The organism is Streptomyces sp. BI87, from assembly GCF_025957665.1.
In the GTDB taxonomy this organism is placed as follows: Bacteria; Actinomycetota; Actinomycetes; order Streptomycetales; family Streptomycetaceae; genus Streptomyces; species Streptomyces albidoflavus.
This window is the reverse complement of the sequence record NZ_CP110079.1, coordinates 4,753,194-4,983,879: the sequence shown is the minus strand read 5'-3', so window position 1 is coordinate 4,983,879 and position 230,686 is coordinate 4,753,194. Positions and strand designations below refer to the sequence as shown.

Below are 230,686 nucleotides of genomic sequence, written 5' to 3'. Positions count from 1 at the left end.
GCCCTGCCCTCCTCGGGTCCGGCGGGTGCGAAGGCCGTGCCGAGGGCGTCGAAGACGATCCGGGCGTCGTGGGCGTCGGCACCCGTCAGGACGACGAGGACCTGGGTCCCGTTGTCGGAGGGGCTCACGTGGGCCTCCCTTTCGGTGGTCGGCGGTGGTCGGCAGTGGTCGGCGGTCGGATGCCGGCGGGGGGTCAGCTTCGGGGCGCCGGGCGGTCGCGGAAGCGGTGGGCGGCGACGGCCTTCACCAGCTCCTCGGTGAAGGGCGAGTCGGCGGTGCCCCCGCTGACCACACCGCGGTCGGCGGTGACCTCGCCGTCGGGGGTGCTCAGCCGCAGCCCCCTGGGGAGCAGCCGGGTCAGCAACTCGGTGGCGGAGCCGTAGGCGGCGACGGGCTTGCCGTGGCGGTAGGCGTTGCGGACGAAGCGGCGGGCCGCGTCGCCGTCGGAGCCCTCGCCCGGCTCGCTGCCGTCGGTGAGGACCACCGCGTCGTACAGGACGGCGGCGACGGTGGGCAGGGCCCGGTCGACGGTGAGGGTGGAGCCGTCGGCGGCGCGTACGGTGCCGTCGTGCGGGGCCAGCACCTCGGCGACGGCGCCGCGTTCGCGCAGGGTGTCGCGGAGGACGGTGGCCTGGTGGGCGTCGACGCCGTCGGTGGCGAGCAGGGCGATCTGCCGGGTGGCGATGGTGGGATCGCCCTGGTTGTTCTGGAAGCTGAGCGCCGGGGACGGCTGCGGGCTCGGGGTCTCCTGGCGGGCGGGGGCGGCGACGCCGATGCCCTCGGCGACGGCGGTGGCCAGCTCGTGGTCGACGTGGGCGAGCTGCTCGACGGTGCGCTCACGGACCGGCATGGCGCCCACCTTGCCGAGTTCGAAGCGGAAGGCGTCGACGATGTGCTGCTTCTCCCAGTCGGCCATGGAGCGCCAGAAGAGGGCGGCCTGCGTGTAGTGGTCGTCGAAGCTGGGGCTGCGCTTGCGGATCTTGACGCCGTCGACGCGTTCGGCGAGGTGGCGGTAGGCGCCCTCGTCCACGGAGCCGAGCGCGGGGCAGCCGCCGCCCAGCGAGTTGGGCGAGTAGTTGGTACCCCGGTGGATCTCCTCCTGGTGGTAGCCGTCGCGCTGGTTGTTGCGGACGTCGACCACCGGCCGGTTGACCGGGATGTGGGCGAAGTTGGGGCCGCCGAGCCGGATGAGCTGGGTGTCCAGGTAGGAGAAGTTCCGGGCCTGGAGCAGCGGGTCGTTGGTGAAGTCGATGCCGGGCACGACGTTGGCGGTGCAGAAGGCGATCTGCTCGGTCTCGGCGAAGAAGTTGTCCGGGTTGCGGTCGAGCACCATGCGGCCGATGGGCCGTACGGGGACCAGCTCCTCCGGGATGATCTTCGTGGCGTCGAGGAGGTCGAAGTCGAAGGTGTGCTCGTCCTCCTCGGGCACGAGCTGCACGCCCAGCTCCCACTCGGGGTACTGGCCGGCCTCGATGGTGTCCCAGAGGTCGCGCCGGTTGAAGTCGGGGTCGCGGCCCATCACTTCCTGGGCCTCGTCCCAGACCAGCGAGTGGACGCCGAGCTTCGGCTTCCAGTGGAACTTGACGAAGGTGCCCTTGCCCTCGGCGTTGACGAACCGGAAGGTGTGCACCCCGAAGCCCTGCATCATGCGGTAGCTGCGCGGGATGGCCCGGTCGGACATCAGCCACATGATGGTGTGCAGCGTCTCCGGCTGGAGCGAGACGAAGTCCCAGAGGGTGTCGTGGGCGGAGGCGCCGGTGGGGATCTCGTTGTGCGGCTCCATCTTCACCGCGTGCACGAAGTCGGGGAACTTGATGCCGTCCTGGATGAAGAAGACCGGGAAGTTGTTGCCCACCAGGTCGTAATTGCCCTCGCTGGTGTAGAACTTCGTCGCGAAGCCGCGCACGTCACGCACGGTGTCGGCGGAGCCGCGCGGCCCCTGCACGGTGGAGAAGCGGACGAAGACCGGGGTGCGCACGGCGGGGTCCTGGAGGAAGGCGGCCCGGGTGAACTCCGCGCAGGAGGCGTAGGGCTCGAAGTAGCCGTACGCCCCCGCGCCCCGGGCGTGCACGACCCGCTCGGGGATGCGCTCGTGGTCGAAGCGGGTGATCTTCTCCCGGAAGTGGAAGTCCTCCAGCAGGGTGGGCCCGCGTTCGCCCGCGCGCAGCGAGTCGTCGGTGTGCTCGACGATCACGCCCTGGTCGGTGGTGAGGGGGCCGCCGCAGGGGTCGGGCGCGAGCACCTCCGCGCGCTGCCGCTGCTTCGGGTCGGGGGACTTGTTCTCCGCCATGCCGTGTCTCTCCTGCGGTCACCTGGGGGTGAGGCCGGTGGGCTCCCACTCGCGTAACCGTCCCCCGGGCCGTAAAACCCCGCAACACGGGCCGATCACCCTCCGCAGCCGGGGCCGGGGCAGGGGCTCAGGTGCTCCCGCGCAGCTTCTCCAGCCGCCGCGCGGCAGGGGCGATCCCCCGCGGCCTCGGCGGCCGGGCCCACGGCCGGGACGCGGCCTGCGCGTGTACGCCGTCCGGGTCACGGAGCGAGAAGGTACGGGCGTCCAGTTCGGGGTCGTCGAGCTGCTCCCAGGTGAGCGGCGCCGCGACGGGCGCGCCGGGGCGGGAGCGGAGCGACCAGGGGGCGACGGCGGTCTGGGCGTAGGCGTTGCGGCCGGAGTCGAGGAAGAGGCGGTCGCCCCGGCGGCCCTTGCGGACGGCGGTGGTGAGCCGGTCGGGGTGGCGGGCGGCCAGCAGTCCGGCGGCGTCCTGGGCGAAGGCGCGGACGGTGTCGTACCCGGCGCGGCCGTCGAGCCGGACGACGAGGTGGAGCCCGCGCGAACCGGTGGTCATCAGCAGCGGGTCCAGCTCCACCTCGGCGAGGAGGTCGCGGAAGCGCAGGGCGGCCTCGCGGACCGCCGCGAAGTCGTCGCCCGGCGGGTCGAGGTCGAAGACGAGGAGGCCGGGGTGGCGGGGGTCCCCGACGGTGGAGAGCCAGCGGTGGAAGGTGAGCACGGCCTGGTCGGCGAGGTAGACGAGGGTGGCGGTGTCGTCGCAGACCGGGTGGTCGACGGTGCCGCCGCCCTCCTTGGACATCGGCGCGCGGCGCACCCAGTCCGGATAGTGGGCGCCGGCGTTCTTCTGCATGAAGTGCGGCTGTTCGCCGACGCCTTCGGGGTCGCGCTCCAGCATCAGCGGGCGGTCGCGCAGGTGGGGCACCATGTGCGGGGCGATGCCACGGTAGTAGCCGACGACCTCGCCCTTGGTGAGGCCGTCGTCCGGATAGAGCACCTTGTCGGGCCGGTGGACGGTGAGGGTGCGCCGCCCGGCCCGGACCCGTTCCTCGCTTCCCGCGCCCACCGCGCTCACAGCCGGTCGCGGAGCGCGGGGAGCAGGGTGGAGCCGGCCCAGTCGAGGAAGCCGCTCTGCGAGTCGCCGCCGACCTGCACCACGGCGATCTCGGTGAACCCGGCCTCCTGATAGGCCCCGATGGCCTCAACGAACTCCCCCACGTCGTCGCCGCACGGGATGGAGGCGGCCACGTCCTCCTCGCGGACGAACTGGGTGGCCCCGGCGAAGGCGGCCGGGGTGGGCAGCTCGCTGTTGACCTTCCAGCCGCTCCCGAACCAGCGGAACTGGGCGTGGGCACGGCGCACCGCCGCCTCACGGTCGGGGTCCCAGCAGATGGGGAGCTGCCCGACGCGGGGCTTGCCCTCGCCGCCGTGCCGCTCGAAGGCGTCGATCAGTCCGGACTTGGGCTCGGTGGCGATGACCAGGTCGGCCAGCTCGCCCGCCAGCTCGCAGGAGGCTTCACCGGAGACGGCGATGCCGATGGGCGGCGGCTCGTCGGGCAGGTCCCAGAGCTTGGCCGCGTCCACGTCGAAGTACTCGCCGTGGTGGGTCAGGGTGTCCCCGTCGAGGAGGGAGCGGATGATCCGGACCGCCTCGTCGAACTTGTCCTGCCGTTCGGCGATCCCGGGCCAGCCGCCGCCCACGACGTGCTCGTTGAGCTTCTCCCCCGAGCCGAGCCCGAGCCGGAAACGGCCCTCGGAGAGCAGCTGGAGCGTGGCGGCCTTCTGCGCGACGACCGCCGGGTGGTACCGGGTCGTCGGACAGGTCACGTACGACATGAGCGGGATGCGGGAGGTGGCCTGCGCGGCGGCGCCGAGCACGCTCCAGGCGTACGGGGCGTGGCCCTGCTCCACCAGCCAGGGGGCGTAGTGGTCGGAGGTGACGGAGAAGTCGAAGCCGACCTCCTCGGCCTTCACCACGTCCCGGACGAGCTGCCGGGGGCCTGCCTGCTCGGTCATCATCGTGTATCCGATTTGCACCATATGAGGTGCTTTGCCGATCGGCGGAGAATGAAACCCCGGATGCCCCTCCGGCTTCGGCTGCCCGGGGATCGGGAACGCACGCTTCCGTCACCCGCCGGGCGTCCCGGGCGCTCCAGATGCCGCACCACCCTGGCCGGGCCTACGCTCGCAAGGGTGGAGCGATTCGTTCCGTTCCGCCTCTGTCCGGTTCCCGGGACGATCGCCGGGCAGGCGGGACCGCACTCCGTGACCGTGTCCGCCCTACCCCCGCGAGGTGCCCGCCGTGACCACACCACCCCCTGAGCAGGCCCGCGCCGCCGTCATCGACGTCGACGGCACCCTGGTCGACTCCAACTACTTCCACACCGTCGCCTGGTGGGAGGCGTTCCGGCAGGCCGGACACAAGGTGGCGACCCGTGACATCCACCGGCTCATCGGCATGTCCGGCGGCCACCTCGTCGAGCGCCTGATCGGCCCCGGCCACTCCGAGGAGCACGTCTCCGCGATCAGCGACGCCCACGCCACCCTCTTCGGCACCTGGCACGACCGGCTCCAGCCCGTCCCCGGCGCCGCCGACCTGCTGCGCGCGCTGGCCCGGCGCGGCTGGCGGGTGGTGCTCGCCACCTCGGCGCGCGGCCGCGACCTGAAGGCGATGCTCGGCACCATCGACGCCGACGACGCCATCCTCGCCACCACCGACAGCGACCGGGTGGACGCCGGCAAACCCGCCCCCGATCTGGTCGAAGCCGCCCTGCGCGAGGCCCGCGTGCCCCCGAACCGCGCCCACTTCGTCGGCGACTCGGTCTGGGACGTGGTCTCGGCCGCCCGCGCGGGCGTCGACTGCACGGCCCTCCTCTCCGGCGGCGTCAGCGCCGCCGAACTGAAGGAAGCGGGCGCCGTCGCGGTCTACGACACCCCGGGCGACCTCCTGGCCCACCTGGACACGAGTCCGCTGGCGGCGTAGGGCGGCGCGGGGTGCAGCCGGGCACACGCTGCCGAGTGCCGTCGTCGTGGACGTCGGGCACCTGCTCGACCCGCGTCACGGACGCCACCGGTGGGCCGTGGTGGAGGCCAGCATGACGTGGTTCTCGCACACCTGCGCGCGAGACCGGACGTTCGCACGGCGCTGATCGTCGTGGCGCGCCGAGGGAGAGCCGTGCTGCCGGGACCGGTTGCCGGGCTGCGGCAGCTTCGCCCTCGGCACGCCGCCGCTCCACACCCCCCGCCCTCCGGCCCGTTCGCCGCCAGGTCACCGCGCCGACTCCAGCGCGCGGGTCACCCCTTCCTCCTGCTCGCCCAGGAAGACCGGGTCGGGGCGGAGCAGGACGTCCAGGGCGGCCTTGCCCGAGGCCAGGACCTCGCGGGCGCCGCCCGCGTACCAGCTCACGTCGTGGCGGTCGTCGACGCCGATGCCGTACGCCTGGAGCCCGGCGGAGCGGCAGAGCGTCACCGCCCGGTGTATGTGGAACCCCTGGCTGATCAGGACGGCCCTGTCCACGCCGAAGATCTTGCGGGCGCGGACGCAGGAGTCCCAGGTGTCGAAGCCCGCGTAGTCGCTGACGATCCGGTGGTCGGGGACGCCCCGGGCCACCAGGTAGCGGCGCATCGCCTCCGGTTCGTCGTACTCCTCGCGGCTGTTGTCCCCGGTCACCAGGACCACCTCGGTGCGGCCCGTCTCGTACAGCTCGGCCGCCGCGTCCAGGCGGCGGGCGAGATAGGGCGAGGGCTCCTCGCCCCACAGGCCGGCGCCGAAGACCACCGCGACCTCGGTCCGCTCCACGTCCGCGGTGCCGCGGAGGTGGCCGTCGGCCGAGAACCGCATCCAGGCGGCGGGCAGCAGCACCAGCACGCAGAGGGCCATCACCGCGAGCAGCGCCCGGCGCCCGCCCGGCCCGCCCGTGGCCCGGGACGCCGGTGCCCGCCCCGCCACGAGGTGCGCCGCCGCCCGCCGGGCCTTCAGCACCGTGCGCCCGGCCCGCTCACGGGCCGCCGCCCGCCCACCGTTCCCCATCTCTTCCCCCACACTTCACGCTCCGTGATCCCCCTGCCCTCTCCAACGCCGCCCGGTCTGCCCCGGTTCCCGCCACGCCCCTCCACAACGAAGCGGGTGAGCAACCTGCCTGACGGCGCCTCGGCCCACGACGCTCTCCGGCCTGCACCTCGGCACTGACACCCCGGAGCCTCCGCGCGCACGGTTGTCACTCGCGGCGGCTACGGTCGGAGCCATGACGGCAGCAGAGCATCCCCATCCGGTCGAGGCGGCGGTCACCGCCGTGGAGCGGTGGGACCCGGAGCCGGACAAACGGCCGGGCCGGACCGCGTACCAGCGGGACCGGGCCCGCGTGCTGCACTCCTCCGCCCTGCGCCGCCTCGCCGGCAAGACGCAGGTGGTGACCCCGGGCACGCGCAGCCGGGTGTGGGACGCCGCGCCCCGCACCCGCCTCACCCACTCCCTGGAGTGCGCCCAGGTCGGGCGCGACCTCTCCGCCGCCCTGGGCTGTGATCCGGACCTGGTCGAGACGGCCTGCCTCTCGCACGACCTGGGCCACCCGCCCTTCGGACACAACGGCGAGCAGGCGCTGAGCGAGATCGCCGGGGACTGCGGCGGCTTCGAGGGCAACGCCCAGTCGCTGCGCCTGCTCACCCGGATCGAGCCCAAGCGGTTCCGCACCGATCCGCGCACCGGCGAGCAGACCAGCGTCGGGCTCAACCTCACCCGCGCCTCCCTGGACGCCGCCACCAAGTACCCGTGGCCGCGCGGCGGCCACCCCACCGATCCGGCCTCCCCGAAGTTCGGCGTCTACGAGGACGACCTGCCGGTCTTCACCTGGCTCCGTGACCAGGCCCCGCCCGGGCGGACCTGCTTCGAGGCCCAGATCATGGACTGGTCGGACGATGTCGCGTACTCCGTCCACGACCTGGAGGACGGCCTGCACGCCGGCCACATCGACCCCAATCTGCTGCACGCGGAGCCCGAGCGCCGCGACATCACCCGCCTCGCCCTGGAGCGGTACGCCCCGGCGGGGAGCGACCCGGCCGAGGTGACGGCCGCGCTGGACCGCCTCATGGACGAGGAGTGGTGGCCGCACGGGTACGACGGCACGGCCGCCGCCCAGGCCCGGCTGAAGGACGCCACCAGCCAGCTGATCGGCCGCTTCTGCCTGGCCGCCGAGGCCGCCACCCGCGCCGCGTACGTCCTCGGGCCGCCCACCGGAGCCGGTCGCGGCGCCTCCCCCGTGCGGTACGCGGCGGAGCTGGTCGTGCCGCGTGAGGCGCGGCTGGAGTGCGCGGTGCTGAAGGCGCTGGCCGACCGGTACGTGATGCAGCGCGCCGAGCAGGAGGTGCTGCGGGCCGAGCAGCGCGTGGTCATCGCCGAGCTGGCGCAGGCGCTCCTCGCGCGCGCCCCGTTCGGCCTGGACCCGCAGTTCCGGGCGCTCTTCGAGGCCGCGCCGGACGACCGGGCGCGCAAGCGCGTCGTCGTCGACCAGATCGCCTCGCTCACCGACGCCTCCGCCCGCTCCCTGCACGCGGACCTCACGGAGCCGGGCGGCCGCTGCTGAGACCGGGCGCGGACACCGGGCCGCGCCGAGCGAAGGGAGAACCCCATGACAGGGCAGGGGAACGTCACGACGGAGCGGATGGACGGGGCGGCCGCCGTGGGGGCCGCGAGCACCTTCCGGCTGATCTACGCCGAGGCGTTCGCCGGGCCCCCGTACTTCGAGACGGGCGAGGCGGTCGCCGCCGCCTTCCGGCGCTTCCCCCGGCAGGCCCGCAGACCCGGTTTCCGTGCGGCGCTGGCCCGCACCGGGGACGGCGAGCCGGTCGGCGCGGCGTACGGGCATCTGGTCCCCGCCGGCACCCCGTGGTGGCGCGAGCTCACCGAGCCCGTGCCGGAGGCCATGAGCCGCGAGGACGGCCGTCGCACCTTCGGCCTCATGGAGCTGGCCGTGCGCGAGAAGTGGCGCGGGCAGGGCGTCGCGCGCCGCCTGCACGCGACGCTCCTCGGCGGCCTCACCGCGGAGCGGGTGCTGCTCAACGTCCACCCGGCGAGCGGGCCCGCCTCGGCCGCCTACCGGTCCTGGGGCTATCGCAAGGTCGGCGAGGGCCGGCCCGGGGCGAGGGCGCGGGGCTGCACGACGTGATGCTGCTCGACCTGGGCCGACGGCTCTCCGGACGCACTCCGCGCACACCTCACCTAGGGTGAAATGTGACGGCATGCCCACAGATCCACGGAGGGCCCGCATGACGGAGCACGGCTACGCGGAGGATGAGGCGGCCCGCGAGGAGGAGCCCGAGGAGCCGATCGAAGGGGAGCTGGCCGAGCCGGCCCCGCCCTCTCCGCCCGCCGGGACGTCCGAGGACCCGGACGTCCACCTCGACGTTCCGCAGCTCCACGTGGACGAGATCGACCTCCAGGTCGAGGAGTTGCGGGCCAAGGTCTCCCTCCAGGCCGAGGTGCTGAGCCTGCTCAAGCTGAACGTCGGTGCCGATGTCGAGCTCTCCGGCGTGGAGCTGGACATCAAGGGCGTGGACGCGCAGGCCCTGCTCAACGTCCGGCTCGACAACGTCGCCGCGATCATCGGCCGGGTGCTCGCCACCATCGACCGGAACCCGCAGATCCTGGAGCAGATCACCTCCGGGCTCGGCGCCACGGCGGAGAACCTGGGCGAGGGCGCCGGAAAGGCGGTCGGGGAGCTGGGCGAGGGCGCAGGGGAAGCCGTGGAGGAGACGGGCAAGGGGGCGCGCAAGGCCGTCGAGGGCGTCGGGGAGGGCGCCGGAAAGGCGGCGGAGGAGGTCGGGGGAAGCGCGGGCGAGGCGGTCGAGGAGGCCGGAGGCGCGGCCTCCGATGTCGCCTCCGAGGCCGGGGACACGGTGTCCGAAGCGGGGGACAAAGCCGGGGACACGGCCTCGGAGGCGGCGGGGTCGGCCGGACGGACGGCGCGGCGGACGGCGGAGGCCGGCTCCTCCGGGCGTACCGCGCGCAGGAGTGCGAGGCACGAAGGCGGGAACAGGGCCGAGCGGGTCGCGCGCAAGGGCAAGCCGGCGGCGGCCCGCAGGCACCGGCGGGAGGAGCCGCCCTGAAACTCCGCCCCGGACATCGAGACCGCCTCCCGGGTGGAGGCCGACTGGCCGCCGCCCGGCACGTACCGGCGCGACAGCGAGGAGCCTGACCCGCCCCGGCACCGGGACACGGATGTGCACGGCGTGCGCCTGTACCTGCCGCAGGACCCGTTCAGTTGACGAGAGGTCAGTCCTTGGCAGGCGTCGTCCGAGGCAGGGTCAGTTCGAACCCCTCGTGGCTCGGCGTGAATCCGAGCCCGGCGTAGAAGCGGTACGCGTCCACGCGCCGCTTGTCGACCGCCTCGCCCTCCCCGGCCGACAGGGCGAGCACCGCCGGCAGTTCGGCCCGGGTCGCGGGGCGCGGCGTCAGCGCGGGCGGCGGGGCGGAGGAGGGTGCGGGAGTCTGGGCGGGGCCGGCCACGCCACCGACCGTAGCCGGTGCCCGGGGCGCCTTGCGGCACCCCGCCACCCGCTCGCCCGCCCGTCACCGCAGATCAGGCGGGTGCCGGAGGCCCCGCCCACGCCGCCGGGACGACCGGAAGGAGGCGGGAAGGTTTCGCGCGTATTGCTCTCGCGTTGACTCCTTGTGTCCGCCGGAGCGCCGCTCGTACTTTCGTCCGGCCACGGAGCTGTGGCCACGAGCTGGACGAAGGTGGAAGTTCTATGCTGCTGACGGTCCTCGGATTCGTCATGATCGCGACATTCCTGACGCTGATCATGACGAAGAAGATGTCCCCGATGACGTCGCTCATCCTCATCCCGGCCCTCTTCTGCGTGATCGCGGGACAGGGGTCCCACCTGGGTGAGTACGTGCTGGAGGGGATCGGCGAGCTGGCGCCCACGGCGGCCATGCTGATGTTCGCGATCATCTTCTTCGGCGTGATGATCGACGTCGGCCTGTTCGACCCGATCGTCCGGGGCATCCTGCGGTTCTGCAAGGCCGACCCCGCCCGGGTCGTGCTCGGCACGGCGGTGCTCGCGGCGATCGTCTCGCTGGACGGCGACGGCTCGACCACGTTCATGATCACCGTCTCCGCGATGCTCCCGCTCTACCTGCGGCTGAAGATGAGCGTGCTGACGATGACGATGGTCACCGCCACCGCCAACGGCGTGATGAACACCGTCCCCTGGGGCGGCCCCACCGCCCGCGCCGCCACCGCGCTGAAGCTGGACGCCGGCGACATCTTCGTCCCGATGGTGCCCGCCCTCGCCATCGGCCTGCTCAGCGTCTTCGCCCTCGCCTGGGTTCTGGGGCTGCGCGAGCGCCGTCGTCTCGGCCTGCTCACCGAGTCCGGCCCGGCCTCGGACACCGTGACCACCACCGAGGACGCGGAGGCCGAGGCAGAGACCCACGACCGCACCCCGGTCGGCGTGGGCGCGGGCAGCCGCACCGGCTCCGCCGAGTCGGCCGCCGCCCGTACGACCACCGGCCCCGCCGCCACGAGCGGTTCCGGCGGTACGGCCACCCCGGACCTGGCGAAACCCGGCACCGGCGACGACTCCGGCGAGGGCCCCGCCGAGGGCGGGGAATGGGGCACGCTCGACCCGAACCGCCCCACGCTGCGCCCGAAGCTCTTCTGGTTCAACGCCCTGCTGACGCTGGCGGTCCTGGTCACCCTCGTCGCCCAGCTGCTGCCGATCCCGGTCATCTTCATGTTCGGCGCGGCCCTCGCCCTGACCGTCAACTTCCCGCACATGAAGCAGCAGCGGGAGCGGATCGCCGCCCACGCGGACAACGTCCTGAACGTCGCGGGCATGGTCTTTGCCGCCGCCGTCTTCACCGGCGTGCTGACCGGTACCGGCATGGTCGAGGAGATGGCGAAGACACTGGTCGGCGCCGTCCCGGACAGCCTCGGCCCGCACATGGCCCTCATCACCGGTCTGCTGAGCATCCCGTTCACGTACTTCATGTCCAACGACGGGTTCTACTTCGGCATCGTGCCGATCCTCGCCGAGGCCGGCGCCCAGCACGGCGTCTCCCCGCTGGAGATCGCCCGCGCCTCGCTCATCGCCCAGCCGCTCCACATGTCCAGCCCGCTGGTCCCGGCCGTCTACGTGCTGGTCGGCATGGCCAAGGTGGAGTTCGGCGACCACACCCGGGCCACGGTCAAGTGGGCCGTGCTGGTCTCCCTGGTGATCCTGGCCGCCGCCCTGCTCCTCGGCATCGCCTGAGGCCCCCGCCCGTACCGCTCCCCCGAGGGCGCGCCCCGGTCCACCGCGAGGGACCGGGGCGCGCCCTCGTCGTCACGCGTCCTCGCCGGTCCCCGTCCAGGTGTAGACGTGCTCCGGGCGCCCGGAGCCGGTGTAGCGGAGGCTGAGGCCGACCTGGCCGGAGCGTTCCAGCAGCTTCAGGTAGCGCTGGGCGGTCTGGCGGCTGAGCCCGGTCCGGTCGGCCACGCCGGTCGCGGAGAGCTGGCCCGCCTCCTTCAGCGCCTGCCGCACCAGCCGCACCGTCTGCGCCGAGTGGCCCTTGGGCAGGGCCATCGGGCCGGCCGCCGCGCTGCCCAGCACGCCGAAGATCCGGTCGACCCGCTCCTGGCCCGCCTCGGGGCCGTCGGCGAGGGTGCGGCGCAGGACGGCGTACCCCTCCAGCTTGGCGCGCAGGCCGCTGTAGCTGAACGGCTTGACCAGATAGTGCAGGGCGCCGTACCGCATCGCCGCCTCCACGGTGGCCACGTCGCGGGCGGCCGTCACCATGATCACGTCGGTGCGGGAGTCGCCCGCGCGCAGCCGCCGCACGAGGCCGAGGCCGTTCTCGTCGGGGAGGTAGTGGTCGAGGAGGACCAGGTCGGCGTGGTGGCCGTCCAGCCAGGTCAGGGCCTGGCCGGTGGTGTGGGCGGTGCCGGCCGTGCGGAAGCCCGGCACGCGGTCGGTGTAGGCGGCGTTGATCCGCGCCACCAGGGGGTCGTCGTCGACGACCAGGACGTCGATCATCGGCCCTCCTCCTCGTGCGGGTCGGGTGCGGGTCCCTCCGGCGCGGCCAGCGCCTCGGGCAGGACGACGGTGAAGACGGCGCCACCGCCCTCGGCCCCCGCCACCGAGACGGTACCTCCGTACCGCTGGGCGTGGCGTTTGACCAGGGCGAGGCCGAGTCCGCGGCCGCCCCGGCCGGGCGCCGCCTCCTTGGTGGAGAAGCCGTCGGCGAAGACCAGCTCGCGCTGGGTGGGCGGCACGCCCGCGCCGGTGTCGCGCACCGTCAGCTCCGCCGTACGGCCGCGCGCCCGCACCCCGACCTCCACCAGCCGGTCTTCGCCGCCGGTGGGCGCGGCGGGCCCCGGCGCGCCGACCGCCTCCAGGGCGTTGTCGACCAGGTTGCCGAGGACGGTGACCAGATCGTGCGGGGCGACCAGCGGGCCGAGCAGCCGTGAGCCGGGGGCCAGCCGCAGCGCGACCCCGCGTTCGGCGGCCACCGTGGCCTTGCCGACCAGCAGCGCGGCCAGCAGCGGGTCGCCCACCGACTCGGCGATCTGCTCGGCGGTGGCCCGGTGCGAGCCGACCGTCTCGGTGACGAAGTCGACGGCCTCCTCGTACAGCCCGAGTTCCAGCAGGCCCAGCAGGGTGTGGAGGCGGTTGGCGTGCTCGTGGTCCTGGGCGCGCAGGGCGTCCAGCAGGGCGCGGGTGGCGTCCAGCTCGCGGCCGAGCGCCTCCAGCTCCGTGCGGTCGCGCAGGGTGGCGACGGCGCCGCCGTCCTCGGTGGGCATCCGGTTGACCACCAGGACCCGGCCGCCGCGCACGGCCAGCAGATCGGTCCCCGCCACCTCGCCGGTCAGCACGGAGGTGAGCCGCCCGGGCCCGAGCAGCTCGGCCACCGGCCGGCCGATCCCGCCGGGCTCCCCGGCGCGCGGGCGGCCGAGGCCCAGCAGCCGCTGCGCCTCGTCGTTGACGAGCCGGACCCTGCCGTGGCCGTCCAGGGCGAGGACGCCCTCGCGGATCGAGTGGAGCATCGCCTCGCGCTCGTCGAGCAGGGCGGCGATGTCGGAGAAGGTCAGGCCCCGGGTGCGCCGGTAGACGACGCGCGAGAAGGCGAGCGCGCCGAGGACCCCGACGCCGAGCGCGCCCGTGGCGTACCCGGCGACCTGCGGGACGGCCCCGGTCAGCCGGTCGCGGACGGACTCGTAGCGGATGCCGGCCGAGACGGCCCCGATCACCCGGCCGTCCGCGTCGCGCAGCGGGGTCTTGCCGCGCGCCGAGCGGCCGAGGGTGCCGACGTCGATCTCCCGCACCTCGTGCCCGGACAGGGCCCGGGAGGGGTCGGTGGAGACGCGGCGGCCGATCAGCGCCGGGTCGGTGTGCGAGTAGCGGATGCCCTGCCGGTCCAGGACGACGACGTACTCGGCGCCGGTGGCCCGCCGGACCCGTTCCGCCGAGCGCTGCACCGGGTTGCCCCGGACCGGCTCGGCGCGCAGCAGGTCGCCGGCGAGGTCCTCGTCGCTCGCCATGGCCTGGGCGACGGCGAGCGCGCGGTGGGTGGCCTGGTCGTCGAGCTGGTCGCTGAGCGGGGCGAGGAAGAGCGCGGTGGCCAGGGCGGTCACACCGACGGCGATGACCAGCTGGACCAGCAGCACCTGCGAGGCCATCCGGCGCGGGGCGCGCAGCGCCCACGGGCGCGGGCGGGCGGGCGGCGGCTGCGGCGCGGCCCCGCGCACCGCCCCGGGCTCGGCGGTCACCGGGCGGGACCCGTCTCCGGGCGTACCGGCCTTGCCCAGGACGGTGTCATGGCCTCGCTGCCCCACCACGGCTCCTCCTGTCCCCGGGTCCCGGTCGCGGCCCGGCCAGGACTCCCGTCACCCTCGGCCACCGCCTGAAACTCTGCGTCCACCGCTCCCACCAGCGCGGACGCACACGCTCCGCACCATTGTCACCCGGCGGCGCAACCCCTCCGGGCGGCCGCACAAGGGCCGGCCGGTCCAGGCTTCAAGCCCCTTGCCCACCACGTGGTGTGACGACTCGTTGGCCCGATCGGGCCACCCCCTCTTCCCGCATTACGCTCCGTACGGGACGCTCGCTGAGGCGGGCAGCACCGCACCTGCGCCGCAGGGCAGGAAGAACAGGGAGGCTCGACGTGGTCGACGCGGATCAGACATTCGTCATCGTCGGAGGAGGACTGGCCGGGGCCAAGGCGGCCGAAACCCTCCGCGAGGAAGGCTTCAGAGGCCGGGTGATCCTCGTCTGCGACGAACGCGACCGGCCCTACGAACGGCCCGCGCTCTCCAAGGGCTATCTGACCGGCAAGGACGAGCGGGACAGCGTCTTCGTCCACGAACCCTCCTGGTACGCGCGCCACCACATCGAGCTGCACCTCGGCCAGCCCGCCGTCGCCCTCGACCGCGAGGCGCACACCGTCCGGCTCGGCGACGGCACGGTACTCAAGTACGACAAGCTGCTGCTGGCCACCGGCGCCGAACCCCGCCGCCTCGACGTCCCGGGCACCGACCTGGTCGGCGTCCACCACCTGCGCCGCCTCGCCCACGCCGACCGGCTCCGCCAGGTCCTCACCACGCTCGGCCGCGACAACGGCCACCTGGTGATCGCCGGTGGCGGCTGGATCGGCCTGGAGGTGGCCGCCGCCGCGCGTGGCTACGGCGCCGAGGTCACCGTGGTGGAGGCCCGGCCGACGCCGCTGCACGACGTGCTCGGCCCCGAGCTGGGCCAGGTCTTCACGGAACTCCACGGCGACCACGGGGTCCGCTTCCACTTCGGCGCCCGCCTCACCTCCATCAGCGGCCAGGACGGGGTGGTCCTGGCCGCGCACACCGACGACGGCGAGGAGCACCCGGCCCACGACGTGCTGGCCGCCGTCGGCGCCGCGCCGCGCACCGCGCTGGCCGAGGCGGCCGGGCTCGCCCTGGTCGACCGAGAGCACGGCGGCGGCATCGCGGTGGACGCCTCGCTGCGCACCTCCGACCCGGACATCTACGCGGCGGGCGACGTGGCCGCCGCCCACCACCCGCTCCTCGACACCCGGCTGCGCGTCGAGCACTGGGCCAACGCCCTCAACGGCGGCCCGGCCGCCGCCCGCGCCATGCTGGGCCGCATGGTCCGCTACGACCGCGTCCCGTACTTCTTCTCGGACCAGTACGACATCGGGCTGGAGTACTCCGGCTACGCCCCGCCCGGCACCTACGACCAGGTGGTCATCCGGGGTGACGCGGGCCGCCGCCAGTTCATCGCCTTCTGGCTCTCCGAGGGGCGGGTGCTGGCCGGGATGAACGTCAATGTGTGGGACGTCACCGACCAGATCCAGCGGCTCATCCGGCACGGCGAACCGGTCGACGCCGACGCGCTCGCCGACCCCTCGGTGCCGCTGGAGAGCCTCGGGGCCTGACGCCGCACGGGCCGTCGGGTCCGCCTCCCTCCGTTCCCCGGCTCCGCTGAGCTCCGGGGCCGGAGGGCCGGGGGGAGACCGGACGGCGGACCAGCCTCGCGACGGCCGTAGACTTTCCGCGTGGCAGGCAGGATCAATGACGAGGACGTGAAGGCGGTCCGGGACGCGGTCCCGATCGACGCCGTCGTGTCCGAGTACCTGTCGCTGCGCAACGCGGGCGGCGGAAACCTCAAGGGCCTCTGCCCCTTCCACGACGAGAAGTCCCCGTCGTTCCAGGTCAGCCCGGCCAAGGGCCTCTTCCACTGCTTCGGCTGCCAGGAGGGCGGCGACACGATCACCTTCGTCCGGAAGGTCGATCACCTCACGTTCTCCGAGGCCGTCGAGCGCCTGGCCGCCAAGGCCGGCATCACGCTGCGGTACGAGGAGGGCGGGTACAACCCCTCCCACCAGCGCGGCGAGCGCATCCGGCTGATCGAGGCGCACAAGGCCGCCGCCGAGTTCTACGCCCGGCAGCTCGAAGGCCCCGAGGCGGAGACCGGCCGCCGCTTCCTCGCCGAGCGCGGCTTCGACCAGGCCGCCGCCACCCACTTCGGCGTCGGCTACAGCCCGGTCGGCTGGGACCACCTCACCCGCTACCTCCGCGGCCAGGGCTTCACCGACAAGGAACTGATCACCTCCGGCCTCGCCCAGGACGGCCGCCGCGGCCCCGTCGACCGCTTCCGGGGCCGCCTGATGTGGCCCATCCGCGACATCGGCGGCGAGGTCGTCGGCTTCGGCGCCCGCCGCCTGCGCGAGGACGACAACGGCCCCAAGTACCTCAACACCCCCGAGACCCCGATCTACCGCAAGTCGCAGGTCCTCTACGGCATCGACCTCGCCAAGAAGGACATCGCCAAGGCGAGCCGGGCCGTGGTCGTCGAGGGGTACACCGACGTCATGGCCTGCCACCTGGCGGGGATCACCACCGCCGTCGCCACCTGCGGCACCGCCTTCGGCCAGGACCACATTAAGATCCTCCGCCGCCTGCTGATGGACAACGGCAGCGCCCGGGTGATCTTCACCTTCGACGGCGACGCCGCCGGACAGAAGGCCGCCCTGCGCGCCTTCGAGGACGACCAGAAGTTCGCCGCCGAGACCTACATCGCCATCGCCCCCGACGGCATGGACCCCTGCGACCTCCGCCTCGCCAAGGGCGACGAGGCCGTCGCCGACCTGGTCGAACCCCGCACCCCGCTCTTCGAGTTCGCGCTGCGCCAGATCGTCTCCCGGTACGACCTGGAGACCCCGGCGGGCCGCGCGGCGGCGCTGGACGAGGCCGGGCCGGTCGTCGCCCGCATCAAGTCCGCCTCCTCCCAGCACGAGGTGGCCGTCCAGCTCGCCGGGATGCTCGGCATCCTCGACACCCAGTTCGTCGTCCGCCGGATCGGCCAGCTCGCCCGCTGGGCCCGCGACCGCGGCTCCGACGCCGGGCCCGCGCCCCGCCGCGCCGACGGCCCCGGCCACGCCATCGAGACGAGCGCCCCCCGCTTCAGCGGCCCCGCCCTCAACCTCCGCAGCCCCGCCTTCACCACCGAACGCGAACTGCTGAAGCTCGCTCTGCAACGCCCCGAACTCGTCTCCCCCGCCTTCGACGCCTACGGCTCCGACGAGTTCACCGCCGCCCCCTACGCCGCCGTCCGCGAGGCCATCGAGGAGGCGGGCGGCGCGGAACTCGGCGCCGACCTCGGCATGGACTACCTCACCCGGGTCCGCGAGGCCGCCCCCGACGACACGGTCCGCGCCATGGTCACCGAACTGGCCGTCGAGGCGATCCGCCGCCGCACCGTCGACGAGGTCTACGCCGGGGAGCAGCTGGTCAAGGTCCGCCTGCGCGCCGTCGAACGCCGCATCCGCGACCTCCAGGGCACGTTCACCCGCGTCGCCGCCCAGGGCGATCAGCAGCAACTCGCCTCCGTCCAGAACGAGTTGTGGGTCCTCCAGCAGTACGACCGGAGCCTGCGCAACAACGGCGCCCAGGCCCTGTAGCCCCCACGCCCCGGGCGGAGGCCCCGCCGGAAAAGTCCGGACGCACTCTCGTGGTGGAGGCGCGGTGTGCCGCACACTGGTGCGGCGCGCCCCCGGCCCCGGGCGTGTTCCCCCGCACCGCCGCACGCCGTACGCACCATCCCCCGATCCGCCACGCGATCACCCGGGAGGTCACCCCCGTGCAGACCAGGCCCCCTCGCTCCGCCCCCACCGCCCCGCCCGCGGTCCTCGCCCCGGCCGTGCCCACCCCGCGCAGGTCGCCCCAGCGGGCCCCGGCCGGCGGAGCCGGGACCGGGCCGCAGGGCGCGGGCGGGCGGACGCCGGCCGGTTCCGAGCAGGCCGGGGCGGCCGCCCCCGACCTCTTCCGGCAGTACCTCCGGGAGATCGGGCGCATCCCGCTGCTCTCCGCCGCCGACGAGGTGGAGCTGGCCCGGCGCGTGGAGGCGGGCGTGTTCGCCGCCGCGAAACTGGCCGGGGGCTCGGCGGACCCGGCGCTCGCCCACGACCTGCGGCGGCTGGTGGCCCTCGGGGAGCGGGCCAAGGGACGGCTCATCGAGGCCAACCTCAGGCTCGTCGTCTCGGTGGCCAAGCGGTACACGGGCCGCGGCCTGACCATGCTCGACCTGGTGCAGGAGGGCAACCTCGGACTGATCCGCGCGGTGGAGAAGTTCGACTACACGCGGGGCTTCAAGTTCTCCACGTACGCGACCTGGTGGATACGCCAGGCGATGTCCCGCGCCCTCGCCGACCAGGCCCGCACCATCCGGGTGCCGGTGCACGTCGTGGAGCTGATCAACCGGGTCGTCCGCACCCAGCGCGCCCTGCTCCAGGAGGCGGGCCGCGAGCCGGCCGCCGAGGAGGTCGGCGAGCGGCTCGGGCTGAGTGGCGAGAAGGTCGAGGAGGTGCTGCGGCTGGCCCGCGAACCCATCTCCCTGCACGCGCCGGTCGGCGGCGAGGACGACGTCTTCCTCGGCGACCTCATCGAGGACGCCGACGCGGCCTCCCCCGCCGAGAGCGCCGCCCTGCTCCTGCTCCGCCAGCACCTCGACGCGGTCCTCGCCACCCTCGGCGACCGCGAACGCCAGGTGGTGCAGTTGCGGTACGGGTTCGACGACGGGCGGCCGCGCACCCTGGAGGAGATCGGCCGGCTCTTCGGGGTCACCCGCGAACGGATCCGCCAGATCGAGTCGAAGACCCTGCGCCGGCTCCGCGAGCACACGGCGGCGGGGCAGTTGCGGGGCTACCTGGAGTGAGCGGGGCGGGCCGCCCGGCTCACTGGTGGCCGCGCCGCCTGGCGTCGACGGCCGCGCCGAGGGCGACACCGAGCGCGAGGCCCACGCCGATCCCGACGGCGAGGTTGTCGAGGATCAGGCCGGCCGCCACCCCGAGGCACATCCCGACCGGCAGGTACAGGGCGATCGCCGAGGGCTGCTCGGAGCCCTGCCCGTCGGCTCCCGGCTCGCGCGGTTCCTCCGCCAACTCCCCCACCCACTCCGTCGTCCGTCCGGTGCCCTTGTCCTGTACAGGGGCAGCTGTTTCCAGCATGCCACGGGGGCCGGGCGGCCCCCGTGGCCGCCCCTCAGTCGACCTCGACGGCCGCCTCGGCGAACTGGGCCGCGTAGAGGCGGGCGTACGCCCCCTCGGCGGCGAGGAGTTCGGTGTGCGCGCCCTGCTCGACGATGGCCCCGTTCTCCATCACCAGGATCGTGTCGGCGTCCCGGATCGTGGAGAGGCGGTGGGCGATGACGAACGAGGTCCGGCCGTGCGCGAGCCGGGCCATGGCCTGCTGGATCAGCACCTCGGTACGGGTGTCCACCGAGCTGGTGGCCTCGTCCAGGACGAGGATCACCGGGTCGGAGAGGAAGGCCCGCGCGATGGTGACGAGCTGCTTCTCTCCGGCGCTGACCCCGCTGCCCTCGTCGTCCAGGACGGTGTCGTAGCCGTCGGGGAGCGTGCGGATGAAGCGGTCGGCGTGGGCGGCACGGGCCGCCTCCTCGACCTCTTCACGGCTCACCTCGCGGGAGGCGCCGTAGGCGATGTTCTCCGCGATGGTGCCGCCGAACAGCCAGGTGTCCTGGAGGACCATGCCGATCCGGGAGCGCAGGTCCTCCCGGGCCATGGCGGCGATCTCGACGCCGTCCAGGGTGATCCGGCCGCCGGTGACCTCGTAGAACCGCATCAGCAGGTTGACCAGGGTGGTCTTGCCCGCGCCGGTCGGGCCGACGATGGCGACCGTGCGGCCCGGTTCGACGGTCAGGGAGAGGTCCTCGATCAGGGGCCGGTCCGGCTCGTAGCGGAAGGAGACCTTCTCCAGGGCGACGCGGCCGCGCGGCTTCTCCAGGCGGGCGCCGGGGACCGGGTCGGGCTCCTGCTCGTCGGCGTCGAGGAGTTCGAAGACCCGCTCGGCGGAGGCGACGCCGGACTGCACCAGGTTGGCCATCGAGGCGATCTGGGTCAGCGGCATCGAGAACTGCCGGGAGTACTGGATGAACGCCTGCACGTCGCCGATGGACAGGGCGCCCGAGGCGACCCGGAGGCCGCCGACGACGGCGACCAGCACGTAGTTGATGTTGGAGACGAACATCATCAGCGGCTGCATGATGCCGCTGGTGAACTGGGCCTTGAAGGATGCCTGGTAGAGCGCGTCGTTCTCCTCGGCGAACCGCTCGGCCGACTCGTCCTGGCGGCCGAAGACCTTGACCAGGCTGTGGCCGGTGTACATCTCCTCGATGTGGGCGTTGAGCGTGCCCGTCGAGGTCCACTGGCTGACGAAGTGCGGCTGGGAGCGCTTGCCGACCCGGGTGGCGACCACGAAGGAGAGCGGCACCGTCACCAGCGCCACCAGGGCGAGCAGCGGCGATATCCAGAACATCATCACCAGCACCCCGATGACGGTCAGCAGGGAGTTGACCACCTGGCCCATCGTCTGCTGAAGCGTCTGGCCGATGTTGTCGATGTCGTTGGTGGCGCGGCTGAGCACCTCGCCGCGCTGGCGCTGGTCGAAGTAGGAGAGCGGGAGCCGCGACAGCTTGGTCTGCACGTCGCGGCGCATCCGGAAGACGGTGTGGTTGATCGCGCGGTTGCTCAGCCGGGCCGAGACCGCCATCAGGGCGCTGGCCAGCAGGAAGACGCCGAGCGCGAGCAGCAGCACCTCGCCGACGGCGCCGAAGTCGATGCCCTGGCCGGGGGTGAAGTCCATCCCGGAGAGCATGTCGGCCACGCCGTCGTCGCCGCTCTCGCGCATCCCCGCCAGCACCTGCTCGCGGGTGGCGCCGGCCGGCATGTCGCGGCCGACGATGCCCGCGAAGACCAGGTCGGTGGCCCAGCCGAGGATCTTCGGGCCGGTCACCGAGAGCGCCACGCTGACCAGGCCGGTGGCGAGCATCGCCCACAGCACCTTCTTCTCGGGGCGGAACTGGGCCAGCAGCCGCTTTCCCGAACCCTTGAAGTCCATCGACTGCTGTCCCGGCGCTCCCGCGCCCATCGGGCCCGCCATCACGCGGCCTCCGCTTCCGTCAGCTGGGAGAGCACGATCTCCCGGTAGGTCTCGTCCCGTTCCATCAGGTCGTGGTGGCGGCCGACCGCCACCACCCGGCCCTCGTCGAGGACGACGATCCGGTCGGCGTCACGGATGGTCGACACCCGCTGGGCGACGATCACCACGCCCGCCTCGGCGGTCTCCGCGCGCAGGGCCGCCCGCAGCGCCGCGTCGGTCGCGTAGTCCAGCGCCGAGAACGAGTCGTCGAAGAGGTAGACCTCGGGCCGCTGCACCAGGGTGCGCGCGATGGCGAGCCGCTGCCGCTGGCCGCCGGAGACGTTGGTCCCGCCCTGCGAGACGGGCGCCTGAAGCCCGCCTTCCAGCCGCTCGACGAACTCCCTGGCCTGCGCCACCTCCAGCGCGTGCCACAGCTCCTCGTCACTCGCCTCCGGGTTGCCGTACCGCAGGTTGCTCGCCACGGTGCCGGAGAAGAGGTACGGCTTCTGCGGGACGAGGCCGACGGTGCGGGCCAGCAGCGCCGGGTCGATCCGGCGGATGTCGACGCCGTCGACCAGGACCTCGCCCTCGACGGGGTCGATCAGCCGGGCGGCGAGGCCGAGCAGCGTGGTCTTGCCGGAGCCGGTCGAGCCGATGACGGCGGTGGTCTCGCCGGGCCCGGCGAACAGCTCCACGTCGCGCAGGACCCACTCCTCCGCGCCCGGGTAGCGGAACCCCGCGGCCCGCATCTCCAGCGTGCCCCGGCCGGCCAGTTCGCGGACGGGCTCGGCGGGCGGGACGACGCTGCTGCTCGTCTCCAGGACCTCCTGGATGCGCTCGGCGCACACCTCGGCGCGCGGCACCATCATGAACATGAAGGTGGCCATCATCACGGACATGACGATCTGCATCAGGTAGGCGAGGAAGGCGGTGAGCGCGCCGATCTCCATCGCGCCGCTGTCGATCCGGTGGGCACCGAACCAGACCACGGCCAGCGAGGACAGGTTCACCACCAGCATCACCAGCGGGAACATCAGCGCCAGCAGCCGGCCGGTGCCCAGCGAGACCTCGGTCAGGTCGGTGTTGGCCCGGCCGAACCGCTCGGTCTCGTACCGGTCGCGGACGAAGGCGCGGATGACGCGGTTGCCGGTGATCTGCTCCCGCAGCACCCGGTTGACGGTGTCCAGCCGCTTCTGCATCGAGCGGAAGAGCGGCCGCAGCCGCCAGACGACCACGCCGACCGAGGCCGCCATCACGGGCAGCACCGCCAGCAGCACCCCGGAGAGCGGTACGTCCTGGCCCAGCGCCATGATCACGCCGCCGACGCACATGATGGGCGCCGTCACCATCAGCGTGAAGGTCATCAGGGCCAGCATCTGGACCTGCTGGACGTCGTTGGTGGTCCGGGTGATCAGGGACGGCGCCCCGAAGCCGTTGAGCTCCCGTGCCGAGAAGGACTGCACCCGGTCGAAGACGGCCGCCCGCACGTCCCGGCCGAGGGCGGCGGCGGTCCGGGCGCCGAAGTAGACGGCGCCGATGTTGCCCGCCGTCTGCACCAGCGTCACCGCCAGCATGACGGCGCCGAGCCCGAGGATGACGCCCGTGTCGCCCCGCACGACGCCCCGGTCGATGATGTCCGCGTTGAGCGACGGAAGGTACAGCGCCGCGCAGGTCTGGAGCAGTTGGAGCACCATCACCAGCGCGATGGGTTTCTGGTACGGACGCAGATACGTCCGCAGAAGTCGTATGAGCACAGGTCTCTTCCGGATCGGCCGTACGGGATGCGCCCCCATCCTGCGCCACCCGGCCGCCGGAGCCCACCGGTTTTGTCCAAGCCTGGGTCAAGACTCCAGGGTGCCCGCACCGACCCCCGCCCCCGCCGCAGGTCAGGCCGGCCGGCCGCCTCCGAAGGCGTCCGGGTGGGTCTGGTCCCGCACGGCCGTGTACTGCTGGCGTACGGCCTGGCCGACGGCGAGTTCCTCGCCCGGCTCCAGGTGCAGGCCGGCCGCGCCGCCCCACATCGGCGGGGCCGAGCGGTCCAGGGTGCCGCGCTCGACGCCGAGGGCCCAGGCCGCCTGGCGGGCGGCGCCGAGGGCCGCGTAGTCGGCCGGTTCGGGGACGATCACCGGGGCGCCGAAGATCATCGGGGCGGCGGCCCGGATCGCCGGCAGGTCGGCGGCGGCCCCCAGCAGGAAGACGCGGCGGATCGCCACGCCCCGGCCGCGCAGCACGTCGAGGGCGTCGGCGAGCGAGCAGAGCATGCCCTCGAACGCGGCCCGCGCCAGGTGCTCGCGCTTCATCGACTCGCGCCGCAGCCCGCTGAGCGTCCCGGCGGTGTGCGGCAGCCGGGGCGTGCGCTCCCCCTCCAGGTACGGCAGCAGCACCAGGCCGTGCGAGCCGGGCGTCGACTCCAGGGCCAGCCGCGAGAGTTCGGGCAGGTCGACACCGAGCAGGTCGGCGGTGCCGCGCAGCGCCCGCACCGCGTTGAGGGTGTGGACCACCGGGAGGTGCATGCCGGTGGCGTCGGCGTAGGAGGTGATCAGGCCGTCCGGGTCCCAGGCGGCCTCGTGGTGGACGGCCATCACCGAGCCGGAGGCGCCCAGCGAGACCACGGCGTCGCCGTGACCGACGCCGAGGCCGAAGGCGGCCGCCATCGTCTCGCCGGTCCCCGCCGAGATCAGCAGCCCCTCCGGGGTGGTGCCCGCCGCCTCGGCCGGGCCGATCACCTCGGGCAGCACGGCCCGGTGGCCGAGCGCCAGCTCCACCAGCTCGGACCGGTACTCCCCCGCCGCCGCCGACCAGTAGCCGGTGCCCGAGGCGCCGCCCCGGTCCGTGGTGCGGCGGACGGGCCGGCCCAGCAGCTGCCAGACCAGCCAGTCGTGGGCCTGGAGCAGCCCGGCGGTACGGGCGGCGTTCTCCGGCTCGTTCTTCGCCAGCCAGCGCAGCTTGGCCACCGGCTGGGCGGCCTGCGGCACGCAGCCGACCGCCCGCACCCACGCCTCACGCCCGCCCAGCTCCGCCGTCAGATCGGCCGCGGCGACCTGCGCCCGCCTGTCCCCGCCGACCAGGGCGGGCCGCGCGGTCCCGCCCTGCGCGTCCAGCGGCACCAGGCCGTTCTGCTGGGCGGAGACCCCGATGGCCTCGACGTTCTCCAGCAGCCCGCCGGCCGCGGCCTCGCCGAGCGAGAGCAGCCAGCTCTGCGGATCGACGTCCGAGACCGGCCCCTCCCCTTCCTTCGGATGCGGCGCGTACCCCTGCCGCAGTACGGCACCCGTCTCGGTGTCGCAGACGACCATGCGCGTGAATGCGGACGAACTGTCCAGCCCGGCGACTATGCCCATGGGACGATTCTGCCGCACGCGAAGGGCGCCCCGTGGAGACGGGGCGCCCTTGGGGGGACACCCCCAGGTCCGCCGGCCGGGCGGCGGGGTGTGAGACCGGTCTCAGACGTTCCCGGTGCCCCAGTCGTCGCCCGGGTTCTGGCCGCGCTCGCGCAGCGACCGCACCCGCTCGGCGACCGGCGCCGGGACCCGGTCACCGACCCGCTCGCTCACCGAGTGGTACGCCTTGTCGGCGAAGCCCCGCCCTTGCTGGGCGGCGCTCTCGGCGGCGTTGCGGACCGCCGGGTTCCGCGCCACGCGCTCCGCGCACTTCCTCAACTGTTCGTACCGCTCGCGGCCCGCGCGGCTCCCGAGCACGTAGCCCAGGGCCGCTCCGGCGACGAAGGTGAGCCGGTAGCGCATCAACTGCCACCCTTCCGTAGTGGTCGGTTCTGCCGAGCGCGGCGGCAGGGGCGAGGCCCCGCCGGGTACCGATTGGCGAAGCACCCCCCTGCTTGCGCTAATGTATGTGTCGCAGCGAACGAGCGCCCTCCGGAGCACTCCGCGCGGGAGCCCCGTTCGATGCGAAGCAGCATTCCCCTGTAGCTCAATTGGCAGAGCAGCCGGCTGTTAACCGGCAGGTTACTGGTTCGAGTCCAGTCGGGGGAGCTCGATCTCCTGTAGCTCAATTGGCAGAGCAGCCGGCTGTTAACCGGCAGGTTACTGGTTCGAGTCCAGTCGGGAGAGCAAACGATGAGGGCCCCCTCGGGGGTCCTTTTTCGTGCGCTCGGCGTCTCGTCGAAGTCCATGTGCGGAGCTTCTGCCCCGTGGATGGAACCGCACACGCCGCCGCGGAGTCCTCAAGATCAGGCAAGGCCGACCAGCCGGGGCAGCAGATCGTATGAGCGGCTATGCTGCGGCAGACGGCACGTACACATGTACGCGACACGCCGCTACGGGGCGGTAGCTCAGCCGGTTAGAGCAGCGGACTCATAATCCGTCGGTCAAGGGTTCGAGTCCCTTCCGCCCCACCACCGCCACGCGGTCGGCTCTTCGCCGATCCGTTCCGTGGCAACGAGGAGGGCCGCCGCCGGTTACGCGGCGGCCCTTCTCGTTCCCGCAACCACGCCGCCGGCGCCCCGGTCGCAGGTAGCGGGAGGGCAGGTGCGCGGCCTGGATCCCCATGGGCTTGCCGTCGATCAGGACGCCGTCCACGGGGGTGGTGGGGCGGTGGCGAACTCCTTGACCTCGAAAGCCGTCCCGCTCGGGCCCTTCGCGGACCACTCCGCCCTCGCGGACCGCCGCCGGGGCCGGATGTCCTCCTCCCGGTCACGGGCACCCCGAGGGCCGCCCGTACCCGAGCCCCGGCGATCAGGTCGAACTCGGGGAGCGCGAGGACCGTGTCGACGGGGGCCGACGTGGGTGACGTCGTGGGCCGCGTGATCAGTCCCGGCCGCCTGCCGGATCACCTTCTCCGTGACTCGGCGCGGGATCAGGAGGCGCCGGGGAAGTCCTCAGACGGGCGAGAAGCGGAATGAGCAGGACGGCGGCACAGAGGGAGCCGATCACGGAACCCAGGGCGATGCTCTGGGGACTGAAGGACCGGGTGAAGAGAGTGACCAGAAGTCCGGCGACGGGCAGGGACAACTGGTTCAGGAGCATGATGATGGCGATGGTCTTCGCGAATTGCTCGCGGGGAATTCTCCGGACGCGTTCCGTGCGGATGACCACGTTGAAGAACCCGACGGTTCCGAGGAGCAGCGCATAGCTCAGCGCGTACTGGAGGAAGGTGTTCGCCAGGCCCACCCCGATGCCGCCCAGGCAGATCAGCGAGTAGGACGTCATCAGGGCCGCGAAGGGGCTCAGCCACCTCATCAGCTTCGGGACGACGAGGAACGTGAGGATGCCGACGATTCCGGCTCCGGTACTCAACGCACCGTAGTACGCGTCCGGTTGGCGGAAGACGCCGACGGTGGTGGCGGCGCTGGTGGCCATGCCGACGCCGACCACGAGATTGACCGTCATGGTCACTCCGACCAGGCCGAGGACGGCGGGCAGCCGCAGCAGGGTCGTCACGCCCTCGCCGATGCCGGTGGCCACCGAGCGGAGGGTGGTGCGTTCCCCGGAGGAGCTGGAGAGCGTCTCGGTGCGCAGCCAGCGACGGAGCGAGAAGGTGTTGACCGTGGTCAGGGCGTACACCGCGCCGATGACCGCGAGGAGGCTGGTGGTCGGGAGCGCCGAGGCGAGCAGCGCGGCCAGCGCCGGGCCGGCGACCACGCTGGTCTGCTCCGTGCCCTGGATGATCGACTGCGCCCGGGCCATCTGGTCCAGCGGCACGAACCGGGGAAGCGTGGCTTCGAGGGCGATGTACGACTGCGCGGCGGCCACCGACATACCGGCGGCGAACACGCACAGGACGACGAATTTCCCGTCGGGCACCAGCAACATCACCGCGAACGCGGTCAGCCCGAGAACCGCCCGGACGACATCCGAACCGATGTACAGGACGTAGCCGCGAATGCGGTCCGCGAACACCCCGGCCACCGGCAGGAACAGCACCCGGGGCAGCCATTCGACCAGGAAGATCAGGCCGGTCTGCGAGGCGCTGCCGGTCAGCTTGAAGGCCAGAAGCGGAATGGCGAAGAGGAGGAACTGGTCCCCCAGGGCGGCCAGTCCGCGACCCCCCACGAAACGCGCCATCTGCAGGCCCGGCAGCGAGGTGTGCGCCGGTGCCGGAGGCCCGCCGCCCCCGTCCCTCACGGGCGGACCGGCCGGATTCTCGCTCGCTTCTTGGCTCATGCTCCCCCGTCGTTCGTGTCACCGAGTCCGTCGGACAGGCTCTGCGCGGTCATGGCCGGCCGGAGGGCGAACGCTTTGCCGAGTCCGCGTTCCGAGATGTCGGGTGTGTGCCGCTCTCACCCGTAGGGCGGTGACAGAGTACAAGCCCCCGGCCATCGGCGCAGGGCGTCCACCGGGATCGCCGCTTTGGCCGCCGCGTGGGGAGTGACGGGACCTACCAACATGCGAACGGCCCTTGCCTGCAAGGGAGTCGGGGGCTAGCTTCCTGGATCGAACGGTTCGGACGAAGCGTCGGTCAGACGCGTTTCCCTGGGGGGATCGTCCGACCGCCACTGAACCGGGGGGTGCTGTGGGTCCGCGTACCGTCGCCACACTTCTGGAGTTCGAGCGAAACGTCGTGCCCGCGGTCGACTCCCTGCGGGAGCTGCGCGAGAGGCGCCGGGAGAGCGCCGGGCAGGCGGACGGCGGCGTGCCGGACGCCCTGGACGAGGAGATACGTTCCGCCGTCGACGCCGTCCGCACCGCCGTCGCGGGGCTGCGGGGCCTGATGCCGGAGGCGCAGATCGCGGCCACCTGCGAGGAGTTACGGGTCTGGCGGGAGGCGGGGTGCGAGGGCGTGCCGCACTTCGACGCCACCCGGGACGCGGTGCCCGCGCCCGAGGACGGCGAGGCCGCCGCGTTCGTGGGGCCGGTGACCCTGCCCAACAGCAATCGGCACGACGTCCACATCGAGGCGTTCTCGGTGATCCGCGAGGACCCGGCGAGCACCCCCCGGCTCCAGGCGGGCTACCCGCACCCCAAAGCGGTCTTCCAGTCCACCCGGCTGCTGTCCGCCTCCCGCGGCCTGCGGGAGGGCAACTGCGTGGTCTTCTTCCCGGAGAACATCCCGGCCGCCACCCGGTGCACGGACCAGCACTTCGCCTGGTTCTTCTTCAACCGGCACACCGACATCTACGCGGAGACGCTGGCGATCACGGAGCGGCTGTGCGGGCCCGGTTCCCCCTTCGCCGGTGAGCGGGGGCTCGTCTCGGCGGACGTGGACGCGGAGGACACGTACCAGGCGCGCTGCGTCTGGGGGTACCTGCACGACTACTTCCACCACACCGGCCCGCGCCCCCTCGACCAGCACCTGGCCATCAAGACGACTTGGCGGCCCGGGCTCCTGGAGGAGCTCAAGGTGGACATGAAGTCGGCGATCGCCTGCTTCGAGGAGGACGTACCGTACGGGCCCGTCGTGTTCGAGTACATCATCCTGGAACGCCTCTTCCGCTACCCGGCGCAGCCCGAACCACTGCGCAACTTCGACGCCGGCACCGGCTTCGCGCTGGGCACCTGGCTTGCCGCGCAGGGGCTGTTCACCCAGGACGAGCAGGGGCGCCGCGCCCTCGGGCCGAAGGCCGGGATCGTGGAGTCGGTACGCGAACTCGTGGGCCTGATCGAGGAGATCGAGCGCGACGAGGACGACGCGGCGTACAAGGCGGGGGCCGTGGAGTTCCTCTTCGGGACGCTGCTCCGCCGCCCCGAGGCCAGACCCGACCGGTACGGCGGGCCCCTGGCGCCGCTCGGCCTGTGGGGCTCCGAGGTCCATGTCTGAGCCACCCGGCGCCCCCGAGCGCGAAGCGGTCCTCCGGGACCCCGGATTCTGCCGCCACTCCACCGGACACACCGCCGTCGTCGACTGGGACGCCGCGACGGGCTGGTCGCACCCGCGCGTCGAGCCCTGGTCCGACCTGGCGATGGACCCGGCCACGCTCGGACTCCACTACGGGCAGGCGGTGTTCGAGGGGCTGAAGGCGTTCAGGGCCGGGGACGGCTCGGTGCACCTGTTCCGCGCCGAGGACCACGGGCGCCGGCTGGCCCGGTCCGCCGCCCGGCTCGCCATGGCCGAGATGCCTCCCGAGCTGTTCGTCCGGGCGTGCGCGCAGCTGGTCGCGGCCGACGAGGCGTGGGTGCCGGGCGGTTACGGGCAGAGCCTCTACCTGCGGCCGCTCCTCATCGCCACCGAACCGGAGCTCGGGCTGCGGCCCTCCCGGCGCTACCGGTGCGTGATCCTCGCCTACCCGGCGGACCCCTGCTTCGGCGCCGGCTTCCGGCCGCTGGCGGTGACCACCGCCACCGAGACGGTACGCGCGGTGCGCGGCGGCACCGGCGAGGCCAAGTGCGCCGGCAACTACGCCGCCGGCCTGCTCACCCGTACCGAGGCGCAGGCCGCCGGGTACGACGAGGTGCTGTGGCTCGACGGGCTCGAACGGAGCCGGATCGAGGAACTCAGCACCATGAACCTCTTCCTCGTCCGGCGCGACGGAGACAGGCCACGGCTCACGACCCCGCCGTGCGACGGGACCATCGTCCGCGGCCTGACCCGCGACTCGCTGCTGACCCTGGCGGCCGACCGGGGCATCGCGGCCGCCGAGGAGCACACCACGATCGACGCCGTCCGGGACGGCCTGCGCTCCGGCCGGCTGACCGAGGTGTTCGCCTGCGGCACCGCCGGTGTGGTGGTCCCGGTGGGCCGGCTCGCCATCGACGGCGAGGACCTGGTGGTGGGCGACGGAGAAGAGGGACCGATGACCGCAGCACTGCGCAGCAGCCTGCTGGACGTCCAGCACAGACGTACGCCCGACTCGCACGGCTGGCTGCGGACCGTCGTACGGGCCGACGAGAACGGGGGACGACGCGCATGAACAACCACCACGCCACCTCGGAGGGCGGCCGGGAGACCGCCCTGTCGAGAGTCACTGTCATCCACACCCTGGGCCCTTCGGGCACCAACCTGGAGAAGGCCGCCCACCACTGGCTCGCCGCGCGGGGAACCGCCGGCAAGGTGGTGCTCCACGCCGAGGTGGAGGACAGTCTCGGCGCGATGGCCTTCGACGGCACCGAGGCCGTCCTCGCCTGCGCGGTCTACCCCCGGCTCCACGACCTCGTCTTCCAGAACCTGCACCGCCTGGAGATGGCCGACAGCTTCATCCTCGACACCCACGACATGGTGCTGGCCGGTCGCCCCGACCATGCCGCCCTCGCCACCATCGTCAGCCACCCGGCCCCCAGCAGCCTCGTCGCACAGCGCGGCGAGATCACGCTGACCAGCAGCAACTCGCGTGCCGCGGCGCTGTGCGCGGCCGGGCGGTACGACGCCTGCGTGACCACGGGACCGGCCGCGGCGGCCAGTGGGCTGCGGCTGATCGAGAACTTCGGCCCGGTGCCGATGATTTTCACCCTGCACGTCGGCCGGACCCTCGGCGAAGCCGGCGGCGCGCAGGGCGGGTGCCCGTGCTGATCGTCGTCCAGCCCTTGTCGGCCGGGGTCCGGCTCACCGCCCGGATGGTGGCCGCCGGCGTTCCCTGCCTCGTTCCCACGCAGTTTCCCGGGCTGCTGCCGCCCGAGGTGCACGCCGGTGCGACCGTCGTCGACTGGCATCCCGACGCGGGAGTGGCCGGACTGCTCCGCCTGGTCGAGAAGGCCGCCGCGGAGACCGGCACCGCCCCCACCGGGGTGGTCGCCGGCTTCGAGTACGCGGTGCCGGAGGCCGCCGGACTGGCCCGGGCCCTCGGGCTGCCCGCGCTCGGTGCCCGGGCGGCCGAGGCGGTGCGGCAGAAGGACGTCATGCGGCGGCGGTGCGCGGAGCGCGGGATCGCCCGACCGCGTTCGGTCACGGTCGGCCCCCGGACGACGGGGCCCTGCCCGCTCCCCTTCCCGGTCGTGGTCAAGCCGGTCGACTGCGGCGGCAGCCTGATGGTGAGCCTCTGCCGCGACGAGGACGAGTACGCGCGGGCCCGCGCGCTCGTCCACGACCCCGGCGAGGACGTGAAGTTCCACCCGAATCCGCGGCGGACCGCCCTGGTCGAGGAGTACCTGGAGGGCCCCGAGTTCTCCCTCGACGGCTGGGTGGACGCCGACGGCCCGCACCTGGCGAGCGTCACCACCAAGTTCCTCTCCGCCCCGCCGGACTTCTTCGAGATGGGCCACATCGCCACCGCGCCGCGGTGCTCGCCGCACGGTGAACTCCTGGAGCGGTTCGCGCGCCAGGTCGTGGCCGCCTTCGACCTCACGGTGGGCCCGTTCCACATCGAGACCCGGATCGTCCGTGACCGGGGGCCCGTCCTGATCGAGGTCGGGGCCCGGCTCGCCGGCGACAACATCCCCGAGCTGGTGCTCGCCGGGCCCGGCGTGGACCTGTGCGCCGCCACGGCGGACGCCGCACGCGCTCTGGCCCACGACCCCGGCCCGCTGTCGCCCGTCAGCGCCGGGCTCGCGTTCGTCACCGCCGACCGGCCCGGCGCGTTCTCCGGAACGCTCCCCGGCGTCGACGCCTTCACGGGGGCGGCCGAGTTCCGCGCCCTCCTGCCGGAGGCGGAGCCGGGGGCGCTGCTCGACCCGGGCGACATCTTCGCCAACCGGGTCGCCCGTATCCACTTCGAGGGCGACCTCGACCGGGTCGAGTGCCTCGTCGCCTCGGTCCTCGCAGACGTGAAGGCCGGCGTCGACGGCGTCGGCCACCAGGACAAGGAAGGTGCCCGCGCATGAGCAACGAACTGACCGTCACCCCCACGACCGCCCCGCGCCCGCGGCCGGAGGCGGGCGGGGCGGACGGAGCCGTTCTCACCGACCACGCCTTCTTCATGCGGACCGGCAAGCGCCGCAGCTGGCAGCGGTTGACGGTGGCCGACCGGGACGGCATCCCGGCGCTGCGGCACACGGCCGGGGCCCTGCTCGCCGGGCAGACGGTCGTCGACGAGTTCGCCGCGTACCGGCTCGCGGACGGCACGGTCGCCGTGTTCCGTCCCGACAGCCACATCAAGCGGCTGAACAACGGGGCCCGCCGGCTCGCGCTGCCCCAGGTCGACTTCGACCGGGTGTGGAGCTCGGTACGGGCGATGATCGAGCTGGACGAGGGCTGGCTGCCGCAGAGGGCGGGGGCTTCGCTGCGGCTGCGCGCGGTGCTCGCCGCCGACGGCACGGAGCTGACTCCCGGGCCGGCGGACCACTGCCTCTTCTACGTACTCGGCTCGGTTCCGGCCGCCGCGGCCAAGAAGCCGCTGAAGGCCATGACGCTGGACGGGTACGTGCGGGCCTGGCCCGGCGGCACCGGTGACCTGAGGACCGGGGGCGGTCTCGCGGTGGGCGTGGTGCCCGCCGAGATCGCCCGCAACTACGGCAACGACCACGTGCTGTGGCTCGACGGCGAGGGCCGGCACGTTCAGCAGATCGGCGAGCTGAACGCGTTCTTCGTGATCGACGGCGTCCTGACCACGCCCGCGCTCGACCGCACCGTGCTGCCCGGGATCACCCGCGACTCGGTCGTGAAGCTGGCCCGGGACGCGGGGACGGCCGTGGCCGAGCGGCCGGTGGAACTCGCCGAGGTCCTGAAGGGCATCGCGGACGGCTCCGTCACGGAGTGCTTCGCCACCGGCACGGCCGACGGGGTGGCGCCGGTGGTCTCCCTCGGCCACCAGGGCGAGGAGTACCGGTTCGCCTCGGCGGAGGCCGGCCCGGTCACCGCGCGCTTCCGGGAGCTGCTGGACGGCATCCACCGGGGCGAGTCCGTCGACCGGTTCGGCTGGATGCGCCGGATCACCGAAGTGGCACCCGTCCACGTCTGAGGGAGGAGAGAACCATGGCGTACGTCGTCACCGACGAGTGCGTGGGCTGCAAGTACACGGACTGTGTGGACGTCTGCCCCGTGAGCTGTTTCCACGAGGGTCCCGAGATGCTCTACATCAACCCCGAGGAATGCATCGACTGCAACGCGTGCGTGGCCGAGTGCCCGCCCGAGGCGATCTGGGCGGACGTCGACCTGCCCGAGGACAAGTTCCAGTGGATCGAGATCAACGGCGAGATGAGCAACACCTACCCGGTCATCTCCGAGAGCCGGGGCACCAAGGGCGAGCCCACCGCGGCCCCCGCCGAGCCCTCCAGCCAGCCTTCCTGACCCCGAGAGCGGGAGCCTAGGTCATGACGACCCACGTCGAGAACCCCTTCATGCTGGGCCTCGACTCGAACTTCTATCTGAAGGACGAGTTCGAGAGCCCCGAGAAGCGCACCAACGTCACCTGGTTCTACCCGAAGATCTGCGCCTTCCAGGACGCCCTCGACTCCGAGGAGAGGAAGGCGGAGTACTTCTCCTTCCTGAACCGCCAGTCCCACCCGGAGCAGACCGACATCCTGCTCTACTTCCACATCCCGTTCTGCGAGGCGTTCTGCAACTTCTGCGCCTGCTTCAAGGAGTCGGCGGCGAAGTACCAGGGCGAGCGGCAGAAGCGCTTCGTCCAGGCGATGGTCAAGGAGATCCAGCGCAACGCCCGCTCGAAGTACTTCCAGGGCACCAAGGTCAAGTACGTCCAGTTCGGCGGCGGCACGCCCTCCGCCCTGGAGCAGGAGTCGATGGCCACCATCCTGGAGGCCGTGCACCGCGAGTTCGACCTGAGCGAGGTCGACGGCATCTCCCTGGAAGGCAGCCCGCTCGGGCTCTCCAAGGACGGCTACATCGAGATGCTGAAGTCCCTCGGCATCACCCGCATCTCCTTCGGGGTGCAGACCCTCGACGAGGACATCCGCCGCAAGCTCACCATCAAGGCCAGCGTCGAGCAGGTCCACCAGACCGCCGAGAACATCCGCAAGGCCGGCATCCGCACCTTCGCCCTGGACCTCATGTACAACCTGCCGGGGCAGGACGACGAGGTCCTGGCCCGGGACCTGCAGGGCATCTGTGCGGAGCTGCGCCCCAGCTTCGTGCAGACGTACCGCTTCAACCAGTGGGAAGGCACCCGCCTGGACCAGCAGATCCGGGCCGGCAAGGTCGCCGAGGTGAAGCCCTCGGGCGCCATCGAGCGGCAGCAGTACCGGCAGATCAAGGAGGGTCTGGCCGGGTACGGCTACGACAAGCAGCTGCTGATCAACTTCTTCACCCACCTGGACGACGCGGGCGAGATCGGCCTCAACCACGCCTGCGGCGGCAACGGCTACCGCGCCAGCTACACCCTCGGCATCGGGCCGGCCGCCGAGAACTACATGGGAGAGCGCAGCTACCGCAACCACACCGATGTCGACCGGTGGATGCGTGAGGTCGAGGAAGGCATCATCCCGATCGAGCAGGGCCGGATCTGCTCCGAGGACGAGGTCGAGAACCGGGTCATGGTCTTCTTCCCGGTCTTCGGCACCGTCCGCAAGGCCGACGTCGCCAACTTCGAGAAGTACCGCCGCGAGGTGGACTGGCTGGTGGCGGGTGAGTACGCGATCGAGACGGACGAGGAGCTGACCCTCACGGAGGCCGGCCGGGAGAACGCCGGCAACATCGCCTTCCTCTTCTACTCGGACGAGGAGAAGGCCCGCGCCCGGCGCACGATGTACCTCTCCCTGAAGAACAAGCGCAACCCCTTCCACCAGGACGCGCAGAACATCCCGCGCACCCCGCTCTTCCTCCAGACCCGCCCGAAGCCGGCGGAGGAGACCGCCAAGGAGAACGACGCAGCGAAGACCGAGGGGAGCTGAGCCACCGGTGGAGAACCGCAAGACCCAGCAGGAGATCGAGGACGACCTCCGCGGGGTGATCGCCGAGATATTCCCCGGGCAGCTGGTCGAACTCGACTCCAGCACCCCGCTGTTCAACGGCGGCCTGTCGCTCAACTCGACCCAGATGATCGAACTCACCCTGGCCTTCGAGACGTTCTACGACATCGAGCTCGAACCCGAGCTGCTGACGACGGAGAACTTCGCGACCCTGGGCTCCCTCGCCACGCTCCTGGAGGAACTCCTCGAAGACGAGGTGTCCCCTGTCTGAGATCCGTTCGGACGTGCGCGTGGTGCTGATCCACGGCAACGCCGGAGCGAGCGTCGAGGGCATCTGGTTCCCGTACCTCAAGCGGGAACTGGAGGCCCTCGGCGCCGAGGTGGTGGCCAAGACCTTCCCCGACCCCCTCAAGGGCCGGATGCGGTACTGGCTGCCCTTCCTCACCGACGTCATCCGCCCGGACGAACGGACGGTCGTCGTCGGCCACTCGTCCGGCGCGCTGGCCGCCTTCCGGTACGCCGAGAAGGCACCGCTTCTCGGCACCTTCGCCGTCGCCGGCCACCACCACGACTGCGGGTTCGAACTGGAACGGCGCAGCGGCTTCTTCGACACCCCGTGGGACTGGGACGCCATCCGCGCCAACCAGTCCTTCATCGAGCAGTTCCACTCGGAGGACGACCCCTGGGTGCCCTTCGAGGTCGCCGAGGAGCTGCACGAGCTGACCGGGAGCACCTTCCACGCCATGCGCGGCATGGGCCACTTCGGTTCGTACGACCAGCGGATGGACACCTTCCCGGAGCTGCTGGAGGCGATCCGCCGCCGGCTCGCCGGGCCTCGCCTGGAGGAACGATGACCCTCATGCTCGCCGACGAGCTGCTGGAACGCCGGAGGGAGAGCACGGCCACCGCCGTCGTGGACCTGGAGACCGGCGAGCGGGTCTCGTACCGGACCCTCGCCCGGCGCGTCGAGGCGCTGACCGGCCTGCTGGCCGGGCTCGGCGTGGGCCGGGGCGGGACGGTCGCCATGGTGATGGACAAGTCCGCCGCCTCGGTGGCCGTGATGTGGGCCACGCTGCGGCTCGGCGCGCGCTACGTGCCGCTGGACGAGTCGCTGCCGGCCGCCCGGATCGCGCTGCTCCTGGAGAGGTGCGCACCCACGGCCACCCTGGTCCACCCCGCCCACCTACGGCTTCTCGACGGCGCGCCGGCCGGGAAGGTGGTCACGGTCGGCGCCGACCCGGTGGACGCGGGGATCGGCTGGGACCCCTCGGCCGAGGCCGTGCCCCGGCCGGCCGAGGTGACCGGCCGCGGTCCCGAGGACCACGCGTACGTCGTCTTCACCTCCGGCTCGACCGGTTCGCCCAAAGGCGTCGTGATCAGCCACCGGTCGATGTGCGCGCTGCTCACAGGGGTGCAGCGGACCGTCGGCTTCGAGGACGGCATGCGCTTCCTCAACGTGGCGCCACTCTTCTTCGACGCCTCCGTCGTGGACCTCTGGTCGACGTTCCTGGTCGGCGGGACGGTCCACCTGCTGCCCCGGCTGCGGTTGGCCACCCAGGTCACCCGCGCGATCGAGGAGTGGCGGATCACCGACACGCTGCTGGTGCCCTCCGTGATCCGGATGCTGGTCGGCCGGTTCAGCGACGCCGGGCGGCGCGACCTCGGCTCGCTGCGCCGGCTCTGGTTCGGCGGCGAGTCGTGCCCGGTCTCGGTCCTGGAGGCGTTCTCCGCCCTCGTCCCCGGGCTGCGGTACGTGCACGGATACGGGCCGACCGAGACCACGCACAGCGCCACGCTCTTCCTCACCGACGCGCCGGGCGAGGACGGCGAGGAGTTCCTGCCCATCGGCCATCCGCTGCCGGCCGTCGATCTCCTCGTCGTGGACGAGGCGGTGCGGCCGGTGGAGGACGGCGTCCCCGGCGAACTCCTCATCGGCGGGGCGCAGGTGATGGCGGGCTACTGCGGCGAGCCGGAGCGCACCGCCCGCGCGGTGGTCGAGCTTCCTCCCGGCTCGGGACGGCGGTACTACCGCTCGGGGGACTACGTGCGGCGGCGGCCGAAGGACGGGGCGCTGGTCTTCCTGGGACGCCGCGACGACGCGTGGAAGATCAACGGCAACCTCGTCCACCTCTCCGAGGTGGAGGCCGCGACGCTGGCGGTGGCCGGGGTGACGGACTGCTGCGCGGTCCCGGTGGAGCACCCGCTGGCCGGCCGGGCGATCACGCTCTTCGTCCTCGGCGCGCGGGAGGGCGGGCCGGGCCCGCGCGAAGAGGAACTGCGCCAGGCGCTCGCCCTGCGGCTGCCCGCGTACATGCTGCCGGCCCGGATCGTGTTCCTGACCGACGGTGACGTCAGCCTGACGCCGTCCGGGAAACTCGACCGCGCCCGGCTGCGGGAGGCCGCCGACGCGGCCGGGACCGGGGCGGGGCCCCGGTGAGCGGGGCGGAGGCTGCCCGCTTCGAGCGGTGCGGCGTGGTCACGGTCGTGCCCCGCCCGGCCCACGGTCCGGCGCTCGGTGACGACCCCGCGCTGCTCCTGCGGCGCGGGGCCGAGGAGTTCCTTCCGGCCCCGGGCAGCGTGGACCGGCTGGCCGGCGCGTACGCCCGCGAGGGCCTGGCCGTCGAGGCCCGCACCGAGGTGGGTCTCACCGTCTCCGGCGCCCCCGAGCTGCTCGCGCAGGTCTTCGGCCACCCGGTGCGGCCGGTGCGGAACAGATACATCCGGGAGACCGTCCGGCACGAGTTCGCCGCCTCCGGCCCGCTCCGCTCCCGGCTCCACCCCGGACTGGTCGCGGAGGTACGGGTGCCCCGGGCGGGTTTCGAGCTGGTGGCCGGGGCGGCGCCCACGCCCCGGGCCGCTCCGCCGCTGGCCCGCGACGCCCGCCGGCTCAGGCTGCCCGAGGACGCGGTGCGCCTCGCCGGCGCCGGCCGGGCGCACGCGGCCGGGGTGCGGGGCGACGGGGTCCGGGTGGTGATGGTCGACACCGGCCTGTACGACCACCCGCACCATCGCGCCCACGGCTACCGCACCTCGGTCGTCCCCGCGCTGTCCGCCCTCGATCCCGCCGTGGACGAGCGCGGCCACGGCACCGCGATGTCCGCGCTGCTGCTCGCGGTCGCCCCCGCGGCCGAGCTGACCATGGTCAAGATGGCCTGCGAGACCTTCTCCTTCCCGGTGGCCGCCTTCCAGCGGGCGGTGGAACTGGCGCCGGACGTCATCTCGTGCAGCTGGGGCACCTTGCGCGCCGAACCTCACCTCCATCTGGAGGTCGCCGACGCGGTGCGGCGCGGGATCACGGTCCTGTTCGCCGCCGGCAACGGCTCCACGGACCGGCGTACCGCCATGTTCCAGTCGGTGGCGACCCCGGGCGCGCTGACCGTCGGCGGGGTCCATGTGGCACCGGACGGTCGCAGGCGCGCCGCCGACCTGGCATCCAGCTACCGCTCGGACCTCTTCCCGGGCCGCCGCGTCCCCGACCTGTCCGGGCCCTGCGGCATGCTGCCCCACGGTGACTACGTGGAGTTCCCGACCCAGCCGGGATGCATGTTCGACCGCCGTAACAGCGCGTACGACGGCACCGCCCCCGACGACGGCTGGCTGGTCTCCAGCGGGACGTCCGGGGCGACGGCCTACGCGGCCGGGGTGGTGGCGCTCGCCGTGCAGCAGGGCATCGGCAAGGGCCGGGCGCTGACCGCGGCGGACCTGGCGGACGCCTGCCTGCCGGTGACGGAGGGACGGACGCTGACCGGCGACGACTGCGGCGGGGTCTGTCCGAACGAGGCGGTGGGCCTCGGCCTGCTCACCACCCCGGTCTGACCCTCCCGCTCAGACCAGGCGCCGCATCCACCCGTACGGGTCCTCGGCGCGCCCGAACTGGAGGTCCACCAGGCGTCGGCGGAGCCTCATGGTGACCGAGTCCTCGGCGGCGGTGTCCGGGGCGGTCACCTCTCCGCCCTCCCAGACGAGGCGACCGACGGGGGTGACGACGGCGCCGGTGCCGCAGGCGAACACCTCGCGGATCTCACCGGTCCGGGCGCCCTCCTGCCACTCCCCGATGTCGACCCGGCGCTCCTCGATGTCGAGGCCGAGGTCCTTGGCGAGGGTGATGACGGAGGCGCGGGTCACGCCCTCCAGGATGGTGCCCAGCTCCGGGGTGACGAGCCGGCCGTCGCGGGTGACGAAGTACAGGTTCATACCGCCGAGTTCCTCGACGTACCGCCCTTCGGTGGCGTCCAGGAAGCAGACCTGGTCGCAGCCGTGCTCCGCCGCCTCCCGCATCGGCGCGAGACTGGCCGCGTAGTTGCCGCCGCACTTGGCGGCGCCGGTGCCGCCCCGCCCGGCCCGGGTGTACCGGTCGGAAAGCCAGATGGAGACGGGCTGCACGCCGCCGGAGAAGTAGGGGCCGACCGGCGAGGCGATGACCATGTACGTCACCTCGGCCGCGGGCCGCACCCCGAGGAACGCCTCGGAGGCAAACATGAACGGCCGCAGGTACAGGCTCTGTTCGCCCTCGCCGGGCACCCAGTCGCGGTCCGCGCGCACCAGCTGGGTGACGGATTCCAGGAAGACGTCGGCGGGCAGCTCGGGCAGGGCCAGACGGCGGGCGGAGCGGGCGAAGCGTTCGGCGTTGGCCTCGGGCCGGAAGGTCCACACCGAGCCGTCCGGGTGGCGGTACGCCTTCATGCCCTCGAAGATCTCCTGCGCGTAGTGCAGGACGGCGGCGGCCGGGTGCAGGGGGACGGGGGCGAGCGGCACGATGGCCGCGTCGCCCCAGCCGTCGTCCTCCGTCCACACGACGCGCGCCATGTGATCGGTGAAGTACTGCCCGAACTTCGGGTCCTGGAGGATCTCGGCGCGGCGGGCGCGACTCACCGGGCTGGGATGTGCCTCGATCGTGAACCGCACACTCATAGCGGGGGCTTCTCGCTCTCTCGTGCATTCTGGGCCGGCGGCAGGCACCCTAGCCTGAGGGCAGTCGGGCAGCAAGGAGACGGGAACGCGCGGTGAGGGCCCAGACGGTGTGGTCGCAAAGCCTGGTCGGCAGGCCGGTCCTGTGCGTGGGGACGGACCTGGTGGACGTGGCCGACATGCGCGCCACCCTGATCCGGCAACCACGCTTCCGCACCAAGGCGTTCACCGAGGCGGAGCGGGCCTACTGCGAGATCTGCGACGACTCCGCGGAGCGGTACGCGGTCCGGTTCGCGGCGAAGGAAGCGGTCCTGAAAGCCCTGGGCACCGGCCTCTCCGGCGCGGCCCTCACCGAGATCGAGGTCCGGCGGGCCCCGGAGGGCAAGCCCTCCCTGCTGCTGACGGGCCGCGCGGCGGCACTCGCCCAGGCGGCGGGCGTCCACTCCTGGCTGATCAGCCTCACCCACACGGCGACCCGGGCGCACGCCCTCGTGGCGGGGGTCGGCGCCGAGCGCCCCTGACACGGCCTGTGCCACAGTTCCCCCATGGTGTGGAACGGCGACGCGTATCAGGCCCGGTTCGACGAGATCGCCGCCGGGGGCGGGGACGTGCACGGAGAGGCGGAGCTGGTGCGGTCGCTCGGGCCGGGCAGTGTGCTCGACGCCGGGTGCGGGACGGGGCGGGTGGCGGTGGAGCTGGCGCGGCACGGGGTCGAGGTGGTGGGGGTGGATCTCGACGCGTCGATGCTGGCGACCGCGCGGCGCCTCGCGCCCGGGCTCGTGTGGCACCGGAGCGATCTGGCCGGGCTCGATCTCGGGCGGTCCTTCGACGTGGTGGTGATGGCGGGCAACGTGCCGCTGTTCACCGCGCCCGGGACCGAGGCCGCGCTGGTCGCCGGGGTGGCCCGGCACGCGCGGCCGGGGGGCGGACGGCTGGTGGCGGGGTTCTCGCTGGACCGGGGGTACACCCTGGAGGCGTACGACGCGCACGCCGCGGCGGCGGGGCTGGTCCTTGAGGCGCGGTACGCCACCTGGGACCGGGAGCCGTACGACGGCGGGGCGTACGCGGTGTCGGTGCACCGGCGGGAGTGAGCGCGACAGCGGGCGGACAGTCGTCGGTGGCGCTTGTCGCGGAAAAGCGCCACCGGTGGTTCGGACCGCACGGCCGGAATTCACCGGGCCGATCTCCCCGTGCCGGTTGTCCGGGTGCGGTTCGGTTCTTTTCTTCCGCCTTCTCACCGGCCGTGCACGAGGCGGCTCCCGTTCCGGCGAGGCGGCCGCCGTCGACGATGAGGTGTTCCTCGCGGATCGGCGCACCCTTCAGCCAGTCCTCCAGGATCTCGCGCGTCCCGGCCGCGTAGCGGGCCTGGGCGGTGAGGGTGATGCCGGAGATGTGGGGGGGGTGGTGAACGCCGCCGGGCGCAGGACGAGGAGACCTGGCGCGGCTGGCGGCGCAGCCGCCGCTGGAACGCCTGGGCACCCCCGAGGACATCGCCGAGGTGGTCGCTCTCCTCGCCTCCCCGGCCGGGCACTGGGTCAACGGCCAGGTGGTGCGCGCCAACGGTGGCATCGTCTGACCGCTCCGGCCGGCCCGGCCCGGTCCATCGCGAACCGAGCCGAGGAATGTACGTTCGTACACTCCCGGTTATAGGCTCCCGCGCATGACTGTCGACGTAGCGACCCGGCCCCCCGTGGCCGTCCGGCGGGCGCGGGTGGCCGTCGCCGTGCTCTTCTTCACCAACGGCGCGCTCTTCGCCAATCTCCTGCCGCGGTATCCGCAGATCAAGGAGGCCCTCGGCATCGGGAACGCGGGGTACGGGCTGGCCGTGGCCGCGTTCCCGGCGGGGGCGGTCGCGGCGGGGCTCGCGGCCGGGGTGGTCATCCGGCGGCTGGGGTCGGCGCGGGCGGCGGCGGCCGGGACGCTGCTGACGGCCGTGGGGATCGTCGCCGCCGGATTCTCCGGCACGGTCGGCCTGTTCGCCACCGCGCTCTTCCTCGCCGGGGCGATGGACGCCATCACCGACGTGGCGCAGAACGCCCACGGGTTGCGGGTGCAGCGGAGGTACGGGCGCTCGGTCATCAACTCCTTCCACGCCGTCTGGTCCATCGGCGCCGTCACCGGCGGGGCCATGGCCGCCGGAGCCCTCGCGCTCGGCCTGCCGCCGGGGCAGCACCTGGCCGTCTCCGGCACGGTGTGCACCGCCGCCGCCTTCGGCGCCCTGCGGTTCTGCCTGCCGGGCCCGGACACCGACTCCCCCCTCGATGCGGTGGCCGACGCGCCCGCCGAAGGGCGGGGGAAGACGGTCGTCCCGGGCCGCCGTACGGCCTGGGTACTGGCCGCGCTGGTCCTCATCGCGACCGCGGGCACGCTGGTCGAGGACGCCGGCAGTTCCTGGGCGGCGCTCTACCTCTCGGGACCGCTGCACGCCTCGGTGGCGCTGGCCGCCTTCGGCTTCATCGCCCTGGTCGGGGCCCAGTTCGTCGGCCGCATCCTCGGGGACCGGCTGGTCGACCGGTTCGGCCAGCGCGCGGTGGCCCGCGCCGGAGGGCTCGTCACGGCGGCGGGGATGGGCCTCGCCCTGGCCTTCCCGACCGTGCCGGGGACGATCCTCGGCTTCGCGGCGGCCGGGTTCGGCGTGGCCACGCTGGTCCCGGCGGCGATGCACGAGGCCGACGAACTGCCGGGGCTCAAGCCCGGAACGGGTCTCGCCCTGGTCTCCTGGCTGATGCGTCTCGGTTTCCTGCTCTCCCCGCCCCTGGTCGGCCTGGTCGCCGACGCGGCGAGCCTGCGGGCGGGGCTGCTGGTGGTGCCCTTCGCGGGGGTGCTGGTGCTGCTGCTGGCGGGGGTGCTGCAAGGGCGGCGGGGCCGGCCGGGCAGCTGACTTTGGTGCAAAGTTTGCCTGATTTGCCCGTATATAGGGGTAGCTAACCCCAGAAAGGGACTTTTTGCGGTGCGACGGAAGTTGCCAGCACGCTCTTCGGGGGCTTATAAGAGGACCGTGGCCGGGGCGAATCCGGGAATTCCGGGGAGTGCCGCCGCCACGGAGGTTTCCCATGTTTCTCACTCCGTCCGACACGGAGAAACTGCTGCTGAGCGTCGCCGGAATGGTGGCACGCGACCGGCGTGAACGCGGCGTTCTCCTCAATTACCCCGAGGCGGTCGCACTGCTCTCCTGCTGGGCCGTGGAACGGGCCAGGGAAGGCGCCTCGGTCAGCGAGCTGATGACGACGGGCCGTTCCGTCCTCACCCGCGCTGACGTGCTGGAAGGCGTCCCGGAGATGCTGCACGACGTCCAGGTCGAGGCGACCTTCCCGGACGGGCGCAAGCTCGTCACGATCACCTCGCCGATCCCGTGATCCCCGGCGAGACCCGGACCGGGCCCGGCGAACTGATACTCAACGCGACTCTTTCCACGATGCTGATTTCCGTGGTGAACGACGGCGACCGCCCTATTCAGGTCGGCTCGCACCTGCATTTCCCCGACGCGAATGCAGCGCTTTCCTTCGACCGTTCCGCGGCCGAGGGATTCCGCCTCGACATTCCTTCCGGCACCTCGCTGCGCTTCGAGCCGGGAGTCGGTGTCGACGTCCCCCTGGTGGCGCTCGGCGGCCGGCGGCACGTCCCCGGCATCCTCGTGCGCGCCGCCCGGCCGGAACCTCCCGCGCCCGGCACCGGCGCGGCCGGGCCCACCGCCCTCCTGACGCCCGGGGCACCCGCCGTGGCCCCGACGGTGCTGGCCCCGTCCACCCGCCCCCTGCCGACGGAGGGAACCTGACATGGCCCGGCTGACCCGTGCCGCCTACGCGGCGCTCTACGGACCCACCACCGGAGACCGCGTCCGCCTCGCCGACACCGATCTGTGGATCGAGGTCGAGGAGGACCGCTGCTTCGGCGGCGACGAGGCCGTCTTCGGTGGCGGCAAGTCCCTGCGCGAGTCGATGGCCCAGGCCACCACCTCGCGCGCCGACGGCGCCCTCGACCTGGTCGTCACCAACGCCCTCGTCCTCGACCACTGGGGCGTCGTCAAGGCCGACGTCGGTGTCCGCGCCGGGCGGATCGTCGCGCTGGGCCGCGCGGGCAACCCGGACATCAGCGACGGGGTCCACCCGGAGCTGGTGATCGGCCCCGGCACCGACGTCGTCTCCGGCGAAGGACGCATCCTCACGGCCGGGGCCGTCGACACCCACGTCCACTTCCTGATGCCGCAGACCCTGCACGAGGCGCTCGCCACCGGCACCACCACCGTGATCGGCGGCGGCACCGGCGCCACCGAGGCGTCCAAGGCGACCACCGTGACCCCGGGGCCGTGGAACCTGGCGATGATGCACCGCTCGCTGGACGCCCTGCCGCTCAACGTCATGCTCTTCGGCAAGGGCTCCACCGTCTGCGAACAGGCGCTGGCCGAGGCCGCGCTCGGCGGCGCCGGCGGCTACAAGGTCCACGAGGACTGGGGCGCCACCCCGGCCGCCATCGACGCCGCCCTGCGCGCCGCCGACACGTACGGCCTCCAGGTCGCGCTCCATGCCGACAGTCTCAACGAGACCGGCTACGTGGAAGGGACCCTCGACGCCATCGCCGGGCGGGGCATCCACGTCTTCCACGCCGAGGGGGCGGGCGGCGGACACGCACCCGACATCATCACCGTCGCCGCCCAGCCGCACATCCTGCCCGCCTCCACCAATCCGACGCTGCCGCACACCGTCAACACCGTCGCCGAACACCTCGACATGCTGATGGTCTGCCACCACCTCAACCCGCGCGTCCCCGAGGACCTCGCCTTCGCCGAGTCGCGCATCCGCGCCACCACCATCGCCGCCGAGGACGTCCTCCACGACCTCGGCGCCCTCTCCATCACCTCCTCCGACGCCCAGGCGATGGGCCGGATCGGCGAGGTCGTCTGCCGCACCTGGCAGGTCGCCCACACGATGAAGCAGCGCTTCGGCGGCCTCGGCGGCTCGCTGCCCGCCGACAACGAACGGGCCCGCCGCTACGTCGCCAAGTACACGATCTGCCCGGCCGTCGCGCACGGCATCGACCACGTGGTGGGCTCGGTGGAACCCGGCAAACTCGCGGACCTGGTCCTGTGGGACCCGGCCTTCTTCGGCATCCGCCCCGCCGCGGTCCTCAAGGGCGGCATGGTGGTGTACGCGCCGCTCGGCGACGCCAACGCCGCCATCCCCACCACCCAGCCGGTACTGCTGCGCCCCACCGCGGCCGCCGGAGCCGGGGCCCACCTGTCGGTGAGCTTCGTCGCCCCGGCCGCCCTGGACGACGGGCTCGCCGAACGCCTCGGCCTCGCCCGGGAGTTGGTGCCGGTCCGGCCGACCCGGCACCTCACCAAGGCGGACCTGCCGAACAACACCGCGCTCCCGTCGATCGACGTCGACCCGGAGACCTTCGCCATCAGCATCGACGGAGAGCCCGTCGTACCGGCTCCCGCCACCACCCTGCCGCTGGCACAGCGGTACAGCCTCTTCTGATGGGTGCCCTCGCCGCCCTGCTGCTCGGCGACGGGCGCCTGCCGGTCGGTGGCCACACCTACAGCGCCGGGCTCGAACCCGCCGTCGCCGCCGGGCTGACCCGCGACCGCGTCCCGGCGCTGCTGCGGGCCCGGCTGCGCACCACGGCGGCCACCGAGGCGGCCGGCGCCGTCCTCGCGCTGCGCGCGGCGCACCGGACGCCGGTGGCGTACGAGCCCGTGCAGCGGGCGCTGGCCGCGCGGATGCCGGCGGCGCCGCAGCGCGAGGTCTCGGCCACCCTCGGCCGGGGCGTACACCGGCTGGCTCGGCGGCTGGCCCCGGACCACCCGGCGGTCACCGCCCTGGCGGGGCTGGGCTCCCGCCCGCTTCGCCCGGTGGCCTTCGGCGCGCTCGGCGCGGTGATGGGGGTGACGGCGGCCGAACTGGCCCACGCGGTGGTCCACGACGAGCTCCAGACCGTCGCGGCCGCCGCGCTCAAACTCCTGCCCGGCGACCCGCTCGACTCGGTCGCCTGGCTCCTCGCCGCCCGGCCCGACGCCGAGGCGGCGGTGGAACTGGCCCTCGCCGTCCGGACCCCGGACGGCCTGCCCGCCCGCGCGGCCCCGCTCACCGAACAGTGGGCGCTGGACCACGCACGACGAGAACGGAGACTCTTCCTTGCCTGACCACGAGAACCGTCCGCACACCCACCACACCGGCCGGCCGCGCGCGCTGCGGCTGGGGGTCGCCGGCCCCGTCGGCACCGGGAAGAGCTCCATCCTGGCGGCGCTCTGCCGGGCGCTGGCCTCCGAGCTGTCGATGGCCGTCGTCACCAACGACATCTACACCGACGAGGACGCCCGCTTCCTGCGCTCCGCCGGGGTCCTGCCGACCGAGCGCATCCGCGCCGTGGAGACGGGCGCCTGCCCGCACACCGCGATCCGCGACGACGTCACCGCCAACCTCGACGCGGTCGAGGACCTGGAGGAGGCGTACGGGCCGCTCGACCTGGTCCTGGTGGAGAGCGGCGGCGACAACCTCACCGCGACCTTCAGCCCGGCCCTCGCCGACGCCCAGCTCTTCTGCATCGACGTCGCGGGCGGCGGGGACGTGGCCCGCAAGGGCGGCCCCGGCATCACCGGCGCCGACCTGCTGATCGTCAACAAGACGGATCTGGCCCCGCACGTCGAGGTCGACGTGGCCGCCATGGTCGCCGACGCCGAGGCGGCCCGCGACGGGCTCCCGGTCCTGGCCCTCTCCCGCAAGGACCCGGCCTCGGTCGCCGAACTCGCCGACTGGGTACGGGCTCTGCTGGTACGCCACCGCGCGGGCGTCCATGTGCCCACCGACCCGGGCCCCATGGCTCCGCACCGTCACGCATGACGGGGCCCGACCCGACCGGCGAGGAGACCCGCCCCACCCTGGTCAAAGCGGTGTGCGACGCGGCCGGGCGGCAGGTGGCCGCCGAGCTGAGCCCCGGCGCGTTCCTGGCACCCCGGCCGCTGTGCTCCCCGCCCGACCGGGTCCGCGTCGCCCTGGTCTCGACCCGGGCGGGGCTGCTGGCCGGGGACACCCTGGACCTGCGGATCACGGTCGGCCCGGGCGCGCGGCTGGAGCTGGTGGAGCCCTCCGGCCTGGTCGCCTACGACCATCGGGGCGGGGCCTCCCGGTGGCGGGCCCGGGTGGAGATCGCCGAGGGCGGTGAACTCCTCTGGTCAGGAGCCCCGTTCGTGATCTCCTCGGGTGCCAGGGTGGAGCGCGTGACGGAGGTGGAGGTGGCGGCGGGCGGGCGCATGCTCTGGCGGGACCTGCTGGTCCTGGGCCGTTCCGGGGAACGTGGTGGGGCGGTACGGGCGCTGACCAGGGCCCGGCACGAGGGCGCTGAACTCCTCGTGGAGGACCTCGACCTGCTCGACCCGGAGCTGCGCGAACTGCCCGGCGTGCTCGGCCCCCACCGGGTGATCGGCTCGGTCACCTCGCTGGGCGTCCGGCCGCCCGGACCGGCCCATCCCTCCCGGATGGAGCTGGCGGGGCCAGGGGCGCAGGTCAGACTGCTCGACCGGGTGGCTCCGCCGGTCGAGGCGGGGCTGAGGGCCGTCTGGGAGAGCTGGGCGGCCACGGAGTGCCGCCCTCAGCCCCCGTCCGGCAGCGCCGCCGTCAGGTCGAGCTCCACGAGCTGCCCCGCGAAGCCCAGTTGAGCGACGCCCAGGAGGGTCGCGGCACCGGTGAGGGCGGGAGCCAGGGCGGAGTCCATGAGCCGCGTCCAGGTGGCCGAGAGGTCGGCCCGCTCGTCGCTGCGTACGTAGACCACCGCGCGGACGACGTCGTGGGGGCCGGCGCCGGCGGCGGCCAGGGCGGTGAGGGCGTTGGCGACCACCTGGTCGGTCTGGGTGGAGAGGGAGCCGGGGCCGACGAGGTTGCCCTCGTGGTCGAGGGGGCACTGTCCGGCCAGGTGGGCGGTGCGGCCCGCCTCGGCCACGGTGACGTGGTGGTAGCCGGGGGTCGGGTGCAGGGCGTCGGGGTTGAGGCGGGTCAGGCGTGGCGTCATGCGGGGAGTCTGGCGTGCGGGCGGGGCGGCCCGCACGGGGTTATCACCCGGCGTCAGGGGCCGTCTCCTCGGCGATCCAGCGGAGGTAGGCGGGGCTGCCGGTGACGGGGGTGGCGAGGATCTCCGGGGTGTCGTAGTCGTGGTGGCGCAGCAGCCACTCCTCCAGGGCCGGGTAGCGCCGCTCGGCGGTCTTGAGATGGAGCTGCCATTCACGGGCGTTCTCGACCGCGCCCTGCCAGCGGTAGACCGAGGTCACGGGGCCGACGATCTGTACGCAGGCGGCGAGACGGGCTGCTACGGCTCCGGCGGCCAGGGTCTCGGCCCGGTCGGGGGTGTCGACGGTCGTGACGACGACGAGCGCGGACGGGGGCGTGGGCTCCTCGGGGGCGGTCATCTCGATTCCCTTTCCTCGGGCTGAGTGTCGCGCTCACGGTACGTCGGGCGAGGGGCGGGCGAGGGGGTTGGGCCGGTCGGGGGTGCGGGTCACCCGTTCACCGGCGGGTCGGGGGAAGGTGCCGCCGGTCGCGGGTACACCTGCTGTGACCTGCGCCGACGCGGCCGACGCGGCGTCAGCCGGGTGGGCGGGCGCGGGGCTGTGACGAGGTGTCCGACAGGCGGTGCGCGGCGGTGCGGCTTTACCTCGGTAGCGGGGACGCGCCCCGGCGGCACCCGCGTGCCGCTGTCGTCTGTGGCTAAGGAGCACCATGCGTACTGCCCGTCTGCTGACCGGTACGGTCCGAGCGGCCGCCGCCCTCGGTGCCGGTCTCGCCCTGTCCGCCGCCCCGGCCGCGTACGCCGACGCGGGGGGCGGCGGGCGGGCGGCCGTCGAGCCCCGCCAGGTGGCGCCCGGCGCCGCGGTCACCCTGATGACCGGCGCGTGCCAGGAGGAGGGCCAGGGCGGCGGGACCGTCACGGGCGACGCGGGCGCGGTCGGCGCGGGGCGGTTCAGCCTGGCGCCGGACGCGGAGGGCGAGGAGGCGCGGGGCACCTTCCGGGTGCCGCGCTCGGCGGTCCCGGGGACGTACGAGATCGTGGCGCGCTGCCCGCAGGGGGAGGTGGTGGCGGCCGATCTGGTGGTGACGCTCACCTCGTTGGGCGAGGAGGACGCCGGGGAGCGGGAGGAGTTGCTGCCGGGCGAGCGGTCCGAGGGGCGCTCGGGGCCCGGGGGCGAACCGGCGGACGCCGCGGGCGAGAAGGTGACCCAGGGTTCCGTGGCGGGCGTCGACTCGGCGCTGGGCACCGACCCGGTGCAGGTCACGGCCGGGGTGGCGGCGCTGGGGCTGGCCGCCGTCGGCGGCACCTGGCTGCTGCACCGCCACACGCGCGGCGGCGGGCTCTGACCGGGCCCGCCCGGCGTCCGGTCCGCGCGGCCGGGGCGGCGGGGCTGTCGCGGCGCAGGGCGGTCAGCCTGGCGGTCGGCGCCGGGAGCTGGTTCTTCTTCTGCCTCGGGCTGTGGCTGCTGGCGCGCGGGATCAGGTGACGGGCACTGCGGTCAGGCGATCCACTGTTCGTACGCCATGTTGGCGACGAGGGCGAGGACGACGACCAGCAGGACGATCCGGACGAAGCCGCTGCCGCGCTTGAGGGCGGTGCGGGCGCCGAGGGTGGCGCCGGCGAGGTTGAAGACGGCCATCACCACGGCGAGCTGCCAGAACACGGTGCCCTGCCAGGCGAACATGGCGAGCGCCCCGGCGTTGGTGCAGCAGTTGACGATCTTCGCGGTGGCGGAGGCGGTGACCAGGTTCAGGTGGAGGACGGCGGTCAGCGCCAGCACCAGGAAGGTGCCGGTGCCGGGGCCGATCAGCCCGTCGTAGAAGCCGATGCCGAGGCCGACGAGGCCGATCGCGGCGAGGGTGCGGCGCCGCGAGACCGGGCCCGGCGGGGGCGCGGTGGTGCCGAAGGCGGGCTTGAGGATGACGAAGGCGGCGACGGCGAGCAGCACCACCATGATCACCGGCTTGAGCACCTCGGTGCTCATCCCCGCCGCGAAGAAGGCGCCGCCGGTGGAGCCGGCCAGCGCGGCCAGCCCGATCCGGACGGCGGTGCGGACGTCCACGGGGGCGCGGCGGGCGTAGGTGACGGCGGCCCCGGTGGTGCCGACGATGGCGACGGCCTTGTTGGTGCCGAGGGCGAAGGCGGCGGGGGTGTTGGCGGGGAGCCCCAGGAGCAGCGCGGGCAGCAGGAGCAGCCCGCCGCCGCCGACCACGGCGTCGATCCAGCCGGCGGCCAGCGCGGCCACGCAGAGCAGGATGATGCTGGTCAGGGCTATGTCAGGCATGGGCATGACCCTATCCGGGAGGCGCGCGCGGCCCGTCGGGAGCCCATGGGCCGAGACGGCGTACGCCCCCTGCCGGTCCGGAACACCACAGCGCCCCTGGGGCCCGCCCTCGTGAAGCGGGACCCAGGGGCTCTGTCACCGGACCGGGCCCGGCGCTCCCCCGCACAAGGGTGACGCCGGGTCCGGGCCAGGGTGGAACCGGAACCTTCCGCGGTGCACGCCGGTGAGGGTCAGGGGCTGGCGTGCGGGCGGCTCCGGAGGTCGCGGGTCAGCGGCTGTCGCTGCCCTTCGAGGCGGCCGAGGCACGGCCGGCCTCCAGCCGGGCGACCGGGATGCGGAACGGCGAGCAGGAGACGTAGTCGAGTCCGACCTCGTGGAAGAAGTGAACCGACTCCGGGTCGCCGCCGTGCTCACCGCAGACGCCGAGCTTGAGGTCGGGGCGGGTGGCCCGGCCGGCCTCGACGGCGTCGCGGACGAGCTTGCCGACGCCGTCCTTGTCGATGGTCTCGAAGGGCGAGACCCCGAAGATGCCCTTCTCCAGGTAGGCGGTGAAGAAGCTGGCCTCCACGTCGTCCCGGGAGAAGCCCCACACGGTCTGGGTGAGGTCGTTGGTGCCGAAGGAGAAGAACTCGGCGGCCTCGGCGATCTGGCCGGCGGTCAGCGCGGCGCGGGGCAGCTCGATCATGGTGCCGAGCGCCAGCTTCAGGTCGACGCCGGTCTCCCTCTGCACCTCGGCGAGGACCTGCTCGGCGTCGTCGCGGACCAGCTCCAGCTCCTGGACGGTGCCGACCAGCGGGATCATGATCTCGGCGCGCGGGTCGCCGTTGGCCTTCTTCCGCTCGGCGGCGGCCTCGGCGATGGCGCGGACCTGCATGGTGAACAGGCCGGGGATGACCAGGCCGAGACGGACGCCGCGCAGGCCGAGCATCGGGTTCTGCTCGTGCAGGCGGTGGACGGCCTGGAGCAGCCGCAGGTCGTTCTCGTTGGCGTCCTGGCGGGACTCGGCGAGGGCCACGCGGACCGACAGCTCGGTGATGTCGGGCAGGAACTCGTGGAGCGGCGGGTCGAGGAGGCGGACGGTGACGGGCAGGCCGTCCATCGCCTCGAACAGCTCGACGAAGTCCTTCCTCTGGAGCGGCAGCAGCTGCTCCAGCGCGGTCTCCCGCTCGGCGTCGGTGTCGGCGAGGATCAGCTTCTCGACCATCTCGCGGCGCTCGCCGAGGAACATGTGCTCGGTACGGCACAGGCCGATGCCCTGGGCGCCGAAGCGGCGGGCGCGCAGGGCGTCCTCGGCGTTGTCGGCGTTGGCGCGCACCCGCAGGCGGCGGACGCGGTCGGCGTAGGCCATGATCCGGTGGACGGCGGCGACGAGTTCGTCGGCGTCGTCGGCGCCGGCGTGCATGCGGCCCTCGAAGTACTCGACCACGGGCGAGGGCACGACGGGCACCTCACCGAGGTACACCTTGCCGCTGGAGCCGTCGATGGAGACGACATCGCCCTCCTCGACGACGAGGCCGCCCGGCGCGGTCATCCGGCGCTGCTTGGTGTCGACCTCCAGGTCCTCGGCGCCGCAGACACAGGTCTTGCCCATGCCGCGGGCGACGACGGCGGCGTGCGAGGTCTTGCCGCCGCGCGAGGTGAGGATGCCCTCGGCGGCGATCATGCCGTCCAGGTCGTCCGGGTTGGTCTCCCGGCGGATCAGGATGACCTTCTCGCCGGAACGCGACCACTTGATGGCGGTGTACGAGTCGAAGACGGCCTTGCCGACGGCGGCGCCGGGCGAGGCGGCGATGCCCCGGCCGATGGTCTCGACGGAGGTGGTCTCGTCGAAGCGGGGGAACATCAGCTGGGCCAGCTGTGCGCCGTTGACCCGCTGGAGCGCCTCGGCCTCGTCGATGAGGCCCTGGTCGACGAGCTGGGTGGCGATGCGGAAGGCGGCACCGGCGGTGCGCTTGCCGACGCGGGTCTGGAGCATCCAGAGCTGGCCGCGCTCGATGGTGAACTCGATGTCGCAGAGATCCTTGTAGTGGGTCTCCAGCGTCTCCATGATCTCCATGAGCTGGTCGTACGACTTCTTGTCGATCGACTCCAGCTCGGCGAGCGGCACGGTGTTGCGGATGCCGGCGACGACGTCCTCGCCCTGGGCGTTCTGGAGGTAGTCGCCGTAGACGCCCTGGTGGCCGCTGGCGGGGTCGCGGGTGAAGGCGACGCCGGTGCCGGAGTCGGGGCCGAGGTTGCCGAAGACCATGGAGCAGATGTTGACCGCGGTGCCCAGGTCGTGCGGGATGCGCTCCTGGCGGCGGTAGAGCTTGGCGCGGTCGCCGTTCCACGACTCGAAGACGGCCTTTATGGCCAGGTCCATCTGCTCGCGCGGGTCCTGCGGGAAGTCGCGCCCGGCCTCGGCCTTGACGATCTTCTTGAACTTGGTGACGAGCTTCTTCAGCTCGGCCGCGTCCAGGTCGGTGTCGACCGTGACCTTCTTGGCCTTCTTCGCCGCGTCCAGGGCCTCTTCGAAGAGGTCGCCGTCGACGTCGAGGACGGTCTTGCCGAACATCTGGATGAGGCGCCGGTACGAGTCCCAGGCGAAGCGCTCGTCGCCGGACTGCGCGGCGAGGCCCTTCACGGACTTGTCGGAGAGGCCGATGTTGAGGACGGTGTCCATCATGCCCGGCATCGAGAACTTGGCGCCGGAGCGCACCGAGACCAGCAGCGGGTCGTCGGCCTGGCCGAGCTTCTTGCCCATGGTCCGCTCCAGGGCGTCGAGGTGCGCACTCACCTCGTCGCGGAGCTCCTTGGGCTCGTCACCGCTGTCGAGGTACGTCTTGCACGCCTCGGTGGTGATGGTGAAGCCCGGAGGGACGGGCAGACCCAGGTTGGTCATCTCGGCGAGGTTGGCCCCCTTGCCGCCGAGGAGGTCCTTGAGGTCGCGGTTGCCCTCGGTGAAGTCGTAGACGAACTTCTGCGCGTGCGCCTGCTCGGCACCGGCGTTCGCTACGGCGGGTTCTGTGTTCTTCGATTCCGACACGGGATTCGACTCCTCGCGGACTGGCTGCCCTGACGGCGAGGAACATACCCAGATCGAAGGCTCCTCGGTACGTCCACTTGCGCGTCATGGGGCTGCCGCCACCCGTCTGCCAGCAGATCGAAAGTGATCGCAAGGGAGTGCGGATCAAGAATCCGCGTTCAAGAGTCGAACGGATGAAGGCGGAACGTGAGACTCCGTGTGCGGTTCGGTCACGCTCGGCAACATTGACGTTCGGCTCAAAAATGATCGAGCATTGGCACCCAGTGCCACCCTTTGACAAGTGCAGGCCCGCCATTCGCGCTCATCTGAGCAGAGGCGCGATCAGGGGTGGCGAGAATCACGCCCTCCCCCGGGGGTTCCGGCCACCATGTGGACCGCTTCCGTACGCCAGGCGAACAGCTCGCACCGCATAACGGCACTCTCGGCACGGGGTGCCGTGCGTACGACCGTGCGGGGGCGCGGGTTTGCGCCAATCCGGGTGCGGAGGCCGGGCGCGCTCGTATGAGCGCGGGCTGACAGGGTCCGGCCGGGTGTTCCGCCGGCAGGACCTCGGCGGCCTTCTCGCCGACGAGGTGGGCGGCGGAGGCGATGAACAGGCTCGGGATGCCGGGGAAGACCGAGGCGTCCACGACCCGCAGTCCGGGCACGCCCAGCCCCGGGGCGGCCGAGCGGTACGGGCAGTCGTCCGGTCCCCGCCCGCCTCCAGCACGAGCACCCGGTGTCCGACGAGGGCCAGGCCGGCGGCGAGCGGGTCTCCGCCCGCTCCGGAGCCGACGACGAAGTCGTACTCCTGCCAGGTCCGGGGGGGACGGCTGAGACATGCGGGACCTCCTCGTCGTCCCCTTATCGGGTACCTGCCGGGGCCCTCGTCGCGGACCGGCTGACGCGGCAGGGCGTGACGATCCTCGACAGCGACATCACCGGCCAGACCCACCAGGACCGGAAGCTGCTCACCGGGGGCGGCTCGCCGGCCACCAACGCCCTCGGCCTGCTGGCGGCCGACGCACTGGTCGAGGCCGCGGCGGCGGGCGACTGAGCCCGGCCCCTCAGAGGGAGAGGGCCGCCAGCCGTTCCTCCACGCGCTCCGGGGCGAAGACGTGCTCCACGACGAGCGCCCCGGCCCCGCGCACGGCGGCCCGCTCCCCCAGCCGGGAGGTGACCACCTCCAGGTGGGCGGTGGAGCGGGGCAGGGCCCGTTCGTAGAGGAGTTCCCGGACGCCGGTGAGGAAGGCGGTGCCGGCCAGGTCGCCGGCGATCATCAGGACGCCCGGGTTGAGCAGGGTGACGACGGTGGCCAGGACCTCCCCGACGTGCCGGCCGGCCTCGCGGGCCAGCCGGGACGCCTCGGGGTGGCCGGCGGCGAGGAGGTCGCGGACGTCCGAGCCGGAGGCGGCCGGGACCCCGGCCTCGGTGAGCCGTGCGGCGAGCGCCCGGCCGCTGGCGATGGCGGCGAGGCAGCCGTGGGCCCCGCAGGTGCAGCGGGCGCCCTGTCCGGCGGGGACCCGGATGTGGCCGATGTCGCCCGCGCCCCCGTCGACGCCCCGGAAGATCCCGCCGTCCACCACGACGCCCGCGCCGATCCCGGTGGAGACCTTGACGAGGGCGAAGGCGGCGCAGTCGCGGTGGGCGTGGCGCTGCTCGCCGTAGGCCATGAGGTTGGCGTCGTTGTCGACCAGGACCGGCGGAGGCGGGGCGCCGCAGTGGTGGCGGAAGGCGTCGCCGAGGAGACCGGGGAGGGGGGCTCCGTCCCAGCCCGGCATGATCGGCGGCTGGACGACCCGGCCGGTGGCGTGGACGACCGGTCCGGGCACGGCGAGACCAATCCCACACACGGCGTCGGCGGGGCTCTGCGCCTGGACGAGCAGGGCGGCGAACCAGCGGCCGAGAGTGTCGAGGACCGGGCCGGGTCCGGCGGCGATGTCGAGGGGGCCGGTGTGCTCGGCGAGGAGTTCCCCGCCGAGGGTGAGGACAGCGGCGCGCGCGTGCCGGGTCTCCAGGTCGGCGGCGAGGACGAGGCCGTGGCGGTCGTCGAACTCCAGCCGTACGGAGGGGCGTCCGCCGAGCGGGGAGCCGCCGGGACCCGCCGGGCCCTCGCGCAGCCACCCGGCGCGGAAGAGCCGGTCGAGGCGGTGGCCGACGGTGGCCCGGGAGAGTCCGGTGGCCTGCTGGAGGGCGCCGCGCGTGGTGGCCCGGCCGCTCCGGACGAGGGCGAGCAGATCCCCCGCACCGGCCCGGGGACCGGCCTTTCCGGCCGAACTCGACATGTCCTACCCCCTTGCGCTCATCAACTGTGCATTACACAGTGAGTTTTGCGTGTTAAATAGACGTAACCCTACGGTACCCACTGCCGCACGACGGGGGCAGTGGTGCGTCCGTACGACCCTCCAGGGGAGAGAACGCGTGGACCGCACCGCCGCCGACCCGGCAGCCGAGACCGCCGCGCCCGAAGCGGAGCGTGTGCCTACGATTGCATCCGATCTTGGCGTGACCGACGTCACCCCCGGCTCGCTCACCCTGGTTCCGCCGTTCTCCGCGCCCGAGGCGGCGCCCCGGCTGCGCTCCGCCGCCGCCCGGGTGCTGCACGCCAACTGGACCGGCACCTCCACGGTCCCCTCCCGCGGGCTCTACCCCCACCAGTGGTCCTGGGACTCCGCCTTCATCGCCATCGGCCTGCGCCACCTCTCGCCGCTGCGCGCCCAGATCGAACTGGAGACGCTGCTGGCGGCCCAGTGGGGCGACGGCCGGGTGCCGCACATCGTCTTCAACCCGGAGGTCCCGGCCGGCGCCTACTTCCCGGGCCCCGGCTTCTGGCGCTCCTCCGCCGACGGCCGGGGCGCGGGCGCCCCCGAGGCGGTGGAGACCTCCGGGATCGTCCAGCCGCCGGTGCACGCGCTCGCCGCGCTCCTCGTCCACCGGGCCGACCCGGGGCTCTCCCGGGCCCGCGGCTTCCTCGCCCGGCTGCGGCCGCAGCTCGCCGCCTGGCACCGCTACCTGCTGGAGCGGCGCGATCTCGGCGGCGCCGGACTCGCCTCGGTGGTCCACCCCTGGGAGCAGGGCATGGACAACAGCCCCTGCTGGGACGCGCCGCTCGCCCGCGTCACCCCGGCACCGGCCCGCTCCTTCCGCCGCGCCGACCTCGACCACGGCACGGTGAGCGACCGCCCGACCGACCTGGACTACGGCCGGTACGTCCGGCTCGCGGTCCGCTACCGGGACGGCGGCTACGCGGACCAGGCCCCCGGCGGCGCGGACGGGCCGGAGTTCGCGGTGGAGGACCCCGCCTTCAACGCCCTGCTGATCGCCTCCGAACAGGCCCTCGCCGAGATCTCCGCCGAGCTGGGCGAGCCGGAGCCCGAGCGGCTGGCCCGCGCCGGCCGGCTGACGGAGGTCCTGGTGGCCCGGCTCTGGGACGCCGATGCGGGCCTCTTCCTCTGTCGCGACCTGTCGGCCGGCCCCGGGGGCGAGGGCGCGCCCGTCCCCGAGCGGGCGGTCGGCGGGCTGCTCCCGCTGCTGCTGCCCGGCCTGCCGCCGCAGGTGGTGGACGCCCTGGTGCACACCGCGCGCGGCCCCCACTTCGGCCTCGGCGGCCCGGTGGAACTCGTCCCCAGCTACGACCTGCTCGGCCCCGTCTTCGACCCGCGCCGCTACTGGCGGGGCCCGGCCTGGTTCAACACCAACTGGCTGCTGGAGCGGGGCCTGCGGCTCCACGGCGAACGGGGCCTGGCCGCCGGGCTGCGGGCGGCGCTGGTGGAGACCGCCGCCGCCTCCGGCTTCGCCGAGTACGTCGACCCCTACACCAAGGAGAGCTGCGGGGCGCGGGACTTCAGCTGGACGGCGGCGCTCTGCGTGGACCTGCTGAGCGAGGAGCCGGCGCGCGAGCCGGCCGCCGTGGTGCGGGCGGCGGGGCACGCGGGGCGGTGGGCGGACCGGCGGACGGCCGGGGTCCACGTCTGAGACTTGTCGGCACGGGGTCAAGGGAGGGCCATGCCATGAACGGTCGGGACCATCATCTGCTGGTGCACGGGGGCGCGTTCGCCGCGCTCGGGGAGGAGGGGGAGGCGGTGGTGGCCGGCCGGGGGGCCGTGCCGAAAGGGCTGTTCGTGCGGGACGCGCGGCACCTCAGCCGGTGGCAGCTGGCGCTGGACGGGGCCGCGCCGGACGTGCTGGTCCCGGCCTCCGGCGAGGAGACGCTGCGGTGCGTGCTGGCGCCCCGGTCGGGGCCGGGTGAGCCGCCCGCGTACACCGTCTTCCGGGAGCAGGCGCTGAGCGACGGGTGCCTCGTCGACCGGCTGCGGGTGGTGCGGAACACCCCGGCGGCGGCGCCGCTGCGGATCGCGCTCACCGTCGACGCGGACTTCGCCGACCTCTTCGAGCTCCGCTCCGACCACCGCACCTACGTCAAGGCCGCACTCCAGCGCAGCCGTGAACTCCTGGACGACGGCGTGGAGTTCGGCTACCGGCGGGGCGGCTGGCTGGCCCGTACGCGGATCACCGCCACGCCCGCCCCCGAGGCGGTGGAGGAGACCGGGACCGGTGCCCGGCGCCTGGTCTGGACGCTCGACCCCGACGCGGCCGGGGAGGCGGTGCTGACCGTGCGCGTCCAGGCGCTGCCCGGTGACGCGCCCGCGCCCCGGACGCCCCCGGCCACCGTGGCCGACGCGGTGGCCCGGCGGGCACGGAGCGTCGAGGAGTACCGCGCGGGCGTACGGCTCCCCGCCTCCGAACCGGCCCTCGCGGCCGCCGCCGACCGGGGCCTGACCGAGCTGGCCCTGCTCCAGGTGGAGGCGGCGGGACCCGACGGTGAGGCGCTGCTCGTGCCGGGCGCCGGTGTCCCCTGGTACGCGGCGCTCTTCGGCCGTGACGCCCTGCTGGCCTCGCTCTTCGTGCTGCCCTACCGCGCGGCCCCGGCGGCGGCCACCCTGCTGGCGCTCGCCGCGACCCAGGCCCCGGACGACCCGGACGCGGCCGACCCGGCGGCCCGGCCCGGCCGGATCGTCCACGAGGTGCGCCACGGTGAACTGGCCCACTTCGGCCAGGTCCCCTACGGGCGGTACTACGGCTCGGTCGACGCCACCCCGCTCTTCCTGGTGCTGCTCGGCGCGTACACCGAGCAGACCGGACAGGCGGCGCTCGCGCGGCGGCTGGAGCCGCACGCCCGGGCGGCGGTCGGCTGGATGCTGGACCACGGCGGACTCGCCACCAGCGGCTATCTGCTGCACCGGGCCGACGAGGGCGGCCACGCCCACCACCACTGGAAGGACTCCCCCGGCGCCCTGTGCCGCGCCGACGGCTCCCGCCCGGTGGGCGCGGTCACCTCGGCGGGCGCCCAGGGGTACGCGTACGACGCGCTGCGCCGTACCGCCCAACTGGCCCGTACCGTCTGGGCTGACGTGCCCTACGCCGACCTCTGCGACCAGGCCGCCGCCGATCTGCGGGACCGCTTCCAGCGCGACTTCTGGCTGGAGCCGCAGGGCTTCCCCGCGCTCGCCCTCGACGCCGACGGCCGCCCGCTCGACGCCCTCGCCTCGGACGCCGGGCACCTGCTCTGGTCCGGGCTGCTCGACAAGGAGTACGGGGAGGTGGTCGGGCGCCGCCTGCTGGAGCCGGACTTCTTCTCCGGCTGGGGTGTGCGCACCCTGGCCGCGGGCCAGCCCGCCTACCACCCGCTCGGCTACCACCGGGGCGCGGTCTGGCCGCACGACAACGCGCTGGCCGCGCTGGGGCTGGCCCGGTACGGGCTGCACGACGAGGCCCGGCGGGTGGCGGCGGCCTTCGCCGAGGCCGCCGCGCTGACCGGCGGCGGCCTGCCCTCGGTGGCAGCCGGGTACGACCGGTCCGACTCCCCCGCGCCGGTGCCGCACCCCTACGCCAGTGTCCGGGAGTCCCGGGTGGCGGCGACCCCGCTGGCGCTGCTGACGGCGGTCGGCGGGGTCTGAGCCGGGGGTGCCTCAGGCGGCGGTGGGGGCGGGCGGGTCAGGCGCCGGGCACCCAGCCGTAGGTGTGGTCGACGGCGAAGCGGACGACCAGCCGGCCGTCCTCGACCATGACCTGGCGGTACTCGTCCCAGTCGGGGTGCTCGCCTTGGACGGCGCGGTAGACGTCGACCAGCTCCGCCACGGCCGCGTCGTCCTCGGCGGCGGCCGTGGCGGAGAGGGTGGCGGTGCCCTCGTAGACCGCGTACGCGCCGCCGTCAGGGGTCGTGACGTGGAGGCTGACGCGCGGGTCGCGGCGCAGGTTGCGCACCTTGGCGCGGCCGTCGGTCGTGGAGAAGCGGATGAGACCGGTCGCCGGGTCGTAGGTGAAGTCGACGTTGGAGAGCTGGGGGCGGCCGTCCTTCTTCAGGGTGACCAGCACTCCCCGGCTGTGGTCGTCGAGGAGGGAGAGGTGGGCCTTGCGGGCGTCGTTCTGGGCCACGGGTGGGTCCTTCGGTCGTACGGCGGCGCCCTGGCGGGCTGCTGGCCCGTTGATTGTGCGGGTCAACTCCCCTTGGTGACAGCCCGTTTCGCCATCAGTCCCCGTCCGGCAGCAGGGTGCCGAGCGGGCCGAGGTCGAGGTTGAGGTCCTCGCGGCGCAGGCCGTGCTGGGCGCAGAGCTCGTCCATCCGCCGGTCGAGCAGCATGAGGGTGGTGCCGATGGCCTCCTCCTGCCCGTCGTCGAGGTCGCCGAGGTCGAGCCTGCGCAGCGCCTGGCGCTCCATCAGCTGGCGGAGGAGTTCGACCACGGTCAGCACCAGCGCGGCCAGGTCCCGCCCGGCCTGCTGCGGGTCGATGTCGAGCCGGGTCCCGGTCACAGCGGCCCCCCGTCGGCCCAGGGCGCGGGCACGCGTTCGCTGACCGAGGCGAGCAGGGCGTGCAGCGAGAGCCGGATCAGCGGCACGTCGGCGATGGCGATCACCAGGTCGCCGCTGATCACCACGCCGGTGGCCAGCACCCGGTCGAGCAGGTCGACCAGCGGCACCCCGACCGGCGCCTGGACGTGCTCCCAGTCGACCACCTCACGCGGGGGCGCCGCCACGGCCGGCCCCTTCCGTCAGCGCGACCGAGGCGAAGGAGTACGGCACCCACGGCCCGGACGCCTCGACGGCGAAGCCGCTCAGCCGGGGGTCCTGCCGCAGGGTGTCGAGGGCCGCGGTGAGCAGCCGTTCGTCGTCCCGGGGCACCAGGTAGGCCCCGTTCATCACCTGCGGCCGGTCCCGCCCGGTCAGCTCCACCCCGTGCAGGGGCCTGCGTACGGAGTCGACGGCGACGGTGCGCACCACCCGGTCGACCAGGTCGACGGCGTCCAGGGCACTCTCCTGCCGCCGTTCGCGGGTGGCGCGGCGGTCGCGGACCCGCGCCAGGTACTCCCGGCCGGTGGCGGGCTCCTCGGGTGCCGGGTCCCCCGGGGCGCTCGCGTCCGTCTCGGGCTCCAGGACCGGCACGGCGGTGTCGCGGTGCACCTTCACCGCCCACTCGACGTGCCCGGCGACCCGGTGCAGGGCCTCGCTCAGCCGCTCGGCGTGCTCCTCCAGGACGACCTTGGTGCGCACGTCATTGGCGTAGAGGGTGGCGAGCGGCAGCGGCACGGTGGCGGCACCGGCCGCGGCGGCGCTGACCACCCGGTGGTGGGTGCGGGCGCACCGCTCCAGGTCGAGGCGGTCGGTGAACCGCTGCCGCAGCGCCTCCTCGGTGAACTCGGCGGCCGGCACGTCCTGCACGACGGCGGTCAGCGAGCCGAGCGGCAGCAGCCGCACCGGTCCGCCGCCGTCGTGGCCGGGGCTGTGGATCTCGGGGCCGCCGGTCCGGCGGACGGCGTAGACGTAGGTCGCGAAGGTCATGCGGGGGCCCTCCTCTCACTCGGGGACCTGGTCGTCCGTTCTGCCGCGCCGTCCTCCTCGCCGTCGCCCGGATCGAGTTCCCTGAGACGGCCGCGGAGGAAGGCGTTCTCCTCCATGAGGGCGTCGCGTTTGGCGCGGGAGGAGAGGGCCGGGTCGGTCTCCCACCAGTCGATCCCCGCCTTCCTCGCGGTGTCGACCGAGGAGACGAACAACCGCAGGCGGATGGTGAGCAGTTCGATGTCGAGCAGGTCGATCTTGATGTCGCCGGCGATGACGATGCCTTTGTCGAGGACGCGTTCGAGGATGTCGGCGAGGTTGCCCGAGGAGGGACCGTTGTGCGGCAGCACGTCGGTCTGCTCCCAGCTCTGGAGCCCGGCCGCGCCGCCACTCACCGCCTCTCCTCCTCGTCGTCCTCGTCGTCCTCGTCGTCCTCGTCGTCGTAGCCGTCGTCCTCGTCGTCCTCCTCGTCCTCGTCGTACTCCCCGTCCTCCTCGTCCTCGCCGTCCTCGTCCTCGCCGTCCTCGTCCTCGCCGTCCTCGTCCTCGCCGTCCTCGTCCTCGTCGTACCCGTCCTCGTACTCCTCCTCGGACTCCTCGTCCTCCCGCGCCTCCTCGTCGGTGCGGACCACCTCGCCGTCGCGGATCTCACCGCGCCAGCCCTCGATCTCCGGGTCCGGGCCGAGGGTGACGTGGCGGGCGAAGTGCTTGAGGTCCAGGCGCAGCCGGCGGCCCTGGGCGCGCCAGAGGTTGCCGGTCTTCTCGAAGAAGCCCGCCGGGTAGTACTCGACGATGGCGACCACGCGGGTCAGGTGCGGCGCCAGTTCGTGGAAGGTGACGGCGCCGGCGGTGCTGCCCTTGTCCCCCTCCGAGGTCCAGACGATCCGGTCGTCGGGGACCTGTTCCTGGATGGTGGCGGTCCAACTGCGCTCCGAGAGGAAGACCTTGGCCTTCCAGTCGGTCTCCTCGTCCTCGTTCTGGGTGACCGACTTGACGCCCTTCATGAACGAGCTGAAGTCCTCGAACTGCGTCCAGTGGTCGTAGACCGTCCGCAGCGGCACCGGGATGTCGATCGACTCGACGATGTTGGTGACCTTGGTGTCGCCGGTGGAACCGGTGCCGCCGCCGAACGCCTCCTTGACCTTGCCGACGGCCTTGTCCTTGACGTCCTTGGCCTTCTCGGCGGCCATCGCCTTGACCGGCGACTCGCCCTCCATGATGCGCTTGCCGGCCTGACCGGTCGGCCCGTCGACGGAGTCGGTGAGTTTCCCGGTCAGTTCGGTGACCTTCTCGCCCGCCTTGTCGGCGAGGCTCTGGGCACGGGCGCTCAGGTGCGACCTTGCCTCCTCCTTGAGCCGGTCGAACGCCGAACCCTGCTCGTCGTCCTTCTTCGCGGCCATCTGCCGTCACCCCTCTCGCCCGGAGCGACGGGCACTCTTCGCCGGCGGCTTCTTCGCGGCGGACTTCTTCGCGGCGGACTTCTTGGCCGGTGCCTTCTTGGCCGGTGCCTTCTTGGCCGTCTTCTTCGCCGGCCGCTCGTCCGCGGCCTTCTTGCCCGGGGCCTTCTTGCCCGGGGCCTTCTTGCCGGACGGCTTCTTCTCCGCGGACGGCTTCTTCTCCGCGGACGGCTTCTTCTCCGCGGACGGCTTCTTGGCCGCCTTCTTGGCAGGCCGGTCCTCCCCGGGCTTCCGCGCGGCGGACTTCTTCGCCGGGGGCGACTTCTTGCTGGGTGCCGACTTCTTGGCGGGCGGCGACTTCTTGGCGGCGGGGCTGCGACGGCGGGGAGCGGGCTCGGGCTCGGGCTCGGGCTCGGGCTCGGGCTCCTCCTCGTCGTCTTCCTCCTCGTCGTCCTCCTCGTCTTCCTCCTCGTCTTCCTCCTCGTCGTCCTCGTCGTCTTCCTCCTCGTCGTCCTCCTCGTCCTCGTCCTCGTACGCCTCGCCGAAGTCGTCGTCCTCCTCGGCGGACTCGTCCTCCGGCTCGTCCTCCCGCTCCTCCTCGTCCCCCTCGGGCTCCTCGTCGTCCTCGGAGCGTGGCGAGCTGAGCAGGGAGGTGCGTTCGCGGAGGGTGTCGGCGAGCGAGTCGAAGCGCCGGTCGGCCGCTGCGGTGAGGGCGCTGCGGCCCGCCGTCAGCAGGTCGCCGCGGACCTGGTCGCTGAGCGCGTTGAACTGCGGGGTCTCGCGGAGCCGGCCGACTCCCTCGGTCACCAGCTCCTGCGGGCTGAGTTTGAACCGGCGTCCGGCCAGATAGGTGCCGACGGTCAGGGCCAGCTTGGCCTTACGCGTGCGGCCGAGTGCGTACCCGGCGGCGATCGCGGTGGCGAGGGCCACTTTGTTCGTGTCGTTCATCAGTGACTTCCCGGGGGTCGGGGTGCGGGGTCGGCGGGAGCCGCGACCGGTGGGCGGCCCTCCAAGAGGTCCAGCAGGCGCTCCTCCTCCAGCTCGAAGCGCTCCTGGTCGATCTCGCCCTCGTCCAGCGCGCGGTTGAGGGCGGCCAGGCGGGCGCGGAGCACGGCCGGGTCGGCGGTCTCGCGCTCGGCCGTCTCCTCCAGCCGGTCGGCGATCCAGGCGACGCCGCGCGCGGGGGCGAGCGGCAGGGTGAGCAGTCCGGTGAGGAGACCCATCTCAGACCGCCGCCCTGTGCGGGGCCGGGGAGCTGGGTGCCTCGGCGGGGACGAAGCTGTAGCAGGGCAGCGGGCCGGTGAGCAGCAGCTCGGCGCGGCCGGCCAGGGCGGCGGCGAGGCGGTCGGCCTCGGCGCGGAAGGCCGGCTCGGCCTCCCGGTCCAGCAGCAGCGACACGTTGAGGACGCACCCCTCGACCTGGGGGCCGTCGCACCACCGGTCCGCGAGCGGGGCCAGGCTCCGGCGGACCCGTTCGGCGGCGAGCCTGGCCCGCCGCTCCAGCGCGTCCGACACCGCCTGGCCGAGCCGCACGCTCGCCTCGTACCCGGGCCGGCGCAGACCGCGGTCACGCAGAGCCCGCAACCCCGAGTCCTCGGCGAGGAGTTGGGTGAGGGCGGCCTCGCCCTGCGGAGGCAGCGCCTTGACGTTCATCTCGACGCGGCCGGCGACCCGCTCCAGCGCCTGTTCGTAGGCGGCGCGGCGGGTGGCCAACTGGTCGAGCAGCACGGCCTCGTCGGGCAGCACCACCCCGAACCGCATCGGCAGCACCGGCCCGTCGGCGGCGAGCGCCACCAGCAGTTCCTGGTGGGCGGTGAGATCGCGGCGCCGGGCGCGCAGCCCGGCCGGGGCGTCGCCGACCACCGCGGCCGGCGCGTCCGGCCCGGTGGTGAGCAGGCGCACGGGTCCGGCGCCGACACCGGTGCGGCCGGCCGGGACCGGGTGGCCGGGTGCGACGACTCCGTAGACGTACAGGCTCATGGGTCAGCTCCTGGCCGGGCGGCGGCGGGGGCGGTCGGAGGACGACGAGGACGACGAGGAACGCTTCTTGCGGGGCCTCGGCTTCTCGGCCCGCTCCTCCTCGGCCTCTTCGGCCTCCTCGGCCTCGTCGGCCTCGTCACCGTCGAGGCCGAGGGCGCCCTTGACCTTGCCGCCGACGGAACTGGCGGCCCGCTTGGCCCCGGCCTTGCCGGCGGCCCCGGCCATCCCGCCCCCGAAGAGCTCGGGCACGGTCCGGCTGTGGGAGTCGCTCTCCAGGTCGAGGCGGTTGCACGCCTCGGCGAAACGGAGGTACGTGTCGACGCTGGCGACGCAGATCCGCGCGTCGATCTTGAGGATCTCGATGCCGACGAGGGAGACCCGGATGAACACGTCGATGACCATGCCGCGGTCGAGGATGAGTTCCAGGGTGTCGTAGAGCGTGCCCGCGCGCGGGGCGCAGACAAGGTCGTCGCGGTATATCGCAGGGGTCGTCATGGCGGACCAGCTTTCTCAGGTGTCGGCGGCGCCCCGCCGGTAGCGGCGTACGCGGCGGTACTCCAGGAGCTCGCCGTCACCGTCGAGTTCGACCTCGTAGGTGGCGAGCAGACTGGTGGTGTCGGGGATGCGAGGTACCTCCAGCACGTCGACGTCGACGCGCCAGCCGGGGTGCTCCTCGGCCTTGCGGACGGCCGAGACCCCCTCGGTGCGGTGGCCGATCAGGTCGGCGAGGCCCTCGCACGCCCGCTCGGCGGCACCCCGCGCACCGCGTACGGGCTCCTCGCGGGAGCCCTTGGACGCGGTGGATCTCTTGGCGGGCCTGGTACGTTGCTCTGCCATGGCCTCAGTCTCGGCAGCGCGCCGACACGCCGCCTGCGCTGATGCGCCGAACGGGGCCGGAGGCAGTCACCGCACGGGCCCCGGCCCGGACATGCGAGGACCCCGCGCGACCGGGGAGGTCACGCGGGGTCCGTCGTCGGTGCCGGGGCTCCGGGGGGGCGGGGAATCAGCCGCCGGAGGTGTCCAGTTCGGCCTCGGGGGCCACCCCGGCGCAGTCCCAGGGGTCGTTGAGCCAGCCGTCGGGGAGGACGACGCGGTCGCGGCCGGAGGTGCGGCCGCGCGGGCCGTCGGCCCCGGCGGGCCAGGGCTGGTCGAGGTGGAGGGTGTCGAGCTGTTCGCGCAGTTCGGCGAGGGAGGAGGTGATCGCCAGGCTGCGGCGCAGGTCCGAGCCGACCGAGAACCCCTTGAGGTACCAGGCGACGTGCTTGCGGAAGTCGATCACCCCGCGCGCCTCGTCCCCGATCCACTCCCCCAGCAGCTGGGCGTGGCGCACCATGACGTCGGCGACCTCGCGCAGGGTCGGCGCGGCCGACGCGCCCGTCCCCTCGAAGGCGGCGACCAGGTCCCCGAAGAGCCAGGGCCGGCCGAGGCAGCCCCGGCCGACGACGACCCCGTCGCACCCGGTCTCGGCCATCATGCGGACGGCGTCCGCGGCCGACCAGATGTCGCCGTTGCCCAGCACCGGAATCTCGGTGACGTGCTCCTTGAGCCGGGCGATGGCCTCCCAGTCGGCGGTGCCGCTGTAGTGCTGGGCAGCGGTACGGCCGTGCAGGGCGACCGCCGTGACGCCCTCCTCGACGGCGATCCGGCCCGCGTCGAGGTAGGTGGTGTGGTCGTCGTCGATGCCCTTGCGCATCTTGATCGTCACCGGCAGCTCCCCGGCGCCGGACACCGCCTCGCGCAGGATGGCCCGCAGCAGGTTCCGCTTGTACGGCAGCGCCGAGCCGCCGCCCTTACGGGTGACCTTGGGCACCGGGCAGCCGAAGTTGAGGTCGATGTGGTCGGCGAGGTCCTCGTCCACGATCATGCGGACGGCCTTGCCGACGGTGGCCGGATCGACGCCGTAGAGCTGGATCGACCGGGGCCGCTCCGTCTCCCCGAACTGGATCAGCTGCATCGTCTTCTCGTTGCGCTCCACCAGCGCCCGCGTGGTGATCATCTCGCTGACGAACAGCCCCTTGCCGCCGGAGAACTCCCGGCACAGGGTGCGGAACGGCGCGTTGGTGATCCCCGCCATCGGCGCCAGCACGACGGGCGGCGACACGAGGTGCGGGCCGATGGCGAGCGTGGCGGCCACGGGCGCGGCGGTCTGCGGGGCGGTGCTGGTGGGGGCGGAGGATGACACGGACATCCGTCCATTGTCGCACTGGTTCACCGGAGCCCCGCCCGGCGACGGAACGGGCCCCCGCCCAGCCCCCGGCAGGGGGAAGGGCGCGGGCCCGCGTGCAGGTCCGTGCAGGTCAGGCGTTGCCGCCCGGCTCCTGGGTCGCCTCGGCCCGGTCCGCCTCGGGGGCCTCGGCGGGGGTGTCGGCGGACGCGGCGGCGGTGCGCTCGCGCATCTTGCGGAGGAGTTCCTGCTTCTGGTCGAGGGCGGCGGGGCGGTTGTCCGCCGGGCCGCCGGGGGCGCTGGCAGGGCGTCCGTTGCGGGGCAGCTTGTCGCGCTGACCGCCGACACCGAGCAGGTTGTTGCGGCTCTTGGCCACGGGATCTCCGTTTCTGGGCTCTGGATGACACCGCGATGCGTCAGATCGGCAGGCGACACGCGTACGCGACCCTCCACGCCGTGGCACGGCGGGCCGGGGTGCGGCCCGGGCGCGCGACGGACGCGGCGCGGTGAAGGGGGAAGGACGATGTGGGGACGGGCTGCGGGCCCGCCCGCTCTCACTCGTAGATGGGCGTCATCGAGAACATGGAGATGAGGCTACCCCGCGCGGAGAGGGCCGGCGACGCATTTTCGGCAGGGCGCCCCGGACAGCCGGACGCCCCCGGTCCCGCGAGGGGAACCGGGGGCGTCCGGGTGTGCCGGGTGGGTCAGCAGCCGACGAGGCGGGCGGCGAGGTAGCCCTCGATCTGGTCGAGGGAGACGCGCTCCTGCTTCATGGTGTCGCGCTCGCGGACGGTCACCGCGTTGTCGTCCAGGGTGTCGAAGTCGACCGTGACGCAGAACGGCGTGCCGATCTCGTCCTGGCGGCGGTAGCGGCGGCCGATGGCGCCGGCGTCGTCGAACTCGATGTTCCAGTGCTGGCGCAGCGCCGCCGCCAGGCCCTTGGCCTTCGGGGACAGCTCGGGGTTGCGCGAGAGCGGCAGCACGGCGGCCTTGACCGGGGCCAGGCGCGGGTCGAACCGCATGACCGTGCGCTTCTCCAGCTTGCCCTTGGCGTTGGGCGCCTCGTCCTCGATGTACGCGTCGAGCATGAAGGCCAGCATGGCGCGGCCGACACCGGCGGCGGGCTCGATGACGTAGGGGGTCCAGCGCTCGCCGGCCTCCTGGTCGAAGAAGGACAGGTCCTGGCCGGACGCCTTGGCGTGGGCGGAGAGGTCGTAGTCCGTACGGTTGGCGACGCCCTCCAGCTCACCCCACTCGGAGCCGCCGAACTGGAAGCGGTACTCGATGTCGGCGGTGCGCTTGGAGTAGTGGGAGAGCTTCTCCTTCGGGTGCTCGAACCACCGCATGTTCTCCTCGCGCAGGCCCAGGCCGGTGTACCAGTTCCAGCGCTGCTCCATCCAGTACTCCTGCCACTGCTCGTCCTCGCCCGGCTTGACGAAGAACTCCATCTCCATCTGCTCGAACTCGCGGGTGCGGAAGATGAAGTTGCCGGGCGTGATCTCGTTGCGGAAGGACTTGCCCATCTGGGCGATGCCGAACGGGGGCTTGCGGCGGGAGGTCTGCTGCACCTGGGCGAAGTTGGTGAAGATGCCCTGGGCGGTCTCGGGGCGCAGGTAGGCGATGGAGCCGGAGTCCTGCGTGGGGCCGAGGTGGGTGGAGAGCAGGCCCGAGAACTCCTTGGGCTCGGTGAACTGGCCCTTGTTGCCGCAGTGCGGGCAGTTGATGTCGGCCAGGCCGTTCTCGGGGAGGCGGCCGTGCTTGGCCTCGTACGCCTCCTCCAGGTGGTCGGCGCGGAAGCGCTTGTGGCAGGAGGTGCACTCGGTCAGCGGGTCGCTGAACGTGGCGACGTGACCGGAGGCGACCCACACCTCGGAGGCGAGGATCACCGAGGAGTCGAGACCGACGACCTCGTCACGGGAGGTGACCATGTAGCGCCACCACTGGCGCTTGATGTTCTCCTTGAGCTCCACGCCCAGCGGTCCGTAGTCCCAGGCGGCGCGCTGACCACCGTAGATCTCGCTGCTCGGGTAGACGAAGCCACGGCGCTTGCTCAGGCTGACGATGCTGTCGATCTTGTCGGCGGCCACGGTGCTCTCTTCATTACGACGAAGCGGTTGGTGGGTCCGCCGGGGCTCACGTGCGGCCGCGGCCCGGCGAATACCTCAGATTACCGGCGCCCGCACCCCCGGGATCAAATCCGCCGGAGCGCGGGCGGCCGGAACGGGGCAATGCGGGCGGCCGCCCGGGACGCCATCGGGACAAGTGGGACTCGGGCCCTCCGGCGGCCTCCCCCGAGTGGCGCATCCCGAGTGGCGATGAAAGGATTTTTTGACAATCGTTTCCACCTTTGTTGAAAATGAGTGTCATGAACATACGTCGTGGCCGGAATCGTTCGATCCGCATAGCCCTCACCGCCTCTGCCGCCGCCCTCTCGCTGGGCGTCCTGTCGGCGTGCGGCGGAGCCGACTCCGGCGGGAGCGCGGACGGCAAACTCGCCGTGACCGCCTCGTTCTACCCGCTGGAGTTCCTCGTCGAGCAGATCGGCGGCGACCACGTCGACGTCACCACCCTGACCGGCCCCGGCGTCGAACCCCACGACCTGGACATCACCCCGCGCCAGACCGGCCAGATGAGCGAGGCCGACGTCCTGCTCTACCTGCGCGGCCTCCAGCCCGCCGTCGACAAGGCGGTCGACCAGGCCGGCGTGAAGAACACCGTCGACGCGGCCGACCTCACCACCCTGGAGGCGCACGGCTCCTCCAGCGGCGACGGCCACGACCACGGCGAGGGCGACGGGCACGACCACGGCGAGGAGGAGGGCCACGACCACGCCGAGGAGGAAGGCCACGACCATGCCGAGGAGGAGGGCGACGGCCACGACCACGGCGACTCCGGCCTCGACCCGCACGTCTGGCTCGACCCGGTCAAGTACGCGGAGATGGCCGACGGCGTCGGCGCGGCCCTCCAGAAGGCCGACCCCGACCACGCCGCCGACTACCGCAAGAACACCGAAGCGCTCACCGGCAAGCTGAAGAAGCTCGACCAGGACTACCGCGACGGCCTCAAGAACACCGACACCAGGACCTTCATCACCACCCACGCGGCCTTCGGCTACCTCGCCGAGCGGTACGGCCTGGATCAGGAGAGCATTGCCGGTGTCGACCCGGAGTCCGAGCCCAGCCCGGCGCGGATGAAGGAGCTCCAGAAGATCGCCACCGAGGAGAACGTGACCACCGTCTTCTTCGAGACCCTGGCCAGCGACCGCACCGCCAAGGTCCTCGCCGAGGACACCGGGCTGCGCACCGGGGTGCTCGACCCGCTGGAGGGCATCACCGAGAAGTCGAAGGGCGACGACTACCTGGAGGTCATGGAGGCCAACCTGGCCGCCCTGGAGAAGGCGCTCGGCGCCAAGTGACCGTCCCCGCCCCCCGCAGCCCCCGAGCCAGCACGGAGGACCCGGTGAACGCAGGAGCCTCCCCCAGCCCCCGTCCCGACGCGGACCCGGTCGTCTCGCTGACCGACGCGGTCGCCGCCCTCGGCGCCCGCCCGGTGCTGCGCGGCATCGACCTCACGGTGCACCGCGGCGAGGTGGTCGCCCTGCTCGGCGCCAACGGCTCCGGCAAGTCGACCGCCGTCCGCGCCGCCATCGGCCAGGTCCCGCTCACCCGCGGCGAGGTCCGCCTCTTCGGCACCCCGTTGCGCCGCTTCCGCGCCTGGTCGCGCGTCGGCTACGTCCCGCAGCGCACCACCGCCGCCGGCGGCGTGCCCGCCACCGTCCGCGAGGTCGTCTCCGCCGGCCGCCTGTCCCGGACCCGGCTGGGCCCGCTGCGCAAGGCCGACCGCGAGGCCGTCGACCGCGCCCTGGCGGCGGTGGGCCTGGCCGACCGCGCCAAGGACTCCGTCAACGCCCTCTCCGGCGGCCAGCACCAGCGGGTGCTGATCGCCCGCGCGCTGGCCGGCGAACCCGAACTGCTGATCATGGACGAGCCGATGGCCGGGGTCGACCTGGCCAGCCAGGAGGTCCTGGCCCAGACACTGCGCGCCCAGGTCGACGCGGGCGCCACCGTCCTGCTCGTCCTGCACGAGCTGGGCCCGCTGGAGCCGCTCATCGACCGCGCCGTCGTCCTGCGCGACGGCTGCGTGGCCCACGACGGGCCGCCGCCGAAGGCCGTCGGCCAGCACGCGCTGCCCGGCCACGACCACGTACACCCGCACGCGGCGCCCGAGAACGCCGATCCGATCCGGACGGGGCTGTTCGACTGATGGACCTCTTCGACTACGCCTTCATGCAGCGCGCGCTGCTCGCCGCGGTCCTGGTCGGCCTCACCGCGCCGGCCATCGGCACCTACCTCGTCCAGCGCCGCCAGGCGATCATGGGCGACGGTATCGGCCACGTGGCGATGACCGGCGTGGCGCTCGGCTTCCTGCTCAACACCAGCCCGGTCTGGATGGCCACCGCGGTCGCCGTGCTCGGCTCGGTCGGCATGGAACTGATCCGCTCCCGGGGCCGGACCAGCGGCGACGTGGCGCTGGCCCTGCTCTTCTACGGCGGCATGGCCGGCGGTGTCATGATCATCAACCTGGCGCCGGGCGGCTCCACCGCCAACCTCAACACCTACCTCTTCGGCTCCATCACCACGGTCTCCCCCGAGGACCTGACGGCGGTGGTCGTCCTCGCCCTGCTGGTCCTCGCCGTCACGCTGGGCCTGCGCCGCCAGCTCTTCGCGGTCTGCCAGGACGAGGAGTTCGCCCGCGTCACCGGCCTGCCGGTCCGCCTGCTCAACCTGGTGATCGCGGTGACCGCCGCCGTCACCGTCACCGTCGCCATGCGCATCGTCGGCCTGCTGCTGGTCAGCGCCATGATGGTGATCCCGGTCGCCGCCGCCCAGCGCCTCACCAAGGGGTTCGGCGCCACCCTGGCCGGCGCCATGGTCATCGGCGTGGTGGTCTCCCTCGCCGGCACCGTCACCACGTACTACGTGGACGCTCCCTCGGGCGCCGCCATCGTCCTGCTGGCCATCGTGGTCTTCCTGATCCTGAGCCTGGCCGCCACTCCTCTCGCCCGCCGCCGCGCGCGCGGAACAGCGCCTTCCCCCGAGGACGTGGCATCCTGCACCCTGGACGAGGGGGAGGCCGGCACCGCGGCATCCCCGACGGCCCGCGAGTAGGCCGCTCCGAAAGACGGAAGGACCGTGTAGTGACGACCGCAGGACCCCCCGTGAAGGGCCGGTCCACCCGGCAGCGTGCGGCGGTGGCCGCCGCTCTCGCCCAGGTGGACGAGTTCCGCAGCGCCCAGGACCTGCACGACATCCTCAAGCACCAGGGCGACTCGGTCGGGCTGACCACGGTCTACCGCACGCTCCAGTCGCTGGCGGACGCCGGCGAGGTGGACGTCCTGCGCACCCACGACGGCGAGGCGGTCTACCGCCGCTGCTCGACCGGCGACCACCATCACCACCTGGTCTGCCGGGTGTGCGGCAAGGCGGTCGAGGTGGAGGGGCCCGCGGTCGAGAAGTGGGCGGACTCGGTCGCCGCCTCGCACGGCTTCGTGGACGTCGACCACACGGTGGAGATCTTCGGCACCTGCGCCGAGTGCCACGCGAGCACGGCGAAGCCCGGGGAGTAGCACCGGCCCAGGAAGCCGCAGGAGGCCCCTGGGGCGCGTAGGAACTCCCTACGCGCCCCAGGGGCCTCGCCGTGTCCGCCGGGGGCCGTCAGCCCTGCTGAGGCGGTAGCGAGGGCTGCGGCTCCTCCACGGCGCCGCCGAAGCGGCGGTCGCGCTGGGCGTACTCCAGGCAGGCGCGCCACAGGTCGCGGCGGTCGAAATCGGGCCACAGCACGTCCTGGAAGACCATCTCGGCGTACGCGCTCTGCCAGATGAGGTAGTTGGAGGTGCGCTGCTCGCCGCTGGGGCGGACGAAGAGATCCACGTCGGGCATGTCCGGGTAGTACAGGTACTTCTGGAGGGTCTTCTCGCCGACCTTGGACGGGTCGAGGCGGCCGGCGGCGACGTCCTGGGCGATGCGCTGGGCGGCGTCGGCGATCTCGGCGCGGCCGCCGTAGTTGACGCAGAAGTACAGCGTCATGGCGTCGTTGTCCTTGGTCTGCTCCTGGGCGATCTGGAGCTCCTGGACGACCGACTTCCACAGCTTGGGCATCCGGCCGACCCAGCGGATACGGATGCCGAGGGCGTCCATCTCGTCGCGGCGGCGGGCGATCACGTCGCGGTTGAAGTTCATCAGGAAGCGGACCTCGTCCGGGGAGCGCTTCCAGTTCTCGGTGGAGAAGGCGTACAGGGAGAGGTTCTTGACGCCCATCTCCAGGCAGCCCTTGAGGACGTCCATGACGACGCCCTCGCCGACCTTGTGGCCCTCGGTGCGGGGCAGGCCACGCTCCTTGGCCCAGCGGCCGTTGCCGTCCATGACGACGGCGACGTGGCCGGGGACCAGCTCGCCGGGGATCTTCGGCGGGCGGGCGCCCGAGGGGTGCGGCTCGGGGGTCTGGTAGTCGCGCCGGTTGCGGCCGAGGATTCCGCGTCGTGCCATGAGGTGTTCGTCTCCCAGTTCTCAAAGATCTCAGGTGCTCGGTGGCGGACCCCTGCGCGTCGCCCCCGCCCGCGCCGGGCCGCTACTTGTCCACGTACCGCAGCGAGCGCAGTCCGCGTTCCAGGTGCCAGTGCAGGTAGGCGGAGACGAGGGAGCTGCCCTCCCGCACGTGCCGCCCCTCGCACGCGTCCGCCGACGTCCAGTCGCCGCTGAGCAGCGCGCTGAGCAGGCCGACGGCCTCCGCAGAGGGTACGACGCTGCCGGGCACCCGGCACTCCCCGCAGACGCTGCCGCCGGCGGCGACGGAGAAGAAACGGTTCGGGCCGGGCATTCCGCAGCGCGCGCAGTCGCCGAGGCTCGGCGCGTAGCCGTTGACGGCGAGCGAGCGCAGCAGGAAGGCGTCGAGGACCAGCCGGGGCGCGTGCTCGCCCCGGGCGAGGGTGCGCAGCCCGCCGACGAGCAGGAGGTACTGCTGGACGGCGGGCTGCCCCTCGTGGTCGGTGAACCGCTCGGCGGTCTCCAGCATGGCGGTGCCGGCGGTGTACCGGTCGTAGTCGGTGACGATGCCGGAGCCGTACGCGGCGATGGTCTCGGTCTGGGTGCAGAGCGGCAGGCCGCGCCCGATCAGCTCGCTGCCCCGCGCGAAGTACTGCACGTCGACGTGGGAGAAGGGCTCAAGGCGGGCGCCGAACTTCGACTTGGTGCGCCGCACCCCGCGCGCGACGGCGCGGACCCGGCCGTAGCGGCGGGTGAGGAAGGTGATGATCCTGTCCGCCTCACCCAGCTTCTGGGTGCGCAGCACGATGCCGTCGTCGCGGAACAGACTCATGGGCCCCATTGTCCCGCACGGCCGGGGCCGGGCGGGCCCGGGTCTCAGGAGGGTGTGCGGGCGGCGGTGAGGAGGTCGGTCACCTCTTCGCGGGGCAGGGTGAGGGCGGCGCCGATGGTGGTGAGGACGTCGCGTTCGGCCGGGGTGTAGGGGCCGTCGGCCAGGGCGATGCCGGCGGCGCGCAGCAGCAGCGAGGCGCGGCCGAGGCCGGCGAGGTGCGGGGCGAGCGGGTCGAGCGCCTCGTGCAGCTCGGCGGCGAGCGGGGTCGCGCCGTCCTCGCCGCCGGTCCGCCGGCCGGTGTCGGCGGCCAGCGCGTCGGCGACGGCGGTGAGCCGCTCGGCGGTGCACTCCTCGTCCCCGGCGTCGCGGACCGCCTCCACGGCGGCGGCCAGCGCGGTGCGCGAGCCGGTGCCGCCGGCGGCGAGGACGGCGAGCGCGACGGTGTGCACGGCGTCGCGGAGCAGGGCCGAGAAGCGGGTGGTGGTGGGCCGGGCGAGGACCTCGGTCGGGAAATGGCCGGCGCAGGAGGCGCACTCGACGACGGGCCCGGCCTCGCCACGGGGCAGCACGGGCAGACCGAGCAGGGTGAGCCTGCGGCGTCCGGTGCGGCGCTGGTAGTTGCGGTCGCCGCCGCAGGCGGGGCAGTGGAACTCACCGTCGGCGACGGTGGTCCAGTGGGTGCGGACTCCGCAGACGCGGGGGCGCCGGTCCTCCGCGGCCCGTCCTGGTCGGCTCCTGGGCAGCACGTCGCACCTCCGTCGCGTCTGGCGCACCGTCGCGCCGTGCCCCGCGCGGCCGCCGCCTCGTCCCGGGGGCGGCGGCTGGGCCCGCGCGGGGCTGCCGTGTGGACGTGATGTTAGCCACATGTCCCGGGCGGCGTCAGCCCCGCGCGTGTGACCTGGCCGTAACCCGACGCCCGGCCGCGTACGGAACAGGCGGGGCGTCGGGCGCCGCCGGGGTCAGCGGGCGGCGCGGTTGACCGCGGAGACCACGGCCTTCATGGAGGCGCGGGTGGTGTTGGCGTCGATGCCGATGCCCCAGAGCACCTTGTCGTCGATGGCGCACTCGATGTAGGAGGCGGCGACGGCGTTGGCGCCCTCGCTCATGGTGTGCTCCTGGTAGTCGAGCAGGCGTACGTCGATGCCGACGGCGTGCAGGGCGTCGAAGAAGGCCGAGATCGGACCGTTGCCGGAGCCGCTGAGGACGGTCTCCTCGCCGTCGACGACGGCCTCGGCGGTCAGCCGGTCGACGCCTTCGACGTCGGTGGTGGTCTGGCCGGCGCGGATCTGGATGCGGCCCCAGGGGTTCTCGGGGTTGGGCAGGTACTCGTCCTGGAACGTGGACCAGATCGCGGCCGGGGTGACCTCGCCGCCGTCGGCGTCGGTCTTGGCCTGGATCAGCCGGGAGAACTCGATCTGCATGCGGCGCGGCAGGTCGAGGTGGTGGTCGTTCTTCAGGACGTAGGCGATGCCGCCCTTGCCGGACTGCGAGTTGACCCGGATGACGGCCTCGTAGGAGCGGCCGACGTCCTTGGGGTCGATGGGCAGGTAGGGGACGGCCCACTCGATGTCGTCGACGGTCCTGCCCTGGGCGGCCGCGTCGGCCTCCATGGCGTCGAAGCCCTTCTTGATGGCGTCCTGGTGGGAGCCGGAGAAGGCGGTGTAGACGAGGTCACCGACGTACGGGTGGCGCGGGTGGACCTCCATCTGGTTGCAGTACTCGGCGGTCCTGCGGACCTCGTCGATCTGCGAGAAGTCGATCATCGGGTCGACGCCCTGGGAGAAGAGGTTCATGCCCAGGGTGACCAGGTCGACGTTGCCGGTGCGCTCGCCCTGGCCGAACAGGCAGCCCTCGACGCGGTCGGCGCCGGCCATCACGGCCAGTTCGGCGGCGGCCACGGCGGTGCCGCGGTCGTTGTGCGGGTGGGTGGAGAGGCAGACGAACTCGCGGCGGGACAGGTTCCGCGACATCCACTCGAAGCGGTCGGCGTGGGTGGAGGGGGTGGAGCGCTCCACGGTGGCGGGCAGGTTGAGGATGATCTCGCGGCCCTCCTCGGGCTGCCAGACGTCCATCACCGCCTCGCAGACCTCCAGCGCGAAGTCCAGCTCGGTGTCGGTGAAGATCTCCGGACTGTACTGGTAGCCGAAGGCGGTCCGGGCGTCCAGCAGCTTCTCGGCGTACTCCATGACCAGCCGGGTGCCGTCGACGGCGATCTGCTTGACGTCCTCGCGCGAGCCGCGGAAGACGACCCGGCGGAAGGTGGGCGCGGTGGCGTTGTACAGGTGGACCGTGGCGCGGTGGGCGCCCTTCAGGGACTGGACGGTGCGCTCGATCAGGTCCTCGCGGGCCTGGGTCAGGACGGAGATGGTCACGTCCTCGGGGATGGCGCCCTCTTCGATGATGGAGCGGACGAAGGCGTAGTCCGTCTCTCCGGAGGAGGGGAAGCCGACCTCGATCTCCTTGTAGCCCATGCGCACCAGCAGGTCGAACATCTCGCGCTTGCGGGCGGGCGACATGGGGTCGATCAGGGCCTGGTTGCCGTCCCGCAGGTCGGTGGAGAGCCAGCGGGGGGCCTGGGTGATGCGCTGCTCGGGCCAGGTGCGGTCGGCCAGGTCGACCGCGTCGTAGCCGCGGTACCGGCCGGTCGGCATGCCGGAGGGGCGCTGGGTGACGCTGTCCCGGGTGAGGGGGGTCCGACGGCTCACCGGCTGGTCGGCGGTGGCGGTACGGGATGCGTCAACGGGATTCGACATGATGCGCGGGGCTCCTCAGTGGTCCACTGGAGACGGCCGACGGGCGGCGGGTTCACCGCAACACCGAACTCCGCGGGGAGGGGGTCGACCTCGACTACAGGCCCTCGCCGCGGCAGCTAAGGAGAAGCAGCCCGTAACGCATGATGCTCCGCAGCCTAACCGAGCCGCCCCTGTTGCGCTGACGTGTATCAGTATGCGGGACCGGGGTGAGGTAACGACCCAGAGGTGACGAGTCCCTCTATTTCGCTAATCTTCCGCACGGAGTGTTTCGCTCCGGTCACAGAGAGCAAGCCAGTCTCATGACCGACAATCAGCGCCCGACGCGCACCCCGACCGCCCGCACCGCCGCCGACTCCGCCCTGATCCGCCCGGCCCCGCACCCCGTCTTCTGCACGATCGTGCCGCCGCACGTCCTGGACCACCTCAGCCACCTGGACGACCCGGTCCTCTCCGTCCCCGCCCGCCGCACCCTGGAGCGGGACGCCCGCGAGCGGACCCGCCGCCTCAGCGCCGTCGCCGCCACCCGCGCCGCCGCCCCGCCCGCACCGCGCCGCGCCGAGGGTGCGGAAGCCACCCCCCAGCGCACCATCTACGACGCGGAGACCCGCGAGGAGCTGCCCGGGGTCAAGGTCCGCGCCGAGGGCTCCGACCCCGGCGGCGATGCCAGCGTCAACCGCGCCTACGCCGGGCTCGGCGCCACCTTCGAGCTCTTCCTCAAGAGCTTCGGCCGCGACTCCATCGACGGCCGCGGCCTCCCGCTCAACGCCACCGTCCACTACGGCAAGGAGTACGCCAACGCCTTCTGGGACGGCGAGCAGATGGTCTTCGGCGACGGCGACGGCGAGGTCTTCCTCGACTTCACCCTCCCCGTCGACGTCATCGGCCACGAGCTGGCCCACGGCGTCACCCAGTACACCGCCAACCTCGTCTACCGCGGCCAGCCCGGCGCGCTCAACGAATCGGTCTCCGACGTCTTCGGCTCCCTCCTCAAGCAGTACACGCTGGGGCAGAACGCCGAGGACGCCGACTGGCTGATCGGCGCCGACGTGCTCGGCCCGCGCGTCGAGGGCAAGGCCCTGCGCTCCATGAAGGAGCCCGGCACGGCCTACGACGACGACGTCCTCGGCAAGGACCCCCAGCCCGGCTCCATGGCCGACTACGTCGAGACCGACCAGGACAACGGCGGCGTCCACATCAACTCCGGCATCCCCAACCGCGCCTTCTACCTGGTCGCCACCGCCCTGCGCGGCAAGGCGTGGGAGCGCGCCGGCCAGATCTGGTACGACGTGCTGACCGGCGGCGAGCTGAGCGCCCAGGCCGACTTCGCCGCCTTCGCGGCCCTCACCGCCAAGGCGGCCGAGGAGCGGTTCGGCCGGGGCGAGGAGCGCGAGGCCGTCCTCAAGGCGTGGTCCGAGGTCGGCGTGGGGGCGAACTCCTGACCGCCGGGCCGCCCGGACACCGGTGCCGGGCGGACCTCGCGGGTAGGGACTTGGGCATGCGTATCGACGTACGACGGACCGGCGGCTTCTCCGGCATCGAGCGGCGGGCCGGGGTGGACACCACCTCGCTCCCCGACGCCGAGGTCTGGGAGGAGCTGGCCGCCCGCGCCCTGGAAACCGCCACGCCCGCCCCGGCCACCGGCGTCCCCGACGGCTTCGTCTACCAGCTGACCGTCGACGGCCACTCGGCCCACTTCACCGACCCCCACCTGACCCCCGCCCAGCGCGAACTGGTCTCCCGGGTGCTGAAGGAGGGAGCTTAGGCGCCACTCGGGACGGGGCGGGCTGCGACTGGGTCCGTCCCGTCCCGGCGGTCGGGGGCCGGCTGCGTCAGAAGCCCAGGCGGCGGAGTTGCTTGGGGTCGCGCTGCCAGTCCTTGGCGACCTTGACATGGAGGTCGAGGAAGACCGGGGTGCCGAGCAGGGCCTCGATGTGCTTGCGGGACTTCACGCCGACCTCCTTCAGGCGCTTGCCCTTGGGGCCGATGATGATCCCCTTCTGGCTGGGACGCTCGATGAAGACGTTGGCGTGGATGTCGAGCAGCGGCTTGTCGGCGGGGCGGTCCTCGCGGGGCAGCATCTCCTCGACGACGACGGCGATGGAGTGCGGCAGCTCGTCGCGGACGCCCTCCAGGGCGGCCTCGCGGATCAGCTCGGCCACCATGACCTGCTCGGGCTCGTCGGTGAGGTCGCCCTCGGGGTAGAGCGCGGGGCCCTCCGGCATCAGCGGGGCCAGGAGGTCGGTCAGCAGCTCGACCTGGTCGCCCTTGACGGCGGAGACCGGGATGATCTCGGCCCACTCGAAGCCCAGCTCGGCCGCGAGCTGGTCGACGGCGATCAGCTGCTCGGCGAGCTGCTTGCCGTCCACCAGGTCGGTCTTGGTGACGACGGCGACCTTCGGGGTCTTCTTGATCCCGGCGATCTCCTTGGCGATGAAGCGGTCGCCTGGGCCGAGCTTCTGGTCGGCGGGGAGGCAGAAGCCGATGACGTCGACCTCGGCCCAAGTGGTGCGGACCACGTCGTTGAGCCGCTCGCCGAGGAGGGTGCGCGGCTTGTGCAGGCCGGGGGTGTCGACCAGGATCAGCTGCGCATCGGGCCGGTGGACGATGCCGCGCACGGTGTGGCGGGTGGTCTGCGGCCGGTTGGAGGTGATCGCGACCTTCTGCCCGACGAGTGCGTTCGTCAGGGTGGACTTGCCCGCGTTCGGACGGCCGACGAAGCACGCGAAGCCCGCGCGGTGCGCGGGGGTGGCGGAGGAGGAGGGGGCGCTCATGCGCCCATTGTCCCCGATGCGTGGGGGTCCTCGGACCCCGGGTTCTGGGGGTGGCCTGTTTGGCTGCGGGCCTGGCTGTGGCCCGGGGAGCCTTGTCTCCCGTGCCCTGCCCCGGGCGGGGATGGTGGCTTGGGTTCGGTGGGCCGCCACCCGTACAGGATGGCCTCAGGCGCCGGCCGGGCTGGTTTTGGCCTCAAGCGCCGGCCGGGCTGTTTGTGGGCCCACCGGGCTGTCGGTGTGCTCGCCGGACTGTCGGTACGCCGGCCGGACTGTCGGTGTGCCGGCCGGGCTGTTCTGCGGAGGGGTGGGTCAGGTTGTGGTGAGGGTCTCCTGGACTGTGCCGTCGGGGGTGGCGAGGTGGATGGGGGTGGTGGGGCCGCCGAGGTCGGAGACGGCGGAGCGGTCCTCCGGGGGGAGGTGGTCGGCGGTGGTGACGACGGCGGCGGCTTCGAGGGAGCGGGCGCCGGAGGCCACGGCCATGGCTACGGCGGTGCGCAGGGCGCTGAGCTGGAGGGAGTCGAGGGAGACGGTGCCGGCGACGTAGGTGCGGCCGGTCTCGTCGCGGACGGCGGCGCCCTCCGGCACCCCGTTGCGGGCCCGGGCCGAGCGGGCCAGGGTCACGATCTTGCGGTCCTCGGGGTGCAGCTCGGTGCTCTCGGTCATGGTCCCGAGCATAAGAGGTGCGGGGTGAGGCGCCTCAGGGGCGGTCGAGACGGAGGCGGACCGCGCGGGGCAGGCCCGCCACCACCAGGTCGTAGGAGTCCTCGATGAGTTCGCGGAGGTGGCGGGGCGGGAGCGGGGCGACGGTGACCGTGTTCCAGTGGCGCTTGTTGAGGTGCCAGCCGGGGACGATCTCAGGGTGCGCGGCGCGCAGGCGTACCGCCTCGTCCGGGTCGCACTTGAGGGAGATCTTCAGCGGGTCGGCGCCGAGGTCGGTGAGGGCGAAGACCTTCCCCTCGACCTTGAAGACGGAGGTCTCCGGGTTGAAGGGGAACTCCTCGGCGGCTCCGTTGAAGGAGAGGCAGAAGGCCCGCAGGCTCTCGGCGTCCAGGGCGTCGTCGGTACCGCTCCCGCGCGTGTTCACCAGTCGGTCTCCCGGTCCTCCTCGGCGGCGACGGCCTCGGCCGCCTCGTGCTGGTCGAGCGGTTCGACGAGGACCGTCGCGACCTTGTTCCGGCGGCCGGCCGAGTCCTCGGCTGTGAGGCGCAGGCCGCGCCCGTCGGGGAGCGGGACGACCGCGCCGGCCCCGGCGATCGGGACCCGGCCGAGCGCCTTGGCGAGCAGGCCGCCGACGGTCTCCACGTCCTCGTCGTCGTAGGACTCCAGGCCGTAGAGGCGGCCGAGGTCGCCGATGTCGAGGCGGGCGGTGACGCGGCAGCGGCCCTCCCCCAGTTCCTCGACGGGCGGCAGCTCCCGGTCGTACTCGTCGGTGATCTCGCCGACGATCTCCTCCAGGATGTCCTCGATGGTGACGATGCCGGCGGTGCCGCCGTACTCGTCGATGACGACGGCGACATGGTTGCGCTGCTGCTGCATCTCGCGCAGCAGGTCCCCGGCGTTCTTGGTGTCGGGGACGAAGACGGCGGGCCGCATCGCGGTGGAGACCAGTTCGGTCTCGGCGTCGCGGCTGATGTGGGTCTTGCGGGCGAGGTCCTTGAGGTAGACGACGCCGACGACGTCGTCCTCGCTCTCCCCGGTCACCGGTATCCGCGAGAAACCGGAGCGCAGGGCGAGGGTGAGGGCCTGGCGGATCGTCTTGTACCGCTCGATGGAGACCAGGTCGGTGCGGGGGACCATCACCTCGCGGACGAGGGTGTCGCCCAGTTCGAAGACGGAGTGCACCATGCGGCGCTCCTCGTCCTCGATGAGCTGCTCCTTCTCGGCGAGGTCGACCAGCGCCCGCAGCTCCGCCTCGCTGGCGAACGGGCCCTGCCGGAACCCCTTGCCGGGGGTGAGGGCGTTGCCGAGCAGGATGAGCAGCTTGGGGACGGGCCCCATGATCCGGGCGAGCGGCAGCAGCACGTACGCGGCGGCCGTGGCCGTGTTCAGCGGGTGCTGGCGGCCGATGGTGCGCGGGGAGACGCCGACCGCCACGTAGCTGACCAGGACCATCACGGCGATGGCGACGGCCAGGGCCTCCCAGGTGACGCTGATCCGCTCGACGCAGACGTAGGTCACGAGGGCGGCGGCGGCCATCTCGCAGGCGACCCGGACCAGCAGCGCGACGTTGAGGTAGCGCGTGGGGTCCTCGGCGACCTGGGCCAGCTTGGCGCTGCCGCGCCGGCCCGCGCGGACGGCGCCCTCGGCCCGGAAGCTGGAGACGCGGGCCAGCCCCGCCTCGGCGCAGGCGGCCAGCCAGGCGACGACGACCAGCAGGACGGCGCCGGTGAGCAGGCCGCCGATCATGAGACGGTCGGGGCCGGAGAGGGGCCGGTCAGCCCGTTCTCCTCACGCCAGCCGTCCACGATGGCCTGCTGGAGGCCGAACATCTCGGCCTTCTCGCCCGGCTCCTCGTGGTCGTAGCCGAGCAGGTGCAGCACGCCGTGGACGGTGAGGAGCTGGAGCTCCTCGTCCATGGAGTGCTGGGTCGGCGCGTCCTGCCCCTGCTGCCGGGCGACGTCCGGGCAGAGCACGATGTCGCCGAGCAGGCCCTGCGGGGGCTCCTCCTCGTCCTTGGCCGGCGGACGCAGTTCGTCCATCGGGAAGGACATGACGTCGGTGGGCCCCGGCAGGTCCATCCACTGGATGTGCAGCTGCTCCATCGCCTCGGGGTCGACGACGATCACCGAGAGTTCCGAGAGCGGGTGGATACGCATCCTCGCCAGCGCGTAGCGGGCGATGTCGAGGATCGCGCGCTCGTCGACCTCGGTTCCGGACTCGTTGTTGACGTCGATCGACATGGTGGTGCTGTACTCCTGCTGGGCGTGCCCGGAGGCGCGGACGGAGGAGGCCGCCTCAGCGGCCGTCTCGGTTGTCGTACTTCTCGTACGCCTCGACGATACGGCCGACCAGCTTGTGCCGGACCACGTCCTCGGAGGTGAGGCGGGAGAAATGGACGTCGTCCACGCCCTCCAGGATGTCCTGCACCTGGCGCAGACCGCTCTTGGTGCCGCTCGGCAGGTCGACCTGGGTGACGTCACCGGTGATGACGATCTTCGACTCGAAGCCCAGCCGGGTGAGGAACATCTTCATCTGTTCCGGGTTGGTGTTCTGGGCCTCGTCGAGAATGATGAACGCGTCGTTCAGCGTCCGTCCGCGCATGTACGCCAGCGGGGCGACCTCGATGGTCCCGGCCGCCATGAGGCGGGGGATGGAGTCGGGGTCGAGCATGTCGTGCAGCGCGTCGTAGAGCGGGCGCAGGTACGGGTCGATCTTCTCGTACAGCGTGCCGGGCAGGAAGCCGAGCCGCTCGCCCGCCTCGACGGCCGGCCGGGTCAGGATGATCCGGTTGACCTGCTTGGACTGGAGCGCCTGCACGGCCTTGGCCATCGCCAGGTAGGTCTTGCCGGTACCGGCCGGGCCGATGCCGAAGATCACCGTGTGCTTGTCGATGGCGTCGACGTACCGCTTCTGGTTGAGCGTCTTGGGGCGGATGGTGCGGCCGCGCGAGGAGAGGATGTTCTGGGTCAGGACCTCGGCCGGGGTCTCCTCCGGGCCCGTGCCCTCCTCGCTCGCCCTCAGCATGGCGATCGAGCGTTCCACTGCGTCCTCCGTCATCGGCTGACCGGTGCGGAGCACCAGCATCATCTCGTCGAACAACCGCTGGACCAGGGCGACCTCTGCCGGGTCGCCGGTCGCGCTGATCTCATTGCCCCGGACATGGATGTCGGCTGCCGGGAAAGCCTTCTCGATCACGCGCAGCAGCGCGTCTCCGGAACCCAGCACGGTCACCATCGGGTGCTTCGCCGGAACGGTGAACTGGGCGCGCGCCTGCCCCCGTGCGGGGCTCGGTCCTGTCGGTGTCTGCGTCATGGGCCGGCTTTTCAGCCTGCTCGTCCTCCTCGCTCAGGGAAGCCGTCCTCCGACGGCCCGCCTAGACCCCCAGCGTACGTCCCCACCCGCCTCCACCCGAAGAGCTTTTCGACATGCCGCCACCCACGCGGTCCGGCCGTGCGGGAGCGGCCTGGACGTGGCTTCGCCGGGCGGGCACGTTCGCGTGAATTTCTGGAGCGTTTTTCCAGAAAGCACTTCCCCTCCCTGTACCCACTGGCCAGACTTCGCCTGGACTCGAGACGGTGTGCCACGGGGGAGAAGAAGTGGGCGTGTTCGACCTGACCGGCAGCGGGGCCAAACCGCTGCAACCGGACGACCCGGCGCACATCGGCGGCATCCCCCTCGCGGGTCGTCTCGGGACCGGCGGGATGGGGCGCGTCTTCCTCGGCGTCCACGAGGGGCGGTACGTCGCCGTCAAACAGGTCCTGCCCTCGGTCGCCGGCGAGGACCAGGACTTCGTCCGCCGCTTCGGGCACGAGCTGGACAACCTCTCCCGGCTGCCCGCGGAGGCCACCGCCCCGCTGCTCGCCAGCGACCGCGACGCCCGCCCTCCGTGGCTCGCCACCGCCTACGTCCCCGGCCTCACCCTCAGCGACGCCGTCCGGCTCCACCAGGGCCCGCTGCCCGCCGAGGCGGTGTGGCTGCTGCTGCGCGAGGCCGCCAAGGGGCTGGTCCCGGTGCACGAGCTCGGCATGGTCCACCGGGACCTGAAGCCGTCCAACGTGATGCTGACGGTCGAGGGCGCGACGGTCATCGACTTCGGCGTGGCCCGGGCCACCGAGCAGAGCCAGCTCACCCGCAGCGGCATGGTGGTCGGCACCCCCGCCTACATGGCCCCCGAACAGGCCACGACACGACGCGACCTGACCGGCGCCGTCGACGTGTTCGCGCTGGGCTCGGTCATCGCCTACGCGGCCGGCGGCAACCCGCCCTTCGGCGAGGAGTCCGGCCCCGCCGTCCTGTACCGCATCGTGCACGAGGAGCCCGACCTGGAGGCGGTACGGGAGCTGGACCCCGCCCTCGCCGACCTCGTCACCGCCTGCCTCGCCAAGGCCCCCGAGGCCCGTCCCACCGCGGCCGAACTGGTCCGGCGCGCCACGGAACACGGCCCGTTCACCGCGCCCCTGTGGCCGGACTCCTTCAGCGCCGATCTGGCGAAGAAGGCGGCCTTCGCGGCGGACGTCCAGGAACTCGATCCCCCGCCCCCCGTCTCCGTCGAGACGCTCAACCTGGGCAAGAAGGCCGAACCGAAGCCTCCCGGCGAGCGCCGGCGCCGCCGCGTCCTCCTCGCCGTCGTCCCCGTCGTCATCGCGGGCGGCGCGACCCTCGCCGTCCAGCTGCTCCCCCACACCTCCGACGCCGACGACCCCGCCGCCGCCCCCACCCTCAGCGCCTCGGCCCCCGCCACCCCGGGCGCCGGCCCGTCCGGCTCGGCCTCACCCGCGAAGTCCACCAAGGACAAGGACAAGGAGAAGGACGGGGAGAAGGGCGAGGACGAGGACGGAGACAAGGGAGACAAGGGAGACAAGGCCGAGAGCGCCGGCAAGGGCGCAGGCCAGGGGGACGACTCGGGGAACGGAGCCGACGCCCCCGCCCCGGGCGGCGGGGACAAGGACGGCGGCTCCGGCGATTCCGGCGGCTCCAGCTCCTCCGGCGGTGGCGGCGGTGGCGGCTCCGGCCCGACCGAAGACCCCGACGGGGACGCCAAGCCCCCGTCCGGCGCGCACCGCTACCGCAACGGCGAGAACGCCAAATGCCTCGCCGCCCCGTTCAACAGCCCGCCCACCACCGCCGACTGCAACGGTTCCGGCACGGTCTGGGCCTTCCGCCCCCTCTCGGACGGCTCCTTCGAGATCGTCCACGAGTCAGGCCGCTCCTGCATCTCCTCCGGCGCCGGAGGCATCCTGCTCCTCTCCTGCAACCAGGCCGAAAGCCGCCGCTGGCGCACCGGCTCAGGAGGCACCCTCAAAAGCGTAGGAACCGGCGGCTGCCTCGGCACCGTCAACGGCTCCCGCATCACCACCACCCACTGCACCGGGAGCCCCGCCCAACGCTGGACAGCGCTCTGAGGCCGTGAACAGCCCGGCCGGCGCTTGAGGCCATCTCTGTCCGCCACGGTCGAACGGCCCGCGGGGCCCGGCAGATCCCAGCCCGGCAGAACCCCAGCCCGGCGAAAACCCGGCCCGGCGAAATCCGAGCCCGGCCGGCGCTTGAGGCCATCCTGAACCGGCACGGGAAGCCGGACAGCACCCCCACCGAGAGCCCGGCCGGCGCTTGAGGCCACCTCCATGACCGGCACGGTCAAGGGGCGCCCCGCCAAGCGAACAGCCCGCCCGGCACATGAGGGTCACACCCTGCCGACCACCAGTCCGCGAATCCCCTCCCCCACCTCTTCGGGGTACCGCACGACCTTCCCGAACCCGAGCCGCACCTCCTGATGGCTGCGCCCGGCGTGCTCGAACCGCAGGGTGATCCCGTACTGGTCGAGCCGGGCCGGCCGCACCCGGACGGCCGCCGCCCGTACGTCCGCGGGAGCGAGCCGCGCCAGCGCCCGCACCATGTCCTCGTGGGCCGAGTCGAGGTGGGAGAGGAGTTCGGCCTCGGCGCGGGCCAGCGGGTCGGGCTGGGCCATGACCAGTTCGTCGACGCCGATGCGGCGGCTGCGGCCGTGCTCGGCGAGGACGGCGTACTCGGTGTGCAGGTGCAGCCCTCGGTCGGCGGCGGTCCCCAGCCAGCCGTGGAGGCTGAGCCGGGCGCGGACGCGGTCGCGCAGGTGGACGGGGGCGATGTCGGTGAACTCCACGACGGCGGGGAGGGTTCCGTCGAGGGAGGCGTCGAGTTCCGCCCCGAGGTGCTCGCCCGGCGGGTCGTGGAGGGTGAGGCCGCCGCCGGCGTCCACGGTGTGCAGGCCGACCAGGCCGATGCTGTGGCCGCCGGTAGTGACGGTCAGTGACTCCGCGGCCTCGATCACGGAGCGGACTCGCTGGGCGGGGGTCGGCTCCCCGTCTCGGGCGTGCGCGTACATCAGGTGACCCCTTCGGTAAGGTTAGGCTTACCTTATCGACCTCGGGGGGCGGGGGGAACCCGACCCCCCGGGCGGGTTCACCCGGCCGGGCGACGCGCCGTCAGGCGGACCTCCCGAAACCGATGGTCGGCACCGCCCGCCGCAGCGGCCAGGCCGCGGTCGACACCTCGGGGACCAGGTCCTCCAGGAAGGCGTACCGGCGTAGTGCCTGCGGGTCGTGGCCGTGGGCCGAGCGCGCCGAGGTCCGGGTGTACGCCCGCACGCGCCGCCACCAGGCGGCCACCTCCGTCCACCCCGGCGCCGACAGCGAGCCGCCGAACTCCTGCACCGAGAGCGCCGCCGTCAGCCCGGCGAAGGCGAGCCGGTCGGCCAGCGGCCACCCGGCGAGCGTCCCGGTGACGAACCCGGCGACGAAGACGTCCCCCGCGCCGGTCGGGTCGAGCGCGTCCACCGCGATGGCGGGCACGTCGGCGGTCTCCCCGGTCCGCCCGTCGACGGCGTACGCCCCCTGCGAGCCGAGGGTGACGACGGCGAGCGGCACCCGGTCGGCCAGCGCGCGGGCCGCCGCCCGGGGGCAGTCGGTGCGGGTGTAGCGCATCGCCTCGGCGGCGTTGGGCAGGAACGCCTCGCAGTGCTCCAGGTCGGGCAGGGCGTCCAGGTCCCAGGCGCCGGTGTCGTCCCAGCCGACGTCGCCGAAGACGCGCGTACCGGCGCGGGCCGCCTCGGCGATCCAGGGGGCGCGCACGCCGGGCGCGAGGGCGGCCACCGCCGCGCGGGCGCGCGGCGGGTGGGCGGGGACGGGGGCCAGGTCGACGGGGGCCTCGTGGCCGTGCGAGACCATCGTCCGCTCGTCCTCGTAGGCCATCGAGACCGTCACCGGGGAGTGCCAGCCGCCGACGCGGCGGGAGCCGGTGAGGTCGATCCCCTCGCCGCTCTCCAACGCGTCCCAGCAGTACTCGCCGTAGTGGTCGTCGCCGAAGGCGGCCGCCAGTGAGGTGCGCAGGCCGAGGCGGGCGAGGGCGGTGGCCATGTTGGCGACGCCGCCGGGGCTGGAGCCCATGCCGCGCGCCCAGGACTCGGTGCCGCGCACCGGCGCCGAGTCGAGGCCGGTGAAGATGATGTCGAGGAAGACCGTGCCCGTCAGATAGACGTCCACCGGCGGATCGGCGGGGCGGCGCAGCCCCACCAGTGGGTCCACACCGGCGGTGCGGTGCGGCGTGCGGTCTCCTTCGGCCAGGTTCACGGCGGACTCCCCTGCGTGGTGCGGATCTGGACAGTCTGCCCGACCGCGTACCCGTTCCATGCGGTACGTTCCGCCCCATGAGGCTGACGATTCTCGGGGGCGGCGGCTTCCGCGTCCCGCTGGTGTACCGGGCGCTGGCGGGGAGCGAGGTCGACACCCTGACCCTGTACGACACCGACCCGCTGCGGGCCGGTGTGATGCGCTCGGTCCTCGACGGGCTGCCGCGCCCGGCGGACGGCGGCGGACTGCCCCGCGTGGTGGTCGCCGGGAGCCTCGACGAGGCGGTGCGCGGCGCCGACTTCGTCTTCTCCGCGATCCGGGTCGGCGGCACCGCGGGCCGCGTCGCCGACGAGCACATCCCGCTCTCCGAGGGGCTGCTCGGCCAGGAGACGGTGGGCGCGGGCGGCGTGCTGTACGGGCTGCGCACCGTCCCGGTGGCGCTCAGGATCGCCGAGCGGGTCGCCGAACTCGCCCCGGACGCCTGGGTCATCAACTTCACCAACCCGGCCGGGACGGTCACCGAGGCGATGGCCTCGGTGCTCGGCTCCCGGGTGATCGGCATCTGCGACTCCCCGGTGGGCCTGGTCCGCCGGGCGGCCCGGGCGGCGGGCGCCGACCCGGACACGGTCGGCTACGACTACGTGGGCCTCAATCACTTGGGCTGGCTGCGCTCCCTCACCGCCCCCGACGGCCGCGACCTGCTGCCGGGGCTGCTCGCCGACGAGGCGGCGCTCGGCTCGTTCGAGGAGGGCCGCCTCTTCGGCGCGCCCTGGCTGCGGGCGCTGGGCGCGCTGCCCAACGAGTACCTGCACTACTACTACTTCCGCCGCGAGACGCTGGCGGCGGTACGGGCGGCCGAGCAGACCCGGGGCGCCTTCCTCGACGGGCAGCAGTCCACCTTCTTCGCCGAGGCGCACCGGCAGCCCGAGCGGGCCTTCGCGCTCTGGGAGCGGACCCGCCTGGAGCGCGAGGAAACGTACATGGCGGAGAGCCGGGCGGCCTCCGGCGGCTGGGAGCGGGACACCTGCGACCTGGACGGCGGCGGTTACGACCAGGTGGCGCTGGCCCTGATGCGGGCGCTGGCCCGGGACCGGCCGGCCCGGCTCATCCTCAACGTGCGGAACTCCTCGGGCGGGCCCGGCGCCCCGCTGGTGCTGCCGGCGCTGCCGGCCGACGCGGTGGTCGAGACGGTGTGCGAGGTGGACGGTTCCGGGGTGCGGCCGGTGGTGTCGCCGGTGCCGCTGGGCCCGGCGGAACTGGGGCTGGTGCTCCAGCTGAAGGCGGTGGAGCGGGCCACGATCGAGGCGGCGCTCTTCAAGGACCGCGAGGCGGCGCTGCGCGCGGTGGCGCTGCACCCCCTGGTGGACTCGGTGGCGGCGGCCGAACGCGTCCTGGCCCGCGCGGGGGCGTGACACCGGCGCACGCACGGTACGGACAGGGCGCGGCGCGCTGACGGGCGCGCGCCCGGGGTGCCGTGCGGCGAGCCCCGGTGCGCTCGGCCAGGTGGCGCCTCACGGGCGGAGTTCCGGGCGGCGGGCGGGGAGTCCTGGAGGCGTGCCCGCACGGATGGGGGGCGTAATCGGCGCGAAGAGGCGCGCGCCGGGGTGCTTTCGGCTGGCGGAGCGTCAGACGACGGGCCGGGGCGCGTGTCAGCGCCTCGGCCCGTTTCGTGCGCACTCCCCTCCCGCGAAGGCTAAGCGGAACCTCAACACGCCCCCCTGAACTGGGAGTTCAGCCGGGGATACCCGGGTAAGCGGAATGCAAACATAATGTGACCGGCATCACTGCGGGCCAGCTTTCCGGCGCGTCCGTGCGCTTGATACAAATTGGCCCGCGCTTCCCCCACTCGTGGTCGGAACGGAAGCGACTTCCACCTCTCTCGCTTCCTGCGTGCCTCTTCGGCATGCCTTCTTCAAGGAACGCCTGTGTCCTCGCGCCACCGTGCCGCCTGGCCCCTCGTCGCCCTGTTCACCGCCGGCTACCTCGCCTCGTACCTGCTGCCGACCCTGGTCGGACGGCTCGACGACCACCTCCCCCTCACCACCCCCCAGGCCGGAGTCCTCGGCAGCGTCCTGCTGCTCTGCTCCGCGTCGGCCGGTTTCCTCCTCGCCTCGCGCGTGGAGCGGCTCGGCGCGCGGAGACTGTCGCGCGCGGGACTGCTGCTGACGGCCGCCGGGTACGGCACCGCCGCCGCGACCACCGTGCTGCCGCTGGTGGTGGCCGGCGCCGCCGTCGGCGGGTTCGGCTCGGGCACCACCATGACGGTCGCCGCGGGCCGGATCGCCGCCCGGCGCGACCCGCACCGCGCCTCCACCCTCGGGCTGCTCGCCGTCTCCGCCACGGCGGGCGCGCTCTACCTGATACTGCCCGCGCTCGGCGGCGGCCACGGCCTGCCGCTGGCGGCGGTGGCCGTGGTCGCCCTGCTGGTCTGGCCCGCCACCGGCCACCTCCCCGACAGCCGCGACCCCTCGGTGGCCACCGTCGCCGCCCCGCTGCCGCACCGGCGCGCGGGCGGGGTGCTGGCCGGGGCGATCGTCCTGTGGGCGCTCTGCCAGAACGCCCTGTGGGGCGTGAGCGGCCGGATCGGCACCGACCAGGCCGGGCTGAGCGAGGCCGCCGTCGGCGCGGTCTTCGCGGCGGCCCTCGGCGCCGGGCTCCTCGGCATCCTCGGCGCGAGCGCGCTGGGCGCCCGGTTCGGCCGGGCCGCGCCGATCGGCGTCGGCACCGTGCTGATCGCCGGGTGCATCGCGGCCAGCGCCCGCGCCGACGGGCTCACCTCCTTCGCCACCGGCGAGATCGCCTGGAACACCCTCTACCCCGCCGTCCTCTCCTACCTGATCGGTCTGGGCGCCCACCTCGACCCGCGCGGCCGCTGGGCCGTGATGGTCGGCTCGGCCTCCGCGCTGGGCGTGGCCTTCGGTCCGCTCGCCGGTTCGCTCCTCTCGGAGCACGCCGGGTTCCCGGTGATGGGGCTGGCGCTCGGCACGACCCTGGTGCTGCTGGCGGCGCCGCTCACCCTGGTCGCCGTCCACACCACCACGCGCCCGCTCTCCTTCGGCCTGGTCCGCCGCGGGGGCCTCGCCTCCCCGGGCACTCCCCCTGTGCCGGTGCCTCCGCTCGGCACCCCCGACCAGCCCCTCGCCCCGCTCTCCGTCACCGGCCGCCACCTGACCCGGCGCGCCCTGAGCACCGCAGGACCCGGCACCGGGCCGGGCGCGGGCGGAGGTGCGGGCGACGGCGGCTGACGCTCACGGCCCCTCGTGGAGCTGCCGCAACTCCACCGGGGCCGGGGGCGGCAGCGCGGCCCGGCGGGCCCCGTCCGCCGCCGGGACGGCGCGGAAGGACTCCAGGAGGTACGCGGTCAGGCGGCGGGAGGCGGCCAGCGAGGTCGTCTCGTCGGCGCCGGCCAGGCCGTTGTTGGCGAGCAGCACCAGGACGACGTCGCTGGCGTCGAAGTCGGGACGCAGCACCCCGGCCTCCTGGGCGCGCCGCACCAGCAGGGCGAGCTTCTCCTCGGCGCGCTCCCGCTCGCCCCCGGGGTCGAGCAGGCCGGGGAATCGGGAGAGGAAGGCGGTGGTGAAACCCCGGTCGCCGGCCTGCATGGCGCAGACCTTCTCCACCAGCGAGCGGAACCCGCGCCACGGGTCGGGGTCGGCCAGCGCCTCGTCCAGCACGGCCGCGCACGCCTGGAACTGCTCGGTGAACGCCTCGGCGACCAGCGCGTCCCGGGTCGGGAAGCGCCGGTAGAGCGTGGCGACGCCGACCCCGGCGCGCCGCGCGATGGTGGTGACGGGGACGTCGATGCCGTGGGCGGCGTAGGCGGCGCGGGCCGCCTCCAGGATGCGGGCCCGGTTGTGGCGGGCGTCGGCGCGCAAGCTGTCGGCGGGGCTGTTCCGAGAGGGCTGAGCAGGCATGTCTCTCACTTTAGGCCAAGTGGAAGGGTTCCTCCGTTTAACCGGTTAGCGTGGAGGACGGGCCCGGCAGAGGGCCCCTCCTCCCCTCCCCCTCAAGGACCCGCCATGACCACGATGCGCGCCGCCCTCTTCGACCGCTACGGACCACCCGAGGTCCTCTACGAGGGTCGCGTCCCCGTCCCCGTGCCGAAGCCCGGCGAGGTGCTGGTCAAAGTGCACGCCACCAGCGTCAACGGCGGGGAGCTGGCCGGGCGCGCGGGCCGGGTCCGGCTGGTGACCGGCCGCCGCTTCCCGCAGCGCACCGGCATCGACTTCACCGGCGAGGTCGCCGAGGTCACCCCGGGTGTGCGCGGCCCGGCCGTCGGCGACCGGGTGTGGGGCGTGCTGGGCCGGACCATGGGCAGCGCCGCCGAGTACGTCGCGATCAGCCCCGGCCGCCTCTCGCGGGCCCCCCGGACGGTCAGCCTCACCGAGGCCGCCTCGCTGCCCGCCGGCGGCACGACCGGCCTGACCGCGCTGAAGGCCCACGCGGGCCTGCGCCCCGGCGAACGCCTGCTGGTGCGCGGCGCGGCGGGCGGCGTCGGCAGCGTCGCCGTCCAGCTCGGGAAGGCACTGGGCGCCCATGTCACGGCGGTGGCGGGAGCCGGGCGGCTCGACTTCGTCCGGGAGCTCGGCGCCGACGAGGCGTACAGCTACACCGAGTGCGGCCCCGGCGACCTCGGCCCCTTCGACGTCATCATGGACACCGCCGGGACCGACCACCGCCTCTGGCGGCGCAGGCTCGCGCCGGGCGGGCGGATGGTCGCGATCAGCTTCGACCTCGACCACCTCGCGTCGAGCCTCGGCTACCTCCTCGCCTCCACCGTCCACGGCAAGGGCCGCGTCCGCTTCTTCAGCGGCAACCCCCGCACCGCCCTCCTCAAGGAACTGACCGGCTACGTGGACAGCGGCGCCCTGCGCCCGGTGGTCGACACGGTGCGTCCGCTGGCCGACCTCGCCGATGCGCACCGCGCCCTGGAGTCCGGCGGGGTACGCGGCAAGCACGTGATCCAGGTCGCGGAGGAGGAGCCGGCCTGACCGCCGCCCGGCCCCCGCGGAACCGGACGGCGGCCGGGAACTTCGCCCGTCAGCCGGGCAGTTCGGCCTCCAGCAGATCCGCCGCCCGGGCGGTGCCGCCCTCGGCCCGCAGCTCGGCCCGGAGCCTCGCGGAGCGGGCGGCGACCTCCGGGTCGGTGGTGAGGGCGGTGAGCGCGCTGCGCAGCGCCCCGGCGGTGGCCTCGGCCGTGGCGATCCGCCGGGCCACTCCGAGGGCGGCCAGCTGGTCGGCGTTGGCGAACTGCTCGGCGGCCTGCGGCACCGCGATCATCGGCACGCCGAAGTACAGCCCCTCGCTGGAGCCGCCCATCCCGGCGTGAGTGACGAAGGCGTCGGCCTGCGCGAGGACGGAGAGCTGCGGCACCCAGGGGTGCACCTCCACGTCGTCCGGGAGCGGGCCGAGCACCGCCGGGTCGGTGTGCCTGCCGATCTGGAGCACGGTGTGCCAGCCCGGCAGGGCGTCCCCGCCGAACGCCTCGACGCAGGCCCGGTAGAAGCCGGGCTGCTGGGTGTAGGCGGAGCCGAGCGAGACCAGGACGACCTTCTCGGCCCCGGCCGGGCGCTGCCAGGTGCCCTGGTCGGCCCGGTCGCCGAAGCAGAGCCCGACGAAGGTGACCACGTCCGGGTCGACCTGGTCGGCGAAGGGCTGCATGGCGCGCGGCACGGTCGCCAGCACCCGCGCGGGCAGCCCGGCGAACTCCTCGAAGTCGCGGGTGGTCGCCCCGCTCCCGGCCAGCCAGGCGTTGCCCTCCCTGGCGTACACCTCGTAACCGGGCAGGGCGCGGACGGCGGCGCCGACCGTCTCCTCGTACCCCTTCCAGGCGACGTACGTCGGGGAGAGCTGGACGTAGGGGCGGGACTGGGACTCGGCCAGGGCGCGGGCCGCGTAGGCGCCGATGTCGTAGAGGTAGAGGTCGGCCGGGTCCTCGTCGTAGAAGGCGCGCAGGCGCGGGAGGGCCTGGGCGGCGTCGGCGACGAAGAGGCGCATGGCCTCGACGCCGTCCTCGGGCCAGACGTTGTCGGCGAACGGGAGGGTGGAGGGGACCGGGACCAGTTCGGCGCCGGTCGGGGTGATCAGGCCGGCGACGGCCGGGTCGGCGGCGTAGGTGACCCGGTGGCCGCGGGCGACCAGTTCCCGGATGATCTCCAGGCTCGGGAGGATGTGGCTGACCATCGGCGCGCCGGCCATGGCGATGTGGGCGCGCGGGCGCGTGGGGCGCTGCATGCGGAACTCTTCCTGCGGTGACGGACGGATGACGGCGTCGCCGGACCGCGCCCCGGCCCCGGTCAGGGGCGGGCGCGGTCGCGGCGGTGGTCCGGGGGGCTCACGCCGCGCCCCGGACCGGAAGGTGCCGTCAGCCGTACATCTGGAGGAAGGAACTCATGGCGGCAAGGTAGTCCCGCCCGCCCGTCACCGGCAATCGCTTTACCGCTGACAGGCGCGCCCTCAGTCGAAGGTGTACGCCTCGACCTCGGCGAGGTAGCGGGCGCGGCGCTCCTCGTCGTCCTCCAGGAAGGAGGCCCGGAAGGAGTTGCGGGCCAGGGTGCGCAGCGCCTCGTGGTCCAGGCCGAGCGCCTCCTGCACGGCGTGGAAGGTGTCGCCGACGTAGCCGCCGAAGTAGGAGGGGTCGTCGGAGTTGACGGTGCAGAGCAGCCCGGCGGCCATCATCTCGCGCAGCGGGTGCTCCTCCAGGAGGTCGATGGCGCGCAGCCGGACGTTGGAGAGCGGGCAGAGCGTCAGCGGGATCTGGTCGCGGACCAGCCGCTCCACGACGGCCGGGTCCTGCATGGCGGTCAGCCCGTGGTCGATCCGCTCCACCTTCAGCACGTCCAGCGCCTCGGTGATGTACGCGGGCGGGCCCTCCTCGCCGGCGTGCGCGACCTTGCGCAGCCCGAGCCGCCCGGCCTCCTCGTACACCTCGCGGAACTTGGCCGGCGGGTGGCCGACCTCGGCGGAGTCCAGGCCGACGCCGGTGATGCGGTTCAGGTACGGCTCGGCGGCCTTCAGCGTCTCCATCGCCGACTCGGCGCTCTGGTCGCGCAGGAAGCACATGATGAGCAGCGTGGAGATGCCGAACCGTTCCTCGCTGGTGGCGAGCGCCCGGCTCAGGCCGCCGACCACCGTCTCCATCGAGACGCCCCGGGCCATGTGCGCCTGCGGGTCGAAGAAGATCTCCGCGTGCCGCACGCCCTGTTCGGCGGCGCGGGCGAGGTAGGCGTCGGCGAGGTCGGCGAAGTCCTGCTCGGTGCGGAGAACCGCCATCAGGCCGTAGTAGAGGTCCAGGAAGGACTGGAGGTCGGTGAAGAGGTACGCCCGGCGCAGCTCCTCGGTGGAGGCGTAGGGCAGCGTCACGCCGTTGCGCGCGGCCAGTTCGAAGGCGAGTTCCGGTTCGAGGGTGCCTTCGATGTGGAGATGGAGTTCGGCCTTGGGCAGGGGCATGGGCGGGCTCTCTCGGCTGGTGCGGGTGGTACGGGCGGGCCCGGATCGCGGGCCGCGCCATGGGGGGAAGCGTACGGTCTGGGCGGTCGCGGCGGGCGAAAGGGGGCCTTGGACCGTTTCGGTGTCCGTGCGCCCTGTGCCGGATTCGCCGCCCGGACGGGTGAGCGGCCGCCGCCCGGGGAGAGGAGGGGCGGCGGCCGGGTCCTGGCGGGCGGTCAGGCGAAGGCGCCGCTGTAGGCGTTGAGGGCGGGCTGGCCGCCGAGGTGGGCGTAGAGGACGTTGGCGTCGCGGGGGATGTCGCCGTCGCGGACCAGGTCGATGAGGGCGGCCATCGACTTGCCCTCGTAGACCGGGTCGAGGATGACGCCCTCCAGGCTGCCGGTGAGGCGGATGGCGTCCAGGGTGGAGCGGTCGGGGATGCCGTACCGCTCCCCCGCCCAGCCTTCGAGGAGGGTGATCTCCTCGTCGCGCAGGTCGCGGCCGAGGCCGATGCGGGCGGCGGTGTCGCGGGCGATCTTCTCGATCTGGGCGCGGGTCTCGGCGGGCTTGGCGGAGGCGTCGATGCCGAGGACGCGGCGGGGCCGGTCCTGCCCGGCGAACCCGGCGATCATCCCGGCATGGGTGGAGCCGGTGACGCCGCAGACCACGACGGTGTCGAAGAAGACGCCGAGCTGCCGCTCCTGCTCGCGCACCTCCTCGGCCCAGCGGGCGAAGCCGAGCCCGCCGAGGGGGTGGTCGGAGGCGCCGGCCGGGATGGCGTACGGGGTGCCGCCGGCCCGGCGGACGTCCTCCAGCGCCTGGTTCCAGCTCTCCTTGAAGCCGATGCCGAACCCGGCGTCGACCAGCCGGACGTCGGCGCCCATCAGGCGGGAGAGCAGGATGTTGCCGACCTTGTCGTTGACCGGGTCGGGCCAGTCGACCCAGCTCTCCTGGACGAGGACCGCCTTGAGGCCGAGCCGGGCGGCGACGGCGGCGACCTGGCGGGTGTGGTTGGACTGGACGCCGCCGATGGTGACGAGGGTGTCCGCGCCCTGCTTCAGCGCGTCCGGTATCAGGTACTCCAGCTTGCGGGTCTTGTTGCCGCCGAAGGCCAGCGGGCTGTTGACGTCCTCCCGCTTGGCCCAGATCCGGGCGCCGCCGAGGTGGGCGGTGAGCCGGTCGAGCGGGTGGACGGGGCTGGGGCCGAAGAGCAGCGGGTGGCGGTCGAAGTCGTCCAGGGACACGGGTACCTCCGGTACGGGGCGGGCGGTCAGGGGGTGTCGGCGGCGCTCTCGTCGTGGAGCCGGTCGAGGAGCGGGACGAGGGTCTGCCAGTTCTCGCGGGTGGCGGCGGCCGCACCCTCGGCGTCCTGGGCCGCGCACCGTTCGACGATCCGGTCGTGCTGGGCGACCGAGGCCCGGCCGCTGAGCGAGGAGAACCGGAGCCGCTCTACCCGGCGCAGCACCGGGGTGAACTGGTCCAGGACGGTGCGCGCGGCCGCGTTGGCGGCGGCGGTGACGGGCACCCCGTGGAAGGCGTCGTCGGCGGCGACGGCGGCGGGCACGTCGTTCTCGCGCAGGGCCCGGGCGAAGCGGGCATTGGCCTCGCGCATGGCGTCGAGCTCGGCGGCGGAGAGGCGGGGGACGGCCTGGCGGACGACGAGTTCGTGCAGGGCGGCGGTGACCGACTGGGCGTCCCGGGCCGCCCGCACGTCCAGCGGGCTGACCAGCGTGTGCCGCCCCGGCGTGGTCCGCACCAGCCCGGCCTGCTCCAGCCGCGCCAGCGCCTCACGGACGGGGGTGCGGCTGACACCCAGCCAGGCGACGAGCGCGGCATCCTGCAACCGCTCGCCGGGGGCGAGGGTACCGTCCACGATGGCGTCCCGGATGGCCCGGTACGCCTCCTCCCGCAGGAGGGACCTGCTGACGAGCCCACGGCTCTCGGGTACTGGCATGCAATATATTGCACGCTGCCACACTGCCCCCCGTCAAGAGGTGCGCGGGCGGAACGTGCGCGCCGACACCCCACGGATCAGGGCGACTTGGACACGGCTACCCGGGCCGCCGCAACCCTTGAAGAAGCAGCCCGACCAGGCGGCGCGGGTCGTAGCGGGGGTCGTCGTCGTACCCGGCGCAGAGGTTGCCGATGCCGCGCATGAGTTCGTACGCCTGTGTGCCGGGCTCGGTCTCGCCGGCCTCGGCGGCGGCGTCGAGGAGCTGGGCGCAGACGGGGACCAGGCGGTCGAGGAAGTAGGCGTGCAGGGCCTCGAAGCCGCCGCTGTCGGCGCGCATCGCGTGGGCGAGGCCGTGCTTGGTGACCAGGAAGTCGACGAAGAGGCCGGTCCACGCGCGCAGCGCGGCGAACGGGGAGGCGGAGTCGGCGAGCAGGGCAGGACCGGCCTCCGCGCACGCCTCGACCTGGTGGCGGTAGACGGCGACGACGAGGTCGGCGCGGGTCGGGAAGTGCCGGTAGACGGTGCCCGTCCCGACGCCCGCCCTGGCCGCGATCTCCCGGATCGGCGCGTCGACGCCGGAGGCGACGAAGACCTCGGCGGCCGCGTCGAGCAGCACCTGCCGGTTGCGCACCGCGTCGGCGCGCGTACTGCGGGCCGAGGCTCCCTTGGACTCGCTCGCGCCGGGCACGGCACTCCCCTTCCGGTTCCGGTGGTCGTTGACGAAACGGAACGCTGTTCCGTATGGTCGAAACCGAACGGCGTTCCGCTTTCAGGGTAGCCGACCTCCCGTGCTGCCCTTCCCCGTCTCGCCCCTGCCCTGCCGCACTTCCGGCGGCCGGGCCCTCGAAGGGACCCCTCTGTCATGAGTGCACCGATTCCCACCGCCGACGTCCTCGGCCGGCCCGTCCCCGTCCTCTCCGTCAGCCCGGTCACCCTGGCGGCCCCCGACCGGATCGTCGACCTCCAGCTGCGCGTCTCGGCGCCCGTGACCGGGAGCGGCCTGCCGGTCGTCCTCCTCTCGCACGGGCTCGGCTTCTCGCACCACCTCTCCTCGCTGCACGGCTACGCGCCCCTCGCCGACTTCTGGGCGGCCCACGGATTCGCGGTGATCCAGCCGACCCACCTGGACTCGCGCACCCTGGGCGAGGACCGGGGCACCGGCGCCGGGGGCGTCCCGCACTGGCGCTCCCGCGCCGAGGACATGCGGCGCGTCCTCGACCGGCTGGACGAGGTGGAGGAGGCCGTCCCCGGGCTCGCCGGCCGCCTGGACCGGGGCAAGGTGGCGGTGGCCGGGCACTCGATGGGCGGGCACACCGCGAGCCTGCTGCTCGGCGCCCGGCTCACCGATCCGGACGACGGGACCGAGGTGAAGCTCGCCGACCCCCGGATCACGGCGGGGGTGCTGCTGGCGGCGCCCGGCCGGGGCGGCGACGCTCTCACCGACTTCACGGTGGAGCACTACCCGTTCTTCCTGACCACCGACTTCTCCCGGATGGCCACGCCGACGCTCGTCGTCGCCGGGGAGAAGGACGACTCCGCCTTCCTGACCGTCGAGGGCCCGCAGTGGCACGTCGACCCGTACACCCTCGCCCCGGGCCCCAAGTCCCTGCTCACCCTCTTCGGCGCGGAACACGGGCTGGGCGGCGTCTCCGGGTACGACGTCGCCGAGACCACCGACGAGGACCCGGCCCGGGTGACCGCGGTCGCGCGACTCACCGCGGCCTACCTGCGCAGCACCTTCGACCCCGACGACACGGCCTGGCGGACGGCGGGCGACCAACTCGCCGCCGGACCCAGCCCTCTGGGGCGGATCGAGTCCAAGTAGGCCGGTACGGGCCGGGGGTTCAGCGCCGTCTCGGCACCGGAATCCGGTCCAGGTCCCGCGCGATGGTCAGCTCACCCTCGTAATCGGCGGCGCGGGCCTGCCGTTCGAAGGCGGTGGGGTCGGTGTAGCGCTGGGAGAAGTGGGTCAGAACGAGGTGGCGCACCCCGGCGTCGGCGGCGGCGCGGGCGGCCTGGCCGGCGGTCAGATGGCCGTGTTCGGTGGCGAGGCGCTCGTCCTCGTCGAGGAAGGTCGATTCGATGACGAGCAGGTCGCAGCCGTCGGCCAGGGCGTACACGCCGTCGCAGAGCCGGGTGTCCATCACGAAGCCGAACCGCTGCCCGCGCCGCACCTCGCTGACCTCCGCCAGCGTCACCCCGCCGAGCTTCCCCTCCCGCTGGAGCACGCCCACGTCGGGCCCCCCGATGCCGTGCGCCGCCAGCTTCTCGGGCACCATCCGCACCCCGTCCGGCTCCACCAGCCGGTAGCCGTACGCCTCCACCGGGTGCGACAGCCGGTGCGCCTCCAGCGTGTACGAGGGGCCGGCGGCGAGCGGGCCGTCGGCGGCGACCGGGGCCTCGGTGACGCCGACGCTCTCGTAGTACGCGGTGGAGTAGCGCAGCCGCTCGAAGAAGCGCTGCCCGCTCGCCGGGTAGTGCGCGGTGACCGGGTGCGGGACCCTGTCGAGGTTGATCCGCTGGATCACGCCGGCGAGGCCGAGGCTGTGGTCGCCGTGGAAGTGGGTGACGCAGATCCGGTTCAGGTCGTGCGCGGAGACCCCGGCGCGCACCATCTGGCGCTGGGTGCCCTCGCCGGGGTCGAACAGGATGCCCTCGCTGTCCCACCGCAGCAGGTAGCCGTTGTGGTTGCGGTGGCGGGTCGGGACCTGACTGGCGGTGCCCAGCACCACCAGCTCACGCACGGACACGGGGCGTTCAGCCGGGAGGCCACTGGAGGCCGCGGCCTCCGAGCACGTGGGCGTGGGCGTGGAAGACGGTCTGCCCGGCGCCGGAGCCGGTGTTGAACACGACCCGGTAGCCGCTCTCCGCGACGCCCTCCTCGGCGGCGATCTCGCCGGCCTCGCGCAGCACGTCGGCGGCGACGGCGGGCTCGGCGGCGCTCAGCGAGGCTGCGTCCGGGTAGTGGGCACGGGGGATCACCAGCACGTGCGTGGGCGCCTGCGGGTTGATGTCGCGGAAGGCGACGGTGGTGTCGGTCTCCCGGACGATGGTCGCCGGCACGTCACCGGAGGCGATCTTGCAGAACAGGCAGTCGGGCTGGTGCGGCGGGCTGGGCTGGTCCGTCACTGGGGGGCTCCCTCTTGATCGGTGATCCGCATGGTAACTCTCCGCCCCTCATGGCGGTCCCGGCGGCCGGACGGCCGGGGAACGGCCGCGACGGGCCAGGCGGTTCACATGTTGAACGCATGTCTCGTCAGATGGACATCCCCGTCGCCGGAGCCCTCGCACGCGCAAGATGTGGCGCATGACCACAGGGATACGCGACACCTACCTGGAGGCGGCCGAACAGGCCGTAGAACTGCTGGCGTTGGGGGAGGTGGCGGATCGGTGGGCGCACGAGTCCGTGCTGCCGGAGATGCCGGTCGGCGCGCTGGCCGGACATCTGGCGCGGAGTGTCCTCCAGGTCGAGTGGTTCCTCGACGGGCGGGTGACCGGGGCGGAGCCGGTCTCGGCGGTGCACTACTACGCGCGACTGACCGGCACGGACCAGCACGGTTCCGCGCTCAACACCGGGGTGCGCGCCCGTAGTGCGGAGACGGCCGCGGAGGGGCCAGCCGTCGTGGCCGAGCAGGCGCGGGCCGCGTGGCGGCGCCTGACGCGACGGCTGGCAGAGGAGCCGCCCGGCCGGCGGGTGGCCGTCCTCCACCGGCCCGGGGAGGAGATGCTGCTCGACGGCTACCTCGCGACCCGCTGCGTCGAACTGGCGGTGCATCTCGAGGACTTGGCGCTGAGCGTGGGCATACCCGGCGCGGTGCCGGAGGCCGCCCTCACCGTCGCGGTCGACGTGCTGGTCGCGGCGGCGCGGGAACGCCACGGCGACCAGGCGGTGCTGCACGCGCTGGCCCGACGAGAACGGGACGGCGGGCAGGCGCTACGGGTGCTGTAGGCGTCGGCTGCCAGAACGAGGCGGGGAGAGTGCGCCGGTGTACGCGCACCGGCGCACCCTCTCCGCTCCCCCGGTCAGTCGCGGTACTGGCCTCCCGCCGGGCGCTTCGGCTCCGGGAGTTCCGGCGGGGTCAGCGCCGGGGTCTCCTCCAAGGCGGCCAGGGCCACCCGTACCGCCTCGTCGAGCTGGGGGTCGCGGCCGGCCGCGTAGTCGTGCGGGGCGTGGACCACCTCGATGTCGGGGTCGACGCCGTGGTTCTCCACGTCCCAGCCCTGGCCCTCCAGCCAGAAGGCGTACTTGGGCTGGGTGACGACGGTGCCGTCGACCAGGCTGTAGCGGCTGTCGATGCCGATGACGCCGCCCCAGGTGCGGACGCCGACGACCGGGCCGATGCCGCGCGCCTTGATGGCGGCGTTGACGATGTCGCCGTCCGAGCCGGCGAACTGGTCGGCGACGGCGACCACGGGGCCGCGGGGCGCGTCCAGCGGGTAGCTGGAGGCCCGCATGCCGCGCGGCACGTCCCAGCCGACGATCTTGCGGGCCAGCTTCTCCACCACGAGCTGCGAGGTGTGGCCGCCCCGGTTCTCCCGGATGTCGACGACCAGGCCTTCGCGCGCCGCCTCGACGCGCAGGTCGCGGTGGATCTGGGCCCAGCCGGGCGCCTGCATGTCGGGGACGTGGAGGTAGCCGAGGCGGCCGTCGGAGAGGGCGTGGACGTGGGCCCGGCGGTCGGCGACCCACGCGTGGTAGCGCAGCGGCTCCTCGTCGGCGAGCGGGACGACCACGGTGTGGCGCGGGTCGCCGCCGCCCGCCGGGGAGACGGTCAGCTCCACCGGCTTGCCGGCCGTACCGACGAGCAGCGGGCCGGGGCCGGTCACCGGGTCGACGGGCTGCCCGTCGACGGCGAGGATCGCGTCGCCCGCCCGGACCGCGACGCCGGGGGCGGCGAGCGGGGAGTGGGCGCGCGGGTCGGAGGTCTCCGAGGGCAGCACCCGCTCGACGCGCCAGACGCCCTCCTCGTCGCGGGCGAGGTCGGCGCCGAGCAGGCCCTGCCGCAGCCGGGGGCCGACCCAGGTGCCGTGCGGGGTGACGTAGGCGTGCGAGGTGCCGAGTTCGCCCTGCACCTCCCAGAGCAGGTCGACCAGGTCGCTGTGGGTGGCGACGCGCTCCAGCACCGGGCGGTACCGGTCGAGCACGCCGTCCCAGTCGAGGCCGCCGAGGTCGGGGCGCCAGAAGTGGTCCCGGGTGAGGCGGCCGGCCTCCTCGTACATCTGGCGCCATTCGGCGGCCGGTTCGATGTTCTGCCGGACGCGGGCGAGGTCGACGGTGACGCGGTGCTCGCCGTCGTCCTCGTGCGGGGCGCGGCGGTCGCTGGGGACCAGCCGCAGCTCGCCGTCGGCCCGGAGCAGGACCCGCTTGCCGTCGCCGGTGACGGCGAACCCGTCGGCCGGGGAGGCGAGTTCCTCGATCCGGCGCTGGGCGAAGTCGTACCGCTCCAGGACCGGACGCGGGCGCGGGCTGTCCGAACCGGCGTGGGCGGCGCCGAGGACCCCGCGCAGCGGGTGGCTGAGCCACAGGACACCGTCCTTGGCGGCGCGCAGCCCCGAGTACCGTCCGGCGTCGACGGGGAAGGGCACGATCCGGTCGGCCAGTCCGTCCAGGTCGATCCGGGTGGCGGGGGCGCCCTCGCTGTCGGGCGTCTCGTCCTTGTCGGGCGTCTCGAAGGGCCGGCCGTGCCGCTGCGGGCCGAACGGCGACGGCGTGGTGGCCGCCAGGGTGATCAGGTGCGGCCTGCCGCTGTCGAGGAAGGCCAGGTCGAAGACGTGGTCGTCGTAGACCGGGTCGAAGGAGCGCTCGGAGAGGAAGGCCAGGTGCTTGCCGTCGAGGGTGAAGGCGGGGCTGTGGTCGTTGAACCGCAGCGGGGTCGCCTCGGAGACGGTGAGGTCGGTGGTGTTGGCCAGTTTGAGCTGGCGCAGCGGCTCCGGGCCAGGGTGGGACCAGGCGAGCCAGGAGGAGTCCGGGGAGAAGCAGAGGCCGGTGGCGTCGCCGTCCTCGCTGCGGTCGACCTCGCGGACCTCGCCGGTCTCCCGGTCGACGAGCAGCACCCGCCCGTCGTGCGAGGCGACGGCGGCCCGGCTTCCGTCGGGCGCCATCCGCAACTGGAGGACGCGGCCGAGCTGCCCGGCGGCGATCCGGCGCGGGGTGGAGCCGGCGGCGGTGCCGGTGGCGGGCGCGAACTCCAGGGCGTCCTCGCCCTCGGCGTCGGTGACCCAGGCGACGTACTCCTCGCCGTCGACCCGGAAGGTGCGCGGCAGGCGGTGCCGGACGCCCGGTTCACCGGAGAGGAGGCGGGCGGGGCCCGAGCGGTGGGTGACCCAGTGGACGGCGCCGCGCACGGTGACGGCGCTGCCCCGGCCGGTGTGGTCGGGCGAGGCGCCGCCGAGGTCGCGGCCCGGTTCGACGGGCCGGGGCTGGAGGTCGGCACGCTGGCCGCCGAGCCGGATGTCGAGCGGGCGCGGCTCGGGCGCGGCCTCCTGGCCCTCGGGGACGTCGAGGCTGTCGAGCAGCCACAGGCGGCCGGCCGCGGTGTAGACGACGCGGGTGCCGTCGGTGGCGGCGTGCCGGGCGTAGAAGGCGGGCAGGCCGGTGTCCGGGTCGGTGAGCGGGGTGTGGCGGCGCAGGTCGGTGGAGTCGGGGAGCGAGGAGTAGAGCGCGCCGACGCCCTCGTGGTCGCTGAGGAAGGCGACGCGGTCGCCGACCCAGAGCGGGTACTCGATGTTGCCGTCGAGGCCGGCGTGGAGGCGGGTGAACTCGCCGCCCTCGGTGCCGGTCCAGAGCTTTCCGGCGGTCCCGCCCCGGTACCGCTTCCACCAGGCGGCCTCGCGGCCCATCGACACCGACCCCAGCAGCACCTGACCGTCGGGGCCGTACGCGACGCCCCCGACGGGGCCGAAGGGCAGGGCGGGGGCGGGGCCGCCGTCGAGCGGCACGGCCCGGGCCCAGCTGCGGCGCAGGGAGGCCTCGCCGTAGGTGGTGAGGGCGAGGACCTCGCCCCCGGGGGTCCAGCCGCGCACGGAGGTGCGGTTGCTGCCCCAGTGGGTCAGGCGGCGGGAGGGGCCGCCGTCGGTGGGGGCGACGTGCACCTCGGGGGCGCCGTCGCGGGTGGAGGTCCAGGCGACCGTGGTGCCGTCGGGCGAGAAGCGGGGATGGTCGACCGGCATGTTGTCGGCGCTCACCCGCCAGGCGCGCCCGCCGTCGAGCGGCGCCACCCAGACGTCGTCCTCTGCGACGAAGGCGACCAACTCGCCGTGGACATGCGGAAACCGGAGGTACGCAGGCTGTGTCACCCGATCAGCCTATGCAGCCGACCCACCCCTCGGGGAGGCCCTTGGATCACTTGCCCGGATCTCATCCCCCACCCCGGCCCCGGCCACCCCACCGCCCACACAGTCCAACTCAGCCCGGCCGGCGCTTGAGGCCACAACCAGCCCGGCCGGCGCTTGAGGCCAAACTCAGCCCGGCCGGCGTTTGAGGCCATCGGTGACGGGCACGCCCGACGGACGAGCACCCGAAAGACCGCCGGCCAGGGGCACCCCGCCCCCAGAGCCCCGCCCGGGAGGGCTCACCCCCAGCGCCCGGTCCGCCCCAGCAACAGGGCCGCCCCGGCGGTCCCGGCGGTGGAGGTCCGCAACACACTGGGCCCCAGCCGGAACGCCCCGGCCCCCGCCTCCCCGAAGGCACCCAGCTCCTCGGGGGAAACCCCGCCTTCGGGCCCCACGACGAGCACGATGGACCCGTCCTCGGGCAACGAGGCCCGCGCCAACGGCGCACTCCCCTCCTCGTGCAGGACCGCCGCGAAATCGGCCCCACCCAGCAACGCGGCCACCTGCCGCGTGGAGTGCAACTCCGCCACCTCGGGAAACCGCAACCGCCGCGACTGCTTCCCGGCCTCCCGAGCAGTCGCCCGCCACTTGCCCAGCGACTTGAGCCCCCGCTCCCCCTTCCACTGCGTGATGCACCGCGAGGCCGCCCACGGCACGATCGCGTCGACGCCGGTCTCGGTCATCGTCTCCACGGCGAGCTCCCCCCGGTCCCCCTTGGGCAGCGCCTGCACCACGGTGATCCGCGGCCGGGGCGCGGGCTCCTCGCGGACCTCGTCCACGGCGACGTGCAGCGTGGACTTGCCCTCCACCGAGACCACGGTGCCGAAGGCGCCACGCCCCGCCCCGTCCGTGAGGACCACCGGCTCGCCGGGGTTGAGCCGCCGTACGGAGACGGCGTGCCGGCCCTCGGGCCCGTCGAGGACGACGGTGCCCGCGGACACCTCGTCGACGAGGAAGACGGGTGCGGTCATCGGATTCCTCCTGTGGGCGACGGGCCGCCGAGGGCGAGGACGGCGGCTGCCGTCTCGGCGGCGAGGACCTCCACCAGTTGCGCGGCGGGCATCTCGCGGGCGAGCCGGTGGCCCTGCCCGGCCCAGAGCGCCATGCCCTGGGCGTCGCCGGTACGGGCGGCCGCCTTGCGCAGCGGGGAGGTGACGTGGTGGACCTGCGGGTAGGCCGCGGGGGCGTAGGGGCCGTGTTCGCGCAGGAAGCGGTTGACGAGGCCGCGGGCCGGGCGCCCGGAGAAGGCCCGGGTCAGCTCGGTGCGGGTGAACAGGGGGTTGGTGAGGGACTGCTTGTGCAGCAGCGGGGCTCCGGACTCGGGGCAGACCAGGAAGGCGGTGCCGAGCTGGGCGGCCTGCGCCCCGGCGGCGAAGGCGGCCGCGATCTGTTCGCCCCGCATGATGCCGCCGGCCGCGATCATCGGCAGGTGCACCGCCTCGCGGACCAGGGTGAGGAGGGTGAGCAGGCCGATGCCCGCGCCGTCCCGTTCGGGGTCGTCGCGGTGGGTGCCCTGGTGGCCGCCGGCCTCGACGCCCTGGACGCAGAGCGCGTCGGCGCCCGCCTCCTCGGCGGCGCGGGCCTCCTCGGGGGTGGTGACGGTGACGGCGGTGCGGGTGCCGACCCGGTGGAAGGAGTCGATCACCTCGGCGGTGGGGCAGCCGAAGGTGAAGGAGACCAGGGGGACGGGGTCGTCGAGGAGGATGGCGAGCTTGGCGTCCCAGTTGTCGTCCTGGCCCAGGTCGCTGTCGCCGAGCGGGGTCTCGTACCAGGCGGCCTCGCCCGCGAGCTGGTGGCGGTAGACCTCGATGGTGGCGGGGTCGGCCAGTTCGGGCTGCGGGAGGAAGAGGTTGACGCCGAACGGGCGCGAGGTGAGGGCCCTGAGCTGGGTGATCTCCTGGTACATGCCGTCGGCGGTCTTGTAGCCGGCGGCGAGGAACCCGAGGCCCCCGGCGTCGCTGACGGCCGCCGCGAGAGGGGGGCAGGAGCCGCCGCCGGCCATCGGGGCCTGCACGATCGGGACATCGCAGAGGTCGGTCAGCGCACGGGACATGAGCGCATCGTGCCATGTCCCCCGCATCCCGCCGAATCTCGACTCCTCCGCATCCGCCGGGCTCTCCCGCCGGACCGCCCGAGCCGGGTACGCACCGGGGCCCGGCCCCGCCGTGTGGCGGTGCCGGGCCCCGGTGCGTACGGGTCGCGGTGGCTCAGGAGCGACCGTTGAACGCGTCCTTCAGGCGGGAGAACAGGCCCTGCTGGCCGGGCTGGAACTGGCCGGTGGGCCGCTCCTCGCCGCGCAGCTTGGCCAGTTCGCGCAGCAGGCGCTCCTGCTCGGCGTCGAGCTTGCCGGGCGTGGTCACCTCGACGTGCACGATCAGGTCACCGCGGCCGCCGCCGCGCAGGTGCGTGATGCCCCGGCCGTGCAGCGGCACCGACTGGCCGGACTGGGTGCCGGGCCGGATGTCGATCTCCTCCATGCCGTCCAGCGTCTCCAGCGGCACCTTGGTGCCGAGGGCCGCGGCCGTCATCGGGATGGTGACCGTGCAGTGCAGGTCGTCGCCGCGCCGCTGGAAGACGGAGTGCGGCAGCTCGTGGATCTCCACGTAGAGGTCGCCGGCGGGGCCGCCGCCGGGGCCGACCTCGCCCTCGCCCGCGAGCTGGATGCGGGTGCCGTTGTCGACGCCGGCCGGGATCTTCACCGTCAGCGTGCGGCGCGAGCGGACCCGGCCGTCCCCGGCGCACTCGGGGCAGGGGGTGGGCACCACGGTGCCGAAGCCCTGGCACTGGGGGCAGGGGCGGGAGGTCATGACCTGGCCGAGGAAGGACCGGGTGACCTGGGAGACCTCACCGCGGCCGCGGCACATGTCGCAGGTCTGCGCGGAGGTGCCGGGGGCGGCGCCCTCGCCGTTGCAGGTGTTGCAGACGACGGCCGTGTCGACCTGGATGTCCTTGGTGGTGCCGAAGGCGGCCTCGTCCAGCTCGATGTCGAGCCGGATCATGGCGTCCTGGCCGCGACGGGTGCGCGAGCGGGGGCCGCGCTGGGACGCCGTGCCGAAGAAGGCGTCCATGATGTCGGAGAAGTTGCCGAAGCCGCCCTGGCCGAAGCCGCCCGCGCCGCCACCGCCGCCGTTCTGCGACAGGGGGTCGCCGCCGAGGTCGTAGACCTGCTTCTTCTGCGGGTCGGAGAGGACCTCGTAGGCGGCGTTGATCTCCTTGAAGCGCTCCTGCGTCTTCGGATCGGGGTTGACGTCCGGGTGCAGCTCGCGGGCGAGTCTGCGGAACGCCTTCTTGATCTCGTCCTGGGAAGCGTCGCGGCGCACGCCGAGTACGGCGTAGTAGTCCGTGGCCACTTACGACTCCGCCAGGATCTGTCCGACGTAACGTGCCACTGCGCGTACCGCTCCCATCGTTCCGGGGTAATCCATGCGGGTCGGTCCGACCACGCCGAGTTTGGCGACTGCCTCGCGTCCCGAACCGTAGCCGACCGAGACGACCGACGTGGAGCTGAGGCCCTCATGGGCGTTCTCATGACCGATCCGTACGGTCATGGCCGAATCCTTCGCCTCACCGAGGAGTTTGAGCAGGACGACCTGCTCCTCCAGCGCCTCCAGGACGGGGCGGATGGTGAGAGGGAAGTCATGCCCGAAGCGCGTGAGATTGGCGGTGCCGCCGATCATCAGCCGCTCCTCGGTCTCCTCGACCAGGGTCTCCAGGAGCGTGGACAGCACCGTCGAGACGGTGGGCCGGTCCTCGCTCTCGAAGGACTCCGGAAGGTCCTGCACCAGCTGCGGCACGTCGGCGAACCGGCGCCCCGCGACCTGGCTGTTCAGCCGGGCCCGCAGGTCGGCCACGGAGGACTCGCCGAACGGCGCCGGGCAGTCGATCATCCGCTGCTCGACCCGGCCGGTGTCGGTGATCAGCACCAGCATCAGCCGGGCCGGGGCCATCGACAGCAGCTCCACGTGCCGGACGGTGGACCGGGTCAGGGAGGGGTACTGCACGACGGCGACCTGGCGGGTGAGCTGCGCGAGCAGCCGCACCGTGCGGGCCACCACGTCGTCGAGGTCGACGGCCTGGTCGAGGAAGTGATGAATGGCACGCCGCTCGGGCGCCGTCATCGGCTTCACGTCGGCGAGCCGGTCGACGAAGAGGCGGTACCCCTTGTCGGTCGGGATGCGCCCCGCGCTGGTGTGCGGCTGGGCGATGTACCCCTCGTCCTCCAGCGCGGCCATGTCGTTGCGGACCGTGGCCGGGGAGACGCCGAGCTGGTGGCGTTCGGTCAGCGCCTTCGAGCCGACCGGCTCCTCGGTGCCGACGTAGTCCTGGACGATCGCGCGCAGGACTTCGAGCCTTCGTTCACTGAGCACCGCGCACCTCCCAGTCGCCTGCCACGCTCCCGCCTCCTCGGCGGGCCTCTGCTGGCACTCACCTCGCGCGAGTGCCAACCACGTCGCGGACCAGTGTACGGCTGACCGGTGCGTCCCCGGCAAGGCCGGGGCACACCTGGCCGGGGGCGACGCGGCGAAGTCACCCGGTACCGCCGGGTATGCCGCGCGCCGCCTGAGAGGGTGGAGGCGTGATGAGGCGATGAACGCGTACGGGACGGGGCCGGAGCAGCGCTGGGAGTGGCCGGCCCCCGGCGTCGGGCGGCTGCGGCTGCCCCGCTGGGACGCGACGGCCGGGCTGGCCGTGGGCCCGGCCGGCGCCCTGGTGATCGACGCGGGCGCCTCCCTGCGCGAGGGCGCCCTGCTGCGCCTCGCGGCCGAACAGGTCCTGCGGGAGCGCGGCGGCCCCCGCCGTGTGACGCATCTGGCACTGACCCACGCCCACTTCGACCACGTCTTCGGCGCCGCCGCCTTCGCGGGCGCCGCGGTCCACGGCGCCGTCGGCCTGGACACCGCCCTCACCCGCACCGACACCCTGGAGTCCGACGCGGTACGCCACGGGCTCGGCCCCCGCGAGGCGGGCGAGGCCGCCGACGCGCTGGTGGTCCCCCGGCACCTGGTCTCCGGCGAGGCCGTCGTGGAGCTGGGCGGCGAACGCCGGGCGCTCCTCGCCAACCTCGGCCCCGGCCACACCCCGCACGACCTCGCCGTCCTCGTCCCGGGCACGCCCGACGTGATTTTCTGCGGCGACCTGGTCGAGGAGTCCGGGGAGCCGCAGGCCGGGCCGGACGCGGTGCCCGCGCGCTGGCCCGAGGCGCTGGACCGGCTGCTGGCGCTCGGCGGCCCCGACGCCGTCTACGTACCGGGGCACGGGGCGGTGGTCGACGCCGCGTTCGTCCGGACCCAACGCGATGAGCTGGCCCGCCGGTTCGCCCTGTCATAACGTCTGCCCATGCGCAGCTACCAGCCGGACCTGACCCCGCCGTGGAAGAAGCGGAATCCCGCTCCCGAGGTCGAGGCGGTGGCCGACCTCGTCGTGGAGGAGCCCGGTAGTGGCTTCTGCGGCGCGGTGATCCGCTGCGAGAAGTCGGCCGAGGGCCCGGTGGTCACCCTGGAGGACCGGTTCGGCAAGCATCGCGTCTTCCCCATGGTGGAGCGCGGCTTCCTCCTGGAGGGCCGCCCGGTCACCCTGGTCCGCCCGAAGCCCGGCCAGGCCCCCGGCACGCCCTCCCGGACCGCCTCGGGCTCGGTGGCGGTGCCCGGCGCACGGGCCCGGGTGGCGCGGGCCGGCCGCATCTATGTGGAGGGCCGCCACGACGCCGAGCTGGTGGAGCGGGTCTGGGGCGACGACCTGCGGATCGAGGGCGTCGTCGTCGAATACCTGGAGGGCGTCGACGACCTCCCCGCCCTGGTCGACGCCTTCGCGCCGGGCCCCGACGCCCGCCTCGGCGTCCTCGTCGACCACCTGGTCCCCGGCTCCAAGGAGTCCCGCATCGCGGCCGCCGTCAGCAGCCCGCACGCCCTGGTCGTCGGCCACCCGTACATCGACATCTGGCAGGCGGTGAAGCCCGCCTCGGTCGGCATCGACGCCTGGCCCGACGTCCCCCGCGGCCAGGACTGGAAGACCGGCACCTGCCGCGCCCTGGGCTGGCCCACCGACACCGGCGCCGCCTGGCACCGCCGCATCCTCCCCGCCGTCCGCAGCTACAAGGACCTGGAGCCGGCCCTGCTGGGCCGCGTCGAGGAACTGATCGACTTCGTCACGGCGCCGGCCGAGGCCGGATAGGCGAGGACTCAGGGGCGGCGGTGCCGGTACGCGGCGCGGGACTCTGCCGCGTGCCCCTCCCTCAGTCCACCAGATCCCGCACCACCGCGTCCGCCAGCAGGCGGCCGCGCAGAGTGAGGACGGCGCGGCCCGCGGCGAAGGGGGCTTCGGCGAGGAGGCCGTCGGTCAGGGCCTGGTGGGCGGCGGCCAGGCCGGTGGGGTGGAGGAGGTCGAGGGGGCAGCCGTCGGCGAGGCGCAGTTCCAGGAGGATGCGTTCGACGCGGCGGTCCTCGGGGGTGAGGAGTTCACGGCCGGCGCCCGGGGAGCGGGAGTCGGCGAGGGCGGCGGCGTAGGCGCCGGGGTGTTTCACGTTCCACCAGCGGACGCCGCCGACGTGGCTGTGGGCGCCGGGGCCCGCGCCCCACCAGTCGGCGCCGCGCCAGTACAGCTCGTTGTGGAGGCAGCGGCCCGCCTCGGTGGTGGCCCAGTTGGAGACCTCGTACCAGTGGTAGCCGGCCTCGGCGAGCATGGTGTCGGCGATCAGGTAGCGGTCGGCGTGCTCGTCGTCGTCGGTGGGGGCGACCTCGCCGCGCCGGATGCGGCGGGCGAGGCCGGTGCCCTCCTCCACGATCAGGGCGTACGCGGAGACGTGGTCGGGCCCGGCGCCGATGGCGGCCGAGAGCGAGGCGCGCCAGTCGTCGTCGCTCTCGCCGGGGGTGCCGTAGATCAGGTCGAGGTTGACGTGGTCGAAGCCGGCGGCGCGGGCCTCGGCGACGCAGGCCTCGGGGCGGCCGGGGGTGTGCTGGCGGTCGAGCACCTTCAGGACGTGCTGGCGGGCGCTCTGCATGCCGAAGGAGATCCGGTTGAAGCCGCCTTCGCGCAGCTCGGCGAGGTAGGCGGGGTCGACGGACTCCGGGTTGGCCTCGGTGGTGATCTCCGCGTCGGGGGCGAGCCCGAACTCCGAGCGGACCGCCTCCAGCATCCGGACCAGGTCGCGGGCGGCCAGCAGGGTGGGGGTGCCGCCGCCGACGAAGACGGTGCGGACCTCGCGCGGGTCGTCGCCGAGGACCTTGCGGGCGAGGCGGACCTCGTCGGCGAGGGTGTCGGCGTAGTTGTCGCGGGAGGCGAGGACACCGCCGGAGGAGCGCAGCTCGGTCGCGGTGTAGGTGTTGAAGTCGCAGTAGCCGCAGCGCGTCGCGCAGTACGGCACGTGCAGGTAGAAGCCGAGGGGGCGGTCGGCCGCACCGTCGAGGGCGGAGGCGGGCAGCGTGCCGTCTGCGGGCACGGGCTCACCGTCGGGGAGTGCGGAAGGCATGGGGTCCATTGTCCCGCACGCGCGGCCGGACCCCGGCCGGACGGTCGCGGGGACCGTCCGGCCGGGGTCCGGCGGGGTGCGTCTCGGGGCGCGCGGGCCCGGTCAGGCTTCGCGGGTGCCCGCGTACATCTCGTCGATGAGGTGCCCGAACTCACGCTCCACGACGGGGCGCTTCAGCTTGAGGCTGGGGGTCAGCTCGCCGTGCTCGATGTCGAGGTCGCGCGGGAGGAGCTTGAACTTCTTGATCGTCTGCCACCGCTGGAGACCCTCGTTGAGGCGGTTCACGTACCCCTCGATCAGCGCCTGCGTCTCGGGGCGGGCGACGATCTCGGCGTAGGTGGTGACGGGGAGGTTCTGCTCCTTGGCCCAGCCGAGCAGGGTCGGCTCGTCCAGGGCGATGAGGGCGGTGCAGAAGTTCCGGTCGGCGCCGTGGACCAGGATGTTGGAGACGAACGGGCAGATCGCCTTGAACTGGCCCTCGACCTCGGCGGGGGCGATGTACTTGCCGCCCGAGGTCTTGATCAGGTCCTTCTTGCGGTCGGTGATCTTGAGGTAGCCGTCGGCGGAGAGTTCGCCGATGTCGCCGGTGTGGAACCAGCCGTCGCCCTCCAGCACCTCGGCGGTCTTCTCGGGGAGCTGGTGGTAGCCCTCCATGACGCCGGGGCCGCGCAGCAGGATCTCGCCGTCCTCGGCGATCCGGACCTCGGTGCCGGGGAGCGGCTTGCCGACGGTGCCGGTGCGGTAGGCGTCGCCCGGGTTGACGAAGGAGGCGGCGCTGGTCTCGGTGAGGCCGTACCCCTCCAGGATGTGCACGCCGGCGCCGGCGAAGAAGAAGCCGATGTCGGGGGCGAGCGCGGCGGAGCCGGAGATGCAGGCCCGCAGCCGGCCGCCGAACGCCTCACGGATCTTGGCGTAGACGAGCTTGTCGGCGACGGCGTGCTTGGCGGCGAGGGCGGCGGGGGCGGACGCCTTGCCGGTGCGGCGGAAGTTGTCCTGGGTGGTCTTCGCCCACTCGCGGGAGACCCCGGCGGCCCACTGGAAGATCTTGTACTTGGCTCCGCCGCCCGCGCGGGCCTTGGCGGCGACGCCGTTGTAGACCTTCTCGAAGATGCGCGGGACGGCCGCCATGTAGGTGGGCTGGACGACCGGCAGGTTCTCGATGATCTTGTCGACCCGGCCGTCGACGGCGGTGACGTGGCCGACCTCGATCTGGCCGGAGGTCAGCACCTTGCCGAAGACGTGGGCGAGCGGCAGCCACAGGTACTGCACGTCGTCCTGGCCGACGAGGCCGGTCGCGGCGATGGCCTTCGCCATGTACGACCAGTTGTCGTGCGGCAGCCGGACGCCCTTGGGGCGGCCGGTGGTGCCGGAGGTGTAGATGACGGTGGCGAGCTGGTCGGCGGTGATCGCCGCGACCCGCTCCTTGATCAGCTCGGGCTCGCGCTCCAGCCGGGCGGCGCCGCGCTTCTCCAGGTCGGCGAGGCTGAGGACCCAGCCCTCCGGGTCGCCGTCGGCCGCCTCGGCGCCTGCCGGGTCGAGGACCACGACGTGGGCGAGGTGGGGCAGCTCGGCGCGCTTCTCGCGGGCCTTGGCGAGCTGCTCGGCGTCCTCGGCGATGAGGACGCGGCTCTCGGAGTCGGCCAGGATGAAGGCGGCCTCGTCGGCGTTGGTGGAGGGATAGACGGTGGTGGTCGCGGCTCCGGCGCAGAGGATGCCGAGGTCGGCCAGAATCCACTCGACCCGGGTGGCGGAGGCGAGGGCGACCCGCTGCTCGGCGTCGACGCCGAGTTCGATCAGGCCGGCCGCGATGGCGAAGACCCTGGTCGCGGCCTGCTGCCAGCTCAGCGACTTCCAGTCGTCCGGGCCCTCCTGGGCCGGCGGCACCGGGTAACGGTAGGCCTCGGCGTCGGGGGTGGCCTCCACGCGCTCAAGGAAAAGCGTGGCCACAGAGGGCGGCCGGTTCTCGATCATGGTCTGTGCGTCGCTCACGACATCCTCCGGGCCCGCGACAGTGCGTGCTGCTGACTGGTGGTGCGGCTGTTGTTTAACTTGCGAGTAACCATCGAGCAGTGATCAGGGTAGAGCGCCACCGCCCGTCACGTAAGAGGCTGCGACCTGTCACTTTCCACCAATTGCTGGTCCTGCCACTATCCCCCCGACCGCCGCCGGGGAACCGGGGACCACCCGTGCGTCCGGTCACACACCGCCCGGCTCCGCCGCCCGGCCGCACCGCCGCGCCCCGCCGTCACGCCCGGCACCACTCCCCCACGATCCGTGTACGGGACATCCACAGACGGTGTCCCGGATGCGGCGCCCGGCCGCCGGGAGGGCGAATTCCGGCCATCGGCCAACCGGGGCGCCCGTCCCCGGACGCACGGAGGCGCCCGCCCGGCCCACCGCCGGACGGGCGCCTCACCCGTGCTCCGCCTCGCTCCCGCGGGGGTTACTTCTTGGCCTTGCCGCCACCGCTGTCGTCACTGGACAGCACCGCGATGAAGGCTTCCTGCGGGACCTCGACCGAGCCCACCATCTTCATCCGCTTCTTGCCCTCCTTCTGCTTCTCCAGCAGCTTCCGCTTACGCGAGATGTCACCGCCGTAGCACTTGGCGAGGACGTCCTTGCGGATGGCGCGGATGGTCTCGCGGGCGATCACCCGGGAGCCGATCGCCGCCTGCACGGGCACCTCGAAGGCCTGCCGCGGGATCAGCTCCTTCAGCTTCGCGACCAGCCGCACCCCGTAGGCGTACGCCTGGTCGCGGTGGGTGATGGCGGAGAAGGCGTCGACCTTGTCGCCGTGGAGCAGGATGTCGACCTTGACCAGGTGGGCGCTCTGCTCGCCGGTGGGCTCGTAGTCCAGGGAGGCGTAGCCGCGGGTCTTGGACTTCAGCTGGTCGAAGAAGTCGAAGACGATCTCGGCCAGCGGCAGGGTGTAGCGGATCTCGACCCGGTCCTCGGAGAGGTAGTCCATGCCGAGCAGCACGCCGCGCCGCGACTGGCAGAGCTCCATGATCGCGCCGATGAACTCGCTGGGCGCGAGGATCGTGGCCCGCACCACCGGCTCGAAGACCTTGTCGATCTTGCCCTCGGGAAACTCGCTGGGGTTGGTCACCTGGTGCTCGGTGCCGTCCTCCATGTTGACCCGGTAGACCACGTTGGGCGCGGTGGCGATGAGGTCGAGGTTGAACTCGCGCTCCAGCCGCTCGCGGATCACGTCGAGGTGGAGCAGGCCGAGGAAGCCGACGCGGAAGCCGAAGCCGAGCGCGGCTGAGGTCTCCGGCTCGTAGACCAGGGCCGCGTCGTTGAGCTGGAGCTTGTCGAGGGCGTCGCGCAGCAGCGGGTAGTCCGAACCGTCCAGCGGGTACAGCCCCGAGAAGACCATCGGCTTCGGGTCCTTGTAGCCGCCGAGCGCCTCCTCGGCGCCCTTGGACAGCGAGGTGATCGTGTCACCGACCTTGGACTGGCGGACGTCCTTCACGCCGGTGATGAGGTAGCCGACCTCACCCACGCCGAGCCCGTCGGCGGGCAGCATCTCCGGGGAGTTGGTGCCGATCTCCAGCAGCTCGTGGGTGGCGCCGGTGGACATCATCCGGATGCGCTCACGCTTGTTGAGCTGCCCGTCGACGACCCGGACGTAGGTGACGACGCCGCGGTACGAGTCGTAGACCGAGTCGAAGATCATCGCGCGGGCCGGGGCGTCCTTGACGCCGACCGGGGCCGGGACCTCGGCGACCACCTTGTCGAGCAGCGCCTCGACGCCCATGCCGGTCTTGGCGGAGACCTTGAGCACGTCGGAGGGGTCGCAGCCGATGAGGTTGGCCAGCTCCTCGGAGAACTTCTCCGGCTGGGCGGCCGGCAGGTCGATCTTGTTGAGGACCGGGATGATCGTGAGGTCGTTCTCCATCGCCAGGTAGAGGTTGGCGAGGGTCTGCGCCTCGATGCCCTGGGCCGCGTCGACCAGCAGGACCGTGCCCTCGCAGGCGGCGAGCGACCGGGAGACCTCGTAGGTGAAGTCGACGTGGCCCGGGGTGTCGATCATGTTGAGGATGTGCGTGCTGCCCTGGGCGGGGCCCTCGGTGGGGGCCCACGGCAGACGCACGGCCTGCGACTTGATGGTGATGCCGCGCTCGCGCTCGATGTCCATCCGGTCGAGGTACTGCGCGCGCATCGCACGCTGCTCGACGACACCGGTCAGCTGAAGCATCCGGTCGGCCAGCGTGGACTTGCCGTGGTCGATGTGGGCGATGATGCAGAAGTTACGGATCAGCGCCGGGTCCGTGCGACTCGGCTCGGGAACGTGGCTGGGGGTCGCGGGCACGCGTGGTCCTGGTTCTTGAGACGTCGAGACGTCGAGGCGGGCGGGCGGCGCGGAGCCGGACGGGGGCAGTACGCGCCTCACCTCGGGTGGGCTCACGCCGCCTGGGCGCGCCCACCGGGCCGGCACACGACCCCCAGGGTCCGCGGCCCCCATCGTCCCATGCGCGGGGACCGGCGACCGGTTTGGGCCGTGCGTGGGGCCGCTGGTAGCCTGGCCCGATGTGTCTCGTAGCCCTCTCAGCATCGGGACACGACCGGAAACACCCAACCTGAACCTGTAAAGGCTCTTTCGTGGCGAACATCAAGTCCCAGATCAAGCGGAACAAGACCAACGAGAAGGCGCGCCTGCGCAACAAGGCCGTCAAGTCGTCGCTCAAGACCGCTATCCGCAAGGCCCGCGAGGCCGTGGCCGCGGGTGACGCGGAGAAGGCCACCGAGTACACGCGCGCCGCGTCGCGCCAGCTCGACAAGGCCGTCTCCAAGGGCGTCATCCACAAGAACCAGGCCGCCAACAAGAAGTCGGCGCTGGCCACCCAGACTGCCGCCCTCAAGGGCTGACCGGATCTGATCCGACCGTCGGCCAGGGACCACAGCGGGCCCTCTCATCCGCTCCCCGGCCGGCACCCCGGTTCCCGCACGCGGCCTGCGTTCGCCACGCGGGTGCGGGACCCAGCACAGCAGTGAACCGGAACCCCCGTTCCGCCCTTCCCCAGGGCGAGGCGGGGGTTCCGGCGTTTCCGGGGCCGCCTGATGTACGCCTTCCGAGCCCGGCCGGCGCTTGAGGCCGACCGGGCATGGCGGCCAGGTCGCGCCACCCCTCGCCCCCGCCGGAAGGCGACTCAGCGGCCCTGCCGGGCCCGGGCGGCCGCGGCGATGGCGACCACCGCCTTCTCCAGGGCGTACTCGGGATCGTCCCCGCCCCCCTTGACCCCGGCGTCGGCCGCGGCGACCGCACGCAGGGCAGTGGCGACCCCGTCGGGGGTCCACCCCCGCATCTGCTGCCGGACCCGGTCGATCTTCCAGGGCGGCATCCCCAGCTCCCGGGCGAGGTCGGCGGGCCGCCCCCCGCGCGCGGAACTGAGCTTCCCGATCGCCCGCACCCCCTGCGCCAGCGCGCTGGTGATGAGCACCGGCGCCACCCCGGTCGACAGCGACCAGCGCAACGCCTCCAGGGCCTCCGCCGTCCGCCCCTCCACGGCCCGGTCGGCCACGGTGAAGCTCGACGCCTCCGCGCGCCCGGTGTAGTACCGCCCGACGACCGCCTCGTCGATGGTCCCCTCGACGTCGGCGGCGAGCTGCGTCACTGCGGAGGCCAGCTCCCGCAGGTCACTGCCGATGGCGTCGACCAGCGTCTGGGACGCCTCCGGGGTGGCGGTGCGCCCCAGCGCCCGGAACTCGCTCCTGACGAAGGCGAGCCGGTCGGCGGGCTTGGTCATCTTCGGACAGGCGACCTCGCGGGCCCCCGCCTTGCGGGCCGCATCGAGCAGCCCCTTGCCCTTCGCGCCTCCGGCGTGCAGCAGGACGAGGGTGATCTCCTCGACCGGCCCCCCGAGGTACGCCTTGACGTCCTTGACCGAGTCCGCCGACAGGTCCTGGGCGTTGCGCACCACGACCACCTTCCGCTCGGCGAAGAGCGAGGGGCTGGTCAGCTCGGCGAGCGTGCCGGGCTGGAGCTGGTCCGAGGTGAGGTCGCGTACGTCGGTGTCGGCGTCGGCGGCACGGGCGGCGGCCACCACCTGCTGCACGGCGCGGTCGAGAAGCAGATCCTCCTGGCCCACGGCGAGGGTGAGCGGGGCGAGCGGATCGTCGTTAACAGTCTTCCTGGGCATCGCCGTCCAGCATCCCACGGGCCACCGACACGGGGGCCGCCAGCGGTCACGCAGGGCGCCCGGAGCCCCGTACGGCACCCGCTTCCTCACGCACCAGACGGCCCCACCAGCCTCAGCACCGCGTCGAGCCCGCGCACACCGCCCGGGGCGGCGCCTGCTCGTAGAGCCGCCCGGCGACGGGGACCGGCTCGGTCACCGAGGCGTACCAGGTGGCGAAGGCGTACCGGTGCGCCTCGGGGGAGATGTCGCGGGCGGGCCGGGCGGCCGTCACGAGGGGGCCGGACAGGCCGCATCCCGCCCAGCAGCCGCGCCATCCGGCCGTCACCGACCGGCTCACCGAGCGCTGCCCGGATGCGGTCCGCGTAGGAGGCCGTCGGGAAGAGCCTGCCGGAGAAGTCGAGGAGTACGGCGCCCCAGTCCTTCGGGGCCGCTCACCGGAGGAACCATGGCGGCTACCCACCAGGGACACGCCTCGCGCCGCCGGCGGAAGGGCCGGGCGGCGGCCTCTCTACGGCTCCTCGCGCCAGCCGTCCCACTCGCCCGCGAAGGCGTCCAGCTCCGCCGGGTCGAGGTCGCCCGCGGCGGCCGTCAGTACCAGCAGCCACTGGGCGTCCTCGGCGTCGTCCTCGCCGGCCAGGGCGTCGCGGACGAGCTGGGGTTCCTCGCGGAGGCCGAAGCGTGCGGCCAGTTCGGCGGCGGCCTCCTCGGCGGCGTCGCGGTCCGGGAGGACCAGGATGTGGCGGGGCTCCTCGTCGGCGGGGACGGCGTTCTCTTGGCTCACCGGGCCATTCTCACCGGCGCCCGGCCGCGAGGGGAAACCGGCCGGTGCCCGCCCCCCGCCACCCGGATCAGCCGACGGCCTTGGGAACGATCTGGATGTCCAGCTCGATGGTGATGCTGGGCCCGACGACCGCGATGCCCTTGGCCAGCATCGTCTGCCAGCTGACGGTGAAGTCGTCGCGGTGGAGTTCCGTGACGGCCCGGCAGGCGGCGCGGGTCTCGCCCTCCATGCCGTGGCCGAGCCCGAGGTACTCGGTGTCCAGCGTGACCGTACGGGTGACGCCGTGCAGGGAGAGCGCGCCGGTGACCGCCCAGTGGCTGCCGCCCCGGTGGGCGAACCGGTCGCCGTAGAACTCCAGTGTCGGGAAGCGTGCCGCGTCCAGGAAGTCGGGCGAGCGCAGGTGCTTGTCGCGGGCGGGGACGTTGGTGTCGATCGAGGCGGCGTCGATGACGACGTGCAGCGCCGACTCCTCCATCCGCTCGGCGATCCGCACCGCACCGGCGAAGAGGTTGAACCGGCCGTGCACCCGGGCCATCCCGATGTGCCGGGCGGTGAAGGCGATCGAGGAGTGCGCCGGCTCCACGTCCCAGTCGCCGGGCGCGGGCAGCATCGGCGGCTGCACGCTGTCCAGCGGGAGGTCGCCGAGGTCCGTGTGGCCGCCCTCGTCCACCGCGACCGAGGCGCGGAAGGGACGGCGCCCCTCGGCCGAGACCGCGAACCGGTACTCCCCGGCCGGCACGGTCGCCACGAACGAGCCGTACGGGTCGAGCCCGCCCTCGATCACGGTCCGCCCCAGCGAATCGCTGAGGGTGAACTCGGCGTGCCGCACCGGCTCGTCCCGCTGCTCGCCGTCGACGATCCGCCCGCTGAGCACCCCGGCCGTGGGCGGCACCTCGACGGTGGAGAGCGGCCCCGCCGCCTGCCGAGCCCGCCGCTTCGCACCGAAGCCGAACATGGGGACCACCCTCCAACGCCGCGGAACAACTACCGTGTAGTCCACCCATTCGATCACCGCCCCTACTTTCGGGGCAACTCACCCCTGACCGTCCGAATCACCCGCAACCGCCTCTCCCTCCCAACACCCCCTATTTTCCTGCCACTTCACGAACGACAGCCGACCCCGCGCGGCACCGGGGCGGCTTCCGGAACGGTGGCGAACTCCATGCCGAACAAGGTCCGGTACGCCTCCAGAACCTCGGCGTCGGAGTCCAGTTCGCGGGTGCGGGTGGCGTCGGCGGGCGCGTCCTCGGTAACGGCGGCGCCGGTCGCCTTGAGGGTGCGCCCGCTGAGGGTGATCCGGCCGGAACCGCCGTCGGTGAGCAGGGAGCACACCAGCGAACGCCGGAAGTGGGAGTCGGGCGAGGTCCGGTGCCACCAGGAACCGGCCCGGAACTCCGCCGGCGCGCGGGGCCGCTCCTCCCACAGGTACTGCGCCACGCCGTCCTGCACCACCACCAGGTCGCCACCGTCCGCCGCCTCGATCCGGAAGACGCCGCCCCCGTCCCGCTGTTCGCCCCGCCGGTCGTAGGCGAGCGGCCGGTGGAGGTACGCCCCGAAGCCGACGTCGGCCAGCCACCGCCCGCCGTCCGCGTCCTCGACCCGCAGCGCCATGTGGTCGTAGGGGATGCCCGGGCACCCTTCCCGGTCCAGCACTCTGGCCTGGAGGAGGTCGACGCGGTAGCCGAGAGCGGCCAACAGGGTGCCGAAGGCCCCGTTCAGTTCGTAGCAGAAGCCTCCTCGCCGGCGTACGGCGATCTTCTCGACGAGGCTGTCCCCGTCGAGCCGGATCTCCTCGCCGAGGTGGACGGAGAGGTTCTCGAAGGGCACCGCCAGCAGGTGGGCCAGGTGCAGGGCGTGCAGGGCGGCGGCGTCCGGGCGGGCCGGCCGGTCGACGCCAAGCCGACGGAGGTAGGCGTCGGTCAGGGTCTTGTCCATGGGCCAAGCGTCCCAGGGAGGCTGGGGCGCCGGGGGACCCGGCCCGGCTCCCCGGAGGCCCCTCGGCGGGCGCCTCGTCCCGCAGTGCGGTGGACGCTTCGTCTCCGCTTGCCGCCACGGCTTCGGCGGCGTCCCCGGCGCGGGTGGCGACCCGCAGGGGAGGTACGGCGTCGGACGCGCGGGCGCCCGGCCGACCGGCCCCGCCGTCGTCTCCGCCCAGTACCGCGATGTCCCCCTGCCGGTCGGTCCGGTGGAGGGGGACGCCCCGGTCGCGGAAGGCGGCGAGGGTGCTCGGCGCGGGGTGGCCGTAGCCGTTGTCCGCGCCGACCGAGACCACGGCGAGGCGGGGCGCGGCCGCCGCCAGCAGTCCGGGGTCCTGGTGCGCGGAGCCGTGGTGCGCGACCTTGAGCACGTCGACACCGGCCGGAACCCGCCCGGTACGGGCCAGTGCCCGCTGGCCGGGCGGCTCCAGGTCTCCGAGGAGCAGGAGGATGAGCCCGGCGGTGCGGACGAGCAGGGTGAGGCTCGCGTCGTTGGCGCCGTCCGGCAGGCCGAAGGGCTGGGTGTCCGGCCCGGACGGGGCGGGTGGCCAGAGCACCTCCCAGCTCAGCCCGCCCTCCGCCCGGCGGGCCTCCCCCGCCGACGCGACCCGTACCGGGACACCGGCCCCGGCCGCGGTGCGGTGGACGAGGGCGGCCTGCGCCGGTGGGTCGGCGAGGGCGGTCGTCTCGACCAGGCCGACCGAGCGGCCGCGCAGGACCCCGGCGAGGCCACCGGTGTGGTCGGCGTGGATGCGTTCTTCGCGCTCAGCATGTCTCGTGAGACATGCACTACGCAGCGAACGAGGCCCCGACTCCGACCCCAATGCCGGGGGACAGGCACGGGCCACCTGTGCCCTCAGTTGGTGACCGAACGCACCACACACCAAAGTCAGCGGAGGGCACCCGTTGCCTCCGTACCCCAAAGCGAGGACCACGCTCTATCGTCTGTCAGGTGTCTGAGACCCACGTACATCTCTTCAACTCTGCACGGCGTTGGGCCCAAGTAGCACTCGCCTCGTACTCCGAATCCGCTGACCCAGCCGACTCCGACTTCGCGATCCACCACATGGCAGTCGCCATCGAACACCTCTGTAAGTCATACCTGGCCTCCATCGACGAAGCTCTCCTCACGCAGAAGGAGCGGCTCACCAACGCCGACCGGCGTGCACTCGGCGATGAAAAAACCCGCCATAAGCTGCACACTGTCAACGGCGTGACTGCGATGAAGCGTGCAGAGGAGAAGCTTGGCAAGCCATTCCAAAAGCGCGATGACTTGGACTCGCTCCGGCAGAACCGCAACGGGCTCACACATATGGGTTCGGCCACTCCCAGCGACTGTCGGCAGCTACTGACCGCTGGGATCTTGTGCGTGGAACAGATCCTTCCTGCGATATTCCAGACCTCTAAGTCTTTCTGGGGACCACACCACAGCCTGAGCAATCAGATCGTGGAGACGTCAATCGGCGAGCAGCAGCTCCGCTACAACATGAAAGTCCGGAGAGCCCGGAAGGCGGGAAGCGACTTCAGCCACCGCCTCCGCAACGCGCCCGATCACGACGCCCTCAAGGCCGGCCTCGCTTCTGCGCAGATCTGGGGGCTCAGTCTGCCCACGACGTGCCCCGCCTGCGATAACCCAGGTAGCGCCCGCGGCCGAGAGTGGACATCCGGCGACCCTCGCGACGGGGAGTGGTTCCTCCCTCGCCAGTTCACCTGCCTGGTCTGCGGGCTTGATCTGTCAAGAGACGAACTCGAATTGGCAGGAATAGGAATGCAGCGCTTCCACGACTATGAGGACGACCCCGACTGGGAGCCTGACCCAAGTTTGTTCGACTAAGGGGTTGGTTCACGCTACAAGTTTTGCGAGCTTACTGCGATCGGTCCAGCCTTGGGACTGATGAGTTCGCATGTTGAAGTGTCGCGCATTCTTGCTCGGGTCCGCCAGGCCATGACACTGAGCGAGGGGTCAGATGCGGCCGATCTGCCGAAGGCTGGACAAGCCTGCATACGACTGGATGGTCTAGCGGCGCTATGCGGCAACAGCCCTACCTCAGCAATTCGCCACCCCGGACGCCCATGCGGCAACTTGAGCGACCGGGCGGCGGCAGTTCAGACATAGGAGATCCGTAGTGCAGTTCACAATGCTGGAGTATGGGGCAACCATTCCCTCTCATCACGGGGCATACCTGACGAAGGACAACTGGAACGACTACGGGTTCTGGACCCTGTTCGATCTGCAAGTACGCCTCTCTGATGGGGGTGCACCGCTCCGTTTCGGTTTCGTCCGAATCGCCCACGTCTCGATGGAGACCGGAGGCGTGGCCAGGACAGCAGATCTGCTGCCACCCAGTTTCCAGTCTCTGGACAGCGGATTCTTCAGCCTGGCCCAGGAGGACGACTACTACGAGAACCTGCGGACCCTCCTACCTCCCGGCATGTACGGGGAGATCCTGCATGCCCTCAAAGACGTCGCCTATATCGAGGGGCTGTCCCAACAGGTTTCGGGGCTCCGTGTGTTCCGGGACTCGCTGCTCCGGGATCACGACATGAAGGAGCTACGCCGGAAGCAGCGCGTCGCACGAGGAACTCGTCGTCGAATCGTCCCCTTCAAGTGGTCGTACACACCTCCCCAGGCTGGGTTGCTTCCGCCACACAACTTTGAGTTCGAGACGAAGCCGTGGAGTCTTCCTTCCACCAACCTGCATGCGCTGATCGGCCGCAACGGAGTCGGAAAGTCCAGGCTGCTGCATGCCATTGCCACGGAGGCGACAGCTGGCCGGATCGCGGTCGAAAGTGATTCCGGTGGCGAGGACAACAGCTTTACTCGCTGTGTCGTTGTCTCCTTCAGCCCTTTCGACGAGCTCTACAAGCCACCACCGGCCCCAATCATGAAGTTCGACTACATCGGCCTCCGCCATCAGGAAGCCGGGCGTCTCAAGTCCGACGAAGAGCGAACCCAAGAGTTCGCCGACAGCTTTGCCGTCGCACGCATCGGCGCTAGAGGGGAGCGCTGGCGTAAGGCCATCGGCACTCTCAACTACGCAGCAAGCGGATTCCTCGACGGTCACATGGACGTGATCGACTCCATGATGCGAGAGGGGAGTCCGAGGCGCCTCACCGAGACGATGAGTGCCGTGTTCAACGACCTGAGCTCCGGGCACAAGGTAGCGCTCCTCATGGTGACCCGCTTGATCGAAGTTGTGGGAGAGCGCACGCTGGTCCTGATCGACGAGCCGGAAACACACCTGCATCCGCCCCTCCTGTCCGCGCTCACACGAGCCCTGTCCGACCTGGTCGCGGACCGCAACGGGATGGCCCTCGTCGCTACCCACTCTCCGGTCGTCCTCCAGGAAGTGCCGGCCACGTGCGTATGGAAGATGATCCGCAACGGGGACGAGCTCACCGCCCACCGCCCGGGCCTGGAGACCTACGGTGAGAGCGTGGGAGAACTGACCCACGATGTATTCGGTCTGGAGGTCACCTCATCCGGCTTCCACGCAACCATCGCCCAGCAGGTCGAGACCGGCGCAACCTATGAGGACATCACGGCGCGCTTTTCTGGCCTGGGGTCAGAAGCGCGCGCACTCCTACGGGCCATGACCTACGGCCACGCGCGGAGGCGGCGCTGATGCTCTGGCCGCAGAGACCCCAGTTCGACGTAGAGAGAGTGGTCCAGGCATGCATGAGCTGGCTGACGTCGGAAGGGATGGACGACACCGTTCGCAGACGCCTCCCAGAACTCAAGGCACGCGAGATGGCTTACCAGGCGGCCGGCGAGGCCGAGAATCTCCTGGCCCTGCTGCTGACCTGGATTCAGTTCCAACCGGGACATCTGGATGCAGACCTGCTCAGAAGAACGTACACAACGGCCTTCGTACAGCGGGCGGAAGGCCGCAAGCTATACAACGCAATCAAGGCAGGGGCAATACACGGGGCCTGCGCACTCTGCGGTCTGCAGCAGGTCTCCCAACTCGATCACCACGCGCCGAAGGCTGCCTTTCCCCTCCTGGCGCTGACCCCTCTGAACCTCGTCCCAGTCTGCGGACCCTGCAATCAGGGCAAGAGCAACAAGCTCGCCACCCTGAAGACCATGGAAGCGTTCCATCCCTACTTCGACGATCTCGGAACCGACCGGTGGCTCTACGCCCGGATTGACGAGGAGGAGCGCGTAGCCGTATTCGAGGTCCGCCCTCCCACCCATTGGGCAGAGGTCAAGGGCCAGCGGCTGGTCCATCACTTCAACAGCCACGACCTCGGGGAGCGGTACCGCCTGGAAGCGGGCGGCATCATAGCGAGGCGCCGGAGGCGGGACGCAGAAATCCTCGCGGGCCGCGGCCCTGAGGAGCTGCAGATCTTCATCCGAGAGGATGCCAAGAGCCGCACGGCCTACGACCCGAACAGCCACGAAACGGCACTACTTCACGCCCTCGCAGAGAGCAGGTGGTATCTGAACGGCGGCTTGGAGAGCCTGTACACGTAGTGCCCAGATCACCGACACGCGTACCCTGCTGGCCGCGAGGCCTTACGGACAGGCATACGCGGCTGCGCTCGGGGTCACTTGCCCAGGCGCATCCGTGCCGCCGTGATCACGATCCACAGGATCGCGGTGAATCAGCCTAGCGGGAGCAGCAACATGGCCGCCTTGGTGGCGAACGACACGAGCGACAGTACGGACAGCCCGGCCGCGACCACACCCAGCGCCGTAGTCCAGCGCGGCACCGTCGCGGCGCGAGCGCGGGTCCCTGCAGCGACCAGGAGACTGAGTAGCGGCACATGGATCTGACCGCTGGCGAGGCAGGTCAGGTAGTGCAGGGTGTCACCGGAAACGCCCAGGGTCGGGATGGACACGTTGAGCAGGCCGGACGCGGCCAGCGCGCCCGCAGCCACCCAACCCGCCACATGGGCGCACCCGTTGCCGACCGTACCCGCGAACAGGGCCAGCGGGACGGTCGCCAGCACGTGCATGATGCCATGAGACAGGACAGTGCCCCGACTTCGATGCCGCCACCGTTGGCCTCACCTCGGAATGGAACTCGGGCAAGGTCGAGGGCAACGTGAAACGGGTCAAACGGGATGGATATGGCGGAGCCGGATTCGACCTACTACGCCGGCCGATCCTCTTCGCAACTGAGCACGCATGACACACCGTCAAAGGCCCACTGTCACGGGCGATCCGTTTGCTGGTCGTTCTCACTTCCACGGAGGCTGATCGGTGCCGTCGGCCCACCGGCGCAGAACGTTGGAGTCAACGATCCGGATGTCGACGACGCCAGCGTAGTCAGCTGCCGGCCCGGTGACGAACCCTGTCGTGACCATCAGCGCGATGTCGGCCTGGTGGACGCTGAAGACTGTGCCGGCGAACTTCTGCATCTCCGGGCTGCCGACCTTGCCGCGGTACTGCTTGCACTGGATGACGACCTTGCGGCCTTCAGGGGTATAGGCGACAACGTCCGCGCCGAGGTCGCCCGCACCACCCGACACTTCGACTCCGTAACAGCCTCCCGCACGGCACAGGTCGGCGATGGCCTGCTCGAACTCGGAGGGCGTCAGGTCGAACCAGTCCTTCACCGCGCGGAACTTCGGCTTCGGCTTGGCAGGAGAGGCGGCTGCCTTCTTCTCCAGGAGGCTGGTCTGCTCTGCCAGGAACGTGGCGAGCCGCTGAAGGTCTTGGTAGCTCGCCTCACGCTGCTCGGTGTCCACCGTCCGGTACTTCGCAACGAGTTCGTGGCACGACGCCTCGACCTCGCCAAGGAGTCTCACATACGCGCCGATGCTGTACGCGGCGTCTCCGGGCGCAGCAGTCATCTTCTGCTGCGGCAGGGAAGCGCGGATGCGGGACTTCTCGCCCGTGGCCACGATCTCGCCGACGGTCACCTGGTGGCGGATGCTCGCGCCGTTCAGGTAGGAGACGACCTGGTAGATCGTCTCGAGCCCGGCTATGCGGCGCTGCAAGAGCCGCACTGTCGCCACGCCGTCATCGACGGCGAAGGGCCCGATGCCGAGGTCAGTCGGCATCCTCCACTCCTGCCACTTCGGGTCGTAGGTGCCGCGGCACTCCTCACAGGTCAGCTCGACCGTGTCATGGAGGATGTCCCTCTCGGCGACCTCCATCGCGGCTTTCCACTCCCCCCGGCGGGACTTTGGCAGCTTGGCGAGATCTTGTTCTGCTTCGGGGCGCAGCTCGACGAGGCCGCTGACGTACCCAGGATGCCGGAAAAGCATGCTCCCCCCTGACTTCTTTAGTGATCTTTCTCCGTGGTGGGACAACATTATGGGCGCTGAGATGACGGCTGGGCCGTGCGAGTGGCGCAACGGTCCTGCAACTGACAGCGGCCTCGACTGCGGTCCTGTGACGCACCGGCACCGGCCTCACAAACAAGTGAATCAGAACCATTCGAACCGGCCGCCGACAGGCGACACCCGGCGGCCTCACGCCGAAGGATCTACTGAGACTCACGGACGCACTGAGCATGTTTAGGGAGGCGGCGACCACGCTGCGGATTATCGAGATCGGAGCCGCAGCGGGGAGAGCCAGCTCTCAGCGCCCCTTCGGTCAGCGTGAGTAGGCGGATGGGGTGAGGCGGTTGCCGGTGACGATACCTGCCAGGACAAGCCGGTCAGTGGTCGCGCCGTGGGGGCGGTGGCTGGCGAGCCAGGCAAGTTCGTCGATGCGCAGGGTTCCACCGCTCGTGGTTTTGGGGGTGAGGTCGAGGACAAGGAGCTGGCCGAAGGGGGCGTTTGTGTTGGTGTATTCGGCTTCCTGGGTGAGGTACTTACTCTCGATGTAGGCGCGGCTGTTGTCGTCGCTGTCCTGTTTCATCTCGGTGAGGTAGCGCAGCGGTCCGAACTGGACCATGACGTCGGCGCGTCCCATGCCGATGTCAGTGGGTTCGACCTTGACGGTGTTGTGAAGCGGCCCGGTCTGCAGCCACTGATGGAAGTCGCGTTGCAGGTCGCCCTCGGTTGCCGCGCGATGTCCCTTTTCGGGCTTGCGGCGGTAGTCGAAGGGAGGATCCTCGCGCTTGCCGGGGCCGACGAGGCTGGTGCGGGTCAGGTCAGCGCGGCTTTTGAGGAAGAGCAGCGTCTGGGTGACCAGCACACTGAAGGTGTGTCGGACTGTTCCCCTGAAGTCCGGGTGCTCGGACAGGCGTGTGAGGATGCCGTCGAGAAGGGGGTTGATGAGGGCGTCGTCGGCCTGGAGACGGGCAACGTCACTGTCGTAGGCGAGGCCTTCGACGGTGGCCAGGTTGTCGTCTGAGAGGTTTGCGGCGAGGGACAGGGCGCCTTTCATATGGAGTTGTCGTACGACGGTCGGTGCGATGCGATGCACGCGATCCCTCGCGGCCGCTTCGGCTTCGGGGTCTTCGTGGTCTGAGTCGTCTCCGTCACCACGTGCTGGGCTGCGGGAGTCTCGGGCGTCGAGGCGGGCGAGTATAGCCGTGGCGGCAGCGGTGTCGAAGCCTGAGCGGGGGCAGTCTGCAGGGTGTTCTGCGGCGTGTTTCAGTGCCCTGATGAAGCCCTCTTTGCGCAGGAAACCGTCGTCGACGGCCGGCTCGACCAGTGCCACGAGACCGGGAGAACCTTCGCGTGCTCCGAGCGGCTGGATGGTGCGGGCAGCCCGGTAGGCAGTTAGGACCGCATCGATAGCCTGCCAGGAGTCCATCCAGACGTCGGCCGCAAACAGGTCCGCGGCAGCTCTCAGCTGGATCAGGAGCTGGGACCAGGCGATCTCGGCTGCCCGGCGCGGTTGGAGCCATACAGGCTGGTGGGTTCCGTGCAGCCAGGCCTGCCGCCGCTCCAGAGCCTTATCGACTCGGTCGGCAGCCGCAGACACTTTCGCTGCATCGTGGGCCGTGAAGCCGAGGATGGCGTCGCAGACGGCCAGATATGCGGCGGCATCATCACGGGCTTCCTCTGCCGCTACGGCCGCGGCAAAGAAGGCGCGTGCCTCGCTGACGAGGCGGCTCACCTCGGCCAGTTCAGTGGAGGAGAGCGCGGTCCTCAGCCGGTCACAACCGAGTTCGAACAGTGCGTCGACGTCAGCCGCCTCGTCGACGGACAGGTGCTGCAGCAGGGCCCGCACGGCGGTCGAGACTCGGGTCTCCTCCTGGGCCCAGCAGTCCAGTGCGACACCGAGAACGCGGGGGAGACGCTCAAGAAAGTCCTCAGGCCCATCGGCAGGCAGATCCTCAAGTAGATCCCAGACCCGATAGGGGCTGACAGCATCGGAAGCAGCGAGTCTAACCGCGCCCTCGAGCCGGGCTGCGGCAAGCAGCGGGCCGCGCACGACCTGTTCGGTGAGCCCGTCGAGAAGGGCACCATTCAGGGACTTGGCGAGAGCCTTCGTGGTGGCAGCACTGCTCAGAAGCGTCTCCAGCGACGAGGTGAGAGCCAGCACGCTGCTCTGCTGGGCGAACCCAGCGGGAAATTCTGCCGCCGCCTGGTTCCATTCGCCGTCTGCATGGTCACAGGCGCGGACGACCGCCTCAGCCAGGAGGGGCGCAAGCGGTCCCGCAGCGACTTCCCTCACTTGATCGCGTACCAGGTCCGCAGCCAGACCGATGTCCTGGAACGTGATCGCCCGAACTCCGTCGGTGGCCAGGTCACTGAGACGATCGGCGAGCTGCGTCATGTTCTGTCGCCTTCCACCCTCAGACGTGTGTCACCACAGTGGCTTGCCCTCTGCAGCTTCGATGATGCTGTCAGACGGCAGAACATCGTGCGCCAGGTCGAAGTCCGCAGTCGTCACGAGGACCTGCAGCTGGTTTGCTTCCGCCACGGCGTTGAGCTCTTCGAGCAGAAGATGAATGTCGACGTCTTGGATCTCCTCCGCCTTCGGACTGTCGATCAGCAGCAGTCCCGGGTGCGTGGAGACCTGGTGCGCTGCGCCCACACGCAAGAGCGCCACGATCACAGCGATCCGTAGGCGCAGGCGCTCTCCGGGCACTTGGTCGCTGAAGCTGCGCTCATGCCCGCCATCCGACATCACCCGAAGGTGCGCAGCGCGGTCGATCCTTACGGATTCCAACCCGGCAAATCCGAACTTGCGTCCGAGGTCGGAGATCTCAGTGTTGAGGTCCGCGAACAGCCTGTCGGCTTCCTTCGCGTGATCGTCCTCCAGAGTCTTCGCCCCGGCACGGAGCACCTTGATCGCCAGCTCCTCCGCCGGATCATCGGACGAGGGTGGCAGCTCGGGAAGAACGCTCAGCGCTCCCTCAAGCCGCAGCACTTCCTCTCGGACCTGCGCGTACTCCGGTACCCGGGCGGCCGCATCGGCCCGGCGCAGCCTGTCCTGCGCCGTGCGCAGGTCACGTGACAGCCGATCGAGCTCGCGCTCCGCCTGTCCCAAGGCCTCTCTCGACAGCCGTTCAGCCTGGCTGCTGGCCTTCACTCGGTCCTCGGCCTCGGCCAAGACGTCTTCGGGGGCCTCGTTATCGCCCTGGACGGAGCGTGCGCACACCGCACAACTGTGTTCCTGCAGTTCCAGCTGGCGGCGTTCCGCGGCGAAGCTCTGATCGCACCGTGGACAGGTGGTGGGTTCCAGCCCATGGAACAGCCGGCGGGCAATTGCGCTCTCGCGTACATCGTTGAGCAGCTTCTCGTCCCGCTGGCGCTGGGCCCTGGCCTCCCTATGCATCCGCATCAGCTCGTCCCACGCCTGCTGGCTGTCCGCCACCACAGTGGCGAACTGCACTGTGGCTGCGGCCAGATCAGCCAACGACTCCTGGTCCGAGCCCCCTGCGCCTTGAGTCAGCTGTTCCAGTCGGGCCAGGGCTGCTGCCAGATCATCTTCTGTCTGCCGTCGCTGCTCCGAGCGTTCGGCCTGTGCAGCCTTCGCCGTGGTCTGCCGTCGTTGGCGGGCTGTGGACATCAGCGCTGCGTGTGTCTTGACTTTGGTCAGCACAGCCGCGGCCGGCAGGTCAAGGAATACCTGCAGAAGACGTCCCGGCAGGCCGCTCATGGCCACGTCGCCCAGCAGCGAGGGTGAGCGGGCGCCCGGCATGTACAGGGCCCCGTAGTAGGCGGGCCACCCGTGCGAGACGGCGGCCGCGCCCTCCTTGGCGCTGACCAGTGGATGGAGGTCCAGCCACTGCATCATCAGGGCCTGTACCTGCTGGGCGTAGCTCTCCGAGCTCGCCGCGCGAAATAGAGGCAGCACGCCATGTGTCGGGTCCGGGGAGCGGCGGGTCTGCAGTGTCTGCTGATCGGGCCCGGAGAGCGCGATCGCTGAGGTGATTTCCTCGCTCTCCAGGTTCAGCCGGAAGGCCATGGCCTGGCCAGCGACCGTGGCATCGAGGTCGACCTCGCGCAGCCAGTGGATGGCGCCGCTCTTCTCCCGCGGAGTTCCCCGCAGACACCAGGTCACCAGTTCAAGCACGCTCGACTTCCCGCGCAGGTTCGAGGCCACCAGGGCCGTCAGCCCCTCCCCGAACCGGAAAGTGGTGTCGAACTCCCCTGGTTCGAGGGCTCCGGTCCTCTCGCCGGCCACGCGCAGCCGGTGGATCCGCAAGGGCCTTGGTCGGGCTGGAGGCACACCCAACGGAATGCCCTGGGACTCGAAAACTGTCTGCACGTCGTCGACGCTCACCTTTGCGCGGGCGGCGATCCGTGTCTCCAGTGCCATCTCGTCAGCCACGGTTCCCCGTCTCGGTATCCCCGCTCGTTGTCTGGCTACGTAGCCTCTCCAGCCGTGCGCGTGCTCGTGCGCTCACCGACCCAATGTGGTCGCCGCGAGCGGCCTCGGCGTACTCACGCTGCAGATACTGCTGCTTCTTCAGCTGACTGCCACCACGCCCGTCGGCCAGATCCAGCACCAGCCCCACCCGGTCGACGTAGTACTGGAAGGCGGGTGCCTGCCGAATCATCTCGCGCGCAACAGTGCGGCCCGGTGTCAGCAGGAAGTAGTCGTGCTGTCGTACCCGGTTGACGGTGCCACGTCGGCGACGAGCCACCAGGCCAGCACTCCGCAGCACAGCGAGGGCATCGTCCAGAGGCTCGTAGGCCCCGAAGTGGTGGCGCAGCATGGGGTAGGACCGCACCTCGGGTTCCTCAGAATCCAGAATCTGGCCGGCCAGCGCCAAGAGGCGCGCTTCACCGCTCGCCTCGTACTTCGTCAGCAGCTCATCGGCAAGGTAGTCAGGATTTCGGAGCCAGAAATCCAGTTTCTGCAGGCGGACTTGCGTGCGGACAACGCCCACAGCTGCTTCGAGCCCAGGGTCAGCGCGATCGGCGTCGGATACGGGCTCGCAGGCGCCGTCGATGAGCAGCAAGAGCCGTACGGCATCCTGCTCCCGGCTCGTCACCCGCTCGCCAGCCTCGGGCTTTGGCAGTTCTTGATCCACCAAACCAAGGTATCGCCTGGTAGTCGGGCCCGTACCCTCCGCGTTGGAACTGGCCAGATGATCCCCGAATCCTCGCCGGTCGGGTTCAGGCAGCGGCGTGGCCTGTACCGCAGCTACTCACACCCGAACGGTGTGTCTGGCCTGGTGCTCAGTGACGTTGGCGGGGGCCGCGGTGGCGAAGTGGTGTGACGGTGGCTGAGGCGTCCTTGTCGAGCTGTTGCCGCAAGGCTTGGTTGTCATGGAAGAGGGCGGCGATTGCGGTATGGGCGGCCTTGAGCTTGTTCTCCAGGAGCGTGCACTCCTGGGTCTTCGTGGCCAGGCGCTTCTTAAGGTCGGCGATGGTCGCGTCGCGCTTGGCCTCGCCGGCGGTGGCCTTGCCGTAAGCGGCGATGTGCGCGTCCCATTCGGCCAGGATGGCGTGCGCGCGGTTCATGGTCGCGCGGCTGACCTGGGCTTCTTTGTAGAGATTCTCCTTGGTGAGGCGCCCATCGGTTCGCTGTGGGCGGCCATTGAAGAGGCGTGCCATCGCCGCCCGCAGTGCGGCTGCGGTTTTGGGGCTGACCTGGTCGATGGGTGCCTCGGCGGGAGGGGTCACTGGGGCTCGCCGGCCATCGCGAGCACGTTGCGGGTGATGTCCAGTTCGCGTTCGGCGAGGTCTCGTCGGCAGGCGGGCGTGCAGGGGTTGTTGATGAGTTGGAGCTGTTTGCGCTGATGAGACTCATAGATCGGCAGGTGTTCGGGACCGATCATGCTGTTCGCGCAGCGGTCGGGCCGGCAGCGTTCGTCAAGGGGCCCGACGTGCCCTTCGGGGATGATCGCGTTTTCGAGGCAGATGGCGCCACTCGGGTTGCTGTGGTCGGCGGTGCAGTTGTTGAGCATGCCGAAGCGGATGTGGATCCGTGTGGTTCGCAAGAGGGTGTCGGCGGTGCGGGCGTCTCCGTTGCGGGCATTGACGGTCTCCGTGATCTGGTCGAAGGCGTTTTTGATGCGTTCGGCTCCGGGCCCGAATCCAATCTCCTCACCTGCAGTGTGACGCTCGTAAAGCTCTTTGATCTTGCGGAACTTAACGTTGTCGAAGGCGTCTTCGAGGTATTTGGCCCACTTAGTGTCCGAGGCGACATAGCCGCGGGTGGTGGAGTTGGCCAAGGCTCTCCTGGCGAGGTGTTTCAACTGAATACCGGTGGCGATCTCGGACCCGGGGAACTGGTCGGTGAGCATCGCCATCGTCCTGCGGAACATGTGCGGGCGGATGTAAGTGGTGGGGATCTCGTCAAGCCCGGTCCATGCCCGGGCGGCATTCGCGAACGTCACGAACGCTTCCAGCATCCTGACGCCCACGAGGGTCCCGTCCTGCCTGGAAGCGTGGACGGGCGCGAAAACGCGTTCGGGGTGCAGGGAGACGGCTTCAGCAACCTTGATGGCCTCCACGAGGGGTTCCGCGATCCACCAGTGCTTGCCAGGGCGGTCAGTGGTGCCCTTGATCTTCGTGGAGGCGATGGCTGGGGTGCTGTAGTGCTCGACGACGGGCTCTCGGAGGAGCTCGTGGATCTCCGAGTCACGCATCATCGATAGGCCCACGACCAGCACAAATGCCGCATCGCGCAGTGTCGTCTTCAGGTCAGACAGTGCCCGCTGATCGATGGCAGGATGCCAAGGCCCCGTGCTGCCGTCCGGCCGGACGACCTGTGCGAGTTCTCCAGCCAGTGCGTGGGTCGTGATGCGTCCCTCGGCAACCGCGTCCAGGATCAGGATGCGTCGACGATTGCTCGTCGGGCTGTCGCGTTCGGAGAACGCCCTGCGAACGGCTGGCTGGTAGCCGAGGAGGAGGATCAGCAGTCTCCACTGGACCTGCGGGACTTCGTCCCCCAAGGACGCCGCATGGACGGGGACCCTGCTCTGAGGGTCGGCGAGCCACTCCGCGAGTCGCTCATCCATACCGCGGGCTGACGGCCGCACGGCGGCTTTGAGCTCGCGGAGCCGACGGTCGGCGCGCAGGATATCCGGGGCGAAGTCGTGGATATAGGCCCAGGCAGCGCGGATCAGCGGGAACCAAGTCGCTGGGGGAACCGTGGGAGTGACGATGGCCCCTCTGGAAGTGGCCTCGGCAACCCTGCGAGCGCTCTGACCAGGCCACGGATCCCCTGGTGGCCAGGACAGGCTCAAGGCAGGCTCGGCCGCCGCCAGGCCTTTCAAGGTACTCACGTGGGATCTGATCGTTTCCGGGGAGATGCCGTCGGCGGCCAGGTCGGTGATGCGTTGCCGCAGGTTTTCCAGCGTCCATCCGTCCGGATAGGGAGAGAGCCCTTTCTCGCGGGCCCATCGGGCAGTTGTACGGAGGCGCGAGGCTATCTGGATCAGAGTGCGGGGACTGGTGAAATCGTCGAGAACTACGCCGCTCTTGAGGACGGCAGGGTGGCGCTGGTTGAAGGCGAGCATCATCAACTCGCGTGCTAGCAGGTTCCAGTACGGATCCTCCAGCTCCAGACTAAAGCAGATCCTCCAGTTACTGGGGGCGACGTTGGCAGGCCGTTTGAGGACGCCGTTGAAGTCCCAGAGGACGGTATCGCCGAACCGAGGAACTTGGGCGCCCGGCTCGCGGGCCTCGGGCAGCAGCGAGTGCCTCTGAACGACGGGTTCATCGTCCAGAAACAGTGATGGACGTCGCTGCTGCGGAAAGGGCAAGATCATGCGTCGAACTCCGTGTGAGCGGCCAACGGCAGGTCCAGCTCAGCCTGGCCGGCTTCGATGTGCTTGCGGGCCTGCGCGAGTTCCTCGGGTTGGCGGTCGTCCAGTACGGCCTGGAGGTTCACCCAGCTCTGTCCCCATAGCCGAGTGAAGACCTGCGGGGTCAGAAGTGTACGGAGTCGCATCAAGTGCGCTTTAAAAAGCAGCAGTTGAGGAAGGTTGGAGGGCAGGATCCAGGCATTGCGGCATTCCAGGCAGCGCAGCGGTGCGACGGCGCATAGTTCGCCGGGGCGACTGAAGGGCGACTGGTAGGGGTTCTTGCAGTGGGAGACGCCCATGTCGAGCTGGCCGGACATGATGTCCTCGGCCTCCTGCGCGGACAGGCCCGAATCTTCCAGCGGTCCTTGGTCAATGTGCTCTGCGCCGAGGACGGTGGGGCCGTCGACGCGGTCGAGGGCCTTGTTGAACCAGTGCTGCTGAGCTGTGGAGATCGTCCGACCGGAGAGGATCCGCAACGTGGTGCCCTGTGCGTAGTGGCGGGCGAAGGTTTCCTCGGTGTGATCGTCCGCGGCGGCGTCGATGCGCCCCTCAGTGACGATGGCCTTCTCAACCTTGACCGATTTGCGCAGTCGGCCGATGTGCAGGTCACCCTTGACGTTGACCTCCATGGCAGCCAGCCAGCGGCGGAAGTTTGTTCCGGGGTGGTCAGGGGTCCACCGACCGATCACGATGTCGTCGCTGTAGTTGGGGCGGACGGTAGCACTGACGAAGAGCGTGTCGGTGACGTGCGGGGCCTTGGCGCGGACCCGAGCTGTAACGTCCAGGAGTTGCCGGACTACCTCGCTGGCCTCACGCCGCGGCCAGTCCACGGTGAGTTGCCCGCCGAGAACATCATCCGAGCGGCCTGAAAGACCGGACGGGGCCTGATCACGAAAGGCCCGGTGTCTAAGGCGTCCGGCACGGTTCTTGAGCAGGGTCAGCCGAACGCCCTTGGGTAGGAATTCCACCTCTGCCTCGCCGAACCCGGTGACCTCTTCGGAGGTATAGCCGGTGGAGTCCATCAGCAAGACGCGGAACGCATGCAGGTCGAAGGTGGTGGGATACAAATTCGCGACCAGCCGTCGCACCAACTGCAGCCTGGCGGCATGCGGATAACAGACCCTGCCCGGGTCTGCGGTGAACTCCCGTAATTCTAAAGGCCACTCTCGCGACGCAGGTAGGAACCGGCGGAAGTCGTCGGCGGTGATCTTCTCGTGAGCCAGACCCCAGAGCAGGTCGCTGAGGCTGGTCCAGCTGCCTTGTTCGGGATGGCGTCCCTGTTCGGCCAGGGCCCAGCCGTTGCCCAGGCGCTTGCGGGTGGCATGAGCGCTCTCCCAAGCGGCTCGGACCATGGCCCGCTTCTCCTGACGGGTGAACTCGTCTCGCTCCGCCTTTTGCCCGCTACCGAGGAACGCAGGGCCGCGGGCCATTCGGGCCAGGGTCGGAGCGACCACACGGTCGGGATGGTCGTCTCGGCGGATCATCAGCACGCGCAGAGAGGAAGCCAGCATCCCCGGCCTAGTCGAGCCCGGCGCATAGCCCTCAGGCAGGGACAACTCCCACTTCACCAGCGTGTCGAAGAGATCCGGATCGGCCAGACTCGCCCCCTGGGCCCGAGAGTCGAGCACCTTGTCCACGTATCCACAGAAGCAATCAATCGCCTGTGCGTAGTTCCTCGCATGGCCCCCGATCCCGGTGGCCGCGACGTACTCGATCCACTCATCCGCTAGCTGTACAGCCAGCATCGAACATCTGTAGTCCGCCGGATCCACCGCCATTAGATACCCCGGGACTTGAACCACCCGGGGGCCGACCCCCCCGGGCTGCACCGGACTCGCAAGGGCAGCCAGGAGCCGCTCGCGTTCGTGTTGGTTTCGACCCCTCCGACGTGGATTGCTCACCGGCAGACTGCGCTCGCGCCGGACAAAGCGTGCGAAGCGATCTCGGCGTACGTCGCTTCGTCGTCGCCTACCCAGTTGGAGAATGCCGCCTCGAACTCGTTGATCAGGTCATCCGTGTATTGGAGGTACTGGTAGGTGGTTTCTGGACTGGCGTGACCGAGTCGGCGGCTGACGATCAGCAGCGGGTTGTGCCGGATATGTCCGGTCAGGTAGGAGCGGTGCCGACGGCGGCGGGCATGCAGGTCCGGCTCGCTGCCGTCCATGGTGTTCTCCAGATAGGTCAAAAGTCGCAGAGCGTAGGTGTGCCTCAGGTCGTGCCATCGCCAGCGCCGGGTAGGCAGATGCGGGGTGGTCTCGTCGGCGAGCGCGTTCATGCGCGTCCAGGCCCGGTGCCGGTAACCCTTCCAGGCGTCCGCCCCCGGCATCAGCCCGCCGCGGCAGACGAACAGGGCCAGAGCCTCCAGGCCGAACTCGCCCTCAAAAACGGTGATCCGCCGCAGCTTGGCGGGCATGGCAGACATCTGGAACTCGCGCACAACGCCGTCCAGGACGCCCCGCACCCACCCGCCGGCCACGTCGACCTCGCCCACCATGAACAGGTCGCGCACCTTCCGCTCCAGAGTCCGGGCAGCCCTGCGAACAATGCCCGGACGCTCCAGCAGGCAGAACAGATCAGCGGACCCGATCGCGTCCTCGGGGACGTAGACAGTGCGTGCCTTGCCATACTTCGCACAGGCCTGGACGATGAACTCCGCTGCTCCACCCGGCATTCCGGGCCACAGACCTATCTCGGGCAGCAGCACCGTAGACCACTCCCGCCACCGTGTCCCCGACCCCAGGGCGATGTCGGCGCCCGCTCGGTCGCGTAGCGGTGACCACCCGCGGAAGGTCGGATTCACCTGAGCGTTGGGGAGTTGGCCGCCCAGTCCCACGTCCCGGAAGTACCGGTACTGCTCGAACGTCAGATGCCGGATGTCCATGCTGGACCGAACCCGCGGGGCCAGGGCGTTGCGGCCCCGTGCTGCCAGCCGCACTGGGCGGTGCGTCAAGAACTTCCGGTTAACGAGGAACCCGTAGAAGTCGTCTAGGACGAACGACTCCTTGCCCCAGGCCGCTGCGCCAATCGGCTTCTCCTGGAACTGGGTCCGATGGCTTCGGTACGAAACGAGATCGGTCTCCGTCGCCGACAGCACGTCGCTGTTCAGATCGACAAGATGGTTGTCCAGCCGGCCGATCACGCGCCCATAGTCCTTCAGCGTGGTCTCGTCCAGCAACGCTGTCGACAGATACTTGCCGTACTCGCACAGGGGCGACACCGGCATCTGCGTCTCCTCGTCGAGGAACACCGGCGCCCCATCACGCATACCTCGCCGCTTCAGGAGAGAAGCGACCTCCGCCACAGAGATCGCATCCGTGTCCAAGAACTTCTCCAGCAGCCCAGACTGCACAAAAGCAAGATCCACACTGTCCTTCCCTAGGGGCTCGTGAGGAACCCCGTCAGCTCGCCCGTCTCATATCGCAACGACGCATCGGACTGAACCACACTTTTCCTGAGACAGTTTTTAACAGCAGAAAGAAGAAGTGCGTCAGGACGATCAGGGGGACGCGGCTGACCCCCAGGACGCGCAGGCACCGGTCGACGGCGAGCGGGTCGGGGCCCGTGTCGACGACGACGGCCGCGCCCGGGCCGGCGGAGAGGACGAGCGCGTCGCCCTGGCCCACGTCGCAGAGGACCATCCGCCACCCCGGCGGAGGCCACCCGGTGACGACACGGGTCACCTCGGGCGGCTGCACCACGAACAGCACCAGCAGCACCGCGACGGCGACCGCGACCAGGCGCCGCCCTCGCAGAAGACGGCGGGCCGCCAGAACCACGGCCACCGTGACGACGGCCAGGAGTGCGCCGCCTCCCCAGCCGCCCGGCCAGCCGAAGCCGGCGCCCGGCAGCGCGGCCCCCGTGCGCGCCACCTCGGCGATCCACCCGGCGGGCACGCCCGCGGCCCGGGCGACCAGCTCGGCGGCGCCGGGCAGCACGGGCGCCAGCGCCAGGGCGGCGAAGCCGAGCACGGTGGCGGGGGCCACGGCGAACTCCGCGACGAGGTTGCAGGGGACCGCGACCAGCCCGACGCGCGCCGACAGCACCGCGACGACCGGTGCGCAGACCGCCTGTGCCGCCGCTGCCGCCGCCACCGCCTCGGCGATCCGGGCCGGCGTCCCGCGTTCCCGGAGCGCCTCGCTCCAGCGGGGTGCGAGCAGCAGCAGCGCCCCCGTGGCGAGCACCGACAGCAGGAAGCCGTAGCCGCGCGCCAGCCACGGGTCCCAGAGGGAGAGCAGCAGCACCGCGGCGGCGAGCGCCGGGACCAGGCTGCGGCGGCGTCCGGTGGCGACGGCCAGCAGGGTCACGGCTCCGCAGGCGGCGGCCCGCACCACGCTGGGTTCGGGCCGGCAGACGACGACGAAGGCGAGGGTCAGCGCGCCGCCCGCGACCGCCGTCGTGCGCAGTCCGAGCCCGAGCAGCGGTGCCAGACCGCCGCGTTCGGCCCGGTGGGCGCGGCCCGGCGGCCCGATGAGCAGGGCCAGCACGATGGTGAGGTTGGAGCCGCTGACCGCCATGAGGTGGGTCAGGTCGGTGGCCCGGAACGCCTCCCTCAGGTCGTCCGGAACCCGCCCGGTGTCACCGACGACCAGGGCGGGAAGCAACGCCCGGGCATCCGCCTCCAACCCGTCGGAGGCCGTCCGGAGACCGGCGCGCAACTCCCCGGCGATCCGCTGGAGGCGGCTGGGCTCACCGGTCACCACGGGCGGGCCCGGCCGGGAGGGCCGCAGGACGGCGGCATGAGGCCCGCCGGGTTCGAGCGGCGGGGCGAGCCGCCCGGTCAGCCGCAGCCGCGTCGAGGGCAGCAGCCCGCGCCACCGCTCACCGTCCGCCCGGTCGGGGACGGGCACGACGAGCAGCACCGGGGTACGCGTCCGGACCGCCGTGCCGGACGCCTCCGCCACGGTGACGATCCGGCCGTCGACGAGCAGCGAGGGCGGCCGCCCCGACTCGTCCCCCGCCGCCCCGCCGGGCTGCCGTACGGGACGGGCGTCCCCCGTCACCTCGACCTCGGCGGTCACCCGCGCGTGCCGCCCGACCAGCTCCGGCACGGGCCCCCGGTGGCGGTCGGCCCCGTGCAGCCCGGCCGAAGCGGCCCCGGCCGCGGCGCAGAGCAGCGCTGCCGCGACGCAGAGCCTGGTCCGCCGCAGCCCGGGCACCGGCGTCTCGGCGAGCGCGAGCGAGGACACCGGGCCGCTCCCGGCACCCCCCAGGGCCCCGGCCCCGAACCGGCCCGGCACTTCCTGCCCGGCCGGCCCCCCGCGCCGCCCACGCCCGCGCCCGCGCCACCCGCGCCTGGGCGCCTCGCGACCGGCCCGCACGCCGACCCGGCCAGCTCCACCCGCCTCCCGCCCTCCCCACGCCCCTGCCAGCACCCACCCGGCCCCCAGCAACGCCACCCCCACCACACCCCACGCCCAGCCGGGCCCCACCCCGACCAGCAGCGCCGCAGCACCCCAGGCGGCCAGGGCGGGCACCGCCAGCCGCAGATCCAGGGGTCCCCGCTCCCCCACACCCGCACCACCGGCAGGCCCCTCCCGCCGGCGGCCGGCCTCATCCCGGCCACCCGGCTCGTCCCCGCCACCCAGCTCAACTCGGCCGTCCGGCTCGCCCAGGCCGCGCGGCCCGTCCCCCACCGCCGTCCCACGCCGCCCGCCCGGCTCCCCCGCCCCGGCCAACTCCTCCCGCGCCACCAACTCCCCCTGCCGGCCCCTCCCACCCCCGGCCGCCCAGCCCTCGCCCCTCACGGCCGCACCAGCTCCCGCAGATCCTCGAAGCGCCGGTCGCCGATGCCCCGTACATCGCGGAGTTGGTCCACCGAGCGAAAGCCTCCGTTCTCGGTGCGGTAGGCGATGATCGCCGCGGCGAGGACGGGGCCGACACCGGGCAGCGTCTCCAACTGCTCGGCTGTGGCGGTGCCCAGGCTGAGGGGGCTGCCCGCCGCGACCCCGGCGGCGCCCTGCCCCGGTGCCCCGGGTGCCGGTCCGGCGCCGGGCGCCGGGTCGACCCCCACCGCCACCTGCTCCCCGTCGGTCAGCAGTCGCGCCCTGTTGAGCCCCGAGGTGTCCGTACCGGGACGCACCCCGCCCGCCGCCTCCAGCGCGTCCTCCACCCGCGAACCGGCGGGCAGCCGGTGCACCCCGGGCCGTGCCACCTTCCCGCTCACATCGACCACGAGCGGACCCGCGCTCGGCGAGGGCGCCGCCCCTGTCGTGGGAGACGGCAGGCCCGTCGCCGCAGGCCCGCCGACCGCCCCCGGCGCCTCCGAGGCCCCTTGCGCGACGGCCTCGGGCACCCGCACGGGCTCCGGGCGCCCCGTCCAGAAGTGCTGCGCGGCCCACCCCACGGCCACCACCACGACGACCACCAGCGCGGCGACGCTGCGCCATTCCATCCCGCACCGCGCCCGCAGCAGCACCGACACCCCGCCCCAGCCCCGCCGGGCGCCCGACCGGCGCCGCCCGGCGGCCCCGCGCGGCCGCGCGGCTTCCCCGGCGGGCGGGCGCTCACGAAGCACGCCGGTCTCACCCGGCGCTGAGGGCCGCTCGTCAGGGCCACAGGGCGCCCCTTCCGCCGGTGGCGCCGACCCGCCCTCCCGCCCCGCCCCGCGCTCCGCCGCACCGGGGTCCCCGTCGGTCACCCGGCCCCGAGTGCCCGGCTCCCCGGCCTCCCTGCCCCACCACGGATGTCCCACGATCCGCCGCTCGTCGTCCCACGCGTCCGCCTCCGCAGCCCGGCCGGGCGGCGCACCCACCGGCTGCTCCCCGGCAGGCCCGCCGGCCCCCCACAGGGCCTCGGCACGCGCCCGTACCGCGTCGCCCGTCCCCTCCCCGGCGCGCTCGCCGTCTCTGCCTTGCCCATCCTTGACATTCACCCCGAAGAACGAAGATCCCAGCACCATGCGGCGACCGTAGACAAGGCCGCCCAAAGAAGTGGATCTTGGTCATTTTCCGGGGAAAAGCCCGCGCTTGTGGATAACTCCGTCACCCACAGGGGTTACTCGAACCGCGTGGACCCCTCAGGGAACACCGGCACCGCCCCTACCGAGGCGAGACCACGACCCCCACCAGCCCGGGCCCGGTGTGGGCTCCGATCACCGCGCCGACCTCGCTCACGTACAGCTCGCCGCTCGCGCCGAGACGTTCCGCCAGTCGTTCCGCGAGTGCCGTGGCCTTCTCCTCGGCCGCCAGGTGGTGGACGGCCAGATCGACCGGGCCCGCCTGCGCCACCTGCTCGGCGACCAGTTCCTCCAGCCGGGCCAGCGCCTTCCCCGAGGTCCGCACCTTCTCCTTCAGCTGGATCGCGCCGTCCGCCAGTTCCAGGATCGGCTTGACGGCGAGCGCCGAGCCGAGCAGGGCCTGGGCGGCGCCGATACGGCCGCCCCGCCGCAGGTGTTCGAGGGTGTCGACGCAGAACAGGGCCGTACTGCGGGCGGCGCGTGCGCGGACCGCCGCCACCGCCTCGTCGGCGCCCGCGCCCTTCGTGGTCGCCTCGGCGGCGGCCAGGGCGCAGAAGCCGAGCGCCATCGCGACCATCCCGGTGTCGACCACCCGGACCGGAACCGGCGCCTCCTTCGCGGCGAGCACGGCCGCGTCGTACGTACCGGACAGTTCGGCGGAGAGGTGGAGCGAGACGATCTCCTCGGCACCTTCGGCGGCGAGCGCCGCGTAGGTGCGGGCGAACTGCTCGGGAGCGGGCCGGGAGGTGGTCACCGGCCGCCGTTTGCGCATCGCCTGCTCCAGCGCGCGGGCGGAGATCTCGGTGCCCTCCTCCAGCGCCTCGTCGCCCAGGACGACGGTCAGCGGGACGGAGGTGATCCGATGCCGCTCCGACTCCCGGTGGGGCAGGTAGGCCGTGGAATCGGTGACGATCGCGACATGGTGGGACATGGCCTGGAGGTTACCCGCCGCGGGCGTGCCCCGGCAGCCCGGGACCGCCTCGGCAAGATCATCTCCACGTCGGCCACGGAACCCGCACAGGGACCCGTCCCCCCAGCTCAGCGGCGAACCGGAAGGCGCCTCACCGCTCCCGCTCGGCGTCCCGCCGGCCCTGGCGCTCCCACGGGTAAGGCGTGTGCGGGGTGGCGGGGTCGATCGCGGTGGGGGTCGGGCCCGCGGGGGAGCCGGAGGTTTCCGGCCAGGTCTGCACGGGCGTGCCGCCCTCGGTGCGCTCCGGCTCGGGCCACGGCTCGGGCTTCTGGTGGGCGGCGGGAGCAGGCTCGCTGGTCCAGTGGCGCAGCGCGCCGGACTCGACGCGGATCTGCTCGGCCAGCTCGCCGAGGTCGTCCTCGCTGTCGTGGTGGGCGCGGTCGCGCAGGGCGGAGCGGAGCGAGGTGGCGGCCTCGGTGATCTGCTCGGTGCGGCGGCGCAGGTCGGGCAGTCGGCGGCCGATCTCGTCCCGGTCCGGGTCCTGTTCGAGGCGGCGGAGTTCGTCGTCGAGCTGGTGGCCGTGGCCGCTGAGCCGGTCGAAGAGCTCGGCCGTCTCCTTCAGGGAGGCGTCCTCGGCGCGCCGGGCGGCCAGCGCGTCCTGGGTGGCGCGCATCGAGGTGCGCAGGGTGAGCCGGAGCTGGGCCACCTCGCCCGCGGGGCCGGTGCGGCCGAAGGTGCGGGCGCGCAGGGCGGTGTCCTCGTAGGAGCGGCGGGCCTGGTTGATGGTGCGGTCGACGCCGCGCTTGGCGGCCTTGACCGCCTTCACCGAGGCGTAGACCGCGACGACGACCAGCAGAAGGAAGATCAGCGCCAGGATGGTGATGGCCGTCTCCATGGGGTGGGTCCTCCAGTGGACGCGCGGGCCGGACTACGGGGTCGCGCGGCCTGCCGTCCGCTCCGGCCGCCCCCTCCCACCGTAAACGCAAAGGACCCCTCGTCGGTTCCTCGGCGACCCCCAACCTGCCCGTAAGGGAGATCCCCGGGCGGGACACGCCGGAGCCCGGCCCGTCCCGTGTCGGGAAGGGCCGGGCTCCGGGGTGCCGGTCAGGCCGGGACGATGTTGACCAGCTTGGGGGCGCGGACGATGACCTTGCGGACACCGGCGCCGCCCAGCGCGGCCTGGACCCGCTCGTCGGCGAGGGCGGCCTGCTCCAGGTCGGCCTCCGAGACCGACGGGGAGACCTCCAGGCGGGCCTTGACCTTGCCCTTGATCTGAACGACGCAGGTGACCGTCTCGTCGACCAGGTACGCGGGGTCGGCGACCGGCAGCTCCTGGTGGACGACGGAGTCCTGGTGGCCCAGGCGCCGCCACAGCTCCTCGGCGATGTGCGGGGCGAGCGGCGCGATCAGCAGCACCAGCTTCTCCGCCACCGGGCGCGGCACCGGCCGGTCGGCCTTGGTCAGGAAGTTGTTCAGCTCCGTGACCTTGGCGATGGCGGTGTTGAACCGCAGCGCCGCCATGTCCTGGGTGACGCCGTCGACCGCCTTGTTCAGCGCCCGCAGCGTGTCGGTGCCGGCCTCCGCCTCGGGGACGTCCACCACCGACACCTCGCCGGTCGCCTCGTCGACGACGTTCCGCCACAGCCGCTGGAGCAGCCGGTACTGGCCGACGACGGCGCGGGTGTCCCACGGCCGGGAGACGTCGAGGGGGCCCATCGCCATCTCGTACAGCCGCAGCGTGTCGGCGCCGTACTCGGCGCAGATCTCGTCCGGGGTGACGGCGTTCTTCAGGGACTTGCCCATCTTGCCCAGCAGCCGGGAGACCTGCTCGCCCTGGTACCAGAAGGTGCCGTCGCGCTCCTCGACCTCGGCGGCCGGGACGGGGATGCCCCGGCTGTCGCGGTAGACGTACGCCTGGATCATGCCCTGGTTGTAGAGCTTGTGGAACGGCTCGGACGAGGAGATGTACCCCAGGTCGAAGAGGACCTTGGACCAGAAGCGCGCGTACAGCAGGTGCAGCACGGCGTGCTCGGCGCCGCCGATGTACAGGTCGACGCCGCCGGCGGGCATGCCCTCGCGCGGCCCCATCCAGTACTTCTCGGTCTCGGGGTCGACCAGCCGCTGGTCGTTGTGCGGGTCCAGGTACCGCAGCTCGTACCAGCAGGAGCCGGCCCAGTTGGGCATGGTGTTGGTCTCGCGTCGGTACTTCTTCGGGCCGTCGCCCAGGTCCAGGGTGACGTTGACCCAGTCCTCGTTGCGGGAGAGCGGGGTCTCCGGCTGGGTGTCGGCGTCGTCCGGGTCGAAGGTGCGCGGGCTGTAGTCGTCGACCTCCGGCAGCTCCAGCGGCAGCATCGACTCGGGCAGCGCGTGGGCGACGCCGTCCTCGTCGTAGACGATCGGGAAGGGCTCGCCCCAGTACCGCTGGCGGCTGAACAGCCAGTCGCGCAGGCGGAAGTTGACGGTGCCCTCGCCGATGCCGCGCTCACGCAGCCAGCCGGTGATGCGGGCCTTGGCGGTGGTGACGTCCAGCCCGTCCAGGCTGACCTCGGCGTTGGCGGAGGCCATCAGCGTCGCGTCGTGCGCGTTGAAGGCGTCGTCCCAGGTCAGGGGGTCGGTCGAGCGGCCGTCGGTGGGCTCGACGACGCAGCGGATCGGCAGGTCGAAGGCGCGGGCGAAGGCGAAGTCGCGGCTGTCGTGGGCCGGGACGGCCATGATCGCGCCGGTGCCGTACCCCATCAGGACGTAGTCGGCGATGAAGACCGGGATGTGCTCGCCGCTGACCGGGTTGACCGCGTAGGCGCCGGTGAAGACGCCGGTCTTCTCCTTGGCGTCGGCCTGCCGCTCCACGTCGGACTTGCCGGCGGCGAAGGCGCGGTACTTCTCCACGGCCTCGGCCGGGGTGGCGTGGCCGCCGGTCCAGCTCTCGCGGGTGCCGTCGGGCCAGGCGGCCGGGACGATCTCGTCGACCAGCTCGTGCTCGGGCGCCAGCACCATGTAGGTGGCGCCGAACAGGGTGTCCTGGCGGGTGGTGAAGACGGTGACGGCCTTGCCGGTGTGCTCCCCGTCGAAGGGGAAGTCGACGCGGGCGCCCTCGGAGCGGCCGATCCAGTTCCGCTGCTGGAGCTTGATCGCCTCGGGCCAGTCCAGCCCGTCCAGGTCGTCCAGCAGGCGGTCGGCGTAGGCGGTGATGCGCATGTTCCACTGGCGCAGCTTGGCCTTGAAGACGGGGAAGTTGCCGCGCTCGGAGCGGCCCTCGGAGGTGACCTCCTCGTTGGCCAGCACGGTGCCCAGGCCGGGCGCCCAGTTGACCGGCGCGTCGGAGGCGTAGGCCAGCCGGTACCGGCCCAGCACCTCGGCGCGCTCGCGGGCGTCCAGGTCGGCCCAGTCGCGGCCCTCGACGGCGACCCGGTCACCGTTGGCGAACTGGGCGATCAGCTCCTCGATGGGGCGGGCGCGGCCGGCCTCCTCGTCGTACCAGGAGTTGAAGATCTTCAGGAAGATCCACTGCGTCCACTTGTAGTACTCGGGGTCGATCGTGGCGAACGAGCGGCGGTTGTCGTGACCCAGGCCCAGGCGGCGCAGCTGGCTGCGCATGTTGGCCATGTTGGCCTCGGTGGAGGTGCGCGGGTGCGTGCCGGTCTGCACGGCGTACTGCTCGGCGGGCAGGCCGAAGGCGTCGAAGCCCAGGGTGTGCAGGACGTTGTGGCCGGTCATCCGCTGGAAGCGGGCGTAGACGTCGGTCGCGATGTAGCCGAGCGGGTGGCCGACGTGCAGACCCGCACCGGAGGGGTACGGGAACATGTCCATGATGAACTTCTTGGGGCGGGCGGCCAGCTCCGGGTCCCCGGCCAGCTCACCGGTGGGGTTCGGCGCCTCGTAGGTCCCCTCGGCGTCCCAGAAGTCCTGCCAGCGAGGCTCGATCTCGGCGGCCATCGCCGCCGTGTAGCGGTGCGGCGCGGTGGCGCCCTCCGCGGGGGACGCGGCGGAATTCGTCTCGCTCATGATCCTCAAGCTCCATCGGTCGTCTCTGCTCACGCTTCCGGCGGGGCGGGACCCCGGGGCTCCGCCCGGCGGCCGTGCCCCGGAACCGGAGCCGCCGCCCAATGAAAAAACCCCTCGCACAGGAGGGGGTGGCCGCGCTGGTACCGGCCCCTTCGTCGGGGGTCCGGCTCTTGATCAGCGCGGCTCGGTAAGCAGAAGGCGTACAGCACGCATGGCGTCAGGGTACCGCAGCGGTCACCGGGCCCGCACGGCTCGCGGGACGAGAGAGGCGCACGAAGAAGCGGGCCACCCTGTCCGGATGACCCGCTTCACACTTCGGTGGATGAGAGTCCGTTTCCGGATCTCTCTCCTGTGGAGCTAAGGAGAATTGAACTCCTGACCTCCTGCATGCCATGCAGGCGCTCTACCAACTGAGCTATAGCCCCTTGCTGCTGTCTTTCCGGTTCCCCCGGCGACATCGACAACATTAGCGGGCCCCCGGGGTTTCCACCAAATCCGTTCCCGGCCGCGCTCGCCCCCTCTCCCGGAGGGCTCCCGGCGGGTAGCCTCGCCGAGCGTGACTGCCGCCTCGCTCTTCCGCCTCCGGCGCACCTTCCCGGTCCGGGCCACCGCACTCTGCCTGCTCTCCTTCGCCGCGTTCTGGGTGGCCCAGCGACTGGCCGGCGTCACGATGGTGGACCTGATGGTCTACCGCGCGGAGGGCCGGGCGGTCCTCGACGGCGCCGACCTGTACGCGCTGCGGGCCACCGAGAACGACCTGCCGGCCACCTATCCCCCGTTCGCCGCACTGCTGTTCACCCCGCTCCCCCTGCTGGGCACCGGCCTGATGCGCACCCTGGCCACCGCGGGCAACCTCCTGCTGCTCCTCGCGCTGGCCCTGCTGACGCTCCGCCTGATTACCGGCGGCCGCCGCCTGCCGCACCCCCTGGCCTGGCTCGGCGCCCCCGCGCTGGCCGCCGTCGCGGTCTGGTCGGAGCCGGTCTGGACGACCCTGCGGTACGGGCAGATCAACCTGCTGGTCACGGTCCTGGTGCTGTGGGACATGCGGTACCTGCCGGGCGCCGGGCCGGCGCGGGGGCGGCGCTGGGCGGGAGCGGGGATCGGCCTGGCGGCGGCCGTGAAACTGACCCCCGGGCTGTTCGTCGTCTTCCTGCTGCTGGCCGGGGTGGTCGCGGCGGTGCGCGGGGGCGCGGCCCGGCCGTGGCTGGCCCTGGCCCGGAACGCGGTCTGCTGGTTCCTGGGGGCCACCGCGCTGGCGGCGGCCGTACTGCCGCGCGACTCCTGGCAGTTCTGGTCCGGCACCTTCCTCGCGGCGGACCGCGCGGGCCACCCCGAGCAGACCGCCAACCAGTCGTTGCGCGGCCTGATCGCCCGCCTGCTGCACACCGCCGACCCGGGTCTGTGGTGGCTGGCGGGCGCGCTGCTGACCGGCGCGGCCGGGCTCGCCGTGGCGGTCCTCGCCGGGCTGCGCTCCCGGCCGGCCTGGGCGGCGACCGCGTGCGGGATGACGGCGCTGCTGGTCAGCCCGGTCTCCTGGTCGCACCACTGGGTCTGGTCCGTCCCCGCGGCGGTCCTCGTCCTCCACGAGGCGGTACGCGCCGGGGGCTGGTGGCGCCGGACGGGCGCGGCCGTGCTGACCGGCCTCTTCTTCACGTACGCCCTGTGGTGGGTGCCGCACGGTCCCGAGCGGCCCGAACTCCACCAGGGCCCGGCCGAGTTCGCGCTGTCGGCGCTCTACCCGCTGGCCGCGCTGGGCTTCCTCGTCGTGGCGTGGCGGGTGGCCCTGCGCTCGGGGGCGGTGGAGGTGCCGCCCGCCGGGCAGGTGCCGGAGCAGCGGGAGCCGGCGAGGGCCGAGCGGGGCCGGGCGGGGCGTCAGGCCGTGGCGAAGGAGTAGAAGCGCTTGAGGGTGCAGTGCTCGTCGAGAAGCCGTCCGTAGATGGGCTCGCCCTCCAGCTCGCGGTAGGTCTCGATGGGGTCGCCTTTTATGATCAGCGCCCTGGCGCACTCCTCGCACCAGTACTGGTAGCGCGGGTTGACCGGCTCCATGTCGCGGACGATGGGCGTGCCACCGCCGCACCAGTCGCACTTCCTCCTGTGCGCGCCCATCGCTCAGCCCCCGTCGTTCGCAGCAGAGGTACGGGCCACGCGGGTCCTCGTGAGCTGGTCCGGCACCTGGCCGAGCAGGTGGTCCGCCTTCTCGGCGATGCGCGCAGGCATCCCTCTCCCTCCCGTCGGGCCGCGTCCCCCTTCCGGCCGTCCGATTCTGCCACGGAGAAGGCCGCCGGTCAGCGGCGCGAAGGTACCGGAAAGGTCTCCGGAACAGCGACCGGACAGACGAAAGATCCCACCCCCCGTGGGGGGTGGGATCTTCCGGACTGTGGAGCTAAGGAGAATTGAACTCCTGACCTCCTGCATGCCATGCAGGCGCTCTACCAACTGAGCTATAGCCCCTGGTGTTCTTCCCGCTCCCGCGGTGCGAACAAGAAGAACTCTAGCCCGTGACCAGCCGGAAAGTGAAATCCGGGTCCGGGGGCCCGCACGGGTGTCGGGCGGCCGTCAGTCGTCGTCGCCGAGGACCGGCTCCGGCAGGGTGCCGGCGTTGTGCTCCATGAGCCGCCAGCCGCGCGCGCCCTCGCCCAGGATCGACCAGCAGCAGTTGCTGAGGCCGCCGAGGCTCTCCCAGTGACGGGAGTCGAGGCCGAGCAGGCGCCCGATGGTGGTGCGGATGGTGCCGCCGTGCGAGGCGACGACCAGGGTGCCGTTCTCCGGCAGCTTCTCGGCGTGCGCGAGGACCACCGGGGCGGCCCGGTCGGCGACCTCGGTCTCCAGTTCGCCACCACCGCGCCGGACCGGCTCGCCGCGCTTCCACGCCGCGTACTGCTCGCCGTGGGCGGCGATGATCTCCTCGTGGGTCAGCCCCTGCCAGTCCCCCGCGTACGTCTCGCGCAGCGCGGAGTCGTGGTGGACCTCCAGGCCGGTGAGGGCGGAGAGCTCGGCGGCGGTGTCCCGCGCCCGCTGGAGGTCGGAGGCGATGATCGCGTCCGGCTCCAGGGAGGCGAGCAGCCGCGCGGCCCGGCGGGCCTGGCCGCGGCCGGCCTCGGTCAGGTCGATGTCCGTGGTGCCCTGGAAGCGGCGCTCCAGGTTCCACGAGGTCTGGCCGTGTCGCCACAGGATGAGGCGACGGCCCTGCCGCGGGCTGTTCACATCGCCTCACCGGCCTCGTCGGCCTGCTGCTGGGCGTGGGCCTCACCCTTGCCGCGGGTCGCCTTGGCGTCCTCGGGCAGCTCGATCTCGGGGCAGTCCTTCCACAGGCGCTCCAGCGCGTAGAAGACGCGCTCCTCGCTGTGCTGGACGTGGACGACGATGTCGACGTAGTCGAGGAGGATCCAGCGCGCGTCGCGGTCGCCCTCGCGGCGGACGGGCTTGGCGCCGAGCTGCTTGTTCAGCTGCTCCTCGATCTCGTCCACGATGGACTTGACCTGGCGGTCGTTGGGCGCCGACGCGAGGAGGAAGGCGTCGGTGATCGACAGCACATCGCTCACGTCGTAGGCGATGATGTCGTGGGCGAGCTTGTCGGCCGCCGCCTGGGCGGCAACGGTGATCAGCTCGGTGGAACGGTCGGTCGCGGTCACTGCTGGGCTTTCGGTAGGCGGTCGAGAACCCCGGTGGGGGCTGTCCCCAGGGTCTCACGGACCGCGCGGCCGGCCGCCGGGAGTTTCGGCCGGGCCGGTGAGGCGCGTGCAGCGCCCCCGGCCCGGCCTCCGCTCACTCGCCCGGCTGGTAGTCCCCGCCGAGCACCACCGAGACGTCGACGTTGCCCGGCGTGCTGCCCTTGGTGACGACACTGTCCGGCAGACCCAGGGTGCGGGCCACCTCGACGGCCTCCGCCTTGTCGCCGGCCTTCTCGTACGTGACCGAGGAGGCGGCCTGCGCCGTGTCGCCGCTGCCCCGGCCGACGTACGCGTAGCCGCCGTTGACCAGCGAGGCCCGGGCCTTCTCGGCACGGCCCTGGGCGCCGGTGGCGTCCTGGAGGCCGACGCGGGTCGCGTCGCCCTGGGCGCCCTCGCTCACCGAGCCGCCGAGGATCTGCTTGACGATCTTGTCGGTGGCCTCCTGGGCGGGACGCCCGTCCTGGCCGACCGGGAGCAGCTCGGTGGTGTGGTCGCCGCCCTTGGCGCGGTCGGCGAGGCGGGCGAGGAAGGCGCCGAGGTCCTTCTCCTTCAGCGAGGGGTCGAGGATCTGGGCGAGCGTCTCGACGGTCACGGTGGCGGCCTGCGGGTCCGAGGAGAGCTTGCGCAGGACGGCGTGGAAGACCTGGCCGAACCGCTGGAGCTGGGCGGTCTGCGGCTCGCCCTCGGCCCGGTAGGTGGCGTAGGCGACGGCCGCGGGCCCGCCGAGGGTGCGGTCGGCGCCCTTGGTGACGAGCGGGGAGTCGCCCTTCTTGGGCGCGGGGACGGTGGCGTCGGCGTCCAGCTCGATGTTGCCGACCAGTTCGACGAGGTTGTTGAGGTACGGGGTGTCGAGCCGCCAGGTGCCCTCGACGCTGGTGCCCAGCAGCTGGTCGACGGCCTCCCGGGTGCCGGTGGAGCCGTCGTCGTCCACGGAGTCGGCGAGGGTGGTGGCGGTGCCGTCCTCGCCGGTCAGGGCGAGGGAGTTGGGGAGCAGCACCGTGGCGCCGCGCTCGCTGGTGGTGTTGTCGACCAGGAGCACGGTGGAGGTCTTCTCGGTGCGGGTGTCGTGCAGGTGGACCATGACGACGTCGCGCTTCTGGGGCCCGGCCGTGTCCGCCGCGCCGCCGGAGGAGGCCGGGGAGGAGGTGCCGGGGAGCTTCCCGGCGTACCAGAGGTAGCCGACGCCGCCGGCCAGGACGAGGGCCAGGACGACGACCAGCGCGATCATCCGGCTGCGGCCGCGCCGCTTGGCCTCCTCGCGGCGCTCGGTGCGGCTCTCCGTGAAGGCGAGCCAGTCGATGACGTCCTCGGACTCCTCGTCCGGCTCCTCGATGAAGGAGAACTGCTCGGTCCTGTAGTCGGGCGCACCACCCTCGTCCGGACCGCCGTACCCCTGGTCCCCGTACCCCTCGGGCCCGGCGTCCTCGCGCGTCTGCTGCTGGGGCACGCGCGGCTGCTGCCCGGTGCCGGGACCACCCTGACCGTACGGGTCGTAGCCCTGCTGCTCGTACCCGTACCCCTGCTGCTGCCCCGCGTACGGATCGGCCGGCACCGGCGGCTGCTGCCCCGTGCCCGGGCCGCCCTGGCCGTACGGGTCGTAGCCCTGCTGCTCGTAGCCGTACCCCTGCTGCTGCCCCGCGTACGGATCGGCGGGCACCGGCGGCTGCTGGCCCGTGCCGGGGCCGCCCTGGGCGTACGGGTCGTAGCCGTAACCCTGCTGCTGTCCGGCGTAGGGGTCGTGGCCCTGCGGGGGCTGCTGGGGGATGGGACGGCCGTACTCGTCGTAGCTCACGGGGCCGTACTGCTCGGACGCGTACTCCCCGCCGTACGGGTCGGACGCGTGTCGTCGGTCGTTCACCGGTGCCCCTCTCGGCTCAGTCGCCGCGGTACAGCTCGCGCTTGTCGATGTAACGCACCACGCCGTCGGGCACCAGGTACCAGACGGGGTTTCCCTCGGCGACCCGGGCGCGGCAGTCCGTGGAGGAGATGGCCAGCGCCGGGACCTCGACCAGGGAGACCCGGCCTTCGGGCAGCCCGGGGTCGGCCAGGGTGTGGCCGGGCCGGGTGACGCCGATGAAGTGGGCGAGGGAGAAGAGTTCGTCCGTGTGGCGCCAGGTGAGGATCTGTCCGAGCGCGTCGGCGCCGGTGATGAAGAACAGGTCCGTCTCGGCGTTGAGCACGGCGAGGTCGCGCAGGGTGTCCGTGGTGTAGGTGGGCCCGCCGCGGTCGATGTCGATGCGGCTGACGGAGAACTGCGGGTTCTCGGCGGTCGCGATGACCGTCATCAGATAGCGGTCCTCGGCCGGGGTGACCTCTTTGTGGCTCTTCTGCCAGGGCTCACCGGTCGGGACGAAGACCACCTCGTCGAGGTGGAACTGCGCGGCGACCTCACTCGCGGCGACGAGGTGGCCGTGGTGGATCGGGTCGAACGTGCCGCCCATGACGCCCAGGCGCCTACGCGGACGCTCGGGTGCCGCCGCGGCGGCCGGGCCCGTAGGCATGTCCTGCTCTCCCATGCGAGCAGAGCCTACTGGCCCGGCGGACCCGCTCCGGACACCCCCTGGCGGGGGCGGCGCTCTGCGGGGCTGGTCAGCGCCGCGTGGTGGTGGGGCGGGGTGCTCAGCGGTCGCGGTTGAAGCGCGTGGTGATCCAGAGCAGCAGGAGCAGCACGACGAGCGCACCGCCGCCGGTGAGGTACGGGTTGAGGCTTTCGTGCCCGCCGTGCTCGCCGCCCTCGGAAGCGAGGGTGACCAGCTGGGCAGCGGTGCTGTGGAGGCTCATCGTCGGCAGGACCTATCCGGTGGTGGGGCGGGCGGGTGATCTGCCGACATCGTATGCGGGGGCGTGCGGGAGGCCCACGCCGACTCGGGTGTTCGGGTGCCGGGGGCGCGGTGGAGGGGTGCGGCCTGCGGGTCAGCCGTTGTCGCGGTAACCGCGCAGCAGGAACCAGGCGAGGAGGACGGCGCCGACGACCGAGACGACGATGAAGATCCGGAAGGGGAGGCCGTTGGCCGGCGGCTGGTCCGCCGCGAGCAGCAGGGCGAGGTGGGCGGCGTGATCCATGGGGGCTCCTTGCGTGCGGTGCCGTTCCACTCTAGGCCCGCCGCCCCGGCCGCTCCGGAGCGGCCCGCCCGCGCCGCGGGGCAGGCAACCAACACGCCCGGCTCACGGTCCTGTTCACCGGGCGGCCGTAGGCTGGCCCCATCGCGGCCAGCGCGCACCGTCCCCGGGGGACGGCCGGTACGAGGCGAGGCGGAGGAGTCGGATGACCGACCAGGACAGGGACGGCACGTACGGGACCGAGAAGCAGCCGGCGCGCAGCCGGCGCCGCTTCCCGGGGATCTCCTCACGGGCGTACGAACATCCGGCGGACCGCTCGGCGCTGGTGGCGCTGCGCAAGCTGAGCGGATTCGACACGGTCTTCAAGGCACTCAGCGGGCTGCTGCCCGAGCGGAGCCTGCGGCTGCTCTTCCTCTCGGACTCGGTACGGGTCTCGGAGGCGCAGTTCCCCCACCTGCACACGATGCTGCTGGACGCCTGCTACATCCTGGACCTGGAGAAGGTCCCGCCGATGTACGTCACGCAGAACCCGGTCCCCAACGCCATGTGCGTCGGCCTGGACGAGCCGATCATCGTGGTCACCACGGGGCTGGTGGAGCTGCTGGACGAGGAGGAGATGCGGGCGGTCGTCGGCCACGAGGTGGGGCACGCCCTCTCCGGCCACTCCGTCTACCGCACGGTGCTCCTCTTCCTGACCAGCCTGGCCGTGAAGGTCGCCTGGATTCCGCTGGGGAACGTCGCGGTCATGGCGATCGTGACGGCGCTGCGCGAGTGGTTCCGCAAGTCGGAGCTGTCGGCGGACCGGGCCGGGCTGCTGGTCGGCCAGGATCTCTCGGCCTCGATGCGCGGCCTGATGAAGATGGCGGGCGGCAACCACCTGCACGAGATGAACACCGACGCGTTCCTCGCCCAGGCCGAGGAGTACGAGGCCGGGGGCGACCTGCGCGACTCGGTGCTGAAGATCCTCAACGTGCTGCCGCGCACCCACCCCTTCACCACGGTCCGGGCGGCCGAGCTGAAGCGGTGGTCCGGGAGCCGTGACTACCAGCGCCTGATGGACGGCCACTACCCGCGGCGCGACGAGGACAAGGACACCAAGGTCAGCGACTCCTTCCGGCAGTCGGCCTCCGGCTACGCCGAGGAGGTCAGGACCAGCAAGGACCCGCTGATGAAGCTGGTCACGGACCTGGCCGACGGCGCCGGCGACCTCGGCGGCCGGCTCCGCGACCGTTTCACGGGCGGCAACCGGCCGAACGGGAACCCGGGGACGGGACCGGAGGGCCCGTCCGGCGGCGACGGGCGGGGCTGAGCCCTCGCGGCACTCGCCCGGGGACGAGGCCCCGGACGCCACCGGCGCCTGGGTGGAGCGGTGGCTGTCCGAGGGCGAGCGCGTCGAGGAGGTCGTCCCGCTGCTCGGCGGCTGGACCTCGCACATGCGCCGCCTGGACCTCCGTGGCCCCCTCGGCCGCCGCTCCCTCGTCCTGCGCTCCTTCGTCAAACCCCTCTACGTCCGGCACGCGGAAGGGCTGCTGGCCCGGCAGTTGCTCCGCGTCCACCGGGTGCCGGTGGACGCCGGGCAGCGGCCCCGCAGGTACCAGGCGTGGGCCTCCCCCGAGCGGGTCGTCCGGCCCCCGGGCACCGGCCGGCCCGGCCTCTGGCAGCGTGCGGTCGACGTCATCGCAGGCCCTCCCCCGCCCTACCGGGGCTGCTTCCTCCACCGCGACTTCCACCCCGGCAACGTCCTGTTCACCGGCACCGGCGCCGGGCTGCGGGTCAGCGGGGTCGTCGACTGGGTGGAGACCTCCTGGGGCCCGGCCGACCTGGACGTGGCCCACTGCTCGACCGCGCTCGCCCTGCTGCACGGGGTCCCGGCGGGCATGCGGTTCGCGGACCGCTACGTCGCCGCCGGGGGAACCCTGGCGGGGGACGAAGGCGCCCATCTCTACTGGCGGCTGCTGGACGCGCTCGGCCACGCCCCGGACGCGGAGAAGGTGGCGGTTCCCTGGCGGGAGCTGGGCCGGTCCGACCTGACGAGTGAGGTGCTCACCCGGAGGCTGGAGGAGTACCTGGCGGCCCTGTTCGACCGGTACGGCTGACTCAGCGCACCGCCCCCGGGTCGCCGGCGATCGCGCTCGGCCCGGCCCCGCCGGAGGCGTCGGCGCGCCGCCCCGCTCCCCCGCTGCCGACGGGCCGGGGCTCCGCGAGGGTGCCGCAGACGGCTCCGCCGCCCTCGCGGGCGTACGGGTCGGTGGCGGGCGGGCGGCCGGCGGGGGCGTTCTCGCCGGCGAGGAGGGGGCGGAGGTGGGCGGCGGTGGGGGTTCCGCACGCCAGGGGGCCGGCCTCGGTGCGGGAGTTGAGGAGTTCGAGCTGGTGGGACCGGAGGGTGTCGCGGTCGAAGCTGAGGCGCAGAGCGCGGCGGACCACCATCAGCGAGGGATCGGCCTCCGGGTCGGCGGCGGGCCGGACCGCGTAGACGAAGGTGTGGTCGGTGGTGATCTCCAGGGTGCCGGGGCCGGTCTCGGCGTAGTCCAGGACGCCCTGGACGCGGATGTCGGGGACGGCGAGCACGGCGTGGGCGGGGTCGAGGCGGACCAGCCAGCCGGTGGCGGCGTGCAGGCCGTCGGCGGCGGGGCGGCGAAGGGCGGCGTCGAACTGGTCGGCCTGGGCCGGGTCGACCAGGAGGCGGACGGCGCGCTCCTCCCGCCCTGCGAGGACCTCCGGGGAGAGCGAGGAGTGGACCAGGTACTCCTTGGCGGTACTGAGGGCGGCGATGACCTGCCCCTCGTCGAAGTGCGGGGTGGCGTGCGCGCCCGGCAGGTTGATCCCGGCGGCCCCGGTGGCGTACTGGGCGGCGGGGGTGGCGTCGAAGGGCCGGTCCGGGTCGGCGGGGCGGACCGCCTTCGCGGGGGCGAGCGGGACGAGGCTCATCCGGGCCGGGCGGGGCGGCGGGGCGGACTGGGTCTGGCCGGGCGGGCTGATGCCGAGGTAGACGGCGACGAGGAAGGCGACGGTGAGCAGGGCGGCCAGCACCAGCACCTGCCGGGTGAGGCGGGGGCCGGTGCGCTCGGCGGCGGCGAGGGGCGGGCGGTCGCGGACGGCGGGGGCGTGCTCGGCCGCGCCGCGTTCGCTGGCCGAGTACTCCTGGATCGAGGCGGCGCGGACGAAGGAGTCGTCGAAGACGTACCCGTAGTCGTCGTCACTGCCGGACGGGCCGTCCCCGGGGTTGTCGGGGGGTCCGTCGGGCGGCTGCCCCGGCCTGTTCATATCTTCAGGTTGGGTCGTGCGGGCCGCCGGTAAACGCCCCCGTTGGGGCGCGCGTCGGCTCGGCCGCCCGCGTCACGGGTCCAGAGGTGCCGCCGAGGCGGCCGGACGGGTGAACCCGGCATCCGCGGTGGGGTCGGCGCCGGTGGTGGCGGGCGGCGGGGTGGAGCGGTCGCCGGAGGCGGCGGAGCCCCGGTAGACGGCGCTGAAGGCGAGCGCGATCATGCCGATGCCCATCAGCAGGGCGAGGAGCCAGGCGATGGGCCGGTGCCAGCTGACCCGGGTGGGGTGCAGCGCGGCGTCGTCGGCCTCGCTCGGGTCGTAGTCCTCGTTCACCGCCGGGTCGGGGCCGAAGGGCTGGGCGGCCTCGTAGTAGGCGTCACGGGTCCTGGTGCGGGCGCGGCGCGCCTCGGCCTCCGCCCGGGCGTGGGCGGCGGCGACCAGCCGCTCCACGGCGGTGGCTTCGTGGAACTCGGCGGCCCTGATGAAGTCCTCGTCGAAGACCACGGAGGCGAACGCGTCGTCCGCGCCTCCGCGGTCGTGGTCGTCGTCGGGCTGTCGGCCGTCCGGAAACGGCGAGCCCCCCACGTCCTCCGGCACGGGACCAGAGTAGACCTGGGGGGCGTTTTTGGGCAGACCGTGGGGCAAGTCAGGGCATCAGCGGATGTGCCCGTCCCCGGTGAGGATGTACTTGGTGCTGGTCAGCTCGGGAAGGCCCATCGGGCCCCGGGCGTGCAGCTTCTGCGTGGAGATGCCGATCTCGGCGCCGAAGCCGAACGCGCCGCCGTCGGTGAAGCGGGTGGAGGCGTTCACGGCGACGGTGGTCGAATCCACCCTCTGGGTGAACCGGCGGGCCGCCGCCTGCGAGGTCGTGACGATCGCCTCGGTGTGCCCGGAGCTCCAGCGGCGGATGTGGGCGACGGCGTCGTCGAGGCTGTCGACCACGGCGGCGGCCAGGTCGTACGAGAGGTACTCGGTGGCCCAGTCCTCGTCGGTGGCCTCGACCACAGTGGCCTTGGAGTCCCCGGCGAGCTCCCGGACCCGCGCGTCGCCGTGCACGGTGACCTGCGCCTCGGCGAGGGCGTCGAGGGCGCGGGGCAGGAAGGCGGCGGCGATGTCCCGGTGGACCAGGACGGTCTCGGCGCTGTTGCAGACGCTGGGGCGCTGGGCCTTGGAGTTGACCAGGACGTCGACGGCGGTGTCCAGGTCGGCCTCGGCGTCGACGTAGACGTGGCAGTTGCCGGTGCCGGTCTCGATGACCGGGACGGTGGACTCCTCGACGGTGCGGCGGATCAGGGCGGCGCCGCCGCGCGGGATCAGCACGTCGACCAGGCCGCGGGCGCGCATCAGCTCGCGGACCGAGTCGTGGGTGTCGCCGGGGACCAGCTGCACGGCGTCGGCGGGCAGCCCGGCGGCGGCCACGGCGTCGCGCAGGACGGCGACGAGGGCGGTGTTGGACTCCTTGGCGGAGGAGGAGCCGCGCAGCAGGACGGCGTTGCCGGACTTGAGGCAGAGGGCGGCGGCGTCGACGGTGACGTTGGGACGGGCCTCGTAGATGATGCCGACCACGCCGAGCGGGACGCGGACCTGGCGCAGGTCGATGCCGTTCGGCAGGGTCGAGCCGCGGACCACCTCGCCGACCGGGTCGGGCAGGGTGACGATGTGGCGCACGTCGGCCGCGATGGCGCGGACCCTCTCGGTGGTGAGGGTGAGGCGGTCCACGACGGAGGCGGCGGTCCCGGCCTCCTCGGCGCGCCGGACGTCGCCCGCGTTGGCGGCGACGATCTCCTCGCTCCGCGCCTGAAGGGCGTCGGCGACGGCGCGCAGGGCGTCGTCCTTGACCGCGCGCGGCAGCGCGGCGAGGTCGGCGGCGGCTTCCTGGGCGCGGCGCCCCGCGAGGGTGACGGGGCTGGTGGCGTCATACGTCGTCATGGCCGCGAGCCTACGTCGCCGTGTGCCCCGTCCCGGAGCGCGTTTCAGGATGCGAGAGGCGTCCTGGACGGCGGGCGGGGCCGGGGTTCAGTAAGGGTGGACGCCGATCGGCCTGGCCGGGGGCGGGCCGTACCCCTCGGCGATGCGCTGGTGGTAGGTCTCCCGGTCGATGACCTCCAGGCCGACGATCTCCCAGGGCGGGAGCCCGGCGGTCTGCCGGTGCTCGCCCCACAGCCGCAGGGCGACGGCGGCGGCGTCGTGGAGGTCGCGGGCCTCCTCCCAGTACCGGATCTCGGCGTGGTCCTCGGCGTAGCGGCTGGTCAGCAGGAAGGGGTGGTCGTGGGCGAGCTGTTCGAGCCCGGCCCGTACCTCGGCCAGCGGGGTGGTCTGTCCGGCGGCGCTGAGGGTGACGTGCCAGAGCCGGGGGCGTGGCCTGCCGTCCTGCTCGTCGGCGCCGGGCACGGCGCGGTCGCCGGGCCGGACGCTGCTGAGCGCGCGCTGGTCCCCGGTCCCCCGGCGGGTCGGGGAGGTGCTGTTCGCGCGGGACCCCGGCCCCGGGCGCCCTCGTCTCACGGCGGCCTCCTGCCACATCGACGTCCCGACCGACTCTTCGCTCCGGGGCGGTGTCGGCCCGCCGCGAAGTCTGTCCGCTTCAAAGTGGAACAGGCGCGGTGGTCCCGTGTGGCGGTTTTGCGGAACCTCCCCGCGCGCGGGCACGCGTTTCGGCCGCCCCCGTCCTCCGTACGGCCGAGCGCGTGAGCCGTGCGGGCCGGCGCGCCCCAGGGGCGTCCTAGAGAAGAACCAGGTCGTCGCGGTGGACGATCTCGCGTTCGTAGGCGGGTCCCAGTTCCCGGGCGAGGTCGCGGGTGGACCGGCCGAGCAGACGGGGGATCTCGGTGGCGTCGAAGTTGACGAGGCCGCGGGCGACGGCGCGGCCGGTGGCGTCGCGCAGCTCGACCGGGTCGCCGGCGGTGAACTCCCCCTCGACCGCCTCGACCCCGGCGGGCAGCAGCGAGGTGCGCCGCTCGACGACGGCGCGGACGGCTCCGTCGTCGAGGGTGAGGGCGCCCTTGGGGGTGGAGGCGTGCTGGAGCCAGAGGAGGCGGCCCGCGGAGCGGCGGCCGCGCTGGTGGAAGTGGGTGCCGGTGGGGTGTCCGGCGAGGGCGTCGGCGGCCTGGCTGGCCGAGGTGAGGACGACGTCGATGCCGGCGTTGGCGGCGATCTGGGCCGCCTCGACCTTGGTGACCATGCCGCCGGTGCCGACCCCGGCCTTGCCCGCGCTGCCGATCTCGACACCTTCGAGGTCCTCGGGGCCGTGCACGTCCTGGATGCGGGAGCTGGTGGGGCGGGCCGGGTCGCCGTCGTAGAGGCCGTCCACGTCGGAGAGGAGGACCAGCAGGTCGGCGCGGACCAGGTGGGCGACGAGGGCGGCGAGCCGGTCGTTGTCGCCGAAGCGGATCTCGTCGGTGGCGACGGTGTCGTTCTCGTTGACGACGGGGAGCGCGCCGAGGGTGAGCAGCTGGTCGAGGGTGCGGTAGGCGTTGCGGTAGTGGGCGCGGCGGCTGGTGTCGTCGCCGGTGAGCAGCACCTGGCCGACGCGGACGCCGTACCGCGCGAAGGAGGCGGTGTAGCGGGCGACGAGCAGGCCCTGGCCGACGCTGGCGGCGGCCTGCTGGCGGGCGAGGTCGCGGGGGCGGCGCGGGAAGCCGAGCGGGGCGAGGCCGGCGGCGATGGCGCCGGAGGAGACGAGGACGATCTCGCGGGTGCCGCCGGACCGGGCCTTCGCGAGGACGTCGACCAGGGCGTCGACGCGGTCGGCGTCGAGTCCTCCTGACGCGGTGGTCAGCGAGGAGGAGCCGACCTTCACCACGATCCTGCGGGCCTGAGCCACACCTTGCCTTGCCGCTGCCACGCGCTTTCCCCAATGGTCTTGACCTGCCCGGTACCCGGACGGTGCGCAATCTACGCGAGAGCCCCGCCGGGCCGCCTCCGCGTTCCGAGGGGCGGGACCGCGCGGACCGGCCCGCGGAACCGCTCCCAGGGCGCCGGGGCGGCACCTCCGGTTGTGATCTTCATCAAACCTCCACAGATACGTTCCGTGACCGGCGGGCGGCACCTGCCCGCCCGCGCATCGCCACCCGCCCTTCACCGCACCCCAGGTCATACGGTGACCGGAGCCACAGGCGGAAGCCTCAAAATGCCCACAAAACGCCCCAAGGCGACGACTCACACCAACTTCTTCACAGACGACGGAGCGTGACCACGCCACGTCGTGCACACGATCTGGTCACGAGACCCACAACAAACAGTCAGCTTTCTCTCACATCGTCTTCACGTATAACGCACAGGTATGCCGCACGCGGGCCGTAGCGTGGTCTGATCCGAGCCCATTACCGAGGACTCACCCTCGCCGTTGACCAGCAAGCCCAGGCCACGCCGACATCCCCCACTCCCGCCGTCGCGTGCCGGACCTGACTGGAGAGAGTGCACCTTGTCTACGATCCCCCCTGCCGCCCCGCGCGCGGCTGCCGCTCTGCGGAAGTCGGCCCGGCTGCTGCCGCCCGCCGTGCTGGCCGGCGCCTTCGTCGCCCAGGTCGTCGGAGCCCTGCTCCCCAACACCCTGCTGCTGGCCGTCGCCACCGCGGTCGGCCTGGCCACCGACGCCGCTCTGCACCGCTGGCAGCGCCGCACGGTGACCCTGCTGGCGAAGGCCCACGCCGATGTCACCGTCCGCCAGCTGCTGCGTGACCTGCTCCTGGTCGTCGGCCTGCTGCGGATAGAGCAGCAGAGCCAGGAGTCGGTCTTCCTGCCCGTGGTGATCGGCCTGCTGGTCCTCTACGCCCTGCACTTCACCGTCCAGGCGGTGTCGGTCAAGGTCCGCCGGAGCCGCACGCTGCCGTTCGTCACCCGCAACATCGACGCCTCGGCCCTGCGTCTCAGCTCCGCCCCGCCGAGCCTGCTGACCCGTCGCGCGGGCCACCGGCTGCTCGCCTTCGGCGCGCCCGCGACGCTCGGCCTGCTGGTGACCGCCATCGTCGACGACGGCCTGCCCTCCGCCGTCGGCGTGGCCGTCTCGGTGACGCTGATGGCCGTCGGCCTGGTGCGGCTGGCACTGCACCTGCTGCCCTCGCGCCGCCCGGTCTCCGAGGCGGAGGCGCTGGCGTGGCTGGACGCCTGGCTCGCGGAGTACCGGCCCACCGTCGGCATGTACTTCTCCGGCGGCACCACCTCGGCGTACCAGGCCAACATGTGGCTGGAACCGCTGGCCGCGCTGGACGGGCGGCCGGTGATCGTGCTGCGTGAGCGCTTCATGGTGCAGAAGATCGCCGCCACCGACATCCCGGTGATCTGCCTGCCCAAGGTGGCCACCCTGATGCGGCTGGAGCACTCCACCCTGCGCATGATGATCCACCCGGCCAACTCCGGGAAGACCTCGCAGATCCTGCGCGTGCCCACCATCAAGCACGCCTTCGTCAACCACGGCGAGAGCGACAAGCTCTCCTCCTGCAATCCCTACGCCAAGGCGTACGACGAGGTCTGGGTGGCGGGCCCGGCCGCGCGCGAGAGGTACGCCCTCGCCGACGTCGGCATCGACGACCGGGACGTCGTGGAGGTGGGCCGCCCCCAGCTCGACCCGGTCCTGCCCTACGCGGGCCCGCCCACCGGCACGTACACGACCGTGCTGTACGCCCCCACCTGGGAGGGCTGGGACGGCAACCCGGGCAACACCTCGGTGGTCCTGGCCGGCGAGAACATCGTCCGCGCGCTGCTGGCCGACCCCGGTGTCCGGCTCCTCTACAAGCCGCACCCGATGACCGGCTCGGTCGACCCGCGCGCCGGCGCCGCCAACGAGCGCATCCAGGCCATGATCCGCGAGGCCAACCGGCGCCGCCCGGCCACCTCCGGGCCCACGGTCGACGCCGCCGAACTGGCCCGCCGCACCGCCGAACTGGAGCGGGCCACCAGCTCCTCCTTCCGCGCCGCCGCCGACGACGTGGAGCGGATGCTCGCGCAGGGCGAGCCGGACTCCGGCCGGGCGGCCGAGGTCGAGCGGGCCACCGCCGCCTGGGACGCCGCGTACTGGGGCTCCTTCGACGAGGCCCAGCACCAGATCATCACCGCCGCCCGCCCCGGCATCTTCTCCTGCTTCAACCAGGCCGACGTCCTCATCAGCGACGTCTCCTCGGTCGTCTCCGACTGGCTCGCCAGCGAGAAGCCGTACGCCGTGGCCAACACCAGCGGGATGACCGAGGACGAGTTCCGCGCCGCCTTCACCACGGTGCGCGCGGCCACCATCCTCGCCCCGGCCGGCGACGGCGTCCCGGGTCTGCTCGCCGCGGTGCGCGACCCTGGCCAGGACACCCTGGTGAAGGACCGCGCCGAGCTGAAGCTGCATCTGCTCGGCCCCTCCGACCCGCCGTCGGTCAGCCGGCTCCGGGACGCGGCGCGGGCGCTGGAGCAGAAGACGCTGCTCCGCGGCACGGCCCGCCCGGAGGCCCCCGCCTCCGGCATCCCCACCCAGCGCGACCACCTGGCAGCCGCCGACACGGCCGCCCCGGCGGAGGCGGCACCCTCGCCGTCCTGAGCGAAAAGCGGTACAGCACACCCCCGGAGGGGCCCGGTGAGAACCGGGCCCCTCCGGGCTTTTTCCGGCCACTTTCCCGCCGTCCGGGGACCACTTCGGCCCCGGCTGGGCGACGCGGCCGCATTTGCGAGCGCGCGGCGGCTCCGCTCACACTGACGTCCCCACGGACGGCGCACCCGGCGCCGGGCCCGCGACAACAGAACGGAGGGAGCCCCCGTGCCCCCCACCTCCCTCGGCACGGCCCCCGGCGCCACCACCCCGGCCGACGGCACCGCCCCCGCGGCCAAGCCCCCGGCCGCCGCTCGCGACCCCTTCTTCGACAACGCGAAGTTCCTCGCGATCGTCCTCGTCGTGGTCGGCCACTCCTGGGAGGCGCTGCGCGACGACAACCGCGTCCTGGCCGCCGGCTACCTCCTGCTCTACGCCTTCCACATGCCGGCCTTCACCCTCATATCCGGCTACTTCTCGCGGAGTTTCCGCCACGAGCCGCGCCAGCTCAAGCGCCTGGTCGGCAGCGTCCTGGTGCCGTACGCGGTCTTCGAGATCGCCCTCAACGTCTTCCGGGCCTGGGCGGACGGCGAGGAGCTGAAGATCAGCCTGCTGCACCCCTGGTACCTGACCTGGTTCCTGATGGCGCTGTTCATCTGGCGGCTGACCGCGCCGCTCTGGCAGCAGGTCCGCCACCCGTTCCTGCTCTCCACCGCCATCGCCGCGCTCGCCTCGATCGACCCCTGGATCGGCCCGGACCTCGGTCTCCAGCGGGTGCTCCAGTTCCTGCCGTTCTTCGTCCTCGGCCTGAGGATGCGCCCCGAGCACTTCACGCGGCTGCGGGACCGCCGGGTGCGGATCGCCGCCGTCCCCGTCCTCGCGGGCGGCGCGCTGGTCGCGTACTGGGCCGTGCTGCGGATGAACCCGGACTGGTTCTACCGCCGTGACGCCGCCCAGGACCTCAACGCCCCCTGGTGGGCCGGGGTTTCGATGACGGTCGGGATGCTCGTCTGCTCGCTGGTGCTCAGCTTCGCCTTCCTCGCCCTGGTGCCCAGCCGCCGCACCTGGTTCACCGCGCTCGGCGCCGGCACCCTCTACGCGTACCTCCTGCACGGCTTCCTGGCGAAGGGCGCGCACTTCTGGGGCTGGTACGACAACGACTTCTCGGGCACCGTCCTCGGCGCGGTCACCATCAGCGCGCTGGCGGCCGTCCTCGCGGTCGTCCTCACCACGGCACCGGTCCGCCGGGTCTTCCGCTGCGTGATGGAACCGAAACTCGACTGGCTCTTCCACGACCCCGCGCGCCCCTCGGACGCCCCCAATACCCCAAGCGGTGGGGGGTCGTCCACTTCCCCCGGCCGACGGGACGGTGAACAATCGGCACTATGACTTATGTCACGCGGGGCCAAACGCAACCTGAGCGGAAGCCAATAGTCCATTCAGGACAAAGAGCCGCATAAATCGGCGACGGTGATCCGTAGTGGTCTCAGGGCGTCAACTCGGCGCCCACGCAGGCGATCACGGCTGGGCTAGTCTTTCGGCGGCCTCCTCCACTGAGAGACGCCGGTCCCGATGCCCCTGCGCCGTCCGCCGCAGCCGCACGGCCTCCGGCATGACCACGGCCGCAGGCCTTGTCTGGACCCACCCCACGGGAAGATTGCTGACTCCATGGAAATACCTCCGCTCTCCGAAGTGCGTCGCCTGACCGAGAAGAAGCGCGACGCCTGGTGGACGGTGCTGCTGGTCGACCCGGTCGCCACCCCGCTGGTCCGCTGGACGGCCAAGTACGCCCGCTGGGTGACGCCCAACCAGATCACCTGGGCGGCCCTCTTCCTCGGACTCGGCGCGGCGGCCTGCTTCGCGCAGGCCGACTGGATGTGGCTGATCATCGGCGCGGTCCTGTACCACGTCAGCTTCATCCTCGACTGCATGGACGGCAAGCTCGCCCGGCTCACCGGCCGTGGCTCGGAGTTCGGCGGCTGGCTCGACTACGTCTTCGACCGCATCCGCGTGCTGGCCTGCGCCGTCGCCCTGATGGGCGGCCAGTACTCGCGCACCGGCGACGTCGTCTACGTGTGGCTCGCCCTGGTCGTGGTCTTCCTCGACATGCTGCGCTACATCGACGCGCTCCAGATCTTCAAGGTGCGCCACAGCATGCGCAAGAAGATCAAGGCCCGCGCCCGCGCCGCCCGCCGCAGCATGGAGAACCAGCACCCCGACAGCGTCGAGCAGGAGCAGCGCGACGAGCTGCACTTCATGGAGGACCTGCTCCGCGACAACCCCGCGGCCGACATCGACAACACCCACGACGAGCTGGCCGAGCAGGTCACCACCGGCCAGGTCTCCGCCACCGCGGACGAGCAGGAGAACGCCGACGGCACCGCCGCCCCGGCCCGCGAGAAGGTCGTCGTCGACCTCCACCAGGAGTTCAAGAGCCGCTTCCCCTGGTACGGCAAGTTCCGCAGCCTGCTGCTGCGCCACCGCATCCGCGCCCACCTCATCAGCGGCATCGAGTTCCAGATGGGCGTCTTCATCGTCGGCCCGCTCTTCGGCGCCGTCCTGCCCGTCACCATCGGCAGCGGTGTCCTGCTGATGGTCTTCGAGCTGGCCATCATCTACAAGCTGCTGCTCTCCACCCGGGACTTCGAGCGCACCCTCGCCAAGTACCCGGTGCCCGAGCCGGTGGCCGCCCCCGCCGAGGCGACCGTCCCGGCCCAGGCCGAGGCCCCCGCCGCCGAGCAGAACCAGAAGCAGGGCGACGACGCCCGCATCTGACCCGCCACCGCGCGGTACGTACGCCGAAGGGGCGGACCCCAGCTGGGGTCCGCCCCTTCGGCGTACTGCTGTCCGGGCTCAGCCACCCGCGAACGGGTGGAAGCCCTCGTACTCGTCCTGCGCCTCGTCGCGCGCGGCCTGCTTGTCGCGGCGGCGCTGGGCGGCGGGACGCTCGCCCTCCAGGCGGTGGTCCTCACCGCGGCGGCCGAGCATCTCGGCGCCGGCCAGCATGGTCGGCTCCCAGTCGAAGACCACGGCGTTGTCCTCGGGGCCGATGGCGACGCCGTCGCCCGCGCGGGCACCGGCCTTCATCAGCTCCTCCTCGACACCGAGGCGGTTGAGGCGGTCGGCGAGGTAGCCCACCGCCTCGTCGTTGTTGAAGTCGGTCTGCCGCACCCAGCGCTCCGGCTTCTCGCCCCGCACCCGGTACAGCGACTCCTCCTCGCGGGTCACCGTGAACCCGGAGTCGTCGACGGCCTTCGGGCGGATGACGACCCGGGTCGCCTCCTCCTTCGGGCGGGCCGCGCGGGCCTCGCCGACCAGCTCCGCCAGCGCGAAGGAGAGCTCCTTGAGCCCCTTGTGGGCGACGGCGGAGACCTCGAAGACGCGGTAGCCGCGTGCCTCCAGGTCCGGGCGGACCATCTCGGCGAGGTCCTGGCCGTCGGTCACGTCGATCTTGTTGAGGACGACGATGCGCGGACGGTCGTCCAGGCCGCCGTAGCTCTTCAGCTCCTCCTCGATCACATCGAGGTCGGAGACCGGGTCGCGGTCCGACTCCAGCGTCGCCGTGTCCAGCACGTGCACCAGCACCGAGCACCGCTCGACGTGCCGCAGGAACTCCAGGCCGAGCCCCTTGCCCTGGCTGGCGCCGGGGATGAGGCCGGGCACGTCCGCCACCGTGTAGACGGTCGAGCCGGCGGTGACCACGCCGAGGTTCGGGACCAGCGTGGTGAACGGGTAGTCGGCGATCTTCGGGCGGGCCGCGGAGAGCACCGAGATCAGCGAGGACTTGCCGGCGCTCGGGTAGCCGACCAGCGCCACGTCGGCGACGGTCTTCAGCTCCAGCACCACGTCGCCGGCGTCACCGGGCTCGCCGAGCAGCGCGAAGCCGGGCGCCTTGCGGCGGGCCGAGGCCAGCGCGGCGTTGCCGAGGCCGCCGCGGCCGCCACTGGCGGCGACGTAGGTGGTGCCCTCACCGATCAGGTCGGCGAGGACCTCGCCGTTCCGGTCGAGGACGACGGTGCCGTCCGGCACCGGCAGGACCAGGTCCTGGCCGTCCTTGCCGGAGCGGTTGCCGCCCTCACCGGGCTTGCCGTTGGTCGCCTTGCGGTGCGGGCTGTAGTGGTACTCGAGCAGGGTGGTCACGGACTGGTCGACGACGAGGACGACGTCCCCGCCCCGGCCGCCGTTGCCGCCGTCCGGGCCGCCGAGCGGCTTGAACTTCTCACGGTGGACGGAGGCACAGCCGTGGCCTCCGTTACCCGCGGCGACATGCAGTTCGACGCGGTCCACGAAGGTGGTCATGGAAGGTGCCTCCGATACGCACAGGGGAAAAACAGGGGTACTGATGGTGCTGCTGGTGCTGCTGGTGCTGCGGAGCACGGCGAAAAGCCGCCCTCCTCTTCAATTGTCCACAACAAGCGAAGGGCGGACCCCCTTCCCGTTCGGGGAAGTGAGGTCCGCCCTCGCGAAAAACCGCTGTCAGCTGCCTGGGAAGAAGATCAGGCGGCCGGAACGATGTTCACGACCTTGCGGCCGCGGTGGGTACCGAACTCCACCGCGCCGGCGTTCAGCGCGAACAGCGTGTCGTCCTTGCCACGGCCGACGCCCGCGCCGGGGTGGAAGTGGGTGCCGCGCTGGCGGACCAGGATCTCACCGGCGTTGACGACCTGACCGCCGAAGCGCTTCACGCCGAGCCGCTGAGCATTGGAATCGCGACCGTTCCGAGTGGACGATGCGCCCTTCTTGTGTGCCATGTCTCCTCAGTCCCTTACTTCGCAGCCGTGGGGATGCCGGTGACCTTGACCGCCGTGTACTGCTGGCGGTGGCCCTGGCGACGGCGGTAACCGGTCTTGTTCTTGTAGCGAAGGATGTCGATCTTCGCACCCTTGTGGTGGTCGACGACCTCGGCCTGGACCTTGATGCCGTCCAGCACCCACGGGTCGCTGGTGACCGACTCGCCGTCCACGAGCAGCAGGGTCGAGAGCTCGACCGTGTCGCCGACCTTGGCGGTGGAAATCTTGTCAACCTCAACGATGTCACCGACAGCAACCTTGTGCTGGCGGCCACCGCTGCGCACGATGGCGTACACGCGGATCTCACTCTCTGTCACTCAGAAAACGGACCTCTGAAGCCAGCCGCCCACACGGGCCCGCGAGGGGCCCGGGAAATCCTGGGAGGGACGAGCGGCCTCTCCCTGACAGGCGCTGCGAGCGCCGCATCGCGGGAGGAAGGTGCTCAGAGGGTGGCGCACAAACGCCGAGGGTAAAGGCTACGGGACCGCTGTCCCGAGGGTCAAACCGGGTCCCACCGGCTCACCTGGCGAGCGCGGGCCGGCCGGAACGATCCCGGCCGGCCCGCGCGGCCACGCTGCTCAGTCCTCGTCGGACTGGGCGGTGGCGGCCGTCTTCTTGGCCGCCGCCTTCTTGGTCGTGGCCTTCTTCGCCGGAGCCTTCTTGGCCGTGGCGGCCTTCTTCGCCGGGGCCTTCTTGGCGGCCGTCTTACGGGCCGTCGTCTTCTTGGCGGGCGCCTCGGACGCCGCCTCGTCCGAGGCCGCCTCCTTCGGAGCCGCCTCCTCGGCCGCCGCCGACTTGGCCGTGGCCTTCTTCGCCGTCGTCTTCTTGGTGGCGGCCTTCTTCGTGGTGGCCTTCTTCGTCGTCTTGCGGGCCGCCGTCTTCTTGGCGGGCGCCGCCTCGGCCTCCTCCCCCGCGGGGGTCTCGGCCGGGGCCTCGGCGGGGGCCGCCTCGGGTACGGGCTCCGGACGGTCGGCGGCGACGACCACCACGGCCGCCTCGGCCGACGCGGTCGGCGCCGACGCCTTGCGGACGGCGCGCCGGCGCGGCCGGGCCGGGGCCGCGGTGGCGGGAGCGGGCTCCGGCTGCGGCTCGGCCTCGGGCTCCGGGGCCACCGGGGAGGCCTCGGGCACCTCGGCGACCGGGGCGGGGGCCTCGGCGACCGGCTCACTCACCGGCTCGGCCGCGGCCGGCGCACCGGCGGGCGCGGAGGCCCGGCGGACGGCACGGCGACGGCCACGCTTGGGCGCCTCGTCCTCCTTCGGCACCTCGGCGGCCGGGGCCTCGGCGACGGGCGCCTCGACGACCGGCTCCGGCGCGGCGGCCGGCTCCTCGGCGACGGGCACGGTCTGCTCCGGCTCGGTGGCCGGGGCCTGCTCGCGGCCCGGCTCCTGGGAGCGGCGCGGCGTACCGGCGGGCGCGGAGGCCCGGCGGGTGGCGCGGCGGCGGTTGCGGCGGCCCGAGCCGGCGGCGGCCTCGGCCTCGGCGGCGCTGCTGTACAGCTCCTCGTCCGGGACGAACTCCGGCGCCGGCAGGGCGGCGGGCTCGGCCGTCTCGGCGGCGACCTCGGCCTCGGTCTCGACCTCGAAGCTCTCCGGCTCCGTCTCGTGGTCGTGGCCGTGGTCGTGCGTGTGGACGGTGTCCTCCTGGCCGCCCTTGCCGCGCTTCTTGCGCTTGCCGCCGCCACCGTTGCCGGCGGCCGGCTGGTCGAGGTGGACGATGACACCCCGGCCGTTGCAGTGGACGCAGGTCTCCGAGAACGACTCCAGCAGCCCCTGGCCGACCCGCTTACGGGTCATCTGGACCAGGCCCAGCGAGGTCACCTCGGCCACCTGGTGCTTGGTCCGGTCCCGGCCCAGGCACTCCAGCAGGCGGCGCAGGACCAGGTCGCGGTTGGACTCCAGGACCATGTCGATGAAGTCGATGACGACGATCCCGCCGAGGTCGCGCAGCCGCAGCTGGCGCACGATCTCCTCGGCCGCCTCCAGGTTGTTCCTGGTGACGGTCTCCTCGAGGTTGCCGCCCTGGCCGGTGAACTTGCCGGTGTTGACGTCGACGACGATCATCGCCTCGGTCTTGTCGATCACCAGCGAACCGCCCGAGGGCAGCCACACCTTGCGGTCCAGCGCCTTGGCGAGCCCCTCGTCGATCCGGTACGTCGCGAAGACGTCCGTCTCCGAGGTCCACCGCTGGAGCCGGTCGACCAGGTCGGGGGCGACCTTGCTGACGTAGCCGTGGACGGTCTTCCACGCCTCGTCGCCGCTGACGATGACCTTGGAGAAGTCCTCGTTGAAGATGTCGCGGACGACCCGGACCGTCATGTCGGGCTCGCCGTAGAGCAGGCTCGGCGAGCTGGCGTTGCTCGCGTTCGCCTTCTTCTGGATCTCCTGCCACTGGCCGTGCAGCCGCTCCACGTCGCGGCGCAGCTCCTCCTCGCTCGCCCCCTCGGCGGCGGTGCGCACGATGACGCCCGCGTCCTCGGGGACGATCTTCTTGAGGATGCTCTTGAGGCGGGCCCGCTCGGTGTCGGGCAGCTTGCGGCTGATGCCCGTCATCGACCCCTCGGGGACGTAGACGAGGTACCGGCCGGGCAGCGAGACCTGGCTGGTCAGGCGGGCGCCCTTGTGACCGATCGGGTCCTTGGTGACCTGCACCAGGACCGACTGGCCGGACTTGAGCGCCGACTCGATGCGGCGCGGGCCGTGGGCCATGCCGAGCGCGGCGAAGTTGACCTCACCGGCGTACAGCACGGCGTTGCGGCCCTTGCCGATGTCGATGAAGGCGGCCTCCATCGACGGCAGGACGTTCTGGACCTTGCCCAGGTAGACGTTGCCGACGTAGGAGGTGGCCTGCTCCTTGTTGACGTAGTGCTCGACGAGGACGTCGTCCTCCAGCACCCCGATCTGGGTGCGCTCGCCGCTCTGGCGGACGACCATCACCCGCTCGACGGCCTCGCGGCGCGCCAGGAACTCCGCCTCGGTGATGATCGGCACCCGGCGGCGGCCCTGCTCGCGGCCCTCCCGGCGGCGCTGCTTCTTCGCCTCCAGGCGGGTCGAGCCCTTGATGGACTGGACCTCGTCGGGGCCGGTACCCGGCTCGTCCTTCTTCCGCTCGCGCGGCTCGCGGACCTTGACGACGGTGCGCTCCGGGTCGTCCCCGGACGTGGCCTGCTCCGGCTCGCCCCCGCCGTCCCCGGCACGGCGACGACGCCGCCGGCGACGACGGCTGCTGCTGGAACCCGAGCCGTTGTCGGCGTCCTCGTCCCGGTACTCGTCGCGGCCCTCGTCCTCGGCCTGGTCGTCCTTCTCGTCCTCGGCGGCGCTGTCCTCGTCACCGGTCCGCGCGTCGGCGCCCTGCTCCTGCTGCTCGTCCTGCTCCTGCTCGTGGTCGGCGTCGCCCGGCTCACCGCGACGGCGGCGGCGGCCACCCCGGCGGCGACGGCGCGAGGGACGCTCGCCGTTCTCGTACTCCTCGTCGTCCCGGGCACCGTGCTGCTCGTCCTCGGCCTCGGTCTCGGCGGCCTCGGGCTCGGGGGCCCGCTCGGCCGGCTTCTCCCGCACCGGCGCGGCCTCCTGCGCCGGGGCGTCCTCACCGCGGCGGCGACGACGCTTGCGCGGCGCCTGCTCCTCGGCCTCCGGCTCGGGCGCGGCGGTGTCGGCGGCGGCCGAGGAGGCGGCCTCGGCGGCGGCGCGCTCCGGCGTCTGGAACATGGGCTCGGAGAAGACCGGCGCCTGGAAGACGGCGACCGCCGGACGGCGGCGCGAACCCCGCCCGCCCGACTCCTTCTCCTGGCGCTCCTCGCGGTCGCCCTTCGGCTGGTCGGGCTCGCTGAACAGCCCGCCCTTGCGGACCGGCTTGCGGCGGGCGCGGCGCGGCGCGGACTCCTCGGCGGTGTCGCCGCTGCTCGCTTCGGTGCTGCTGTCCTCGGCCACGGTGGGCTCCTCCGGCGTGCCTTCGGCCTCGGCAGCCACGGGGCTGGAGACGGGTGCGGAAACGCGACGAGTGGCACGACGGCGCGTACGGGTGGGGGCGGCCTCCTCGGCCGGCGCGGCGGACTCCGCCTCGGCGGCGGCGGGCTCCTCGGCCGCCTCCTCCTCGACGGGCGCGGGCGCGGCGGCCTCGGCGGGCCGGGTGGCGCGGCGGCGCTTACGGGCCGGAGCGGCGCTCTCCTCGACGGGGGCGGCCTCCTCGACGGGGGCGGCCTGCTCGGCCTGCTCCACGACCTCGGAGGTCCCGGGGGCACCGGCGGGCGCGGAGGCCCGGCGGGCGGCGCGACGGCGCGGGCGGGCGGGGGCGGCCTCCTCGGCCGGCTCCTCCGCCGGGGCCGCGACCTCGGCGGGCTGCGGTTCCGCCGGGCTCTCCACGGTGGTCTCCGCCTCGGCGGCGGGGGTTCCGGCGGGCGCGGTGGCCCGCCGGGTGGCACGGCGGCGGGGCCGCGCGGGGGCGGCCTCGACCGTCTCGGCCGGGGTCTCGGCGGCCGGCGGCTCGGCCGTCTTGGCCGTCTCAGCCGGCTCGGCGGCGGGCGCGTCCGGCGTACCGGCGGGTGCCCCGGCCGGTGCGGAGGCACGGCGGGTGGCGCGGCGGCGCGGGCGGGCCGGAGCGGCCTCGGCCGGCTCCTCCGCCTGAGCGGCGGCGGGCTGCGGTTCCGCCGGGCTCTCCACGGTGGTCTCCGCCTCGGCGGTGGGGGTTCCGGCGGGCGCGGTGGCCCGCCGGGAGGCGCGGCGGCGCGGGCGCGCGGCCGGCTCGTCGCCGGACGGCACCGCGGCGGCGGGCGCCTCGGTCTCAGCCGGTACCGGAGCCGGTATGGCCACGGCCTCGGTCCCGGCCTCGCTCCCGGCCGCCACGGGCGGTCCGGCGGGCCGGGAGGCGGCCCGCCGTCGCCGGCGCGGCGGCAGGGTGTCGCTGGGGCTGTCGTTGTCCACGTCCACGCCTTCGGCGGGATCGTTCGATCCGAGCATGCGGGGGTATCTCCCGTCACGCTCCCGGGCGCCGCGTCGAATCCGGTGGCGGTCGCCTTCGCGCGAAAGGTGCGCGGGACCGTCCTCCGGGGCGCGGGCGCCGCACGGGAGCTTCTCTGTCCTGTTCTCGCCGGTTCCGTACGCGTCTCGCGGGCGGCCTGGCGAAAGTCTTCTGGTCGGTGCGCTGCCCGACCCAGGTGGCTCCCGGATTCGAGGGCGGCGCTGCGGCGAGCGTCCCTACGCGGGACCCACCGCTGTGGTGGCCTGCGCGGCGGCGTGCGGGGCGCCCTCGGAGGGGGCGGCCTCGACTGCCTCGCGGTCGGGCGCGAGCGGATCGGTCACCGTGCCGGTCTCGTCGTCGAAAGGCCCCTGCGCCAGCCTGGTCACCGCAGCGGGGACCGGCGGCGCCAGGTCGGCCACTACTCGGAGACCGGACAGGACGTCGTCGGGTCGCACGGCGGGTGTCTCGTGCCGCACAACCAGCCGCAGTATCGCACAGGGCCGCGCCGACGGCCTATCATCCGGCTCGACCGAGGCATCGGCGACCTCCAGCGCGACCACGGCGGCGCGGGCGTCGAAGGTCCGCATGCCGTTCTTGGTGCGCCGCTGGACCTCGACCGTCTCCGCCGCCTCGAAGGCGGCGACGGCGGCGCGGGCCGCCTCGGGCTCGACCTGGTCGAGCCGCAGCTCCCAGACGGAGGCCTGGAGCCGGTCGGCGAGACCGGAGGTACGCGCCTCGACGGCGTCGGTGATGTCGAGCCCGTCGGGCATCGAGGCGTCCAGCAGTTCCCGCAACGTGGCGGGGTCGCGGGGCGCGGAGAGCCCGATCTCCAGGTACTCCGCCTCGCTGCCCGTACCGGTGGGCGCGGCGTTGGCGTAACTCACCTTCGGGTGGGGCGTGAAACCCGCCGAGTAGGCCATCGGCACCTCGGCGCGGCGCAGGGCCCGCTCGAAGGCGCGCTGGAAGTCTCGGTGGCTGGTGAACCGCAGGCGGCCGCGCTTGGTGTAGCGCAGACGAATCCGCTGCACCGTCGGCGCGGGCGGAGGCCCTACGGGCTGTCGCTTACCCAGTGTCGTTCAGTCCCTCGTGAGTGCGGTCGTACCACTACCTAGGGTACGCGCCACGCCGCCGGGAGGTTCCCGGGCCCGGCGCCTTCCCACGGCGGCAGGGGCAAGCGGGCGGTCCGCTCCGGCAGAGTGGCGTCGTCGGGAGCGCCGGACCGCCCGCTCACCCCCATGCTCGGCCCCGTCCCCGGCCCCCGCTCCCCCGGTTACGGCGTACGGCGCAACGCCCCTTCCGCCAGCCGCTTCGCCAGCCCCGCCGCCGCCAGCGCCCAGACCGCCACGGCCACCCAGAGCAGCACCCGCCCGAGGGGTTCGAGCCAGCCGGAGGTGGTGGGCCCGACCTCCCCGGCGGCGGTCAGCGCGGCCACCGCCGTCATCCCGAGCGGGAAGACGGTGGCCCACCGCCTGGGGTCGTACCCCGGCCGCGGCCAGCGCAGCTCGGCCACGGCGATCACCGCGTACCAGGCGAGGGCGGCCAGCAGCAGCACGAAGGTGACCGCCAGCAGCCAGGGCCGCAGCGGCTCGGCCCACCGCGGCGGCGCCCCGCTCGCCGCCGTCAGTTTGCCCGCGGCCAGCGCCGAGATGGCCAGCGCCCCGCACGCCACCCAGTGGTCCCCCGCCCCCTCCTTGAGCTGGTGGAAGTCGAAGTGCAGCAGCACCAGCACGTACAGCCCGAACCCCACGACCAGCAGCACCACCGCGACCGGCAACGGCCAGGTCACCCCTGTGGCGGCGGCCAGCGTCGCCCCCAGCACCCCGAGCGACTGCGTCGCGACACAGGTCAGATACGCCGAACCGGGCACCCGCCGCCCCAGCCGCCGCACCACCTGCGGCAACAACCCCAGCCAGCTCACCGCCGCCACCCCCAGCAACACCCACCCGACCCCCGTCCACCCCAGCAACACCGACCGCGTCCCCACCACAGCCGTCCCCGCCACCCCGGTCAACGAGGCCGCCGTGCGCGACTCCGCCCACCACTGCTCCCGCTCCCCGAAGAAGTGCCCCAGAAAAACCCCCACCAGCACCACCCACCCGACAGCCGCCACCCCGAGCAGCACACGGGACAACACCTCGGCCCCGACCAGATGACAACCGACGGAGACGATCCCGGTGGCCATCACGGCGGCACCGGCTACGGGGCCGATCGCCATGAGGGGCCGCTTACGCCTGGCGGCCGTCGCTGCGGGAGATGCCATGAAGCCACCTTCAGGCTGGCGCGAACCACCTGCCACTCGGCCGCGTCCTCCTGAAAGGTCCCAAGGCAGTCCGAAGTCCGCATATTCTCTTATTTCATGAAAGAAGCCACTCCCAGCCGCTTATGGTCGGCCGCCGACCTTGAACTTCTGGACGCACTGAAGAAGACCGGGGAAGCACTGCAGGCTGGCGCTCCTCGTGCACTGCTCTCCGTCCGCCTCTCCGTGCTGAGCAGCAACACCACCTCTCCGGTGCGGCAGGAACTCGATCTGCGGGTGCTGGCGAGGGAGCGCGGGTACCGCGTGGTGGGGGTGGCCTCGGATCTCCACGTCTCGGCCACCAAAGTCCCGCCGTGGAGAAGGAAAGAGCTGGGCGAGTGGCTGAACAACCGGGTCCCCGAGTTCGACGTCCTGCTCTTCTGGCAGCTCGACCGGCTGATCCGGTCCAGCGCAGACCTCTCAGTCATGATCGACTGGTGCGACCGGCACGGGAAGAACCTCGTCTCGCGGAACGACCCCATCGACCTAGGCACCGAGTCCGGCCGGGAGCTGGTCCGGCTGATGGGCAGCGTGGCCGAGATCGAGGGCGCTCGCGGTTCCGTCCGTACCGCCTCGCTCTGGCGCTACTCCCGTTCCCAGAAAAGCTGGCTCGTCGGAAAGCCTGCGTACGGCTTCACCGTCGTCGCGGAGGACGGCCGGTCGAGACTGGCCGTTCATCCGGAGGCCGCCAAGGCTCTGCACTGGGCCAGGCGGATGGCGCTGCGAGGCGTCTCTGCTCGGCGGATGGCCGTCTGCCTCAGACGCGCCGGCCTGATGTCCGACGGCCTGACCACCGCCACCCTGCTCCGGCGCCTACGCAATCCCGCCCTGCTGGGGCACCGCGTGGAGGAGGACAAGACCGGTGGAGGGCGCCGGTCCAGGTCGGTGCTGGACGCCTCGGGAGAGCCGATACGTGTGGCACCCGCGATCTTCACCGACGAGGAGTTCGCCGGGCTCCAGGAGGCACTCGACCGCAGAGCGAAGCGGCAGCCACCCCGCCACCGGGGCGGGACCACCCAGTTCGCGGGAGTGCTCGTCTGCGCCGACTGCTCGGGCAACATGACGGTGCAGACGACGAGGAACAAGGGGCGCGTCTACACGTACCTGCGCTGCTCAAGGTGCAGGAACGGGGGGATGGGCGCGCCGGACCCCGAGTCGGTGTACCAGCGGTTGGCCGAGGAGGCCATGAAGGCGCTCGGGGAGCTGCCCGTGCAGTGGCGGAGGTACGTTCCGGCAACCGGTGAGGACCAGGAATCCCGGTCCAGGTGGGAGGTGGCCGACCAGGGAAGGAGCCACCGTCAGGTCTGGGAGGAGGGCGGCCGGCAGGCGATGGCCGGAGACCTGCTGCGTGCGGGCGTCACCTGCGCGGTGCGGCGGACGCGGGCTCCCGGCACACGGGCTCCGTCCGTGGAGCTGGAACTCAGAGTCCCCGCCGACGCCCCCGCGCGGCTGGTCGTACGCGTCGAGGAGTTCCCGTCCGCGCCGTGACGAAAGAGCGGGCCCTGCGGTCGGCACCGACGACCGCAGGGCCCGTTTCCTACTTGTTGACCACCGTCAACGGCAGCAGCTTCTTGCCCGTCGGCCCGATCTGGATGTCGAGGTCGAGCTGCGGACACACCCCGCAGTCGAAGCAAGGCGTCCAGCGGCAGTCCTCGACCTCGGTCTCGTCGAGGGCGTCCTGCCAGTCCTCCCAGAGCCATTCCTTGTCGAGGCCGGAGTCGAGGTGGTCCCAGGGGAGGACTTCCTCGTAGGTGCGCTCGCGGGTGGTGTACCAGTCGACGTCGACGCCCTGTGCGGGGAGGGTCTTCTCGGCGCAGGCCATCCAGCGGTCGTAGCTGAAGTACTCGCGCCAGCCGTCGAAGCGGCCGCCGTCCTCGTAGACGGCGCGGATGACCGAGCCGATGCGGCGGTCGCCGCGGGAGAGGAGGCCCTCGACGATGCCGGGCTTGCCGTCGTGGTAGCGGAAGCCGATGGAGCGGCCGTACTTCTTGTCGCCGCGGATCTTGTCGCGGAGCTTCTCCAGGCGGGCGTCGGTCTGCTCGGCGGAGAGCTGCGGGGCCCACTGGAAGGGGGTGTGCGGCTTGGGGACGAAACCGCCGATGGAGACGGTGCAGCGGATGTCCTGGGAGCCGGAGACCTGGCGGCCCTTGGCGATGACGTTGGTCGCCATGTCGGCGATCTGGAGGACGTCCTCGTCGGTCTCGGTGGGCAGGCCGCACATGAAGTACAGCTTCACCTGGCGCCAGCCGTTGCCGTAGGCGGTGGCGACGGTGCGGATCAGGTCCTCCTCGGAGACCATCTTGTTGATGACCTTCCGCATCCGCTCGGAGCCGCCCTCGGGGGCGAAGGTGAGGCCGGAGCGGCGGCCGTTGCGGGTCAGCTCGTTGGCGAGGTCGACGTTGAAGGCGTCGACGCGGGTCGAGGGGAGGGACAGGCCGATCTTGTCCTCCTCGTACCGGTCGGCGAGGCCCTTGGCGACGTCGCCGATCTCGCTGTGGTCCGCGGAGGAGAGGGAGAGCAGGCCGACCTCCTCGAAGCCGGTGGCCTTGAGCCCCTTGTCGACCATCTCGCCGATGCCGGTGATGGAGCGCTCGCGGACCGGGCGGGTGATCATGCCGGCCTGGCAGAAGCGGCAGCCGCGGGTGCAGCCGCGGAAGATCTCCACCGACATCCGCTCGTGGACGGTCTCGGCGAGCGGGACCAGCGGCTGCTTGGGGTAGGGCCACTCGTCGAGGTCCATGACGGTGTGCTTGGAGACGCGCCACGGGACGCCGGAGCGGTTGGGCACGACGCGGGCGATGCGGCCGTCGGGCAGGTACTCGACGTCGTAGAAGGCGGGGACGTAGACGCCGCCGGTGCGGGCGAGGCGGAAGAGGACCTCCTCGCGGCCGCCGGGGCGGCCCTCGGCCTTCCAGGCCCGGATGATGTCGGTGATCTCCAGGACGGCCTGCTCGCCGTCGCCGACGACGGCGCAGTCGATGAACTCGGCGATCGGCTCCGGGTTGAAGGCCGCGTGGCCGCCGGCGAGGACGATCGGGTCGTCGACGGTGCGGTCGGCGGCGTTCAGCGGGATGCCCGCGAGGTCGAGCGCGGTGAGCATGTTGGTGTAGCCCAGCTCGGTGGAGAAGCTGAGGCCGAAGACGTCGAAGGCGCCGACGGGCCGGTGGCTGTCCACGGTGAACTGCGGTACGCGGTGCTCGCGCATCAGCTCTTCGAGGTCGGGCCAGACGCTGTAGGTGCGCTCGGCGAGGACGCCCTCGCGCTCGTTGAGCACCTCGTAGAGGATCATGACGCCCTGGTTGGGCAGCCCGACCTCGTACGCGTCGGGGTACATCAGGGCCCAGCGGACGTCGCAGGACTCCCACGGCTTGACGGTGGAGTTCAGCTCACCGCCGACGTACTGGATGGGCTTCTGTACGTGCGGGAGCAGCGCTTCGAGCTGGGGGAAGACCGACTCCGCAGTCGACTGGTCAGTCATCGGGAACCTTCGTGAGCGGGCAGGGCTGATCCTCAAGCGTAGCGTGGTACGGACCGGCCCTTGACACCGTCGGCCGCCCGGCTACGGAGGGCCCTCGTCGCGGACCGCCGCCCACACCCCGGGCAGTTCGCGTTCGGCCGCCTCGGCGCGGGCCTGCTCCCTGCCGTACAGCAGCCCCCAGGTGAAGGCGGACTCCCCCGCTCCGTGCGCCTCGACGGCGAGCTGCCGCAGGGCCTCGCGGGCGACGACGCTGTCCTGGTGGACGCCGAGGAGCTGCTGGACGGCCTTGACGTGCTTGCGGTAGCGCTTGGCCGGCTTGCCGAGGGCGGGGCGGGCGGCCTCGGCGGCGTAACGGGCGCGCTTGGCGGCCTTGCGGGCCTGGTGGAGGGCGTGGTCGCGGCCGGGGCCCGGCGGCAGGGCGAGGGCGTGGTCGAGTCGGGTGGCCAGGCGGCGGTGGTCGCGGGCGAGGCCGGCGGGGAGCACCTTGCGGGCGGGCCGGTGGGCGGCGGGGCGCAGCGGTGGGTCGGTGGCGAGGCGGGCCAGGGTGGTGAGCAGGGCGAGGTGGCGCGGGCTGTCGAGGGCGGCGCGTACGCGGTCGCGGGCCTCGGTGGCGCGGGGGGTGGAGTGGAGCCGGAGCCGGGCGGGGGCGGGGCCGAGGACCAGGGTGGCGTCGGTGGTGTCGAGGAGGTGGGCGAGGCGGGCGGTGAGGACCTCGTTGTCGCGGGCGGGGGCGAGTTCCCCGGCGAGCCACTTCAGTTCCTCGCCGACCGGATCGGTGACGGCCCGGTCGAGGACCTTGCGGTACGTCTTGAAGGCGCTGCGCAGGCGGCGGGTGGCGACGCGGAGCTGGTGGACGGAGTCGGGCAGGTCGCGGCGGACGTCGGTGTCGAGGGCGACGAGGGCGCCGTGCCACCGGGCGAGGTGGGCGAGGACCTCGGCGCCGGCGGTGCCGGGGGCGGGAGCCGGGTCGGGGGCGGGCCAGGTCTCGGGCGGCGGGCCGGTGTCGGTGAGGGCGCGGGCGAACTTGGAGCGGTCCCGCGAGCGGTGGATGCCGGCGGCGGTGAGGCGTTCCTCGATCCGGTCGAGGAGGGAGGCGGGGGCGCCTTCGGCGAGTTCGATCTCGATCTCGCGCCAGGTGGTGGTGGCTCCGGCGAGGCCGCCGGGGGCGCCGTCGAGGCGTTCGGCGTGGACGGTGTCGGTGGCGGCCTCGGCCAGGAGGGTGCCGTCGGTTCCGTGGAGGGTGTGGCGGCGTCGGGTGGTGCGCAGCCGCAGGACGGGGCCGACGGGCGCGTCCCGGGTGCGGGAGCGGAGCAGGCGGGCGAGGTCGGCGGGGAGGGTGTCGGCGAGCGGGGCGTGGAGTTCGTCGCGGGCGTCGCCGTCGGTGGGGACGGGGAGTTTGAGGTGCCAGCCGGCGTCGTGGCCGCCGGTGCGGCGGCGCAGGGTGGTGCGGGTGGCGGCGAGGCGGCCGTCGTCGGTGTCGTAGTAGGTGGCGTCGAGTTCCTCGATGCCCCGGCCGGTGACGCGGTCGACGCCCTCGGTGCGGGCCAGTGCGTCGAGGAGGGCGCCGGAGGCGGCGGCGTCCGGGCCGTCGGTCTCCTCGGCTGTGGCGGGGGCTTCGTACTTCCGCTCGGTCTCGCGCGTGACAGAGGCCATGGTCCGACATTAACGGCGATACGGGCGCCGGGGCAGTCCCTGTGCGGGTACTGCCCCGGCGCCCGTACCGGTGGCGGGTCGCGTCAGCTGGCGGAGAGAGGGCGTTGCAGCTTGATCGACTGGAGGAGCCCTATGGCGATCCAGGCCGCGAACATGGCGGTACCGCCGTAACTGACGAAGGGCAGCGGCAGACCCGCGACGGGCATGATGCCGAGCGTCATGCCGATGTTCTCGAAGGACTGGAAGGCGAACCAGGCGATGATGCCGCCGGCCACGATGGTGCCGTACAGCTCGGTGGTGGCGCGGGCGATGCGGCAGGCGCGCCAGAGGACGACGCCGAGCAGGGCGATGATGAGGCCGGCGCCGAGGAAGCCGAGTTCCTCACCGGCGACGGTGAAGACGAAGTCGGTCTGCTGCTCGGGGACGAACTGGCCGGTGGTCTGGGTGCCCTGGAAGAGGCCGGTGCCGGTGAGCCCGCCGGAGCCGATGGCGATACGGGCCTGGTTGGTGTTGTAGCCGACGCCGGCGGGGTCGAGCTGGGGGTTGGCGAAGGCGGCGAACCGGTTGATCTGGTACTCGTCCAGGACGCCGAGCTGCCAGACCAGGATCGCCCCGGTGGCCCCCGCGCCGATGAGGCCGAGAATCCAGCGGTTGGAGGCGCCGGAGGTGAGCAGCACGCCGAGCACGATCATCACCATGACCATCACGGAGCCGAGGTCCGGCATCAGCATGACGATGAGCATCGGCACGGTGGCGAGGGCCAGGGCGAGCAGGACGGTGCGGTGGTCGGGATGTTCCCGGTCGCCGGCGTCGACGCGGGCGGCCAGCAGCATCGCCATGCCGAGGATGATGGTGATCTTGACGAACTCGGAGGGCTGGAGGCTGAAACCGCCGATGACCAGCCAGGCGTGGGCGCCGTTGATGGTGGCGCCCAGCGGGGTGAGGACCAGCAGGATCAGCAGCACCGAGATGCCGTAGAGGACCGGGACCGCGGTCCTGAGGGTGCGGTGGCCCAGCCAGATGGTGCCCGCCATCAGCGCGATGCCGATGCCGGTGTTGAGCAGGTGGCGGACGAGGAAGAAGTACGGGTCGCCCTGGTTGAGCCCCATGCGGTTGCGGGTGGCGGAGTAGACGAGGACGACGCCGACCAGGGAGAGGGCGAGCGCGCTCAGCAGCATCGGCCAGTCGAGCCGGCGCACCACGGAGTCGCGGGCGAACGCCTTGGTCCAGGGGGTGCGTTCGGGCCCGTAGCCGGGGACGGAGAAGCCGGCCATCAGTCGCGCCTCCAGAGAAGGGGGCCTCCGCCGGCGGTGGCGAGGTCCTGGGTGTCGGCGGGCGGGGAGGGCTTCACGGGCAGGTAGGGCTTGACGGTCGGGGCGTGGATCGAGCCGTCGGGCTCGACCTTGGGCAGCGCCGACTGGGGCTTGGGCAGCAACGCCTTCTTGACGTCCTGCTCGCCGTCCTCGGTGAGCCCGTACATCGCCTCGTAGATCTTGCGGACCGCGGGGCCGGAGGCGCCGGAGCCGGTGCCGCCCTGGGAGATCGTCATGACGATGGTGTAGTCGGGGGTGTAGCTGGCGAACCAGGAGGTCGTCTGCTTGCCGTAGACCTCGGCGGTGCCGGTCTTGGCGTGCATCGGGATCTTGTCCTGCGGCCAGCCGCCGAAGCGCCAGGCGGCGGAGCCGGTGGTCGCGACGCCCGCGAGTGCCTGCTCTATCTGCTTCCTGGTCTTCTGGTTCATCGGCAGCTTGCCGTGGGCCTTGGGCTCGATCTCGGTGGTCTTCTTGCCGTCGGCGCTGATGACGGCCTTGCCGACGGTCGGGTCGTAGAGGGTGCCGCCGTTGGCGATGGCCGCGTAGATGGTGGCCATCTGGATGGGGGTGACGAGGGTGTCGCCCTGGCCGATGGAGTAGTTGACCGAGTCACCGGCGCGCATCCGCATGCCTTCGAGGCAGTTCTCGTAGGCGATCTGCTCGGCGTACTCGCCGCCCTTCTTGCCGGTCTTGCACCAGCCGTCCTTGTTGGCCTCCCAGTAGTCCTTCTTCCACTGGCGGTCGGGGACGCGGCCGGTGACCTCGTTGGGGAGGTCGATGCCGGTCTCCTTGCCGAGGCCGAACTGGTGGGCGGTCTTGTAGAACCAGTCCTTGGGCTTCTTGGGGTTGTTGCCGCCGTCCTTCTTCCACTGCTCGTGGGCGAGGTGGTAGAAGACGGTGTCGCAGGAGACCTCCAGGGCGCGGCCGAGGTTGATGGAGCCGTATCCCTGGGACTCGAAGTTCTTGAAGACCTGCCCGCCGATCGAGTACGAGCTGGGGCAGGGGTAGTTGCCGTTGAAGTCGTACCCGGCGTTGACCGCGGCGGTGGAGGAGATCACCTTGAAGATCGAGCCGGGTGCTGCCTGGCCCTGGATGGCCCGGTTGAGCAGCGGGTAGTTCGACTTCTTGCTGGTGAACTTGGCGTAGTCCTTGCCGGAGATGCCGCCGACCCAGGAGTTGGGGTCGTAGTCGGGCAGCGAGGCCATGGCGACGACGCGGCCGGTCTTGTTCTCCATGACGACGGCGGCGCCCGCGTCGGCCTCGTAGAGCCGGTTGGTGTTGCGGTCCATCTCCTTGCGGGCGGCCTTCATCGCCTCGTTCAGCTCGTACTCGGTGACCGCCTGGACGCGGGAGTCGATGCTGGTGACGACGTTGGCGCCGGCCTCGGCGGGGTCGGACTCGGCCTCGCCGATGACGCGGCCGAGGTTGTCGACCTCGTAGCGGGTGACGCCGGCCTTGCCGCGCAGCTCCTTGTCGTAGGTGCGCTCCAGGCCCGAGCGGCCGACCTGGTCGGAGCGGAGGTAGGGCGAGTCGGTGTTCTCGGCCTTCTTGATCTCCTCGTCGGTGACCGGGGAGAGGTAGCCGAGGACCTGGGAGGTCCGGGACTTGCCGGGGGCCGGGTAGCGGCGGACGGCCGTCGGCTCGGCGGTGATGCCGGGGAACTCCTCGGTCCGCTCGCGGATCTGGAGGGCCTGCTTGGCGGTGGCCTCGTCGGTGATGGGGATGGGCTGGTACGGGGAGCCGTTCCAGCAGGGCTGCGGGGTCTCGGCGTCGCAGAGGCGGACCTTCTCGGCGACCTCCTCCGCCGTCATGCCGAGGACGCCGGCGAGCCGGGCGAGGACGGCCTTCCCGTCGTCCTTCATCTTCATCAGCTCGGTGCGCGAGGCGGAGACGACGAGGCGGGTCTCGTTGTCGGCGATGGGCACGCCGCGGGCGTCGAGGATGGCGCCGCGCACGGCGGGCTTGACGACCTGCTGGACGTGGTTGCCGGAGGCCTTGGCGGCGTACTCGTCGCCCTGGCGGATCTGGAGGTACCAGAGCCGCCCGCCGAGGGTCAGCAGCAGGGAGACGACGAGGACCTGGATGACGATGAGCCGGATCTGCACCCGGGGGGTGCGGCCGGTCTCGGGGATGTTGCTCACGGGCGGGGCCTCCTCGCGCGAGGTGCGGCGGGAGTCGCGGTCACAGGCGCTTGACCCCCTTGATGCGTCCGGCCCGGGCGACCCGGGACTTCATGGCTCTGGCCCGCAGGCCGCGCTGGCGGCCGATGGCGAGCCCCTTGGCGCCGCCGGAGGTGAGCCAGCCGGCGGCGACGTCGCCCCCGCCTCCGGAGGCGTCGGCGACCGGGTCGTGCTCGCCGCGCCGGGCCAGCGCCATGATCCACGGCACGGTGAACGGGGCGAGCAGCAGGTCGTACAGGGAGGCGGTGAAGAGGAGCCCGCCGAGGCCGACGTCGCGGGCGGCGGTGTCACCGACGAGGGCGCCGACGCCCGCGTAGAGCAGGGTGGAGCCGATGGCGGCGCCGACCACGACGACCAGCGGGCCGGTGGCGGAGCGGAGCTTGCCGCCTTCGGGCTTGGCGAGTCCGGCGAGGTAGCCCACGATGCAGAGGACCAGGGCGTACCGGCCCACCGCGTGGTCGGCCGGCGGTGCGAGGTCGGCGAGGAGTCCGGCGCCGAAGCCCACCAGGCTGCCGCCGGTGGGCCCGTAGACCATGGCCAGGGCGAGGACGGTGAGCAGCAGCAGGTCGGGGACGGCGCCGGGCAGCTGGAGCCGGGCGAGGATGCTGACCTGGACGACGAGGGCGACGACGATCAGCGAGGCGGAGAGCAGAATCCGGTTGAGGCGCATGGCAGCAGCTCTACTCCTGGTCGGTTCCGGGCTCGGGCTGCCCCGCCACGGGGGCGCCGGCCTCTTCGGCCTCGCCCTCGGGGTTCTCGCCGGGCGGAGGGGCGGTGACCGTCACGGTCGGGGTGGGGACCGGCTTCGACTTGGGCGGCAGCACGGTGTCGCGGGGGTCCTCGCGCGGGGCCTGGACGACGATGCCGACGATGTCGAGCTTGGTGAAGCCGACGTACGGCTTGAGGTGGACGGTACGGGTCAGGTCGCCGCCGAGCGGGTCGACGCGGACCACCTCGCCGATGGGGACGCCGGGCACGAAGGGCCGGTCGGCGTGGGAGCCGAAGGTGACCATGCGGTCGCCCTTCTTCACCTTGGACTTGCCGTTGAGCAGCTGGACGGCGAGCGGGCGGTCGCCCTGGCCGGTGGCGAAGCCGAGTTCGTCGGAGCCCTCCATGCGGGTGCCGACGGTGAAGTCGGGGTCGCTGGCGAGCAGGACAGTGGCGGTGTGCGGGCCGACGGTGGTGATGCGGCCGACGAGGCCGTCGCCGTTGATGACGGTCATGTCGCGGGCGACGCCGTCCTTGCTGCCCGCGTCGATGGTGATGGTCCAGGAGAAGCCCTGGGCGGGGCCGATGGCGACCACCTCGGCGCCGCGGATGCCGTACTGCCCGGCGCCGGCCTTCTTCAGCATGGCGTCGAGCTGGCGGACGCGGCTCTGGTTGCGCGCGTCGCTGCCGAGGCGCGTCTTGAGTGCGGCGTTCTCGCGCTCCAGGGCGGCGATGCGGTCGTGGCGGCTGCCGGAGTCGCGGACGGCTCCGATGGCGTTGCCGATCGGGTCGACCGCGCCGGCGACGCCGCTCTCCACCGGTCCGAGGACGGTGGCCGCGGCCTTGCGGGCGCCGTCGATCGGCGAGTCCTCGCCGCCGCGGATGTCCACCGTGATCAGTGCGAACGCGATGACGATCAGCAGCACCAGGAGCAGCCGGCTCTCTCGTGTGTCCCTCACGTGCGGCGGCCGTGCCTTCCTCGTCGGAATGGGTTCGGGCTTCGGGTCGTGCAAGGGGCGGCGGGCCGGGCCCGGGGAGAGGGCCGGCGCCGGCGGCCGAGTCACCGGGCGGGCCGCGGGGGCCCGCCCGGGAGGATCAGCGGCGCGGAGAGGCGTCCAGGACCTGCTGGAGGGCCTCGAACTCCTCGACGCACTTGCCAGAGCCGAGCGCGACGGAGTCGAGCGGGTCCTCGGCGATGTGGATCGGCATGCCCGTCTCGCGGCGGAGCCGCTCGTCCAGGCCGCGGAGCAGGGCGCCGCCGCCGGTGAGGACGATGCCCCGGTCCATGACGTCGCCGGAGAGCTCGGGCGGGCACTTGTCGAGGGTGGTCTTGACCGCGTCGACGATGGCGTTGACGGGCTCCTCGATCGCCTTGCGGACCTCGGCGGCCGAGATCACGACGGTCTTGGGGAGCCCGCTGACCAGGTCGCGGCCGCGGATCTCGGTGTGCTCGTCGGTGTCCAGGTCGTAGGCGGAGCCGATGGTGAGCTTGATCTGCTCCGCGGTCCGCTCGCCGAGGAGGAGGCTGTACTCCTTCTTGACGTGCTGGATGATCGCGTTGTCCAGCTCGTCGCCGGCCACCCGGATGGACTGGGCGGTGACGATGCCGCCGAGCGAGATGACGGCGACCTCGGTGGTGCCGCCGCCGATGTCCACGACCATGTTGCCGGTGGCCTCGTGGACGGGCAGGCCGGAGCCGATGGCGGCGGCCATGGGCTCCTCGATGATGTGCACCTGGCGGGCGCCGGCCTGCGTGGACGCCTCGATGACGGCGCGGCGTTCGACCCCGGTGATGCCGGAGGGGACGCAGACGACGACCCGGGGGCGGGCGAGGTAGCGCCGCTTGTGGATCTTGAGGATGAAGTAGCGGAGCATCCGCTCGGTGATCTCGAAGTCGGCGATGACGCCGTCCTTCAGTGGCCGCACGGCGACGATGTTGCCGGGCGTGCGGCCGATCATCTTCTTGGCTTCGGCACCTACCGCGAGGATGCCGCCGGTGTTGGTGTTGATGGCGACGACGGACGGTTCGTTGAGAACGATCCCCCGGCCCCTGACGTACACCAGCGTGTTGGCGGTCCCGAGGTCGACAGCCATGTCACGGCCGATGAACGACATTGTGTTCCCCATCAGGATTCGTCTGGCCTTCCCAAAGTGGAGCGTTGACGGCTTTTCAGGATGGCGAGGGTGGGTGCTGTGGCGTGAAGGCTTCCATCGTAGTCTCGCCCGCACGGGCACGGCGCAAGGGTCTTCGCCATTGTCAGCAGATGACGGGCCGCCTCGCCCTGGGAGACGTGCCGTCCGGGCCATGGGTTCCCCCGAACAGCCCGCATATGCGAAAGGCGGCCGACTCCTGCCGGCCGCCGCGCGTCGGCACGTCGTCGTGCTGACCCGACGTCACCGGCCGGGGCGGACCCCGGCGCGCCGCGCGGCCGTCCGCACAGTCTGGTGCGGACGGGCCCGCTGCGCAATCCACGAAACGGAATGTCTTACTCCCCGGTCACGGGGTCACGGGCTCAGACGCGCCCGGGGAAGAAAAGCTTGACCTCGCGCTCGGCCGACTCGGGCGAGTCGGAGGCGTGGATGAGGTTCTCGCGGACGATGGTGCCGAAGTCGCCGCGGATGGAGCCGGGGGCGGCGGCGATCGGGTCGGTCGGGCCGGCCAGCTGGCGGACGCCCTCGACGACACGCTCGCCCTCGACGATCAGGGCGACGACCGGGCCGGACTGCATGAAGCCCATCAGCGGCTCGTAGAAGGGCTTGCCCTGGTGCTCGCCGTAGTGCTGCTCCAGCGTCCCGGCGTCCAGCGTGCGCAGCTCCAGCGCGGTGATCTCCCAGTTCGCCTTGCGCTCGATGCGGCCGATGATCTCGCCGATCAGGCCACGGCGGTGGGCATCGGGCTTGAGCAGGACGAGGGTGCGCTCGGTCATGGACGGCTCCTTGGGCGGCCGGGGGTGTGCGGTTGGGCCGAGATTACCGGGTGTGACCGGCGGGGCCGCAGCCGGACCCCCAACGGTGCGCTCCCCCGCCCGGCCCGTCCCCTTTTAGGCCGCCTCGGGCCCGGCGGCCGCCTGCTCCGCCCAGCGCGCCTTGGCCTCGTCGATCTTCCGGCCGAAGTGGATCGAGGCCCACCACAGCCCGGCGAAGCACGCCCCCAGCACGAACATCACCGGCACGAAGAATCCGCTGAGGACCAGCGCGCCCTGGAGCGCCCAGCCCAGCCAGACGCCGGCGGGCCGGGAGAGCAGCCCGCAGAGCAGGACGCTGACGGCCATCAGGATGCCGCAGACCGTCCAGACGGTGCCCATGGCGAGGTCCGGGTCCTTCATCGCGACCAGGCCGGCGAAGCCGATGACGAAGAACTCACCGATGAGTGTCGAAGCGCAGAGCATCCGCATGGCGTCGCTCAGCCCCTTCCCAGAAGCAGCCGGGCCTCGCCGACCGTGATGACGGAGCCGGTGACGAGGACGCCACCGCCGGAGTACTCGCCCTCTTCCTCGGCGAGGGTGACCGCCGCCTCCAGGGCGTCGTCGAGCCGGGGTTCGACCTGGACGCGGTCCTCGCCGAAGACCTCGACGGCGAGCGCCGCCAGCGCGTCGGCGTCCATCGCCCGCTCGCTGGAGTTGCGGGTGACGACGACCTCGGCGAGCAGCGGCTCGAAGGCTTCGAGGAGTCCCTTGGCGTCCTTGCCGTCGCTCACCCCGACCACGCCGATCAGGCGGCTGAAGTCGAACGCCTCGGTGACGGCGGTCGCGGTGGCGCGGGCACCCGAGGGGTTGTGGGCGGCGTCCAGGACGACCGTCGGCGACTTGCGGACGATCTCCAGGCGGCCCGGCGAGGTCACCGAGGCGAACCCCTTGCGCAGGGTGTCGATGTCCAGCTCGCGGGCGTGCTCGGAGCCGACGCCGAAGAACGCCTCGACGGCGGCGAGCGCGACCGCCGCGTTGTGCGCCTGGTAGGGGCCGTGCAGCGGCAGGTAGATGTCCTCGTACTCGCCGCCGAGCCCGCGCAGGGTGACCAGCTGGCCGTCGACGGCGATCTGCCGGGAGACCACGCCGAACTCCATGCCCTCGCGGGCCACCGTCGCGTCGGCCTCCACGGCCTTCTTGAGGATGACCTGGGCGGCGTCGACCGGCTGCTGCGCCATGATCACGGTGGCGTCGGGGTTGATGATCCCGGCCTTCTCCCCGGCGATCTCGCCGGGCGTGTTGCCGAGCCTGTCGGTGTGGTCCAGGTCGATCGGGGTGATGACCGCGACCTGGCCGTCGATGACGTTGGTCGCGTCCCAGCTGCCGCCCATGCCGACCTCGACCACGGCGACGTCCACCGGCGCGTCCGCGAAGGCCGCGTAGGCCATCCCGGTGAGCACCTCGAAGAAGGAGAGCCGGTACTCGCCCTGGTTGTCGATCATCTCGACGTAGGGCTTGACGTCCTGGTAGGTCTCGACGAACCGGTCGGGGGCGATCGGCGCGCCGTCCAGGCTGATCCGCTCGGTGATCGACTGGACGTGCGGCGAGGTGTACCGCCCGGTGCGCAGCTCGAAGGCGCCGAGCAGCGCCTCGATCATGCGGGCCGTGGAGGTCTTGCCGTTGGTCCCGGTGATGTGGATCGAGGGGTACGCGCGCTGCGGGTCGCCCAGCACGTCCACCAGCCCCTTGATACGGGTGACGGAGGGCTCCAGCTTGGTCTCGCCCCAGCGGCCGGCCAGTTCCGTCTCGACCTCGCGCAGCGCGGCGGCGGTCTCGGGGTCGGCGGGGCGGACCGGCTCGTCCTGCGGCGGAGCGGTGTGGGTGCGCAGGGTGCGGCTGCCCGCCTCGATCACGGCGAGGTCGGGGTCGCGGTCCTGTTCTGCGTCGACGATCTCCTGGAAGGCTTCGTCATCGGGTCCGGGCTGCTCGGGCTCGCCGCTGTCGTGCGGGGGGTGGTCGCTCACGCGCCCCAGTCTACGGAGAGCGTGCGGAAGCTCCCGCAGGGCCCGGGTATGTCGCGAGGAGGCCGCCACCGGGGTTCCGGTGGCGGCCTCCTCGACTCACGCGCGGTGCCGCGGGTCAGCCGGTGGGCAGTCCGGCGAGCTGCGCGGTGATGCGCTCGATGTCGGCCTCGGCCTTGGTGAGCCGGCCGCGGATCTTGTCCACGACCTTGTCCGGGGCCTTGGCGAGGAACGCCTCGTTGCCCAGCTTGGCCTCGGCGGCGGCCTTCTCCTTCTCGGCGTTCCCGAGGTCCTTGGTCAGGCGCTTGCGCTCGGCCTCGACGTCGATGGTGCCGGAGAGGTCGAGGGCGACGGTGGCGCCGGAGACCGGGAGGCTCGCGGTGGCCTGGAAGGCGTCGCCCTCCGGGGTCAGCCGGAGCAGCTGGCGGATGGCCGCCTCGTGCGGGGCGAAGGCGGTGCCCTCCAGGGCGAGGCGGGCCGGGACCTTCTGGCCGGGCTGGAGTCCCTGGTCGGAGCGGAACCGGCGAACCTCGGTGATGACCTGCTGGACCTGCTCGATCTCGGCCTCGGCGGCCTTGTCGCGGAACCCGCTGTCGGCCGGCCAGTCCGCGATGACCAGGGACTCCTGGCCGGTGAGGGTGGTCCAGAGGGTCTCGGTGACGAACGGCATGACCGGGTGGAGCAGCCGCAGCGTCGTGTCGAGGACCTCGCCGAGGACGCGCGCCGAGACCTCGGCCGGGCGCCCGCCGCCCATGAAGGTGGTCTTGGACAGCTCGACGTACCAGTCGAAGACCTCGTCCCACGCGAAGTGGAAGAGGGCGTCGGAGACCTTCGCGAACTGGTAGTCCTCGTAGTACGCGTCGACCTCCGCGACCACCGTGTTGAGGCGGGAGAGAATCCACCGGTCGGTGGCGGACTGCTCCTCGGCGGCGGGCAGTTCACCCTCGACCGTGGCGCCGTTCATCAGGGCGAAGCGGGTGGCGTTCCAGATCTTGTTGGCGAAGTTCCGCGAACCCTGGACCCAGTCCTCGCCGATCGGGACGTCGACGCCCGGGTTGGCGCCACGCGCCAGGGTGAAGCGCAGGGCGTCGGAGCCGTAGGCGTCCATCCAGTCGAGCGGGTTGACCGCGTTGCCGAAGGACTTCGACATCTTCTTGCCGAACTGGTCGCGGACCATGCCGTGCAGGGCGATGGTGTGGAACGGCGGGGTGCCGTCCATCGCGTAGAGGCCGAACATCATCATCCGGGCGACCCAGAAGAAGAGGATGTCGTAGCCGGTGACCAGGACGGAGTTCGGGTAGAACTTCGCGAGGCTGTCGGTCTGCTCGGGCCAGCCGAGGGTGGAGAAGGGCCACAGGCCCGAGGAGAACCACGTGTCGAGGACGTCGGTCTCCTGGTGCCAGCCCTCGCCGCTCGGCGGCTCCTCGTCGGGGCCGACGCAGACGATCTCCCCGTCGGGGCCGTACCAGATGGGGATGCGGTGGCCCCACCACAGCTGCCGGGAGATGCACCAGTCGCGCAGGTCGTCGACCCAGTCGAAGTAGCGCTTCTCCATCTCCTGCGGGTGGATCTTGACCTGGCCGTCGCGGACCGCGTCACCGGCGGCCTGGGCGAGCGGGCCGACCTTGACCCACCACTGCATCGACAGCCGCGGCTCGACGGTGGTCTTGCACCGCGAGCAGTGGCCGACCGAGTGGACGTAGGGGCGCTTCTCCGCGACGATCCGGCCCTCGGCGCGCAGCGCGGCGACGATCGCCGAGCGGGCCTCCAGCCGGTCCAGGCCCTCGAAGGGGCCGGGGACGGTGATGACCGCGCGCTCGTCCATGACGGTGAGCGAGGGCAGGTCGTGGCGGCGGCCGATCTCGAAGTCGTTCGGGTCGTGGGCCGGGGTGACCTTGACCGCGCCGGTGCCGAACTCCGGGTCGACGTGGGTGTCGGCGACGACCGGGATGGTCCGGTCGGTCAACGGCAGCTTGATCCGCTTGCCGACGAGGTGCTGGTACCGCTCGTCGTCCGGGTGGACGGCGACCGCGGTGTCCCCGAGCATCGTCTCGGCGCGGGTGGTGGCGACGACGAGGCTCTCCTCGCCCTCGCCGTACTTCATCGAGACCAGCTCGCCGTCGTCGTCGCTGTACTCGACCTCGATGTCGGAGATGGCCGTCAGACAGCGCGGGCACCAGTTGATGATGCGCTCGGCGCGGTAGATCAGCTCGTCCTCGTACATCTTCTTGAAGACGGTCTGGACCGCGCGGGAGAGCCCCTCGTCCATGGTGAACCGCTCACGGGACCAGGCGACGCCGTCGCCGAGGCGGCGCATCTGGCCGGAGATCTGGCCGCCCGACTCGTTCTTCCACTTCCAGACGCGCTCGATGAACGCCTCACGGCCGAGGTCGTGGCGGGACTTGCCCTCCTTGGCCAGCTCGCGCTCGACGACGTTCTGGGTGGCGATGCCGGCGTGGTCCATGCCGGGCTGCCACAGCGTCTCGTACCCCTGCATCCGCTTGCGGCGGGTGAGGGCGTCGATCAGCGTGTGCTCGAAGGCGTGGCCCAGGTGGAGCGAGCCGGTGACGTTCGGCGGCGGGATGACGATGGTGTACGGGGGCTTCTCGCTGTGCTCGTCAGCCTCGAAATAGCCCCGTTCCACCCAGCGCTCGTACAGCTTCCCCTCTACGTCGGCCGGCACGTACTGGGTCGGCAGTTCGGGGGTGGCTGCTTGCTGATGCTGAGTGTTGTCGGTCACGAGGCACAGTTTACGGGCGTCACCACCTGGTCCCGAAACCGGATTCTTCGGTAACGGAGCCGCCCCGGTTTCCCCATGACGCGGCCATGTCCGTCAGGATGAGCCCAACGCATGCACGACGGAGGGGAACCACGCCCATGAGCTACAACCAGCCCGGCCCGTACGGAGGCCAGCCCCAGCAGCCCGGCCCCTACGGCCAGCAGCCGCCCCAGGGCCCGCCCCCCGGCGGCCAGCCCGGTTACGGCTACCCCCAGCAGGGCGGGGCACCCCAGCAGCAGCCCGGGTACGGGTACCCGCAGCAGGGCCAGCAGCCCGGCCCCTACGGCCAGGTCCCGCCGCAGCAGCCCGGTCAGCCCGGCGGCCCCTACGGCCAGGTCCCCCCGCCGCCCTCGGGGGGCGGCGGGAAGAAGACCGGGCTGATCGTGGCGGCGAGCGTGGTTGCGGTGGCCGTCCTCGCGGGCGGCGCCTGGCTGCTGACCTCGGGCGGCGACGACGACAAGCCGGGCGGCGGCGGTGGGGACCAGGTCGCCTCCGGCGGCCTGAAGGACGACGGCCCGCACAAGCTGACCACCCCGGACAAGGTCCTCGGCGGCCAGTACACCCGCGGTACGCCCGACACCCCGGCCAAGGACGCCTCGACCTCGGACGCCAAGTCGCTGGCCACGGCGGGCATCACCGGCGCCAAGGGCCTCGGCACGATCTACTCGACGATCGACCTGACCACGCTCGACCCGAACGACGCCCAGACGGCGGAGAAGGTCGCGGCCGCCAAGAACGTCACGTTCTTCGGCGTCTTCGGCAAGGTCGCGGACCCGCAGGCGACGCTCGACAAGACCTTCGCGGAGTTCACCAAGAGCGCCGAGCAGAACGGCACGACGCTCTCCGGCGAGGCCGAGGCGGTCACCCCCGACGGGCTCGACGGGGCGGTCATGAAGTGCCAGGGCGCCGAGACCAAGAACCCGACCACCGGTCTCCAGCAGAAGACCAACATGTGCATGTGGGCGGATTACAGCACCATCGGCCTGGTCGAGCCGGTGCAGGGCGCCACCGGCACCACCATGGACGAGGCCGCGGAGATCGCCGCCAAGCTCCGCGCCGAGGTGCGGGTGCCGCAGTAGGACGGGGCGGGTACGGCAGTCCCCGCGCGTACACGACGGAAGGGCCCCACCGCGCCGGTGGGGCCCTTCCGCGTGCGTCTGCCGGGTGTGCCGGCGCTCAGGCCGACTTCTGCTCGCCGTTGCCCCGGCCCCGGGCGTCCCGGGGGATCAGGGTCGGGTTGACGTTGGACTGGACGACCTCGGCGGTGATGACGACGCGGGCGACGTCCTTGCGGGACGGCACCTCGTACATCACCGACATGAGGACCTCCTCCATGATGGCGCGCAGGCCGCGGGCGCCGGTCTGGCGCAGGATCGCCTGGTCGGCGATGGCCTCCAGGGCCTCGCGCTCGAAGTCCAGCTCCACACCGTCGAGTTCGAAGAGGCGCTGGTACTGCTTGACCAGCGCGTTGCGCGGCTCGATGAGGATCTGGAGGAGCGCCTCGCGGTCGAGGTTGTGGACCGAGGTGATGACCGGCAGGCGGCCGATGAACTCGGGGATCATCCCGAACTTCACCAGGTCCTCCGGCATGACCTCCTGGAACTGGTCCTTCTCCTCGATCTCCCGCTTGGAGCGGATCGTGGCGCCGAACCCGATGCCCTTGGCGCCGGCCCGGGCCTCGATGATCTTCTCCAGCCCCGAGAAGGCACCGCCCACGATGAACAGCACGTTCGTCGTGTCGATCTGGATGAACTCCTGGTGGGGGTGTTTCCGCCCGCCCTGCGGCGGCACCGAGGCGGTGGTGCCCTCCAGGATCTTCAGCAGCGCCTGCTGCACGCCCTCGCCGGAGACGTCACGGGTGATCGACGGGTTCTCGCTCTTGCGGGCGACCTTGTCGATCTCATCGATGTAGATGATCCCGGTCTCGGCCTTCTTGACGTCGTAGTCGGCGGCCTGGATGAGCTTGAGGAGGATGTTCTCGACATCCTCGCCGACGTAGCCGGCCTCGGTCAGCGCCGTGGCGTCCGCGATGGCGAACGGCACGTTGAGCATCCGGGCCAGCGTCTGCGCGAGCAGGGTCTTGCCGGAGCCGGTCGGGCCCAGCAGCAGGATGTTGGACTTGCCCAGCTCGATGGCGTCCTCACGCCCGCCGGGTGCGCCGTTCTGCCCCGCCTGCACGCGCTTGTAGTGGTTGTACACCGCGACGGAGAGCGCCTTCTTCGCGGGCTCCTGGCCCACGACGTAGCTCTCCAGGAACTCGTAGATCTCGCGCGGCTTGGGCAGTTCGTCCCAGCGCACTTCCGAGGTCTCGGCGAGCTCCTCCTCGATGATCTCGTTGCAGAGGTCGATGCACTCGTCGCAGATGTACACACCGGGGCCTGCGATGAGCTTCTTGACCTGCTTCTGACTCTTGCCGCAGAACGAGCACTTGAGCAGATCGCCGCCGTCACCGATGCGTGCCACGAGGTACTTCCCCTTCGCCTGGGAGGCGCTCGTGCGAGCCCCTCCTGGTGCCTCATATTCGACGGTACCTTGCCGGGGCCCTCGTCCGGGCCCCCCTTGGCAGGGTCCGCTGTGGGGCGAAACCCGCCAAGGGGAGACAAAGCCGCCGCCTGGTCGGGTCAGACTCCGGCGTTGAGCTTCCGGGTCGACACGATCTGGTCGATCAGACCGTAGGCGAGGGCGTCCTCGGCCGTGAGGATCTTGTCGCGCTCGATGTCGTCGCGGATCTTGTCCAGCGGCGTCGTCGAGTGCTTGGCCAGCATCTCCTCCAACTGCGAACGCATCCGGAGGATTTCGTTGGCCGCGATCTCCAGGTCGGAGACCTGACCGCGCCCCGTCTCACTGTACGGCTGGTGGATCAGGACGCGGGCGTTGGGCAGCGCCATGCGCTTGCCCGGCGAGCCGGCGGCCAGCAGCACGGCGGCGGCGGAGGCCGCCTGGCCCATGCAGACCGTCTGGATGTCGGGCTTCACGAACTGCATCGTGTCGTAGATCGCGGTCAGCGCCGTGAAGGAGCCGCCGGGGCTGTTGATGTAGATCGAGATGTCCCGGTCGGGGTCGATCGACTCCAGGCACAGCAGCTGCGCCATCACGTCGTTGGCCGACGCGTCGTCGATCTGCACGCCGAGGAAGATCACGCGCTCCTCGAAGAGCTTCGCGTACGGGTCGTACTCCCGCACGCCCTGCGAGGTGCGCTCGACGAACCGCGGAACGATGTAACGGGATTCGGCACGCGGGCCCGCGTATTCGCCGTCGGCGCCGAGTGCGCCGCTGCCGGGGAAGTTGTTCATCTGGGTGTTCACCGTCCTGGTGATGAGCAGTGGTCTGGAATCGGCCTGGGTACCGGTAAAGGTCTGATCAGGCGCCGGTGCCGCCGCCGCCGGGCACGTTGGCCGCGGAGGCGATGACCTCGTCGATCAGGCCGTACTCCTTGGCCTCGTCGGCGGAGAACCAGCGGTCGCGGTCCGAGTCCCGGGTGATCTGCTCGACGCTCTGACCGGTGTGGAACGCGGTCAGCTCGGCCATCCGCTTCTTGGTGTGCAGCAGCCGCTCCGCGTGGATCTTGATGTCCGAGGCGGAACCGGCCAGACCGGCGGAAGGCTGGTGGATCAGGATTTCGGCGTTCGGCAGGGCGAAGCGCTTGCCGGGGGTGCCGGCGCTCAGCAGGAACTGACCCATCGAGGCGGCCAGCCCCATGGCGATGGTGACCACGTCGTTCTTGATGAACTGCATGGTGTCGTAGATCGCCATGCCGGCGCTGATCGAACCGCCGGGGCTGTTGATGTAGAGGTTGATGTCCTTGTCAGGGTCGCTGGCAAGGAGCAGCAGCTGCGCGGTGATCTTGTTGGCGATGTCGTCGTCCACGGGCTGGCCGAGGAAGATGATCCGCTCACCGAGCAGCCGGTTGTAGACCTGGTCGCCGAGGCCACCACCGATGGAGGGGTCGCCGGCGGCGGAGGGCATCAGATTCGTCACGTATCCACCTGCTCGTCTTACGACGGCGCCGGGCCGTCTCACGTCTTCTGACGGGGCGCGGGGGTCCGCGCCCGCCGTTTGGGCGGCGATATGAGGGGACTCCCCAGCCCTCGTTATTCATGGACCCTAACGCGCGGGCCGTCGCGGGCCATCCCGCATTCGGAACTGTTCGCTGTGAGCGCAGGTCCGGTACCCCGGGGGCCTCTTCGGGCCCGGGAACACGAGCGCCGGACCGGCTGAGGGATCAGCCGGCCCGGCGCTCGGTGACGGCGGTACGGGGCCGTCCGCCCGAAGGTGCTTACTTGTCGCTGTCGGCCTTGGCCTCGGCGGCGTCGCCCTCGGTCTGCTCGGCGGCGGCCTCGGTGGCCTCGGCCGCCTCGTCCTCGTCGTCCGAGAGGTCGACGACCTCACCGTTGGTGTCCTTGACCGTGACGGCCTCGACGACGACGGCCAGCGCCTTGCCGCGGGCCACCTCGCCGACCAGCATCGGGACCTGGCCGCCTTCGACGACGGCCTGGGCGAACTGGTCGGGGGACATGCCGGAGGAGGCGGCGCGACGCATGAGGTGCTCGGTGAGCTCCTCCTGGTCGACGTTGAGCTTCTCCTTGTTGACCAGCTCGTCGAGGATGAACTGGGTCTTGATGCCCTTGATCGCCTGCTCGCGCGTCTCGGCGTCGAACTCCTCGGCGGTCTTGCCCTGGATCTCCAGGTACTTCGCGAGGTCGAGGCCCATCTGGCCGAGCTGGTGGTGCTCCAGGTTGTGCTTGCGGGTGTTGACCTCGTCCTCGAGCAGCTTCTCGGGGATCGGGACCTCCGCCAGCTCCAGCAGGGCGTCCAGGACGCGCTCCTGGGCCTGGGTGGCCTGGTCGTACTGCTTCATGTTCTCCAGGCGCTTGCGGCTGTCCGCGCGCACCTCCTCCAGCGTGTCGAACTCGCTGGCCAGCTGGGCGAAGTCGTCGTCCAGCTCGGGGAGTTCACGCTTGGCGACCTTGGAGACCTTGACCGTGATCTCGGCCTCCTTGCCGGCCGCCGAGCCGCCCTTCAGCTCGGAGGTGAAGGTGGCCTCGCCACCGGCCTCCAGGCCCTTCACGGCGTCGTCGATACCGTCCAGCAGCTCACCGGAGCCGATGGTGTAGGAGACGTCGGACGCGAGCCCGTCCTCCAGCACCTCTCCGTCGACCTTGGCCTCGAGGTCCAGGGTGACGACGTCGCCGTCCTCCGCGGGGCGCTCGACCGGGGCGGTGGAGGCGAAGCGCTCGCGCAGTTCCTCCACGGCCTTGTCGACGTCCTCGTCGGTGACCTCGACCGGGTCCACCTCGACCTCGATGCCGGAGTAGTCCGGGATCTCGATCTCGGGGCGGATGTCGACCTCGGCGGTGAAGGCCAGCAGCTCGCCGTCCTTCAGCTCGGTGATGTCGACCTCGGGCTGGCCGAGGACGTTCAGCTCACCCTCGTTGACCGCTTCGGTGTAGAACTTCGGGAGCGCGTCGTTGACGGCCTCCTCCAGCACGGCGCCGCGGCCGAACCGCTGGTCGATGACGCGGGCCGGGATCTTGCCCTTGCGGAAGCCCTTCACCGTGACCTGCTGGTTGATCTTCTTGTACGCCGCGTCGAGGCTGTCCTTGAGCTCCTCGAAGGGCACCTCGACAGTGAGCCGAACCCGGGTCGGGTTCAGGGTCTCCACGGCGCTCTTCACGGTTCGGTCTCCTTGATGGCTGACTTCTGGGGGTTCTGCCGGACACCGCGCACACAGGGGTGGCGGGGGCTACCGACGGATCGAGCCCGCCGCGGACACGCACAGAGGCACGCGGACACACGGGCTCGCACTTTGCATAGTAACCGTGTGGTGGAGGAGACCCCCAACGCGATCTTGCAGGTGGTCGGGGTGGCCGGATTCGAACCGACGACCTTCCGCTCCCAAAGCGGACGCGCTACCAAGCTGCGCCACACCCCGTCGGTGCGACACGTAGGGTACATGCCCCGTGGCCCGTCGGCGCCCGGAAATGCGGGGCGCGGGAGGCCCGGCGCCGGGGTGTGCGCGCCGGCCCGGTGACCGGCTAACATGCTCTGCGTGCCCCCGGTCGCTGACCGGCGGTACGCGATGTGCGGGCGTAGCTCAATGGTAGAGCCCTAGTCTTCCAAACTAGCTACGCGGGTTCGATTCCCGTCGCCCGCTCCAGCGAGACCGAAGGGCCCGGCAGCAGCTGCCGGGCCCTTCGGTGTTTCCGCGTTCCGGCGCCGGGCAGGGGCGGCCGGAGGTGTTCGGGAGGCGCGGGGAGCGTGCGGGCGCGCGGCCGGTGGGCGGGGTGGCCGGACGCGCGCCGGGGCGCCCGTGGGTCAGAAGCTGATGCCGCTGACGGTCTGCGCTATCGAGTCGAGGACGCGCTGGATCGCCGGGGCCATGCCGCTGGAGGCGAGGAAGAAGCCGAACAGGATGGCCACCACGGCGGGGCCGGCCTTGAGTGAGCCGCCCCGGATGAGGACGACCATGACGATCGCCAACAGCACCACCACGGACAGTGAAATGGCCACAACTGATCACACCTTCGCGTCGGTCCGCTCTCCCGGCCCGGGTGACACACACCGCGCGCACCCCTCGCCAGGACCATCGTGCCACCAACAGCCCCTCTTCATGCGGCTGGTGACGCAACGTCGGCCATGGCCTGGGCCACACCCGGGTGCCCGCGGCCGCGACCTGCGCGGAGAGTGCGCCGGTGGCGGGGTGGGACCCCACCGGACCGGCGTACCGGTCCCGGGTGCCCGGCCCATTACCCGGGCACCGAATTCGGCTTGATCGTTTCCCTGTCCCCACGCTCGCTCACGAGCCCTCCGCAAGGAATTCGAATTACGCACCCGATCGCTCACCCGACGAACACACTCTGTGAAATAGGCGACAGATAACGGCGGTCCGCCCGGTGAATTGCCGCATTGCGGCACCCCGTGCCACCCGGCACCCGCCGACCGGCGTCAACCTCGCGCCCCGCAAGGGCCGTCCACCCCGCAGACGCAGGTCAGAGAGGTGCGCGGAGGGCATGGAGCGGGACGAATCCGCCCTTTACATCTGGACACTCCGGCACCTTTCACCTTGTCCTGTGCCCCGGTGTGCGGTATCGGGGCGGGGAGGCAGACTTCGCCGTATCGGGGGTACGCGAGAGCCACACCACGAATGAACCACGTGGTTTTACGAACCCGTTCCGCCGACGCTAGGGTGCTGAAAATGTTCCCCACCGCCCCGACCCCCACCCGTGCAGTGAGGTCATGGCGCGTCTCCCCCGAACTCGGGCAGGGCGCCTGGTGACGAACTCGCTGCGTCCGCACGGCCACCACAGCCAGCCGCTGCCCCCGGTCCAGGAACCGGCGGACGGCATGACGGCTCCACGGCCCTCCCCCACGTCACAGGAGCGGCCCCCCGGTCCTGAGAGACCCCCCGCCGCAGCCACGAAACCCGCCACGTCGCGGGACCCCTTCTTCGACAACGCCAAGTACCTCGCGATCGTGCTGGTCGCGATGGGCCACGCCTGGCAGCCGCTGACCAGCGACAGCCGGGCCGCCGAAGCCCTGTACATGGTGGTCTACGCCTTCCACATGCCGGCGTTCATCGTGATCTCCGGCTACTTCTCGCGCAGCTTCGACATGCGCAAGGACCGGCTCCAGCGGCTCGTCACGGGCGTCGCCGTCCCGTACATCCTCTTCGAGACCGCGTACAGCCTCTTCAAGCGCTGGGCCGACGACGATCCGACCCATCCGATCAGCCTGCTCGATCCCTGGTACCTCACCTGGTTCCTGATCGCGCTCTTCATCTGGCGGCTCACCACACCTCTGTGGAAGATCGTCCGCTGGCCCGTACCGCTGGCGCTGGCCCTGGCGCTGCTCGCCTCCGTCTCCCCCGACATCGGCGACGACCTGGACCTCCAGCGGGTCCTGCAGTTCCTGCCGTTCTTCGTGGTCGGCCTGGTCCTCAAGCCGGAGCACTTCCAGATGGTGCGCCGCCGCGAGGTCCGGCTGCTGGCGCTCCCGGTCTTCGCCGCCGCGCTGCTGGTCGGCTACTGGGCCGCGCCGAGGATGTCGTCGGCGTGGTTCTACCACCGCGACAGCGCCCAGGAGATGGGCTTCGCCTGGTGGGTGGGGGTCATCATGACCCTGGCCCTCTTCGGCTGCTCCATGGTCCTGACCGCCTGCTTCTTCGCCTGGGTGCCGCGCCGCCACATGTGGTTCACCGCGCTGGGCGCCGGCACGCTCTACGGCTACCTGCTGCACGGCTTCCTCGCCAAGGGGTCGCGCTTCTGGGGCTGGTACGAGACGTACGACTGGGTGCGGACGCCGCTCGGCATGATCGGGGTGACGCTGATCGCCGGCGCGATCGTCACCGTGCTCTGCACGCCACCGGTGCAGCGCCTCTTCCGCTTCGCGATGGAGCCGAAGATGAACTGGGCCTTCAAGCGGGACGCGACCGAGCTGGCGCGCGAGCGCGCCAAGTCGGGAGCGGCCATCCGCTGACCCGCCCGCGCGGCACGCCCGAGGGCGGGCCGCCGGGGCCGGTGACGGAACGTCCGGGAGCCCGGCCGGGGAGTTCTCCACTCCCCGGCCGGGCTCTCGCCTTTGCGCGTGCGGGCCGCACCCCGGCGGCGTGGCGCAACCGCCGCTCCAGCCCCTCTCGACTCCCCCAACTTCCTCTTGGTGACGGCGAGTTGACGCCCTGTGCCGCGCTGCTCACAGTCACGCCCGAGCGGAGGTAATGCTTTGGTAAGCTAAGTATTGACGATTCCTTGACGCCCCCTTGACTCAAGAAGGAGGACGGGCTCATCGGACACGCAGAAACGCTGATAGCCATGGGCGGTGCCTTTGTCGCCGCGGCTGTGCTGGCACGCCTCGGCGGCCGTATCGGGTTGCCGACCATTCCGCTGTTCATCCTGGCCGGCATACTGCTCGGCCCCCACACTCCCGGAGTCGTGCTCGTCTCCGACCCGCACGACCTGGAGATGCTCTCGGCCCTCGGCCTGGTGCTGCTGCTCTTCTACCTGGGTCTTGAGTTCCACATCGACGACCTCAAAGCCGGTGGGCGCAACATGGCCCTCGCCGGCGGGATCTATCTCGCGCTGAACGTCGGCGCCGGCCTCGGCTTCGGCTTCGCCCTCGGATGGGGGGTCTCCGAAGCACTGGTCCTCGCCGGAGTCCTCGGCTTCTCCTCCTCGGCGATCGTCACCAAGATCCTGGTCGACACCAGCCGCCTCGGTAATCCGGAGACCAAACCGATCCTCGGCATCATCGTCGTCGAGGACGTCTTCATCGCGCTCTACCTCGCCGCGCTCCAGCCCATCCTGTCCGGCGCGGACAGCCTGAGCGGCGCCCTGGTCGACGGTGGCAAAGCGTTCGGCTTCCTGATCGCGCTGGCGCTCGTGGCCCGCTACGGCACACGTGTCGTCGGACGGCTCATCAGCACGCCGGACGACGAGATCCTGACCATCTCCTTCCTCGGTGCGGCGGTGCTGATGGCCGGCGTCTCCGAGTGGTTCGGCGTGGCCGACGCCATCGGTGCCTTCATGGTCGGTCTGATGCTCGGGTCCACCACCTCGGGCAAACGGATCCTCAAGCTGGTCCATCCGCTGCGGGACGCGTTCGGTGCCATCTTCTTCTTCGTCTTCGGACTCTCCATCAACCCGGGTGACCTGCCGGGCGTCGTGTGGCCCGTGCTGATCGCCGTGGCCCTCACGCTCTCCATGAACGTCATCTCGGGTATCACCGCGGCACGGATCTACCGGTTCGGTGCGCAGCCCGCCGCCAACATCGCCACCACGCTGCTGGCACGCGGTGAGTTCGCGCTGATCCTCGCCACGATGGCGGCTGCCGCGGGGCTGGACTCCCGGCTCTCGCCCTTCATCGCGGGATACGTGCTGGTGCTCGCGATCATGGCGCCGCTGGCCGCCGGCCGCAGCGAATGGCTGGCTCGTGTGCTGCCCGGGGGGAAGCCGAAGGCTTCGGAGGCGGGGGATGACGACGCGGGGGCGTCAGGGTCCTCGGTCCCCGACCGGGCTTCGGTCTGATCCCTTCGGTGTCCCGTCCTCACCGGCCCGTCTCCCTTCGGGGAGGCGGGCCTGCGGCTTGTCCGGGGTACTGGACGACCGGGGTGGGAGCCGGAGCGCCGCCCCCCGTCGGCTGACCGGCGGCTCAGGCGGAGTGGTCCTTGGACGGTACGGAGGGGGACTCGGTCCGGGCGGGGCGCGGGATGGCCGGGGTGGGGGCGGCCCGGCAGAGGAGAAGCAGGGCGCGGTCGTCGTTGACGTCCTTGGCTACGGCTTCTATGAGGTGCCAGGCGGCGCCTTCGAAACCGCCGGGGACGTAGCGGTCGGCCTCGCCGGTGAGGCGGTCGATGCCCTCGGAGAGGTCGCGGCCGGCTGCCTCGACGAGGCCGTCGGTGTAGAGCATGAGGACGTCGCCGGGCGCGAGGGAGCCTTTGACCGGGTCGAACTGGCAGCCGTCGTAGACGCCGAGGAGGGGACCCTCGGCGGCCTTCTCCTCCCACTGGCCGGTGCCGGAGTGGAGCTGGACGGCGGGGAGGTGGCCGGCGGAGAAGAGTTCGTAGTCGCCGGAGTCCAGGTCCAGGACGAGGTGGATGGAGGTGGCGAAGCCCTCGTCCCAGTCCTGGCGGAGGAGGTAGCCGTTGGCGGCGGGGAGGAAGGCGTGCGGGGGCAGGGAGCCCAGGAGGCCGCCGAAGGCGCCGGAGAGGAGCAGGGCGCGTGAACCGGCGTCCATGCCCTTGCCGGAGACGTCGGTGAGGACCACTTCGAGGGTGCGGCCGCCGTGGGTGCGGGCGGCGACGACGAAGTCCCCGGAGAAGGACTGGCCGCCCGCCGGGCGCAGCGCCATCTCGTGGTGCCAGCCGGAGGGCAGGTGCGGCAGGCGGCTCTGGACACGGATGCGTTCGCGCAGGTCGAAGAGCATGGTGCCGCCGCGCCGCCAGGGCACCCCGACCCGGCTGCGGAACTGGGCGATGACCAGGCCGAAGAGTCCGGCGGCGGCGACCGTCAGCACCGTGCCCGGGGTGACGCCGACGGGCACCTGGGAGGTCGGGCCGCTGCCGAGGACCAGCGACTCCACGACGAGGGCCGCGGTGGCCGAGGCGTAGAGGAGCAGGAGGGTGGCGGGGCGCAGGACGAGGCCGCCGGCGATGACCGGGAGGACCAGGGCGGCGGGGTCGCACCACTCGGGGCCGACGACGGTGCCGACGGCGATCGCGGGGACCGTGAGGAAGAGGCCGGCGAAGGCGACCCAGTCGGAGCCGTCCCCGCGGAAGTAGTCGACGGCGGACTTGCGCAGCCCGGTGCGGGCCCGGTGCCAGCGCTTGCGCATCCGGGCCCGGGTCGTCTCTGCTGCCGCCCTTGCTTGTGCCATTGTTCGGGACCTTACCGAGCCGGGCCGTCACTTCGCACGGGAGGTCCCTCTTGTCCCCTGCTCCGGGCGGAGCAAAAACGCCTCGCAGCGTCCCGTCTTCGCTGGTAGGGATGGCGTATGACATCTGGTGCAGAGGTATTGCGGGCCGAGGACTGGGATCAGTGGTACGGCATGCTGGAGCTGGCCTTCGGCGGAGTGCCGGAGGCTCCCGAGGAGCGGGAGTTGTACCAGCGGCTGACCGAGCCGGAGCGCTCGCTCGCGGTGTGGGACGGGTCGGAGGTCGTGGGGACCGCGGGGGCGTTCACCTTCCGGGTCACGGTGCCCGGCGGGCGGCCGGTGGCGGCGGCCGGGGTGACGATGGTGGGGGTGGCGCCCACGCACCGGCGCCGGGGCATCCTCACCTCGATGATGCGCCGGCAGCTCGACGACGTACGGGCGCGCGGGGAGGCCCTCGCGGTGCTGACCGCCTCCGAGCCGGGGATCTACGGGCGGTTCGGGTACGGGATCGCCACGATGAAGCTGAGCGCCGAGATCGACACCACGCAGGTGCGGCTCACCGTTCCGGAAGGGACGGACGAGGTGGTGCTGCGGCGGGCCGACCCGCGCGACGCGCTGAAGGTCTGCGAGGAGGTGTACGCGCGGCAGGTGGCCGGGCGGCCGGGGATGCTCGTACGGGCGCCGGGGTGGGAGGAGCAGGGGCTGCTCGACCCGCCGGCCGGGCGCGAGGGCGGTTCGCCGCTCCAGTGCGTGCTGGCCGAGCGGGACGGCGAGGTGGTCGGGTACACCCGCTACCAGACCCGTCCCACCTGGGGGTTGGGCGGGCCCGACGGCACGGTGGTCGTACGGGATCTGGAGGCGTCCGGGCCGGCGGAGTACGCGGCGCTGCTCCGCTACCTGTGCGGGATCGACCTGATGCGGACGGTGCGGCTGGACAACCGGCCGGTGGACGACGCCTGGCAGCACCTGGTGAGCGACCTGCGGCGGTGTGTGCCCCGGGTGCGGGACGAGCTCCAGGTGCGGCTGGTCGAGGTGGGGGCCGCGCTCCAGCAGCGTTCCTACCGTGCGCCGCTGGACGTGGTGTTGGAGGTGAGCGACGCGTTCTGCCCCTGGAACGAGGGGCGTTGGCGGCTGAGCGCCGACGCCGAGGGCGCCGCCTGCGAGCGGACCGAGGCCGAGCCGGATCTGGCGCTGTCGGTACGGGAGCTGGGAGCGGCCTATCTCGGCGGGGTGCCGCTGAGCGGGCTGGCGGCGGCCGGGCGGGTGCGAGAACTGCGGCCGGGGGCGCTGGCTCAGACCTCGACGGCATTCGGCTCCGACGTGGCGCCCTGGCTGCCGCACGGCTTCTGAGGCTCCAGGGCGGTGGTGCCCGTCTGGCAGCGCGGGCACCAGAAGAGGTTGCGGGCGGCGAGGGAGGCGGTACGGATCTGCTCGCCGCAGACGAGGCAGGGGCGCCCGTCGCGGCGGTAGACGTAGACCTCGCCGCCGTGGTCGTCGACGCGGGGCGGGCGGCCCATCGCCTCGGGGGTGTGCTCGGGGCGGACGGTGTCGATCCGGTCGTGGCGTACACCCTCGCGCATCAGCTCCACGAGGTCGTACCAGAGGGTGTCCCAGGTGGCGCGGGACAGGCGGTTGCCGGGGGTGTACGGGTCGATGCCGTGCCGGAAGAGGACCTCGGCCCGGTAGACGTTGCCTACGCCCGCGACGACCTTCTGGTCCATGAGCAGGGCGGCGACGGTGGTGCGCGAGCGGGACATGCGGCGCCAGGCGGCGTCGGGGGTGTCGTCGGCGCGCAGCGGATCGGGCCCGAGGCGGTCGTGGACGGCCTGCTTGCCCTCGTCGGTCAGGAGCGTGCAGGCGGTGGGGCCGCGCAGGTCCGACCAGGCGTCCTCGGCGGTGATCCGGAGCCGGATGGTGTCGGTGGGCGGCGGCGGGGCGCCGGTGCCGCGGGCGACCTTGCCGAAGAGGCCGAGGTGGATGTGGACCCAGCCGTGGTCGCCGAAGTCCAGGAAGAGGTGTTTGCCGTGTGCCTCGGCCCCGGCGAACTCGGCGCCGTCCAGCAGGGCGGCGGAGGCGGCGAAGCGGCCCTGGGGGCTGGAGACGCGCACCGGCCGGCCGCCGAACCACTCCTGGTGGTCGGCGGCCAGCCGGTGCAGGGTGTGCCCTTCGGGCATCAGGCGTCGTGCTGGGGGTGGTGGGCCGGGACCGGGGGCAGCTCGCCGGTGGTCTCGTAGGCGGAGAGCATGTCGATCCGGCGGGTGTGGCGCGCCTCGTCGGAGTACGGGGTGGCCAGGAAGGTGGCGACGAAGTCGGTCGCCTCCTCCTCGGTGTGCATGCGGGCGCCGACGGAGACGACGTTGGCGTTGTTGTGCTCGCGGCCGAGGGCGGCGGTCTCCTTGCTCCAGGCGAGGGCGCAGCGGACGCCCTTGACCTTGTTGGCGGCGATCTGCTCGCCGTTGCCGGAGCCGCCGATGACGATGCCGAGCGAGTCGGGGTCGGCGGCGGTCCGCTCGGCCGCCCGGAGGCAGAACGGCGGGTAGTCGTCGGCGGCGTCGTAGATGTGGGGGCCGCAGTCCACCGGGTCGTGGCCGTTGGCCTTCAGCCAGTCGACGAGGTGGTTCTTGAGTTCGTAGCCGGCATGGTCGGAGCCGAGGTACACGCGCATGAAGGGGAGTGTGGCATGCCCGGGGCGGGGTAGCTGATCCCGGGTCCGCGGCGGGTGGGTGGTGGCAGGGGCGCCGGAGGCCGTCCCGCAGGGATTCCGCTGTCGCCACCACCTGGGGGTGCGGGCGGTTCCGGGTGCGCTCACCGGGGACGTCCGGAGGCCGTGATTCGTTCCACAGCAGCACCTGATGTGATCTGTTTCACACACCGTCCGGCCGGTACCGACAAGCCCTGGGGGAACTGGGTTTCCGGCTCCTGGTCCGGGCGCGGAGCGACGCCGAGCGACGGAACAAAACGGAATCAGGGGTTCCGAACTGTGGGTTCTTGTGGATTCATTGGCTCAGCTCGGAACCCGAGAGCAAAGGAATAAGGCGCATGACCTCGCAGCCCCCACTTGCGAAGGTGGAACAAGCCCCCGAAGGACCCGCCGGCCCCACTCCGGCCGAGGGACAGGGGAGCGACGGCCTCCAGGCCGGACTCAAGAACCGCCATCTGTCGATGATCGCCATCGGCGGTGTGATCGGCGCCGGCCTCTTCGTCGGCTCCAGCGCGGGCATCGCCGCCGCCGGACCGGCCATCCTCGTCTCGTACGCCATCGTCGGCCTCATGGTCGTCCTGGTGATGCGGATGCTCGGGGAGATGGCCGCCGCCCGGCCCTCCTCGGGCTCCTTCTCCGCCTACGCCGACATGGCGCTCGGCCGCTGGGCCGGCTTCTCCATCGGCTGGCTCTACTGGTTCTTCTGGGTCGTGGTGCTCGCCGTGGAGGCGACCGCCGGGGCCGTGATCCTCAACGGGTGGATTCCGGCCGTGCCCCAGTGGGGATGGGCGCTGATCGTGATGGTGGTCCTCACCGGGACCAACCTCGCCTCGGTCGCCTCCTACGGGGAGTTCGAGTTCTGGTTCGCCGGGATCAAGGTGGTGGCCATCGCGGCCTTCGTCCTCATCGGCGTGCTGGCCGTCTTCGGGGTGCTGCCCGGCTCGGACAACCCTGGCGCCGGGTTCGCCAACCTCACGGCTCACGGCGGGTTCCTGCCCAACGGGGCCGGGTCGATCCTCACCGGTGTGCTGATGGTGGTCTTCTCCTTCATGGGAAGCGAGATCGTCACGCTGGCCGCCGGTGAGTCGGCCAACCCGCAGCGGGCGGTGCGCAAGGCGACCAACAGCGTGATCTGGCGGATCGCCGTCTTCTACCTCGGGTCGATCTTCGTCGTCGTGGCGCTGCTGCCCTGGGACTCCAAGTCGATCGTCGAGGACGGGTCGTACGTGGCCGCGCTCAACTCGATCGGGATTCCGCACGCCGGGCAGATCATGAACGTCATCGTGCTCACCGCGGTGCTGTCCTGTCTCAACTCCGGGCTCTACACCGCCTCCCGGATGGCGTTCTCGCTCGGGAAGCGGGGGGACGCGCCTGCGGCTTTCGCCCGGGTCAACGCGCGTGGGGTGCCGCAGGCGGCGATTCTCGGGTCGGTCGTCTTCGGGTTCGCCGCGGTGTGGTTCAACTATCAGTGGCCTGAGACGGTGTTCCAGTTCCTGCTCAACTCCTCCGGAGCGGTGGCGTTGTTCGTGTGGCTCGTCATCTGCTTCTCGCAGCTGCGGCTGCGGGGGGTCATTGCTCGGGAGACGCCCGAGAAGCTCGTGGTGCGGATGTGGCTGTTCCCGTATCTCACCTGGGTGACCATTGCCGGGATCGTCTTCGTCATCGGGTACATGCTCTTCGACGAGGCTGGGCGGACGCAGATGGCTCTGTCTTTGCTCGTGGCTGTGCTGGTGGTGGCCGTTTCCCTCGTGAAGCACCGGGGGGCGCGGGTCTAGGCCGTCCCGTCTCCCCCTCTCGCCCCGGGTCCCTTTGTGGGCCCGGGGCCCTTTCTTGGCCTCGGGGCGGGGCTTGCGCCCGCCGGGCTGTCTTTGGGCTGGGCTTCGTCTTGACCGTGCCGGTCACTGACTGGCCTCAAACGCCGGCCGGGCTGTCAGGTTCGCGGTTTCGCCGGTGCGGGGGTGGGGCGGGGCCGCGCCGGGGTACCTCCTCACAAACTGCAAGGTGCGGGGTCAGTCGCTTCAAGACGGCCGTGTGTGCAGTTTGCTGCGGGGGCACCCCGACACGACCCCACCCCACGGTCTCGTACGCGGCCGACCGCCGGAGGGAGGAAGAGGCCGTCACCCATTGCTCGGTTCGCCAAAGAGCGTTCCACGGCGAAGCGGGCGGCGACAGGACACCGCCCGCTTCGAGGTGCGACCACCGGGTGGTCGGTGGGGGACGAAAGAGTGCTGGGTGACGGCCCCGACCCCTCACCGGCGGGACGACGCCGACGAGACGGAAGGGCGGGGACGTGCCGGGGTGCCCCCGCAGCAAACTGCACACGAGGCAGCCATACTCCAACTGACCCCGCACCATGCAGTTTGTGAGGAGGTACCCCGGTGCGGCCCCGCCCGGCCAAGACGGCGAACGAACCGCGAGCCCCACAGCCCGGCCGGCGATTGAGGCCAATCGGTGACCCGCAGGGTCGAGAACCGGCAGGTGGGGACGGAGCGCACCCAGTCGGACCGCAGCCCGGCCGGCGCTTGAGGCCACGGGCCGCAGGACGACTCGGGGCGGGAGACCACGGTCAGGCCGGGCCAGCCGGCACGCCGGCCAGAGTGAGGCCAGGCACCCCCAGCAGCGGCACAGCCACCCCCTAGTCGCGGGTGAGGCGCCAGGCGAGGGGGAGGGTGCCCATGGCGAGGGCGGCCTTGAGGGCGTCGCCGATGAGGAAGGGGACGAGGCCGGCGGCGACGGCGGAGGTGAGGGACATGCCGGTGGAGAGGGCCAGGTAGGGGACGCCGACGGCGTAGATGAGGGCGGAGCCCAGCACCATGAGGCCGGCCGTGCGCAGCACCGAGCGGTCGGCCCCACGCCGGGCGAGGGCGCCGACGACGGTGGCGGCGAGGAGCATCCCGAGGACGTAGCCGAAGGACGGCATCGAGGCCCCCGAGGCCCCCTCGGCGAACCACGGCACCCCGGCCATGCCCACGAGGGCGTACAGGGCGAGGGAGGCGAAGCCGCGTCCGGCGCCGAGCGCGGTGCCCACGAGGAGGGCGGCGAAGGTCTGGCCGGTGACGGGGACGGGCGAGCCGGGGACGGGCAGGACGATCTGCGCCGCCAGCCCGGTGAGAGCGGCACCGCCGGTGACGAGGGCGGCGTCGCGCAGCCGCGCCCTCGGAACGGTGGAGGCGGGCAGCAGGTCGGCGAGGACCTGTCCCGGGCGGGTGGAGGCGGCGGCAGTGCTCATCGGGGCTCCCCGAGGGTGAAGGGTGGGACAGCTCATGGGACAGCTGAGGACAGGCCGACGCTATCCCAGCGCGTCCACGCGATCACCAGCAGCCGCCGACAAAGCGGCGGTTGGGCCCTTGGTGGACTCCGCACAAAGGTCCGCTTGTACACCCGCGGTGGCGTGATGCTGCTCACTCGGCCCCGTGCGGCGGCTTTACTGCGTTGCTCCCGGGGCCGTGAGATGGGGAGACTGTAGGGTCCCGCCAATTCGCGGGACCTCCCCCACGCAGGCCCCCCACACCCCTCGCGCACGGGCGCAGCCCGTCCCGCGGGGACCGACGAAGCAGCGAGCACCGCCATGCACGACGCCCCCCCAGGCCCCGACGATCCCGGGGCCACCAGTGCCACCACGGCCCGGGACCCCTTCGACTCCGCCGAGCCGCTCGGCCACGGACTGAAGCAGCGTCACCTGACGATGCTGGGGCTCGGCGGGGTGATCGGCGCGGGCCTCTTCGTGGGCTCGGGCGCGGGCATCGCGGTGGCGGGGCCGGGCATCGTGGTGTCGTACCTGATCGCGGGGACGCTGGCGATGCTGGTGATGCGGATGCTCGGGGAGATGTCGGCGGCGATGCCGTCCTCGGGCTCGTTCTCGGTGCACGCGGAGCGTGCGCTCGGGCGGTGGGCCGGGTTCAGCGTGGGGTGGCTGTACTGGTTCCTGCTGGTGGTGGTGCTGGCGGTGGAGGCGACGGGGGCCGCCCAGATCGCAGGCGGCTGGGTGCCCTCCGTACCGCAGTGGGCGTGGGTGCTCGTCTTCATGCTGGTCTTCACCGGGGCCAACCTGGCGGCGGTGAAGCACTTCGGCGAGTTCGAGTTCTGGTTCGCGGCGCTGAAGGTGGGGGCGATCGTCCTCTTCCTGGTGCTGGGCGTGCTGGCGATCCTCGGGTGGCTGCCGGAGACGGAGCCGGTGGGGCTGACCCATCTGTCGGGGGATGGCGGCTTCCTGCCGAACGGCTGGTCGGGGGTGATCTCCGGCGTGCTGGCCGTGGTCTTCGCCTTCGGCGGCCTGGAGGTCGTGACGATCGCGGCGGCCGAGTCCGACGACCCGGCCCGCTCGGTGGCGCGCGCGGTGCGCAGCGCGGTCTACCGGATTCTCTTCTTCTACGTCGGCTCGATGCTGGTGATCGTGACGCTGCTGCCGTGGACGGCGATGCGGCCGGGGCTGAGCCCGTACGTCGCGGTGCTGGACGGGATCGGCATCCCCTCGGCCGGGCAGATCATGAACATCGTGGTCTTCGTGGCGCTGCTGTCGGCCCTCAACGCCAACCTGTACGGCTCCTCGCGGATGGTCTTCTCGCTGGCGGAGCGCGGGGAGGCGCCGCGTGCGCTGCTGAAGGTGGCACCGGGCGGGGTGCCGCGGCGGGCGGTGCTGGCCTCGGTGGCGTTCGGCTTCGTCTCGGTGCTGCTCAATCTGAAGTGGCCCGACTCGGTCTTCCTCTACATGCTCAACGCGGTGGGCGCGGTGCTCATCTTCGTATGGGCCCTGATCGCCGTCTCGCAGCTGCGGCTGCGGCGGCTGATCGAGCGGGAGGCGCCGGAGCGGCTCGTCCTGCGGATGTGGGGGTACCCGTGGCTGACCTGGGCCGCGCTGGTGGCGATGGCGGCGGTGTTCACGCTGATGCTCTTCGACTCCACCGCCCGGCCCCAGTTGCTCTGGTCCTCGGGCGCGGCGGCGCTGGTGCTGCTGGGCGCCGGGGTACGGGAGTGGCGGCTGCGGCGCGGGGCGGGCGCGGCCGCCGGGTGACCGTACGGACGGGGCAGTGACCGTACGGGCGGGGTGGCGGTGTGGACGGGGTGCGCCGCCGTTGTGCGCGGGTGTTCACGCCAGGTGAGGGAAGTGTCCGGATAACGGGCGGGCTCTTCGCCTGAGCGGACGGTGCGCGCAGACTGAGGGACTTCCCCGTCGTCTCACGTACTGGACCGATACGACCATGACTCGGACAACCCTCACTCCTGGGGACACGCCGGGCGCCGACCAGCGCCCCGGTGGCGACCAGGCGTCCGACACCGGTTCCGCCCTGTCGAACGGGCTGAAGCAGCGCCACCTGTCGATGATCGCCCTCGGCGGCGTCATCGGCGCCGGCCTCTTCGTCGGCTCGGGCGCGGGCATCGCCGCGGCGGGCCCGTCGATCGTCTTCGCCTACGCGGCCTCCGGCCTGCTGGTGATGCTGGTCATGCGGATGCTCGGCGAGATGTCGGCGGCCAACCCCGCCTCCGGCTCGTTCTCCGTCCACGCCGAGCGGGCGATCGGCCCGTGGGCCGGGTTCACCTCGGGCTGGGCGTTCTGGTTCCTGCTCTGCGTGGCGGTGGGCCTGGAGGGGATCGGCGCGGCCGAGATCATGTCGGGCTGGCTGCCGGGCACCCCGGAGTGGGCCTGGGTGGCCCTCTTCATGGTGATCTTCTGCGGCACCAACCTGGCCGCCGTGAAGAACTTCGGCGAGTTCGAGTTCTGGTTCGCCACGCTGAAGGTGGTGGCCATCGTCGTCTTCCTGGTCATCGGCGTGCTGGCGATACTCGGCGTGCTGCCGGGCAGCGAGGCCCCGGGCACCTCGAACCTCACCGGCGAGGGCGGCTTCCTGCCGAACGGTTCCGAGGGATTCATCATCGGCCTGCTCGCCTCGGTCTTCGCGTACGGCGGGCTGGAGACGGTGACCATCGCGGCCGCCGAGTCGGAGCGGCCGGCGGAGGGGGTCGCCAAGGCCGTCCGTACGGCGATGTGGCGGATCGGCGTCTTCTACGTCGGCTCGATGGCGGTCATCGTCACCCTGGTGCCGTGGGACGACCCTGCGGTCGCCGAGAAGGGCCCGTACGTGGCGACCCTGGACCACCTGGGCATCCCCGGCTCCGGCCAGATCATGAACGCGGTCGTGCTGATCGCGCTGCTCTCCGCGATGAACGCCAACATCTACGGCGCCTCCCGCATGGCCTGCTCGCTGGTGGCCCGCGGCCAGGGCCCGAGGAAGCTCGGCCAGGTCTTCAACGGGGTGCCGCGCATCGCCGTGCTGGCCTCCTCCTTCTTCGGCTTCGTCTGCGTGCTGCTCAGCTACTGGCGGCCCGACGACGTCTTCGCCTGGCTGCTCAACATGATCGGCGCGGTCATCCTGGTCGTCTGGTTCTTCACCGCCGCCTCGCAGCTGGTGCTGCGCCGCCGCACCGAGCGGGAGGCGCCGGAGCGGCTGGTGGTGCGGATGTGGCTGTTCCCCGGGCTGACCTGGGTGGCGCTCGCCGCGATGGTCGGGGTCTTCGTGCTGATGGCGAAGGAGCCCGACACCCGCGTCCAGCTGCTGTCGACCGGCTCCCTGACAGTGGCGCTGGCGCTCGCCGGGTACCTCCTCCAGCGCAGGCGCGCCGCAGCGCCCGCCGGCGCCGGCAAGGACTGACCTCCGCCGCTCTCCCGTCCGGTACGCCAGGACCCCCGCCCCGGGACCCAGGGGCGGGGGTCTTTCGTCGTAGGCGCCCGGTCTGGACGCGCGGACCTGACCTGTTGTTGATAGCGTGCTCTTGCAAGTCGTTCGCAATTGCAGTCCGGAGGGAATACGCCTTGTCCGTCTACACGCTTCCTGAACTCCCTTACGACTACGCGGCGCTCGAGCCCGTCATCAGCCCCGCGATCATCGAGCTGCACCACGACAAGCACCACGCGGCCTACGTCAAGGGCGCCAACGACACGCTGGAGCAGCTCGCGGAGGCCCGGGACAAGGACCAGTGGGGGGCGGTGACGGGCCTGGAGAAAAGCCTGGCCTTCAACCTCTCCGGCCACATCCTGCACTCGATCTACTGGCACAACATGACGGGCGACGGCGGCGGGGAGCCGCTGGCCGAGGACGGGGTGGGCGAGCTCGCCGACGCCATCCGCGAGTCCTTCGGCTCCTTCTCCGGGTTCAAGGCGCAGCTGACCAAGGCCGCCGCCACCACCCAGGGCTCCGGCTGGGGCGTCCTCGCCTACGAGCCGCTCTCCGGGCGGCTGATCGTCGAGCAGATCTACGACCACCAGGGGAACGTGGGGCAGGGCTCCACGCCGATCCTGGTCTTCGACGCCTGGGAGCACGCCTTCTACCTCCAGTACAAGAACCAGAAGGTGGACTTCATCGAGGCGATGTGGCGGGTCGTCAACTGGCAGGACGTGGCTCGGCGCCTTGCCGCGGCCAAGGCGCGGGAGAACGTGCTGCTGGCTCCCTGAGCCACCTTGAGCGTCCCGCCTCGTGATCGTCTTCTCAACCTTCGCTTGGCGGGCGGATGAAGGAAGGACCCCCGTGAGGACGTGACTCGCGGGGGCCTTTCTGTGGCCGCTGGGGTGGGGTGGCCTCAAGCGCCGGCCGGGCTGAGGGGTACCGGCCCGGGCCGGAAGTTGCCGGCCGGGTGTCAGATCTGGAACAGCGACCCGATGTACTCCGTGAGGAGGCGTTCCTTGAGACGGGTGGGGAGGGCGTCGAGGAGGGCCAGGACGGGGGCCATGCGGTCGGGGGTGCCGGTGTCGGGGCCGAGGCCCGCGTAGGTGAGGACGGCTGCTGCTTCCTCGTCGGTGAGGGTGTCGGGGTCCAGGGTGGCCGCGAGGGCGGTGAGCCGGGGGGCCGGGGTCGCCGGGGGGAGGGCGCGGGCGGTGGCCAGGGTGGTGGTGAGGTCGGCCAGGAGGGCGTCGACGCGGTCGGCGGTGGCGGGGGTCAGGGTGAGGTGGAGGTTGGGCGGGAGGAGGCCGTGGGCCAGTTGGGGCTGGAGGTACCAGCCGCGGGCGCGCATCTCGTCGGCCAGGTGGAGGACGGTGGAGAGGTCGGGGGCACCGTCCGGGCCGGTGGCGGTGACCGCGACGAGGCCGGCGGCCGGGGCGCCGAGGACGCGGAGGCCGTCGAGGGCGGCGAGGCCGGTGAGCAGGCGGGTCTCGGCGTCGGCGACGCGGGCGGCGAGGGCGGTGTAGTCCTCGTCGGTGAGGCGGCGGAGGACCGCCCACGCCTGGGCGAGCAGGCCGGCCGACTTGGTGCCCTGGACGGTGGGGTTGACGACGGGGTAGCCGGGCCAGTCGGCGTGGGCGAAGTACTGGTGGCGGCGGAGGGCGGCGTCCCGGTACAGCACGACGGAGGCGCCCTTGTCGGCGTACCCGTACTTGTGCAGGTCGACGGAGAGGGAGGTGACGCCGGGGACGGTCAGGCCGAAGTCGGGGACTTCGCGGCCGGCCCGGCGCAGGAAGGGCAGGAGCCAGCCGCCGACGCAGGCGTCGACGTGGCAGAGGACGCCGGCCTCGGCGGCGAGGGCCGCGATCTCCGCGACCGGGTCGAGGACGCCGTGGGCGTAGCTGGGGGCGGAGGCGACGACCAGGACGGTGTCGGGGGTGAGGGCGCGGGCGGTGGCGGCCGGGTCGGCGCGGTAGGTGTCCGGGTCGACGGGGACGGTGACCGGGGTGAGGCCGAGGTAGTGGGCGGCCTTGTGGAAGGCGGCGTGGGCGGTGGCGGGCAGGACCAGTTCGCCGGCGCGGACGCCGCGGGTGGCGCGGGCGTGGTCGCGGGCGGTCTTCACGGCGAGCAGGATCGACTCGGTGCCGCCGCTGGTGAAGGTCCCCTGGCAGCCGGGGGCGCCCAGGTGGGCGGCGAGCCGGGCGACGACGTCGTTCTCCAGGCGGGCCACGCTCGGGAAGACCGTCATGTCGAGGGCGTTGACGTCGGCGAAGGCCCGGTAGGCGTCGGCGGCCAGCGCGTCGAGCCCCTCGACGGCCGGGTCGTAGACGTAGGCGAAGGTGCGGCCGCCCCGGGTGGGGGCGTCGGCCTCGCGCAGGGCGGCGAGTTCCTTCAGCACCTCGGGGCGCGCGGGTGGCTCGGGCGTCGGCATGCGCGTCATCCTGCCGCCGCCCCTGGTGCGGGGCAATGCCCGTGCGGGGCCCGCCCGGTGGCACGGGCGGGCCCCGCACGACGAGGTCAGTCGAAGCTGGGCTCGGCGGTGCGGGTGCGCTTCAGCTCGTAGAAGCCGGGGACCGAGGCGACCAGCAGGGTGCCGTCCCAGAGGGCGGCGGCCTGGTCGCCCTTGGGGGCGGGGGTGACGACGGGGCCGAAGAAGGCGACCTCCTCGCCGTCGGCGCCGGGGACGGCGATGACGGGGGTGCCGACGTCCTGGCCGACCTTGGTGATGCCGGCGGCGTGCGAGGCGCGCAGCTCGGCGTCGTAGGTGTCCTTGTCGGCGTAGTCGGCGAGGTCGGCGGGGAGGCCCACCCCTTCGAGGGCGGCGACCAGGGTGGCGCGGTCCTTGGGCTGCTGCTGGTTGTGGTAGCGGGTGCCCAGCGCGGTGTAGAGGGGGCCCGCGACCTCGGCGCCGTGCAGCTGCTGGGCGGCGATGACGACGCGTACCGGGCCCCACGCCTGGGTCAGCAGCTCGCGGTAGCTCTCGGGGAGTTCGTCGAGCCGGTCCTCGTTGAGGACGGCGAGGCTCATGACGTTCCAGCGGACGCGCACGGGGCGGACCTTCTCGACCTCCAGCATCCAGCGGGAGGTCATCCAGGCCCAGGGGCACAGCGGGTCGAACCAGAAATCGGCGGTGACCTCGGTGTTCTGCTGCGGGTCGGTCATGTCTCTCCCTCAGTGGTCGGGCTCGGTGTCGGGCGGGCCGGCTGCGGCCGTACGCGAGCGGCAACCGCGCGGGGACCGGGCGCATTCCCGGGCGTCACGGGAAGTACCGGGAAGCGCCCATGACAGGATCGGACGGTCGGAAATGCGCCACGAAGGAGTACGCAGTGCCCGGAGAGAACCTGACCCGAGACGAGGCCCGTGAGCGGGCCGCCCTGGTCGCCGTCGAGTCCTACGACGTCGCGCTCGACCTGCGCTCGGCGCTCGGGGAGGTGGCCGGGGGCGGGCCGCGCACCTTCCGGTCGGTGACCACCATCCGGTTCGCCGGGCTGCGGCCCGGGGCCGCCACCTTCGTGGACCTGATCGCGCCCTCGGTGAACGCGGTGACCCTCAACGGGCGCGCCCTGGACGTGGCCGAGGTCTTCGACGGCACCCGGATCGCCCTGGAGGGGCTGGAGGCCGAGAACACCCTGGTGGTCGACGCGCAGTGCGCGTACAGCCGAACCGGCGAGGGCATGCACCGCTTCGTCGACCCGGAGGACGGCGAGGTCTACCTCTACACCCAGTACGAGCCGGCCGACTCGCGCCGGGTCTACGCCAACTTCGAGCAGCCCGACCTGAAGGGCCGCTACCGCTTCTCGGTCACCGCCCCCGACGGCTGGGGCGTCTGGTCCAACGGCGCGGGCGAGCGGGACGCCGACGGGGTGTGGCGGTTCGCCGAGACCGAGCCCGTCTCCACGTACATCACCTGCGTGGTCGCCGGGCCGTACCACTACGTGACCGACGACTACCGGCGGACCCTGCCCGACGGGTCCGAGCTGCGGATTCCGCTCGGCGCGATGTGCCGCAAGGGGCTGGCGCCGCACTTCGACGCGGACGACGTCTTCCTCGTCACCAAGCAGGGCCTGGACTTCTTCCACGACCACTTCGGCTACCCGTACCCGTTCGGCAAGTACGACCAGGCGTTCGTGCCGGAGTACAACCTCGGGGCGATGGAGAACCCGGGGATGGTGACCTTCCGCGAGGAGTACATCTACCGGGGCAAGGTCACCGCCGCCTCCTACGAGCGGCGCGCCACCACGATCCTGCACGAGATGGCGCACATGTGGTTCGGTGACCTGGTCACCATGAAGTGGTGGGACGACCTGTGGCTGAAGGAGTCCTTCGCCGACTTCATGGGCAGCTTCGCGCTGGTCGAGGCGACCCGGTTCACGGGCGGCTGGACCACCTTCGCCAACAACCGCAAGGCGTGGGCCTACCGCGCCGACCAGCTCCCCTCGACGCACCCGATCACCGCCGACATCCGCGACCTCCAGGACGCCAAGCTCAACTTCGACGGCATCACCTACGCCAAGGGCGCCTCCGTCCTCAAGCAGCTCGTCGCCTACGTCGGCCGGGACGCCTTCCTGGAGGGCGCCCGCCGCTACTTCCAGCGCCACGCCTTCGGCAACACCACCCTCGCCGACCTGCTGGCCGTGCTGGAGGAGACCTCCGGGCGCGACCTCACCGGCTGGTCGAAGGCGTGGCTCCAGACGGCGGGCGTCAACGCGCTCACCCCCGAACTCACCCTGGACGCCGAGAACCGCATCACCGAACTGGCCGTCGCCCAGGAGGCCGCCGCCTCCCACCCCGAGCTGCGCCCGCACCGGGTCGCGGTCGGCCTGTACCGGCTGGACGGGGTCGAGGGGTCGCTGGTGCGGTACGCCCGCGCCGAGCTGGACGTGACCGGGCCGCGCACCGTCGTCACCGAGCTGGCCGGTGCCCAGGCGCCCGACCTGGTCCTCGTCAACGACGACGACCTCACCTACTGCAAGGTGCGGTTCGACGAGAACTCGCTGGCCACGCTCCGGTCCCGGCTCGGTGACATCGCCGACCCGCTGGCCCGCGCGCTCTGCTGGTCGGCGCTGTGGAACATGACCCGCGACGGGTTGATGCCCGCCCGGAACTTCCTCTCCCTGGCGCTGGAGCACGCGGGCCGCGAGTCCGACATCGGCGTCCTCCAGATGCTGCACGCCTGGGCGCGCACCGCGCTGGTGCACTACGTCGTCCCGGCCCACCGCGAGGAGGCCGGGCGGGCGCTGGCGCAGGGGGCGCTGGCGGAGCTGCGGGCGGCCGAGCCGGGCGGGCCCGCGCAGCTGACCTGGGCGCGGTTCTTCGCCTCGGTCGCCTCCGACGAGGCCGACCTCCAGCTGCTGGGGGCGCTGCTCGACGGGCCGGCCCGGATCGACGGCCTCGACATGGACCAGGAGCTGCGCTGGACCTTCCTGGAACCGCTGGCCACCCACGGCGTCGTCGACGAGGAGCGGATCGCGGCCGAACTGGCCCGGGACGACACGGCCTCGGGCAAGCGGCACCAGGTGCGGTGCCTGGCGGCGCGGCCCTCCGAGGCGGTCAAGGCGCAGGCGTGGGCGCAGGTGGTCGAGTCCGACACCCTGTCGAACGCGCTGGTGGAGGCGACCATCGCCGGGTTCGCCCAGCCCTCGCAGCGCGAGCTGATCGCGCCGTACGCGGCCAAGTACTTCGAGGCGATCGGCCGGGTCTGGGACGAGCGGTCCATCCAGATCGGCGTGCTCGTCGTGCGGGGCCTGTTCCCCTCGCTCCAGGACGGGCCCGAGCCGCTGGCGGCGGCCGACGCCTGGCTGGGCGAGCACACGGACGCGCCACCGGCCCTGCGCCGCCTGGTCCTGGAGTCCCGCGACGACCTGGCCCGCGCCCACCGGGCCCAGGTGACGGACGCCGGTACGGCGGCCTGAACCGGGCCGCTCCGGCCGACGGGCCCGCCGCCCCTCCCCCGCCCGGGGTGGGGCGGCGGGCCCGTCGGCATGCCGGAGGTCAGCCCTCGCGGCAGAACTCCGCCTGGGTCAGGGCGACGGCGTCGGCGGGGTCGGACGGGACCCATTCGCCGTTGAGGTTCGCCTGGTAGCTGTGGCGGGTGTCGCGGGTGGTGTAGGCGAGGGTGGCGGAGCCGTGGATGCCGCCGTCGTGGCCCCAGATCCGGATGCCGCAGGAGAGGGTCTGGCGCATGAGGCCCAGGCCGTACCGGACCTGGGGTGCGGAGGGGTGGGCCTGGACGGTGGTGGTCATCTGGCGGAGCTGGGCGGGCGGGAGGAGCCTGCCGCCGAGCAGGGCGCGCTGGAAGCGGTCGAGGTCGGCGGTGGTCGAGATCATCGCTCCGGCGGCCCCGGCCTGGCTGGGGTTCAGCTCGGTGACGTCGTACGGGCGTTCGCGGGCCGGTTCGCCGAGGGAGGAGTAGGCGCGGCCGGCCGGACGGGGCATGTGCGGGTCGGTGCGGGGGGCGCTGGTGGCGCGCAGGCCGAGGGGGCGCAGGATGCGGCGCTCGACCTCCTTCTCCCAGCCGTGGCCGGTCACCTTCTCGATGACCATCCCGGCGAGGATGTAGTTGGTGTTGGAGTAGTTCCAGGAGGTGCCGGGGGCGAAGTCCGGGGCGTGGCGCATGGCGACGGCGACGAGCTGTCCGGGCTGCCAGGTGTCGTAGCGGTGGTCGAGGAATCCCTCGCCGAAGGCTTCGCGCTGGAACGCGGGGTCGGCGGTGTAGTTGCTGATGCCGCTGGTGTGGTTGAGGAGCTGGCGCAGGGTGATCGCGGTGCCGTCGTGGCCGTGGCCCTCGACGAGGCCGGGGAGGTGCTGGTCGACGGTGTCGTCGAGGTCGATCCGCCGCTCGCCCTGGAGCTGGAGGAGGACGGTGGCGACGAAGGTCTTGGTGACGGAGCCGATGCGGAAGCGGTCGTCGGCGCCGCGTGCCCGGCCGGTGTCGAGGTCGGCGGTGCCGGCCGTCCCGTTCCAGACCCCGTGACGGTCGCGGGCGCGGGCGAGGGCGCCGGGGAGACCGTCGGCGACGGCGGCGTCCAGGACCCGCTGGGTGCCCTCGTGGCCGGCGGTGGGTGCGGCGGCGGCCTGCGGGGCCAGGGTGAGGGTGACGAGCGCGGTCGCGGCGGCGAGCGCGGCGGCGGCGAGGCGCGCCGGGCCCCGGCGTCTGCGGGCGGTGCGCGGCTCTGCGGTGGTACCGGCCATCGGTGGTCCCTTCCTCGTGGAGCCGCCCTGACCAGGGGGCGGGTCGTCCGGTGCGGGAAGGGACCGGCGCGGTGACGGGGCAGTTGCCGGAGCGCCGGGCGCAAGAGGCGGTTTTCGGCCTTGCCCGGCCGTGTCCGCAGGGGGCATGCCAGCACGGACGGGGCTCTCGGCCCAGCGGTTTCCCGCGACCCCTCCACTCCCCTCACGGAAGCGGCACATTCCGGGGGCCGGGGCGGCCCGGGTGACCGGAAGAGACCGTTCCGCCTGACGTGGACCTGTCCACCTATGGGTGCATACGGCGCCGTTGGCGTATGGCGGAATGCCGCCAGCTTCCCCGTCAGGCCCGGGCAACTCTCCCCAAACAACGGCCACTTACGCAAAGCTGACCGGTCATCCGGCACCGAAATCCGGACCCTTTCTTCCACATACAGGGATGCTGATGACCTCCGAATCCCCGCAGGTGCCCATATCGGGTGCCAGACGGGCCGCCCGCGTCGCGGTCGCGGCCGGCCTGGTGGCCGCCCTCTGCGCCGGCGCACCGCTGCCCATGGCCTTCGCGGCCGACGAGCCGGCCACCGCGCCGACCGTCAAGAGCGCCGCCGAGAAGCTCGGCTCCGCCGACGCCGAACGCCTCGCCGAGGCCAAGGCCGACGGCGACAAGCACGTCACCATGATGATCGCCACCCAGCCGGGGAAGACCTCCGAGGTCGCCGGGAAGCTGAAGGCGGTCAAGGGCGGGTCGGTGGGCAAGACCCACGACAAGCTCGGCTACGTCCGGGCGACCGTCCCCACCGGCCAGGCCGACGCCGCCATCAAGGCCGCGGCCAAGCTCTCCGCTGTCCACGGGATCGACCTGAACCAGGAGATCCAGCTGGACGACCCGACGCCCGCGGGCGACCGGGCGAAGGGCACCAAGAGCGCCGCCGTGGACAGCGACGACTTCTACGGGGCGCCCGGCGCGAAGACCCCGGCGAAGAACCCGTTCAACCCGTCCTTCGAGACGGGCGCGGTCGAGTTCGTCGAGAAGAACCCGAAGGCGGACGGCCGGGGCATCACCATCGGCATCCTCGACTCGGGCATCGACCTGGGTCACCCGGCGCTCCAGAAGACCACCACGGGCGAGCGCAAGATCACCGACTGGGTGACCGCGACCGACCCGATCGTCGACGGCGACCAGACCTGGCGCCCGATGGTGGACGCGGTCTCCGGGCCGTCCTTCACCTACAAGGGCCGTACGTACAAGGCCCCGGCCGGTTCGTACCAGGTCAGCGTCTTCGCGGAGGCGGCTTCCAAGGGCGGCGACGCCGACGGCGACCTCAACCGCGACGGCGACACCACCGACACCTGGGGCGTGCTCTACGACGCCAAGAACGGCACGGTGCGGGTCGACCTGAACGACAACGGCGACTTCACCGACGACGAGGTGCTGCGGCCGTACAAGGACAAGTTCCAGGTCGGCTACTTCGGCAAGGACGACCCGAAGACCGACGTGGTCGAGCAGATCCCCTTCGTGGTGGAGCTCCGCAAGGGCGTCCCCATGGACCCGTACGGGGGCAGCTGGGTCGGCAAGAAGGCCGACTTCGTCAACATCGGCATCATCGAGGGCTCGCACGGTACCCACGTCGCGGGCATCACCGCCGCCAACTCGCTCTTCGGCGGCAAGATGAACGGCGCGGCGCCCGGCGCCAAGCTGGTCTCCTCGCGCGCCTGCACCTGGAGCGGCGGCTGCACCTCCGTCGCGCTGACCGAGGGCATGATCGACCTCGCCGCCAACCGCGGCGTGGACATCATCAACATGTCCATCGGCGGCCTGCCGGCGCTCAACGACGGCAACAACGCCCGCGCGGAGCTGTACACCCGCATCATCGACGCGTTCGGCGTCCAGCTCGTCATCTCGGCGGGCAACAGCGGCCCCGGCGCCAACACCATCGGCGACCCCAGCCTCGCCGACAAGGTCATCTCGGTCGGCGCGACCATCTCCAAGGAGACCTGGCTCGCCAACTACGGCTCCGAGGTCCGCAAGCCGTACGCGATGATGCCCTTCTCCTCGCGCGGCCCGCGTGAGGACGGCGGCTTCACGCCGACCCTCTCCGCGCCCGGCGCGGCCATCAACACCACGCAGACCTGGTTCCCGGGCGGCCCGACGCTGGAGGCCGGTTACGACCTGCCCGCCGGCTACTCGATGCTCCAGGGCACCTCGATGGCCTCCCCGCAGGCGGCCGGCGCCTCCGCGCTGCTGCTCTCCAAGGCGAAGCAGCAGGGCATCGACCTGACCCCGGCCAAGCTGCGCTCCGCGCTCACCTCGACCGCCACCCAGATCGACGGCGTCCAGGCGTACGAGCAGGGTGCCGGCCTGATCAACATCGTCGACGCCTGGAAGCAGATCAAGAAGCAGGACGGCGACGTGCACGAGTACACCGTGCGCGCCCCCGTCGACACGGCCATCGACGAGCTGCTGGAGGACCCGGGCCACGGCACCGGCGTCTACGACCGGGAGGGCGGCCTGAAGGTCGGCAAGAAGCGGCTGTACGACATCACGGTGACCCGCACCACCGGCCCGAAGAAGGCCGTCAGCCACAAGCTGGCCCTGGTCAACAACCACGACGAGACGTTCAAGCTGGTCGGCGGCAAGAAGGTCGACCTCAAGCTGAACAAGCCGGTCACCCTGACGGTCTCCGCCAAGGCGGCCACCAAGGGCCTGCACTCGGCGATCCTGACCGTGGACGACCCGTCCACGCAGGGCACCGACCAGCAGATCATGACGACCGTGGTCGCCGCGGACGAGCTGGCCAAGCCCTCGTTCACGGTGAAGAAGTCGGGCGAGGTCGACCGCAACGAGACCCGCTCCTACTTCGTGGAGGTGCCCGAGGGCGCCAAGTCGCTGGAGGTCTCCCTCGGCGGCCTCTTCGGCAAGAGCCAGGTTCGGTTCATCTCGATCCACCCGTACGGCGTCCCGGTCGACTCGACCTCGACCCCGAACTGCTACAACAACTACAACGACGGCAACGGCTGCCGTCCCGACCTGCGCTCCTACGCCGACCCGGCTCCGGGCGTCTGGGAGATCGAGGTCGAGGCGCGCCGCACCTCGCCGCTGCTGCGCAACCCGTACCAGCTGGAGGTGTCGCTGCTCGGCGTCGCCTTCGACCCGGCGGTCCAGACCGTCCCCGAGGCCGAGGTCGGCACCCCCGCCCCGGTCGAGTGGACGATCACCAACGAGAACGCCGCGCTGGAGGGCAAGCTCAAGGGCGGCCCGCTCGGCTCCTCGCTGAGCAAGCGTCCCGAGATCAAGAACGGCGAGGCGCAGACCAGCGAGATCACCGTCGGTGAGGGCGTCGAGCGCCTCGACGTCGCCATCGGCAACGTCTCCGACGTCGCCGCCGACCTGGACCTGACCCTCTACGACGAGCAGGGCAACCAGGTCGCGCAGACCGCCGACGGCGACTCCGAGGAGGCCCTGTCGGTCGCCAAGCCGAAGCCGGGCACGTACACCGTCGAGGTCTACGCCTACTCGGTCCCCTCCGGGAGCACCGCGTACGACTACCGCGACGTGTACTTCTCCGCCGCCCTCGGCGAGGTGAAGGTCGACACGGCGAAGACGGTGAAGCTCGCCACCGGCGCCTCGGCGAAGATCGGCGCCGAGGTCGTGGTCGCCGCTCCGGCGCCCGAGGGCCGGAAGTTCTTCGGCCAGGTGCAGGTGCTGAACGCCAAGGGCACCGCCGCGGGCAGCGGCAGCGTCGAGATCGGCAAGGTCACCGAGTGACCCCCGGCCGTACGCGGTAGCCCCACCCACCCGGGCCACCGCGTACGGCCACCGGGTTCGGGGCGGGTTCCTCCGGGGGCCCGCCCCTTCCGCTTGCCCGTGCCCGGGCCGGTGGGACGTGCGTCACAGAAAATCGGGGCGAAAGCGGGCAGGACGGCGGATCGGCCCGGCCGCGCCGCTCACCAGGCGGACGATCACGTCCCATCCTCCGGACAAAGGATTGGACAGGAAGGTGCTGGTCATAAGCATCATGGGCAGGCTGTCGCATCATGGGCAGGCTGCCCATTTCGTACGTCCGGCGGGCGCCCGCCGGTGAGCCAGACTGAAGGAGTCACAGTGCGGGTCGGAATCGTCGGAGCCACCGGTCAGGTCGGCACGGTCATGCGCAGAATCCTCGTCGAGCGGAACTTCCCCGTCTCCGAGCTGCGCCTCTTCGCCTCGGCCCGCTCCGCCGGGTCCACGATCGAGTGGCAGGGCAGCGAGGTCACCGTCGAGGACGCCTCCACCGCCGACTACTCCGGCCTGGACATCGTGCTCTTCTCGGCCGGCGGCGCCACCTCCCGGGCGCTCGCCGAGAAGGTCGCCGCCCAGGGCCCGGTCGTCATCGACAACTCCTCCGCCTGGCGCCGCGACCCGGAGGTCCCCCTGGTCGTCTCCGAGGTCAACCCGCACGCGATCGCGGACCGCCCCAAGGGCATCATCGCCAACCCGAACTGCACCACCATGGCGGCCATGCCGGTGCTGCGCCCGCTCCACGACGAGGCGGGCCTCGAAGCCCTCGTCGTCGCCACCTACCAGGCCGTCTCCGGCTCGGGCCTGGCCGGCGTCGCCGAGCTGCACGGCCAGACCCAGAAGGTCGTCGCCGAGGCGGACCAGCTCACCCACGACGGCGCCGCCGTGGACTTCCCCGAGCCCGGCGTCTACGCCCGCCCCATCGCCTTCAACGTGCTGCCGCTGGCCGGCTCCGTCGTCGACGACGGCTCCTTCGAGACCGACGAGGAGCAGAAGCTCCGCAACGAGTCCCGCAAGATCCTGGAGATCCCGGAGCTCAAGGTCTCCGGCACCTGCGTGCGCGTCCCGGTCTTCTCCGGCCACTCGCTCCAGATCAACGCCCGCTTCGCCCGCCCGCTGGGCGTCGAGCGCGCCACCGAGCTGCTGAAGGACGCCGAGGGCGTCGAGCTCTCCGAGATCCCCACCCCGCTCCAGGCCGCCGGCCAGGACCCCTCGTACGTGGGCCGCATCCGGGTGGACGAGACCGTCGAGAACGGCCTCTCGCTCTTCGTCTCGAGCGACAACCTGCGCAAGGGCGCGGCCCTCAACGCCGTCCAGATCGCCGAGCTGGTCGCCGCCGAGCTCAAGGGCTGACGCCGCCGCGCGGAACCGCCGCGCGCCGCGTACCGCTCTGCGGAGGGCGGGCACCGATATCCGGTGCCCGCCCTTCCCCGTACCCGGACCGCCCGTGGAAGGATGAGCGAAACGTCACCATCGGCGTACCCATCGAAGGAGATGACCGCGTGCCTGGCACGAATCTGACCCGTGAAGAGGCGCAGGAGCGGGCGCGCCTGCTGACCGTGGACGCGTACGAGATCGAGCTGGACCTCTCCGGCGCCCAGGAGGGCGGCACGTTCCGCTCGGTGACCTCGGTGCGCTTCGACAGCGCGGAGGCCGGTGCCTCGACCTTCGTCGACCTGATCGCCCCGGCCGTGCACGAGGTCGTCCTCAACGGCACCGCGCTCGACGTGGCCGCCGTCTTCCGCGACTCCCGGATCGCCCTCGACGGCCTGCTCCAGGGCCGCAACGAGCTGCGGGTCGTCGCCGACTGCGCGTACACCAACACCGGCGAGGGCCTGCACCGCTTCGTCGACCCGGTGGACGAGCAGGCGTACCTGTACACCCAGTTCGAGGTACCGGACTCGCGGCGGGTCTTCGCCGTCTTCGAGCAGCCCGACCTCAAGGGCACCTTCACCTTCACCGTGACCGCGCCCACCGGCTGGACGGTGATCTCCAACTCGCCGACGCCCGAACCCGACGGCGACGTCTGGAAGTTCGAGCCGACCCCGCGGATCTCCTCGTACATCACCGCGCTGATCGCCGGCCCCTACCACGCGGTCCACTCGGTCTACGAGAAGGACGGCCAGCGGGTGCCGCTCGGCATCTACTGCCGGCCCTCGCTCGCCGAGCACCTCGACGCCGAGCACATCTTCGACGTCACCCGGCAGGGCTTCGACTGGTTCCAGGAGAAGTTCGACTACGCGTACCCGTTCGCCAAGTACGACCAGCTCTTCGTCCCGGAGTTCAACGCGGGCGCGATGGAGAACGCGGGCGCGGTCACCATCCGCGACCAGTACGTCTTCCGCTCCAAGGTGACCGACGCGGCGTACGAGCGGCGCGCGGAGACCATCCTCCACGAGCTGGCGCACATGTGGTTCGGCGACCTGGTCACCATGGAGTGGTGGAACGACCTGTGGCTGAACGAGTCGTTCGCCACCTTCACCTCGGTCGCCTGCCAGGCCGCCGCGCCCGGCTCGCGCTGGCCGCACTCCTGGACCACCTTCGCCAACGCCGAGAAGACGTGGGCGTACCGGCAGGACCAGCTGCCCTCGACGCACCCGATCATGGCCGAGATCAACGACCTGGACGACGTCCTGGTCAACTTCGACGGCATCACGTACGCCAAGGGCGCGTCCGTCCTCAAGCAGCTCGTCGCCTACGTCGGCGAGGACGCGTTCTTCGCGGGCGTGCAGGCGTACTTCAAGCAGCACGCCTTCGGCAACACCAAGCTGACCGACCTGCTCGGCGCGCTGGAGAAGACCTCCGGGCGCGACCTGACGACCTGGGCCCAGAAGTGGCTCCAGACGGCCGGCATCAACGTGCTCCGCCCGGAGATCACCACCGACGCCGACGGGACCGTCACCTCCTTCGCGGTCCGCCAGACCGCCCCCGCGCTGCCCGCCGGCGCCAAGGGCACCGCCGTGCTGCGCCCGCACCGCATCGCCATCGGCTCCTACGACCTGGACGACGCGGGCCGCCTGGTGCGCACCGGCCGGATCGAGCTGGACGTCGACGGGGAGCTGACCGAGGTCCCCGAGCTGGTCGGCACCGCCCGCCCGGCCGTCTTCCTCCTCAACGACGACGACCTGTCGTACGCCAAGGTCCGCCTCGACGAGGGCTCCCTCGCCGTCGTCACCGCCCACCTGGGCGACTTCGCCGAGTCGCTGCCGCGCGCCCTGTCCTGGGCCTCCGCCTGGGACATGACCCGCGACGGCGAACTGGCCACCCGCGACTACCTCGACCTGGTGATCTCCGGCATCCCCAAGGAGAGCGACATCGGCGTGGTCCAGTCGCTCCAGCGGCAGGTCCACATGGCGATCGAGCAGTACGCCGACCCCGCCTGGCGCCCCGAGGGCCTGGCCCGCTGGACGGAGTTCGCCCTGGAGCAGCTGCGCGCCGCCGCCCCCGGCAGCGACCACCAGCTGGCCTGGGCCCGCGCCTTCGCCGACACCGCCCGCACCGACACCCAGCTCGACCTGCTGGAGGCGCTGCTGGACGGCGGCGAGACCATCGAGGGCCTGGCCGTCGACACCGAGCTGCGCTGGGCCCTGCTGCACCGCCTGGCCGCGACCGGCCGCGCCGACGAGGGCGCCGTCGACGCGGAACTGGCCCGGGACCGCACGGCCGCCGGTGAGCGGCACGCCGCCTCGGCACGTTCGGCCCGCCCGACCGAGGAGGCCAAGGCCGCCGCCTGGGCGTCGGTCGTCGAGTCGGACAAGCTGGCCAACGCGGTCCAGGAGGCCGTCATCGGCGGCTTCGTCCAGTACGACCAGCGCGAGCTGCTGGCGCCGTACACCGCGAAGTACTTCGCGGCCGTCAAGGACGTGGCCGCCAGCCGCAGCCACGAGATGGTCCAGCAGATCGTGGTGGGGCTCTACCCGGCGCTCCAGATCTCCCAGGAGACCCTGGACGCGACCGACGCCTGGATCGCGGCCAACGACCCGACCCCGGGCCTGCGCCGCATGATCACCGAGTGCCGGGCGGGTGTCGAGCGCGCCCTGCGCGCCCGCGAGGCGGACGCGGCGGCCGGCCGCGCCTGACCGCCCCTCCCCCGCCGGACGCGAACGGTCCCGCCCGCCCCTGGTCGTCAGGGGCGGGCGGGACCGTCGTACGTACCGGGAGCTGCCTCAGCCGGCCAGGCGCCGGTAACGGTCGGCGAGGGCGGCGGCCCCGGCCTCGGTCAGCTCGCCGTGCAGCCGCATCCGGGCGACGCCGCCGTCGGGGAAGGCGTCGAGACGGACGTGGGTCGCGGTGGCCGGGGTGGCCAGGCGGTAGCGGTGCGGGGTGTCGGGCTGGAGCCGGGTGCGCGGCAGGATCTCGTACCACTCGCCGTCCTCGCCGTCCCGGGCGCTGAGCGCGACCCAGCCGGCCGAGTTGCCCTTGAGGTAGGCGGTGTCGATCTCCACGGCACGGATCACGCCCTGCGCGGCGAGCCGGAACCGCACCCAGTCGTTGGTGTCGCGGACCCGGCGGCGCCGGTTCTCCCAGCCGTCGTCCATCTTCCGCGAGGTGCCCGGCAGGATGATCTGCGTCGGCGAGGAGTAGAAGCGGTCGGAGGCGTCCTCGTACACGCCGCCGTTGAGCACGGAGGCGAGGTCGACGGTGCCGAGCAGGCCGAGCCATTCGGGGTCGGGGACGACCTCGCCGTAGACCCGCAGGCGGGCGATGCCGCCGTCGGGGTGCTGGCAGAGCCGCAGGTGGGTGAAGCGGCGCTCCACGTCGAAGGCGAAGCCGTTGGCGGCGTGGCCGAGGACCGGGGTGGGCGGCAGCAGCTCCTCCCACTTCACGTCGGAGGCGAGCAGTTCCTCGGGGCCGGGGTTGCCCTCGACGGCGGTGGCCTGGAGTGAGACGCGCTGCGGGTAGTTGCCGCGGAAGTGCGCGGTGTCGACCACCACACCCTTGACGACGCCGGGCGCGCCGAGGCGGATGAGCGCCCAGTCGTGCTCCTCCGGCGCCGGGAACGGCGTCTCGGGACCCGCGCCGCGCCGGCGCCGGGTCTCCCACCCGTCCATGACCTTGCCCTTGTGCCCGAAGTGCTCCGGGTCGAAGACGGCCCGCTCGCGCACCAGCAGGTTCTCCCGCTGCGCGAAGAACTCGTCGTTGGCCGCGATCACCCCGGCCCCCAGCCGCCGGTCGGCGAGGTCGACCAGGTCGGTGGCGGAGAAGTCGACTCCGTGGGTCCGGTAGTCGCCGTACGGGTCACCGCCCGGGTACGGCGCGGCATCGTTGGCGTGCGGGTCGTCGGCGTGGGCGTCCTGGCTGTCCGGGGTGGCGGGGTGTGTGGTCATGGGTCGACTGTGACAGGGGCCGAATGCTCGCGTCCATCGAAACTTTCCGATGGGAATGTTCGGGTGGGGTGAATGGTCGCGGGCGACGGGGCGCCTCCGAGAACCCCGCTCATTCCGGCGCGAGGGACCCCAACTCGACCTCCTCGAACACGCGCGCCCACCAGGATTCCTCATCCTCGAACACAACCGGGTCCGTCTCCTCGGCCTTGGCCAGGGTCCTCTCCACCAGAGGCTCGTACGCGTCAGACTCTTCGTGCACGCCTGAGAAGACGAACTCTTCCCAGATCCTCGGCATCTCCTGAAAAGCCCTCAGAGTCGTGTTGGCCAGACTGACGTCGCCCTCGTCAAGCCCGTACCCTTTCTTCATCCAGACGGAGCCGGCGCTGACCGAGAGCCAGTAACTGTTGACCCCGTCTTCGAAGTCACCCAGGAATGCCGCAGCTCCCACGTCCGCGAGTTCCCGCACCTCCAGCTCGCGTCGTGGATCGCGAACGAACATGCGGTTCGAGTCATCCGGCAGCCCACGCACCGACAGCAGTTCCCTGTCCTCCGCCCGCAGCCCAGCTGACCGCATCGTCGCTTCCTTGAACGGAAGCCACCGCACCGAACTCACCGTCTACCTCCCACTACAGACGTCACAACATCTCTCGAACTCGGTTCAGGCAGTCTGAAGGGGATCTACACGGAGCTGGCTCAGCGAACGGAGTCATCGCCGCAGGTGATCACAGTCGTAGCCCTTGTCCGCATGCAGCTTCGCCGGCCGCCTGCGGTGCGGGCCGCGACGGGAACGGACGGGCGGATTCCGCGAATGAGCGGTTCGGCCGGAACCTCACGGTCGCCAGCCCGACGGCGACCTCCGCCCTGCGGACGGCTTCACCTCCGCGAGCGGCACCACCCGCCGGAACAGCACCCACAACTCCTCCGGCACCAGCCGCTCAACCAGAATCGAGATGCACAGCTCAACGACGATCAAGCCATGAGAAACGGCGTCTTAGCTTGACGGAATCGTCGCAACTGTGACTTGCCCATCCATCAGGCATTCGATGAGCACCGAACCGCCCAGCGGGTGCATCCAGAAGTGCGGCCCGGCGTCCAGGATGTCCCTCGCACGTCGCACCGCGACATCCGCAGGCATCGTCACGACCGGCATCAGATAGTTGCCCCAGATGACGGCGATCCGCTCACCCCGCTGTACGTGCGAGGAGAGGAGATCCGCCGCCATCCTCGTCCAGTGCTCCTCGTCGTCCCACCAGAGGCGGTTCTCGAACGGACTGATCCACTTCCACGCCGTGATCCGCCTCGACGGCCCCGCAGGCCCCTACACCCCGCCACCCGCCTGGGCCACACCCGACCTCTTGGCCGACGCCATCCGGGGCGCGGCCACCCGCGCCCGCATCGACGGGCCGGAGATCAACGGCCGCGCCCGCGCCTTCGTCTTCGGCGAGCAGATCGACCCGCGCCTACTCCACCACCCTCGGCGCCCTCCGGGCCGCCCGAGCCGCCTGGCACCGCCGCCACACTCCTCCACCCTCCCCGACCACCCTC

Annotated in this window: 193 protein-coding genes, 7 tRNA genes and 6 pseudogenes (2 of these 206 only partly in view); 76 read left to right on the top strand and 130 right to left on the bottom strand. The window is 72.3% G+C overall.

The window, feature by feature from the left end; translation table 11 throughout:
* The 4 genes from OIM89_RS22215 to OIM89_RS22200 form a co-directional block, all read right to left on the bottom strand.
* Positions 1-128 carry the 5' end (the start) of a hypothetical protein gene (locus OIM89_RS22215; protein WP_030696325.1) on the bottom strand. The gene continues 253 nt to the left of window position 1, outside the view, so 128 of the gene's 381 nt are visible here — the first part of the coding sequence; the start codon lies at positions 126-128; its stop codon lies beyond the left edge, outside the window.
* A gap of 65 nt (positions 129-193) precedes the next feature.
* A complete protein-coding gene (locus tag OIM89_RS22210) occupies positions 194-2,290 on the bottom strand; it encodes a catalase (RefSeq protein WP_195731081.1) in 2,097 nt (698 codons plus the stop codon).
* 127 nt (positions 2,291-2,417) lie between these two features.
* A complete protein-coding gene (gene ligD / locus OIM89_RS22205; RefSeq protein ID WP_264491575.1) occupies positions 2,418-3,359 on the bottom strand; it encodes a non-homologous end-joining DNA ligase in 942 nt (313 codons plus the stop codon).
* Entirely contained in the window at positions 3,356-4,324 is a 969-nt protein-coding gene (locus OIM89_RS22200; RefSeq protein WP_030696322.1) for an LLM class F420-dependent oxidoreductase, read from the bottom strand. The genes ligD and OIM89_RS22200 overlap by 4 nt, the downstream gene beginning before the upstream one ends.
* 262 nt (positions 4,325-4,586) lie before the next feature.
* On the opposite strand from OIM89_RS22200, the gene OIM89_RS22195 reads away from it, so the two are divergent.
* Positions 4,587-5,267, top strand: a complete 681-nt coding sequence (locus OIM89_RS22195) for an HAD family hydrolase (protein WP_264491574.1) — start codon at positions 4,587-4,589, stop codon at positions 5,265-5,267.
* Between the two features lie 285 nt (positions 5,268-5,552).
* Here the strand turns inward: OIM89_RS22195 and OIM89_RS22185 are convergent, their stop codons facing one another.
* Positions 5,553-6,314, bottom strand: a complete 762-nt coding sequence (locus OIM89_RS22185) for a vancomycin high temperature exclusion protein (protein ID WP_264491801.1) — start codon at positions 6,312-6,314, stop codon at positions 5,553-5,555.
* A gap of 214 nt (positions 6,315-6,528) precedes the next feature.
* On the opposite strand from OIM89_RS22185, the gene OIM89_RS22180 reads away from it, so the two are divergent.
* The 3 genes and pseudogenes from OIM89_RS22180 to OIM89_RS22170 all read left to right on the top strand — a co-directional run bounded on the left by OIM89_RS22180 (position 6,529) and on the right by OIM89_RS22170 (position 9,385).
* Positions 6,529-7,863, top strand: coding sequence for a deoxyguanosinetriphosphate triphosphohydrolase (locus OIM89_RS22180; RefSeq protein WP_030696319.1), 1,335 nt, complete (start codon positions 6,529-6,531; stop codon positions 7,861-7,863).
* 45 nt (positions 7,864-7,908) lie between these two features.
* A pseudogene (locus tag OIM89_RS22175) lies at positions 7,909-8,507 on the top strand (GNAT family N-acetyltransferase).
* A gap of 38 nt (positions 8,508-8,545) precedes the next feature.
* Positions 8,546-9,385 carry a hypothetical protein gene (locus tag OIM89_RS22170; RefSeq protein WP_047465468.1) on the top strand — a complete coding sequence of 280 codons (840 nt, stop codon included), beginning with the start codon at positions 8,546-8,548 and terminating at the stop codon, positions 9,383-9,385.
* A 166-nt stretch (positions 9,386-9,551) separates the two neighbouring features.
* Here OIM89_RS22170 and OIM89_RS22165 read toward each other — a convergent pair whose 3' ends face one another.
* Positions 9,552-9,785 (bottom strand): hypothetical protein, encoded by a 234-nt coding sequence (locus tag OIM89_RS22165; RefSeq protein ID WP_264491573.1) that lies wholly within the window; start codon positions 9,783-9,785, stop codon positions 9,552-9,554.
* Between the two features lie 242 nt (positions 9,786-10,027).
* Here OIM89_RS22165 and OIM89_RS22160 point away from each other — a divergent pair, with 242 nt between their 5' ends.
* Positions 10,028-11,536, top strand: coding sequence for a CitMHS family transporter (locus OIM89_RS22160; RefSeq protein WP_264491572.1), 1,509 nt, complete (start codon positions 10,028-10,030; stop codon positions 11,534-11,536).
* A 72-nt stretch (positions 11,537-11,608) separates the two neighbouring features.
* Here the strand turns inward: OIM89_RS22160 and OIM89_RS22155 are convergent, their stop codons facing one another.
* Both OIM89_RS22155 and OIM89_RS22150 read right to left on the bottom strand, forming a co-directional pair.
* On the bottom strand, positions 11,609-12,298 hold the full coding sequence (locus OIM89_RS22155; protein WP_030696314.1) for a response regulator: 690 nt from the start codon (positions 12,296-12,298) through the stop codon (positions 11,609-11,611).
* Positions 12,295-14,100: a sensor histidine kinase gene (locus OIM89_RS22150; RefSeq protein ID WP_151169600.1), complete on the bottom strand. Its 1,806-nt coding sequence runs from the start codon at positions 14,098-14,100 to the stop codon at positions 12,295-12,297. Before OIM89_RS22150 ends, OIM89_RS22155 begins: the two co-directional genes overlap by 4 nt.
* Before the next feature lie 326 nt (positions 14,101-14,426).
* Between OIM89_RS22150 and OIM89_RS22145 the strand changes: the two genes are divergently transcribed.
* The 3 genes from OIM89_RS22145 (at position 14,427) to OIM89_RS22135 (ending at position 18,967) form a co-directional block, all read left to right on the top strand.
* Entirely contained in the window at positions 14,427-15,689 is a 1,263-nt protein-coding gene (locus OIM89_RS22145) for an NAD(P)/FAD-dependent oxidoreductase (protein ID WP_030696312.1), read from the top strand.
* Between the two features lie 120 nt (positions 15,690-15,809).
* Positions 15,810-17,714, top strand: coding sequence for a DNA primase (dnaG, locus tag OIM89_RS22140; protein WP_030696311.1), 1,905 nt, complete (start codon positions 15,810-15,812; stop codon positions 17,712-17,714).
* Positions 17,715-17,893: 179 nt separating this feature from the next.
* Positions 17,894-18,967, top strand: coding sequence for an RNA polymerase sigma factor (locus OIM89_RS22135; RefSeq protein WP_030696310.1), 1,074 nt, complete (start codon positions 17,894-17,896; stop codon positions 18,965-18,967).
* 19 nt (positions 18,968-18,986) lie between these two features.
* On the opposite strand, the gene OIM89_RS22130 is transcribed toward OIM89_RS22135, so the two are convergent.
* The 5 genes from OIM89_RS22130 to OIM89_RS22110 form a co-directional block, all read right to left on the bottom strand.
* A complete protein-coding gene (locus OIM89_RS22130) occupies positions 18,987-19,259 on the bottom strand; it encodes a hypothetical protein (protein WP_217685048.1) in 273 nt (90 codons plus the stop codon).
* 34 nt (positions 19,260-19,293) lie between these two features.
* Positions 19,294-21,210 carry an ABC transporter ATP-binding protein gene (locus OIM89_RS22125; protein ID WP_264491571.1) on the bottom strand — a complete coding sequence of 639 codons (1,917 nt, stop codon included), beginning with the start codon at positions 21,208-21,210 and terminating at the stop codon, positions 19,294-19,296.
* Positions 21,210-22,943 carry an ABC transporter ATP-binding protein gene (locus OIM89_RS22120; protein WP_047465456.1) on the bottom strand — a complete coding sequence of 578 codons (1,734 nt, stop codon included), beginning with the start codon at positions 22,941-22,943 and terminating at the stop codon, positions 21,210-21,212. The genes OIM89_RS22125 and OIM89_RS22120 overlap by 1 nt, the downstream gene beginning before the upstream one ends.
* Before the next feature lie 132 nt (positions 22,944-23,075).
* On the bottom strand, positions 23,076-24,530 hold the full coding sequence (locus OIM89_RS22115; RefSeq protein ID WP_195731073.1) for a xylulokinase: 1,455 nt from the start codon (positions 24,528-24,530) through the stop codon (positions 23,076-23,078).
* Positions 24,531-24,632: 102 nt separating this feature from the next.
* Complete coding sequence (locus OIM89_RS22110; RefSeq protein WP_030696305.1) at positions 24,633-24,932, bottom strand: hypothetical protein; 300 nt, start codon at positions 24,930-24,932, stop codon at positions 24,633-24,635.
* A 173-nt stretch (positions 24,933-25,105) separates the two neighbouring features.
* Here OIM89_RS22110 and OIM89_RS22105 point away from each other — a divergent pair.
* The 3 genes from OIM89_RS22105 (at position 25,106) to OIM89_RS22095 (ending at position 25,543) form a co-directional block, all read left to right on the top strand.
* Positions 25,106-25,178, top strand: a tRNA-Asn gene (locus OIM89_RS22105).
* Positions 25,179-25,183: 5 nt separating this feature from the next.
* Positions 25,184-25,256: transfer RNA gene (locus OIM89_RS22100), tRNA-Asn, on the top strand.
* 210 nt (positions 25,257-25,466) lie between these two features.
* Positions 25,467-25,543: transfer RNA gene (locus tag OIM89_RS22095), tRNA-Ile, on the top strand.
* A 409-nt stretch (positions 25,544-25,952) separates the two neighbouring features.
* Here the strand turns inward: OIM89_RS22095 and OIM89_RS22090 are convergent.
* Positions 25,953-27,197, bottom strand: coding sequence for an MFS transporter (locus tag OIM89_RS22090; protein WP_226965180.1), 1,245 nt, complete (start codon positions 27,195-27,197; stop codon positions 25,953-25,955).
* Positions 27,198-27,705: 508 nt separating this feature from the next.
* On the opposite strand from OIM89_RS22090, the gene OIM89_RS22085 reads away from it, so the two are divergent.
* From OIM89_RS22085 to OIM89_RS22035, 11 genes are read left to right on the top strand one after another with little or no spacing between them, the layout of a single operon-like run.
* A complete protein-coding gene (locus OIM89_RS22085) occupies positions 27,706-28,902 on the top strand; it encodes a DUF6421 family protein (protein ID WP_264491570.1) in 1,197 nt (398 codons plus the stop codon).
* Positions 28,895-29,992 carry a branched-chain amino acid aminotransferase gene (locus tag OIM89_RS22080; protein WP_264491569.1) on the top strand — a complete coding sequence of 366 codons (1,098 nt, stop codon included), beginning with the start codon at positions 28,895-28,897 and terminating at the stop codon, positions 29,990-29,992. Before OIM89_RS22085 ends, OIM89_RS22080 begins: the two co-directional genes overlap by 8 nt.
* Positions 29,989-30,588: a bacilysin biosynthesis protein BacA gene (locus OIM89_RS22075; protein WP_030696301.1), complete on the top strand. Its 600-nt coding sequence runs from the start codon at positions 29,989-29,991 to the stop codon at positions 30,586-30,588. Before OIM89_RS22080 ends, OIM89_RS22075 begins: the two co-directional genes overlap by 4 nt.
* Positions 30,582-31,835, top strand: a complete 1,254-nt coding sequence (locus tag OIM89_RS22070; protein WP_030696300.1) for an ATP-grasp domain-containing protein — start codon at positions 30,582-30,584, stop codon at positions 31,833-31,835. Before OIM89_RS22075 ends, OIM89_RS22070 begins: the two co-directional genes overlap by 7 nt.
* Positions 31,832-32,911 carry an aminotransferase class IV gene (locus OIM89_RS22065; protein WP_030696299.1) on the top strand — a complete coding sequence of 360 codons (1,080 nt, stop codon included), beginning with the start codon at positions 31,832-31,834 and terminating at the stop codon, positions 32,909-32,911. The genes OIM89_RS22070 and OIM89_RS22065 overlap by 4 nt, the downstream gene beginning before the upstream one ends.
* 14 nt (positions 32,912-32,925) lie before the next feature.
* A complete protein-coding gene (locus tag OIM89_RS22060; protein ID WP_030696298.1) occupies positions 32,926-33,240 on the top strand; it encodes a ferredoxin family protein in 315 nt (104 codons plus the stop codon).
* A gap of 23 nt (positions 33,241-33,263) precedes the next feature.
* Positions 33,264-34,799, top strand: coding sequence for a coproporphyrinogen-III oxidase family protein (locus OIM89_RS22055; RefSeq protein WP_264491568.1), 1,536 nt, complete (start codon positions 33,264-33,266; stop codon positions 34,797-34,799).
* Between the two features lie 7 nt (positions 34,800-34,806).
* Positions 34,807-35,088 (top strand): acyl carrier protein, encoded by a 282-nt coding sequence (locus tag OIM89_RS22050; protein ID WP_030696296.1) that lies wholly within the window; start codon positions 34,807-34,809, stop codon positions 35,086-35,088.
* 13 nt (positions 35,089-35,101) lie between these two features.
* Positions 35,102-35,671, top strand: a complete 570-nt coding sequence (locus OIM89_RS22045) for an RBBP9/YdeN family alpha/beta hydrolase (RefSeq protein ID WP_047465448.1) — start codon at positions 35,102-35,104, stop codon at positions 35,669-35,671.
* On the top strand, positions 35,668-37,254 hold the full coding sequence (locus OIM89_RS22040) for an amino acid adenylation domain-containing protein (protein ID WP_047465446.1): 1,587 nt from the start codon (positions 35,668-35,670) through the stop codon (positions 37,252-37,254). The genes OIM89_RS22045 and OIM89_RS22040 overlap by 4 nt, the downstream gene beginning before the upstream one ends.
* The gene (locus OIM89_RS22035; RefSeq protein WP_257203214.1) at positions 37,251-38,633 is read left to right on the top strand and encodes a S8 family serine peptidase; all 1,383 of its coding nucleotides are present in this window, start codon (positions 37,251-37,253) and stop codon (positions 38,631-38,633) included. Before OIM89_RS22040 ends, OIM89_RS22035 begins: the two co-directional genes overlap by 4 nt.
* 9 nt (positions 38,634-38,642) lie before the next feature.
* Here OIM89_RS22035 and OIM89_RS22030 read toward each other — a convergent pair whose 3' ends face one another.
* Entirely contained in the window at positions 38,643-39,728 is a 1,086-nt protein-coding gene (locus tag OIM89_RS22030) for a branched-chain amino acid aminotransferase (protein ID WP_030696292.1), read from the bottom strand.
* A 92-nt stretch (positions 39,729-39,820) separates the two neighbouring features.
* Between OIM89_RS22030 and OIM89_RS22025 the strand changes: the two genes are divergently transcribed.
* Positions 39,821-40,246 (top strand): holo-ACP synthase, encoded by a 426-nt coding sequence (locus OIM89_RS22025; RefSeq protein ID WP_195731068.1) that lies wholly within the window; start codon positions 39,821-39,823, stop codon positions 40,244-40,246.
* Between the two features lie 24 nt (positions 40,247-40,270).
* A complete protein-coding gene (locus tag OIM89_RS22020) occupies positions 40,271-40,816 on the top strand; it encodes a class I SAM-dependent methyltransferase (protein ID WP_264491567.1) in 546 nt (181 codons plus the stop codon).
* Positions 40,817-40,940: 124 nt separating this feature from the next.
* Here OIM89_RS22020 and OIM89_RS22015 read toward each other — a convergent pair.
* Positions 40,941-41,123: pseudogene (locus OIM89_RS22015) on the bottom strand (NAD-dependent formate dehydrogenase); the annotation flags it as partial.
* A 37-nt stretch (positions 41,124-41,160) separates the two neighbouring features.
* Here OIM89_RS22015 and OIM89_RS22010 point away from each other — a divergent pair.
* From OIM89_RS22010 to OIM89_RS21975, 8 genes and pseudogenes are all read left to right on the top strand, one after another.
* Positions 41,161-41,301: pseudogene (locus tag OIM89_RS22010) on the top strand (SDR family oxidoreductase); the annotation flags it as partial.
* 84 nt (positions 41,302-41,385) lie between these two features.
* Positions 41,386-42,606, top strand: coding sequence for an MFS transporter (locus tag OIM89_RS22005; RefSeq protein ID WP_226965186.1), 1,221 nt, complete (start codon positions 41,386-41,388; stop codon positions 42,604-42,606).
* Positions 42,607-42,778: 172 nt separating this feature from the next.
* On the top strand, positions 42,779-43,081 hold the full coding sequence (locus OIM89_RS22000) for an urease subunit gamma (RefSeq protein ID WP_030696288.1): 303 nt from the start codon (positions 42,779-42,781) through the stop codon (positions 43,079-43,081).
* Positions 43,078-43,500 (top strand): urease subunit beta, encoded by a 423-nt coding sequence (gene ureB, locus OIM89_RS21995; RefSeq protein ID WP_217466465.1) that lies wholly within the window; start codon positions 43,078-43,080, stop codon positions 43,498-43,500. The genes OIM89_RS22000 and ureB overlap by 4 nt, the downstream gene beginning before the upstream one ends.
* Position 43,501: 1 nt before the next feature.
* Positions 43,502-45,205, top strand: coding sequence for an urease subunit alpha (locus tag OIM89_RS21990; protein ID WP_175458818.1), 1,704 nt, complete (start codon positions 43,502-43,504; stop codon positions 45,203-45,205).
* Positions 45,205-45,870, top strand: a complete 666-nt coding sequence (locus tag OIM89_RS21985) for an urease accessory protein UreF (RefSeq protein WP_030696285.1) — start codon at positions 45,205-45,207, stop codon at positions 45,868-45,870. The genes OIM89_RS21990 and OIM89_RS21985 overlap by 1 nt, the downstream gene beginning before the upstream one ends.
* The gene (gene ureG / locus OIM89_RS21980) at positions 45,863-46,567 is read left to right on the top strand and encodes an urease accessory protein UreG (RefSeq protein WP_030696284.1); all 705 of its coding nucleotides are present in this window, start codon (positions 45,863-45,865) and stop codon (positions 46,565-46,567) included. The genes OIM89_RS21985 and ureG overlap by 8 nt, the downstream gene beginning before the upstream one ends.
* Entirely contained in the window at positions 46,564-47,382 is an 819-nt protein-coding gene (locus OIM89_RS21975; RefSeq protein WP_264491566.1) for an urease accessory protein UreD, read from the top strand. The genes ureG and OIM89_RS21975 overlap by 4 nt, the downstream gene beginning before the upstream one ends.
* On the opposite strand, the gene OIM89_RS21970 is transcribed toward OIM89_RS21975, so the two are convergent.
* Positions 47,316-47,732, bottom strand: a complete 417-nt coding sequence (locus tag OIM89_RS21970) for a RidA family protein (RefSeq protein WP_030696282.1) — start codon at positions 47,730-47,732, stop codon at positions 47,316-47,318. The genes OIM89_RS21975 and OIM89_RS21970 overlap by 67 nt on opposite strands.
* A 43-nt stretch (positions 47,733-47,775) precedes the next feature.
* On the bottom strand, positions 47,776-48,126 hold the full coding sequence (gene cutA, locus OIM89_RS21965; protein WP_264491565.1) for a divalent-cation tolerance protein CutA: 351 nt from the start codon (positions 48,124-48,126) through the stop codon (positions 47,776-47,778).
* 310 nt (positions 48,127-48,436) lie between these two features.
* Here cutA and OIM89_RS21960 point away from each other — a divergent pair, with 310 nt between their 5' ends.
* A complete protein-coding gene (locus OIM89_RS21960; RefSeq protein ID WP_030696280.1) occupies positions 48,437-49,072 on the top strand; it encodes a hypothetical protein in 636 nt (211 codons plus the stop codon).
* A gap of 152 nt (positions 49,073-49,224) precedes the next feature.
* Here the strand turns inward: OIM89_RS21960 and OIM89_RS21955 are convergent, their stop codons facing one another.
* Both OIM89_RS21955 and ppdK read right to left on the bottom strand, forming a co-directional pair.
* Complete coding sequence (locus tag OIM89_RS21955; protein ID WP_226965189.1) at positions 49,225-50,010, bottom strand: sulfite exporter TauE/SafE family protein; 786 nt, start codon at positions 50,008-50,010, stop codon at positions 49,225-49,227.
* A gap of 268 nt (positions 50,011-50,278) precedes the next feature.
* Positions 50,279-53,035: a pyruvate, phosphate dikinase gene (gene ppdK / locus OIM89_RS21950; RefSeq protein WP_030696279.1), complete on the bottom strand. Its 2,757-nt coding sequence runs from the start codon at positions 53,033-53,035 to the stop codon at positions 50,279-50,281.
* An 895-nt stretch (positions 53,036-53,930) separates the two neighbouring features.
* Here ppdK and OIM89_RS21945 point away from each other — a divergent pair.
* The gene (locus OIM89_RS21945; RefSeq protein ID WP_264491564.1) at positions 53,931-54,071 is read left to right on the top strand and encodes a hypothetical protein; all 141 of its coding nucleotides are present in this window, start codon (positions 53,931-53,933) and stop codon (positions 54,069-54,071) included.
* A 10-nt stretch (positions 54,072-54,081) separates the two neighbouring features.
* Here OIM89_RS21945 and OIM89_RS21940 read toward each other — a convergent pair whose 3' ends face one another.
* Positions 54,082-55,299 (bottom strand): ROK family protein, encoded by a 1,218-nt coding sequence (locus tag OIM89_RS21940; RefSeq protein ID WP_264491563.1) that lies wholly within the window; start codon positions 55,297-55,299, stop codon positions 54,082-54,084.
* A gap of 136 nt (positions 55,300-55,435) precedes the next feature.
* On the opposite strand from OIM89_RS21940, the gene OIM89_RS21935 reads away from it, so the two are divergent.
* Both OIM89_RS21935 and OIM89_RS21930 read left to right on the top strand, forming a co-directional pair.
* Positions 55,436-56,989, top strand: coding sequence for an MGH1-like glycoside hydrolase domain-containing protein (locus OIM89_RS21935; RefSeq protein WP_264491562.1), 1,554 nt, complete (start codon positions 55,436-55,438; stop codon positions 56,987-56,989).
* Positions 56,990-57,024: 35 nt separating this feature from the next.
* Positions 57,025-58,971, top strand: a complete 1,947-nt coding sequence (locus OIM89_RS21930) for a glycogen debranching N-terminal domain-containing protein (RefSeq protein ID WP_047465427.1) — start codon at positions 57,025-57,027, stop codon at positions 58,969-58,971.
* 37 nt (positions 58,972-59,008) lie between these two features.
* On the opposite strand, the gene OIM89_RS21925 is transcribed toward OIM89_RS21930, so the two are convergent.
* The 14 genes from OIM89_RS21925 to OIM89_RS21860 form a co-directional block, all read right to left on the bottom strand.
* Positions 59,009-59,449 (bottom strand): PPOX class F420-dependent oxidoreductase, encoded by a 441-nt coding sequence (locus OIM89_RS21925; RefSeq protein WP_030696274.1) that lies wholly within the window; start codon positions 59,447-59,449, stop codon positions 59,009-59,011.
* Positions 59,450-59,543: 94 nt separating this feature from the next.
* Positions 59,544-59,825 carry a gas vesicle protein K gene (locus OIM89_RS21920; RefSeq protein WP_030696273.1) on the bottom strand — a complete coding sequence of 94 codons (282 nt, stop codon included), beginning with the start codon at positions 59,823-59,825 and terminating at the stop codon, positions 59,544-59,546.
* Complete coding sequence (locus OIM89_RS21915; RefSeq protein ID WP_264491561.1) at positions 59,822-60,049, bottom strand: gas vesicle protein; 228 nt, start codon at positions 60,047-60,049, stop codon at positions 59,822-59,824. The genes OIM89_RS21920 and OIM89_RS21915 overlap by 4 nt, the downstream gene beginning before the upstream one ends.
* Positions 60,030-60,851 carry a GvpL/GvpF family gas vesicle protein gene (locus tag OIM89_RS21910; RefSeq protein ID WP_264491560.1) on the bottom strand — a complete coding sequence of 274 codons (822 nt, stop codon included), beginning with the start codon at positions 60,849-60,851 and terminating at the stop codon, positions 60,030-60,032. The genes OIM89_RS21915 and OIM89_RS21910 overlap by 20 nt, the downstream gene beginning before the upstream one ends.
* Positions 60,848-61,243, bottom strand: a complete 396-nt coding sequence (locus OIM89_RS21905) for a gas vesicle protein (protein ID WP_030696271.1) — start codon at positions 61,241-61,243, stop codon at positions 60,848-60,850. Before OIM89_RS21905 ends, OIM89_RS21910 begins: the two co-directional genes overlap by 4 nt.
* Positions 61,240-62,247, bottom strand: a complete 1,008-nt coding sequence (locus OIM89_RS21900) for an SRPBCC family protein (RefSeq protein WP_264491559.1) — start codon at positions 62,245-62,247, stop codon at positions 61,240-61,242. Before OIM89_RS21900 ends, OIM89_RS21905 begins: the two co-directional genes overlap by 4 nt.
* A gap of 6 nt (positions 62,248-62,253) precedes the next feature.
* Entirely contained in the window at positions 62,254-63,192 is a 939-nt protein-coding gene (locus OIM89_RS21895; RefSeq protein ID WP_264491558.1) for a hypothetical protein, read from the bottom strand.
* Complete coding sequence (locus tag OIM89_RS21890; protein WP_030696268.1) at positions 63,192-63,467, bottom strand: gas vesicle protein GvpG; 276 nt, start codon at positions 63,465-63,467, stop codon at positions 63,192-63,194. Before OIM89_RS21890 ends, OIM89_RS21895 begins: the two co-directional genes overlap by 1 nt.
* A gap of 1 nt (position 63,468) precedes the next feature.
* Complete coding sequence (locus OIM89_RS21885) at positions 63,469-64,224, bottom strand: GvpL/GvpF family gas vesicle protein (RefSeq protein ID WP_030696267.1); 756 nt, start codon at positions 64,222-64,224, stop codon at positions 63,469-63,471.
* Between the two features lie 3 nt (positions 64,225-64,227).
* Positions 64,228-64,719, bottom strand: a complete 492-nt coding sequence (gvpJ, locus tag OIM89_RS21880; RefSeq protein ID WP_151169563.1) for a gas vesicle protein GvpJ — start codon at positions 64,717-64,719, stop codon at positions 64,228-64,230.
* A gap of 15 nt (positions 64,720-64,734) precedes the next feature.
* Complete coding sequence (locus OIM89_RS21875; RefSeq protein ID WP_008405648.1) at positions 64,735-65,061, bottom strand: gas vesicle protein; 327 nt, start codon at positions 65,059-65,061, stop codon at positions 64,735-64,737.
* Between the two features lie 166 nt (positions 65,062-65,227).
* Positions 65,228-66,412, bottom strand: coding sequence for a tRNA dihydrouridine synthase DusB (gene dusB, locus OIM89_RS21870; RefSeq protein WP_264491557.1), 1,185 nt, complete (start codon positions 66,410-66,412; stop codon positions 65,228-65,230).
* A 109-nt stretch (positions 66,413-66,521) separates the two neighbouring features.
* Positions 66,522-66,764: a DUF6243 family protein gene (locus OIM89_RS21865; RefSeq protein ID WP_030696263.1), complete on the bottom strand. Its 243-nt coding sequence runs from the start codon at positions 66,762-66,764 to the stop codon at positions 66,522-66,524.
* A gap of 328 nt (positions 66,765-67,092) precedes the next feature.
* Positions 67,093-68,475, bottom strand: coding sequence for a glycine--tRNA ligase (locus tag OIM89_RS21860; RefSeq protein ID WP_003947954.1), 1,383 nt, complete (start codon positions 68,473-68,475; stop codon positions 67,093-67,095).
* 278 nt (positions 68,476-68,753) lie between these two features.
* On the opposite strand from OIM89_RS21860, the gene OIM89_RS21855 reads away from it, so the two are divergent.
* Genes OIM89_RS21855 through OIM89_RS21840 form a run of 4 tightly spaced genes read left to right on the top strand, consistent with a single transcriptional unit; the run spans position 68,754 to position 72,014 of the window.
* Positions 68,754-69,803, top strand: a complete 1,050-nt coding sequence (locus OIM89_RS21855) for a metal ABC transporter substrate-binding protein (protein ID WP_047465412.1) — start codon at positions 68,754-68,756, stop codon at positions 69,801-69,803.
* 44 nt (positions 69,804-69,847) lie between these two features.
* A complete protein-coding gene (locus OIM89_RS21850; RefSeq protein ID WP_047465410.1) occupies positions 69,848-70,651 on the top strand; it encodes a metal ABC transporter ATP-binding protein in 804 nt (267 codons plus the stop codon).
* Positions 70,651-71,556, top strand: coding sequence for a metal ABC transporter permease (locus OIM89_RS21845; RefSeq protein WP_175457632.1), 906 nt, complete (start codon positions 70,651-70,653; stop codon positions 71,554-71,556). The genes OIM89_RS21850 and OIM89_RS21845 overlap by 1 nt, the downstream gene beginning before the upstream one ends.
* 29 nt (positions 71,557-71,585) lie before the next feature.
* A complete protein-coding gene (locus tag OIM89_RS21840) occupies positions 71,586-72,014 on the top strand; it encodes a Fur family transcriptional regulator (protein ID WP_030696259.1) in 429 nt (142 codons plus the stop codon).
* A gap of 88 nt (positions 72,015-72,102) precedes the next feature.
* Here the strand turns inward: OIM89_RS21840 and OIM89_RS21835 are convergent, their stop codons facing one another.
* The 4 genes from OIM89_RS21835 to leuA form a co-directional block, all read right to left on the bottom strand.
* Positions 72,103-72,933, bottom strand: a complete 831-nt coding sequence (locus OIM89_RS21835; protein WP_030696258.1) for an isoprenyl transferase — start codon at positions 72,931-72,933, stop codon at positions 72,103-72,105.
* Positions 72,934-73,015: 82 nt separating this feature from the next.
* Positions 73,016-73,762 (bottom strand): DNA repair protein RecO, encoded by a 747-nt coding sequence (gene recO, locus OIM89_RS21830; protein WP_175457631.1) that lies wholly within the window; start codon positions 73,760-73,762, stop codon positions 73,016-73,018.
* A 44-nt stretch (positions 73,763-73,806) separates the two neighbouring features.
* Positions 73,807-74,508, bottom strand: a complete 702-nt coding sequence (locus OIM89_RS21825; RefSeq protein WP_264491556.1) for a TerB family tellurite resistance protein — start codon at positions 74,506-74,508, stop codon at positions 73,807-73,809.
* Positions 74,509-74,721: 213 nt separating this feature from the next.
* Positions 74,722-76,515: a 2-isopropylmalate synthase gene (gene leuA, locus OIM89_RS21820; RefSeq protein WP_047465407.1), complete on the bottom strand. Its 1,794-nt coding sequence runs from the start codon at positions 76,513-76,515 to the stop codon at positions 74,722-74,724.
* Positions 76,516-76,814: 299 nt separating this feature from the next.
* Between leuA and OIM89_RS21815 the strand changes: the two genes are divergently transcribed.
* On the top strand, positions 76,815-77,954 hold the full coding sequence (locus OIM89_RS21815) for a M4 family metallopeptidase (RefSeq protein WP_078858010.1): 1,140 nt from the start codon (positions 76,815-76,817) through the stop codon (positions 77,952-77,954).
* A gap of 56 nt (positions 77,955-78,010) precedes the next feature.
* Complete coding sequence (locus OIM89_RS21810) at positions 78,011-78,277, top strand: protealysin inhibitor emfourin (RefSeq protein WP_030696253.1); 267 nt, start codon at positions 78,011-78,013, stop codon at positions 78,275-78,277.
* Between the two features lie 67 nt (positions 78,278-78,344).
* Here the strand turns inward: OIM89_RS21810 and era are convergent, their stop codons facing one another.
* The 6 genes from era to OIM89_RS21780 form a co-directional block, all read right to left on the bottom strand.
* Positions 78,345-79,286: a GTPase Era gene (gene era, locus OIM89_RS21805; RefSeq protein WP_003947966.1), complete on the bottom strand. Its 942-nt coding sequence runs from the start codon at positions 79,284-79,286 to the stop codon at positions 78,345-78,347.
* A 309-nt stretch (positions 79,287-79,595) separates the two neighbouring features.
* On the bottom strand, positions 79,596-79,949 hold the full coding sequence (locus OIM89_RS21800; protein WP_030696252.1) for a hypothetical protein: 354 nt from the start codon (positions 79,947-79,949) through the stop codon (positions 79,596-79,598).
* 34 nt (positions 79,950-79,983) lie between these two features.
* The gene (locus tag OIM89_RS21795) at positions 79,984-80,370 is read right to left on the bottom strand and encodes an MmcQ/YjbR family DNA-binding protein (protein ID WP_047138514.1); all 387 of its coding nucleotides are present in this window, start codon (positions 80,368-80,370) and stop codon (positions 79,984-79,986) included.
* Positions 80,367-81,692 carry a hemolysin family protein gene (locus OIM89_RS21790; protein WP_018468082.1) on the bottom strand — a complete coding sequence of 442 codons (1,326 nt, stop codon included), beginning with the start codon at positions 81,690-81,692 and terminating at the stop codon, positions 80,367-80,369. The genes OIM89_RS21795 and OIM89_RS21790 overlap by 4 nt, the downstream gene beginning before the upstream one ends.
* On the bottom strand, positions 81,689-82,186 hold the full coding sequence (ybeY, locus tag OIM89_RS21785; protein WP_008405681.1) for an rRNA maturation RNase YbeY: 498 nt from the start codon (positions 82,184-82,186) through the stop codon (positions 81,689-81,691). Before ybeY ends, OIM89_RS21790 begins: the two co-directional genes overlap by 4 nt.
* Positions 82,187-82,241: 55 nt before the next feature.
* A complete protein-coding gene (locus tag OIM89_RS21780; RefSeq protein WP_165397190.1) occupies positions 82,242-83,258 on the bottom strand; it encodes a PhoH family protein in 1,017 nt (338 codons plus the stop codon).
* Positions 83,259-83,548: 290 nt separating this feature from the next.
* On the opposite strand from OIM89_RS21780, the gene OIM89_RS21775 reads away from it, so the two are divergent.
* Positions 83,549-85,348: a serine/threonine-protein kinase gene (locus OIM89_RS21775; RefSeq protein WP_238469570.1), complete on the top strand. Its 1,800-nt coding sequence runs from the start codon at positions 83,549-83,551 to the stop codon at positions 85,346-85,348.
* 278 nt (positions 85,349-85,626) lie between these two features.
* On the opposite strand, the gene OIM89_RS21770 is transcribed toward OIM89_RS21775, so the two are convergent.
* Both OIM89_RS21770 and OIM89_RS21765 read right to left on the bottom strand, forming a co-directional pair.
* Positions 85,627-86,304, bottom strand: a complete 678-nt coding sequence (locus tag OIM89_RS21770) for a DUF2470 domain-containing protein (RefSeq protein WP_047465403.1) — start codon at positions 86,302-86,304, stop codon at positions 85,627-85,629.
* Between the two features lie 100 nt (positions 86,305-86,404).
* Positions 86,405-87,547, bottom strand: a complete 1,143-nt coding sequence (locus OIM89_RS21765; protein WP_264491555.1) for a carbohydrate kinase family protein — start codon at positions 87,545-87,547, stop codon at positions 86,405-86,407.
* 77 nt (positions 87,548-87,624) lie between these two features.
* On the opposite strand from OIM89_RS21765, the gene OIM89_RS21760 reads away from it, so the two are divergent.
* Together OIM89_RS21760 and OIM89_RS21755 are read left to right on the top strand one after the other, a co-directional pair.
* Positions 87,625-88,959: a 6-phospho-beta-glucosidase gene (locus OIM89_RS21760; RefSeq protein WP_030696247.1), complete on the top strand. Its 1,335-nt coding sequence runs from the start codon at positions 87,625-87,627 to the stop codon at positions 88,957-88,959.
* 513 nt (positions 88,960-89,472) lie between these two features.
* Positions 89,473-90,792: an MFS transporter gene (locus tag OIM89_RS21755; RefSeq protein WP_030696246.1), complete on the top strand. Its 1,320-nt coding sequence runs from the start codon at positions 89,473-89,475 to the stop codon at positions 90,790-90,792.
* 3 nt (positions 90,793-90,795) lie between these two features.
* Here the strand turns inward: OIM89_RS21755 and OIM89_RS21750 are convergent, their stop codons facing one another.
* On the bottom strand, positions 90,796-91,461 hold the full coding sequence (locus OIM89_RS21750) for a TetR/AcrR family transcriptional regulator (protein WP_175457627.1): 666 nt from the start codon (positions 91,459-91,461) through the stop codon (positions 90,796-90,798).
* Positions 91,462-91,566: 105 nt separating this feature from the next.
* Between OIM89_RS21750 and OIM89_RS21745 the strand changes: the two genes are divergently transcribed.
* The gene (locus OIM89_RS21745) at positions 91,567-92,538 is read left to right on the top strand and encodes an NAD(P)-dependent alcohol dehydrogenase (RefSeq protein WP_217466932.1); all 972 of its coding nucleotides are present in this window, start codon (positions 91,567-91,569) and stop codon (positions 92,536-92,538) included.
* A 49-nt stretch (positions 92,539-92,587) separates the two neighbouring features.
* Here the strand turns inward: OIM89_RS21745 and OIM89_RS21740 are convergent, their stop codons facing one another.
* The 5 genes from OIM89_RS21740 to OIM89_RS21720 form a co-directional block, all read right to left on the bottom strand.
* A complete protein-coding gene (locus OIM89_RS21740) occupies positions 92,588-93,781 on the bottom strand; it encodes a macrolide family glycosyltransferase (protein ID WP_226965197.1) in 1,194 nt (397 codons plus the stop codon).
* A gap of 222 nt (positions 93,782-94,003) precedes the next feature.
* Complete coding sequence (locus OIM89_RS21735) at positions 94,004-94,996, bottom strand: adenosine deaminase (RefSeq protein ID WP_030696243.1); 993 nt, start codon at positions 94,994-94,996, stop codon at positions 94,004-94,006.
* Between the two features lie 215 nt (positions 94,997-95,211).
* Positions 95,212-96,219 (bottom strand): 1-aminocyclopropane-1-carboxylate deaminase, encoded by a 1,008-nt coding sequence (locus OIM89_RS21730; protein ID WP_030696242.1) that lies wholly within the window; start codon positions 96,217-96,219, stop codon positions 95,212-95,214.
* Between the two features lie 26 nt (positions 96,220-96,245).
* Positions 96,246-96,929, bottom strand: a complete 684-nt coding sequence (locus OIM89_RS21725) for a GntR family transcriptional regulator (RefSeq protein WP_030696241.1) — start codon at positions 96,927-96,929, stop codon at positions 96,246-96,248.
* A gap of 97 nt (positions 96,930-97,026) precedes the next feature.
* Positions 97,027-97,617: a TetR/AcrR family transcriptional regulator gene (locus OIM89_RS21720; RefSeq protein ID WP_151169551.1), complete on the bottom strand. Its 591-nt coding sequence runs from the start codon at positions 97,615-97,617 to the stop codon at positions 97,027-97,029.
* Between the two features lie 174 nt (positions 97,618-97,791).
* Between OIM89_RS21720 and OIM89_RS21715 the strand changes: the two genes are divergently transcribed.
* Entirely contained in the window at positions 97,792-98,754 is a 963-nt protein-coding gene (locus OIM89_RS21715; RefSeq protein WP_264491554.1) for an alpha/beta hydrolase family protein, read from the top strand.
* Between the two features lie 19 nt (positions 98,755-98,773).
* Here OIM89_RS21715 and OIM89_RS21710 read toward each other — a convergent pair whose 3' ends face one another.
* Positions 98,774-99,679, bottom strand: coding sequence for a ribonuclease Z (locus OIM89_RS21710; RefSeq protein ID WP_264491553.1), 906 nt, complete (start codon positions 99,677-99,679; stop codon positions 98,774-98,776).
* A gap of 7 nt (positions 99,680-99,686) precedes the next feature.
* Positions 99,687-100,058 (bottom strand): histidine triad nucleotide-binding protein, encoded by a 372-nt coding sequence (locus OIM89_RS21705; protein ID WP_030696237.1) that lies wholly within the window; start codon positions 100,056-100,058, stop codon positions 99,687-99,689.
* Between the two features lie 178 nt (positions 100,059-100,236).
* Between OIM89_RS21705 and OIM89_RS21700 the strand changes: the two genes are divergently transcribed.
* A complete protein-coding gene (locus OIM89_RS21700) occupies positions 100,237-100,878 on the top strand; it encodes a maleylpyruvate isomerase N-terminal domain-containing protein (RefSeq protein ID WP_030696236.1) in 642 nt (213 codons plus the stop codon).
* Positions 100,879-100,952: 74 nt separating this feature from the next.
* Here the strand turns inward: OIM89_RS21700 and OIM89_RS21695 are convergent, their stop codons facing one another.
* From OIM89_RS21695 to hrcA, 5 genes are all read right to left on the bottom strand, one after another.
* Complete coding sequence (locus tag OIM89_RS21695) at positions 100,953-104,225, bottom strand: S41 family peptidase (RefSeq protein WP_195731048.1); 3,273 nt, start codon at positions 104,223-104,225, stop codon at positions 100,953-100,955.
* Positions 104,226-104,500: 275 nt separating this feature from the next.
* The gene (locus OIM89_RS21690; protein ID WP_047465387.1) at positions 104,501-105,232 is read right to left on the bottom strand and encodes a 16S rRNA (uracil(1498)-N(3))-methyltransferase; all 732 of its coding nucleotides are present in this window, start codon (positions 105,230-105,232) and stop codon (positions 104,501-104,503) included.
* Positions 105,229-106,314 (bottom strand): nitronate monooxygenase, encoded by a 1,086-nt coding sequence (locus OIM89_RS21685; RefSeq protein ID WP_047465384.1) that lies wholly within the window; start codon positions 106,312-106,314, stop codon positions 105,229-105,231. The genes OIM89_RS21690 and OIM89_RS21685 overlap by 4 nt, the downstream gene beginning before the upstream one ends.
* A gap of 154 nt (positions 106,315-106,468) precedes the next feature.
* Complete coding sequence (dnaJ, locus tag OIM89_RS21680; RefSeq protein WP_030696232.1) at positions 106,469-107,611, bottom strand: molecular chaperone DnaJ; 1,143 nt, start codon at positions 107,609-107,611, stop codon at positions 106,469-106,471.
* Positions 107,612-108,628 (bottom strand): heat-inducible transcriptional repressor HrcA, encoded by a 1,017-nt coding sequence (hrcA, locus tag OIM89_RS21675; protein WP_030696231.1) that lies wholly within the window; start codon positions 108,626-108,628, stop codon positions 107,612-107,614. It lies immediately after the preceding gene.
* Between the two features lie 220 nt (positions 108,629-108,848).
* On the opposite strand from hrcA, the gene OIM89_RS21670 reads away from it, so the two are divergent.
* Entirely contained in the window at positions 108,849-109,589 is a 741-nt protein-coding gene (locus OIM89_RS21670; RefSeq protein ID WP_226965199.1) for an MBL fold metallo-hydrolase, read from the top strand.
* A 9-nt stretch (positions 109,590-109,598) separates the two neighbouring features.
* Entirely contained in the window at positions 109,599-110,432 is an 834-nt protein-coding gene (locus OIM89_RS21665) for a DUF3097 domain-containing protein (RefSeq protein ID WP_151169545.1), read from the top strand.
* A gap of 61 nt (positions 110,433-110,493) precedes the next feature.
* Here the strand turns inward: OIM89_RS21665 and hemW are convergent, their stop codons facing one another.
* The 3 genes from hemW to lepA form a co-directional block, all read right to left on the bottom strand.
* Positions 110,494-111,726: a radical SAM family heme chaperone HemW gene (hemW, locus tag OIM89_RS21660; RefSeq protein ID WP_226965200.1), complete on the bottom strand. Its 1,233-nt coding sequence runs from the start codon at positions 111,724-111,726 to the stop codon at positions 110,494-110,496.
* A gap of 102 nt (positions 111,727-111,828) precedes the next feature.
* On the bottom strand, positions 111,829-113,715 hold the full coding sequence (locus OIM89_RS21655) for an AMP-dependent synthetase/ligase (RefSeq protein ID WP_030696227.1): 1,887 nt from the start codon (positions 113,713-113,715) through the stop codon (positions 111,829-111,831).
* A gap of 454 nt (positions 113,716-114,169) precedes the next feature.
* Entirely contained in the window at positions 114,170-116,041 is a 1,872-nt protein-coding gene (lepA, locus tag OIM89_RS21650; RefSeq protein WP_030696226.1) for a translation elongation factor 4, read from the bottom strand.
* 290 nt (positions 116,042-116,331) lie between these two features.
* Here lepA and rpsT point away from each other — a divergent pair, with 290 nt between their 5' ends.
* A complete protein-coding gene (gene rpsT / locus OIM89_RS21645) occupies positions 116,332-116,598 on the top strand; it encodes a 30S ribosomal protein S20 (RefSeq protein ID WP_003947998.1) in 267 nt (88 codons plus the stop codon).
* 281 nt (positions 116,599-116,879) lie between these two features.
* Here the strand turns inward: rpsT and holA are convergent, their stop codons facing one another.
* The 5 genes from holA to OIM89_RS21620 all read right to left on the bottom strand — a co-directional run bounded on the left by holA (position 116,880) and on the right by OIM89_RS21620 (position 120,585).
* Positions 116,880-117,869, bottom strand: a complete 990-nt coding sequence (gene holA, locus OIM89_RS21640) for a DNA polymerase III subunit delta (protein WP_195731044.1) — start codon at positions 117,867-117,869, stop codon at positions 116,880-116,882.
* Between the two features lie 112 nt (positions 117,870-117,981).
* A complete protein-coding gene (locus OIM89_RS21635) occupies positions 117,982-118,194 on the bottom strand; it encodes a hypothetical protein (RefSeq protein ID WP_157877542.1) in 213 nt (70 codons plus the stop codon).
* Between the two features lie 183 nt (positions 118,195-118,377).
* Positions 118,378-118,650, bottom strand: coding sequence for a hypothetical protein (locus OIM89_RS21630; RefSeq protein ID WP_192831755.1), 273 nt, complete (start codon positions 118,648-118,650; stop codon positions 118,378-118,380).
* Positions 118,651-118,717: 67 nt separating this feature from the next.
* The gene (locus OIM89_RS21625; RefSeq protein ID WP_030696223.1) at positions 118,718-119,605 is read right to left on the bottom strand and encodes a YceI family protein; all 888 of its coding nucleotides are present in this window, start codon (positions 119,603-119,605) and stop codon (positions 118,718-118,720) included.
* A 146-nt stretch (positions 119,606-119,751) separates the two neighbouring features.
* A complete protein-coding gene (locus tag OIM89_RS21620) occupies positions 119,752-120,585 on the bottom strand; it encodes an arylamine N-acetyltransferase family protein (RefSeq protein WP_047465366.1) in 834 nt (277 codons plus the stop codon).
* Between the two features lie 993 nt (positions 120,586-121,578).
* On the opposite strand from OIM89_RS21620, the gene OIM89_RS21610 reads away from it, so the two are divergent.
* The 3 genes from OIM89_RS21610 to OIM89_RS21600 all read left to right on the top strand — a co-directional run bounded on the left by OIM89_RS21610 (position 121,579) and on the right by OIM89_RS21600 (position 125,103).
* Complete coding sequence (locus tag OIM89_RS21610) at positions 121,579-122,460, top strand: hypothetical protein (protein ID WP_264491552.1); 882 nt, start codon at positions 121,579-121,581, stop codon at positions 122,458-122,460.
* 292 nt (positions 122,461-122,752) lie between these two features.
* Positions 122,753-124,252: an ATP-binding protein gene (locus OIM89_RS21605; protein WP_264491551.1), complete on the top strand. Its 1,500-nt coding sequence runs from the start codon at positions 122,753-122,755 to the stop codon at positions 124,250-124,252.
* Positions 124,252-125,103 carry a hypothetical protein gene (locus OIM89_RS21600; protein WP_264491550.1) on the top strand — a complete coding sequence of 284 codons (852 nt, stop codon included), beginning with the start codon at positions 124,252-124,254 and terminating at the stop codon, positions 125,101-125,103. The genes OIM89_RS21605 and OIM89_RS21600 overlap by 1 nt, the downstream gene beginning before the upstream one ends.
* A gap of 131 nt (positions 125,104-125,234) precedes the next feature.
* Here the strand turns inward: OIM89_RS21600 and OIM89_RS21595 are convergent, their stop codons facing one another.
* The 15 genes from OIM89_RS21595 to OIM89_RS21525 form a co-directional block, all read right to left on the bottom strand.
* Entirely contained in the window at positions 125,235-125,588 is a 354-nt protein-coding gene (locus tag OIM89_RS21595) for a hypothetical protein (protein ID WP_264491549.1), read from the bottom strand.
* A 225-nt stretch (positions 125,589-125,813) separates the two neighbouring features.
* Complete coding sequence (locus tag OIM89_RS30060) at positions 125,814-126,845, bottom strand: restriction endonuclease (RefSeq protein WP_413747419.1); 1,032 nt, start codon at positions 126,843-126,845, stop codon at positions 125,814-125,816.
* Positions 126,846-127,176: 331 nt separating this feature from the next.
* Positions 127,177-129,255 (bottom strand): hypothetical protein, encoded by a 2,079-nt coding sequence (locus tag OIM89_RS21585; RefSeq protein WP_264491548.1) that lies wholly within the window; start codon positions 129,253-129,255, stop codon positions 127,177-127,179.
* A 30-nt stretch (positions 129,256-129,285) separates the two neighbouring features.
* Complete coding sequence (locus OIM89_RS21580) at positions 129,286-131,259, bottom strand: hypothetical protein (protein WP_264491547.1); 1,974 nt, start codon at positions 131,257-131,259, stop codon at positions 129,286-129,288.
* Positions 131,252-131,965 carry a hypothetical protein gene (locus OIM89_RS21575; RefSeq protein ID WP_264491546.1) on the bottom strand — a complete coding sequence of 238 codons (714 nt, stop codon included), beginning with the start codon at positions 131,963-131,965 and terminating at the stop codon, positions 131,252-131,254. The genes OIM89_RS21580 and OIM89_RS21575 overlap by 8 nt, the downstream gene beginning before the upstream one ends.
* A 148-nt stretch (positions 131,966-132,113) precedes the next feature.
* Positions 132,114-132,560, bottom strand: a complete 447-nt coding sequence (locus OIM89_RS21570; RefSeq protein WP_264491545.1) for a hypothetical protein — start codon at positions 132,558-132,560, stop codon at positions 132,114-132,116.
* Entirely contained in the window at positions 132,557-134,653 is a 2,097-nt protein-coding gene (locus OIM89_RS21565) for a site-specific integrase (RefSeq protein ID WP_264491544.1), read from the bottom strand. Before OIM89_RS21565 ends, OIM89_RS21570 begins: the two co-directional genes overlap by 4 nt.
* Positions 134,650-136,434, bottom strand: a complete 1,785-nt coding sequence (locus OIM89_RS21560) for a hypothetical protein (protein ID WP_264491543.1) — start codon at positions 136,432-136,434, stop codon at positions 134,650-134,652. Before OIM89_RS21560 ends, OIM89_RS21565 begins: the two co-directional genes overlap by 4 nt.
* A gap of 152 nt (positions 136,435-136,586) precedes the next feature.
* Positions 136,587-138,053, bottom strand: a complete 1,467-nt coding sequence (locus OIM89_RS21555) for a hypothetical protein (RefSeq protein WP_264491542.1) — start codon at positions 138,051-138,053, stop codon at positions 136,587-136,589.
* Positions 138,054-138,087: 34 nt separating this feature from the next.
* A complete protein-coding gene (locus OIM89_RS21550; protein ID WP_319802339.1) occupies positions 138,088-140,163 on the bottom strand; it encodes a ComEC/Rec2 family competence protein in 2,076 nt (691 codons plus the stop codon).
* 266 nt (positions 140,164-140,429) lie between these two features.
* Positions 140,430-141,203, bottom strand: a complete 774-nt coding sequence (locus OIM89_RS21545) for a helix-hairpin-helix domain-containing protein (RefSeq protein WP_374121100.1) — start codon at positions 141,201-141,203, stop codon at positions 140,430-140,432.
* A gap of 523 nt (positions 141,204-141,726) precedes the next feature.
* On the bottom strand, positions 141,727-142,575 hold the full coding sequence (locus OIM89_RS21540; protein WP_195731041.1) for a DegV family protein: 849 nt from the start codon (positions 142,573-142,575) through the stop codon (positions 141,727-141,729).
* Positions 142,576-142,705: 130 nt separating this feature from the next.
* Positions 142,706-143,449 carry a hypothetical protein gene (locus OIM89_RS21535; RefSeq protein ID WP_195731040.1) on the bottom strand — a complete coding sequence of 248 codons (744 nt, stop codon included), beginning with the start codon at positions 143,447-143,449 and terminating at the stop codon, positions 142,706-142,708.
* A gap of 209 nt (positions 143,450-143,658) precedes the next feature.
* Positions 143,659-146,556: a leucine--tRNA ligase gene (leuS, locus tag OIM89_RS21530; protein ID WP_195731039.1), complete on the bottom strand. Its 2,898-nt coding sequence runs from the start codon at positions 146,554-146,556 to the stop codon at positions 143,659-143,661.
* 352 nt (positions 146,557-146,908) lie between these two features.
* A tRNA-Ala gene (locus tag OIM89_RS21525) sits at positions 146,909-146,981 on the bottom strand.
* A gap of 131 nt (positions 146,982-147,112) precedes the next feature.
* Here OIM89_RS21525 and OIM89_RS21520 point away from each other — a divergent pair.
* Positions 147,113-148,450, top strand: coding sequence for a glycosyltransferase 87 family protein (locus tag OIM89_RS21520; protein WP_195731038.1), 1,338 nt, complete (start codon positions 147,113-147,115; stop codon positions 148,448-148,450).
* Here the strand turns inward: OIM89_RS21520 and OIM89_RS21515 are convergent.
* The 8 genes from OIM89_RS21515 to OIM89_RS21480 form a co-directional block, all read right to left on the bottom strand.
* The gene (locus OIM89_RS21515) at positions 148,429-148,662 is read right to left on the bottom strand and encodes a hypothetical protein (RefSeq protein ID WP_018468100.1); all 234 of its coding nucleotides are present in this window, start codon (positions 148,660-148,662) and stop codon (positions 148,429-148,431) included. The genes OIM89_RS21520 and OIM89_RS21515 overlap by 22 nt on opposite strands.
* A gap of 272 nt (positions 148,663-148,934) precedes the next feature.
* Positions 148,935-149,007, bottom strand: a tRNA-Ala gene (locus OIM89_RS21510).
* Positions 149,008-149,112: 105 nt separating this feature from the next.
* Positions 149,113-149,760: a histidine phosphatase family protein gene (locus OIM89_RS21505; RefSeq protein ID WP_030698030.1), complete on the bottom strand. Its 648-nt coding sequence runs from the start codon at positions 149,758-149,760 to the stop codon at positions 149,113-149,115.
* Positions 149,757-150,188, bottom strand: a complete 432-nt coding sequence (gene rsfS, locus OIM89_RS21500) for a ribosome silencing factor (protein WP_030698029.1) — start codon at positions 150,186-150,188, stop codon at positions 149,757-149,759. The genes OIM89_RS21505 and rsfS overlap by 4 nt, the downstream gene beginning before the upstream one ends.
* Positions 150,189-150,321: 133 nt before the next feature.
* Positions 150,322-152,085, bottom strand: a complete 1,764-nt coding sequence (locus OIM89_RS21495; RefSeq protein ID WP_195731037.1) for a LytR C-terminal domain-containing protein — start codon at positions 152,083-152,085, stop codon at positions 150,322-150,324.
* Positions 152,086-152,101: 16 nt separating this feature from the next.
* Positions 152,102-152,743, bottom strand: a complete 642-nt coding sequence (gene nadD / locus OIM89_RS21490; protein ID WP_030698027.1) for a nicotinate-nucleotide adenylyltransferase — start codon at positions 152,741-152,743, stop codon at positions 152,102-152,104.
* Between the two features lie 103 nt (positions 152,744-152,846).
* Positions 152,847-153,008 (bottom strand): hypothetical protein, encoded by a 162-nt coding sequence (locus OIM89_RS21485; RefSeq protein ID WP_003948016.1) that lies wholly within the window; start codon positions 153,006-153,008, stop codon positions 152,847-152,849.
* Positions 153,009-153,140: 132 nt separating this feature from the next.
* Entirely contained in the window at positions 153,141-153,290 is a 150-nt protein-coding gene (locus OIM89_RS21480) for a hypothetical protein (RefSeq protein WP_175458865.1), read from the bottom strand.
* 202 nt (positions 153,291-153,492) lie between these two features.
* On the opposite strand from OIM89_RS21480, the gene OIM89_RS21475 reads away from it, so the two are divergent.
* Positions 153,493-154,596, top strand: a complete 1,104-nt coding sequence (locus OIM89_RS21475) for a M48 family metallopeptidase (RefSeq protein WP_264491541.1) — start codon at positions 153,493-153,495, stop codon at positions 154,594-154,596.
* A gap of 52 nt (positions 154,597-154,648) precedes the next feature.
* On the top strand, positions 154,649-155,383 hold the full coding sequence (locus OIM89_RS21470) for an aminoglycoside phosphotransferase family protein (protein WP_264491540.1): 735 nt from the start codon (positions 154,649-154,651) through the stop codon (positions 155,381-155,383).
* 1 nt (position 155,384) lies between these two features.
* Here the strand turns inward: OIM89_RS21470 and OIM89_RS21465 are convergent, their stop codons facing one another.
* From OIM89_RS21465 to proB, 5 genes are all read right to left on the bottom strand, one after another.
* The gene (locus OIM89_RS21465; RefSeq protein WP_264491539.1) at positions 155,385-156,551 is read right to left on the bottom strand and encodes a hypothetical protein; all 1,167 of its coding nucleotides are present in this window, start codon (positions 156,549-156,551) and stop codon (positions 155,385-155,387) included.
* 72 nt (positions 156,552-156,623) lie between these two features.
* Complete coding sequence (locus OIM89_RS21460) at positions 156,624-157,148, bottom strand: hypothetical protein (protein ID WP_030698023.1); 525 nt, start codon at positions 157,146-157,148, stop codon at positions 156,624-156,626.
* A gap of 57 nt (positions 157,149-157,205) precedes the next feature.
* Positions 157,206-158,480, bottom strand: coding sequence for a glutamate-5-semialdehyde dehydrogenase (locus tag OIM89_RS21455; RefSeq protein ID WP_047138475.1), 1,275 nt, complete (start codon positions 158,478-158,480; stop codon positions 157,206-157,208).
* 87 nt (positions 158,481-158,567) lie between these two features.
* Positions 158,568-159,071 carry a hypothetical protein gene (locus OIM89_RS21450; RefSeq protein ID WP_047138474.1) on the bottom strand — a complete coding sequence of 168 codons (504 nt, stop codon included), beginning with the start codon at positions 159,069-159,071 and terminating at the stop codon, positions 158,568-158,570.
* A 199-nt stretch (positions 159,072-159,270) separates the two neighbouring features.
* Positions 159,271-160,392, bottom strand: coding sequence for a glutamate 5-kinase (gene proB, locus OIM89_RS21445; RefSeq protein WP_030698020.1), 1,122 nt, complete (start codon positions 160,390-160,392; stop codon positions 159,271-159,273).
* Between the two features lie 654 nt (positions 160,393-161,046).
* Between proB and OIM89_RS21440 the strand changes: the two genes are divergently transcribed.
* The 3 genes from OIM89_RS21440 (at position 161,047) to OIM89_RS21430 (ending at position 165,828) form a co-directional block, all read left to right on the top strand.
* A complete protein-coding gene (locus tag OIM89_RS21440; RefSeq protein ID WP_264491800.1) occupies positions 161,047-163,065 on the top strand; it encodes a hypothetical protein in 2,019 nt (672 codons plus the stop codon).
* A gap of 216 nt (positions 163,066-163,281) precedes the next feature.
* Entirely contained in the window at positions 163,282-164,442 is a 1,161-nt protein-coding gene (locus tag OIM89_RS21435; protein WP_217465904.1) for an acyltransferase family protein, read from the top strand.
* A gap of 279 nt (positions 164,443-164,721) precedes the next feature.
* A complete protein-coding gene (locus OIM89_RS21430; RefSeq protein ID WP_264491538.1) occupies positions 164,722-165,828 on the top strand; it encodes a CDP-alcohol phosphatidyltransferase family protein in 1,107 nt (368 codons plus the stop codon).
* A gap of 78 nt (positions 165,829-165,906) precedes the next feature.
* Here OIM89_RS21430 and obgE read toward each other — a convergent pair whose 3' ends face one another.
* From obgE to OIM89_RS21400, 6 genes are all read right to left on the bottom strand, one after another.
* Positions 165,907-167,352, bottom strand: coding sequence for a GTPase ObgE (gene obgE / locus OIM89_RS21425; RefSeq protein WP_023419482.1), 1,446 nt, complete (start codon positions 167,350-167,352; stop codon positions 165,907-165,909).
* Between the two features lie 197 nt (positions 167,353-167,549).
* Positions 167,550-167,804 carry a 50S ribosomal protein L27 gene (rpmA, locus tag OIM89_RS21420; RefSeq protein ID WP_003948028.1) on the bottom strand — a complete coding sequence of 85 codons (255 nt, stop codon included), beginning with the start codon at positions 167,802-167,804 and terminating at the stop codon, positions 167,550-167,552.
* 14 nt (positions 167,805-167,818) lie between these two features.
* Positions 167,819-168,139 carry a 50S ribosomal protein L21 gene (rplU, locus tag OIM89_RS21415; protein WP_003948029.1) on the bottom strand — a complete coding sequence of 107 codons (321 nt, stop codon included), beginning with the start codon at positions 168,137-168,139 and terminating at the stop codon, positions 167,819-167,821.
* A 282-nt stretch (positions 168,140-168,421) separates the two neighbouring features.
* Positions 168,422-172,798 carry an Rne/Rng family ribonuclease gene (locus OIM89_RS21410; protein ID WP_226965207.1) on the bottom strand — a complete coding sequence of 1,459 codons (4,377 nt, stop codon included), beginning with the start codon at positions 172,796-172,798 and terminating at the stop codon, positions 168,422-168,424.
* Positions 172,799-173,035: 237 nt separating this feature from the next.
* On the bottom strand, positions 173,036-173,827 hold the full coding sequence (locus OIM89_RS21405; RefSeq protein ID WP_030698015.1) for a TIGR03936 family radical SAM-associated protein: 792 nt from the start codon (positions 173,825-173,827) through the stop codon (positions 173,036-173,038).
* A 242-nt stretch (positions 173,828-174,069) separates the two neighbouring features.
* Positions 174,070-175,059, bottom strand: a complete 990-nt coding sequence (locus tag OIM89_RS21400; RefSeq protein ID WP_047465301.1) for a tellurite resistance/C4-dicarboxylate transporter family protein — start codon at positions 175,057-175,059, stop codon at positions 174,070-174,072.
* 96 nt (positions 175,060-175,155) lie between these two features.
* Between OIM89_RS21400 and OIM89_RS21395 the strand changes: the two genes are divergently transcribed.
* Entirely contained in the window at positions 175,156-176,583 is a 1,428-nt protein-coding gene (locus OIM89_RS21395; RefSeq protein WP_175458190.1) for a recombinase family protein, read from the top strand.
* 49 nt (positions 176,584-176,632) lie between these two features.
* Here the strand turns inward: OIM89_RS21395 and OIM89_RS21390 are convergent, their stop codons facing one another.
* From OIM89_RS21390 to OIM89_RS21340, 11 genes are all read right to left on the bottom strand, one after another.
* Positions 176,633-178,573 (bottom strand): TIGR03960 family B12-binding radical SAM protein, encoded by a 1,941-nt coding sequence (locus OIM89_RS21390; RefSeq protein ID WP_008411678.1) that lies wholly within the window; start codon positions 178,571-178,573, stop codon positions 176,633-176,635.
* An 81-nt stretch (positions 178,574-178,654) separates the two neighbouring features.
* On the bottom strand, positions 178,655-180,226 hold the full coding sequence (locus OIM89_RS21385; RefSeq protein ID WP_030698013.1) for a CYTH and CHAD domain-containing protein: 1,572 nt from the start codon (positions 180,224-180,226) through the stop codon (positions 178,655-178,657).
* Positions 180,227-180,309: 83 nt separating this feature from the next.
* On the bottom strand, positions 180,310-181,500 hold the full coding sequence (rodA, locus tag OIM89_RS21380; protein WP_030698012.1) for a rod shape-determining protein RodA: 1,191 nt from the start codon (positions 181,498-181,500) through the stop codon (positions 180,310-180,312).
* A complete protein-coding gene (gene mrdA, locus OIM89_RS21375; RefSeq protein ID WP_030698011.1) occupies positions 181,500-183,680 on the bottom strand; it encodes a penicillin-binding protein 2 in 2,181 nt (726 codons plus the stop codon). The genes rodA and mrdA overlap by 1 nt, the downstream gene beginning before the upstream one ends.
* A gap of 40 nt (positions 183,681-183,720) precedes the next feature.
* Entirely contained in the window at positions 183,721-184,389 is a 669-nt protein-coding gene (mreD, locus tag OIM89_RS21370) for a rod shape-determining protein MreD (protein WP_030698010.1), read from the bottom strand.
* A 10-nt stretch (positions 184,390-184,399) separates the two neighbouring features.
* Complete coding sequence (gene mreC / locus OIM89_RS21365; RefSeq protein ID WP_030698009.1) at positions 184,400-185,386, bottom strand: rod shape-determining protein MreC; 987 nt, start codon at positions 185,384-185,386, stop codon at positions 184,400-184,402.
* A 136-nt stretch (positions 185,387-185,522) separates the two neighbouring features.
* On the bottom strand, positions 185,523-186,542 hold the full coding sequence (locus tag OIM89_RS21360; protein WP_008411895.1) for a rod shape-determining protein: 1,020 nt from the start codon (positions 186,540-186,542) through the stop codon (positions 185,523-185,525).
* 398 nt (positions 186,543-186,940) lie between these two features.
* Positions 186,941-187,354: a nucleoside-diphosphate kinase gene (gene ndk / locus OIM89_RS21355; protein WP_023419471.1), complete on the bottom strand. Its 414-nt coding sequence runs from the start codon at positions 187,352-187,354 to the stop codon at positions 186,941-186,943.
* A 114-nt stretch (positions 187,355-187,468) separates the two neighbouring features.
* Positions 187,469-187,822, bottom strand: a complete 354-nt coding sequence (locus OIM89_RS21350) for a DUF4233 domain-containing protein (protein ID WP_030698008.1) — start codon at positions 187,820-187,822, stop codon at positions 187,469-187,471.
* 8 nt (positions 187,823-187,830) lie between these two features.
* Positions 187,831-189,357, bottom strand: a complete 1,527-nt coding sequence (folC, locus tag OIM89_RS21345; RefSeq protein WP_264491537.1) for a bifunctional tetrahydrofolate synthase/dihydrofolate synthase — start codon at positions 189,355-189,357, stop codon at positions 187,831-187,833.
* Positions 189,358-189,472: 115 nt separating this feature from the next.
* The gene (locus OIM89_RS21340; RefSeq protein WP_175458662.1) at positions 189,473-192,094 is read right to left on the bottom strand and encodes a valine--tRNA ligase; all 2,622 of its coding nucleotides are present in this window, start codon (positions 192,092-192,094) and stop codon (positions 189,473-189,475) included.
* A gap of 137 nt (positions 192,095-192,231) precedes the next feature.
* Here OIM89_RS21340 and OIM89_RS21335 point away from each other — a divergent pair, with 137 nt between their 5' ends.
* Positions 192,232-193,212 carry a hypothetical protein gene (locus tag OIM89_RS21335; RefSeq protein ID WP_030698005.1) on the top strand — a complete coding sequence of 327 codons (981 nt, stop codon included), beginning with the start codon at positions 192,232-192,234 and terminating at the stop codon, positions 193,210-193,212.
* 97 nt (positions 193,213-193,309) lie between these two features.
* On the opposite strand, the gene clpX is transcribed toward OIM89_RS21335, so the two are convergent.
* The 5 genes from clpX to OIM89_RS21310 all read right to left on the bottom strand — a co-directional run bounded on the left by clpX (position 193,310) and on the right by OIM89_RS21310 (position 198,065).
* Entirely contained in the window at positions 193,310-194,596 is a 1,287-nt protein-coding gene (gene clpX / locus OIM89_RS21330) for an ATP-dependent Clp protease ATP-binding subunit ClpX (protein WP_023419466.1), read from the bottom strand.
* Positions 194,597-194,754: 158 nt separating this feature from the next.
* Positions 194,755-195,426 carry an ATP-dependent Clp protease proteolytic subunit gene (locus tag OIM89_RS21325; protein WP_023419465.1) on the bottom strand — a complete coding sequence of 224 codons (672 nt, stop codon included), beginning with the start codon at positions 195,424-195,426 and terminating at the stop codon, positions 194,755-194,757.
* 67 nt (positions 195,427-195,493) lie between these two features.
* Positions 195,494-196,111 carry an ATP-dependent Clp protease proteolytic subunit gene (locus tag OIM89_RS21320; RefSeq protein ID WP_008411883.1) on the bottom strand — a complete coding sequence of 206 codons (618 nt, stop codon included), beginning with the start codon at positions 196,109-196,111 and terminating at the stop codon, positions 195,494-195,496.
* Between the two features lie 298 nt (positions 196,112-196,409).
* On the bottom strand, positions 196,410-197,807 hold the full coding sequence (gene tig, locus OIM89_RS21315) for a trigger factor (RefSeq protein WP_018468119.1): 1,398 nt from the start codon (positions 197,805-197,807) through the stop codon (positions 196,410-196,412).
* A 181-nt stretch (positions 197,808-197,988) separates the two neighbouring features.
* A tRNA-Pro gene (locus tag OIM89_RS21310) sits at positions 197,989-198,065 on the bottom strand.
* Positions 198,066-198,216: 151 nt separating this feature from the next.
* Between OIM89_RS21310 and OIM89_RS21305 the strand changes: the two genes are divergently transcribed.
* A tRNA-Gly gene (locus tag OIM89_RS21305) sits at positions 198,217-198,290 on the top strand.
* Positions 198,291-198,448: 158 nt separating this feature from the next.
* Here OIM89_RS21305 and OIM89_RS21300 read toward each other — a convergent pair.
* Entirely contained in the window at positions 198,449-198,643 is a 195-nt protein-coding gene (locus OIM89_RS21300) for a hypothetical protein (protein WP_003948050.1), read from the bottom strand.
* 762 nt (positions 198,644-199,405) lie between these two features.
* Here OIM89_RS21300 and OIM89_RS21295 point away from each other — a divergent pair.
* Positions 199,406-200,608 (top strand): acyltransferase family protein, encoded by a 1,203-nt coding sequence (locus OIM89_RS21295; RefSeq protein ID WP_037665403.1) that lies wholly within the window; start codon positions 199,406-199,408, stop codon positions 200,606-200,608.
* 332 nt (positions 200,609-200,940) lie between these two features.
* Complete coding sequence (locus OIM89_RS21290; protein ID WP_047465270.1) at positions 200,941-202,152, top strand: cation:proton antiporter; 1,212 nt, start codon at positions 200,941-200,943, stop codon at positions 202,150-202,152.
* 124 nt (positions 202,153-202,276) lie between these two features.
* Here the strand turns inward: OIM89_RS21290 and OIM89_RS21285 are convergent, their stop codons facing one another.
* Complete coding sequence (locus OIM89_RS21285; RefSeq protein ID WP_037665402.1) at positions 202,277-203,458, bottom strand: PP2C family protein-serine/threonine phosphatase; 1,182 nt, start codon at positions 203,456-203,458, stop codon at positions 202,277-202,279.
* Between the two features lie 159 nt (positions 203,459-203,617).
* Here OIM89_RS21285 and OIM89_RS21280 point away from each other — a divergent pair, with 159 nt between their 5' ends.
* The gene (locus tag OIM89_RS21280) at positions 203,618-204,847 is read left to right on the top strand and encodes a GNAT family N-acetyltransferase (protein WP_264491536.1); all 1,230 of its coding nucleotides are present in this window, start codon (positions 203,618-203,620) and stop codon (positions 204,845-204,847) included.
* Here the strand turns inward: OIM89_RS21280 and OIM89_RS21275 are convergent.
* Both OIM89_RS21275 and OIM89_RS21270 read right to left on the bottom strand, forming a co-directional pair.
* On the bottom strand, positions 204,790-205,671 hold the full coding sequence (locus OIM89_RS21275; protein WP_151169513.1) for an Fpg/Nei family DNA glycosylase: 882 nt from the start codon (positions 205,669-205,671) through the stop codon (positions 204,790-204,792). The two genes, OIM89_RS21280 and OIM89_RS21275, sit on opposite strands and share 58 nt — an antisense overlap.
* On the bottom strand, positions 205,671-206,162 hold the full coding sequence (locus OIM89_RS21270) for a ribose-5-phosphate isomerase (RefSeq protein ID WP_151169511.1): 492 nt from the start codon (positions 206,160-206,162) through the stop codon (positions 205,671-205,673). The genes OIM89_RS21275 and OIM89_RS21270 overlap by 1 nt, the downstream gene beginning before the upstream one ends.
* 374 nt (positions 206,163-206,536) lie before the next feature.
* Between OIM89_RS21270 and OIM89_RS21265 the strand changes: the two genes are divergently transcribed.
* Complete coding sequence (locus OIM89_RS21265) at positions 206,537-207,973, top strand: amino acid permease (RefSeq protein WP_047142481.1); 1,437 nt, start codon at positions 206,537-206,539, stop codon at positions 207,971-207,973.
* A gap of 860 nt (positions 207,974-208,833) precedes the next feature.
* Here the strand turns inward: OIM89_RS21265 and OIM89_RS21260 are convergent.
* The gene (locus OIM89_RS21260) at positions 208,834-209,427 is read right to left on the bottom strand and encodes a biotin transporter BioY (protein WP_030697997.1); all 594 of its coding nucleotides are present in this window, start codon (positions 209,425-209,427) and stop codon (positions 208,834-208,836) included.
* Between the two features lie 339 nt (positions 209,428-209,766).
* On the opposite strand from OIM89_RS21260, the gene OIM89_RS21255 reads away from it, so the two are divergent.
* The 3 genes from OIM89_RS21255 to OIM89_RS21245 all read left to right on the top strand — a co-directional run bounded on the left by OIM89_RS21255 (position 209,767) and on the right by OIM89_RS21245 (position 213,645).
* Positions 209,767-211,209, top strand: a complete 1,443-nt coding sequence (locus OIM89_RS21255; RefSeq protein WP_030697996.1) for an amino acid permease — start codon at positions 209,767-209,769, stop codon at positions 211,207-211,209.
* A 187-nt stretch (positions 211,210-211,396) separates the two neighbouring features.
* The gene (locus OIM89_RS21250) at positions 211,397-212,845 is read left to right on the top strand and encodes an amino acid permease (RefSeq protein ID WP_030697995.1); all 1,449 of its coding nucleotides are present in this window, start codon (positions 211,397-211,399) and stop codon (positions 212,843-212,845) included.
* 161 nt (positions 212,846-213,006) lie between these two features.
* Positions 213,007-213,645, top strand: coding sequence for a superoxide dismutase (locus OIM89_RS21245; protein ID WP_175457792.1), 639 nt, complete (start codon positions 213,007-213,009; stop codon positions 213,643-213,645).
* Between the two features lie 182 nt (positions 213,646-213,827).
* Here the strand turns inward: OIM89_RS21245 and OIM89_RS21240 are convergent, their stop codons facing one another.
* Positions 213,828-215,282: a pyridoxal phosphate-dependent decarboxylase family protein gene (locus OIM89_RS21240; RefSeq protein WP_264491535.1), complete on the bottom strand. Its 1,455-nt coding sequence runs from the start codon at positions 215,280-215,282 to the stop codon at positions 213,828-213,830.
* Positions 215,283-215,368: 86 nt separating this feature from the next.
* Positions 215,369-216,013 (bottom strand): DsbA family protein, encoded by a 645-nt coding sequence (locus tag OIM89_RS21235; RefSeq protein ID WP_264491534.1) that lies wholly within the window; start codon positions 216,011-216,013, stop codon positions 215,369-215,371.
* Positions 216,014-216,177: 164 nt separating this feature from the next.
* On the opposite strand from OIM89_RS21235, the gene pepN (OIM89_RS21230) reads away from it, so the two are divergent.
* Complete coding sequence (gene pepN, locus OIM89_RS21230) at positions 216,178-218,763, top strand: aminopeptidase N (protein WP_264491533.1); 2,586 nt, start codon at positions 216,178-216,180, stop codon at positions 218,761-218,763.
* Positions 218,764-218,842: 79 nt separating this feature from the next.
* Here pepN (OIM89_RS21230) and OIM89_RS21225 read toward each other — a convergent pair whose 3' ends face one another.
* Entirely contained in the window at positions 218,843-220,042 is a 1,200-nt protein-coding gene (locus tag OIM89_RS21225; RefSeq protein ID WP_030697991.1) for a serine hydrolase domain-containing protein, read from the bottom strand.
* Positions 220,043-220,481: 439 nt separating this feature from the next.
* Between OIM89_RS21225 and OIM89_RS21220 the strand changes: the two genes are divergently transcribed.
* From OIM89_RS21220 to pepN (OIM89_RS21210), 3 genes are all read left to right on the top strand, one after another.
* A complete protein-coding gene (locus OIM89_RS21220) occupies positions 220,482-223,802 on the top strand; it encodes a S8 family serine peptidase (RefSeq protein WP_264491532.1) in 3,321 nt (1,106 codons plus the stop codon).
* Positions 223,803-224,138: 336 nt separating this feature from the next.
* A complete protein-coding gene (locus tag OIM89_RS21215; RefSeq protein ID WP_030697989.1) occupies positions 224,139-225,167 on the top strand; it encodes an aspartate-semialdehyde dehydrogenase in 1,029 nt (342 codons plus the stop codon).
* 149 nt (positions 225,168-225,316) lie between these two features.
* Positions 225,317-227,893: an aminopeptidase N gene (gene pepN / locus OIM89_RS21210; protein WP_257203993.1), complete on the top strand. Its 2,577-nt coding sequence runs from the start codon at positions 225,317-225,319 to the stop codon at positions 227,891-227,893.
* 87 nt (positions 227,894-227,980) lie between these two features.
* On the opposite strand, the gene alc is transcribed toward pepN (OIM89_RS21210), so the two are convergent.
* The 4 genes and pseudogenes from alc to OIM89_RS21190 form a co-directional block, all read right to left on the bottom strand.
* Positions 227,981-229,141, bottom strand: coding sequence for an allantoicase (alc, locus tag OIM89_RS21205; protein ID WP_030697987.1), 1,161 nt, complete (start codon positions 229,139-229,141; stop codon positions 227,981-227,983).
* A gap of 109 nt (positions 229,142-229,250) precedes the next feature.
* Positions 229,251-229,754, bottom strand: a complete 504-nt coding sequence (locus OIM89_RS21200) for an SUKH-4 family immunity protein (RefSeq protein WP_264491531.1) — start codon at positions 229,752-229,754, stop codon at positions 229,251-229,253.
* Between the two features lie 96 nt (positions 229,755-229,850).
* Positions 229,851-229,957 (bottom strand): annotated as a pseudogene (locus OIM89_RS30055) (IS5/IS1182 family transposase); the annotation flags it as partial.
* 175 nt (positions 229,958-230,132) lie between these two features.
* Positions 230,133-230,363 (bottom strand): hypothetical protein, encoded by a 231-nt coding sequence (locus OIM89_RS21190; protein ID WP_239655677.1) that lies wholly within the window; start codon positions 230,361-230,363, stop codon positions 230,133-230,135.
* On the opposite strand from OIM89_RS21190, the pseudogene OIM89_RS30050 reads away from it, so the two are divergent.
* Both OIM89_RS30050 and OIM89_RS30045 read left to right on the top strand, forming a co-directional pair.
* A pseudogene (locus OIM89_RS30050) lies at positions 230,308-230,562 on the top strand (replication initiator); the annotation flags it as partial. The gene OIM89_RS21190 and the pseudogene OIM89_RS30050 sit on opposite strands and share 56 nt — an antisense overlap.
* Positions 230,563-230,634: 72 nt before the next feature.
* Positions 230,635-230,686 (top strand): annotated as a pseudogene (locus OIM89_RS30045) (replication initiation protein); its annotated part runs 114 nt beyond the window's last position; the annotation flags it as partial.

Bases quoted from the DNA above. Each gene is read 5' to 3' on its own strand.
- OIM89_RS22210 (WP_195731081.1), bottom strand. From the start codon at position 2,290: ATGGCGGAGAACAAGTCCCCCGACCCGAAGCAGCGGCAGCGCGCGGAG.
- OIM89_RS22200 (WP_030696322.1), bottom strand. From the start codon at position 4,324: ATGGTGCAAATCGGATACACGATGATGACCGAGCAGGCAGGCCCCCGG.
- OIM89_RS22185 (WP_264491801.1), bottom strand. From the start codon at position 6,314: ATGGGGAACGGTGGGCGGGCGGCGGCCCGTGAGCGGGCCGGGCGCACG.
- OIM89_RS22180 (WP_030696319.1), top strand. From the start codon at position 6,529: ATGACGGCAGCAGAGCATCCCCATCCGGTCGAGGCGGCGGTCACCGCC.
- OIM89_RS22170 (WP_047465468.1), top strand. From the start codon at position 8,546: ATGACGGAGCACGGCTACGCGGAGGATGAGGCGGCCCGCGAGGAGGAG.
- OIM89_RS22160 (WP_264491572.1), top strand. From the start codon at position 10,028: ATGCTGCTGACGGTCCTCGGATTCGTCATGATCGCGACATTCCTGACG.
- OIM89_RS22155 (WP_030696314.1), bottom strand. From the start codon at position 12,298: ATGATCGACGTCCTGGTCGTCGACGACGACCCCCTGGTGGCGCGGATC.
- OIM89_RS22130 (WP_217685048.1), bottom strand. From the start codon at position 19,259: ATGCTGGAAACAGCTGCCCCTGTACAGGACAAGGGCACCGGACGGACG.
- OIM89_RS22125 (WP_264491571.1), bottom strand. From the start codon at position 21,210: ATGGCGGGCCCGATGGGCGCGGGAGCGCCGGGACAGCAGTCGATGGAC.
- OIM89_RS22115 (WP_195731073.1), bottom strand. From the start codon at position 24,530: ATGGGCATAGTCGCCGGGCTGGACAGTTCGTCCGCATTCACGCGCATG.
- OIM89_RS22110 (WP_030696305.1), bottom strand. From the start codon at position 24,932: ATGCGCTACCGGCTCACCTTCGTCGCCGGAGCGGCCCTGGGCTACGTG.
- OIM89_RS22080 (WP_264491569.1), top strand. From the start codon at position 28,895: ATGTCTGAGCCACCCGGCGCCCCCGAGCGCGAAGCGGTCCTCCGGGAC.
- OIM89_RS22075 (WP_030696301.1), top strand. From the start codon at position 29,989: ATGAACAACCACCACGCCACCTCGGAGGGCGGCCGGGAGACCGCCCTG.
- OIM89_RS22065 (WP_030696299.1), top strand. From the start codon at position 31,832: ATGAGCAACGAACTGACCGTCACCCCCACGACCGCCCCGCGCCCGCGG.
- OIM89_RS22060 (WP_030696298.1), top strand. From the start codon at position 32,926: ATGGCGTACGTCGTCACCGACGAGTGCGTGGGCTGCAAGTACACGGAC.
- OIM89_RS22055 (WP_264491568.1), top strand. From the start codon at position 33,264: ATGACGACCCACGTCGAGAACCCCTTCATGCTGGGCCTCGACTCGAAC.
- OIM89_RS22040 (WP_047465446.1), top strand. From the start codon at position 35,668: ATGACCCTCATGCTCGCCGACGAGCTGCTGGAACGCCGGAGGGAGAGC.
- OIM89_RS22030 (WP_030696292.1), bottom strand. From the start codon at position 39,728: ATGAGTGTGCGGTTCACGATCGAGGCACATCCCAGCCCGGTGAGTCGC.
- OIM89_RS22020 (WP_264491567.1), top strand. From the start codon at position 40,271: ATGGTGTGGAACGGCGACGCGTATCAGGCCCGGTTCGACGAGATCGCC.
- OIM89_RS22005 (WP_226965186.1), top strand. From the start codon at position 41,386: ATGACTGTCGACGTAGCGACCCGGCCCCCCGTGGCCGTCCGGCGGGCG.
- OIM89_RS22000 (WP_030696288.1), top strand. From the start codon at position 42,779: ATGTTTCTCACTCCGTCCGACACGGAGAAACTGCTGCTGAGCGTCGCC.
- OIM89_RS21990 (WP_175458818.1), top strand. From the start codon at position 43,502: ATGGCCCGGCTGACCCGTGCCGCCTACGCGGCGCTCTACGGACCCACC.
- OIM89_RS21985 (WP_030696285.1), top strand. From the start codon at position 45,205: ATGGGTGCCCTCGCCGCCCTGCTGCTCGGCGACGGGCGCCTGCCGGTC.
- OIM89_RS21975 (WP_264491566.1), top strand. From the start codon at position 46,564: ATGACGGGGCCCGACCCGACCGGCGAGGAGACCCGCCCCACCCTGGTC.
- OIM89_RS21970 (WP_030696282.1), bottom strand. From the start codon at position 47,732: ATGACGCCACGCCTGACCCGCCTCAACCCCGACGCCCTGCACCCGACC.
- cutA (WP_264491565.1), bottom strand. From the start codon at position 48,126: ATGACCGCCCCCGAGGAGCCCACGCCCCCGTCCGCGCTCGTCGTCGTC.
- OIM89_RS21960 (WP_030696280.1), top strand. From the start codon at position 48,437: ATGCGTACTGCCCGTCTGCTGACCGGTACGGTCCGAGCGGCCGCCGCC.
- OIM89_RS21955 (WP_226965189.1), bottom strand. From the start codon at position 50,010: ATGCCTGACATAGCCCTGACCAGCATCATCCTGCTCTGCGTGGCCGCG.
- OIM89_RS21940 (WP_264491563.1), bottom strand. From the start codon at position 55,299: ATGTCGAGTTCGGCCGGAAAGGCCGGTCCCCGGGCCGGTGCGGGGGAT.
- OIM89_RS21930 (WP_047465427.1), top strand. From the start codon at position 57,025: ATGAACGGTCGGGACCATCATCTGCTGGTGCACGGGGGCGCGTTCGCC.
- OIM89_RS21910 (WP_264491560.1), bottom strand. From the start codon at position 60,851: ATGACCTTCGCGACCTACGTCTACGCCGTCCGCCGGACCGGCGGCCCC.
- OIM89_RS21900 (WP_264491559.1), bottom strand. From the start codon at position 62,247: ATGGCCGCGAAGAAGGACGACGAGCAGGGTTCGGCGTTCGACCGGCTC.
- OIM89_RS21895 (WP_264491558.1), bottom strand. From the start codon at position 63,192: ATGAACGACACGAACAAAGTGGCCCTCGCCACCGCGATCGCCGCCGGG.
- OIM89_RS21890 (WP_030696268.1), bottom strand. From the start codon at position 63,467: ATGGGTCTCCTCACCGGACTGCTCACCCTGCCGCTCGCCCCCGCGCGC.
- OIM89_RS21885 (WP_030696267.1), bottom strand. From the start codon at position 64,224: ATGAGCCTGTACGTCTACGGAGTCGTCGCACCCGGCCACCCGGTCCCG.
- gvpJ (WP_151169563.1), bottom strand. From the start codon at position 64,719: ATGACGACCCCTGCGATATACCGCGACGACCTTGTCTGCGCCCCGCGC.
- OIM89_RS21875 (WP_008405648.1), bottom strand. From the start codon at position 65,061: ATGGCAGAGCAACGTACCAGGCCCGCCAAGAGATCCACCGCGTCCAAG.
- dusB (WP_264491557.1), bottom strand. From the start codon at position 66,412: ATGTCCGTGTCATCCTCCGCCCCCACCAGCACCGCCCCGCAGACCGCC.
- OIM89_RS21855 (WP_047465412.1), top strand. From the start codon at position 68,754: ATGAACATACGTCGTGGCCGGAATCGTTCGATCCGCATAGCCCTCACC.
- OIM89_RS21845 (WP_175457632.1), top strand. From the start codon at position 70,651: ATGGACCTCTTCGACTACGCCTTCATGCAGCGCGCGCTGCTCGCCGCG.
- OIM89_RS21835 (WP_030696258.1), bottom strand. From the start codon at position 72,933: ATGGCACGACGCGGAATCCTCGGCCGCAACCGGCGCGACTACCAGACC.
- recO (WP_175457631.1), bottom strand. From the start codon at position 73,762: ATGAGTCTGTTCCGCGACGACGGCATCGTGCTGCGCACCCAGAAGCTG.
- leuA (WP_047465407.1), bottom strand. From the start codon at position 76,515: ATGTCGAATCCCGTTGACGCATCCCGTACCGCCACCGCCGACCAGCCG.
- OIM89_RS21815 (WP_078858010.1), top strand. From the start codon at position 76,815: ATGACCGACAATCAGCGCCCGACGCGCACCCCGACCGCCCGCACCGCC.
- OIM89_RS21810 (WP_030696253.1), top strand. From the start codon at position 78,011: ATGCGTATCGACGTACGACGGACCGGCGGCTTCTCCGGCATCGAGCGG.
- era (WP_003947966.1), bottom strand. From the start codon at position 79,286: ATGAGCGCCCCCTCCTCCTCCGCCACCCCCGCGCACCGCGCGGGCTTC.
- OIM89_RS21800 (WP_030696252.1), bottom strand. From the start codon at position 79,949: ATGACCGAGAGCACCGAGCTGCACCCCGAGGACCGCAAGATCGTGACC.
- OIM89_RS21790 (WP_018468082.1), bottom strand. From the start codon at position 81,692: ATGATCGGCGGCCTGCTCACCGGCGCCGTCCTGCTGGTCGTCGTCGCC.
- ybeY (WP_008405681.1), bottom strand. From the start codon at position 82,186: ATGTCGATCGACGTCAACAACGAGTCCGGAACCGAGGTCGACGAGCGC.
- OIM89_RS21780 (WP_165397190.1), bottom strand. From the start codon at position 83,258: ATGACGCAGACACCGACAGGACCGAGCCCCGCACGGGGGCAGGCGCGC.
- OIM89_RS21770 (WP_047465403.1), bottom strand. From the start codon at position 86,304: ATGTACGCGCACGCCCGAGACGGGGAGCCGACCCCCGCCCAGCGAGTC.
- OIM89_RS21760 (WP_030696247.1), top strand. From the start codon at position 87,625: ATGAGGCTGACGATTCTCGGGGGCGGCGGCTTCCGCGTCCCGCTGGTG.
- OIM89_RS21750 (WP_175457627.1), bottom strand. From the start codon at position 91,461: ATGCCTGCTCAGCCCTCTCGGAACAGCCCCGCCGACAGCTTGCGCGCC.
- OIM89_RS21745 (WP_217466932.1), top strand. From the start codon at position 91,567: ATGACCACGATGCGCGCCGCCCTCTTCGACCGCTACGGACCACCCGAG.
- OIM89_RS21740 (WP_226965197.1), bottom strand. From the start codon at position 93,781: ATGCAGCGCCCCACGCGCCCGCGCGCCCACATCGCCATGGCCGGCGCG.
- OIM89_RS21735 (WP_030696243.1), bottom strand. From the start codon at position 94,996: ATGCCCCTGCCCAAGGCCGAACTCCATCTCCACATCGAAGGCACCCTC.
- OIM89_RS21725 (WP_030696241.1), bottom strand. From the start codon at position 96,929: ATGCCAGTACCCGAGAGCCGTGGGCTCGTCAGCAGGTCCCTCCTGCGG.
- OIM89_RS21715 (WP_264491554.1), top strand. From the start codon at position 97,792: ATGAGTGCACCGATTCCCACCGCCGACGTCCTCGGCCGGCCCGTCCCC.
- OIM89_RS21700 (WP_030696236.1), top strand. From the start codon at position 100,237: ATGACCACAGGGATACGCGACACCTACCTGGAGGCGGCCGAACAGGCC.
- OIM89_RS21690 (WP_047465387.1), bottom strand. From the start codon at position 105,232: ATGACCGCACCCGTCTTCCTCGTCGACGAGGTGTCCGCGGGCACCGTC.
- OIM89_RS21685 (WP_047465384.1), bottom strand. From the start codon at position 106,314: ATGTCCCGTGCGCTGACCGACCTCTGCGATGTCCCGATCGTGCAGGCC.
- OIM89_RS21670 (WP_226965199.1), top strand. From the start codon at position 108,849: ATGAACGCGTACGGGACGGGGCCGGAGCAGCGCTGGGAGTGGCCGGCC.
- OIM89_RS21665 (WP_151169545.1), top strand. From the start codon at position 109,599: ATGCGCAGCTACCAGCCGGACCTGACCCCGCCGTGGAAGAAGCGGAAT.
- hemW (WP_226965200.1), bottom strand. From the start codon at position 111,726: ATGCCTTCCGCACTCCCCGACGGTGAGCCCGTGCCCGCAGACGGCACG.
- holA (WP_195731044.1), bottom strand. From the start codon at position 117,869: ATGCCCAGGAAGACTGTTAACGACGATCCGCTCGCCCCGCTCACCCTC.
- OIM89_RS21625 (WP_030696223.1), bottom strand. From the start codon at position 119,605: ATGTTCGGCTTCGGTGCGAAGCGGCGGGCTCGGCAGGCGGCGGGGCCG.
- OIM89_RS21620 (WP_047465366.1), bottom strand. From the start codon at position 120,585: ATGGACAAGACCCTGACCGACGCCTACCTCCGTCGGCTTGGCGTCGAC.
- OIM89_RS21600 (WP_264491550.1), top strand. From the start codon at position 124,252: ATGCTCTGGCCGCAGAGACCCCAGTTCGACGTAGAGAGAGTGGTCCAG.
- OIM89_RS21595 (WP_264491549.1), bottom strand. From the start codon at position 125,588: ATGCACGTGCTGGCGACCGTCCCGCTGGCCCTGTTCGCGGGTACGGTC.
- OIM89_RS30060 (WP_413747419.1), bottom strand. From the start codon at position 126,845: ATGCTTTTCCGGCATCCTGGGTACGTCAGCGGCCTCGTCGAGCTGCGC.
- OIM89_RS21585 (WP_264491548.1), bottom strand. From the start codon at position 129,255: ATGACGCAGCTCGCCGATCGTCTCAGTGACCTGGCCACCGACGGAGTT.
- OIM89_RS21565 (WP_264491544.1), bottom strand. From the start codon at position 134,653: ATGATCTTGCCCTTTCCGCAGCAGCGACGTCCATCACTGTTTCTGGAC.
- OIM89_RS21560 (WP_264491543.1), bottom strand. From the start codon at position 136,434: ATGCTGGCTGTACAGCTAGCGGATGAGTGGATCGAGTACGTCGCGGCC.
- OIM89_RS21540 (WP_195731041.1), bottom strand. From the start codon at position 142,575: ATGTCCCACCATGTCGCGATCGTCACCGATTCCACGGCCTACCTGCCC.
- OIM89_RS21535 (WP_195731040.1), bottom strand. From the start codon at position 143,449: ATGGAGACGGCCATCACCATCCTGGCGCTGATCTTCCTTCTGCTGGTC.
- leuS (WP_195731039.1), bottom strand. From the start codon at position 146,556: ATGAGCGAGACGAATTCCGCCGCGTCCCCCGCGGAGGGCGCCACCGCG.
- OIM89_RS21515 (WP_018468100.1), bottom strand. From the start codon at position 148,662: ATGGGCGCGCACAGGAGGAAGTGCGACTGGTGCGGCGGTGGCACGCCC.
- nadD (WP_030698027.1), bottom strand. From the start codon at position 152,743: ATGGGAGAGCAGGACATGCCTACGGGCCCGGCCGCCGCGGCGGCACCC.
- OIM89_RS21485 (WP_003948016.1), bottom strand. From the start codon at position 153,008: ATGAGCCTCCACAGCACCGCTGCCCAGCTGGTCACCCTCGCTTCCGAG.
- OIM89_RS21480 (WP_175458865.1), bottom strand. From the start codon at position 153,290: ATGGATCACGCCGCCCACCTCGCCCTGCTGCTCGCGGCGGACCAGCCG.
- OIM89_RS21475 (WP_264491541.1), top strand. From the start codon at position 153,493: ATGACCGACCAGGACAGGGACGGCACGTACGGGACCGAGAAGCAGCCG.
- OIM89_RS21465 (WP_264491539.1), bottom strand. From the start codon at position 156,551: ATGAACAGGCCGGGGCAGCCGCCCGACGGACCCCCCGACAACCCCGGG.
- OIM89_RS21455 (WP_047138475.1), bottom strand. From the start codon at position 158,480: ATGACGACGTATGACGCCACCAGCCCCGTCACCCTCGCGGGGCGCCGC.
- OIM89_RS21450 (WP_047138474.1), bottom strand. From the start codon at position 159,071: ATGTGGCAGGAGGCCGCCGTGAGACGAGGGCGCCCGGGGCCGGGGTCC.
- OIM89_RS21430 (WP_264491538.1), top strand. From the start codon at position 164,722: ATGGAAATACCTCCGCTCTCCGAAGTGCGTCGCCTGACCGAGAAGAAG.
- obgE (WP_023419482.1), bottom strand. From the start codon at position 167,352: ATGACCACCTTCGTGGACCGCGTCGAACTGCATGTCGCCGCGGGTAAC.
- rpmA (WP_003948028.1), bottom strand. From the start codon at position 167,804: ATGGCACACAAGAAGGGCGCATCGTCCACTCGGAACGGTCGCGATTCC.
- OIM89_RS21410 (WP_226965207.1), bottom strand. From the start codon at position 172,798: ATGCTCGGATCGAACGATCCCGCCGAAGGCGTGGACGTGGACAACGAC.
- OIM89_RS21400 (WP_047465301.1), bottom strand. From the start codon at position 175,059: ATGGCATCTCCCGCAGCGACGGCCGCCAGGCGTAAGCGGCCCCTCATG.
- OIM89_RS21395 (WP_175458190.1), top strand. From the start codon at position 175,156: ATGAAAGAAGCCACTCCCAGCCGCTTATGGTCGGCCGCCGACCTTGAA.
- OIM89_RS21390 (WP_008411678.1), bottom strand. From the start codon at position 178,573: ATGACTGACCAGTCGACTGCGGAGTCGGTCTTCCCCCAGCTCGAAGCG.
- OIM89_RS21385 (WP_030698013.1), bottom strand. From the start codon at position 180,226: ATGGCCTCTGTCACGCGCGAGACCGAGCGGAAGTACGAAGCCCCCGCC.
- rodA (WP_030698012.1), bottom strand. From the start codon at position 181,500: ATGGCCGGCTTCTCCGTCCCCGGCTACGGGCCCGAACGCACCCCCTGG.
- mreD (WP_030698010.1), bottom strand. From the start codon at position 184,389: ATGCGCCTCAACCGGATTCTGCTCTCCGCCTCGCTGATCGTCGTCGCC.
- OIM89_RS21360 (WP_008411895.1), bottom strand. From the start codon at position 186,542: ATGTCGTTCATCGGCCGTGACATGGCTGTCGACCTCGGGACCGCCAAC.
- ndk (WP_023419471.1), bottom strand. From the start codon at position 187,354: ATGACCGAGCGCACCCTCGTCCTGCTCAAGCCCGATGCCCACCGCCGT.
- OIM89_RS21350 (WP_030698008.1), bottom strand. From the start codon at position 187,822: ATGCGGATGCTCTGCGCTTCGACACTCATCGGTGAGTTCTTCGTCATC.
- OIM89_RS21335 (WP_030698005.1), top strand. From the start codon at position 192,232: ATGAGCTACAACCAGCCCGGCCCGTACGGAGGCCAGCCCCAGCAGCCC.
- OIM89_RS21325 (WP_023419465.1), bottom strand. From the start codon at position 195,426: ATGAACAACTTCCCCGGCAGCGGCGCACTCGGCGCCGACGGCGAATAC.
- OIM89_RS21290 (WP_047465270.1), top strand. From the start codon at position 200,941: ATGGGCGGTGCCTTTGTCGCCGCGGCTGTGCTGGCACGCCTCGGCGGC.
- OIM89_RS21285 (WP_037665402.1), bottom strand. From the start codon at position 203,458: ATGCGCAAGCGCTGGCACCGGGCCCGCACCGGGCTGCGCAAGTCCGCC.
- OIM89_RS21280 (WP_264491536.1), top strand. From the start codon at position 203,618: ATGACATCTGGTGCAGAGGTATTGCGGGCCGAGGACTGGGATCAGTGG.
- OIM89_RS21275 (WP_151169513.1), bottom strand. From the start codon at position 205,671: ATGCCCGAAGGGCACACCCTGCACCGGCTGGCCGCCGACCACCAGGAG.
- OIM89_RS21270 (WP_151169511.1), bottom strand. From the start codon at position 206,162: ATGCGCGTGTACCTCGGCTCCGACCATGCCGGCTACGAACTCAAGAAC.
- OIM89_RS21265 (WP_047142481.1), top strand. From the start codon at position 206,537: ATGACCTCGCAGCCCCCACTTGCGAAGGTGGAACAAGCCCCCGAAGGA.
- OIM89_RS21260 (WP_030697997.1), bottom strand. From the start codon at position 209,427: ATGAGCACTGCCGCCGCCTCCACCCGCCCGGGACAGGTCCTCGCCGAC.
- OIM89_RS21255 (WP_030697996.1), top strand. From the start codon at position 209,767: ATGCACGACGCCCCCCCAGGCCCCGACGATCCCGGGGCCACCAGTGCC.
- OIM89_RS21250 (WP_030697995.1), top strand. From the start codon at position 211,397: ATGACTCGGACAACCCTCACTCCTGGGGACACGCCGGGCGCCGACCAG.
- OIM89_RS21240 (WP_264491535.1), bottom strand. From the start codon at position 215,282: ATGCCGACGCCCGAGCCACCCGCGCGCCCCGAGGTGCTGAAGGAACTC.
- OIM89_RS21235 (WP_264491534.1), bottom strand. From the start codon at position 216,013: ATGACCGACCCGCAGCAGAACACCGAGGTCACCGCCGATTTCTGGTTC.
- OIM89_RS21225 (WP_030697991.1), bottom strand. From the start codon at position 220,042: ATGGCCGGTACCACCGCAGAGCCGCGCACCGCCCGCAGACGCCGGGGC.
- OIM89_RS21220 (WP_264491532.1), top strand. From the start codon at position 220,482: ATGACCTCCGAATCCCCGCAGGTGCCCATATCGGGTGCCAGACGGGCC.
- alc (WP_030697987.1), bottom strand. From the start codon at position 229,141: ATGACCACACACCCCGCCACCCCGGACAGCCAGGACGCCCACGCCGAC.
- OIM89_RS21190 (WP_239655677.1), bottom strand. From the start codon at position 230,363: ATGGCGGCGGATCTCCTCTCCTCGCACGTACAGCGGGGTGAGCGGATC.